This is a genomic window from Mucilaginibacter sp. P4_D1, from assembly GCF_056401935.1.
Genome location: NZ_JBFUIJ010000001.1, coordinates 57,672 through 288,357 on the forward strand (window position 1 = coordinate 57,672; position 230,686 = coordinate 288,357).

The window sequence follows — 230,686 nt, forward strand, 5'->3', positions numbered from 1 at the left end:
TTAGTAGTTTTGGTTATGCCCGCCGGGTTTGATTTGATGTTTTCAAGTATGAATAAATATTTCAGGCAGGAGTCGCCCAGTACGGTGCTGTTACCGCCAAGCGCATTTGAAGCCGCCGTGCCGAACAATGCATACTGGTTACTGGCCATTACGGCGGCGCTTGCCGCTATTGATTTATCAAGCAAGGCATTATACCGCGCTGCATCGCCCGACCTGAATTTTTGCCACGTACCTTCATAAAGTGCAACACGACTTAAAAATGCCTGTGCTGCCATCTGGGTTACACGGCCAAAGTCTGCCGAGTTGGCCGATAGTGAAACCGGCAGGGCTGGTATGGCCGCCTGCAGGTCGGCTATAATCAAATCGGCTACCTGGTCGCGGGTGGCCCTGGCACCAAACAACTCCGGCGACGTAAGGTCAAGCGGCTTGGTAATCAGGGGCACACCACCATATTGCTGTAAAAGATCAAAATAGGTATAGGCGCGGAAGAATTTGGCTTCGGCCACATATTGAGCTATTTCTGCCGGCCTTGGGTAAGATACCGCCTTATCCAGTAGGTAATTGGCAGCCCTTATCCTGCCGTAATCAACCGTCCAGTTTCCGGCATTGCCAAAACTTGCTTCGGTAACCGGTACAATGTTGGTACCCGAGCCATAAACGCCGCCACCACCAAACAGGTCCGATCGTCCGTCGGAATGTGGGTTGTCAGACAAGCCGTTAATGGTGGTAAAGTTTTTAAGATAACCGTAATACTGGTTGGCAAAAGTTTTATAATCTGTTGGTGTTTTAAAGTAGGCCGCATCTGATAGTTGGTCAAGCGGCTTTAAGTTGAGCGTTTTATTACATGACATTATAGTAAAGCCAAAGGCAACCCCTATAACCAACATGAACTTGATATATTTCGTCTTCATTTGATATCGTTTTTTAAATTAAAAAGTCACGTTTACGCCAAGAGTGAGGTAGCGGTAAAATGGGTATCTTTCGTTGCCGGCCACTGTCCTGGTAACTTCAGGGTCCCAGCCGTCATGTATATAGGTTTTTTCCCATAGGTCGCTGCCTGAAAAGTAAACCCGCAGGCCTTTTATGGCATGTGTGTGTGCCAGCAGGCTTTTAGGTATGGTGTAACCAAGCACTACGTTTTTAAGCCGTACATAAGCGCCGTTTTGCACACGCCAGGTTGATGGCTGGTAATTATAGTTGTTGATACCATTGTTTTGTGCCGAATGCAGGTTTGGATAATAAGCATCCGGATTTTCGGGCGACCAAACATTGCCCAGGTACGATGTTGTTTGACCCTGGAAAATAGATAGGAAAGGCACGCTGAAGTTTGCTGACGACCCGGTACGCAACACGGCCCGTTTGCCAACTCCCTGGAAAATGGAGTAAAAATCGAAACCGTTCCACTGTAAACCAAGGTTAAGGCCGTAACTGTATCTTGGGTTATCCGATCCCAGGTAAACAAGATCGCCTTTATCGGCGGTAGTGCCTCCTATACTCAGTTTACCATCGCCATTAACATCCACAAACTTATTATCGCCCGGGCGCAGGCCGCTCATCTGGCCGGCAGGGTTGGCAAGTGCCGATGGTATAGGAAGGCCTATATTGTTGGTGCTTCCGGTAGGTGCGTATTGTGCGTTATAGGCATCAACTTCGGCCTGGGTTTGAAGCTTGCCTCCATATTTTAAACCGAAATACGATCCAAGGGGATACCCTTCAACGGTGGCGTTATAACCCGGCCCAATAACATTTGCCCCGCCAAAATGAACCAGCTTGTTTTGGTTATCGGTAATTGTACCGCTAATGGAGTACGTTAACTTGCCGATGTTTGACCGCCAGGTAAGGCTGCCTTCATACCCCCAGGTATGTAACGTGCCGATGTTTTGTGTTGGTGCGCTGGCGCCAAGTACCCCCGGATACAGTTGGTTAAGCAGCATGTTATTGTTTTGGTTCCGGTAGATGTCAAATGAGCCCGAAAGGTGGTCGTTTAAAATGCCGAAATCTAATGCCAGGTTCTTTTTAACTACGGTTTCCCAGGTCCGGTTAAGCGAAACCAGGCTGCCGGTAGTAGTTACAGATGTTGCCAGGTTATTGCCCAATAACGCGCCGCCGGTATTTACGTTAAGCGACTGCAGGTAATCGTACAAGCCGATGCCGCTTTGGCTGCCGGTGGTTCCGTAACTTGCCCGCAGTTTAAGGGTTGAGAAGATGTTAAGGTTTTTAACAAATGATTCTTCGGATATAAGCCATGAACCCAACACCGAACCAAATATTTTCCACCGTTTATCAGCAATAAATTTTGACGAGCCATCATAACGGCCCTGCACCTCCAGGTTATATTTGCTGTTGTAAGTATAAGTTGCCCGGCCGAAATATGATCCCAGTGCATAATGGTTCTGAGTTTCGCCATTGGTTACAAAACCGGCGGTGCCGCTGGTAACGCCGGTTCCTAACGATGGGATATCATCGCTGCCCAGGTTATAGGTGCGGGTGGTAAAATAATTGTACTCGTCGCGCTCATATGAACTGCCCAGCATTACACCAACCGCATGAACCTTGTTAAATACGTTATCGTACGATACCCTGCCGGCCAGGTTATAATAAGGCTCGGTAATATTGCTGCGGTTGTAAAACGTATTGCTGCCGCCGTTGCCGCCGTTTATCGGGTTAGTTTGTATTAACAGGTTACCGGCATAGTTGTAAAACTGCACCTGCTTTTGCTGTATCCTGCTATCCTGGTACCATACATGGTAGCCGGTTACTGCTGTAAATGTAAGGTGTTGGGCAAAATTGTAGGTAAAGGTTGAATTAAGCAAAGCCCTGCTGTTCGATTCCTTATTATCGCCACCATATTTAAGCAATGCAGGGGCGCTGTAAACCGTTCCCCAGGCATAAGGCTGCCCTTTTGAAGTAAACGCGGGCAGGCCTGGCTGGCCGTAGTTGCTCAGTGCGCTGTAACCACCGTAGCTGTATAGCGTAGGTTGTTGTATATTATTTCTTTCAAGGGATATATTGGTTTCCAGGTTTACCCTGTCGCTAAATTTGTAGCTATGGTTTAAACGGAGGTTATAACGCTGGTTTCCATTAAGGCCCCATTTTAACTGGCTGCCGTCGTTAAGGTAACCTAAAGACACCCGGTAGCCGCCGCGGTCGCCCGAGCCCGAAAAACTGAGATCCTGTTGGGTTGATGTGGCGTTTCCCCACAACATTTTTTGCATGTTGGTATCAAAAAAGGTAAAGTCCTTAACATCGCCAAATGAAGGCAGCGGCGTGCCATTATATAAAACCCCATTGGCCGAACCGGCATAGCCTGGCAATTTGGTAATATCGATATAAAGAGAATCAGGCGGATGGGTGGCCAGGTCGGCCAGTTGGTACCAAAGATAGCTGGTTGGGGCTACGCCATAGTTATCGTTGGTTAAGGCTTCTTTTAAACTTTGGCCCCACTGCCGGTTATTGATCAAAATAGGCTGAAGACCAAGCCTTTTTTGGGATATGGTAGACAGGTACTGTACATCCATTTTACCCGATTTGGCTTTCTTGGTGGTGATAAGCACTACGCCAAAGGCCGCGCGTGCACCGTAAATGGATGCAGCTGCATCTTTCAGGAAAGATATATTGTCAATATCATTCGGGTTGATGGAGTTTAGCTCGGCATTGTTAACCAGCGCTACCCCATCCAGCACAATAAGCGGATCCTGTGTGTTGGTAGATGTGGCCCCGCGGATCTGGAAGTTCCAGTTTTCGCGGCCGGGCTGGGCAGATGTGCGGGTAACCACAACACCGGGAACCTGGCCCTGTAATGATTCGAGCGGGTTATTGATAGGCCCCCTGTCCTGGAAAACCTTCGAGGATACGCTGGCAACCGCTCCTGAAACGGTAGCCCGTTTTTGTTGGCCATAGCCTACCACGACCACCTCTTCCAGGCCTTTGTTTGATGGCTCCAGTTTGATGATCATCGGCTTATCAAAATCGGCGGCTACCGTAACCGATGTATAGCCAATGCTTTTGAACTGCAGCGAAGCATTTGCTGCAACGGTAATTTTAAAAGTACCGTTCAGATCGGCCGCCACCCCGTTTGATGTACCTACGGCCAGCACAGTGGCCCCTATAACCGCCTCGCCGGTGCTGGCGTCGAGAATTTTACCGGTAACGGCCTTGTTTTGGGCCGATGCTGTTACCGCGCAGGCAATTAACAGAAGTACAGCAAACAGCCGTAGTATCCGGGGTTTTGTTTGGTAAAAAACATTCATAAAGTGTTGGTTTTAATGTTCATAATTTTAATTTGTATTGGGTTTCAGTTGTTTAATTATTGGTTTATTTTTAGTGCCCCGGGCAGGTAATTAGTATGGTAAAGACATTAAAAGAGGAACGGGATACTCATTTTTGGGGGACTTTTTTTAATTGTATTGAACGGGAGGTGGAGGTGTGTGTGCGCTCTCGCGAGGTTAGCATAGCGTAACTCGTGAGCAACCTGGTGTAAGCTTCCGGCTTACGTATCCATATCCGCTTAGCGTGGGGCAGCTGAAAGCTGCAAACATGGTACCCACGAGCTGCAAGCTCGCGGGAGCGGGGCGGTTTTTAAAACATGCAAATCAAAAGCCCTCTCCTTTGGAGAGGGTTGGGTGAGGCTCTTTTTTTTACTAAGTTTGTATTATGTATTTCTTTAGAAAAAAAGATCCCAACAGGCCTACCAGTTTTAACCTGCGGGCCATGCATATTATCAATGCAATTGCCATAATTATGTTTTTAGCGGGCATCATCTACAAGCTGATACAAGTGTTCATACTTAAAAAATGATGGAAATAATAAACACCAATAACGCGCCTGCACCTATCGGGCCGTACAGCCAGGCAACTGTTGCCGGTAATTTTGTATTTGTATCCGGCCAGATACCCCTTAACCCCGCCACCGGCGAGCTTGTTACCAGCGGTATTAAAGATGAGGCCGTTTTAGTAATGGAAAACATTAAAGCCATTTTAACCGAAGCAGGCATCGGCTTTGCCAACGTGGTAAAAACCAGCATATTTTTAACAGATCTGGGTAATTTTGGCCAGGTGAACGAAGTATACGGTACCTATTTTACATCAAACTTCCCTGCCCGCGAAACGGTACAGGTATCTGCATTGCCAAAAGGCGTTAATGTAGAGATATCGGTTATTGCGGTAAAATAAGAGCCTCACCCAGGCCCTCTCCAAAGGAGAGGGAGGAGCGACTATATGTCATTGCGAGGAACGAAGCAATCGCGAACTATGCACATCCGCCCTGAAAAGCAGGAGATTGCTTCGTTCCTCGCAATGACATAATCCTTTGTGATGGAGAGATACTAAGGATAACGATTATAACACATGGTTTAACAAACACGCAAATCAAAAGTCCTCTCCTTTGGAGAGGATTTAGGTGAGGCCTATGGATCCTTTTCAAACACCACTTACATATTTAAAAGGCGCGGGCCAAACCCGGGCCGAGGTGTTGAAAAAAGAATTGGCTATTGCCACTTTTGAAGACCTGCTACGCCATTTCCCCTTCCGGTATATCGACCGGACCAAATTTTACAAGGTAAAAGATATTAACCCCGACTTGCCTTACGTGCAGGTTTTGGCCCGTGTTATCAGCAAGCAAATTGTTGGCGAAAAGCACACTAAGCGCCTGGTTGTACAAACCCGTGATGATACTGGTACGCTTGAGCTGGTTTGGTTTAAAGGCATCAACTGGATTGATAAAACCATTGTGCCGGGCACCGTATATATTGTATTTGGCAAGGCGGGCTCCTTTAACGGGCAAGCCCAAATGGCGCATCCCGAAATGGAAATTTATTCGCCTGCCAATATGCAGCGGCAGGGTAACGCCACCTTGCAGCCTGTATACAACTCTACCGAAAAGCTTAAGCAGTTTCAGTTGGATAGCAAAGGCATCCAAAAGCTAACGGCTGCCTTACTGGGCCTGCACGCCAAGGATATTAAAGAAAATTTGCCGCTGTACATTATCCAGCACTTTAAACTGCTGGGCAGGGCCGATGCATACCGCAATATCCATTTTCCGGCCGATGCCAATTTGCTGAACGAGGCTTTGCACCGGCTTAAGTTTGAGGAATTGTTTTTGCTGCAGCTTAAGCTCCTGCGCAATAAAATGCTGCATACTCAAAAGTTTAAGGGGAACGTATTCGGTACCGTGGGCCATTATTTTAATGATTTTTATCACCATAAATTACCGTTTCAGCTTACCACGCCGCAAAAGCGGGTGTTAAAAGAGATAAGGCAGGATACCCAACGCGGTGTGCAAATGAACCGCCTGCTGCAGGGCGATGTAGGCAGCGGCAAAACCGTTGTTGCCCTGATGGCCATGCTGATTGCTGTTGATAACGGCTTCCAGACCTGTATTATGGCACCCACCGAAATATTGGCCAGCCAGCATTACCAAACCATCAGCAGTTTGGTTGGCGATGGGTTTATCGAGGTGGCCTTGCTAACCGGATCAACCAAACAAAAAGACCGCAGGGTGCTACACCAGAAACTCGAAAGCGGCGAAATGAAGATACTGATTGGCACGCACGCCCTGATAGAAGATAAAGTGCAATTTAAAAACCTGGGCTTTGTGGTTATTGATGAGCAGCACCGTTTTGGGGTAGAGCAGCGGGCCAGGCTTTGGCGAAAGAACGTTGTGCCACCCCACATCCTGGTGATGACGGCAACACCCATCCCCCGCACCCTGGCCATGACGCTGTACGGCGATCTGGATGTATCGGTAATTGATGAGTTGCCCGCCGGCCGTAAGCCTATCCAAACACTGCACTTTTTTGATAACCAGCGCCTGCGGGTGTTTGGTTTTATGAAAAAGGAAATTGCCCTGGGCCGGCAAATTTATATTGTATACCCGCTGATTAAGGAAAACGAGAAGCTCGACCTTAAAAACCTGGAAGAAGGCATCGAAATTATCTCGCGCGAGTTTCCATTGCCCGACTATAGGATCAGCATTGTTCATGGCAAATTAAAACCAGCCGATAAGGAATTTGAGATGCAGCGCTTCATTAAGGGGCAAACACAAATTATGGTGGCCACCACGGTGATAGAGGTTGGTGTTAACGTGCCCAATGCCTCGGTAATGATCATTGAAAATGCCGAGCGTTTTGGCCTGTCGCAACTGCACCAGCTGCGCGGCAGGGTAGGACGCGGGGCCGAGCAATCGTATTGTATTTTAATGAGCAGCCACAAGCTGAGCCACGATGGAAAAATTCGCCTGGATACCATGGTGAAAACCAATAACGGTTTCGAGATTTCGGAGATCGACCTGCAACTGCGCGGCCCCGGCAACCTGGACGGTACCCAGCAAAGCGGCGTGCTCGACCTGAAGGTTGCCAACCTGGCTACCGACCAAGAGCTGTTGTTTAAGGCCCGCAAAACGGTAGAGCAGATCTTCGCCAAAGACCCCCAACTGGCCCTGCCTGAAAACCAGGTGCTGCACCATGCCTTCGAAACAAAAAATGCCGGTTTAAGCTGGGATAAAATTTCCTGAGGCTTTCATTATTGCCGCAAAATATTAAATTTGTTTCCGACTGACTTTACTTTAAAATAAACTTGTGAAAAGTTGAAACTTTTTGCTCAAAATTTGAAGTTTATTGCGCATTATTTACCATCCTATTAACAATTTTTGATGAAAAAAACATTTACCCTATTATGCGCCGCCATGCTGTCGGCCACCTTTGTCCACGCCCAGCAGGACTCCCTCATGATCCGCAAAATTTACGACGAAGCCCTTGTAAACGGCAAAAGTTATGAAAGCCTGCGCTACCTGTGCAAAAATATAGGCCAGCGTATCAGTGGCTCGGCCAACGCCCAAAAAGCGGTGGAGTGGAGCAAGAAACTCATGGAAAGCTACGGCTTCGATAAGGTTTATTTACAGGAAGTTATGGTGCCCCACTGGGTGCGCGGAGGCAAAGAAATAGCCTTTATTATTGATGGTAAAAACCGTATCCCGGTGCCTATTGCCGCCCTGGGCATGACAGTTGCTACCCCGAAAGAAGGAATAACTGCCAATGTTATTGAAGTACAGAGCCTTAAAGAACTGGAAGCCCTTGGCGAGGCGGCTATTAAAGGCAAAATAGTATTCTTCAACCGCCCGTTCGACCCCCGGTTTATTGAAACCGGCCGTGCTTACGGAACGGCTGGCGATCAGCGCTTTATGGGCCCAGCCGCCGCTGCCAAATATGGCGCGGTAGGCGTTATCGTCCGCTCATTGACCGAGTCGCTGGATGATTACCCCCACACCGGTGCAACGTTGGTTGATAAGGATGGCAAAAATATCCCGGCCGCGGCAATCTCCACCAAAGCGGCTAACAAGCTGAGCGCCATGCTTAAAATGCGTAAATTCCCGGCAGCCAAATTCTATTTTAAACAAAGCTGCCAGTTATTGCCCGATGTGTTGTCGTATAATGTGGTTGGCGAACTAACTGGTACAGAGCATCCTAATAAGTTCATCACCGTAGGTGGTCACCTTGATTCATGGGATTTGGCCGAAGGTGCACATGACGATGGTACCGGTGTAATGCAATCGGCCGAAGTGCTGCGTGTGCTTAAGGTGGTAGGCTATCGCCCTAAAAATTCGATTCGTGCCGTATTTTTCATGAACGAAGAAAATGGTGATAAAGGAGGTATTAAATACGCCGAACTTGCTGCCCAAAATAAGGAAGAACACATTGCCGCCATTGAAACAGACGAAGGCGGATTTACACCGCGCGGTTTCAGCTTTTCGGATGTATCTAAAGATTTTATAGCTAAAGTGAACAGCAACTGGAAAGCCCTGCTTGAGCCATATGAAGTTGATCAATTAACTATCGGCGGTGCCGGTGCAGACATTGAACCAATGAAAAAAACGGTACCTGGTGTAGTGTTAATCGGCTTCAGGCCCGATTCACAGCGGTATTTTGATATTCACCACACACCCAACGATGTTTTTGAAAACGTAAACAAACGCGAACTCGAATTAGGCGATGCCGGTATGGCAGCACTTATTTACCTGATCGATCAGCACGGGTTTTGATAGATGTGCAGATTTCAAATTTCAGATGTGCAGATGATGAATTGTTAGTGAATTAATTTTTTCCGCCGCCTGTGTCATCACAGGCGGCTTTTTTGCATTAAGGATAGGAGCGGATACCGGCCAAATGTGGCTAAGGCCTGTGCAGTATAAGCGCATAGCCTGACCCGAGGAACGAGGGTAATGCCCATATATAAATTTTGAAGATAAGGTGATGTTTCTGGTATGGTATGCGGGCAATCATGCGGTTTTTAGGTAAATAGTGTGCACATCTACTATTTGCGCATCAAAAAAATCCTGAAAATTCTGTTAAATCCTGAAAATCGTGTTGTAAATTTGCGCTTCATCTAAAACAACCCTGTGACTGAAGAAGGCGATAGTACACCCCAGAAAATAGATTCCTTTGCAGCATTGCGATATAAAGACTTCAGGTCATACATCGGCATGCGCTTTTGTTTCACCTTTGCATATTCAATGCAGGCCGTGGTTATTGGCTTTTACATGTACCAGATTACCCATAGTGCTTTTGCATTGGGTTTAATTGGCTTGTGCGAGGCTATTCCGGCTATAAGCATTGCCCTGTACGGAGGCTATATTGCCGATAAATCGGAGAAGCGCAAAATGCTCTTGCTGATATTTAGCGGCGTTATACTTACATCACTGGTGATGTTTACGGTTACGCTTAAAAGCATGAGCGGCATTATTCATGTAGGATGGATTATTCCGATAATTTATGTGATGATATTTTGTAATGGCATTGCCCGCGCATTTTACGGCCCGGCTACTTTTACTATTTACGCGCATAGCATCCCTAAGGAAGTATACCCTAATGGCAGTACCTGGAGCAGCTCGAGCTGGCAGGTAGCGTCAATCATTGGCCCGGCTGCGGGAGGATTGATTTACGGTTATTCGGATAAGTTTTTTGGTATAAGTGGCATCACCGCAACATTTGGCTGTATTATATTTTTCCTGGTTGTATCGTTGGTGTTGGTTGCGCTGTTGCGAAAGTATCCGCCTGTATTTGTACCGAAGGAAAATATCTGGAAAAGCCTTTCGGCAGGAATTGAATTTGTATTCGGGAATAAAATGATGATCGGCGCCATGAGTCTTGATCTGTTCTCGGTATTTTTTGGTGGTGCTGTGGCTTTGCTGCCGGTTTTTGCCAACGAGATTTTGAAAGTAGGGGCCGAGGGATTGGGCATTATGCGGGCAACATCGTCATTAGGCGCGGTGTTAACCATGTTGGTAATGACCCGGTTTTCGCCCATGGGTAAGCCATGGCGTAATTTGCTGATAGCTGTAACCGGTTTTGGGCTTTCAATTATATGCTTTGGTTTGTCTAAAAGCTTCTACTTATCGTTGTTTTTTATATTTACCGAAGGCGCGTTTGACAGCGTTAGCGTAATTATCCGTGGCACAATTATGCAGTTGTTAACGCCCGATCATATGCGTGGCCGGGTATCGGCGGTAAACCAGATGTTTATAGGTTCATCAAACGAAATTGGCGCTTTTGAATCGGGTACGGCGGCCCGGTTATTGGGTACCGTGCCCTCTGTGCTTTTTGGCGGTAGTATGACGATGCTTATTGTGGGGATAACCTATTTGAAAACCAAAAGGCTAGTGCCACTGTCACTAAGCCAAATTCAACCGCCCGAAGTTGCGGAGGAAGAAATTGTTAAATCATAATAAAGCCTTCCCTTTAAGGGGTGATGGTCTTTATCCTAACACGCTATCCACCCAGGCCTTTCCCCAGTGCTCCACTTCATCGGCACTCCAGAGGGATGGGTAAAAAATACGTTTCTGAAAGCGCGGAGGCAGGTATTTTTGCCAGTTGGTACCGCCGGTGGCTTTTATTTCTTCAGGTTCGCGGTTAAGGTAGCGCACGGCCGATTTGTAGTGCGATAACGGCCAGTTTACGTTTACATTTACATCCAGCTGACGTAATTCGGCTTTTAATTCAGGTGTAAGCTGGCCTTCGGCCTCAAATTTTAAAGCCAGCGTGTTAAAATTATAGCCAACATTTGCCTTACCCAGCTCAATGAATGTTTTGGCGTACTTTTTTTCGAACTGTTTAAGCGTCAGGGTTTTTTTACCGGTTGATAGTTCGGTGGCGCCAAACTTCCAGTACAGGTATTCAAATTGCTCGTCAATTGTGGCGGTACGCAGCTCTTCACGTTTATCCTTAGCTACCAGGTTAATAAAATCGGTGGCGTATATCTCTATCATCCTGTACTGGCCAGATTGAAAACCACTGGCCGGCAGTAGCGACATCCTGAACTTCAGGAACTGTTCTTTTTCCATCCCATCAACCATAATCTCAAATGATTGGGTTAGCGCACCAAAATATCTGTTAATGCGCTTTAAACGTGCCGTAAAAAAATCAACAGTTAGGGGTTGGGCGGCAGCTATCTGTTGGCACTCATGCAATGCCAGCTTAAAATATAATTCGGTTATCTGGTGATAGATGATAAAGATCTCTTCGTCGGGAAAGGGCGTTTTAGGGCTTTGCAGGCTCAATAATGTATCCAGATGGATGTAATCCCAGTAGGTTAAAAAATCGGCGTATAACAATCCGTCAAGATAGGAGTTCATATCCTGGCCCATGGCCTCGTATTTTTCCTGTAACTGCGCCAGGCGCCCTTCAATTTCTGGAGAGAATTGCATAATCAAAGGTAACAAAAATGAGATGAGGTTAAACAAGGCAATGCAAAACCGAAAATTAAAACATTTTTTGATACGGGCTGTCTTATGTCTGAATCAGAATTTACAGAATTAAGGGATTCTCAGAATGCCAATACTAAGCTCTCATCCTGTTCATTCTCAAATTCTGTAAATTCTGATTCAGACAACCTTAAACATCATGAAAATCAGTAAAATATTAATAGGCATTGATGATAGCACTTATGCGCATAATGCTGCAGCGTATGGGTTTGATATTGCACACACTTATAATGCCGCGGTGGGCCTGGTACATATTATCGAGCCGACTGTTTTTCCATCAGACCCTAACGATAGCTTAGGGGGGATGCCAATGGGAACCATTGGCATCGATCAGGCTGAGTTAATTGATATACAATCAAAGCAATCTTTATCATTAATTGAAAGTATTAAAAAAGAATATGCGGGTGAGCTTGAGGTTACCTCGTTTACCGATTTTAATATTACCGCCGATGGTATTCTTGGCTGCGCTAAACAATTTAATGCCGACCTGATTGTATTAGGTACGCATAGCCGCACGGGGCTTGATCGTTTCCTTATGGGCAGCGTAGCCGAAAACGTTGTCAGGCATTCAACTATCCCGGTATTGGTTGTGCCGTTTATCGCTTAGTGAGGTTCGGGGTTCGGGTGGTGAGGTGTGTGAAACTTTAAATCCGGAGCGCAGGTCAATACCCGAACCCCGCAACCCGATCCTCGCAACACTAATAAAGCAGTCTGAATTTTATGGTATGCTCAATCGCCTTTAACTCGTTGAGTACCTGGGTATCGTAGCCTGTATTAACGTCGGTAATTACATACCCTATTTGTGGGTTGGTAACCAAGAATTCGCCAACAATATTGATGTTGTGGCGGGCAAATACATCGTTTATTTTAGCCAGGATGCCGGGCACATTTTTGTGGATGTGGATTAAACGGTGTGCATTGTTAACCCTTGGAGGCTGTAAATCGGGAAAATTGCAGCTGGTATGCGTTTTGCCCTCGTTCATGAAAGCCAATACCCTTTTTGGCAAAAAATCGTTGTTGTGTGGGTTATGTCTCGGGTCGTCAAATATAATAATGCCATTTTCGGTGGCTGTTTCGGCAAGTTTGTTACTGCATTTGCCAAAAATACCTATCACTTTTAACCGGCCGGAATTTTGTACCTGCTCGGGCGTTGGCTGGTGGTCTTCATCGCAAAATAAAACACCGGCTTCTTCTAAATATTTATCTTCAATCTCATCCCGGTTACGGATGTTGTAACCCTCTTTTTTCATTTGGGCCTGTGCCTCTTCATCAATTGCGCCAACTACCAGGCATTTAATGCGGTTTTTGGGATATGATATGGCCCGTGGCAATTTATTCAGGTACAGGAATTCATCAAAGCTTGGGGTAACGTGGTCGGCCTTTTCGGTTACAGATTTACGTTCAATGTTTTCGGTAAAAGCATAAAACTTCTTGATCATGCCCGATTCCTTCAACTGGAAATCGGAGTAGCCATCGCCTATGCCGTAAATATCGCCGGGTAACTGCAACTCTTTAAGCAATTTAACCTTGCCACCCTCTTGCGACAGGGGGTTGGTACGGTCATATCCTATAATATTACCTTCGTCGTCAAACTCGAAAGTATTGGCGTAAATGTTTTCTTTTTTAATATGATACTCGGTAACTACAGGCGTAATAAACTCTTTAAAACCGCCGGATACGATCAAAACCTCGTCCTGGTGATTTTTAAAAAAGATGGTGTTACGCGAGAATGAGGTAGATACCTTTTTCTTAAGGTGGCTGATGAGTTGCTTTAAATGATCGCGGTTGGCACATAATAATTTAACCCGGGCTTCTAAACTTTGGGTAAAGGATAACCTGCCTTCCATCGAGGCATTGGTTAAATCTTCTATCTGTTTGTAAATACCCTCACGATCGGGATGATTTTTGAGGGATATGCGGGCCAGTTCGTCAAGGGCCTCAACCTGTGTAAAAGTGCTGTCGAAATCAATAATAAAGTACTGCTCCATCTTGGGTGCAAATGTGCGAATTTTTTTGGTTCATTAGTTCATTGGTTTATTAGTTCATTAGTCATATATTGTGGCATTATTAAATTAGATTATATGGAATTATTATCTCCATCAACAGCACTGGCACTTTGGACTACAGTCAGTGCGGCAATTTTCATTGTAATTATTGGGGTAGTTGTATGGGTGGTTTTAAAGCTGATCAAGGCTTATGGAAAAAAACATAGTATCAAAAAAATATAACCTGATCAACTTATTCTAGCCCAATCAACCACTCACCAAAATTCACTTTCCAAACCTCTTGGCATATCTGATAGCGGGCAATTCAATATACCGGTGCATTAGCCTGGAAAGAAACACCAGGAATATCAATAGCGCAACATCAAAAATAATATTTAAAGTCACATTGGTTTGTATCGCGGTAGTTTTCAAGTGCCCAAACAAATAGATGCCGATAGGCACGTGTATCAGGTAAAGTGAATAAGAAACATCGCCATAGCGGCTAAGTAAATTACTTTTTAGCGGTTTAAAGTGGTTGATAACGATAAGCCCCCCCGTAATTAAGCAAAGTACAATGTAAATATAGGATTGATGGGTTGCATAAAAGTCGACCGCGGTAAAAGCCAATAAGGCAATATTAAACCATTTATAGGTAGGCTTGTGCAGTAACTGGTATATGGCCACACCAAGGCTAAATAATGGCCATAGGTTTAAAAAGAACAAGGGTCCCGATTCAAATTGCGGTAAAACGATACTCAAAAGCGTTATCACTATCAAAGCAATTACAAAATATTTTTTTTTGAAAAAAGCGCAGGCAAACACAGCCAGGTAAAAAAAAACTTCGCATGATAATGTCCAGTACACCCAGTTAATGGTTTTTACTACAGTGATGGGTGATGTAATGAGTGTAATTGTGGCTACTATGCCCGCAATACCTTTAGGGAGCACGGCTACGGAATTTACATGGGTTATCAGCTTAAGTAATAATACGATAACCGCGGTAATAACCAGGCTAAACCAATAGGGAGGGAAGATGCGGAAGAAACGCCTTACTATAAATTCGGTTGGTTTTTTGGCATGGTGCAGCGCAATGAGTATACAGTAACCGCTTATGATAAAAAATATAGGTACCCCCAGGTGCCCGTATTTGCAAAAATCGCGGTACCAGTTATCAATAGGTTTTATAGGCTGATTGAGATGAAAAAAAACTACCCATGAAGCTGCCAGTATCCTCAGCAAATCTATCAGGTGGTTTCTTTTGTCGGGTTGCATGTGAAAAATGAATGGGCAAGGTAATGATATTGGCGTAAATAAACATACCAATTAGCTTCAATACGGCGGGTTGTCTGTTCTGATTGCGCTTTAATTCAGATCGATAAAATTGAATCTCTTTTTAAAATATTTTCTTGGTTTCTTCCCCAAAAACTTTTTAAATATCTTATCATGAACAAGCAATGGTACGGTAAACTGGGTAATGATTATCTTTTGTTTATTTATTGTGTGTAATATCATATAACTAAAACCCTGGAATCTGCCCCAGGGTTGACCTTTATAAATCTCGACTTTCACAACTTCATCACTGTTAATGTGTATATCAAGATCATCTTGACCCATGTTGAGTGTTAGTCTGTCAGCGCTTAGTGTTATTGTTTTATCCCTATCGAATTGGTAATACTGCTTCAGTACAAGCAAAGTCTTTATTTGTTGGTATAGTATTGCTACCAAACCACTAAAAAACAATAGCAAAAACAATAATAGAGGCCCTGATGGGGGAAACAACGATACTGCTTTTACGGTAAACCAAATAGCAAAACCGACCAATGCAAAAGTAAAAACCGACTCAAAAATTAAGCGCCGGGGATTAAATGTATACCGTTTTGCCGTATCCATAAAGCCATCTTCAATTAGTGCAACACGGCACAAATCTCTTTAATGCTTTCACTTATCGGCTTAAATTCAATGCCGATAGCATTCTTAATTTTCGAGTTATCAAACTCCCGGATCACCGATGCCGCCTGCGCCGATGTTTTATCGATTGCCGGGTCGCTACCGGTTAACGCGGCAATTGCTGCCGCACCGCGCCAGCCAATTTCCATTAGCCAGGGTTTGGCTAAAATGGCAGGCGGCTTAATCCCAAATCCGTTTGCTGCCTCGGTAGTTATAGATTGATAGGTGCGATTTTCGGCGCTGATAATGTAGCGCTCGGCGGTGATATCACTGTTCATCAAGCCAACCATACATTTGGCCACATCCTCCACATCAACAAAGCCAATAGTGCCAGCTGTATAAAATTTAAGGCCCTTACGAATGGTTTCAAATAAGGCACCGCTGCCAACTTTACCCGCGCTTGCACCGATGATAAGTGATGGATTCACAATTACAGCATCCAGCCCTTCGGCAATACCGCGCCATACTTCCATCTCGCTCTCCAGCTTTGAAATGGCGTAACCGTCGTTTTCTGTTGATTGTTCCAGGTGATGGTTTTCGGTCGTAAGGTCGTCGGGTTTGGCCAGGCCTATGGCGGCTATCGAGCTTACGTGAACCATCCTGATGCCCTTTTCGGCACATAAATTAACCAGGTTGGCCGTGCCGGTCACGTTAGTATTGATCATCGGCTTTTTATCGGTCGATTTTAACGATACCCACGCCGCGCAATGATAAACCTGGGTTACGCCAGCTAAGGCATTTTCCAAAGCAAAAATATCCAGCATGTCGGCCTCAACCCATTCAATTTGCGATTGAAAAGGACCAAGTAAAGCCGGTATGCTTGAAGCAGCCCGTTTGGTGCAACGAATGTTTGAGCCTGTTGTAACCAGCAGTTTTGCCAGTTCGGCCCCGAGAAAACCTGTTGCGCCAGTAATTAGAATCATATATACGGATTTCAGATGTGCAAATATGTTCATAAATGTGCAGATTTCAGATGTGCAGATATGCAGATGCAGGATTTTGATTTTTGATTGCCTGTTTGGTTTGTTATTCGTCAATTCTACTCATTCATTAATTCTGAAAATTCAGTTCAGACAAAAAATGTTCACCTGAAATCTGCCCATCAATCATTTGCACATCTGCCCATCAATCTGCACATTTGCACATCTGCACATTTGCACATCGAACATTATGTCCTTAGCTGATTTTTTTAAACCCATCGATCTGAAGAAGATCACTCCTAAAAAGGGCTACTATACCAGTCAGCTTGGCGATAAAATTGTGCATTATTCTGTCGATTTTCCTGACCTGGAAGAGAGAACCGACCTGGCCATCATTGGCGTTATGGACGATCGGAATGCTACCGATAACCAAGGCTGTGCCCTTGGCCCCGACTATATCCGCGAGAAACTTTACCAGCTTAATGAGGGTGGTTACAACTTAAAAATTGCCGACCTGGGCAATATCGCAGCAGGCGCGTCGGTTACCGATACCTACTTTGCCCTTAAAACCGTGGTTTCTGAGCTGGTAAAAAAAGATATTATCCCCATTATTTTAGGTGGCGGTCAGGATTTAACCTACGCCCAATACCTGGGCTACGAAGACCTGGAACAGAAGGTTGACCTGGTGGTAGTAGATGCCCGTTTTGACCTTGACGAGGATGAAACCCCGGCAGGATTGGAAACAACTTCGCAATCATACCTCAACAAGATATTTTTACACGAGCCTAATTACCTGTTTAATTTCAGTAACCTGGGATACCAAACTTATTTTGCCAGCCAGGAAAGTTTGCGGGTGATGGATAAGCTTTACTTTGATGTACACCGCCTTGGCGAGTTGAGCGGCAACATTGCCGTAACCGAGCCTGCCATTCGCAATGCCAGCATGGTGAGTTTTGATGTGGGAGCTATCAGGTCGGCCGATGCTGCGGGCAACGCGAATGCTACCCCCAATGGTTTTAACGGGCAGGAGGCCTGCCAGCTATGCCGGTACGCCGGTTTTAATGATAAGCTAAGTTCGATAGGCTTTTACGAGTTTAACCCGGCCTACGATAATAATGGCCAAACGGCTATGTTGCTGGCGCAGATGATCTGGTATTTTATTGATGGTTTTTACGGTCGCAAGCGCGATTTTCCGCTCAACCCAAAATCGCAATACCTTATATACAAAACCAGCCTGAAGCATGAAGACCAAGAGGTTGTGTTTGTAAAAAGCAAAAAATCAGACCGCTGGTGGATGCAGGTACCCTACCCAACAGGGGGCTCAAAAAACGAACGCTTTCACCTGGTGCCCTGTAGTTATGCCGACTATAAAACGGCCACATCCGGCGAATTGCCCGACCTTTGGTGGCGCACCTATCAAAAATTAAACTGATAATAGCAATTATACCAGCATTTTAACGTTATCAATCCTTATAGTTTTTAACTCTGATGAAGAAAATATTTTTTTTAATTATAATCTTATTACCGGCAATTACATTTGCCCAAACTACTGATACCTTTACTATAGATGGTAAATTGGGTAGCGTAGGTGCACCGGCAAAAATTTATTTATCGTATCAATTGGGCGCCAACAGCGTTATTGATTCGGCCGATATTGTAAATGGTGTTTTTAGTTTCAAAGGTTCGATGCTTAACCCGGTTAATGCCACGCTGGTGGTTGATTACAAAGGCCTGGGGATAGAAAAATTCACACAGCAATATAGCGATGGCCGGTCATTATCAAAAAATGCCGACAACCTTAACTTTTTTATTGATAAAGGAACACTGACTATTACCAGTAAAGATTCTGTTTCAAAAGCGCAAATCACCGGCTCGCAGCTTAACCTTGATAATATTAAACTACAGGCCCAGCTAAAAAGCATCAACATGCGCGGCGAGCATTTGATGGCCGAAGTTAGGGCTGCTACACCCGAACAACAAAAGTCGCCTGCATTCCAAAGCGCCATACAAAGCAAATATAAAGCATTGCAAACGCTGCAAAGCTATACTTTAAAAAGCTTTATAACCGATAACCCCAACAGCTACCTGAGCCTGCTGGCATTGAGCTCGGTTGGTGGCCCGGCGCCCGATCCGGGTGAAATTGAGCCTTTGTACAACTCGCTTTCGGCCGATGTAAGGAATACTGAAGCCGGTAAAGTGATGAAAGCGCAACTTGATGCCCTAAGAGTTACGGCAATAGGTGCCATTGCGCCCGATTTTGTGCAAAATGATGTAAACGGTACGCCGGTTAAGCTCTCGTCATTCAGGGGCAAATATGTTTTGCTTGATTTTTGGGCTTCATGGTGCGGCCCTTGCCGCCAGGAAAACCCCAATGTAGTACGTAATTATAACAAGTATAAAACTAAAAACTTCACCATTGTGGGTGTGTCCTTAGATAAGGCCGAAAACAAATCGGCGTGGCTTGCGGCAATCAAAAGCGACGGACTTGACTGGACGCAGGTATCTGACCTTAAGTATTGGAATAATGCTGCTGCGGCCCTTTATTCTGTAACGTCCATCCCACAAAATTACCTGATTGGACCGGATGGAAAGATCATTGCCAAAAACCTTCGCGGCGAAGACCTTGATGCCAAACTGACCGAGCTATTTGGGAAGATATAGGTTTGTGAGTGGTTGATTGGGTTAGATTAGTTTGATTGTGTCGACCTGGCAAAACTGATATTGATAAATTGCCGATTCGGTTATGTGATGAGTTGATTCATCCATCAATTCGGTACCACTTGTATAAATTGAAAACAATGTAACTTTTTACTGACTATATGTAATATATAGTTTTTACGTATTATATTGCAAGTTGAACTTTATCGCTTATGAAAAAGATAATATTATTAGCATTAGCTACATGGCCTGCTATTGTTTTTGCACAGGATAACAAATATGACATACAAGGTAAAATAGGTGATTTTAATGCGCCTGCCAAAGTGTACCTGGAATACAGGTTCCCTAAGGGCAAGCCTATTTATGATTCATGTACCGTGGTTAATGGTAAATTCCATTTTGCAGGCTCGGTTGGCGCCGCGCCGCTTAACGCTTATTTGTTGTTTAACTCAAAAGGTACGGGCACGGGTAAGTCCGATGGCTACCGGGCTATTTATCTTGAACCTGGCTTAATTAGTGTAAACGCCGTAGATAAAATAGAAAACGCCACAGTTGACGGCCCTAAAACCAACCAGGAAAACGAAAAATACCAGTTGTTACAAAAGCCTGTAAACGATGCCTACACTGCTTTGGAAGAAAAGCAAAAAGCAGCTACGGCTGAGCAAAAAGCATCGCCGGAATATATTAAAAAAGAGAAAGCCGAGGAAAAAGCAATAGACGATTTGAGCGCGGCCACTGATAAAAAATTCATCAGCGAAAACCCAAACTCAATCATTAGCCTGAACGCCCTTGAAACTTTGGCCTACAGTGCCGATTATGTTGATCTTAAACCTTTATACGATGCCTTAACGCCTGCTGTAAAAAGCACCGACGCAGGTAAAGCACTGGGCGAAAGAATGCCTAAACTTAAGGCTGTAGCCCTGGGCGCTGTTGCACCGGAATTTGCCGAGGCCGACACCAGCGGAAAAGTTATCAACCTGTCTTCATTTCGCGGGCAATATGTTTTGATTGATTTTTGGGCATCGTGGTGTGGCCCCTGCCGCAGGGAAAATCCTAATGTGGTAAAAGCCTATAACCATTACAAAGGTCAAAAATTCACTATTTTGGGTGTATCGCTTGATAAGCCAAATGCTAAAGACAAATGGTTGGCTGCTATCCACAAAGATGGCCTAACCTGGAACCACGTTTCTGATCTTAAATTTTGGGACAGCAAAGCTGCAGGTTTATACGCCGTTCGCGGTATTCCGCAAAACTTTCTGTTAGATCCCAACGGAAAAATAATTGCCAAAAACCTGCGCGGCGACGATCTGGAAGATAAACTTGCCGAGATTTTTGGGAAAATATAGTTTGGTGAGTGGTTGATTAAGTTAGATTAGGTTGATTAAGTTAGCCAGGTAAAAACCCAATCAACCACTCACTTAATCAACCTAATCAACTGCCTTCTACAAAAGGTCAAATCCGATATCTTTCCTGAAGTACATGCCATCGTAATAAATGCGGCTGGCATCGGCTGTGGCTTGCTGCAGGGCGTTAAACATATAGTCCTGCAGGGTAGTTATTGCCAAAACTCGGCCACCTGTGGTAATCACGTTTTCGCCATCAAAACTGGTACCTGCGTGGAATACGATACTGTCGCGCACGTTTTCGGTGCCGGTTATTACTTTGTTTTTAAGGTATTCGCCGGGATAGCCGCCCGCTACCATAACTACGGTAGCAGCAGTTTTTGGCGAAATAATTAACTCTTTTTCATTAAGGTTGCCTTCGGCTACGCCTTGCAGCAGGTCAACAAAATCGCTATCGATACGGCGCATTACGCTTTCGGTTTCAGGGTCGCCCATGCGGCAGTTATATTCTATCACCCAGGGCTCGCCATCTTTATTCATCAGGCCTATAAAAATGAAGCCTTTGTATGGGATTCCATCTTTTTTCAAACCCTCTACGGTTGGGATGATAACTAAATCTTCAACCTTTTTAATATAAGCGGCATCTGCAAACGGTACTGGCGAAATGGAACCCATACCACCTGTATTTAAGCCGGTATCACCCTCGCCAATGCGTTTATAGTCCTTAGCTTCGGGAAGTATTTTATAGTTGTTGCCATCGGTCATCACAAAAACAGATAGCTCGATGCCTTGTAAAAATTGCTCAATAACCACGCTCGAGCTGGCATCGCCAAATTTAGCTTCGGCAAGCATTTGGGTAAGTTCCAGTTGGGCTTCTTCAAGCGAAGTACATATAAGCACCCCTTTGCCTGCGGCCAGGCCATCGGCCTTAAGCACAACCGGAAGGCCGGCAGTTGCCAGGTAGGTAAGGCCCTCCTGCAAGGTATCTTTAGTAAAAGTTTTGTAGGCTGCCGTAGGTATGTTATGCCTTTGCATAAATTGCTTGCTGAAATCCTTACTGCCCTCTAACTGGGCGGCTTCCTGCTGCGGACCTACTATGGGTACATTTTTTAATTGCTCATCGGCCAAAAAGAAATCGTGAACACCTTTTACCAGCGGCTCTTCGGGGCCTACCAGTACCAAGTTGATGCCTTGTTCCAATACCAGCGCCTTAATACCCTCAAAATCGGTAACCTTAATGTTAACGTTGGTGCCGTACTGGTGGGTGCCGGCATTGCCGGGGGCTATAAAAAGCTTTTCACATTTAGGGCTTTGCGCAATTTTCCAGGCGAAGGCGCTTTCCCTTCCGCCCGAACCGAGGATCAGGATATTCATGGGGGCAAAGATAGTTTTTTTGGATGAGTAGCATTGGTACCAGTGTTGGCTTTTTTGCTTAGGTACAAGGGCTGCCAAATAAAAATTATTTCTGCGCATTTGACGGGAATAAAATATTCAGCTATTTTTACTCCCAATAGCAGTCGCGCTACCTCGTATTAATAACCTGCCAACCTTTATCATGAGTAAAATTTTGCGCATACTGCTTCTTCTAACTGTTGTTTTTTTGGCAGGGTGCAGCAAAGATGTGCCGGAAAAAAATACAAAGTCGGCCATTACGCTCGATAACCAAAGTTTAAAAGCACCGTTGGTAAATACCAGCATACCCATTGTTAGTATTTCGGTATCATCAACCTATCCTTCCTGGAGTGCATCAAATGCTATTGACAGTAATGCTGCCACCAGCTGGAGTTCGGTGCGGCATGTGAGCCCCGACGGCGTAGAGTTTATTCAGTTTTATTTTAGCGGCGCAACTGATGTAAATTATGTGAAGCTAACCCCAAGGTATGGCACTAATAATGCAGGCTTATGCTTCCCCTTAAATTTTACAATTTATTATTATACAGGCACATCATGGGTAGCCGTAAAGTCGTTCACTAATTTTGCCAATCCTCAAAAAAACGACAGCTATAATTTGCCGGTGATAATACCGCTGCCGGTTACCGTGCATGCCAGCGGCATAAAAATAGAGGTTACCAGGCTACGTGCTGATGGCCCCAACTATTATTTACAATTTGCTGAAGTTGCCGCAGGATACGATGATGGTTTCAATCATTTTAAGTGGGCCAGCAACGATAACGCCGTTAGGCAAAACCGGGTTAATAACGCCGGCTCGGACACGTTTAACCCAAACCGCATTTTTAACTGGACCCAGGACGAACGCGACCCCATTATCCGGGCTACACCCCTTACTGTTAACCCCAATATATATGCGCCAAACATAGTTTATAATGGCGGCAACTGGAATATTTATTATGGAGGCTGGGATAATACATCAGCAAAAAACGACCGGATATTTGCTACCGTAACCCAAGATGATTTTTTAACTTTTGGCAATCACACGTTAATGATTGGCAATGGCGACAGGCGCCATATAAATAACGAAACCGTACTTAAAAAGCCTGATGGCAGTTGGCTGATGTATTATACATCATTACCTCAAAACTCGGTTACCAATAAGCCCAGCTTTGCAACCTCACCCGATGGCATTGCCTGGACGCCAAATGCAGGCTCGGGAAATTCCTTGTTAACCATGACCAATTATGCAGGCTGGAGCGCTGCCGACGTAAATGGGTCAAATGTGGGCTACCTGGAAAATGGTACCTATCATTTGTACTTTAACGATTTTGCAACCAAGCGCAGGGCAGTTCACCATGCGGTAAGTGCCGATGGCGTTAATTTCAACTACACCGGCGACGCGCTGGCCGAAGACCTTGTTGCACAGGATGTGAAAGCTTTTACCTATAACAATACCACTTACTATTTAATGGGCATGCACCATAACGGGCAGGAATTAAGGTACTGTGTAAGCAACAACCTTGCCCGTTTCCCGGCCAGCAGCTTTTTGCTGGGCAATCATAATGCAGCCGATTTATATATTGTTTCGATGGGTTTTGTAACCAGTGCTAACAGGCTATATGGCATTATATATGGCGCCGGGCCTATCAGTGATTTGAGCCACAATTCATTACACGCCAGGTGGCTTACCAAAAAAATAATTTTTATAAGCGACAGAACAAGCACGCGCTGGGGCGATATTGAAAGAGCACACGGGCCAAACCAGGTTGTACTTTACATGAATACCGATATGGAAACCGGCCACTTTTATGTGTACGATACCGACGGCACCACCTTGCTTTATACCAGCCCGCAGGTTACCATGCGTTCGGGCGATGTATGGACGTATAATCAGTAGTTGATTGGTGGTATGTTGCTTTTTCCTTTTTTATGTTTATTTTGAGGACGACTTTTTTCACAGATTGCACATGATGATCATTGCAGCTTTTATTTTTGCCAAAATAGGCTCGAAGCGGGTTATTGGTGGATTCACCAGTTTTTGCTTTGTTTATTTTTGGCGCCGGCAGGCTGGTATCTTGTTTTATCATCAAGGCGATTAGATGACCAGGTCTTAGACGCCGCGTTGATAATTGAATTTAGCCCGGCGAAAAAAGGAGGTGTAATTTGTAGCAGAAAATAGCTTCTATCCGTCCAGGTTCTCTTGGAGAGGAACCTGAACGAATGAAATGTTGTTATTTATACCGAAGCAAATAAATTTTATCCAACGCCATAAATGAGAAAAAGAGGCCTGCCAGTATAACTAAAGAACGCAGCCAATTCATCCCGCTCCATTCCGATACTGTTCTTTTAAGCAAATCAACATCGCTCAGTTGAGCAGTCTTAAACATAATGTCGTTGCGGGGATAGAAGTAGGCAAAAGTAAATACATCGGCTAAAATGTATAAAACAAGCGCAGCCCCCAAACATAGCCGGATAGAAGGAGACGTTTTCCAAAAAAGTACAAGTACCGCCAGGCCCAGCACCTGGTTCACCGGCGAAAATATCCTGAAAAAATTTCCGGGATTTACCGTCTTAAAATAGGCTCTTGTAACAGCAATGGAATGGGGAATATCACTTCCCCATGATTTCACATCAACCAGGGAAGTATACAGGTTTACAAACAGCAGGCCGCAGGCAATACTGATAGAGGCAAATAAAATTATTGTTTTCATGTTTTTTTTCTGCAAAGATGGCTACCAAACGGGCCGCAGAATTGTATTTAACGGACATCTGTATAAATATGCCCCTTTATCTTGCTCATGTTCCGTTTGTATTCGCCGGGCGTTATTGCGGCATAAGCTTTAAAAGTTTTGATAAAATGTGATTGGTCGGCAAAATGACTTTGAAAAGCAATTTCCGTCAACGACAATTCGCCCTGGTGAATTAAATCCACTGCACGCAGGTACTTTTTATAAAGCAAAATTTCTTCGGTATTCATTCCTGTTGCATCAACGAGTTTCCTTGATAAATGCCGGGGCGAATAACATAGGGAGTTTGCCAGCGCTGTTACAGACGCATCATGTTGATTGGGTGCGTAAATAAAATTGTTCATTAATTGCTCCCTGGGTTGCCAGGCAATCAAATTTGGCCTGAGCCAGGCCAAAAAAACAGATACCCGCGCGTCGAAATCATTTTGTTCGGCAAGCTGGTGCCAAAGAGAGTTGAATGTTGAATCAAGGAGGGTTAAGTCGACTGTAATATTTAAAAATTCGCAGGCAGGTACCTTAAAAATATCTTTTATGGCCAAAGGTTGAAACTGGACACCAAAAAAAACCTGTTGTTTTGGAAGATGAAGCTGTATTGGCGTTGTGTTGAATCCACTAATAAAGCAATTTGATAAATAATGTAATTTACCGCCAAGCCGGGCCGGGATAAATGAGCTATCGCTAAAGTTGAAAATAACTTCTACTACGCCTTTGGGTATAATGTATTCCTGATGAAACTGATGGAAGGTATCAACCTGCCAAATTGCATGGATGGCATGCTTAAAACACGGCTCCTGGGGTATATAATAGCTGTAGTTCAATTTTAAGGAATTGATTATAAGGCCCGTTAAAAATTACCGCTAACGTGGGTAGTCCGGCGAAAGTATGGAATTTCAATTCCTTCGGTTTTGCCGGTTGATATAAAGAAACGGATTTTTATTTTTTGGTACAAGTATCTTAGAGTAAATTGCTTATGTCGACTTGGCCTGATTTAGGCTTAAGGCATAACTGGTATCATGCTTGTATCACTAACTATATATCCACATCAGCATCCGCTTTTTTTGCTTTCTGATCAACGCGTCGACAATTTTTAGGGTATTGTTTGATATGGCAGGGCAGCCCCACCCTTCGGGCGTACCGTTGGGATATACATTGGTTTCGGAAACCTGGTCCCAGGAGTGGAATACGATTTGCCTGATCAGGGCATTATTGTTACTGCTCTCCAGTCCGGTTAAAAAGTATTTTACATGGATACCCCATGCGCTATAGGCCCGGCCATCAATTTGGTATTTACCCAGGGCGGTACAATGGCTACCGTCACTATTGCTAAAAACGGGTTTATCCTTTGTCCACACGCCCGACCACGGGGCACTGGCACAGCCGTGGCTTACCAGGCCTGTAATCATGGTATCGTTTTTGCGGAAATCCCAAACCATAAAGCGCTTAACACCCGAGTGCAGGCTCATATCTATTAAAATACAATAGCGGGTATTGTAGCCTTTTTGTTTGCAAAAAGCAAGGCTTTGTTTGGCCTTTAGCCTGGTGCGGCTAATATCAATATGCGGGGTTGCAGCATTAGCAGCTGTGGTTAATAGCAGTAACTGCAATAGTGCAAGGAATTTAAGACAAGGTTTCACCGGTGATTAATAAATATTGTGATGATGTGAAACGTTTGAAAGATGCGATTAGTATTGCGTGGTGCTGGTAATATTTTACCCCTTAGAGAAGAGTCTGAGGGGAGGATGCTTATTGTATCGAAATAGTTTATTGTCTGGTATGCGGCCCCAGGTACTTTTTTTAAAAAAGCATCTGGTTAACCAAGACGATAAGCAGTTTTATTAATGGACCAGATCCAAAAAATAGGGGCACACGCTGTAGCCCATCAAACAGCAGTTATCAGCGCTGCTCCGGCGTCGTCGATATGCACAAGGCAATCGGCAACAGAAATATGGTGTTTAAATTTGTTGATGGGCTCAATCCAATCGCGGGAGGTAAAAACAGGGGCCAGGATGTTTACAGATTCTACCAGTATCTCTTCGCCATCCAGCACCAGCCGCCAGCATTTGTTTTGACCATCGCTTTCGGTATTAAAACGGATTTGGGCAAGGTTAACTTGTATGTTCATTATTAATTTGGGGTATTTCAGATGCTAATGGCCTAAAAACGTCCGGATTTTAGGATTATTATAGAGTGGATTGCTTGTTGCGTAATTGTTACAAAATGAAAGGGTAGCCGAGAGCGTCAAAAAATATGTTTTTTTCGGGCTTTAAACGCAGGCTGTTTTAATTGTTTGCATTTTACAACCCGGGGGTATATCAATTATCAAAGATTTATCAATAAGTTTGTTTAAAGGTTAATTTTGGGGCAGAAAGCGAAAATTATTAATTGAAACAAATGAAACCTTTATTTTAGCTGATGCGTACAAACCAAAAATGAATAAATTATGGATATTGTTATAGTACTCGGGATCATACTATTGAGTTTGGGTATTTTATTAATAGCGGCTATTCTGTTTTTTAGCGGCGTAAAATATATTCAACGACGGTATTATCCTACCTGGAAGTTTCCGGATTACATTAGTGTGGGATATGCCGAATACTTGTACAGAAAGTATATAAAACGAAGTAAATCTTAACTTTCGGAATTTACCCTCTTTCGCTATGTCGGAGTTGGAAATTAATAGATATGATATAGTGATAAACTATCCGCCCCCCGCCGGTATATAATACCAAAGTGAGGGGCGATTTTTTTATTAATTATTGTTACTACTACTGCCTTCCTTCAAATCATCATTGTTAATTGTCTTTTTGGGTTTCTTAGGCTTTTCGGCCGACAGGCCACCAAACTTATAAGTAAATGTTAGTTCGAAACTTCGGTTGTGCATAATGTTTACAGCGTTCTGATTGATATTGCCCGAATTAACAACTGTTGGTATCCTGAAACCATTAGTCAGGAAGTTATCTGCACCAATGCCGATGCTGCCTTTTTTATTGGCAAATTTCCGGTTAAAGCTTAAGTTGTACACCCCGAAACTGCCCTGGTAACCCTGTAGCTGTATTTGGCGCGAGCGGCGAAAGGCAAATGCCTGTACCGAGTACTTGTCTGACAGGTCATAGCTGCCAAATATGCGGTAGTTGGCCACCCAGCCATGATTTGATGCGCGGAAAAGCGGGTCGGGGTCCTGGTTGTCCAAATCTAAATAGTACATATCAAGGCCGCCGTTTAGGCTTAGTTTGCTGGTGAGCGTAAGGTTGGCCGATAAGCTCATGCCATAGGCATTTTGCTTGCCAAGATTTTGATAGCTTGTTTTTATGGTATCGCCGCTGCTTGACCGGATGGTTTGGATAGCATCATTAGTATTGCGCATAAAAGCCGAAATATTGAAATGGTTGCTCTTGATATTGGTGCTGTAAGCCAGTTCAAAATTATTGGTAAACTCGGGCTGTAGGCCGGGGTTACCACTGGTTATATTTAAGGCATTGGATGCCTGTATATTGGGGTTTAAAAACTCGATAGATGGGCGCTGGATGCGGCGGTTGTAACCCAGTTTAATCATATCGCCGTTATCAAACTTTTTGCTGATGTTAAGGCTGGGTACCAGAATGCCATAATCGGGGATGCTGACTGCCTGCCCGCTCTGAAAATCGGCGCTGATAGACGTGTACTCGTACCGGGTACCCGCTTTAATGGTGTAATTTTTAAAGGGGTTAAAAGTAAATGATACATAGCCTGATGCCACATTTTGCTTGTAGTTGAACGCATTTGACAGGCTGGCCGATGATAACGGCTGATAGTTAAGCGAACCATCGGCAGCCGATAGGTAGGTGTAGCTACTGGTTACTGTTCTTACAATATCTTTAGCGCCAAATTCAAGCAGCTGGTTTTTGGCAAGCGGCGTTTGGTAATCGGCCTCAAGCGTAAGTTCTTTATTAACGCTGTTGTTATTGTTTTTTAATCCACCCGTTGATGCGCCATCGGTTTGATCAAGAAAAATGCTTTCAAAGTTGTTGTGGCGGTTATTCTGGCTGTACTCCGTCAGAAAACTGAACTCACGGTCGGGCCTTTTGCCGGTGAGCGTGTAAGTTAGGGTAGCATCAACCGAGTTGGAGTTGTTGGTGATATTGTTTTTTTGCAGCGACGAACCGGTAAGCACATCATTCAGGTAGCTGTTGGTTAAAAAGTTGTCCTGAACGGTAGGGTGGTTGTTGGCGCCAAACACTACCCCCAGGCTAAGCGAGTTATGCGCGCTGATATCATAATCTAATCCGGCATTATACCGGGCAAACAAATATTTGTTGTGTGTATTGGCCGATTGTGTGGTTTGTAAGGCATCGCCGTTAGTAAGGCTGGTTACTGTTTGGCTATTGTTAAACTCGCCGGGGATATTGTAGCCTGTACGCCCAAAGCCACCTAATGAAAAGGTAAGCTTGCCGGTTTTGTAGCCGCCGTTAAGGCCCAGATCGGCGCCGCGTGTTCCCGCTGCTGCATTCAGGTTAAGTGTAAGGCCCTGCAATGTATTTTGTTTCAGGATGATGTTGATGATTCCGCCAGATCCTTCGGCATCGTATTTGGCCGATGGAGAAGTGATCACTTCCACGCTTTTAATCAAATCGGCTGGGATTTGTTTTAAAGCGTCGGACACGCTGGCCGATGCCATGGCCGAGGGTTTGCCGTTAATGAGCACTTTAATGTTTGAGCTGCCGCGCACGCTCACATTACCGTCAAGGTCAACAGATACCATGGGCACTCGTTTCATTACGTCTGTGGCATCGCCGCCGCGGGCTGTCAGGTCGTTTTCGGCGTTATATACAGTGCGGTCTATTTTTTCTTCAATCAATGCTTTTTTACCGGTAACCTGTACTTCTTTCAGCAATTTACTATCGGGGCTAAGTAAAATGCGGCCCAGTTTAAGCATGCCGCCCTCAACTTTAATATTGGCGATGGTTTTATTGGCATAGCCCATAAAGTTTATCCTTAGGCGGTAAGTGCCTGCCGGCAATTTATCAATGGTGAATTTGCCATCGGTGGCTGTTACGGTGCCGTTTACAACCTTGTTACTTGCCTGGTCAAAAACAGATACGGTAGCATAATCTACCGGTTTTTGGCTCACCGAATCGATAACAGTACCGGTAATTCCGGTGCCCGCATCGGTAATTATATTAGCGGCCTTTACCATAGTGAATGGTAAAAGGAACAATAGCAGGAATTGTAATTTTAGTTTCATACCCCAAATAAAAACCAATGGGGCCGTTTGCTAAAACGCAATAGACAGGCGTAAAGAAATAATCGACCGGAAGACAAATCAACATGACGGAGGGCTGCTTAGGTATAGCTGGTAGCGCTTCATCGGCACAAACAGGCCCTTGGTCGATAGATATACGGGGTTAATGGTTGGTAGGGGGGAAACCATGCCTCTGCCATTACCAACTATGTTATTTCGCCCCCCTGCTGTTGCTGGTAAAGCTTTTATCATCGGCCGATGGGCCGTAAACAGATGGCACGGCAATATCATTTAGCCTCATGTAAACGGTAAGCTGCCCGCGATGATGTACCATATGGTTAATGCTTGATCCTATTTGCTCGTCTTTGGTTGATGCAAACAGTATTTGCCCGTTTGCTTTTAAATAAAAAGGTTCGGCCAAAGCACCTTCGGTAATACCAAGCAGGGCTTCTTTGGCATCGGCTACATTGGTTTTAAAATGATTTACCATATCCTGCGTGGTTTTGGCCTCTATGTGCTTAAAGGTGGCAAAATCAATTTCGGCATGCCTAATGATGTGGGCTATCCATAACGGAATTTCGGCAACAAGCAAGGTAAGGTAGCCCATCTCCATTGATTTTGGGTGCGGTTTATAACCAAACACTTCCGGCGGTATACGTTCCAGGCATTTCAGGGTCGATGGCACCTCGGCCTCCAGTTCTTTCACAAACTCCTGTGCTAACAATTTGTCGTTCATGGTATTTTTTTGTTTTAAAGGTTAACAAAGCTGTTTAAAAAAGGTTGTCAGTAAGTTAATGTTTGGGAGTGCAACTATCTTTGGCTATGAAAAAAATCCTTTACATATTTTTGTGCCATGAGTTACATTACGGGTTCTGCGAAACTGGAAGAAAACATTACTATTAATGATTACCTCCAATACCCCATTTGGATAAATACTTTTAATGAGGACGGCATCCACGACCAGGAATGTTATCAGCGCCCGGTTACCAGCACCACCAATATTACTGCCAATATGGTTGATCCTTTTATCCTTTTAAAAATAAAAGATACCGCTTACTATGCTGCTGCTCAATACTATTTCCCTACCCCAATATTAACCAGAATAGCAGTATGGGTTGCGAATGGCTGGGCTGTTGTTGAGGATATCTCTGAATTGCAGGTTCCTATCCTGTTAGTTGCTGTACCAATGATTGATGGGGTAGCAGACGTTACATTCGAGGTTAATGTTGAATTGGATTATGGTGTTCGGGTTTGATTAGTTAGTGTAAGGTTTTTAGGTGCCGCTAAATTTATTTTTTAAATCTAAAAGGGCTTTTGTTGGCTTAAAAGGGTAACTGTTTTCAGAAAACCGCCCCTGGTCAATCGTTCGCCGAATTGATTTTAGCGATTGATATTCTGCAGTGGTCCACAAACTTTTAAACCAAATACTTTTTATAGCAAATAAAGCCACGCATTCCTCAACCCAACTTCCATTCAACCATGGATTGGCGTCATCGATACGTGTGATTAAAGTGTTAACCCGCACTTTAATCAATTGCTGCATTTGATCGTTTAATCCACCAATTTCATCTGATGCCAATATTTCAAGCCCCAGTTGCTTAAACGCAACTGCCCACGGAATTGATTTTTTTCTCGAGTAGCGTGTGATTTGCCCCGACCAACCATCACTGCTGGAGCTTATTTTTAAATGATTTACCAAATATATTTTTAGTTGTTCGGTAAAATCGCATTCTCCATTTAGCCCAAATTCATACCCGTGAATAAAACTTACAATATTGTTTTCGTCGGCAGTTGTTATATACATCCCGGTTCTGAGTATAAAGTTCAACAAGTTAAGTTTATCGCGATTTGTAAGCATTGCAATAGTTAATGCAGGTTATCAAGGTTAACACAGTAACGTAAATTCTCAAGGAGGTCTTTTCTCGAGTCTCATTTATTCTTTTGGGTATCGACATAAGGTTTCTGTGCAAAAAGTTACTGCTTGAAAAAAACTTGTGATAGGCATTAATTGGAATAGGTTTTTCATTTAAACGAATAGGGCATGATTTCCTAAAGATATCTAAAACAATCAATAAAACCGAGTTCTCCTCGCCAACCACCCTTCCCGTTAGCGATAGGCGCGGATACCGGCCCCGCGCCTAATGCCCGTGCAGTATGAGCAGATAGCGCGGGCCGCAGGCAACGGCATGGAAAAAATCAAGTTGCTCTTAAAATCCGCCCCTCCCTGTTGCCACAATTCTTGTGTTTTAAAAGCTTTTAATGTTTGAATAAATATATTTATTACATTGATTGCATGCTTTAAAAACACTTTAATATTAAAAGCTGTAAATACATATATTGGCGCCTATAAATATTTATTGTAACCAATAATGTATTTAAACGTTTAATTTAATAAATAATTTAACGCGAAGCTAATGCGGCATGGTGCTTTACGGATAGCCCTTATTTATATCATTATCAGTTTGCTCTGGATCACTTTTAGTGATCGTTTGCTGTTTTATCTGGAGCATAATTTTACCGGTGAGCAGTTTTTACTCATTAGCAGTGCCAAGGGGTATTTTTTTGTTATTGGCAGCGGGTTCTTTTTGTATTACCTGATAAAAAAGAACGACGCAAAGCTGAAGCAAAGCGAAACTCAGTACCGCAATATGTACCAGAGCAACCCGGTGCCTATGTGGATATATGACGATACATTGAACATTGTTTCGGTTAATGATGCCGCTGTTAGCACTTATGGTTATAGCCACGACGAGTTTTTAACAAAAAGTATTCTGGATATCCGCCCGGCCGAGGATGCAGAAAAGTTAATTGAGGCTGCCGAACGTTTGTCAGCCAGCCTGAATTTGAATGGTAACTGGCGGCATATTAAAAAAGATGGAAGCATTATTCATGTCAGCGTTACATCGCATAAAATAATTTTTAATAATAGCCCAAATGTGATGGTAATGGTTCGGGATATGACCGAACAGCTATTATTTGAGCAACGGTTAGAGAAAATAAACCAGGATATTTTCAATAAAAAACAAAACTTAAGAGAAACGCAACTGATATCAAAGGTAGGCGGCTGGGAATATTTTCCGGATACCCGTAAGTTGCTATGGTCTGATGAGTTGTACACGCTTACGGGTATTAACCCGGATGATGGGCGGGAACCCTTTGATATTTACCTGGAACATATTTTCCCGGAGGACAGGCCAATGATGATTGCCGGCCTTAATGATTTAATGACCAATGGTAAAACCCTTGATGTTACCCACCGCACTAAAGTGCTCGACGGCGAAACCCGGTACATGCGGCAATTGGCCCGTTTAGAAACCGTGCCGGGCATGCCTCTGAAAGTAATTGGTTCGATGCAGGACATTACCGAGCTTAAGCAACTGGAGGTTGAAAAAAACAGGCATTTAAGCAACCTTGAAAATACCCTGAACAGTATTAGTGATGCTTTTTTTGCATTGGACTATAACATGTGCATTACCCGTATTAACCAGGCTTTTGAAGATATTGTTGGCGGGAGATTTGCTAAAATTGTTGGCGAAAGTATTTTTACGCTTTTCCCTAAAGAGCGAAACCGCATGTATCCTTATTATCAAAAGGCACTGGAAGAGCGGGTAATTGTGAGGATGGAAGATTATTCGCTGGTACTAAATAAATGGATAAGGCTGGCGGCTTACCCAACCGACGATGGCGTTGCGGTTTATTTTTCGGATATAACCGAAAATAAACTAAAGGATATTAAGCTAAAGGAAGCGGTAGAACGGTACGAACTGCTGGCACAGGCGACTAAAGATGTGATTTATGATTTAAATATACCCACAGATACAATTGTTTATAACGCTAGTTTAACCCAGTTGATTGATGTTGCTTATGACCAGATAGTTTATAACCTGGCATGGTGGCGCCAGCTCATCCATCCTGATGATGTTGTGGAAGTAGTAGCCAGCCAGCAAAAAATTAAAATCGAAGGTAAAACAAACTGGGCCTGCGAGTACCGCATAAATTGCGGTAATGGCGTGTATAAGTATATTATGGACCAGGGTTACTTTATTTATAACGAACAAAAGGAGCCAGTAAGGCTGATAGGGGTTATTAAAGACATCAACGATTTAAAACAATCTATCCAGGAAAATAAGCGGCAGAACGAATTTTTAAAAGAAATAGCATGGCTAAGCTCGCATGAGATAAGGCGGCCGGTTGCCACTATGCTGGGCCTCATGTACCTGGCAGATATGGCCGACAGCGCCGAAGATAAGGAGGAGATATTTGCATTGCTTAAAATTACCCTCAACGAGATGGATAGCATTGTTCATCAAATCCACAGCAAGATTGATGACGCCGTGGATTTATCATGATTGGGGCCCAACAACAGTGCAATAAAAAATCCCCCTGGCAATTAAGCCATTGGGGGATTCAATCAATGTAACCTATAACAAAATTCTTGTACTACCAGAACTTGGCATAAAGCATGGTAAGCAATAACAGCGTTACTATAATTAATGCCAGGGTTTGTTTATCAACCTTAAACATTGCACGCGGAATATCAAAAGCTTTAGGGTTTATTTTAGGTCCGGCCAGGCTGATGGCCACCATTACAATAATGGTAAACATAAACGATAATCCCATACAGATCAGGAATGGAATTTCCCAGCCACCTTTGCCATTAGGGAAGGCCGTGTACAGGAAGGTTTCGTGACCAAATAAAGCCGGTGCATAGTTATTAAACAGTACCGACATAGCAAAGCCTGTAAGTATCCCCGCAATAGCTGCCGCGCCTGTAGTACGTTTCCAAAAGAAACCTAAAATGAATATGGCGAAGATTCCCGGGCTGATAAAGCCGGTGTATTTTTGGATAAAGGTAAAGCCCCCTTCGCCGCCAATACCTAAAAGATCTTTCCAGGTAAGGATGATGGAGAATACAAGCGCCGCCAAAATTGTTAGCTTGCCCACCCAAACCATCTTTTTCTCGTCGGCATCCTTCACCATATGCTTTTTGTAAATATCCAGCGTAAAAATGGTAGATATACTGTTGGCTTTACCAGCCAATGAAGCCACAATAGCCGCGGTAAGCGCTGCTACCGAAAGCCCTTTAAGCCCGGTAGGCAAAAAGCCCAGGATAGCCGAGTAAGCATTATCCGAATTGAAATGCCCGCCCGATGCCATCTCATGTTGCAAGCCGCCATTTTTGTATAATACATAAGCTGCAATACCTGGTATTACTACTATTATAGGCATGGCCAGTTTCATCAACCCGGCAAACAGGATGCCCGTACGCGCGGTTTTTAAATCGGCACCTAAAGCACGTTGGGTAATGTATTGGTTACAACCCCAATAGTTAAGGTTCACAATCCATTGGCCTGCAAAATACATGGCTATGCCCGGCAGCGCCAGGTATTTGGTAATTTCGGCTTGTGGGGCGTCTATTTTTGGTTTAGCCATCATCATTTTAAAGTGTTCGGGCGAGTCCTTAAACATCATTTTTAAACCGGCTATAGCATCTTTGCCTAAACCAAAATGCTCGCTCACCAGCGTTAAAGCTATGTAAGTAGTAGCCAGGCCGCCTATTACAAGCACCAATACCTGTATTACATCGGTAAAGCCAATTACCTTCATACCGCCAAGGGTAATGAATAAGGCAAACACGGCCAATGCAATGATGATGTTGTGCATCGAACTGATGTCGCCGCCTATCAGGTTATTAATGGCCAGCGCGCCCAGGTATAATATACTGGTAAGGTTAACAAACACGTATAAAAACAGCCAGAAAATGGCCATAATAAAGCTCACCGTTTCGTTGTACCGGGTATGCAAAAACTGCGGCATAGTGAAAATCTTGTTTTTCAAATACACCGGGATAAACCATACCGCCACTATAATGAGCGCGATAGCCGCCACCCACTCGTAAGCCGCCACAGCTAAACCCACTGCGAAACCTTGTCCGCTGGTGCCAATAAACTGCTCGGCGGATATGTTAGACGCAATAAGCGATGCCCCAATGGCCCACCAGGTAAGCGATCCCTCGGCCAAAAAGAAATCATGACTAGCTGATATACTGGCCTTTTTTTTGCGGCTGTACACCCAGTAACCATAACTGGATACCACAATAAAATAGATCACGAATATGACGTAATCAATGGTTGAAAATTTGTTCATAAATTGGGTTTAAATTAGTTTTATTGTATTCGTTCTCTCTTTTGCTGTTATTTAAAAACACACAACCGGAATCCCATCGTGGGTTGTGTGTTTAATTGCATTTAATTTATTAAAACACTTGTCATTAAAACACTTGTCATTGCTAAAATACTTGTCATTGCGAGCGTAGCGCGGCAACCCCGTCGCATGCACAGCAGATGCGCACAGTTCGCTATTGCCGCGCTACGCTCGCAATAGCATAGTTTTATGTATTTATTTCGTCGTTATCCACCAATCCTCAAAAGTCTTAACTCTTGATTCTAACCTCTTGACTCTTTGCCCGGCATTGCCTTTGGCCCGGGCTATCCGCTCATACTACACAGGCCTTAATCGCGGGCCGGTATCCGCTGCTATCCCTAACGCATTTGTCTGAATCAGAATTTAAGAATTAACAGAATTCCTCTTTTTATGCAAATCCTTAAATAATCCGTCATTGCGAGGTACGAAGCAATCCCCGACATGTTAAGTCCCACATAGTTCGGGATTGCTTCGTACCTCGCAATGACGGGTTGATATCATGCAAATCAAAAGTCTCCCCCTTCAGGGGGAGATTTAGAGGGGGCTTCTTCTTCTTATTTATAAGCTACCTCGTTCCACAATATCTCATTCCTGAACTGTGGTATAGTTGTATCCTTACCAATCCTTAAAAACTCGATGCCCGCCATATCAGCAAAATCCTGCATATGCTCGGCTGTCAAATTCTGGCTGTAAGCGGTATGGTGTGCGCCTCCGCCGTAAATCCAGGCTGCACAGCCGGTTTTCATGTCGGGCAGTGGTTTCCAAAGTACGCGGGCAACAGGCAGGTTTGGCAGGTCTTCAACCGGTTCAACGGCTTCAACCTCGTTAACCAGCAGGCGGAAACGGTTGCCCATATCCACAATTGATGCATTAAGCGCTGCACCGCCGGTCACGTTAAATACCAAACGCGCAGGATCGGCCTTGCCGCCAATTCCCAATGGGTGAACTTCTAAGGCTGCCTGACCGTTTGCTAATGACGCGTCAACCTCCAGCATATGCGATCCTAATACCAAGGCGTTGTTAGGGTCAAAATGGTAGGTATAATCTTCCATGAAAGCGTTGCCGCCTGGCAGGCCGGCACCCATCACTTTAAATGCGCGTACCAGGGCAGCGGTTTTCCAGTCGCCTTCGCCGGCAAAGCCAAAGCCATCGGCCATCAGGCGCTGGGCGGCAATACCTGGCAACTGGATCATGCCATGCAGGTCTTCAAACGTATCCGAGAAGCCTTTAAAGCCACCGTCAACCAAAAATTTGCGTAAGCCTAACTCAATTTTAGCAGCATCATATACCGACTGATGCTTAGCGCCGCCTTTCTTAAGGTCGTCGGCCATGGTGTAGGTGGCCTCATATTCCTCTATCAGTTCGCTAACCGATTCTTCGCTTACCGCGTTAATCACGGCTACAAGGTCGCCAACACCGTAGGTATTTACCGAGAAACCGAATTTCAGTTCAGCCTCTACTTTGTCGCCATCGGTAACGGCCACAAAACGCATGTTATCGCCAAAGCGTACAAATTTGGCACCTTGCCAGTCGTACCAGCCGGCGGCTGCGCGGGTCCAGGTTTCAATCTGGGCCAAAGCCTCAGGATCCTGCCAGTGGCCAACAACCACCCTACGGTTCATGCGCATACGCGATACCATGAAGCCAAACTCGCGGTCGCCATGGGCGCTTTGGTTCAGGTTCATGAAATCCATATCTATCGAACTCCATGGAATATCGCGGTTATATTGGGTATGCAGGTGCAGCATCGGTTTTTTAAGGATGCTTAACCCGCGGATCCACATTTTAGCCGGGCTAAATGTGTGCATCCAGGTAATGATACCGATACAGTTTTCGGCCACATTAGCAGCCTGCAGGGTTTCATAAATTTCTTCGGTCGATTTTACCACAGGTTTGTAAACCACACGAACGGGGATGTTGCCGGTAGCGTCAATGCCAGCGGCTATTTCCTGCGAATGTTCGGCAACTTTTTTCAGCGTTTCTTCCCCATATAAGTTTTGGCTTCCTGTAATAAACCAAACTTCAAATTTTTTAAGATCGATCATTTTATAATTAGTGATTTATTGAATTAATGAATTATTGAGTTAGTGAATTATTAAAATTAGTGATTGAAGTAACTATTGAATTGGAAATTAAAATCGTGATACATGCTTGTTAATGGTTTTTATATTCAATAATTCAGTCAATCAATAATTCAATAATTATTATTTTGCCGGCGATAGTTTTAATAACGTTGCGCCGTGCAGGTTAATGTTTTGCTGGTAAGTTTTATTAAACTGGCCAACATCTTGTTTTTTCCACAGGTCGCGCACTTTTACTTTGCCTTTAAGGCCCAGCGCAGCAAAATCAACAGCAACGTCTTTATTTACATCGCCAATGTTAAACAGGGCTACATAAATATCTTTGCTGCCGGGTATCTGCGAGTACCAAACCATGCCACCATCTTTTTTGTACAGTTGTTTGGGGTTGGCCCCTTTTTGGTTGGCCGCCAAAACCTCATCGTTGGTAAATAGCTTTAGCTCAAATTCACGGTTCTCGGGCATGTTACCGCCAATCATCAATGGCGAGCGGAAAATGCTCCAGAACGTCATGTGGGTAATTTCTTCATCTTCGGTAAAGCGGCTGTAGCGCTCCTGCCCAACTGGGCCGCGTTTACTTAGCTTGCCAATTTGTATCATATCGCAATCGGGCCAATGACCGGGGCCACTTACGCCTTCCCAGCTTTTGGCATAATCAAACATGTGCAATATCTCTTTCCAGTTATCCCAAAAATCATCGGCCATACGCCACATATTGGCATATTTAACAGCATGACCTGCTTGTGCTACAGGAGTTTCGCCCGGCGAAAGGCTTAATACGATAGGCCTGCCACAATTTTGGATGGCTTTTTGGTAACCTTCCACCTCGGCATTGCTATATGGACGCGATAAATCATCTACCTTAATAAAATCTACACCCCATGAGGCATAAAGTTCCAGTAGCGAATTCAGGTATTCCTGCGCACCGGGCTTTTTCATATCCAGGCCATACATGTGGTTCATCCAGGGGCATTTGCTGTTGGTATCGGCCACCATATCAGCAGTTATGCCGTTGGTGCCCTTAACGGGTGATTTTGACCAGTATGCTTGCCTTGGGATACCACGCATTACGTGGATACCGAATTTTAATCCTTTGGCGTGTACATAATCGCTTAAGGGCTTAAAGCCATTGCCGCCGAACGCCGAAGGGAATTTGGTAGGTTGTGGAGTTAAACGACCCCATTTGTCCATAGTAAGCCAGGGCACGTAGGAGCCATCCTGCAGGCGCAATTGAAAAGGATTACCGATGTTGCTGCCCGGAGGGTTATCGTACGACCATAAAAAATCGACCACAATGTATTCCCAGCCATGTTGCTTCAGGTTTTGGGCCATATAATCGGTATTGGCCTTTACTTCATCCTCATGCACGGCCGAGCCGAAGCAGTTATAGCTGTTCCAGCCCATAGGCGGCGTAGCAGCAACCGTTTGTGCCGATGATGTTTTTGCTCCCAGTAGACCAGCCGCAAGGATAATGAGGTAGCGTAGTGATTTCATAATTATTGGCCGTAGTATGAGTTTGGTCCGTGTTTGCGTTCAAAATGTTTTTTGATGAGCGAATCCGTCAAACGCGGGGCCTGGTTATTAATTTGTTCGGTTAAGTAGGCCATTTGGGCAACTGCCTCTAAAACGGCGCTGTTGTAAACCGCCTTGTGCGCTGTTTTGCCCCAGGTAAATGGGGCATGGTTGCCTACTAAAACCATTTCAACTTCGTTATAATCTAATCCACCGGCTGTAAAATGATCCATGATCTGGAAACCTGTTTGGTATTCATAGTCGCCTTCAATCATTTCATCGCTCATGGGCGGCGCGCAAGGGATATCGGCTGTCAGGTGGTCGGCATGTGTGGTGCCGAAGATAGGAATGTCGCGCTGCGATTGCGCCCAGGCAGTACCATAAGTAGAGTGCGTATGCACAATACCCCCAATGTTTGGCCAGTGTTTATACAGTACCGCATGTGTTTTGGTATCTGACGATGGGCGCAGATCGCCTTCTACAGTAACCCCATCAAAATCAACGATCACCATTTTCTCGGGCGACAGATCTTCGTACGGCACACCACTTGGTTTTATAGCAAAAACGCCCAGCCCCCTATCCACAGCGCTTACGTTGCCAAAGGTAAAAAGCACCAGGCCCAATTTAGGTAGCTGCATATTGGCTTCATAAGCAGCTTGTTTTATGTGTTGATACTTACTCATGCCAAAACAGAATTATCTTTAACGCCCTGGCTTGCTTTTGCCGCTATTTGCTGCGCGATAAAACTGCCTAAGGTTTTATATTTATTATAACGGGCCAGGTATAAGGCTTCTTTTTCTTTATTTGGATAATACTCCACGTCAAACCCACGGCCCATACCCTGCATGGCATCTTCAACCGTTGGGTAAATGCCTGCAACTACAGCTGCAAACATGGCCGCGCCCAAAGCACAGGTGTGTTTAAACTGGTGAATGCGGATGGGCATCCCTAAAACATCGGCCATCATCTGCATTACAAACGGCGATTTTTTGGCCACGCCGCCAATCCCTATGATACCTTTAACCGGGATGCCTTCGCTGATGAAACGCTCTACAATGCTTTTAGCACCAAAACAAGTAGCCTCGGCCAATGAGCGGAATACGCGCGGAGCATCGCTGCCTAAGCCTAAACCGGTTATAGCACCTTTTAATTCCTGGTTGGCATCCGGTGTGCGGCGGCCGTTAAACCAATCGATAGACAGTTCATTATCAAAATCCAAAGGCAATAAATCGGCCTGGCGGCTTAGTTCTGGAATAATCAGCTCGGCCATTTCGGCTTTTAAAGCCTCGGCGGTTGTTGTATCTATAATGGCTGATTGCGATAACAGGTTGTTTAAAGGCCATAAAAGCACGTTTTTAAACCATGCATAAGTATCGCCAAAGGCCGACTGGCCGGCTTCTAAACCTGTCATGCCCGGTATAACCGAGCCATTTACCTGCCCGCAAATACCGGCTACCAGTTTGCCTTCCACCTCAACAGATGGTGCAACCAAAATATCGCAGGTTGATGTACCCATTACTTTACTTAAGTGGTATGGCTCAATCTGGCCGCCTACCGCGCCCATGTGTGCATCAAAGGCACCTGTACCTACAATAACATCGGTTGATAAGCCTAATCTTTCGGCCCATTCTGCACTCAGGGTTCCTGCAGCTTCATCGGCGGTGTAGGTATCTTTAAATAACTTATCGGTAATACCCGTCAATAACGGATCAAGCGACGAGAAAAATTCATCGGGTGGTAAGCCGCCAAATTCTTCGGCCCATAAGGCTTTGTGACCGGCAGAGCAACGACCGCGTTTGATTTCTTTAACATCGGTGCCTCCGGTTAACAGGAACGGAATCCAGTCGCAATGCTCTACCCACGAGTGCAGGGCTTGGTGTACCTGGGCATCAACCCTTACAATATGCAGCAATTTGGCCCAAAACCACTCGGATGAGTAGATGCCGCCAACATATTTTAAATAATTGGTATCAAATTTTGTGGCATGCTCGTTTATCTGGGCGGCTTCCAATACCGAGGTATGATCTTTCCATAAAATGAACATGGCATTGGGATTTTGCTCAAAACCGGGGGTTAAAGCTAATGGCGTACCTGTTTTATCAACCGCTATAGGGGTTGATCCCGTAGTATCTACCGATAAACCTTTTACCGCTTTGGCTACTTCGGTGCCGCCTGCCTTTGCAATACAATCTTTTATAGTAGTTTCTAATCCTTCTATATAATCAAGAGGGTGTTGCCTGAACTGATTTTCGGCCGGTTTGCAAAATAAACCCTGCTGCCAGCGCGGGTAATTGAATACGGATGAGGCTATTTCTTCGCCGTTGTGTGCGTTGATTAACACGGAGCGAACTGAGTCGGACCCATAGTCCACTCCAATCACAAATTGGTCTTCTCTCATATTGGTTAAATAATTCGTGTTGAAGTAACACTTATTTTTTTACAATAAAAAATTTTTATTCAAAAACATTTTAATTGTTACTAAAACAGAGGCTTTAAACCTTAGTTTGATAGGGTATCCGGGTTGGGGATAAAATTCATAAATGCCTGAAATTTAGCATAATAGTTTTGCATGTTCAATTGGTAATAGTATGCGCCGCGTTTTGAGCCGACTTTGTCTTTATCATTTAGTTTAATGAGTAAACCTGTGGCCAAAACGCGTTTGCTAAAATTCCGTTTGTCAATCTGGGTGTTAAAAACACTCTCGTAAAGGGTTTGCAATTGCGGAATTGTAAACCTGGCCGGTAAAAGTTCAAACAAAATAGGGTGCATGGCGGCTTTGTACCTGATGCGTTTTTTTGCAGTCTCTACCATTTCCTGCTGGTCGAAAATGAGTTTGGGTACACGTTTTAGCGGGAACCAATCGGCATGGTAATCTTTACTTAGCTGTATTTCGTATTTGTTGATATCTATTAATGCAAAGTAAGTAATTGATACGGTGCGTTCAATAGGATCGCGTTTTGTGTTACCAAATGTGTGTAATTGCTCTAAATAAACACCTTCAAGGCCGGTAAGCTGTTTTAAAATGCGGTTGGCGGCCTGGTCAAGGCTCTCGGCAACCTGTACAAAACCGCCCATCAAACTCCAGTTCCCTTTCTCGGGTTCAAAGCCCCTTTTAATCAGCAAAATTTTTAAAGTATCGCCATCAAATCCAAATATAATGCAGTCAACTGCCAGTAAAAGTCGCGTTTGTTTCGAATATTTTTGCATGTGGTGGGGTAAAAAAAGCGCCAAATGTAATTTTTTGACCGCTCAAAAAGTAAAATATAATGCCATTTTACTGGCAAAACAGCTTTAAAATTGATTTGGCGGGCTTTATTGGTGTTTGGCTTACACCAATAAAAGTAAAAATATTTTAATTGTTTTTTTCACAATTAAATAAATTTTATTCTACCTTAGATTTTAATTAGGGCGGCCAATTGCCCCGATCAAAAAACCAAACACCAAATTATAACCAGTTAAACCGTTAAAAAAACTTCAAAAAAAGTTAAAAAAGCGGCAAAAAACTTCAGGAATTATGCAAAAAGTATACAAAAAACAGTACTTATTTTATAGCATGGCGTTATCGCTATTAGTTGGTTGCAGCGGCCCTGCCGAAAAGAAGCCTGCCACCGATTCCACATCAACAGTAGCCGCCGCGGCACCCGATGCCAAAAACTTTGAGGCTACCATAAATGGCAAGGCGGTAAAACTTTACACATTAAAAAACAGTAAAGGCGCCAGCGTAGCCATTACCAATTATGGCGGCCGCGTTGTAAGCCTACTGGTACCCGATAACAAAGGAGCTTTAACGGATGTGGTTTTAGGATATGATAGCGTAAAAACTTACCAAAAGCCAAAAGAACCATTTTTTGGCGCTATTATAGGCCGCTACGGTAACCGCATTGGCAAAGGAAAATTTAACCTGGACGGCAAAGCATACCAGCTGGATATAAACGATGGTGTAAATACCCTGCATGGTGGCTTTAAAGGTTTTTACGCGCAGGTATTTGAAGCCACGCAACCCAATGACAGTACCCTTAACCTTACCTATGTATCTAACGACGGCGAAGGTGGCTACCCCGGTACGCTTACCAGCAAAGTAACTTATACCCTAACTGCTGATAACGCGCTGAAAATAGAGTATACCGCAACTACTGATAAAACTACCATAGTAAACCTTACCAACCATGCCTATTTTAACCTGAACGGCGCGGGCGACTCTACTATATTAGATAACGTAGTAAAAATTGATGCCGACAACATAACCCCGGTTGATACCACACTGATCCCGACAGGGAAATTACAGCTGGTAAAAGGCACACCTTTTGATTTTACCACCGCAAAAGCCATTGGTGCCAACATTAACGATAAAGACGACCAACTGAAAAACGGTAAAGGGTACGACCATAACTTCGCGTTGAATAAGCATGACATCAGTAAATCGATAGCTACGGTAAGCAGCCCTAAAACAGGTATTGTGATGGACATATATACCGATGAGCCGGGCCTGCAGTTTTATAGCGGTAACTTTTTAACCGGTGCAACCAAAGATGGTAAAGGCGGTAAAGCATACCTACACCGTTCGGCATTTTGTATGGAGACGCAGCATTTTCCTGATGCGCCAAACCAGCCTGCGTTTGCATCAACCGTGTTAAAGCCGGGGCAAACTTATCATACCACAACCATCTACAAATTCAGCAATAAATAGGATTGTTTAAGCTAATTGGTGTTACCGTTTGATGATTATTATCCCGAATTGAGATGTTGGATACCGAAATAAAATATCTGCTAAATGATATTGCTTTAAATAACAACAGGGCATCCTTTAAAAGGGTGTACCTGTTTTATTACAGCAAATTATTTTGGTTTGCTAAATCGTTTGTAAAAACCGATGAGGCCGCCGAGGAGATCATAGACGATGTGTTTTTAAACCTTTGGATGCAGCGCGCAAGATTAGCCGACATTGGTAACTTTAATAACTATTGCTACATGTCGGTTAAAAATAAATCGTTAACACATGTTTCAAAAGCCAAGCTGAACCAGGTAAATATTGATGATGTTGAGGTTGAGATTGTCGATTCGGCAGCTACAGGCGAAGACAAAATGATATGCAGTGATACTGCAGCGCTTATCAATAATTCGCTCAGTAAATTATCCGACCAATGCAAACTGGTTTTTAAACTCGTGAAAGAAGATGGGCTGAAATACCGCGAAGTTGCCGAACTGTTAAGTCTATCTATCAAAACGGTAGAATACCACATGGGTAATGCACTGCGGCAGATTTCGGTCGGGATAGTTAATTCGCAAAAAGACCAGGTGGCTGCTCACGGAAAAGTGCTTTCTGAAAAATAACAGGTGATCGCCTTGTTTACACCGCTGGGTTGAGCTCGGACACCGCGTAAATGGGATATACTCTGATATTTTCATAAGCCGCGTAATTTTCCAGCGAAAAACGAACTCCAAATGGCGTTTTTTTTTCGCTCAAAAAAAGAAACAAGCTTTGCATGGATCCCTTTTTACCCGATTTTACTTCGATGGGTATGACATTTTCATTTTGCTGAACAACATAATCTACCTCGGCATTGCTACTTTTTGTTTCCCGGTGCCAGAAATACAGATTTTCCTGCCGGTAGCATGAAGATGATTTTAGTAGCTCTAATCCCACATATTGTTCGGCAATAGCCCCTTTGTTGATGGCGTCAAAATCATCTTCAAACAATATCTCTGAAATAGGCAAACCCAGTAAACGTTGAAAGATGCCTGTATCTAACAATAGCATCTTACGTTTTTTAGGGTCTGCTCCGGCCCCCAAAGGCAGCCCGTTTGCTGATGTATGGGTTACGGGGATAACTAATCCGGCCATGATGAGCAGGTCTGTTGCTTCTTTAATTTGCTTGTGATTGGCCTCTATAGCAGCTTTGTTATATATGAATTTGCCTCCAGACTGCTGTATTACAGAGTTGAACACTTCTGAAATGCGTAAAGAAGGAACCCTTTTTTTGTATTTCGCAAAATCAGCCTTTAAGGCGATTATAAGATCATCCAATACTTGTCCGCAGGAATTAAGATTACCATTGTTTACGTAAGCTGCCACCACCTCGGGCATGCCACCCAATACCAAAAAACGTTTAATATGAGCCAGTAATTTTTGATGTATAGGCGCAGCCAATGGTTTTTTAATAGAGGCGTTTTTTTTTGCAGTTAAAAGTTGATGTTCACCAATGCCTTCAAGGTATTCGTTAAATGATAGTGGATATACAAAAAGTGATCTTATCCTGCCTACTCCGAAAGAGGGAGTCTCAGCCAGGGCAAATTCTAGTAACGACCCTGCTGCAATTACATGTAATCGTGGATATTTTTCGTAAAAAAAACGCAAAGAAGATATGGCGGGTATGCAAGCCTGTATTTCATCAAAAAACAACAGCGTTTTACCGGGCATAATAGGAACGTTATATAATATCGACAGGTTTTCGCAAAGCTCTTCAGGGTTTAAATCTCCTTCAAAAAGTTGATGGACCCGTCGCTGCTCTTCAAAGTTAATTTCTAAAAAATAATCGAATTGTTTTGATAGTTCCTTGACAGCAGTGGATTTGCCCACCTGCCGTGCTCCTCGCAACAACAAAGGTTTACCCTCTTTTTCTTTACCCCATGAGGTTAGTTCTTTATCTATATTTCTGAATAAGTACATTTATACAAGGCAATTTTGTGACTTAATTTACATTTATGCAAGGCAATATTAGTTAATAAATTACATTTATACAAGGCAATGTGATTGTTTTGGCTTTTAATTTCTTTAGTTTTTCAGCCCCTTACTTCACATACCGCAGCTTCAAATACCCGCCTAAAACAGATACCGGTGCAAAAATAAACATAGCAAATAACTGTGTCCAGTGGCTTCCGGCAGATGTCAGCATTGATATGGCGGCCAGCAAAAAGATCACTAAAGCTAAAATGAAATTCAGTGTAAGTTTTGTTTGCCTGGCTATCAGTTGCAATATAAAACCGGCTAAAACCGAGAAAAATGCGCCATAAACTATGGTCAATATTTTAAAAGTGATTGATGCATCCTGATGAGGAGGCTGGGCCATTAACTTAAACAGCAGAACCGAGCTGACTGCAAACACAACATAGCCTGCAATAACCGATATTATTTTCCTGGTCATTTGGTGATTTTTTAATCAAATATCTGGTATATAAACACAAACAGGCTATTGAAAATTGCTTTGTTAACACGTGAAGCTTCCTCATCAGCCCGCCACCATCGCGTAAGCCCTTACCGGGAAGGTACCTACGCCCTTAAACTTAGGTGGAACAGCGTTAAATTTATAACCATCCGGGGGGAGTTTGTCCAGGTTACATAAATGCTCCACTATCAAAATGCCGGCACCCAATAATGTGGTATGTACCGGCCGGCTTTTGCCAGTAGTATCATCAATGTTATGGCTATCTATCCCCACCAGCTTTACTTCCTGTTCCTTTAAGTATTGGGCAGCTTCGGCTGTAAGATAGGGGTGGTTTTCAAAATAGGCGTCGGTATTCCAATGTTTGCTCCAGCCGGTAAATACAATTACTGCCTTACCCCGAACGCTCTTGTCACGAAAAAAATCAGCGCCAATTGCTGTTACATCGCTGGCATTTATAGTGATGGCATCAAGGTTGGCAAATTGTTCAAGAGAAACTTCGGCCAGGTCGGCTCCATGTTCAAACCGGTGGAAAGGGCAATCAATGTAAGTGCCCGTATTGGTTACCATTTCAATTTTCCCTATTTGGAATTCGGTACCGGCTTCATAAAGCCCTCTTGATTTTTCGCGGCTTAAATAATCACAAATGATTGGCGCCGGTAAACCTTTATAGGTTATCAATCCGTCGAAAATAACGTGGCTCAGATCTATCAGTTTGGGGTTATTATCGGACGGCTTCATTGGCTGCGGGGGTGGTAGTTATTGGGTGAATTTTATTTGAATGGTGCTTTAATATAATTATCTGTTTACTCCAGCTGCCTTTTAAGGGCTTCTTTGCTTGGTAATACCGCTTTATACTCCTTGGCAAATATTTGATTGTTATCCTCTGGAAGGGTGAATTCTATAACCGTTCTGTTTTCCTCTTTGCAAAGAATTATACCTATTGTTGGGTTTTCATCCTTCGTTTTTATTTTTCTATCATAAAAGTTTACATACATCTGCATCTGCCCGATATCCTGGTGGGTTAACTTTCCAATCTTTAAGTCGAAAAGTACAAAGCATTTTAAAAGTCTGTTATAAAAAACAAGATCAACAAAAAAGCTATCTCCTTCAAATGTGAACCTGCGCTGCCTTCCTTCAAATAGAAACCCTTTACCAAGTTCCAGCATAAAATGCTCTAACTTATCTATAATGGCGGTTTCAAAGTCATTTTCAGAGTACTTAATTTCTTCTTTTAATCCAAGAAACTCTAACACGTAATGGCTTTTAAGTGCATCGGCAGGCTTTTCTACTATTTGTCCTTTTGTTGCAAGCTGTTTAACTCCGTCTTTATCCTTGCTTAAAGCTAACCTTTCAAATAATGCCGAATTGTATTGCCGCTGCAATTCTCTTACCGACCAATTATTTGCCGCAGCTTCTATTTCATAAAAGTTGCGTTCATCTTCGTTTTTAATTTTAAGTAATTGGATATAGTGAGTCCAGCTTAAATGAAAAGGGATAGTAAATTCCCCAGTCGGCGATTGGGAAATTAATGACTGATCGAATTTCCGCATCAACGATGCGGAAATTCGATTTTGATATACAATGTAAAATTTGCGAAACCGCTCAAGATTATCGGAAGAGTACCCCTTGCCAAACTCTCTGTTCAATTCTCTGCTTAAGCGGGCAATAGTTTCATTAGCGTATTCAGCCCGTTGGTTCCCTTGTTGCTCATCTTCAACAATCATCTTGCCTATCCGAAAATAAGCAAGGATAATAGCAGCATTAACATTCCTCACAATGTAATGTTGCGTCTCGGCGATAACGGTTTTGATATTCTCTAAAAGCAGGAAGGGATTGTTTTGTGATTTCATTTCTGCATGCTGCTATGTCAAAACTACTAAGAATGATTATACATCTGATATAGATGAGGCAAAAAGTGTTGCCATACTCTTTTAAATATGACCAAGTCAATAGGTACTACACCGTCGCGCCAATGAGGTAAGCAATGTAAAATTGTCTCATATAATTGACGTTACTGAAACTAAATCCTTTTCCGTGCAGCCCAGACAAATCTTTTGCGAGCTTGATTAACAACTCCGAACCATATTTCGCACGTTCAGCGCCGCCTTGCTCAAACTCGACAATATGCCGGCCTTTAATATTCAACATGATGTGCCCATCTTAATAAGTGAAAAGGCTTCCCGCCCATTGGTTACTCAGGTATAAAAGGCCTCATATAAATCAGATTATTTCTGCTAAACCCTTTGCTGCGATAGACGAGAAATTAATTAAAAAAATAACATTCCCACCAGGGTGTTTCCATTAATTGCAGTCTTTACAAATAGAGACGTAAATAATGATCAACAATATCTGGATACTTATTGGTAAAAAGTTAAGTGGGGAGGCTACCGCCGAGGAGTTGGCCGAACTGGAGGAACTTTTGCGGCAAGGCGGTACCGATTTATATCCGGTTGATTTACTGGAAAATTTATGGCGCGAAGAAAATAAAATAAAAGCCGACGACAAACTGGAAGCTAAATGGGCTGCCTTTGAAGATAAACTTGATACAGCCGATAAAGCAGAGGCCGACGAGTTGGCCCAATCAGAAAACTCTGGACAGGTTACAGCAAAATCAGGTATTGTGAAATACCTTAAAATTATATCTCTGGCTATAGCAGCCTGTTTCGCGTTGGTATTTGTGATATTTAGCAAAAAAGGTGCTGCCAACAATAACAAAACCAACGAGATAACAGCGCCTGCAAACGGCATAAGCAAAATTCAACTGCCGGATGGTACCCGGGTTTGGTTAAACTCGGGCAGTAAGTTGGTTTATGGCGCAGGGTATGGCATGGAGCAGCGAGATGTTAAGCTTGTAGGGGAGGCCTTGTTTGATGTTGTAAAAGATACCGAACACCCATTTATAGTTACCACGTCAACCATCAGCATTAAGGTGCTGGGTACCAAATTTAACGTGCGGGCCTATAGCAATGATAAAACATCCGAGGCATCATTGATACGGGGCCGCATTGAACTTACCGTTTTAAAAACCCCTGAAAAGAAAATTATTTTACAGGCAGCTGATAAGCTTACCATTAACAACGAGCCTGCGCTTACCCCCGCAAAATTGCCGGCCCAATTAGCCACTAAAATAACCGAAGAAATACCATTGATGGCCTTAAGTCGCATCCACCTGGCCAAAAAAGACAGCCTGCCATCAGAAGCTCTTTGGGTAGAAAATAAATTTGCTTTTGATGCCGAAGACTTTGAAAGCCTGGCCAAAAAGTTGGAACGCCGCTATGGTGTAACTATTTCCTTCAGGAACGACGAACTAAAGAAATTAAGATTTACAGGTAGATTTCAAAACGAAACTATTGGTAAAGCTTTAATAGCCCTGCAAACCACAACCTATTTCCATTATAAAACCGATAACAATCAAATTTTAGTTTATTAATCATTTAACCAAAAATTAACAGCCTATGCTTGAATAAGTATCTAAACTAAAACCAAAAAACGGGAGAATGTTGACGCATCCCCCCGTGTATGTGGTAAAAGTTAACTACCAGCCCTTTTGAAAACCAAATAGTTAAACAACCTTAATGCTAAATTATGAAAAAAAATGTACACCGCATTAACCAAGTGCGGTTAAACCAATTTTTGAAAATATTTCTTATGTGTAAATTTATCCTTGCCCTGGTGATTGCTTCGTCATTACAGGCTTTCGCAAAAGGATACGGCCAGACGATTATAAACGTTAATTTTCAGAATGTTACCTTAAAAAAGGCGTTCAAGGAGATTGAAAAAAAATCTGACTACCGTTTTTTGTACAATGATGACATACTGGCTAAAAATGATTTGCCTGCCAGCCTTAATGTTACCAATGCGTCGTTAGACGAAACAATGGCTGCACTGCTTACCAAAACCAACCTGGTTTATAAGCTGAGCGATAATAACCTGGTGATATTATCGGAAAAAGGCGCCACGGTTTCGGTACTTACCATAACGGGTAAGGTTACCGACGAAACCGACCAGCCCATGCCGGGCGTTACCATAAAGGTAAAAGGCACTAACGTGGCCACCCAAACCGATGTACAGGGCCGGTACGTATTAAACATACCTGATGCCAGCGCCAGCAATGTAGTATTGGTATTTTCGTTTGTGGGTTATGCCAGCCAGGAATCGCCTTTAAATGGCAATTCTTCGCTCAATATGCAGCTTAAGGCGGCGTCAAATTCATTAAACGAGGTTATAGTTGTAGGTTACGGTACACAAAAAAAGGAGAACCTTACGGGCTCTGTTACTGTGGTAAACCTTAAAGAGGCCAACAAACGTACCACTCCCGATATTGCCAGGGCGTTACAAGGCCAGGTGGCAGGCGTGCAGGTAAACGGATCGGGCGTGCCGGGCGAAGGCGTATCTATCCGCATCCGTGGTGTAAGCTCATTAATAAATAACAATCCGTTGTATATCATAGATGGCGTGCCAACCATGGAACCATTTGATTTTCCTACTACTGATATAGAAAGTTTGCAGGTTATTAAAGATGCATCTGCGGGTGCCATTTATGGTTTCCGGGGTGCTAATGGTGTGGTTATCATCACCACCAAAAAAGGTAAAAACGGGCCAATGAAAATTAACTATAACGGGTATGCCGGTTTCCAAAAAAATCCTAAAACATTATCTGTTACCGATAGGGTAGGTTACCAGAAAATTGCTGATGCTGCCGAAACTAATGCAGGTTTATCATTGGCCCCAGGTAATGACCCATCATCAAGCAAATTTATCAGCAACGTAAATACCGACTGGCAAAAATCGGGGTTTAAAACCGGTTATACCCAAAGCCATGACCTGGGCCTGTCGGGCGGTACCGAAACCGTTAATTATAATGTTGCTTTTGATTATTTTAACCAAACAGGTACTACAGTTTCGGGGCCTTCATACAGCCGTTATAATCTGAGTGGTAATGTGCAGGGTAAAAAAGGGATCGTATCTTTCGGTACCAAGTTTGCCTATACCGAGGGCGATTATAATAACCTGGCGTATCCGCATTTACATGGTACGGGTAACCAAATAGTTGATTTGGTTACGGCTATACCAACCATGCCTATTCTTGATCCTAACCGCGTTGGCGGTTATGGCGGTGTCGATCAAAACACACAGCGCGCTATTTCACTTAACATTATTGGCGTAAATAATTTGCTGAACAGCACCGGCCAACGCAACCGCATGCTGGCATCGGCCTGGATGGAAGTTGAAATTATTAAAAACCTTAAATACCGTTTAAGCGGCAGCTACGATCGTAACGATTTCAAGAATACTTATTTCGATCCTATTTATGATCTGGGCTGGTTTTACCCAAACACATCTGCCTATTACAGTGATGCACGCGGTAACTACTATACAGCGCTTATCGAAAATACATTAAGCTACAAATTCAGTGTCGGGAAGCATAATGTAGAGGTGCTTGCCGGTACCGCTTACCAAAAAGACAAAAACGATAATCTTACAGGTATTGCCTATAACTTGCCGCAACCTTACCTGTTTTCGTTTGATAACGTGAGCAACACTGCCGATAAAACAGTGTTTGGTAACAGTGCCGAGCGTAAATTTTATTCGCCAATATTTGGGCGCATAAACTATAACTATGATGACAGGTACCTGTTAACGGCCAATTACAGGCGCGATGGATCATCGCAGCTGCCATCATATAATCGCTATGGTGATTTTGCTGGTGTATCTGTGGGCTGGAACCTGGCGAAAGAAAAATTCCTGCATTTACCTGATGCTATTAGCCAATTAAAATTAAAAGCAGGTTACGGTACATTGGGTAACGTAAACGCACTTGCTTTTTATCCATACCAGGCTGTTGTTAATGCAAACGCCAGTTACGTGTTTGGTAATACCCTGGCATCGGGAGCAACCCAAACCCAGGTATTTGACCAAACCAATAAATGGGAGCAAAAACGTACCACTAATATTGGCGTAGATGTTAGTTTGTTTCATGATCAGCTTGCTTTTTCATCAGAGTATTACGTAAATAAAATTATAGGTATCCTTTTACCGGTTCCAATTCCGGTTTCGGTTGGTGCAATAAATACACCGTTGGTTAACGCGGCATCGTTTACCAACAAGGGTATCGAGTTTACAGTTACTTATCGCAGCAGGGATACCGGGCCGTTTAATTATACTATAAGTGCAAACGCATCAACGGTTAAAAACAAAGTGTTATCGTTGGGTAATGGTGGTAATCCTATTTACGGCGCTTACAGTAAAACAGCTGTAGGGGGCGAAGTAGGTGAGCTTTATGCATTTAAAACCGAGGGCATTTTTAAAGATGCAGCCGATGTAACAGCGCATGCTACCCAAACAGGTGCAGCGCCCGGCGATGTTAAGTTTGTGGATACCAATAAAGACGGTGTTATTAACGATGCCGACCGTGTTTACTTAGGTTCGGCGATACCTAAACTATATTATGGCTTTAATTTGAGTGCCAACTACAAAAACATCGATGCCTCCATATTTATACAGGGCAATTACGGCAGTAAAATCGCCAATGGCGTTTACCAGGCGTTAATGACAGGCCAGTACACCAATGCCAGTACCGATGAACTGAATTTCTGGACACCTTCAAACACCAATACCAATGTGCCACGGCCAATAATTGGCGATCCGAATGCTAATAACCGCAACTCAGACAGGTTTATACAGAGCGGTTCATACGCACGTTTGCAAACAGCGCAACTGGGGTATACATTACCGGCAACGTTATTGAACCGTACTCATGTTTTCAGGAGCTTCAGGATATACCTGTCGGGTCAAAACCTGTACACCATAACCAAATACAAAGGTTACGATCCTGATTTTATTAACGATGGTACTATTAACCGCGGTTTTGATTACGGATCGTTCCCTAATCCGCGTACGTTATTAGTTGGTTTACAGGTAGGCTTATAATTATTGGTTCACATTAAACATTAGTATAATGAAAAATATATTCAAAAAAACGGTAGTTACTGGTTTAGTACTGTCGGGTTTTATTATGAGTTGTAAAAAAGGGGATTTAACTACTGTTAACCCCAATGCTCAAACATCACAAACCTTTTGGCAAAACGCCTCTGATGCGGTTAAAGGCGTTAACGCGGCATACGGCAGCCTAATTATAGACGGATCGTATATGCGGTTTTCGCCAATTGTTGAGAATACCAGGGGCGATGATGCCACCAGCTACAGTCCCTGGGACCAGATTTACAACATGGGTAAGTTTAACATGCAAAGTACCGGCGATGGCGTACTGTTTTCATGGACCGCCTACTACCAGGGTATTTTACGCGCCAACGAGGTTTTAAAATATGTGCCTGATATTAATATGGATGCCGAGCTGAAAAAAAGGGTATTAGGCCAGGCTTATTTTCTGCGTGGCTTATATTACTTTCACCTGGCCGATTTTTATAAAAATGTACCGATGCCATTGGCGCCGGCTGCGTCAAGTACCGATTACTTTCAGAAACAACAAACACAGGATGTAGTTTGGGCACAGGTTATCAGCGACTTTAAAGCCGCCGAAGGCATGCTGCCAACTACATACGTAGGTTTATCTGTTGATGGCCAGGTTGGCCGTGCCACAAAAGGTGCCGCCGCTGCATACCTGGGTAAAACATACCTTTTCACCAAGAAATATACCGAAGCTGCCGCTGAATTTAAATCGGTGATAGATATGGGGATTTACAGTTTGGTACCCAATTATTACGATAACTTTTTTGCCAATAACGAGAATAATTCGGAGTCGATATTCGAGGTTCAGTTTTCAAGAGATGCCGGGGGAACAGACCTGGGCTGGGGAGGCGATCCGTCGTCAGGGTGGGGCCGTACATCTGCCAGGGCCATTACTTTTGGCGCTGCAAGCTTTGGCTTTACCGATGTACAGCCAACACCTGCTTTGTATAACGAATACCTGCAGGAAAAAACCATAGCAGGTGGAACAGACCCACGGCTGGATGTAACCATGTACTACAACAAACCGGGCGAAAAATTATATAACCAGAATTTTGCTGATAGATACGCAGGCAGTTCATCGCTGAATGCCTTGTTTTGCCATAAATACGAGAACGGCGATAGCGGCCAGGCTGATGAGTACGACTGGAGATCGGGCATTAACGAAAGATTAATGCGTTATGCCGATGTGTTGCTTATGTACGCCGAGTGCCTGAATGAACTGGGCCAAACCAGCGATGCTTATCCGTTTATTCAGCAGGTTCGCTCACGTGTTGGGTTACCAAACCTGGCTACTGTAAAACCAAACATGAGCCAGGCCGATATGCGCGATCAGATTGGTCACGAACGTTTCCTTGAGTTCTCGTTGGAAGGTCACCGTTTTGATGATATCCGCCGCTGGGGATGGTTACAAAACCCAACCAAACTGGCCTGGTTAAAATCGCGCGATCCGGAATTTAATACCTATACAACAGGGAAAGAGTATTTGCCAATACCGCTTACCGAGGTACAAACCAACGTTGGTTTGCAGCAGAATCCGGGGTATTAGCCCCACCCAACCCTCCCCTTCAGGGGAGGGCTTTTGAAATGTTTTTTATAAAAATGTCATTTCGATAGAGCAGCGGGGAGAAGAGCGGGAGCGCGAAAGAGAAATCTTAAACAAGCGACGAGCGTGTATGCAAAGTTTGCAAAACATAGTGTATAAGATTTCTCTCTATCGTTCGAAATGACATGATTTTATTTAAGGAGATAAGAAGAAAGCTATGAATATGAAAAGAGGTAGAAACTTATGGTTAATAACAAGCTTAGCAACAGTACTATTTTCCTGCTCAAAAAAGGAAACGCCTACACCAACACCAACGGATACCACCAAAACAACACCGGTAACCCCGGCAGCTTTTGATATCAATTCCATAACGGATACCTATGCAGATATCTCGGCTTTTACCTATTACCCAAAATGGACGGTATACAATGTACACGATCCATCCATCAAAAAATTTGGCGATTACTATTATTGCTACAGTACCGATGTTGGCTTTGGGATAGATGTCCGTTCAGGTCTTCAAATTCGCCGGTCTAAGGATTTGGTTCAGTGGGAATTTGTAGGCTGGGTGTTTTCAACATTACCGGGGCAGGGCTCGGCATATATCACAGGTAAAGGAGGTACCCCGTTCAACTCGTTATGGGCACCCTATGTAATGAAGGTGGGATCAGAATACCGGCTGTATTATTCCCTGTCATCGGCCGTAGCGCGGTTAAGTGTTATCGGTATGGCAACTGCCACATCGCCCGAGGGGCCGTGGACAGAAAAGGGGGTAGTGGTAACATCGGCCAATGATGCATCCATCCAAACCAACGCTATCGATCCAACGGTGGTAACTACGACTGCGGGGGAACAGTATATGTATTACGGTTCGGCATGGGATGGTATTTATATTTTAAAGCTGGATGCTTCAACCGGCCTGGCAGCATCGCCCGGCGATAAAGGTAAACGCATTGCCAACCGTGGTTTTACGGGCGGCAAATACAATGGCAACATTGAAGGTGCCGAGGTGATTTACAATCCCGACTTGAAAAAATATTTCCTGTTTATCAGTTACGATTGGCTGCAAACCAAATACAATGTTAGGGTAGGCAGGGGCGATAGCCCAACCGGTCCGTTTTATGATTATAACGGGCAGGATATCAATACCAACGTTGATCATGGGCCAATGGTTTTAGCACCATACCAGTTTAACGGCCATGGTGGCTGGCAGGGAACCGGGCATTGCGCTGTATTTGACGACGGCAGCGGACAATATTTTATGGCTCACCAGGGCAGGCCGGGCGTTAACTCCTATTTCATGGATCTTCATGTTCGCAAAATATCATGGACACCTGATGGCTGGCCGGTAGTATCGCCGGAGCGTTATGCCAATGTTGCCCAAACAGCTATTGCTGCCGCGGATGTTGCAGGTACTTATGAAAAGATAACTTTAGGTTACCACGTTGTTCCGGGTTACGGCACCGAGCAAACCAATCCCGATTTCCAGGTAGCTACTACCTTTAAACTGGATGCCGCCGGTACCATAGATGGCAACGCCACCGATAGCTGGACTTATGCATCGCCATACATCACCCTAAAATACGCTACGGGCGCCACTTACAAATTAAAAGTTGAACGCGAACGCGACTGGGAAAACAAAGTTGCATCAACCTTAATATTTACCGGGCTGGATAATGTAGGTACGGCTGTTTGGGGGAAGAAGAAATAGGTTTTTTTGATAAAGGATTTTGCACAAAAGATAAAGGACAAAATACAAAAGCGAGGCAATGTGCGAATCTCCTCTTGAGAGGGGCGGAGGGGGGTGTTTAGCCAGCGTTTATTGGGAACGCAGGACAACACACCCCGCCATCGCTCAACCCGCAGCGCGCCCCTCTCGAGAGGGGATAAAAAAGAAAAAACCTTCAAAATAATGATTGTGAAAATTACACTTATTAATAATTTTTTGTAGTTTTAGCGTACCAATACAAACCAACAATGATCAGGAAAGCTTTTTTTACTTTTTGCGGTGCAGGCATGCTTTTGTCGGCACAGGCGCAAACGCCCCGGGTTTATACCATACAGGCCGATAAAATTAAAACGCCCATACAAAAAACCATGTACGGTATCTTTTTTGAAGATATTAACCAGGCTGCTGATGGCGGTGTGTATGCCGAATTAATAAAAAACCGGTCGTTTGAGTTTAACATGCCGATGATGGCCTGGGACGATCACAAAAAAGACGGCGGCGAAGGCCGGGTAGAAGTAATTAACCGCGCTACAGAAAGGCCGGAAAATCCGCACTTTATTAAAGCTTATATAACCTCAGAAACCGGGTCGTTCGGTCTGGAAAATGAAGGTTTCCGCGGAGGAACCGGCATTAAGGAGGGCGAAACGTACAGCTTTTCGGTAATGGCAAGGCAAAATGGCGACAGTAACGTAAAACTGAATATAGAGTTGCATGGTGATAACGATGCTATTATAGGCAAAGCCGATTTGAGTGCTCCCGATAAGGAGTGGAACCGCTACAGCGTGAAATTTACTGCATCGGCCACTGCTAAAAAAGCAAAGGTTTATGTTTGGCTAACGGGCAAAGGCGTAATTGACCTGGATATGATCTCGCTGTTTCCTGAACATACCTGGAAAAACAGGCCCGGAGGCTTACGCGCCGACCTGGTACAAAAGCTGGCCGATATTAAACCTGGCTTCCTGCGTTTCCCGGGCGGATGTATTGTAGAAGGCCGCGAGCTGAATACCCGCTACCAGTGGAAAAAAAGTATTGGCGATATTGATAAACGTACCAACATTATTAACCGCTGGAATACCGAATTCGCACATCGCCCGGCGCCCGATTATTATCAAACTTTTGGCTTGGGCTTTATGGAATATTTTATGACAGCCGAAGATATTGGCGCATCGCCGCTGCCAATCCTGAATTGCGGTATGGCCTGCGAGTTTAACACTTCCGAAATGGTTCCGCTGGATCAGCTTGATCCTTATTTGCAGGATGCACTTGACCTGATTGAATTTGCCAATGGCGATGCAAATACCAAATGGGGCAAACTGCGTACTGATCTTGGTCACCCGGCACCTTTTAACCTGAAACTGATTGGTGTGGGTAACGAACAGTGGGGGCCACAGTACATTGACAGGTGGAAAATATTTACTAAAGCCATTAAAGAAAAATATCCCGATGTAAAAATTGTATCGGCCTTAGGTCCGTTCCCTAAAGGGCCGGAGTTTGATCTGCTGAACAAAACTTTCCGCAGCCTGGGCGCCGACATATTGGACGAACATTATTACGCTTCGCCAAAATGGTTTAGGGACAATGCCCGCCGTTATGATAACTACGACCGCAAAGGGCCAAAGATATTTGCCGGCGAATATGCCGCGCAGAGTGTACAAACAGGTAGCCCCCTAAACAAAAATACATGGGAATGCGCCCTTGCCGAAGCAGCCTTTATGACTGGCCTCGAGCGTAATGCCGATGTTGTTAGCATGGCTTCATACGCACCACTTTTTGCTCATGTAGACGGCTGGCAGTGGACACCAGATTTGATCTGGTTTGATAACCTGAAAAGCTACGGTACGCCAAACTATTATGTACAGCAGTTATTCTCGCTTAACAAAGGTACCGATGTAGTACCCCTGATGTTGGGTAACGAGTCGGTTGCAGGGCAGGATGGCTGTTATGCCACCGCCAGTTTGGATAAGAACACCAATGAACTGATCATCAAATTTGTGAACACTGCCGCCACTGCCCAAAATGTGAGCTTTAAAATAGACGGCGGAAACTACCAGAAAAAGGCTAACGTGATAACGCTGCACAGCGAAAAAGGCAGCGACGAAAACTCGTTGGATAACCCAACAGCGATAAGCCCGGTACAAAGTACCATGGCGGTAAGCGGTAAATCGGTAAATGTTAATGTGGAGCCTAATACGTTTAAAATAATCAGGTTGAAGAATAAGTAGAATCGGTTATGATTATGTCACGAATATCCTCAGGAGAAGCCTGAAAACGGAATCTGTAAGGTATAGAAGGAATAACCAAGTCCTAAACTCCCGTCATTGAGGTACGAAGCAATCCTGAACTCTGTGGGACTGAGCATGTAAGGGATTGCTTCGTACCTCGCAATGACGAAGATTTGATATTGATAGCCAATTACTTACAAGTATGTCATTATAAGATGCCTCGCAATGACGTGGATAAAACGCCGGTCAAACAATTGATTTTGAAAAAACTAACCATCGCCATTCTTTTGATAACCTCCTGCATCGTTGCCCATGCGCAGGAGTTAAAAACCGGTATATCGGTGCACGATCCGGTGATCATGAAGCAGGATAGTGCGTATTATATTTTTTGCACAGGCATGGGTATATCCATGTGGTCGTCGGCAGATAAGTTGCATTGGAAGCGCGAACAGCCTGTGTTCGCAAGCGCGCCGCAATGGGCGGTTGATGCTATCCCTGGCTTTAAGGGGCATATCTGGGCGCCGGATATCTCGTATTACAATGGTCTTTACTACTTGTTTTATTCGGTATCGGCGTTTGGCAAAAACACATCGGCTATCGGCGTGGCTACCAATACCACTTTACATCCCAATGATCCGGCTTATAAATGGGTTGATCATGGTAAAGTGATCCAATCTGTCCCCGGTAAAACCAATTGGAATGCTATCGACCCTAATTTAATTACAGATAAAGATGGCACGCCTTACCTGGTATTCGGCTCGTTTTGGGATGGATTGAAATTGGTTAAGCTTAATAACGACAGGTTAAGCGTTGACGAAAATATAGACAATATCCCAACCATTGCAACGCGTAGAAAAGCGGTTAGCGAAAACCTGCCCGCTGTGGATGGTAACCCGGTTGATGCCGGTGGTAACGCCATTGAAGGCCCGTTTATTTACAGGCACGATAAATACTTTTACCTTTTTGCATCAATAGACTACTGCTGCAAAGGACCTAAAAGTACTTATAAAATGATCATTGGCCGCTCAAAAACGTTAAAGGGGCCTTACCTGGATAAAACCGGCCTGGCCATGAACAAAGGTGGCGGCAGCATTTTATTGGAAGGCGATAGTAACTGGTATGGCGTAGGGCATAATGGCGTTGCCCACTTTGACGGCGACGATTACATCATTTATCATGGTTACGACGCAGCAGACAGGGGCATATCCAAACTGCAATTAAAAAAAATGAACTGGGTTAATGGATGGCCGGTGATAGGGGAATAGTAAAAAACGCTAAATAAAAGTCGCGTCATTGCGAGGTACGAGCAATCCCGAACTATCTGGTGCTTAGCATGTAGAGGCCTGCTTCGTGCCTGGCAATGACGGTTCATGTAATACATTATGAAGACATCAAAATACCTGCTCGCATTATCATTAACGCTATGCAGCCTCGCTTCGGCGCAAGCGCAAACCGTAAAATCAGATTCCGTTATCCATACAAATGGTAATCCCATTATCCGCCATGAATACACGGCCGATCCGGCTGCGATGGTATACAAAGGCAAAGTATACCTGTATACCGGGCACGACGAGGCCCCAGCCAACCATAACGGGTACGTAATGCATAACTGGACATGTTTTTCATCTTCGGATATGGTTACCTGGACGGAGCACCCCTCGCCGATGAATGTAAAAGATTTTACCTGGGCGCGGGATGATGCCTGGGCATCGCAGGTAATTGAGCGCAATGGCAAATTTTACTGGTATGTAGCTGTTGAGCACGCCACCATACACGGCAAAGCTATTGGCGTAGGTGTAAGCGACAGCCCAACAGGCCCCTTTAAAGACGCCCGCGGAACGGCCTTGGTTACCAACGATATGACCAAAGCCGTTAAACACTCCTGGGACGATATCGACCCATCGGTTATTATTGATAAAGACGGGCAGGCTTACTTGTTTTGGGGCAACGGCATTTGCTACTACGCCAAACTAAAACCCAACATGACCGAACTGGATGGTGAAATTAAAACCATTACCCTGCCGCATTATACCGAAGCGCCATGGATACATGAACGTAATGGCTGGTATTATCTTTCATACGCCTATGAGTTCCCCGAGAAAATTGCCTACGCCATGAGCCGCAATATCAATGGCCCCTGGGTTTATAAAGGCATCATCAACGAAATTGCCGGCAACTCCAACACCAATCACCAGGCTATCATCAACTTTAAAGGCAAAGATTATTTTATATACCACAATGGCGCCCTGGTGCCCGATGCAGGCAGCTTCCATCGCTCGGTATGTATCGATTATTTGTACTACAATAAAGATGGTACTATAAAAAGAGTGGTGATGACAAGCGAGGGGGTGAATAAGGTTAAGTAGGAGTTCGTTAAAAAAGATCGGAATGTGTGCCGGTGCGCACCAGTTCAAGAAGCATTATTTGTTCATCTTCATCCCAAATAAGCAGCAGATCTGGTTTTACAGGGCATTCCAGTATTCCTTATAATTACCACTAAGCTTATGCGCTTTGTGGTTATAACTACTGAAAAGATAGTGAGATTGTCAAATCGACCCCTTGTAATTTATTAGTACATTTAAGCCACTTTGATCGGCGCTTTAATGTTTATCGTAATTTATTAATTATGTGGGGATCTATACTTTTTACTATTGTAATATTTTTCTATTTCTTTGATAAGATTACAAATAAAAAAATCAAAGTTCAATATAAAGAATTGATTAATTTTCTAATGAATTTTGAAGACGGGGTGAGTTTGATTTCCGAATCTAAAAAATCTGTGCTTTTAAGAAGGCAGGTACCGCAGGGATGGACAAGGTTTTTTATTGAGCGACAAAAAGATCGGCTTGTAATTGAATGGGAAAATAAAGATATTTTTTTAGGAAGATTGTGTAGTAAATGGCAATTTAAATTCACTACAAGTAATAGAGAAATTATCAATGTTATTTCAGCTGATATTTTAAAAATGAACGAACAATTGAAAAATCAAAATAGTTCAAACTGAGATACTATTCTACTACTTGTAATAATTGTAAATCATTAACCGAGTGTTTTTTAAGTAATTTAAGGTCTTTTAAAAAATTGGATGAGGTAACAATTTCAAACATCTATTTATCAAATACTACCGAACAGTTCATCGACACTATTGAATTTTTTTCCTTTGCCGGCTTTAAGTTCCGCCATAGCGGCAAGAGTATCCGCATTTGGAGTGCCAGATTGTTTTTTTACTTTAACAGTCACTCCAAGTTCCTTTAAAAATTGCTTAACAAGACGGGTTTTATTATCAGGTACATTTATTTCAAGTATTTGCATAATAAACTTTTTGCGTCTAATACAAATTTACTTAATTGTAATCAGCTTGAATAGAAACATGTCATATTTTTATAACCCTGATGAGTTTTGCTATTACTTTAGCTTTAGTCGTTATGCTTAAATATGTGTGTTAGTTATTTTTACCTGTATTTTCCTTAAATTTGATAATATTTAATGGCTTAAGTCATGGAAAAAGCGAAGCAATCATTTGATCAGGCCGAAATAGAACTTTTAAAAGAGGGTTTAAAGCGAAGCTATAAAGAGCGTTTTGAAATGGCTACCCGTTTATATAAAATACAGCAAGCTGCCAGCAAAGCTTCAATAACTCATAAACCATTTATCAGTAAATAATTGTGGATGTATTTGATGAGGAAATTGTTAATTTCTGGAAAGCCCTGCAAGATTACCATGTGCAATATATTTTGATAGGTGGCTACGCTATAAATTTCCATGGTTATCAGCGTTTCACAGGTGACCTGGATATTTGGCTTAACGACAATTTAGAAAACAGGCGAGCCTTACGTAAAGCTTTCATAGCCTGTAATATGGGCGACTATCCGACAATAGAAACTATGCAATTTGCACCTGGCTGGACTGAATTTCACCTAAACAACAGTCTCCGGCTTGATATAATCACCGAAATGAAGGGCTTGGAGCAATACAGTTTTGAGGAATGTTTGCAAATGGCTTCTGTAGCCGATATTGAAAATGTAAAAATACCATTCCTGCATATCAATCAACTGATAATCAACAAAAAGCAGGTAAACAGGCCGAAAGATCAAAGTGATGTTTTGGCGCTTGAACAGATACGTAAATTAAGGGATTATATTTAAAGGTTGTTTATTGCCGAAGTAAGGATCAAATCACATTGTATAAATGGGCTAAAGATACTGACACTATGCAGCCTCCTCTTTTAACCCGTATGTTTTAGCCCTTAGTAAAGGCAATAGTTCGTCGTTTTTTTGCTGTGCATGGAAGTCACTGGGCGATATGGGTTTGCCTATGCGTACCCGAAGCACCATTCCTTTTTTGTTAAAAAGTTCGGCGGGTAACATGGCTGTTTGGAGCGAGGGATGGATGTAACGCAGCAGACTGAACCCTAAACCATTATCGCCATGAAAATAAATGGGCAACACAGGTGCGCCGGCTTTGGCGATCAGCTTTCCAACAACGGGGTGCCATTCCCTATCGGTAACACGCTGCGTTTTAAAGTCAAATGCCGAAACTTCGCCTGCCGGGAAAATGGCGACGGGGGTGCCATTGCGTAGTTGTCCCAATGTGTTTTTTAATCCGCTGATGCTGGAGCTGTCTTTGATTTTTTCGAACGGATTAACCGCTATAATATAATCGGCCAGGTTAGGCACCCGTTTAAGCAGAAAGTTACCCATAAACAAAGTATCGGGCCTGCGCGATACCAATAAATTAAGCAACGCCAGTGATTCAACAGCACCATAAGGGTGATTGGCCACGGCGATGAATGCACCCGATGCGGGGATGTTGGCCAGGTCTTCGTCATCAACCTGGATGGTGATGCCTAAAAACTGAAGCGCAAAACTGGTAAATTCAACACCCGTTAAAATACCTGCCTGTTGCATCATATTATTAAAAGCGTCTATTTTCATCAGCCTCATTAAAAGCGATGCTAAGGCAGGAAGCTTAGCGGTGCCGGTTGCTTTTATCACGTCGCTTTTGCTGATTAAACTCATTTGGTAAATATATGCCGGCAATGTAAAGGAATGCCCCGGTTGTTGTTATGCTTTATGCATGTGGATTCGGGTAACGTTTTGAGAGAAAACAGTTGCTTTTGCGGCTTACCGGTATTGCCCAAAAAACAATGTTGGATTACAGCAAAACGCTTTCGAGTTTTTTGAGTGCAATGGCCAGTTGTGCAAACACCGTTTTGTCGGATAGATTAAGGATAGTTGCCACTTCTTTGCAAGATAAACCATCCTGCTTAACCATTTTAAAAATAAGCTTACAGCGCGGTGGCAAGCTATCAACAGCGGTTAAAAGGAAAGCCTGCAACTCTTTACTGATAAGCAGCTGGGCCGGATCAACCGAGAGGTGGAAATAGTAAGCTTCGGCTATGTTTAACTCTTTGAGTTGTTTGGATGTGGTTCCCCTTAAATAATTTAAACAGGCATTTTTTACCGTAACATACAGGTATACCTGGATATTGAGCACCTTGCCCATATCTTTACGGTTTAACCAAACTTTAAGAAACACATCATTAATTATTTCTTCGGCCGCTTCCTTATCTCCTAAAAACGAATAGGCAAACTGAAATAACTTTGCAAACTGCTGTCTGTAAAGCTCATTAAATGCAGATTCATCTTGATTAATCTGGATACGTCTGATCAAATCCTGTATACTCAAACCGGTTAATTTTCTCAGTATGTGAAGTTATGAAATAGCCTGTTTAGCAGTATAAAAGTAAGGTTTTCACAACTGCAATTTTAACAATTTAAGCCGGATACGGGAAAAATCGTTTTCAGTTAATTTTGCCCGCGTAAAAAATTATAGCCGTGCAGGGATAATTACTACAACCACCAGGTACAATTGTGCTTATCAGTAAATGCACAGTTTGTAGGAAAGTAAATCAAAAATCGTGACATTAAATAAAGCATCCGCCACCTAATAATCACGACATTTATCCTATGGAATCAAAAATATTCTCCTACAAGGCAGATGGCATTGTGCTTGAGCCCGTAAACGATCAACTAAAGCTGAGCCCGGTGTTTGATCGTAAAGAACTGGTTGAAAAGATAAAAGATGTTTTAAAAGCAGATGGTTTTAAGGTTGATGAACGCAGCCTGCAGTTTAAAATTGAGGATGGACAGCTTTTTGTACAAGGTCTTGCAGGCAAGGAGCCGGAAGCCCGGTCTATCGGGTTTATGAGCGGGAAGGTTTAAAGCCGGATGTGGTAATTTGGTTATCCCTACAAAATCAGGGGCTCGCAATTTTTCATAAGTTTAGCGCTGTTCTGGTTTTATTTTACCCTTAATGCGTTTAAACAGCCGCTCGCTCTGCCCTTCCTCAATTTCGGTTTCGGTATTAAAAAAGGTGGTCATGGTATTGATAAAAAATGCATCGTCAGGATGAGCTTTTACCAGCTTTTCAAGTGCTAAAAGCTCATCAGCGCTTGCTTCGCCGATGAGCTTTTTGATGATAAGGTTTAGGAGTTGTTTTTGGTGCACTGGGTAAATAGTTGGCCGTTTATTAAAAATCTTTTGAATTATCGCCCATTAAACGGTCTATCAGTTTATTATATGGATCGATGCCTGCGTTTACGGGTTTGCCTTTTACAATCATCGTTATGATGTGCTTGCCGGCGGTAAGCTTGTGCCGTTTAAGGTATAGCGGGTTAGTTACCAACCGGCCTTCTTTGTTGGTGGTATTGGCCCCAAACACCCCGATATCTATATAGTCGTTCATGTTTTTGGCGGCTACATCATTGCCTTTTTTGTCAATCCAAACCTTACCTGCATTTACCGTAAGGGTAACCTTGTATTCATTTTTGTTGCCGGTAGGGGCCGATTTTAAATCGATCAGTTTATTATCGTAAAGCGTTATTTTTTGCCAGGTATCGGTTAAATAATATTGTAACGAATCGGGCACGTGCTTTTGCAGGTAGCGGTACAAATCATTACTGCCGGCATAAGGCGGCTTGCTTTTAAAAGCATAGGCGTTTTTAAATTCGCGCAGTGCGTTGTTCAGGTTGTCTTCGCCCATCAAATCTTTTAGGGTGTACAATACCAGGCCGGCTTTGCCGCCCCATAAAAACCATTCATTAGCCTTTATCAGTGGATGTTCTTTTTCTTCCATCCGGTGCCTGATAAAGGTGTAAAAGCTCACCTGATCATACAATATCCATTTCATATTGTCTTTGCCATACTTTCGCTCAGCCAACAGCAGGGCGCTATAGCTTGCAAGGCCTTCGGGTATTACCAACGAGCCCACTGTGGCATTTGGCGCAACCTGGTAGCGCCACCATTGCTGTGCCAGCTGGCGGCCGGTGTTAAAATATACAAAATCAAACTGGTTGGGGTTTTCAAAATTGGCATTCCAGGAATTGCGTTCGGCATAAGTATCAAGCGTGCTTAATGAGGCATCGTGCGGACCAAAATCACTTGTTTCGGCCAGGCGGATATCATTGAAAGGGTAGGGGCCAAATGCTTTTGAAAAATATTGCAGTCCATCTTTATAAGCCGCCATTATGCGGTTGATATTGGTATTATGCGCCGGGTGGTAATAAATATCAACATTAACCTTATGGTCAAGCTGTACGCTGTCATGCCGGTTTGCATACCTTGCCGATAGGATGGCCAGCGGGCCATAAAAATTACTACCGGTGTAGTGGTAATAGTTGCGGCCATTTTGCTGCCAGTGTTTTTGCAGGTAACCGGGGGCAACAGCGCTTTGATTGGCCGATGTGCTTACCGTAATATCAAGGTTTAGCAAGCCGGATGATTTGCCCGATTTGAGTGTGCTGATACCTACCGGGTCGTTTTGCGCTATTTCGTCCTCGTGCTTCTCGGGCAGCCCGTTTTTTTTGCGCACATAGTTGCTGTTTTCCTCGTCGTCATCATCATACCCCATGCCGGGCAGGCCGCCGTTAAAAAACGTGCCATTATGCAGCAGATTTTTGGCGTACAAGCCGTTTTCGAAGCCTTCGTGTGCTATGTATGAATTAACCTCGAACACGGCCGAATCGCCAGGGGCCAAAGGCTTTTCAAACTGGTATAACCTGAAGTCGGCTGTATCCTGTTTGGGCCTGAACCAATTGAACATACCCCGTTTGTACAGCAGCGGATAGGTAAAGGGCACCGGCTTGCCGGCTATTTTTATACTATAACCGGTAAGCTCATCGCCATCTAACAATAGTTTTTCAATTGGTTTATCGGTGGGGTTAAAAACGGTTACAAAGGCTTTTACAATTTCCTGCTGCTTATCAGGATAAATATCTGCAAACAGCTTTATCCCGGTAACCTTTGGCAATGGCAGGCCGGCGTATTTTTTTAAAGTTTTTTCGTAAATAATGGCCCTGTCTTCATTTTCGCCCTGGGTTAAAAAGTTGTTCAGGTAGCTAATGTTATAGTAATTATAAGCGCCTACAGCCAAAAAAGCGATGCCCACAACCGCGGTGAATAGCTTTGTTTTGGTATCAAACCTTTGGCCCAACAATTGCAGCCGCTCTTTAAATGAGCTGGTAACGCCCCGGTAGTAAAACAAAGCGGCTATAATAATAAGCAGCCCGCCACATAACAGCCAGTACAGGTTAAACCAGTAAACCGGCGCCTGCATGTGGCCGATGCCATCCATATCTGATATGCCGTACCACGGGGTATACGAGTAAATGAGCAGGTTGTAGTTGAATATCCCGGTAGTATTTAAAAAGAAAACCAGCACCCAAATAGCAACCCCAACACCATGCGCCACAAACTTATTATTGATAACAACGTGTACCACATAAGCAAAAATGACCATCTCCAGGAAGCGCGGCATAATTACCGTAAACACATACATTAAAAAAAACGACAGGTTGTATTGATGAAAGCCCTTTACGGTTTGTACAACCAATCCTGTTACCAACGGCACCAGCGATAGGCCGAAACCCAGCACCAGCAAAGCGAGGAGTTTTGAGCCATTAAGCACCCAGTTTGGCGGCGGCAACGAGTCGTTTATGAATGCATAACGTGTAATTTTATCGCGGTGCAGGGTTTCGCCGGTGTAAAATATGATGATGAAGAAGATGAAAAAGGGGAAGACGTCATTGAATATGGCCATTAAAATTACAGTGCGCGGGAAATAGGCAACCCCATAATCATTCATCCCCAACCAGAATACAAAACCCAGGAAGCCCATTCCGGCCAGCAAAATTATCCAGAAATAATTGTCGCGGATGATGTTGGTAAGTTCTACCCGTGCAAGGTTAAACAAGGTTTTGCGGTTGTAGGAGCCGGTAAAACTAATATCGGCCTTTAATACCAATGCCCGTTTTGTTTTTGAAACCACATCGTCAATGGCCGCTTTATCGCGCTTGCCGCTAAAAAATCTTTCGAAGCTGAACCGCACGTAGGTAAATACTAAAATAACCAGGCCAACGCCTGTCCATATCAGCCTGTTGGCCAAAAAAGCCCCGGTAACCGGGAACAGCATCGTGTTTTTATCAGCTGATGTGGTAATGCTTGATACAAAGCGCACCGCACTTAGCCCGAAAGGATCGGCATTGATAATTACTGTGGCGTTACTGGTATGTTGAAGGAAAAAGACGGAAATAAAATAACCTAAAAACAGCAGTATACCACCAGCATAAATCACCTTTACATTCCGTGTAAGCGCTACCAGGCCAAAAAATAACGACGAGGTAAAAAACAGGTTGGGCAATGCCATCACCAAAAACGGGTGCAGGTAATAGATCAGCTTATTAGGCCCATATTCTTTTGCATCTTTCCAGCCCATGGCCGGGCCAAGCTTTGTGCCTATGTAAGCCCCGATAATAATGGAAGTGGCTATAAAAAGCATAAACACAAAGCTGCCCAGGTACCTGCCCCAAAAATAGCCGGCTTTGGTAATAGGGTAGGTGAGGTAATAATCTTTAGTGTTGTTTTCAATATCCCGATAAAGCGGTTCGCCCATGATTGATGAGCTTACCAGCATCATAAACATGGTAATACCCGCGCACCATAATGCCAAAACAAAAGGCGCGTTGATGTGCTCCTTATCGCCCAGCGGTAACGATCCGGTGGCAAATGTCATGATGGTAAATGCAAGGGCGGCGGCAAAATAAAGATAAACCGCGGGCCTTCTGAGGCGGTTTTGCACCTCGAAAATGAATATTTTCCGAAACATAATATTTTGTTTTTAAGCGGGTTAAATGGTGTTTACATCTACGCGGGTGGCAATATTGCTAAAGTATACATCCTCCAGGTTAGGGGTTGCGGCAATAAAGCCGTTGCCCGGTTCGGTATCCTGTATAATGCGGATGTGCAGCTGCCCCGTTTTTAACTGGGTAGAGATAACCGAAAAATCATCTTTGTAAAAATTAAGATCTGTTTTGTTGATGGCTTTGCTGTAGATTTTGCCTTCCAGTTCGTTTACGGCGGTATCGGGCTGGCCGGCATACAGTACTTCGCCCTGGCAAATAATAGCAAAGTTGGCGCACAGGGTGCTCACGTCCTCTACAATATGGGTGCTTAAAATCACAATGGTATTCTCGCCCAGCTGGCTCAGCAGGTTGTAAAAGCGGTTGCGCTCGGCAGGGTCAAGGCCGGCGGTTGGTTCATCAACAATAATGAGTTTGGGGTTGCCTATCAAGGCCTGGGCAATACCAAAACGCTGTTTCATCCCGCCCGAAAAGGTGCCCAGGTGTTTTTTGCGGTCTTTAGATAAGTTCACATTTTCGAGCAGGCTGCCCACCAGTTCTTTACGCTCGGCGGCATTGCCTATGCCCTTAAGCTGTGCAATATGGTCAAGCATGCGCTCGGCCGATATTTTGGGGTATACCCCAAACTCCTGCGGCAGGTAGCCAAGCAGCTGCCTTACCTGGGTTTTGTTTTTAAGCACATCCAGGTCATCTAAAAAAATGCTGCCTTTATCGGCTTCCTGCAAGGTTGCAATGGTGCGCATCAGCGATGATTTGCCGGCGCCATTTGGACCCAATAAACCAAACATACCGTTATTTAATGTGAGGGATACATCCTTTAATGCATGTACCCCGTTGGCGTAAGTTTTTGAAAGGGAATTGATTTGTAATTTCATAAGTTACTATTGTTTAAGGTGGATATAGGGTAACAGGCTGTTTTTGGCAGCTCCGTTTATGATGAGCCGGGTGCTATCGCCGGGGCGATAATCCAGCTGATTTATTTTAGCTTCGTTAAGGTTTAGGGTGCTTTTGTTGAGTACTTGTAGTTTGGCTACATTAAAGTGGTTGCTTTTTAAGATAGTAATGTGCGAGCCGCTGAAAGGGCTTAACCCAACGGTAGCGTTTAACAAGCCGATGTTATTATTGGCCAATACAACCTGGCTGCCATAATCCTGGCTTATGATTAAACTATCCTGTTTAAAGCCATTAATCATTAGTTTGCCATAATTCCAGTTGTCGTTTGTTGTAGTATCAATAACGCGTTGCCTATTGATAATCATGAAGGCATTGGCGGTTACACTTGTAAGGCTGGGACAAGATATGATAATGCGGTAATTTTCATCATTGTAAAACCGGTTGGTGTTGTATTGGATGTTCATTTGCAGCAGCCTGCCCTTTTGGGTAAACTGTACGTAATCAAGAATGTTTGGATCGGCCTTCACACCAAAGGCACCCTGTACCACCTCAACACTGGCTTTATGCGCGGCATTTATTTCCAGTGCATCAAAATCCTTGTATGGCAGCTGGGTAAAGTGCGAATAAAAGTTTTTGTACCGGCCGGTTAAAAATTCTTTTTTCAGCAGCAGGTCGTACCCACCGATGCATAGCACCAGGAACACTAAAGCGGCTATAAATATTTTTGTACTCGTTTTCATTTGTTTTCGTCTGCTTTAGGCTGGGTTAAGCCGGCCGTGTATTCCTTGTACATGTTCTCCAGGTCTTTGATATCGATATCCAGCAGGTATATATTCCTGAAAAAATCTGGCAGTTGCTGCTGAATAAAACGCTGCTTGCGATAGGCCTTCACCTTTTGCGGCCCATCTGGTGCCACAAACAAGCCCAGCCCGCGTTTATTGATCACCACTTCCTGCGATTGCAAAAACTCGTACGACCGGATAACCGTGTTGGGGTTCACCTCCAGTTCAACGGCCAGATCGCGCGTGGAGGGGATCTTTTCTTCGGGCAGCCATTTGCCTAATAATATATTTTCGCTCACATAAGCTGCTATCTGCAGGTATATGGCATCCTTATCTTTAAATTCCATAATGCATTACACCTGTTTTTCCTTGAGGCGAAAGTAAGCAGCCGTCCATAAAATAAATGCCATAATGATATATACCAACTGGCCTGTCCATACAAAGGCCTCTGCATTTACGCCAAAGTATTTCCCATTCTCCATAAAGCCTACCGAGGTAAAAGGAACTACCTGGATAATATCCCTGTGTATCATATGCGCCATAGCTATATTGTTGAAGATGATGAGTATAGCTATCACGATAAAAAACAGCAGCGCAGTTTTTACAAAATGGAGTTTTTTGAAGTAGATAGCCCCCAAAAAGGCGATAGAATGAAACAACGAGTACAAAATAAGGATGATGAACACCACATTGCCGCCAAAACCAAGCACGCGGTAAAAAAGGCTGAATATTTCAAGCGGCGGGCCCGGAAAATGTTTAGCGTGTAATAAAAACAGCATCACCATGTAAAAACAGCCTATTGATACCACCAAAAATACCACGAACGAGTATAGCCAGGCCACCAGGTATTTTTCAAAATGGGTACTTGGTAAGGTTAAGGCACCCAGCGCTTTTTTGTCGTCGCCCAGGTCGGCAAATATGGTGCTGGTAAATATGGTGCCGGTGAACAGTATAACCCAGGCCAATAGTAAAAGCTGCAGCGGCAGCTCCATACGCACATCCATCAAAAACACCAGGAAGCTCCCCCCCAGCAACAGCACACAGGTAAGTACTGTTATTGACATCAGGTAGCTTTTATAATGCTCGGTTGTATGTTTGTAAAACAGCCGGCCAAAACGTTTCAGGTTAAATATCTCGTTCATTTGCTGTTGCTTTTAAGGTTTGTAAAACAGGGTGGTTGCCAGTAATAATGGCATTAAACAGCAGTTCAAGATCTACTTTGCTATACTCGCCGGTAGTGTTTTGCATAATGACGTTTTTGCCGCGCTGGCCTTTTTCTTCGTATAGCACAGGCAAGCCCTCGGTGTCGGCATAGCTGCCAAAGGTTATTTTTTCGGCTACTTCATCCATCGATTGGTTAACCACTATATCGCCTTTATGTAAAATGAGCAGGGTATCAATCAGGCTATCCAGGTCGCGTACCTGGTGGGTAGATATCACAATACACCTGTCTTCGGTTAATACCGAAGCTATCAGCTTACGAAACTGTACTTTTGAGGGAATATCTAATCCGTTGGTGGGCTCATCCATGATCATCAAACCTGTATTGGTGGCAAGCCCGAAAGCAATCATGGCCTTTTTTTGCTGGCCGTAGCTTTGCTTATCCATCACGGCATCCATATCAACATCCAAGGCGGCCAGGTACCGGTAAAAATCGGCCTTGCTGAATTTTGGATAAAAAACCGCGGTGCTTTTAACATACTGGGCGGGTGTAATATCGGGCACAAAAAGTTCTTCGGCCAAAAAGTAAACATCTTCCAAAACAGAAACCGGCCTGCCGAAAACATTTTTGTTGTTATAATAGCAGCTGCCCTTCGCCGGGTAGATAAGGCCTATCATATTTTTGAGCAGGGTTGATTTGCCGGCCCCGTTTTTGCCAAGCAGGCCGTAGATATGACCTTTACTCAGGGAAAGGTTTAGTCCGCTAAAAAGCGGCTTGGTTTTTTGGTACCCGAAATGCAGTTCTTTAATCTCTATCATAATAGGTGCTATAGTTAGATAGTGCACTACAAATGTACATAACTAAATTTGAGATATACAAGCCTCATAAAAAATAATTTTTAATAATATTTCCGGTGGTATATTTCAAAATATAGCAGGCAATCAGTGCAATAAGTTGACGGAAGGCTGTTTAAGAAGGAGGGAGAAAAATAGTAACGAATTTTAAAGAGCCGGTTCATTGCGGGCGTTGTTGCCACACGTGCGTGGAGAGATCAACAGAAGAGGCGAAGGAATGGGCAACCCCCTCCCAGGGCTACGATGCATGTGCACATTAAGCCTGGGTAAGCCATCGAATCATTCTTTACCCCAAGTAATTCACATATTGCTCCTCAAAGGTACCATCGCTATACAGGTCGAGAAGGCCGTAGCCCGGGGCGGTCTGGCGCAGGTTACCTTCCCACCAGGCACCGCTTACCGCGCCGTTGCAAATGTAGGTAACATTGTTGTAAACCACCTTGTCGCGTAGGTGGATGTGGCCGGCCAGGCATAGCTTTACGTTTGGGTATTGGGCAAACAGGTTAATGATGCGGGTGCTATCGGTATGCATATCGCCGCCCAGTATTTCCCACTTGTTAATAATGTTATCGGCTATCAGCACGGTGGCGCTTAGGATAGGTATATGCGACATAACGAGTATGGGCATAGCCGCATCTGTAGTTTTTAGTTCGTTTTCAAGCCAGACAAACTGCTCGTCGCCCAGTTTGCCAATGTACCAGGTACCATCAACATCCAGGTGAACGCTATCAAGTAAAATAAACTTCCAGCCGCCCTGTATAAAGCTGTTATAAGGTTTGACCAACTGCAGCTGATCCATGCTGTATTGTTTGCCGTAAACGGCTTCGCCTTTATTGTTCTCGTTCCACCAAATATCGTGGTTGCCAAGACAAAAATGGGTGGGTATGCTGGTTTCGGCTTTCAGGATGCCTTTCATCAGCTGCCATTGGGTGTTAATAGTGCCCAGGTTTTCCTTGTTCATGTCAAAAACAATATCGCCGCCGTTCAGTACAAGGTCGGGTTTTTGCTGCTGTACATGGTGCAGGCATTTCACAAATTTGGCAGGCGCACCAAACTTGTCTTTCAGGTGAATATCGGTAATATGAGCTACCCTTAACGCACGCCTTTTAGGGTCGATACCCTGGCTTAACCCAATTGACGGCACCAACAACAGGCCGCCAATATTTTTTAATGCTGCTCTTCTTTGCATTGTTAAACGTAAAATATAATCTGATGCTACTGTTAGTCTTTAGCCGAAGTCTTAAGTTCTAAGTCAAAAAGCAAATTCGACTTAGAACTTAAGGCTTAGTACTTTCAACTTAATATTAAACCAACGGATCGCCCCGCTCATCTTGCTCTTCCTTGTCGGGCTTCATCTCCGATTGGATCATATCCTTTTCAAACTTCTTCTCATCTTTGATGTTGCGGCGCACCAGCCAAGCCACCAGCGCGACTGCTATAAGCACTGCTAAACTTACTTCAAGATAATTTATATTGTTCATAAATCAGGTTTTACAAGCGCATGTAGCCAGTGGTGCAGGCTTAATTTCACCAATGTCCGCTGCAAACAGCGTAAATGCCCGATCCCCAAAAGTAACTTTTGATTTCCGGCACCTATTTCTTAACGAGATGTAGGGAAAGGGCTCGAACCTTTCATATGCCGCCGTCCGGCGCCCTACGCAGCGGTATACCTTTGTTCACCTGGTAACCACTGCAAAGTTAAACCACCCAAACCGGAATTTTACCGCTTGGGTATTATTTAACAGAAAGGTAATATAGTGTGGAAAATTGCCCGGAACCGCGGATTAACCACCTTTAAAATCCCGTCGATTCTCTTTTTATGATGGTTGATTTTAGTACCAGTGTTTCGTTTGGTTCAAAATACTTCTTATTCAATATTTTAAATAGAATGCCTGCGGCTTCTTTGCCCATCTCAAAAGCAGGCTGTGTAATGGTACTAAGTGACGGGTTTAAAAGCGGTGCGGTTTTGAGGTTCGAAAAACTGATTATCTTAATGTCGCGGGGGATATTCAAATTAAGGTCTTTGCATACATAGTAAAAAGGCAGGGCCAGGTTCTCGATAGATGTTATAATGCCATCGGGTTTTTCATCAATCAGCAGTTTTTTTATCAGCGCGTAATTCTCATCTTCGTTGTTAGCGTCGTTTATAACTAATGCATCATTTTTGATAATGCTGTTATCGTTTAATGCAGCACAATATCCGGCAAACCGTTTTCTTCCTGTCGATAGGTTATTTAAGGCCATCAGGTAGGCGATTTTCTTGCATCCACGCTCAATTAAATGGCAGGTAGCATTATAAGTGCTTTCGTAATCATCAGTAGTTACTTTTACGGCATCTATATCTTCATTTACCCTGTCGAAAAAAACAACAGGTAACTGGTTAATAATATCCTTAAAATCCTGATCGTTGTTGGTTTCACTGGCAACCGAAATCAGGATCCCGTCAACCCGGCCACTTAGCAAACGGCGCATAAAGGCCATTTCCAAATCGCTGTTTTCGTGCGTTTGATAAATCAAAACATGGTAATCATGCCGGCGTGCTATTTCTTCGATGCCATTAATGGCTTGCGAAAAAAAGTTATTGGTTACTTCGGGAATAATTACAGCAATGGTTTTTGTTTTATGGCTTCTTAAATTACTGGCAGCCGGGTTGGGTTCATAGTTTAGTTGTTTAGCCAGTTCCAAAACCTTCTTTTTGGTTTCGGGGCTTATTTCATGACTGTCCCGTAGCGCCCTTGATACTGTGGCGGTTGATAAATTAAGTGCTAAAGCGAGTTCTTTTAAATTAATGTTACCCATTGCGGATACCTGTTTATAACGGTATAATTTTACTAATATAATGGGGTTTATGCAAACGTTTACGTAAATAAATGGATGCCAATGCCGCAAACTAAACTAAAAGTTTAACAACTTAGGTGCCTGATACAAAAACAAAATCCTGGCTGTACGGCATATGCCTGGATAATAAACCTGCTTAATTTTTCTTTATCGATAGTTTATCATGAAAATATTTTCTTTTTTGGCTTTGCTTGCGATGCCCTTTGCCGGTTATGCGCAGCAAAAAACCTTTAACATAACCGATTACGGCGCGAAGGCCGATGGTATTACCAATAATACTGTAAGCATTCAGAAAGCTATTGACAATGCGAACGCGCAAGGCGGTGGCATAGTGCATGTTCCGGCCGGGAAGTTTTTAACGGGTGTTATCAACCTAAAATCAAACGTTACCCTAAACCTGGCTGCTAATGCCGTACTGCTTGGGAGTGCAAAACGGATTGATTATGGCGAAGGCCATGCATCGCCCCTAATATTTGCTAAAGATCAGCAACACATTGGCATCACCGGGAAAGGAACAATTGACGGCAACGGCGACGAATTGCTGAAAGATCTTTTCGCGATGCTGAAAGCCGGGAAATTGCGGGATTCGTTATGGCAAAAAACGAATCCCTGGGGGCAAATTCAACCCGAAGAGCCAAATCGCCCCAAACTAATTGGCTTTTTTAATTGCATTGGCATCCGGGTAAAAGGTATAACTATTCAAAATGGACTGGTGTGGATACAGGATTACAATAAGTGCAGAGATATGATTATTGACAGCATTAAGGTAGTAAGTAACACTTACTGGAACAATGATGGTATTGACCTGGTGGATTGTAAAAATGTAAAGCTTACAAACAGCTTTTTTAATGCCGATGATGATGGCATCTGCCTGAAATCGAGCGACCGGAATAGCTGCTGCGAAAATATATACATAGCCAACTGTACCACACGTTCAAGCGCCAGTGGTATTAAGTTTGGTACTGCTTCATGGGGGGGCTTTAAAAAAATAACCATAAAGGATATTAAAATTTACGATACCTACCGCTCGGCAATTGCCCTGGAATGCGTTGACGGCGGTGTGATGGAAGATATTGACATCAGTAACATTAACGCCATTAACACGGGCAATGCTATTTTTATACGCCTTGGCCATCGCAATAAAGATACTGCAGTGAGCAGGATTAACGGTATTAGGATAAGCAACGTAACCGTTTATGTGCCCAAAGGTAAGCCCGATAAAGGATACCCAATGGAAGGGCCGGAGGTTAAGGGCTCACACAACCCCTTCCCGTCATCAATTGCCGGTTTACCGGGGCATCCTGTTCAAAACGTAACCCTGCAAAATATCAAAATAGTATATCATGGCGATGCCAGTAAAGCTGTAGCCCTCGTAAGTTTAGATTCATTGAACAAGATACCCGAAAACCCGCATGATTATCCTGAATTTTCGATGTTTGGCGAATTGCCCGCCTGGGGTTTTTATGCCCGCCACGCGGTAGGGGTTAGCTTTAAAAATGTAACACTTAGCTGCGCCGGGCATGATTTTAGGGCTGCCTGTGTGTTTGAAGATATTGACAGGTTAACCCTTAACTCACTTAAAATACCGCAGGTTAAATCGTTACCTGTAATAGCGCTTTTTGGCGTTACTAAATCGTTAATGCAAAATATTATGGTGCCCGGAAGTGCTAAAAATAAGGTACTTACAAAATAGGTAAAGGTTGATGTACGTAATCGTTTACGTAAATAAATACCTCCAATTATGTAAAACCGATGTTTTTTTTAGTGAATTTTAAAACATTATAAAGCTAAACTGTGCCTTTAAGCACAGCTCATTTTAAGACTTATTTATTGGATTGCCGGTTTATAAATAGCCTGCCGGAGTTTTTACTCCAGGGTTTCCGGGGGTAGCGATAAGTATATTTTAGAGTTAAACAGATGATGGCTTTACCAACGTTTAATAATTAATTGTTTGAATGGTTTACGATATGGAAAAGTTAACTGAAAAAGAAATTTCGCCGCTGCCAAGTTTGGATGTTTGGGAGGATGATGTATTAAGCAGGTACCCCGAGCCCGGCACGGCTAAAGCCAAAGATGAGTTCAGGGTTTATAATGATGCCGAAGATAACCCGGTAAGGGAGTTTTACAGGCTTAACCATACTTACCAAACCTATGGTAACGTTTTAGCAAAAAAGGCTAACTTTTTACAGTTTGATAAAATGGAAATGCCGTGGTGGTCGGCAATGGAGTATTTGAATACGCTGGTTGATGAATCAGATCCTGATATTTCGCTCGATCAGTTACAGCATTTATTACAAACATCTGAAGCCATCCGTGCTGATGGGCATCCTGATTGGTTTGTGTTAACCGGCTTTATCCACGATTTGGGCAAGGTGCTTTGCCTTTTTGGCGAACCCCAATGGAACGTTGTCGGCGATTCATTCCCGGTAGGATGCAAGTTTTCGGATAAGATAGTTTACCCTGAGTTTTTTGCCGCCAATCCCGATAGCACTGATGAACGCTATAATACCAAATACGGTGTTTACACCCACCAGTGCGGATTGGATAACGTGCACATGTCATGGGGGCACGATGAATACCTGTACCACATCACCAAAGATTATTTGCCCGAGGAAGCGTTGTATATGATCCGTTACCATTCGTTTTACTCGCAACACCGCGAAAAGGCTTACGATCATTTGCTGAATGCACATGACCAGGAGATGTTTAAATGGGTTGATAAATTTAACCCGTACGACTTGTATTCAAAAAGTCCAAAACCGCCCGTAGTATCGGAGTTAAAGCCTTACTACGAGGATTTGATTGCCAAATATTTGCCGGCTACTGTTAAATTATAATTTTAATGTACCCCTATAACAGCGATTTTTTTTGATTTATTTGATTTTAGCCTGTCACGCTTAATCTGTAAAAATAACACCTTTTGCAGGTTAAGCTTAAAACAGGCCATCTTTAAAAGAACGATTATCATCTTTTAAAGCGATGGCAAAAATCAAGTAAATCATCGGCAAAAACGCTGTAAGGCACATTTATCGATAAATAAATATTTGTACTTTTCACAATTATTCCTGTTTGTTAATTTAAATGATTAAATAGTTACCGGTTGTTATGAATATGGATGCAGATAAAGATTTAGTGTTTCGCTTACACGATGATGACATCGGGGCATTTGATCTGCTTTATCAAAAGTACCACCAGGCCATTTACCGTAATATTTACAAACTCACCAAGGATGATGATATCTCCTGCGATATTTTACAGGATATTTTCATCGCATTATGGGAAAAACGTGCCGAAATTAAGGCCGACCAATCGGTAAGCGGCTGGCTTTTTGTATTGAGCTTTAACAAATCAATATCACATTTACGCAAGAAGCTACGCGAGGCTGCGGTTGTTAATGCCATGCCTTTTGCCGAAATAGAGCAGGATGATAGCAACCTTCACTTAATTGACGACCAGTATTACTTATTGCACCAGGCCATTAACCAGCTATCGCCCCAGCGTAAAAAAGTATTTACCCTTTGCAAGTTAGAAGGGAAAACTTACGAGGAAGCAGCCGAAACGCTAAACATATCTAAACATACCGTTAAAGAGTATCTTGGGCACGCGGTTGCGGCCGTCAAAAACCATATTCACGAACACCAGGCCGAATGGAAAACCGCCGGCGTGTTGCTGGCCTGTTATTGGGTTGGTATCGAGCAATAATTTCGATCTATGCTTATTGTGTGGGGTTAAATTAAGAAAGCTTACTTCACACAAATCAACGCGAATTCCAGATGTCCAATGCGGTGCAAAACAACATAGAAACTGCTTTAATTTGTGGGTAAACACTACAAATTTACACGCTTCTTTTTGTATATCAAAACAGCTATTTATTCATGCACAAACAGGTTAAAATAAGTTAATTAATTTACACTTTTTAACAACAAATGCGCTATTTATTGATACAAAAAGTACATTTTTTGATACAAAAATAAAAAGAAGATTTTTCGCTTAAAAGTTCAAAAAAAACAGCCTCAAAAAACGGGCATCTTAAGCTTTAAAATACCCGTTTGTAATTTTTGATTTTTATTTGAAAATAATTACAAAACCATCCCCCCGTTTTAAACCTCCCGGCGTATTTATATAAAAATTGCTCGTGGAAACCATAGTTCAACGTTTAGAAAGGCTTTATAAAACTGATACCCTGACTCAGGACGACAAGCGCTGGCTTGCCGAATACCTGAAGGGAGATATCTCGGAGTTATACCTTATAGCGCTTGATGGTTTTAGTAAAGATGTACTGGAAAAAAAACTCATCCTTACCGATCAGGCATCCAACGAAATACTCAAAAATATTCATCAACGTATAATTAAGCCTCCTGAACAGGAGTTTCCCACGAGAGGGCTGTGGGTAAAAATGGCAATTGCGGCATCTTTTGCCACTGTTTTTTGTACAGCCTACGTATTCAGAAAACAACTGGATAATTGGATAGATCCTGTTAAATACCAGGAAACAGTAGCGCTAAACGGCGAAATAAAACTAATAAGCTTGTCTGATGGCACCACCATATGCCTTAACTCGGGCAGCCGGCTAAACTATCCTGATAAGTTCAAACAAAATACAAGGGAAGTTACCCTTACCGGCGAAGCTTTTTTTAAAGTAGCGCATAACAGCGCTAAGCCGTTTGTCATCCATTCGGGTAAAATTACAACCACAGTTTTAGGTACCAGCTTTAATGTTAAAGCCTATAACGAAGATAAAGCCATTAAAGTAACCGTGGTAACCGGTAAGGTGGGGATATTAAACACAAAAGTAAAACAGCCCGCCGTTTTGCTTACACCCAATATGCAGCTGGTATATTCCAAAACTGACGAAACACTGGTTGCAAAAAAAATTGACGATGCCCTATCGGTCATTAGCTGGCAGGAGGGCAAGTTGCAATATCATAATACACCATTGTCTGATGTGCTGGCCGATGTTCAGCGCAAATATAATGTGGTGATTAAGGCCGATAAAAATCTGCTCAACTGCACGTTGTATGCCGATTTTAACAACATGCCACTGCAAAAAGTATTAAAGCTGATAGAAGCCCTTATAAACGCCCACTTTAAAAAGGAGGGCAGCGCCTATACCTTAAAAGGCAAGGGCTGTAATTAATATACCAATTATATAAAAACAAATAATGTTTGACCTAATTAAGACGCTATGAATTAAAAAACAGGGAAAGAGAAAAATGATCCTCCAAAATGGCCGGGCCAGTTTTGGAGGAATAAAATGCCAAAGATTTATTAATGGAGCATGCAGGAGGCCTCAAGAACCATAGCACGTTCCAGCTTGACCTATAACACTTTAATATAGCAAAAATATGAAAAAAACCATACCCGAAAGATTCTTTCGAGCCATAACACTCGTTATGAAAATTAATGCGATTATTTTATTAGTTGTCTGCTCGCTATCGTCCATTGCTATGGCCGATAACTCATACGGACAAAGCGTGCTGGAAAAGCCAGTGACCCTTAAGTTGAAAAAAATGCCACTTTCTGATGCGCTTGAACGCATTTCGGCAAACACAGGTGTACGGATAATGTATACCGGGAATAATATTGAAAGTGATGTTAAAGTGACCCTGACGGCGCGAAACGAGAAACTGCAAGCCGTTTTAAAAAAGGTTTTGCTTGACAATCAGTTTACCTACACCGAGGTTGAAGGCAGCTTATTGGTTAAGCCTGCGCCAAAGCCACCGGTTGAGAAAAAAGTGGAGCTTCCTCCCCCTACCATCATTACCGGTACCGTTGTAGACGATAAAGGTTTACCCCTGATAGGTGTTTCTGTTAAAATTGCAGGCCTTGCAACAGGAGCTGTTACCGATTTAGAGGGTAAGTTTAGGGTACAGGTAGCCAATGAAAACGCGGTATTGGTATTCTCCTATATCGGTTTTGATACGCAACGAATAACCGTTGGCACACAAACCGTTATAAAGGTTACGTTGGTGCCTTCGGCCAATTCATTATCTACAGTAGTTGTTGTAGGGTACGGTACCACAACCAAAAAGGAGCTAACCAGCGCCATTGCTACGGTTAAAGCCGAGCAATTTAACGCAGGTGTGGTATCAAGCCCTGCCGATTTGCTGGAAGGTAAAGTAGCAGGTTTAAATATTACCAATGATGGTAACCCCAATGGAAAAGCTTCTGTTACACTCCGTGGGCCATCATCAATAAGAACAGGCGACGCCTCGGTACCATTTTACGTGATAGACGGTGTACCCGGAGCCGATTTTAACTTGCTTGCTCCATCGGATATTGCCTCTATTGATGTGCTAAAGGATGCCTCTGCTGCTGCAATTTACGGAACAAGGGCTACCAATGGTGTAATTATAGTAACTACCAAAAAAGCCAAAGCGGGCCAGATGAGGATGACTTACAATGGTTACGGCGCATTTGAAAAAGTATCTAACCAGTTTGATGTAGCCAGTGCCGATCAGCTTAGGGCCTATGTAAAAGCTAACGGACAAAGTTTTACCCCGGCAAATGATAATGGTGGAAATACCGACTGGCAAAAAGCGGTTGAACGCAACACCGGTTTTTCGCAAAACCATAACCTGTCTTTTGGCGGCGGTACCGATAAAACTACTTATAACGGAAGCTTAAATTATCTTGACAACCAGGGTATTGTAAAAAGCAGCGGTTTAAAGCGTGTTATAGGCAGGCTTAATATTACGCAAAAAGCGCTGAATGATAAATTGAAACTGGATTTTTCGCTAAGCAACGCGGTTACCAACTCAAACCTGTTGGTTAATGATATTCCGTTGTCGACTGCTAATGGCCAAAGCCCCGGATTGTTTAAATCAATAGTTCAGTATTTGCCTACCCGTACCATTTATAATGCTGATGGTACATTTTATAACGACCCAACTTTAAAACTGGGTTATAACCCGGTTGGGCTTATCACCAATGATACCTACAAACAAAAAGTGAGCTTGTTGTTGGGTAATGTGCGCGGTGAGTTGATATTACCTGCCGGCCTGCTTTACAATTTTAATTTAGCTTACCAGGAAACAAATACCGATAACAATACCTATTACAATTCGGCATCGGAGCTTGCTCCCGGCCTTAACGGTAAAGCTATCCGGTCGACTTATACAGATACCAAAAAGCTGTTTGAAAACTATTTAACTTACTCACATAACTGGAATGAAAAGCACACCTTCAAAGCGTTGTTTGGTTATTCAATAGATCAAACCACAAAGGGTGACGGTTTCCAGTCAACTAATCAAAACTTCATTTCTGATGCTACCGGCTACAGTAACCTGGCCTTAGGTACGCCTGCCGCCGGTTACCGGGTTGATTACGGCAGTGTTAACCAGGAAACTTTACGCCTGATATCATTTTACTCCCGCTTAAATTACAGTTACCTGGGTAAATACCTTTTGCAGGCATCATTACGCCGTGACGGATCAAACGCTTTTGGTACCAACAACCGCTGGGGATATTTCCCTGCTGCATCGGCCGCATGGCGTGTAATTGACGAGGGTTTCATGAAATCGCAATCGCTGTTTGATGATTTAAAACTGAGGGTTGGATATGGTAAAACAGGTAATTCATTAGGCTTCTCGCCCTATACACCAATAACGCTTTACGGTACCACAGGTAGTTTTTATTACAACGGTGCATACATAGGTGCTATAGGTGTTATACAAAACCCAAATCCCGATTTGAAGTGGGAAAGTACAGCCACGCTTAACGGTGGTATCGATTTCTCTATACTAAAAGGAAGGTTGGGTGGCTCGGTTGATATCTACAATAAAAAAACAACCGACATGATCACTACCGTTCCGGTATCACTGATCAATAACTTCGTATCCACCAAGGTAGAAAACGTAGGCAGCATGTCTAACAAAGGTGTCGAGATTGCCCTTAACGGTACACCTGTCAAATCAAAAGATTTTACCTGGAGCAGCTACGGCAACATTTCATTCAATAAAAATAAGATTACCTCACTGGCGCCAAATCTTTCTAAAATATATGTGGGTGATCCTGAAGGACCCGGACAAAGCGGTATCAAGGTATCTATTATTGAAGCCGGCTATCCGCTTGGCGAGTTTTATACGCTGAAATACCTTGGCCGTACCAACGGCGTATCCACATTTTTAGGTGCCAACGGTCAGTCAACCACCACACCTACAAGTGCCGATCAAACTTATGCGGGTAATGCACAGCCAACCTATACATTTGGTTTGGGTAACGATTTTACGTATAAAAACTTCAGCCTTAATTTCTTTTTCAGAGGTCAGGGGGGTAACAAAATCATGAATGCATCTTTGGCCAGCTTTAACCAGCCAACCCAGGCTTCGGCACATGGTGTACCTACCTTAACATTAAGCGAGCCTGGTACCGATGTTAACGCCAACTTGTATTCAACACGTTATCTTGAAAGCGGCGCGTTTATCAGGTTAAGTAATGCAACACTTGCTTACAAATTTAATGTTGCAGGTAATTATGTACATGGCATCCGTTTGTATGTTACTGGTACCAACTTATTTATTATCACCAAATACAAAGGGGTTGATCCCGAGTTGAATTTGAACATCGATAACCAGGCAAGCGGCCAGTTTATTGGTGTTGATAGTAATAATTTCTATCCAAAAACAAGGAGCTTCCTTGCAGGTATACAAGTTGATTTATAATAACCATTAACCTAACTGACATGAATAATTTAAAAAGATATATAAAACCTGGCCTTATTGCCATGGTTGTGGGCGCTATTTACCTTTCGGGTTGTACAAAATTAGATATTACGCCTAAATCAGCACTTACCCCATCTATTTTCCCAACTACCCCGGCGCAGTATGTAGCAGCCACCGGGCCTATTTATACCTCGTTTCGCGGGGCGCCGGGCAGGCAGTACTGGTTATTGCAAAATTTAAGTACCGATGAAAACGTGCTGGTAGCGCGTGGCGGTAACTGGCTTGATGGGGGTACCTATTCAACCGTGAACCTGCATACGGTAACACCTGATAACGGCATGACAGAAACCTGCTGGCAGTGGGGTTACGGAACCATAAGTTTATGTAACCAGGTCTTGTCATTGTTTGACGCTACCCCGGCAAGTGATGCTAAAAAGCAAACCGTTGCCGAAATTAAAACCATGCGGGCCTTGTCATACTTTTACTTGATGGATCTGTTTGGCAATGTGCCTATCAGCAAAAAGTTTGGCGATACCACCAACCTTGGCACCCAGCCAAGGGCAACTGTGTTTGCTTTTATCGAAAGCGAATTGCTGGCGCAAATTCCTGATTTGAGTGCTACATCGGGCGTAACTACTTATGGCAGGCCAACCAAAGGTTTAGCTTATGCCATACTTGCAAAAATGTACCTTAATGCGCAATACTATATTGGCACGGCAAGGTACCAGGATGCGGTTACCATGTGCGATAACATTATAAAAGGCGGCCAGTATTCTTTAGATGCCGATTACCTGGGGATGTTTAAACCTAACAACGGTCCGCAAATTAAAGATTTTATTTTTGCCGTTCCTTATGATGGTGTTCAGGCGCAGGGGCAGTATTATTCCCGCTGGACGCTTAACCCTAATTTGAAAAGTAAATATAAAATGCCTTATACACCAGATGGGCCTGTATATACTTACAAAGAGTATTATGCCTTATTTAACGACGCCAATGACATCCGCAAAAAACAATACCTGGTAGGCAAGCAATATAACAATGATGGCACGCCTATAAATATTACAACCACCAACATTGGGCTTGATGCAAGTTATAGTGGCCCTAATCCTAATGCTACAGTTGTACACCAGTTGGAGTTTACACCTGATATTGTTTGGAAAAATAACGCAACTTTTGATATTGGGAATGATGAGCTTGCCAACGAAGAAGGATACAGGAACAACAAATTTTATCCGGACAGCTTAAATACAGATCGTAACCAGGGTAATGATGTGCCGATGTTCAGGTATGCCGATGTGTTGCTGGAGAAAGCCGAAGCCATTTTAAGAGGTGCAACTGCAACCAACGGCGATTCGCCTTTATCCTTGGTTAACCAGGTAAGGGCACGTGCAAAAGCTACCGCATTGGCAGCTGTTACCCTACAGGATATTTTAGATGAACGCGGCCGCGAACTGGCGATGGAAATGTGGCGCCGTAATGACGTTATCCGTTTTGGTCAGTTTGAGAAGCCATGGGGCATCAAAACAGATGCAAATCCCGCAAAACGCATTTTCCCAATACCAAGACCCGAAATGCAGTTGAATCCAAAACTGGTACAAAATCCAGGTTATTAACCAATATTGTTTAACAAATACAGGCCGCACACCGGCCTGTATTTGTTTTTTACCGTCTTTTGTTTTTAATTTAATTGCTTAATATGTTGTTAAACAAATTGCCTGCAAAGCTTTTTTTTGCCCTGCTCGTTATTTTAATTTTTATCCGTGGAGGCGCAAATGCTCAGGTTAACAAGAATGCATCATACGCATTAATTGGCCGCGTTATACCCAAAGCAGCAGCACATTTTAAGGTAGAAGAAATTCCGGCGATAAATGGCAAAGATGCGTTTGAAATAGAAAGCGTTAACAACAAAATTGTATTAAGGGGTAATAATGGTGTCGCAGTAGCATCCGCATTATACTATTACCTAACCGAATACTGCCACTGCCAGGTAACCTGGAATGGCACCAATTTAAACCTGCCTGCAAAATTACCCGCGGTAACCACTAAAATTCATAAAAACACACCCTACCAATACCGGTACTACTTAAACTATTGCACGTACAACTATAGTATGAGCTGGTGGGACTGGAAACGATGGGAAAAAGAAATTGACTGGATGGCCCTGCACGGCGTTGATATGCCGCTTGCATTAACCGGCCAGGAGTATACCTGGTATGAAGTTTATAAGGATATGGGTTTTACAGATAATGATTTGAAATCGTTTTTTTGCGGCCCCGCTTATTTTTCATGGTTTTGGATGGGCAACCTGGATGGCTGGGGCGGCCCGCTGCCCGTTAGCTGGATGACAAGCCACCGCGATTTGCAGCAAAAAATATTAAAGCGCGAAAGAGCGCTTGGCATGAAGCCCGTTTTACAATCATTTACCGGCCATGTACCCGCCGCGTTTACAACACGCTTCCCTAATTCAAAACTGAAAAAGACTAACTGGAACAATGGTTTTGGCGACACCTATATATTGGATACCCACGACCCGATGTTTGACTTAATTGGGCGTAAGTTTTTAGAAACCCAAACCCGTTTATACGGCACCGATCATTTATACTCGGCCGATACCTTTAATGAAAATGAACCGCCAACTGATGATCCTGCGTATTTGTCGGCATTAAGCGCCAGGGTTTACCAGGCCATGAGCAATGCCGACCCGAAAGCCGTATGGGTAATGCAGGGCTGGCTTTTTTACAGCGACCGCAAATTCTGGAAAACTCCGCAGATTAAAGCTTTACTACAGGCTGTTCCGAACGATCATATGATTATGCTTGATTTGGCAACCGAAATTGAACCCGTTTGGAAACGCACAGAAGCGTATTACGGCAAACCCTGGATATGGAACATGCTGCACAATTTTGGCGGCAATATCGGTATGTTTGGCCGGATTGAAGGCGTAGCGACTGGCCCTGCGCTGGCCCTTAAAGATACTGCATCGGGCAAGCTGGCAGGTATTGGCCTTACCATGGAAGGCATTGAACAAAACCCGGTGTTGTATGAACTAATGACAAGTAATACCTGGCAAAGCGAGCCTATTAACCTGGATAACTGGCTTCGGTCGTACATTTTAAACCGCTATGGTAGCGTGAACCAGCATACAATCAAAGCATGGCAGGTATTAAAAGAAACAGTTTATAACGGTAAAGATATCCGTGATGCTTCGGAGTCAATTATAACCGGCAGGCCAACATTTGATTCGGCCGCGGTGTGGACAAGGACTAAATTAAATTATCAGCGTAAAGATTTATTGCCCGCCTGGGACGAACTGATGAAGGCCATCCCCGCATGCAGCAAGAGTGATGGCTTTCAATATGACCTGGTTGATTTATCGAGACAGGTATTGGCAAACTATGCCAGGCCATTGCAGCAAAAATGGGTAAAGGCTTACGATGATAAAAACGTAGCAGACTTTGATAAATACAGCGTTCAGTATCTTCAATTGATTGGCGATATGGATGCGCTTTTGGCAACACGTAAAGATTTTTTATTGGGCCCATGGCTTGCCGATGCCCGTAAATGTGGAACAACGCCAACCGAAAAGGCAATTTATGAACGAAATGCCCGAAACCTGGTTACGCTTTGGGGCGATGAAAAAAGCCCGCTTCATGAATACTCCTGCCGTCAGTGGAGCGGTTTGCTCAACAATTTTTATAAAGTACGGTGGCAAAAGTTTTTTGCAGAGGCCCAGGCCGCGTTGAAAGCCGCCAAGCCAATGGACGCCGCCGCATTTGATAAAAATATAAGCGCCTGGGAGTGGAACTGGGTAAACACACAAAAGCTATACCCGGTAACCACCAAAGGCAATAGCATATTGCTGGCTCAACAACTGTATAAAAAATATCGCACTAAAATAGGGGCAGACTTAAATAACATTAATATTTAAGGCATATGGCCAATGCACCAATTATAACTGATCCTTTTATAAATACCGGCAACAGTAAAAATTCGCCTGTAAAGTTACCACGCCTACTATCGTTAGATGCGCTGCGTGGCTTTGATATGTTTTGGATAATGAGTGGCGAAGGGGTGGTACATGCCCTGGCCAAAGCAACCAACTGGCCGGTTTTATTGTGGATGTCGGGCCAGTTGCACCATACCGATTGGAATGGGATTACATTTTATGACATGATCTTTCCGCTGTTTTTGTTTATAGCCGGTGTGTCTATGCCCTACTCTATGCATAATAAAATGGTAAAGGCGGGGGTAAATGATGCGCAGCTTTTACCCAAAGCCGATAAGCGGAGCATCTATTTATCCATGATTCGCCGTACCCTTATCCTGCTTTTTTTGGGGATGGTTGTTAACGGTCTTTTCAAGTGGAACGGCTACGAGCAAACTCGCTTTGCAAGCGTGTTAGGGCGCATCGGCCTGGCCTGGTTTTTTGCAGGCCTCATTTATTTGAATTTTAATACCCGGCAGCAACTTATCTGGTTTGCTGTATTGCTAATAGGTTACTGGGCAGCCATGATGCTTATCCCGGTGCCGGGTTATGGCGCAGGGGTTTTAACCATGAATGGCAGCCTGGAATCATATGTAGATCGTTTATTACTTCCCGGCCGGTTACATGATAAAATACATGATCCCGAAGGTGTGTTATCAACCATCCCGGCAATTGGTACAGCCATGCTGGGCATCTTTACCGGTCAGTTTTTGAAATACCAATCGGCGAAATGGCCTATGTGGAAAAAGGGTGTGGCATTGTTTGTGGCCGGAGTAATTCTAATTGCCATTGGCTCCGTATGGAATTTAATTTTCCCTATCAATAAACGCCTTTGGACAAGTTCTTTCGTTTTGTTTGTAGGTGGATGGAGCCTGGTTTTCCTGTCTGTATTTTACCTGGTTATTGACGTGGCGGGCTATCGTAAATGGGCTTTCCCTTTTGTGCTTATCGGGGTAAATTCAATCCTTATTTACCTGGCATCCGAAGGTATGATCGATTTTCAGCATACCGCCCATTACTTTTTTGGCGGGCTGATCCAGTACGTGTCGCCGCTATGGCAAGCGGTTTGGCAGGCCATAAGCATAGTGATTGTGCAGCTTGCATTGCTTTATTTTTTATATCGAAACAAAATATTTTTGAAAATATAGCCTTGTGCGTTGCAGAGGCTTAGTGTTAAGTTAATAGTACTAAGTCTTAAATCAAAAGTTATATTTATTCTTTTTTGACTTAGGACTTTCGGCTAAAGACTATTACACGATTAACATTACATTGTATGATATCTTATAAAGGGCTACGTTTATATTTTACTTTACTGCTATTGGCTGCCCCGGCAGCTGCATTTGCGCAGGATGTTGTTAAATATGTACAGCCATTGGCCGGTACCGCTGTTGCCACAACTGCGTCGGCAGTAAAACACGGCTCGGGCTATGCCGCATCACAGGCCAATACTATCCCTGCTGTAACCACGCCATTCGCCATGACGCAGTGGACGCCGGAGACCCAGGCAACAGAAAATAAGTGCGTACCACCGTATCTTTATAAAGATAGCCTGTTTTACGGGCTGCGCGGCTCGCATTGGTTAAGTGGTTCATGTACGCAGGATTATGGCAGCTTTACCATTATGCCTATAACCGGGAAATTAAAAACCAACAATTACCATACCTCATTTAAACACGCCGACGAGTTGTTAACCCCTTATTTATACCAGGTTAATTTAGCCGAATATAGCGTACATGCCGCCGTAACCGCCACCCCACGCTGTGGCATAATGCAGTTTACCATGGATAAGGCCGATAGCCTTTATTTAATGGTTACCCCCAACAGCGACAGGCACGAAGGTTATATACAGGTGGATGCCCAACGAGGGGAAATATACGGTTACAACCCGGCTCATCGCATTTACCAGGGCTGGGGCAAAAGCGCCGGTTTTAACGGCTTTTTTGTAATCCGTTTTGAAAAACAGGCCAATCGCGCGGGGACTTTTACCGAAGGAAAGATTTTATCGGCCACAAGCCTGAAAGACATGCCAGGCTTAGGCGCCTTTGTTGGTTTTAAAATGAACAAGGGCGAAAAGCTGGTGATCCGTATAGGTACATCATTTACCAGCCTGGATGGCGCCCGTAAAAATTTACAGGCAGAAATGCCTGGATTTAATTTCGATAAGGCGGTAGTTAACTGCAAGGAAGTTTGGCAAAAAGCCTTAAGTCAAATTAGCGTTGCTACCGATAACCTGAGGGATAAAAATATTTTTTATACGGCCTATTACCATACCATGCAGCAACCCCGCCTGTTTAGCGATGTGGATGGCAAGTACCCGATGTTTGCAACAGGTTATAAAAATGCAAAGCTGGCAAAGGGTAATTATTACGATGATTTTTCGATGTGGGATATTTACCGGGCCGAAATTCCTTTGTATGAAATACTGAAACCTGCTTTTGTAAATGACCTGGTACGGTCGCTGATCATTAAAGGCAGGCAGGGGGGCTGGATGCCTATATTCCCCTGCTGGAACAATTATACATCAGAAATGATAGGCGACCATACGGCTTCGGTAATTAGCTCGGCCTATCTTAAAGGCATCCGGGATTATGATGTAAACGAAGCTTATGGCTTATTGCGGCACAATGCTTTTGATATACCGGCCAATAAAGCTGATTATGTAGAAGGTAAAGGCCGCCGGGCCCTGGACAGCTATTTAAAATATCACTACATACCGCTGGAAGATAGCGTGCCAGATGCCTTTCATAAAAAAGAGCAGGTGAGCCGTACGATGGAGTATGCTTATGACGATTATGCCCTATCGCAATTTGCGAAACAAATAAATAAAACAGCAGATTATAAATTGCTGATACAACGTGCGGGCTATTATAAAAATGTATTTGACCGGGCAACAGGCATGGTACGTGGCCGTTACGCCAATGGCACTTGGATAACTGATTACAACCCCGATAAAAAAGAAAGCTATATTACCGAGGGTACGCCCCGCCAATACACATTTTATGCTCCGCAGGATATTCCGGGCCTCGCAAAACTAATGGGCGGGCCAGCCAAACTGGAATCGGCATTAGATAGCTTGTTTTTGAAAAAAGAATACTGGCACGGCAATGAGCCGGGGCACCAGATTCCGTTTATGTACAATTATACTGCTGCGCCCTGGAAAACCCAGCAGCAGGTTCGCGAAATACTTGCAACGGAGTATAGTGATGGTCCGGGCGGCCTTGGCGGCAATGATGATGCCGGGCAAATGTCGGCCTGGTATATGTTTGCATCTATGGGTTTGTACCCCGTAAACCCGGTATCGGGCCAATTTGTATTATGTTCGCCAATTTTTGATAAGGTAATATTGAAGCTGCCCAACGGGAAAAGCACAACCATAACCTGCCACAAGAAAAGTAAAAATTCAGCATACATTTACCAGGTTAAGCGGAACGGGAAGCTAAGCCTTCGTAATTATATCCGCTACCAGGAGATCATGAACGGTGGCAGCCTGGAATTTTTTATGCAGGATACACCGGATGCTAAATGGGCAACCCAAGCCCAATATCAGCCTGGCCGGTAAAACTCAATAAGGGGGTAAGGATTATTGTGCCTATTTAAGCCGCAGCTTAAATAGGGTTTGGTTTAATGCCGCCAAGCTGAATTATGCAACAACTTTATTCTTTAATGAAAAGGGCTCTATGATGCTTTGTATGGTTGTTCGATTTCAATTAGCTTTTACATAACTGTTCCTAAGGGCCATAGGCCCGACACATATTGTAGCCACGGGTTTCAACCCGTGGATGAGTGCCTAAAGGGCATCAAAAGTGCCATCGGCACGGCCCATATTTGGGGATAAATCCAGGTATTTTCAATTTTGCTCAAACAATATATACGCATTGCTCATATGGGTCGAACCTACGGCTCTCAATCGTTTTCTTCGTTTCTTTCCCCGGGTTAAAACCCGGGGCTACAAGATTGGCCGAGGCTACGCCTCTGATTCGTGTAGAACAAGCCCGGATGTGTCCACAAAATATATCTTTAGAACTTAATCAGTAACCGCATCTGTGTTACCTATACAATCCGAAATAAAATAATTAAACGGGCAAATTTCAACCCAAAATTTGCCCCTTTTATTGGTGGGATACCCAATTTTTGAATTGCTCTGAAATATACTCCCTGTCGTACCGTCTCGAAAAAGCATCATAATTGAACAGCGAATTGCTTTATAATGGCTCCATGTCTTGCAGACAGAAGGGGACGGTTATCATATCTGCTTAAATTAATTTTGATTAACCATTTATAATCTATCGAATTGCCGGGTTGGCAACCAATGATAAAATATTGTTGAATACGTATTGTTTCGAGTGATTGTAATTGTTTTGGCTTTTAACAACCGGTTATGCCCTTTGTGGTGTGTTTAACCAACAAAGCCTGTTATAACCCATTTGTTTCTGAAGGATAAAGATGAAGTTGGAAAACAAACTATACCAGCATGGCCGCTAACCGGGCTATCCCGGTCTTTGATGGTCAACTTTATATAACCTTTGATAGTAAAAACATTAACCTATATATGAGAATAATCCTTGCCACGACCTGTTTTTTATTAGTATGCAAAATTGGTACAGCACAGGTAACCGCCACCAATCTGTTAACCGAAGATCAGAAAAATCCTATCAGCATTGATGCCCGTAGCCCACGGTTTAGCTGGCAGCTGGCTGCAAATGGCAGCAAGGCCAACAGCCAGGCCGCTTACGAGGTTCAGGTAGATGCTATTGATGCGGAAGGTGGCAAGCCCGTTAGTTTATGGTCAACCGGTAAGGTGTTATCAAGCCAAACGTTGTACGTGCCATACGGAGGCAAAACGTTGCAATCGGGACATAGTTATTCATGGAAGGTAAGGACCTGGGACATCAGCGGCAAACAATCCGCCTGGAGCGAACCTGCCCTGTGGACGATGGGGCTATTATCACCAACCGACTGGCAGGCAAAATGGATAGGCCAATCAACACCAGATGTGGTGAATGGCCCTGTTCCGTTATTAAGGGCCGGGTTTTTGTTAAACAAACAGATTAGCAAGGCAACAGCCTACATCACATCCCATGGCTTTTACGAGGCTCAGATAAACGGCAAAAAGGTGGGGGATGCCTACCTGACACCCGGGTGGACAAGCTATAACAAAAGGCTGCAATACCAGGCTTATGATGTTAAAGATCTTTTAAAATCGGGTGATAACGCTATTGGAGTGGCGCTTGGCAGTGGCTGGTACCGCAGCCCGCTGGGGCCGTACAATCCACGGCCGGATTTTTACGGGAAAAACCTTGCGCTTTTGCTGCAAATTAAAATAGTTTACACCGATGGCACCGAAAAACTAATTGTATCCGACGAAAGCTGGAAGTCATCTACCGGCGCCCTCCGCTTTGCCGAAATTTATGATGGATGTATCCTGGATACCCGGCTTGTCCGGCAGGGTTGGTCGGAGGCCGGTTTTAACGACCGCGACTGGCAGGGCGTAAAAGTACAGACCCTGGATAAAAATAACCTGGTTGCCACCATCAATGAACCGGTAAGGCAGCATGAAACATTCAAACCTGTTAAAATTATCACTACTCCCCGGGGCGAAAAAGTGATCGACTTTGGTCAAAACCTGGTAGGTTGGGTAAAAGTTACCGTTCAGGGCCATGCCGGCGATTCCATTATGATATCGCACGCCGAGGTATTAGATAAGGCCGGTAATTTTTACACCGAAAACCTGCGTGCCGCCAAAGCCCGGAATATTTACATTTTAAAAGATAACAGCAAACAAACTTTCGAGCCGCAGTTTACCTGGCAGGGTTTCAGGTATATTAAAGTAACAGGCATTAAAGGCGAATTAAACCCGGCCGATTTTACCGGCATAGCCTTATATTCAGATATGAAGGTTACGGGGAGTTTTGCATGCTCAAACCCATCGCTTAACCAATTACAACACAATATACAATGGGGGCAAAGGGGCAATTTTTTAGATGTGCCTACTGATTGCCCGCAACGCGATGAACGGCTGGGCTGGACGGGTGATGCGCAGGTTTTTTCGCGCACGGCATCGTACAACATGAATGTGCACAACTTTTTTACCAAGTGGCTTAAAGATGTGGCTGCCGACCAGTACCCCAGCGGAAGTATCCCCTATATCATCCCCGATGTTTTTACTAACGGCAACAATGAAGTTGGCGGTAGTACCGGCTGGGGCGATGTATCAACCATTGTACCGTGGACAGTGTACTCGGCTTATGGCGATAAACAGGTTCTGGAAAATCAGTACGCGAGTATGAAAGCCTGGGTTAAGTTCATTGAAAAGCAAACCAAAAACGACCTTTGGGTTACCGGCAATCATTTTGGCGATTGGCTGTTTTACAGCGTGAACAACGACAGGGACGGTACATCTGCCATCACCAATAAATATTTAATAGCCCAATGTTTCTATGCCCACTCAACACAGATATTACTTAACAGCGCCAAAATCCTGAACAAAAAGGCCGACGAGCAGTATTATACACAATTATTAAAAAGGATAAAAAATGCCTTTGTAAAGGAATACGTTACGCCGAATGGGTTGATATCATCTGATACACAAACAGCCTATGTGTTGGCGCTTGAGTTTGACATGCTGCCTGTAGCCCTAAGGCAACAAGCTGCCGAACGGCTGGTTAAAAATATAAAGCAGTATGATTACCACCTTACAACGGGCTTTTTAGGTACCCCGTACCTTTGCGATGCCCTCAGCAAGTTTGGCCATGCCGATGTGGCTTACAGGTTATTGTTACAGGATACCTATCCATCCTGGTTATACCCCATAAAGGCAGGCGCCACAACCATTTGGGAAAGATGGGATGGCATCAGGACCGATGGCAGCTTCGAGGAATCGTCTATGAACTCCTACAACCATTACGCTTATGGCGCCATTGGCGATTGGATGTATCAAAACATAGCCGGCATACAGGCTGGAGAGGCTGGTTATAAAAAAATAATTATTAAGCCGGCTATAGGCGGAGGCCTAACCTGGGCCGAGGGTAGTTACGATTGCCCGTACGGCCACATCAGCAGTAAGTGGAAAATAGAAGGCGGCAAGCTTGATATGACGGTTACCATCCCACAAAACACAACTGCGGATATTTTTGTGCCCGATGCGTTGGGTAAAACCTATCAAAAAGTTTCGGTTAAGGGCGGCGATTATCATTTTCAACGATAACCGGATTTTAGCTATCCTGTCAAAAGAAGATTTGGTGGCATTTAAGTTTGAAATTAATAGATATTTCGCGACAAGTAGCGTATCACCTAACCCTATAAATGAGTTACAGACGACAATGACAGATAGGGATGGTTTTAATATTTATGTTATGCATTATTGTGTAACCAATAAAAACCATTCCAAATTTTAAACGGATAACGGGTGTAACCAAACCTTGCTTTGCAACTTTAAATGAAAAAAACACTATGAGTTCTTCTCTTGGCCAAACGGATAAAGAGCTTACTGCACTACTCAAAAGTGGGAGTGTTTTGGCATTTACCCAGTTGTATCATAAATACAGCCCTAAGATGTACGTCAACATGTTTAAGATGGTGAAGGACAAGGAGGTTGTAGAAGAGATGATCCAGGTTTTATTTTCACGGATCTGGCATCAGCGCGAAACTATTACTTATGAGCGCGATTTTTCGGGTTATATATATAGGGCAGGCTCGCATTTGGTGTGTGATTTTTATAGAAAGCTGGAAAGCGACCGGAAAATGACGGCCCACTTTAAATCGACTATTACCGAGCATTATTCGCACATAGAAGAAAAAATATTTTTTAAAGAAAGCGAAAATCTGCTGCTACAGGCTTTGGCAGAACTTTCGCCACAACAGCGGCAGGTTTATCAGCTTTGTAAGCTTGATGGATTTAGCTATAAAGAAACTGCCACAAAACTTGGCATATCTCCCCATACCGTAAAGGAATATCTATCTAAAGCAAAAAACGTTGTAAAATCTTACATGGTCAAAAACATGGAAATTGTTACCTTTTTGATGTGTTGTTTTTACATAGTTTTGTCCAATTAATTGGTGCGCAGTTTTTTAATTCGATTGATTGAGCCCCCCATATTTATTTTAATTACGTCTTTAGTAAAATAGTATAACTGCTGATAGATGAACTACAGGGAATTATCACTTCTGTTTGAAAAACTGGTAAAAAATGAATGCACTGAAGAAGAAGCAGATTTGCTGTTAAAGTTGCTGTCAGACAGATCTTACGACGGCATGTTCCGCCAGTTGGCAGAAGAGCAATTGCAGCAAACTGAGCAGGGTGTAAACCCAAACGACGTGTCTGAAGAATCGCTGAACCTTAAATTGGAGGCGATTTTAAATTCGGGTTTGCCAACAAAAAAAATCAACAAAAAAAATGTCCGCCATTTATACAAATGGTATGCTGCTGCTACCATGCTGTTGTTTTTGGCTATTGGCGCCTATGTTTTCAAAAAAAATAAACCGGCAAATTTGGTGTCGAATAAACATCAGCAAAAAATTACGTTTGGCGGCAATAAGGCCGTTTTAACTTTAAGCAACGGTCAAAAAATTAACTTACAGGATGCGGCTAACGGTGCCATAGCTGCCCAATCGAATTTCACTATTACAAAAACAAAGGAAGGGCTGGTGGTTTACCAGGCCAATGCTTCCGGCGAAGGAGGCAGTGCCGCATCGGCAGCGCCTTTATATAACACGATTACAACACCCGATGGCGGCCAATACGAAGTTGTACTTCCCGATGGATCAAAGGTGTGGTTAAATGCTGCATCGTCCATAAAATTCCCGGCGCAGTTTGCGGCAGATAAACGTTTGGTTGAGTTAACCGGCGAAGCATATTTTGAGGTGACGAAAGTTTTTATTCCCCTAAAAAAGGCAAATAAGTTTGAAAAGATGCCCTTTGTTGTTTCGAGCGGCCGCCAACAAATAGAGGTGTTAGGTACCAGGTTCAACGTAAATGATTACAGGGAAGAGAGCAGTGTGAAAACAACCTTGCTTGAAGGATCGGTAAAAGTGAATACGCTTAGCGATGACGGCCAGCAAACATCCCCCTCATCAGCAATGCTCAGGCCGGGGCAACAGGCAAACCTGGATCGTGGTAACATAAAGGTTAGTGCGGCTGATACCGCTTCGGCAACTGCGTGGAAGAACGGCTTTTTTCAATTTGACAACGAAGATATTTATGTGGTAATGCGAAAAATTGCCAGGTGGTATAACATTGATGTGGATTACCGTGGAGACATGCGCGGTAAGGTTTTTTCAGGCGTGATATCAAAATATAGCAACGTAACCGAGGTACTGAAGATGCTGCAGTTAACCGGCAGTGTTTCGTTTGCCATAAAGGAGCGAAAGATTACCGTGTTTTAACATTTTTCACCAATCATTGGTCTACTGTTAAGTCAACAGTACTAAGTCTAATGGTTAATTTTTTCTTTTTTGACTTAGAACTTAGAACTTAAGACTTTGGGCTAAAGACTATCCGTCAATTTATCATTGACATGAAACTACAGCCTTAAATATTAACTATGGCAGCTATAGTTGCTGACCACCTTTTTTTTAGGAAATATTTTCTTTAATCCCAATCTACCTGGTCCGAATGAATCACTTCGATGATCTTATATTACTATGCTTATACTCTATTTATAAGGTTCTGGTTAATATTTAGTGTGCTACTTTATTAATAATAAATTGATCCCCCCCCTTTTATCCGCCACCTCCGTCTTTACAATAACCAATACCTAAATGAGCTGTGTGGCGTGCTGTTTTGTTAAAACAATCACGGTTGTCATGAAGCTATAAATGGGTTTTCAATAAAAGAAAACAATAACCAGCCTAAAAAACGAAAGGAGAAGTACTATGAATTAACCTTACTAAGCCTCAAGGTAAAAACAAAACCAGGGATGCTTGCGACAACCCTGGTCAACGTTGGCCTATTGAAATCATTCCCGTTATAGAAACAACTTTCATTTCATAAACCTAATTCCAAATGTATAAAACTTATACGGCATTTTGTTGCGGCATAAATTCCCGCGTAATGCTCCAATTCATCAAGATAATGAAGCTTACCATTATTTTAATAATTGCCACTCTGCTACAGGTTAGTGCTGCCAGTTACGGGCAAAAAGTAAACCTGGCAGTAAAGGAGGCATCGCTTGAAAATGTTTTAAAGCAGATAAAAGCACAAACCGGCTTTAACCTGCTTTACAATCCCAATGCGCTTAAAGAAACCAAATTGATCAGCCTCGATCTTAAAAACGCTTCTGTTGATTATGTGCTGCAAAAATGTTTCGACGGACAACCCGTTACCTATCTCATCGAGCGAAAAACCATTATTGTTAAAATGAAGCCCCCGACGATAGTGTTTGACGAAGTAAAGGACGAAAATCAAAAAGTTACGGTAACCGGAACAGTGAGGGATTCGCTTGGTACCTTGCCTGGTGTAACCATCAAGATAAAGGGCACCGGTTTAGGAACAAAAACCGATGAGAACGGAAAGTTTGTTCTGGATATACCCAATGATAATGCGGTACTGGTATTTTCTTTTGTTAGCTATATTACGCAGGAAGTGCCTGTAGATGGAAAAACCGTCATCAACGTACTGCTAAAATCAAATAAGAATTCAATAAGCGAGGTGGTTGTAGTGGCCTTTGGTACACAAAAGAAAACCGATTTGGTTGGCTCGGTTACTTCCATTAAACTGTCCGAGCTTAAAATTCCATCAAGCAACCTTACAACAGCGTTGGCAGGCCGCGCCGCAGGGCTTATTGCCTTTCAACGTGGAGGCGAACCCGGCAAGGACAATGCTGATTTCTTTATCCGTGGTGTTACAACATTTGGCTATAAAAACAACCCGTTGATATTGATTGACGGTATGGAATTAAGCACCACTGATCTGGCCCGCTTACAACCAGACGATATTGCCAGTTTCTCTATCCTGAAAGATGCCACATCTACCGCTGTATACGGTGCACGGGGGGCCAACGGTGTAATTTTGGTAACCACCAAGCAAGGTAAAGTAGGTAAAGCACAAATAGCATTCCGGTTAGAAAACTCCATTTCAACTTCGGTACGGGATATCGAAATGGCCGATCCGGTTACTTACATGAAACAATCCAATGAAGCGATATTAACACGTAACCCATTGGGCATAACCCTTTACAGCGACGAGAAGATAGCAAACACTGCGGCCGGGTTAAATCCTATTATCTATCCCGCCAACAACTGGAAGAAGCAGGTTTTTAAAGATTATACCATGAACCAGCGCGCTAACCTGAATGTAAGCGGTGGCGGCGATGTTGCAAAATACTTTGTTTCGGGATCTGTAAACAGGGACAACGGCATGTTGAAGGTTGATCACCGAAACAATTTTAACAATAATATTGATTTAACAAGTTACTCGCTTAGATCAAACATTACCATAAACCTTACTAAAACAACGGAAATGATTGTCCGTTTAAGCGGCAATTTCGACGATTATACCGGCCCTTTAGATGGGGGAGCGGAAATGTACAGAAAGGTTATGCGCTCCAATCCTGTACTATTCCCTCAATATTACCCGGTAGACGCTGATCATGCGTTTGTTAAACACATCATGTACGGCAATTATGACCAGGGCGGCTATACAAATCCCTACGCAGATTTGACCAAGGGGTATATGAACTATTCACGATCACTGATGCTGGCACAGTTAGAAGCCAAGCAGGATCTGTCTGGATTAATCGACGGGCTTTCTTTAAGTGCCATGATGAACATTAACCGTACATCATATTTTGATGTCAGGCGGTCATACAATCCTTATTTTTATTCGCTTACCGGGTATGATCCTGTTGCTAATACCTATTCAATAACAAATATTAACGAACCCACCGCAACAGAATACCTTGACTACAACCAGGGAGGGAAAGATTTGAATTCTACCTTCTACGCGCAATCCATGTTAAGTTATAACCATCAGTTTAAAAAGCACGGCTTTAGTGGTTTGCTGGTATATATGATACAAAATAACATCAGCGCAAACGCTCCTGATCTTCAGCAATCTCTTCCCTTCAGAAACGTAGGGGTATCAGGAAGGGCAACTTACAATTACGATAGCCGCTATTACCTGGAGTATAACTTTGGTTATAACGGATCTGAAAGATTTTCTCAAAAACACAGGTTTGGCTATTTTCCATCTGCCGGTGTTGCCTGGAGTATATTCAATGAAAAATTCTTCGAAAATATTAAGCCCGTTGTTAATAACCTTAGGTTGAGGGCCACTTACGGGTTTATCGGAAACGATGCTATCGGTTCGCCGTCAGATCGTTTCTTTTACCTCTCTAATGTGGATATGAATGCCAATTACCGGGGTGCTACTTTTGGAAACGGCCAGGGAGCAGGCACTTATTTAAACGGTGTAAACATATCCCGCTACGCCAATGACGACATCACCTGGGAAAAATCGACAAAAACAAACCTGGCGCTTGAAATAGGGCTTTTTAATAAGCTGAAGATAAACGCCGAGATATACTCCGAAAAGCGTAAAAACATCCTGATGTCGCGTGCGTCAATTCCGGTTACCATGGGTTTAACTGCCGATGTACGGTCAAACGTGGGCGAGGCTGCAGGAAAAGGAACTGATATTTCGATAGATTACCAGGACAATATAGGGAAGGATTTTTGGTTTTCGGCAACCGGAAACTTCACTTACGCCAGGAGCAAGTATACCGTTTACGAAGAGCCGGTTTATGACGAAAAATATCGCAGCCGTATAGGGAATCCTATTTTTCAGGAATACGGATACATTGCAGAGCGGCTTTTTGTTGACGATGCAGAAGCGCTGAATTCTCCGAAACAAAACTTTGGCCCTTACGGCGGCGGCGATATAAAGTATACCGATGTAAACCGCGATGGTCAAATTACAGATGCAGATCGTGTTCCTATCGGCAATCCACGATTACCGGAAATTGTTTATGGGTTTGGATTTTCTATGGGGTATAAAAACTTTGATTTTTCGGCTTTCTTCCAGGGGTTGGCAAATGAATCATTTTGGATTGATGCCAACAGTACATCACCGTTTAATAACCAGACACAATTATTAAAAGCCTATGCCGATAGTCACTGGTCTGAAGATTCACGTAATGTTTATGCCCTTTGGCCAAGGTTAAGCCCGGATATTAACAATAACAACAACCAAACCAGTACCTGGTTCATGCGCGACGGTTCATTTTTGCGCCTGAAACAGGTTGAACTTGGGTATAAGATCCCTCAAAGTTTACAGAAGAGTTTGCACCTCTCCAACTTCAGGATCTATGTGAACGCAACTAACCTGCTTAATTTCAGCAAGTTTAAATTATGGGATGTAGAAATGGGTGGCGATGGCCTTGGCTATCCTATTCAGCGCGTGTTTAATATTGGTTTAAATGTATCAATAAGGTAAATACCGCATTAGGGCGCAATTAATTTATACCAGTTAAATTCATAAACACACATATTATGAGAAAATATATTGTAACAGGAACTTATGCATTGCTCTTTTTAGCTGCATTAACTTCCTGCAAAAAGTTTTTAGATGTAGTTCCGGATAACGTGGCCACCATAGATAACGCCTTTACCATGCGTACCCAGGCTATGAAGTTTTTATTTACCTGTTACTCCTTTATGCCAAAAAATGGCCAGTTAGGCGATGACCCGGCGATGGTTGGTGGCGATGAGCTATGGGAAATTCCCGAAAGGGGCGCCTATTTAGATATGGCCAAAGGCTTTCAGAGTAAGGTTGGTCCGCTGGGCGATAGGTTTCAGCCAATGTACCAGGCCATCAGGGATTGCAACATTTTCCTTGAAAATATTGGGAAAGTACCCGATATGCAGGAAACAGAAAGAAGACGATGGATTTCGGAAGTGAAATTTCTTAAAGCCTACTATCACTTTATCCTGGTGCGGATGTACGGGCCTATTCCGCTCATCAAAACTAACCTGCCTATTTCGGCAGATGTGAACCAGGTAAAAGTAGTTCGCGATCCTGCAGATTCTTGTTTTAGTTACATCGCAAAGCTGCTTGACGAAGCAGCACCGGGGCTGCCCTTAACAATCATCAGCCCAACTACCGAAGCAGGGCGCATTACACAGCCCATCGCACTATCGTTAAAAGCAAAGGTATTGGTTACCGCGGCCAGCCCGTTATTTAATGGTAACACCGATCAGAGCAGTTTAAAAAACCTGGACGGAACACCGCTATTTAATACCACCTATTCAAAAGTAAAATGGGATTCGGCAGCTACTGCCTGCAAAAGGGCTATAGATGTGTGCGAATCTGCCGGTATAAAACTGTATGTTTATAACCCGGCCTTTCAACAATTTACCCTTACAGATACCATTAAAACGCAGTTAAGCATCAGAAACGCCGTTACCGAGAAATGGAACAGCGAGATCATCTGGGCTAATACCCAATCAAATACGGCTGATTTACAACGGTTGATATCAAGCTGGTGGGATCCATTATACCTTGACGGCGTTATTACAAGGGGAGAACTTTCGCCTCCTTTAAAAATTGCCGAACTGTTTTATACCGCTAATGGTGTACCCCTTGATGAGGATAAAACATGGGATTATAACGGACGTTATGGTTTAAGAACCGCAGGGGATGCCGATAAGTTGTACATACGGAAAGGCTATACCACCGCCGGACTGCATTTTAACAGGGAACCACGGTTTTACGCAGACCTTGGCTTTGATGGCGGAGTATATTATGGCCAGGGCCGCTTTGATGATAAAAAATACATGGACCTGTTTTATCTGGAGGGCAAGTTTAAACAACGGGATGGTAAAGGCAAATACGGTTATAATACGGTAACGGGATACAACCTTAAAAAACTGATAAATTTTCAAAATACAATCAACTCATCTAACGATTACTCGGTTATTGACTATCCTTATCCTATAATGCGTTTATCTGATTTGTATTTGCTTTATTCTGAAGCGTTGAATGAATCAGGAGGGCCGTCGCCTGAGGTAAATAAATACATCGACCTGGTTAGGAAACGCGCCGGTTTAGGTACCGTTGCATCATCATGGACCAACTACTCTACCAATCCGGTAAAGTTCCAGAACCAGGATGGTATGCGTGCTATTATTCACCAGGAGCGCCTTATCGAGCTGTCTTTCGAATCGCAACGCCTGTGGGACCTGCGCCGGTGGAAAGAATCATCCAAAGAGTTAAATAACTCAATTAAAGGCTGGGATCTATCGCAAACAACCCCCATATCCTATTACCGCATCACTGTGCTTTTTAACCAAACGTTTGGGGCAAAAGACTACTTCTGGCCTATTGCAGAAGGTAACATGACCGCTAACAGGAATTTAGTTCAAAACTTAGGTTGGTAAAAATATCATTTACAGGTTGATCACATAAATAAAACAGGAAAAATGAAAAAGATATATTTTATAGGAGGGTTGCTCGTAGCCCTTTTAGGGTACAGTTGTTCAAAAGAAGGAAGATTAGACTTTGTAGATTCAAATGCACCAGCTCCTGCGCAAATAAGCGCGGTAAAGGTTGATGCAACTCCCGGGGGAGGCATACTAACCTATACGCTTCCGGCCGACCCTAACCTGGCTTACGTAAAGGCCGTATATGAAATACAGCCGGGTGTTTTCAGGGAGGCAAAATCATCAAGATATACAGATACATTACGTTTGGTGGGTTTTGGTGATACATTGAAACATGCGGTAAAGGTTTATAGTGTGGGTAACAATGAAAAGGCGTCGGACCCTATTTCAGTTGATGTAACGCCCAAAACACCGCCCGTTAAATCGGTGTTTAAGACCTCGAATTTTTCGGAAACATTTGGCGGCGTAAGCGTCTCGTTTAAAAACCCCGATAAGGCAGATTTGGCTATTGTGGTATTAAGAGATACCACAGGCAATAACAATTGGGTAACCGTGCGCACGTTTTATACCGCCGCCACCGCCGGTAATTTTGCCGCCCGTGGCTTTGAATCAAAACCCCAGAAATTTGCGGTGTTTATACGCGATCGCTGGAATAATAAATCAGACACGTTGGTTAAAACACTGACCCCTAAATTCGAGATTGAAATTCCGAAAAACACCTTTAGTAAATTGGTATTGCCAACCGACCAAACTGAGCTTGCAGATCCGGGTTTTAACATCGAAAATATTTGGAACGGGCTGGCCGACAGGCGAATTTATGCTTCATCAAATGCCTCATCGTTGCCGCAATGGATCACCATTGATTTGGGTAAAAAGGTTTTGATGAGCAGGTTTAAAATGTGGATGGAACCTAATGACCATTGCTACACAGGATCGGGTTTAAAAAACTTTGAACTATGGGGATCAAATTCGCCCGATCCGGATGGCGGATGGACACAGTGGACCTTGCTGGGCAATTTTACAACATTTAAACCATCGGGCTTGCCGCTGGGCCAAAAAACCAACGAGGATATCAATTATGCTACCAACCTGGGTGCCGATTTTAATTTTGATGTGCAGCCCTCTGCAGTACGTTACCTGCGTTTAAAATCGCTGGAAACATACAGTAGTCCGGGCCAGGTGGTAATCATGGAGATGACGTTTTTTGGCCAGATAGTACAATAGGTATTTTACTTAATTAATCGTAAAAATCATATAATGAAAAAGATATTGCATATCGGACTAATAGTATTCATTACTATTTGTGTTTTTGCAGCTTGTACCAAAATGGATGCAACCTACAAACAATTTGTAGTTCCGGGTGGATTAACCTATACCGGGAAAGCTACTGCGCCAAAAGCTTATTCGGGCCTTAACAGGATCAAGATAGCATGGCTAAGGGGATCGGACCCATCGGTAATAAAAGCCAAAATTTTCTGGAATAATTTTAAGGATTCTTTGTCTGTTGATATCCCGCCTGCCGGGGATACCGTAAGCGCGATGATTACCAACCTTGACGAAAAAAGCTATACGTTTGTTATCCGTACCTATGACGGGAAAGGAAATTCGTCCATACCTGTAGAAGTAGTAGGCGGCTCTTATGGTGTTAAATACCAGGCGCAACTGTTAACCAGGCCTGTAAACTCAACCGTTTTAAGTGCCAAGGGCAAGCTTACCATTAATTGGGGTGGCGCCGATGTATCAAACGGGGCTTTTGCATCAGAAGTTAAGTACACAGACGTTGCCGGTAATGTGAAATCGCAGGTGTTTTCGGTGGACCAGAAAACTTCCGAAATAACCGATATTAAACCCAATACAAATTATAAGTTCAGGACGATATTTAAACCTGATTCTTTGAGTATCGACAATTTTTATACCGCTTATTCAGATGGAGGGTTATTTGCATTTGACAAGAAGGACTGGAAGATTATTGACTATTCAACGCAGCACTCAGCAGGAGACAATGCGGTAACCAATTTTATTGACGGTACCGACGCAACACGCTGGCATACCTGCGCCGGCTGTTCAAGCTATCCGCATTATGCAACAATAGATATGGGTATAGAAAGAACAATTACCCAATTTGGTGTTTGGCGCACCACTTTTGAAACCGGAGGTGACGACCGTGGACCTGATAAATTTCAGTTTTTTACCAGCACTGATAATAAAAACTGGGTAAACCAGGGCACGTTTAATTTTAACCGTTTAATTAATGGCGAGCAACGGTATTTGACCCCTAATAATCCAAGGGCAAGATATTTTAAATTTGTTGGCATAAGCGGCCCGCAAAGCTATATGGTAATGGGCGAAATAAGTACCTATGGGTTATAGTTAGCCACTTAAAAAAACACTATAATTTCAAATTTTTAAAAAATTGTTATTGGTTAACAAGGCATGATATGGTTATTTATTGGGAATAACCGCATGCAGGGAAGTAGCAGGAGAAATCCTGCACTTCCTTTTTTAGCGTTAAATACGTTCCAATGCATAGCGTGAAGTTTAAATCAGTCCAATACATCAACATAAATAAACTGAAACTCCCCTGTTATATTTATAAAAAAACTTATGACGATATCTATAAAAAATAGCTTGTCACTCCTCTTCCTTTTTTTCATTACCCAGGTAACCAAAGGTCAAAATGCTCATAGCATTACTCCGCCCAGGTCAGCAAAGTTTGATGCAATTGAAAAAGATTTTAAAATGATTCCGGATTCTATTCAGACCAGTGTTTACTGGTATTGGTTATCGGGTAATGTTTCAAAAACAGGAGTGGTAAAAGACCTGGAAGCCATGAAAAAGGTGGGCATTAACAGGGCATTTTTAGGAGATATTGGTTTAAACGACGTGCCTTATGGGAAGGTTAAATTTCTTTCGGATGAGTGGTGGGATATTTTACATACAGCGCTTAAAACGGCAACACGCTTAAATATTAAAATTGGACTGTTTAACGGACCGGGATGGAGCCAGGCGGGCGGGCCGTGGGTTAAACCGGGGCAAAGTATGCGCTATTTAACATCGTCGGAGGTATTGGTAAAGGGCCCCTTGCTTTATAATAAGCAGCTGCGTGAGCCACAATCAAATTTTCAGGATGTAAGGGTTTTGGCGTATCCGGTTCCGGCTGATTATGGTGCCGATATCAGCGAAGTAAAACCCCGGCTATCATCAGCGCAAGGAATCGACTCATTAAACAACCTGATGGATAATAACCTGGCTACCGGGGTTCATTTTAAACAGGGCCAGCAACTGTCGGTAGATATCAATACGCAAAAGCCGTACACCGTACGCAGCATAACCATCTCAACAACGCATCAGCCGGTTTACCTGGAAGGAGATATACAGGTAAAAACGAAGGATGAATATATTACTGTTAAGCATTTTATTATCGACAGGCGAAGCCCGGCGTTAAACTTTGGCTTTTTGCCCTGGGCCAAATCGGCAATTTCTATACCGGCAACTACGGCTACCGGTTTTAGATTATTGTTCACCAACATCTCTGGTAATTCGGGCATAACAGAATTGAAAATGTCGCCAACGGCGGTGGTTGATAGTTATATGGAAAAAACGCTGGCCAAAGCCTGGCAAACCGAAGACCTTATCTGGAATGCCTATCTCTGGAATCCGCAAGCCAATGAGCAGTCAAAATATATTATAAACCAGGCGCAGGTGATAGATGTTTCAAAATACATGGCTGCCGACGGTACGCTTAACTGGCAGGTGCCTGCCGGCAACTGGATAATTGAGCGCACCGGAATGGTACCCACCAACATGCACAACGTGCCTGCAACGCCCGAGGCCACAGGTTTTGAAACAGACAAAATGAGCAGCCAGCACATTAATGAACATTTTGACAATTATGTGGGGCAGGTATTAAAGCGCATTCCGCCAGAAGATCGTAAAACCCTTACCGTAGTAGTGGCCGATAGTTACGAAACGGGTAGCCAAAACTGGACCGATTTGCTGTTACAGGAATTTAAACAGAAGTACAATTATGATGCTACGCCATTTATGCCGGTTTTACAGGGTAAAGTGGTTGGCAGCGCTACCCTGTCCGACCGTTTTTTGTGGGACCTTAGGCGCCTGATTGCAGATGATGCCGCTTTTAAATACGTGGGCGGCCTTACCAGGAAAAGTCATGAGCATGGACTTACCACCTGGCTTGAACCATACGGTTATTTTGGATTTCCGGCTGAATTTTTACAATACGGAGGCCAGTCGGACGAAGTAGCGGGCGAATTTTGGCTTGACGGGCGTTTGGGTATGTTTGAAAACCGGGCGGCCTCTTCGGTGGCGCACATTTATGGTAAAGTTAAAGTATCTGCCGAATCATTTACTTCGGCGGGGGCTCCCTGGCGCATGTACCCCGGAAATTTGAAGGCACGCGGCGACCGCTTTTTTACTGATGGCATAAACAATACCTTGTTGCATGTTTTTATACACCAGCCCGAGGATGACCCGAAACCGGGCATCAGTGCCTGGTTTGGTACCGAATTTAACCGGGGGAATACATGGTTTTTTGATATGGATGTGTTTGTGAAATATTTAAAGCGGTGCAACTTTATGTTGCAGCAAGGCCAATATGCGGCTGATGCCGCCTACTTTATAGGCGAGGACGCCCCAAGGATAATGGGAGTTACAGATCCTGAACTACCCAGGGGATATTCATTTGATTATATTAATGGTGATGTGATAAAGGGGAGTCTTTCGGTAAAAAATGGAAAGCTTTGCCTACCGAATGGCATAAGCTACAGTATTTTGGTTATGCCTAAGCTTAGCACCATTCGCCCGGAGTTATTGGCTAAGATAAGGGAGTTGGTGCGCAACGGAGCAGTGATATTAGGGCCGAAACCAGAAAGGTCGCCAAGTTTGCAGGGCTATCCACAAGCAGATAAACAGGTAAAGTTAATGGCCGCTGAGTTGTGGGGCAATATTAATGGTACAACAAATAAGGTAAATCATTATGGCAAAGGCCTTGTAATTAGCGGCATGAATATGCAGGAGGCCTTGAACCTGATAGGGGTTGCCCCGGATTTTAAAACAGAAAAGAACGACCCGGTACTGTTTATCCACAGGAAACTAAACAATGGATCGGTTTATTTTATATCGAACCAAAAAAACGAAACGATTAACATTGCCGCGCAGTTTAGGGTAACCGGCAAAAAGCCCGAACTTTGGGATGCCGTGACCGGCACCGTACGCAATTTGCCATCATTCTATTCAACAGCAACCCATACCACCATCCCTTTAAAGCTTGCGGCCAATGAAAGTGCCTTTATTATCTTCAGGAAAGATGGGGCAGGCAGCGATACAACAAAGTCAAATTACCCGGAGCCTAAGCAAAGCATAGCTATAACAACACCATGGGCCGTAACATTTGATAACGCCATGGGCGGGCCGGCAAAACCGGTAACATTCGATACGTTAACCGATTGGTCGCTTAATGCAAATGATAGTGTCAAATACTATTCGGGGGCTGCATACTATCGCAACACCATAAATATAGATAAGATTGAAAGCGGTACAAACTACGTAATTGACCTTGGCCTTGCCCGGGATATAGCCAAAATAACAGTAAACGGTATTGAAATGGGTGGCGCATGGACACCGCCATACCGCCTGGATATTACAAAAGCATTGCGGCCGGGCAAAAATCAGCTGCAAATTAAAATTGTGAATACCTGGGTAAACCGCTTGTTGGGCGATGCCAAATTACCGGCCGATAAAAGGAAAACAGCAGCCCTGTTTGGCCCCGATGCGGGAAAGGGTTTGGAACCATCAGGATTGCTGGGACCGGTAACAGTTAATATGTATACCTATTAATTAGGCGTATATTTACCTGTAAGCAATGCAGAATTACCAAAAATATCTGAATGTCGGACCGGCCGAAAAGAACTGGGGCTTTTATTTGAATACAGTAGGCTCTGCAAAAGTGGGGCCTAATAAAAACTATCCCAACAATCGCGAACATCCGATAGATCACTCCTTTACCTGGGATAAGGGGCGCATACTTAGCGGTTATTACATTGTTTTTATTACAAAGGGCGAAGGTATACTGGAATCGGCAAAAACAAAGGCTTTTGAGGTTAAAGCTGGGATGTGCTTTTTACTATTCCCGGGGATATGGCACAGGTATAAGCCACATCCGCTATCGGGATGGGAAGAATATTGGGTAGGCTTTAACGGCGAATATCCCGACGAGTTAATGCGAAAGGGCGTATTTAAACCCGAGGCCCCTTTTATTGATGTTGGTTTGAATGAAGAGCTACTCCAGCTTTTTCATACATTGATAAAAACTGTTGAACGTGCAGAAATAGGATACAGGCAAATTGTAACTGGCATAACACTTCAAATGTTAGGCCTTTTAAGCGCACTTTCAAAATTTCATGATCAAACCGGAAGCAAAAATGAACGGCTGGTTTCAAAGGCTAAATTTTTGTTGCAGGAATCGGTTGAAAACCCGGTGAGTTTAGAGGATATTGCCAAAGAGCTGCCAATGGGGTATTCTAATTTCAGGAAAACATTTAAGCAGGTTACCGGCCTTTCTCCCAATCAGTATCACCTGGAGTTGAGGCTTGATAAGGCAAAAAATCTGCTTACGTTTACAAATTTAACGGTAAATGAAATTGCTTATCAAACCGGGTTCGAATCGATTTTTTATTTTTCGCGTATGTTTAAAAAAAAGAATGGTTTGGCGCCAAAGCAATTCAGGAGCCAGCTTGCAAACCATCAACAGATGTAATACCCCGATATTTTATATCCGGCTGTACCGTTCTCTTAGCAAATCTTTCATGTAACAGTTAATTTCAAACTGATTGGCCATTGGCTCAACACTAAACGGGGCTTTGGGCATGTACGGTTCGGGGCCAAACTCAGTGGTTATGGGTAATATATCCCGACCGATTTGGGTGTTGTTTAAAACTATCTGGTCCCACCAGGTAAGGAAGTGGTTAAGTGCGTAACCCCACTCCCTTGCCCGCGGATCGGCCACCTGCGGACCTTGTTCAAAACCAACACGGGCATGAATATGATAACTTCGTTTAATAGCTTCGTCAACAATGGGCTTAAAATTTTCAAGCATACTTTCGGTAACACACACCCAGTGCGAGAAATCGGCCGTGATACTAAAACCCGGGCGGGCCGCAAAGAACCCGCTGGTCATTTGGGGCGAGTATCCTAACCTGCCCCTGTGTGTTTCGTGAACTACTTTGATGCCTGTTTTAACGGTAAGTTCCTGGGCGGCATCAACCAGTTCAAGGTTTTGTTCAAAAGTAAAATAGTCCCGGCCCGTATGTGAGTTTATGAGCAAGGGGCAGGGCCCGGCACATTCATAAAGATTTTTAATAAATGAGGCTTTGAATTTTTTTAACGTGCTCCCCTCGGCCCGATGCTGATGGCTCACCATATACATTTCGTGCTTTTGTAAATAATCAAACAAAAGCTTTTTTTCGGTACGGTCGGTTGGTATCCAGGTGTCTATACCGTCGTACCCGGCAAGTTTTATTTTATCAAGAAACCCGCCCAGGGGCAAATGCTCATGTCCCCATTGCGGGCTCAGTATTTTGATTTCCATATTTTAACAAAAAAGGCAATTAGTTGTTGAGTGTAATTACCTTAACAGCAAATGCTTTCATCTCTGTTTCTTCGCCATTGATAGTTGCTACCGGTGCTTCGTTATCGCCAGATTCCATATCTATGGTGCTCACTTTAGCTCCCTTGAAATCTACAGGCAGTTTTACGTTGATTGCCCTGTTCCTTTTGTTTAAAAGCAATACCTTTTTTACCCCTTGCGTTACATAGGCCTGGGCTAAAATATCATCGCCATTATTGTCGTCCAAAACTGTTTTAACCATTTTACTGCCGGGCGTAAAATTGTCTTTAATCAATTTTAATACCCAATACCGCGCGTTGGGCTTATTATTTTGGTAATTTATCATACTCACATCCGGAAACTGTGTTGGGAAACCAACCAATTGCGATTCGCCAATGATATCTATACCTGCTTTTGAGAGTTCGATAAAAAAATAAGCATACACACTTGCCGATAGGTTCCAATAAGCAGGCGTTATTGGTTGGTTGCGCATTTCGTCGCTTACAAAGGTGCCCAGTTCATTAATGTCGGTTTTGGTATTGGGCGCAAGGCGTTTACGAATGTTCTCGATATAACTAACAGTATTCACAAAGCTTTCGGCCTTATCAAAAACAGAATATTCGTAAGCCTCGAATTTTTGCCGGCTATTTGCATTTGCGTAGCAATGGTATGATATTAAATCAATTGGGATACCTGGTTTATGGTTAGCCGGATTAAGGAAATATTCAAACCATCCGGGTTTTACATAGGCAAGGGCCATCCCTACAAATTTTGCTTTGGGCAATACCCCCCTGATGGCTGTAACCATAGCATCATAAATTTTGGTATAAGTTTGCGGCGACATGTTATGCTCAAGGTCGGGTTCATTCAGCACCTCCCAGTAAGGTATTTGATAATGGTAGCCAGATTTGTGGTATTTTCCTAATTCGTCGGTAAATCCGCCTTTGGTGTACCAGCTTATTAACCGTACATAATAATCTGTTAATTCTTTCATTGTTGTATCGCGCAATTGGGTACCGCCGGCATAACCCCAGCCAACCTGGTTAGGGTCGTCAGGATAAGGAACAGGCTGATTGGTTTTAAACATCCACTGTGGGATTGTACTAAAGTTGATGATCACAGGATGACCTTTTGTTGCCTCCAAAAAATCGATGGTCATGGGGTCTATTAAACTAAAATCCCATGAGGTGATTTTTTCCGGGGCCTTTAACTCGGCTACGGCAAGCTTAGGGTAAGGAAACCACGGCACATACCGTACATAATCTGCCCCAAGATTTTTTAGCGCATTAATGGCACCTTCGCGCATGGCTCCCTGGGGGCGTAACATGGGGTTGCCAACAACCTGCAGCGTTGGGGTCGATTTAGATATCATCACATTTTCATCCCATCCAATTCTAAGTGTTTGCGCTTTACAAATTAAGCCACAAAACAAAAGGGCTATACTTACAGTTGCCGTCTTCATTTTACTTTAGTTGTTTTTTATTTTTAGCGTTTGCTATAATAGGGTCAAAAAATATTCCACTCAATACAGGATTGTCACCACGTACAAGGTTGATCCGGAATTTAACCGATTTGTTATATGCGTAGGTGAGGTAAGCACCATTAACACTATTACTAACAAGCTTAACGGGCGCAATAAGTTTTGATGTTGCCGCATCAAACATTTCAACCTCAATTTTTCTCCCCTTTTTGTCCCAGTCGAGAAAATAGAGCGATATTTTATAGTCATGTGTGCCCTTTATGGCAATGGTAGATGTAAAGGTAAAGCCAATCTGGTCTGCATCCATTGCGTATAAGCAGGCGGCTGTTCTGGGCATGCTGTTGGCGCTATCGGGAGCCGGTGCCCTGTGGTCATTAGTGTTTGATTGCCAAACAACAGGATTTGGCTGTCCATTTCCTTTTACCTTGTAATATTCTACATTAGATACATAAGCGGGCAGCGATGTTTTGTCATTACCGTTCCCGTTATAGTTACACAGTACGTAACCGTCTTTTCCATGAACGCCAGCCCAGTCGCCTTTGGTTGTTGAATCAATTCCAAAGTATTTGGCAGCATAATACTCCGCAGGCTCTGCATACCTGGGGGGAGTGCCGCTATAGGCGGCAACCATTTTATAGCTCCCTGGTTCCACACCATGAAGGTAGACAAATTGCGAATCCTCACTTGCACCGCCAAAGCCCTTAACCGGGTGATAAGTGCCGTCCCAAATGAGCATACCATTGACTTTTATACTGCCGATTTTTTTTTCGGCCTTCGGAATACCGATGCGGCCGACGGTGCCGGCAGGTACCGAAAAAGAGCATTGCCCGGTAGTAACATTAAAGCTTGCACTTATATCGCCCTGTAAAGTTGGTGTTTTCCCGGCAACGTTTGTAAGCGTGCGGCCAAGGTGGGGGAGTATATCAAATGTAGCGAAACCGGGTGAGGTTGGTTTTATCCCAAGCACTTCCTCGCTAAGCCATTTGGTTACACCGGCACCCCATGGATGGCACAAACTGGTAAAACCGCATTGGTTGGCTGGCACCTGCCCGTTTTTGCCAACGGCTGCGTTCCACGATGGCCGGTAATCCTCAAAAAAAGTAGTGCCTCCGTATTTTACCTGGCCACCCCAAAGGTCGCGTATCGAGCTCAAAGCATCATCATACTTGTTTAATAATGCAAATGCCTGGATTACGAAATACTGGTTAAAGGGCGAGTAGGAAATGCGGTTTACCCTGTCGGTAAAACTGTTTTCATAAATAGCCTTCTTCTCGGCGGGGTTTAACAGGCCTGTGGTAACGGCGTCGGCACCTGCATGAAGGCCAAAGCTCCCGTACCAGGCGACATCTTTCCGGGTTGCAGCTATTTTTTCAGTAGCATAACGGTTGTATTTATCCCGCAGGTCTGTTCGTCCATATATACCCATGGCCGCCGAGAATTCTTTCCAGGCACGTATGGACAGCATTTTATAAGCATTTTGTGGCTCCGGGATATTTGGATGTTCAAATCCGGCCCCCAAACGCTCGTCCCAGCCGTAAAACTCTAAATTAGGATTGGTTCCAAAAATCTTGTACGCTTCATCCAGCTTTTCGCAGGCATTATCAATATAGGTTTTAACTGTTGCGGTGTCGCCGGTGTATTTATAATAGTCAATCAAACTCAATACCCAATATAGTGCATAACTCTTGATGCCGTTACTTTGCGTTGATGTGTATGCTATGTTTTTTTTCACAAAATCATAATTCCCAAACGCTACCATCGACGCCGCCTGAGCTGGGTGCGCATCCCCGGTCCAGGAAAACCTGTCGCCGCGGTTCATTAAAATAGCGCCTAAATAGTCTTTCAGCAGGTTAAGCTTTACCGTATATGCGCCGGTGTACCATATGCGCGTAAGCAAGGTGTCGCTGCATGAAAAGCTTCCTTTATAATTGGTGGGTTTTATCTGGCAAATGAGCCGCACGCCGGTTATATGCCAGGTTTTAGCAAATGACCGCACTCTAATCCAACCAAACCGAACGCCTTCGTATAAATCGGGGTTCAGTTCAAGCCGGTAGGTATTGCCATGTTTTTTGGGAGATAATGTTTTTGTTGGATAGCTGGAAAAATAATCAGGAGGCTGATTATATTCACTTATAGTCATTTCTACTTTGCCGGTAAGGTCAGGACTATCAAACTCCAGCCAGCCGGCATTTGTTTGCCCAAAATCAAAGCGGATATCGCCGGCACCCTTTACTTCAATAACTCTGTTTTTCTTAAACTCTCCCGTATTGAAGCTTGCCGGGTTAGATACTGTCCAGCTAACCGGTTGTAATTGATAACTTTCTAACCCATCATTTGCACCGGGATTGGCCCAGGTATAATTAATAAGCGGATCTGGAGAATACGGATTTGCTATCCCGTTTTTTTTTGCGGATACAGGTGGGTAGCCGGCAATTTGCGATTGTACCGGCTGGCAGTAACCCAGGTACAATACAAAGACCAAAAAGCTAAAAAAAACACGCTTAAAATGAGCTTTTAAATAAACGCGCAGCACAAAAGCATGTGTTAAATAATTCATAGGGCAATAATTTAAATAGGCGATTTATAACCTGGTTATCCCAACGAAATTACATCCTTATTGATAAATTATATTTGTTGCAAACAGGCTATTGTTTGCACTTTTTGACATCCGGAATGATGGGGAGACAAATTAGGCTTTTTGTTTGTTCGCTGTTCAATTGGCTTTAGTCGGATTTATAATTGAATAAGGCAAGAAACGTGCTTTGTTAATCGCTTCCATGTCAGAAAGTGCAAGGGAGGAAATAGCTCTTCTTGTTATTACCGGCATTTAACACTTGGACTTGTAGCGCTATTAACGCTTACAGGCATTTAAATGCCTGTCTCAGCTAAAGAAAACTCAATTGATTTAGGTTTGATAGAAAATGAATAGCGAGTTTTTGGCTTTTATAAATGAACGGAAAAAACTGAGGCTGTCAAAAAATGCAAACAAATTCAATTTTTGGTAAAATAAATTGGCAGGGCTATTATTTAGGTTTGTTTCAACAATCAGTTTACCTAAATAATAAATTATATGAACACATCGATAGATCAATCGCAGATTGATTTTTACCAGGAAAATGGTTTTGTAGTAATTGAAGATTTCCTGAGTACCGGGGAACTCGAATTATGGAGGGAAGCCGTAACTGAGGCAATTAATGACAGGGGTGGTCAAAAAATTCCGGGCAAAGCCGGTAAAATTGGAGAAGACGATGGGATTAACAAAGACTCGGAGTACCTAAGCAAAGTTTTTGACCAGCTGATTAATCTGTGGCAAACCAATGAAAAAGTTAAAGCGTTGATGTTTAATCCCCAAATTGGCGAGATGGCTGCAAAGCTGGCCGGTGTAGATGGAATTAGAATTTGGCATGACCAGGCCTTGTTTAAAAGGCCATGGGCCAACCCTACATCATGGCACCTGGATACGCCGTTTTGGTCGTTTTCCGATCGCCGGGCATTGTCTATCTGGGTTGCCCTTGATGATGCCACGCTGGAGAACGGATGCCTGTTTTTTATTCCGGGATCGCATCAGGTAACCAGCTTTGAAAATCCTGGTATCGGACGAAACATGGAAATGATATTTAATTTTTATCCGGGCTTAAAACAATCGGCTTCTGTTGCTGCACCAATGAAGGCGGGCAGCTGTTCATTTCATAACGGGCTTACCATTCACGGTGCAAATGCCAACATGACGCCCGGCTTGCGCAGGGCTATGACGTGTGCTTACATGCCCGATGGCGCTACCTTTAATGGCATCCAAAATATTTTAAGTGATGAGCAGTTTAACAAGCTTACCATTGGCGATACTATTGACGACGAACAACAAACCCCTTTGATCTATAGTTCCGTTGCCAAATGAAGCAGATAGAATGCAGTTAAGGTACAGCATATTTGCAAGCCATCAGCCGCTATTTTGAAACTATTGTTTTCGAGAACAAAAAGTGTTTTGATGGTTTGGCATTGTCTTCTACATAATACTCCAATCCATAGGTTCCTTTGGTTGCCCCGGTGCCAATTGTAATCAAATAACGCTTTCCTTTTTGTAGCCGGATTTCCGGGCGAATAAGGGTGTTTTTTGGAGACCAGCTGATACTGTCAGCGCCGATGTCTACCGAGTATAAGCGCTTGCCTGCCGCATTTTTTATCTCAATTAATAAGCCATCACTTGGGTGCTGATTTTTAAAACATGATATGGTCACTTGCCTTAAAATGCCGTCCTTGTTGGCAGTAAAACTCTGGCTGCGCTTAGTTGAACTGTCTATATCGCAAACCGGCGCCAGCTCATTTACCCCGGCATTTTTATGAGTTGCTTTTTTTGCCGATGAATAAATGCTAAATGTTTTGCTGCATTCCATTTTGTTGATAGCTCCATGGGCATCGAATGTTAATGGCGACCAATAATAATTGGCCAACGATTCGTTTTTAGCGCCGTTGTTCCACAGGTCGCTGCCGAAAAGAAAAATCTCGCCCGATTTTAATTTGATAGACGATACAAACGATGGCTGGCCACCGCATGAATTATCGCTGATCCTGATCCCTTCAGACCATGGCCCCATGGGCGATGGGGCGGTACGATAAGATGCACCCGTTCCGGAGCAGTAGCCGCAGTTTGGATCTGAATATACCAGGTAATAGATGCCCTTCCTTTTAAATAAAGATGGTGCTTCCGTTTCGCTCGGCGTGATGGCTTTGGTAACCTTGCCCGTGCCTGTCAGGTAATCGGCACTTAACTGCTCAACGGCAATTGCGCCTTTAGCCCGCCAATCTGTATAAGCCAGGTAAGCGGTACCGTCATCATCTACAAAGGTATCGTGGTCGCCATTGTTTAGGCCGGCAACAGCGGCCTCACTATTTACGGCCAGTTTAGGTTCGGCTTGCTCAATAAAAGGGCCGGTTGGCTTGCTGCTTGTAAATACACGGTAACCCACCCTGTTATCATAAACGTTTATCCATAATACATATTTGGCGGTGCTTTTATTGTAAATAACATGTGGCCGAAAACAACCGTAAGTATTTCCGTCACATCGTGTTTGCCAGATTTTGGTACTCGCATCAAAAAGCTCTCCCTTGTCTCGCCAGGTAACCAAATCTGTTGATGTATATACCTTAAAGCCGCAAAATGGCGCTTCTTTATGTCCCCATTCAAATCCGCAGCCATAACTGGTTCCGTACAAATAATATACTCCGTTAAAGTAGGCTATTTCGCCATCATGAGCGTCAATGGCATCACCAAGCTTGCTGAATTTTGTAACCTGGCCGCCCGCTTTTCCAAAGTTGGTTACCTCTGAAAGTTGTGTGTAACCGCACAACGGTACCAGCAGGCAGCTAATAGCCATGCAGATAAAGGTGGCGACAGGCTTTTTATAAAAATAGTTAAAGAAGTTCATGTTGAGGATTTAATTGGGATTAGTAAATAAGGGTTATCATACAGGCTTGATTATCAATATCGCTGGTTTAAGATTAAGCTTAGCCTGCCGCGCGTTTCCGGTAATCGGTAGGAGACAGGCCGGTTTTTTCTTTAAACAACTTGGCGAAGTAGAAATAAGATTCGAAATTTAATTTGAACGCGATTTCTTTTACAGACATGCCGGGTTCGTTTAGCAACTCCTTTGCCCTGTCAATCTTAAGCTGTATATAATATTGACCGGGTGATAACCCGGTATAATTTTTAAAAACTTTCCTGAACCGCGAATAGCCTATGTTTAATTGGGCGGCAGCTTCCTCCGGAGAAAAAGCTTCAGCGATATTGGCCCGAAATAATAACCGGGCCTGGTTTACCACAACTGCATTTTCTTCCGATTCGATAGCATATTGTTTGGTGATGGAATGACAGTAGCCCAGCAAATGCAGGGCAGCCCCGGATATCAACGGCTGATATCCTGGGCTCTCATTTTTGGTTTTTTCAATTATCGAATTAAAAAGGTTAAATACATTTTCATTAAACCCAATATATACACATGGCGTTTCGGGCTTAAAGAAACCTTTTTTAACAAGTTTATCCAGAATTTCGCCCTTTATCCCTATCCAGTATTCATCCCAACCTGTGTTGTCATCGGGTTTATACCGATGCCTTTCACCAGGAAAAAGAAAAATAAGCGTACCTGCTTTTACATCTTTCATCTTACAATGATCAGATTCAAAAATGCCCTGCCCTTTTGTGATATAAATTACCTGGTATTCATTTAAAATCCGGCCATTTTTCCAGTTGAAATTGTGATGCGCGGGATGCGTCTTTGACGGATAACAGCCGGCCGGTTCCACATGTGTGCAACCTGTGTTCAATACACATAACCCCCAGTTTTCATCGTCCTGGCTAACGGGCAAATACTTGTAATAATTGATCATCTCCCGATAATTAAGCAAATAAATGTAAATTGTAAAAGACTATAAAGTGGACTTGAGGCATACCGCCGGTTTATATGATGTGATAAAATTATCAAGATTTTTATTACATCATCCGTAAATGACAGAAATGGTATATTAAATATCAAAATGTACATAAGCGCCTGTTTGGTTGCCGGTGTAGGGATGTGGGAGTCAAAAACTATATAACATTTATCAAATTATATATTTCCCGGCATCCCAAATCAGATACATTTGAATGCCAGTTAATATCAACCTTGCCCGAAACATAAAAAAACGGTAATTAATAAAATTTCAGGGCATGTCATAACATAACGTGCAGAGTTGGCGACGACTGGTTACTCACAACTAATCGGACTTAAGCTAAAAATATATAGTAAAAAATAAAAAGGATGACTGATAAAAATTACAAACCTGCACTTAAAGTTGGCTTGTTCGGTATAGGCTTGCAGGCATATTGGGAACAATTTGAAGGGCTTGAAAAACGCCTTGCGGGTTACGTTGATTTGGTGGCCGGCAAACTAAAAGGCTACGGTGCCGAAATTGTAAACCTTGGCTTGGTAGATACCCCTGAAAAAGCATTTGAATCGGGCAGCCGTTTTCGGCGCGAGGAAGTGGATTTGATATTTTTATATGTTACCACTTATGCCCTATCATCTACTGTACTTCCTGTTGTAAGCAAGGTTAAAGTGCCGGTTATTGTACTGAACCTGGCCCCCGAGGCAGCCATTGATTATTCAACATTTAACCAAATGAACAACCGGACCGCCATGACAGGCGAGTGGCTTGCCTTTTGTTCGGCTTGCCCGGTGCCCGAAATTGCCAACGTATTCAGGCGGTCAAATATCCCTTTTTACCAGGTTACCGGCATGTTGAACAACGATCCCGGTGTGTGGGATGAAGTAGAAGAATGGATAGCAGCTGCTAAAGTTGCCCATATGATGTACTACAACAGGATGGGGGTAATGGGTAATTATTATAGCGGTATGCTGGATATTTACGCAAACCTCACCTTGCAATGTGCAACGTTTGGCGGCCACATTGAAGTTATCGAGGTTGACGAGTTGTCTGGTTTAAGGCCGGGAGTTACCGAACAGGAGACAAAGGAAAAAATAGAAGAGTTTTACAATAGGTTTGATGTACAGGCAGATTGCCCTGCCGATGAAATAAGCCGGGCTGCCGTAACCGCGGTAGCACTTGATAAACTGGTTGAAAAGCACAGGCTGGGGTCGGTGGCTTATTACCACAAAGGTACAGGCAACGCGCAAAATGAAGATACCATGAGTTCGGTTATCCTGGGAACATCATTGCTTACGGCAAGTGGTATTCCGGTGGCCGGCGAATATGAAATAAAAAATGCGCAGGCCATGAAGATTATGGACTGTTTTGGAGCAGGCGGGTCATTTACGGAATATTATGCCATGGATTTTACCGATGATGTGGTATTAATGGGGCACGATGGCCCTTGCCACCCGGCGATTGCCGAAGGCAGGATAAAAGTGAAGCCCTTGCAGGTTTATCATGGCAAGGTTGGCAGCGGACTATCGGTGGAGATGTCGGTAAAGCATGGCCCTGTTACCTTATTATCTGTTATTGAAACTGTTGACGGGAAGGTGCAGTTACTTATTGCCGAGGCCGAATCTGTTGCCGGCCCAATACTGGAAATTGGTAACACTAACAGCCGCTATAAATTTCCAATTGGGGCCAGGGGATTTGTTGAGGCCTGGAACTCGCATGGCCCTGCACACCATTGTGCCGTTGGCAAAGGGCATATCGCTTCAAAAATTGAAAAATTAGCAAAACTGCTCAACATAAAGGCGGTTAAAGTGTGCTGATGGGTATATTATAACAGCCAATCTCTTATCCAGTAAGTCAATAAGGTTGTGCTGTATCTGGCTGTTGGCCAGTATGATATAATTGACTCTTTTTAGGTTGCCTGTGTAATGTAAAAAATTTTTGAGGCTTTGCTGTGTAATGAGGTGAGCAAGACAGTATAGGACGGTTGTATGCGTGCAGGTATTAATTTTGTGATTGCAACACTATTTTTAAAATAGCTTCCTTCGGCTTTTTTGATTAACGTTTTGCATTGTTGAGTAAAGAAATTACAAGTCCGAATCTTTAATTACTCAACAAATGCCGTAGCAATTAACCAATTATTGATCCAGCTTAAATTGTTATTTCAATCACATAGCCTTATGTTATTTGAACTGCCGGTTTAAAGGATAAACTTTTTATTGAACCAGATACCTATTTTATGCTTAATAAAGATTGTATTCTTTGTTCGGATGATCAGTTACTGAAATTATTGCAGGAAGATAATAGGGGGGCGTTTGACCTTATTTATAAGCGATACTGGGAACCTCTTTTTATATATGTTGCAAAAGTTGTAAAAGACAATGACGAAGCCAAAGATATTGTGCAGGAAGTATTTGTTTCGCTCTGGTTTCGCAGAATGCATTTGAATGATATCAATTCTTTAAGGGCTTATTTATTTACCGCCGCCAGGTACAAGGGTTTATCGTATATAAAAGATAATATCTCCAAAAACAAATATTTAGAATCACTTAAATTGTTTTTTGACCTGGAATGTGATTCAATTGTAAAGCAAGTTGAGGCCAACGAGTTAAGCTTATTTGTTGATAGCGAAATTGCTAAACTTCCTCAAAAAATGAGAGATGTTTTTATTTTAAGCAGGAAGGAACACCTCTCGCATAAATTGATTTCAGAAAAACTAATGATTTCTGATAAAACGGTAAAAAAGCAAATCAATAATGTTTTAAAGCATTTTAGATTAAAGCTGGCGGAAAAATAGCTGGTTTAGCCCCCCCCCACTGTTACTTCTAATTAGGCCGAACGGCCTTTAGTAAATTCATTTCCTAGATTTTATTTTATTGAATTTCAGCTGCTTGTGATTTATTTCATATTTTATCTACTACCAACCACGCATATTTAAGACTTAACCTTAGAACCACAGAGATGACCAGCAAAGAAGCAAAAAAGCTATTGAAACATTACAATGACGGTACCATTACGCCCGAAGAAAAATTCAGGCTGGAGGCATGGTACGAGATGCTTGCAGAGTCGGGTGATTTTGAATGGAATGCAGACGAAAAAGAATTGATAAGCAGCGAGCTGAAAAACGCTATTGATGCCCGGATAGACAAACCCGCCAGGCACATGATCAATTTCAAATCGGTGCTGGTAGCTGCTTCTATGTTGTTGTTTTTAGGCCTGGGCTGGTTTACAATAAAGCACCTGGATGAAGTAAAAAACAAGCTAAGCCCCGAGGTTTATACCGAAACCTATGCCCCGGCCGGCCAAAAAGTAACGCTTACGCTCAGCGACAATTCGACAGTTATTTTGAGTGGCGGTAGCCGCATAAAATATCCTGAAACTTTTAACGGCAAAATCCGTGAGGTTGAATTGATGGAAGGCGAGGCCTACTTTGACATTTACCACGATAAGCATAAACCTTTTATTGTTGATGTAGCCGGTACGCAGATAAACGTGTTGGGGACTGCTTTTAATGTACGTGCCTATAAATTTTTGAAAAATGTTCAAATAACGGTAGTGCGTGGTAAGGTATCTGTACGCGGGCTTGCCAACCTGAAATACGAAAAAGCAAAGCAAGTTGTACTGTTGCCTAATGAGCAGGCCACCATTGGTAAAGTAAACGGCGACATAGCGAAAAGGCTTATCAATGCAACGGATTTTACCGGCTGGATTCAGGGCAAATACAAATTTGACGATGAAACATTGGGCAACGTTGCAGGTATGCTTGAATCCTACTTTAAAGTGAAGGTGCATTTCTCTGCAGAGAGCCTGAAAAATATTCGTTTTAGTTCGGAGTTTGACAGCAAAGACACGCTGGAGGACCTGCTTTTTTCAATTTGTGAGGCTAATAAACTGACCTACAAAATAAAAAAACAAGACATTTTATTAAGTACCAAACCAATAAATAACAAATAAACCGATTATTAAAACTTAAAACGAGAAGCAATATGGGATAAAATTACAAACCAGCGCAAAAAAAAACCGGTGCGAACTTGAATTCACACCGATTGAATTAATTGAAAAAATCAGCTCAGTAACGCCAATCACTCACTGATTTTCAATGCGAATTAGTAAACATTTAAATATTCACTTAATCACATTTCAAAGGTATGGAAAAATATACCAACTACCTCTTGCCGTTAATTTTACGCGTCATGAAATTTACATTCTATATGGTCATGGTTGTTATTTCGGGAACCCAATTACTTTGGGCGAACAATTCATCCGGACAAATATTAGAAAAAACCAGGATAGACATTGCGGCCGATAACAAAAGCCTGAAGTCTATTTTAAAGGATATTGAGGGTAAAACCGATATCCGTTTTACTTACAATGAAAGCCTGATAAAACAATATCAGCATCTAAGTATAAGTGAGGCAGGCCAGTCGGTGGCTTTAATTCTGAAAAATATTTTTGATAACACCGACCTATCCTACATCGAAAAGAAAAATAAGGTAATTATTGTAGAAAGGCGAAAGCCGGAACCTCTTTTATTGGATGGTACGGAAAACGAGGCTGCAACAATAACGGTTAAAGGAAAAGTAAGCGACGATAAGGGAGAAAGCCTGCCCGGGGTGAGCGTGCGGGTTAAGGGCACAACAGTAGGTGCTACCACCAATACGTCAGGCGATTATATGATTAAATTGGTAGATACAACCAGGGCAGTACTTGTGTTTTCATACATAGGTTTTGAAACCCGGGAGGTACCTGTAAGCGGGCGCACAGTTATTAATGTTAGCCTGGCAGCATCTTCAAGTAGTTTAAAAGAAGTAATTGTGGTAAGCTACGGAACGCAGAGTAAGCGTGAAGTCACCGGCGCCATCAGCCAGCTTAATACTTCGGAGGTTAAAGACTTACCTGTAGCCAACATCGGTCAAAAATTACAGGGCAAATTTGCAGGTGTACAAATAAATCAGAACGACGGCCAGCCTGGTGTAGAAATGTCGTTCCGTATCCGCGGTGCTGCATCTATCGGCGCTGGTAACAATCCGCTGATTGTTATTGACGGGTTTCCGACAGAAAGCGGGCTTCAAGCCTTGAGCCCTGACGAAGTGGAAAGTATCACCGTTTTAAAAGATGCTTCTGCTTCCTCATTATATGGCTCGCGGGCAGCTAATGGCGTTATACTTGTTACCACTAAACAAGCTAAGAACGGAAAGCAAAATATTGAGTTCAGTACTTATAATGGCGTACAAACGGTATCTAAAAGGGGCCGGCCGGATTTAATGAATGCGCCCGAATTTGCTGAATTTAAGAAGGAGTATTACGAAGATGCTGCGAAGTATGAAGGCTATACCGGTGGTGTACCTGCTCAATATCAAAATCCTTCGCAATACAAGCCAACCGATGGCACCAATTGGTTTGATGTTTTGTTGAGAAATGCCCGGACACAGAATTATAATTTGTCCCTTTCTACCGGCACAGCAAATTTAAAATCTCTGGTAAACCTTAACTACAACAGGCAAGACGGAGTAATGCTTAATCAATGGGCCGAAAGAGTTACCGCAAGGTCAAATAACATATATACGGCATCCAGCAGGTTAACTTTGGGGCTTAATCTTGGTGTTACTTACCGCAACCAAAATATCACCCCTAATTTGGGCCAGGGGCGTAATATTATCCAGGTTGCCTACCTTACAGATCCAACGCTTAATTATAAAAATGAAGATGGAACTTATCCCATTGGTTTTGCGCCTCCGGGTATGTTTCAAACTCCCAACTATTACAATGTTTTAAATCAAACGGTAAACCTGTATAAAAGGCTATCTCTTATCGGGAATGCGTACGCTACGGTTAAACTTACCGACGATTTGAAATATAAAATTAGCATTAATGTTAATGGGGAAAATGGTATTAATCGTGGTTTTAGCCCATCAACAATACGTGGCGGGGTTCAGCCGGCTACTTCAGCATCAGCCTATTATAACACCAATAATTTTTTATCATGGCTTGCCGAAAATACCTTAACCTATACAAAAACAATTAACAACAAGCACAATATTGAGGCTTTTGTTGGATATACTGCCCAAAAAACCAGTTATGAAAACAGTGGCATATCGGCAACAGATTTTCCGGATGATAATATTCAATGGCTGAATGTAGCTGCAACAAAAACTGCTAACCCGGGTGTGGATGCCTATGATTTTACCATTCTCTCGTACATAGGCAGGTTAAATTATAATTACGAAAATAAATACTTGCTTTCCCTCGCATTCAGAAGAGATGGCTCATCAAGGTTTGGGACGAACACCAAGTATGGTAACTTTCCTTCTGTTTCTGTAGGCTGGGTTGTTTCTGACGAAGATTTCATGAAATCATTCAAAAATATCGACCTCCTGAAACTAAGAGGCAGCTATGGAAAAGTGGGTAATAATAATATAGGGAACTACACCTACCTGTCTGGCGTTGATCAACGTAATTATGTTTTCAATAACCAGGTTACTTCCGGAAGTTCGCTCAATGGTATTGGTAATAATAACCTAACCTGGGAAACAACAGCCGGCTATGATATCGGTTTAGACCTTGGTCTTTTTAGCAACAGGGTTTTATTGACGTATGATTATTACTGGAAGAAAACAGACGGGTTATTATATCAAATTGATATTCCTTCACAATCTGGCTTTAACAGTGTTACTTCAAACATTGGCCGGTTTGATTTTTGGGGTCATGAAATTAGTATAGAAACAAAGAATTCGGTAGGCAAAATTAAATGGAATACCACCTTTAATATTTCTTTCGACCGCAATATTGTTAAACAGCTTGGCACCAGCAATGCACCTATTGGCGGCTACCAGGAATATTGGGATGATAACCGCACCGCGGTAGGCCAACCTATAGGGATGTTTTACGGGTATATAAATACCGGCGTGTACATGACCCAGCACGAGTTTGATACACAGCCGCATGATGCGGCAGCTACGGTTGGTACCGCAAGATTTGCAGATGTAAGCGGCCCCGATGGAAAGCCGGATGGCATTATTGATTACCACGACAGGACCTGGATAGGTAACCCCAACCCTAAGTTTTCATATGGGATGACCAATAGTTTTGGCTACAAGAATTTTGATGCAAGTATAGTGGTAGCTGGTACGGTTGGTAACGACATTGCCGACGATGCCTTTCAATCTACCGAAAACCTGGATGGCGTTTTTAATGTAAGAAAAGGCGTGGCTAACAGGTGGAGATCAGAAGCTAATCCGGGGGACGGAATCTACCCGAGGACAAAATCCGGTACAACGGTCGATTTCCGCAACTTTACTACAAGGCAGGTTTTCAGCGGTACGTACCTGATGGCAAAAAATATAACAGTTGGGTACACTTTCCCCATAAAGCACAACTCCGTTATCAGAAGTGCAAGAATATATTTTAGTGCGCAAAATGCATTCACGTTTACAAAATATCCAGGAATGAACCCGGAAATAAGTCTCTATGGTTTAGATGGTCTTCATCAGGGGCGCGATTTTACAGCATTCCCCATTGCAAAAACTTATTCAGTAGGAGCAAACCTTAACTTTTAAAAATAAACAACATGAAAAATAGGTTATTATATATCATTGTCATGACAATGGTTTTATCATCTTGTAAAAAAGATTTTTTAAACCAGTTGCCTCCAACATATTTGAGTTCTGCCTCGTTTTTTAAAAATAAGACCCAGTTTGATCAGGCGTTAACAGGTGCCTATACATCGCTGCGGGCAGTAGTACACGAAGGGATTTATATGGACGAAATGCGTTCTGATAACGCTTTTTTTACAAGGTATTCTGCCAACAGGGGATTAGAAAGCTTAGAAGTACTGGCGCTGTTTTTGGATGATGCCAATTCCAGCGCAACGCCCAATTCACAAGGAAACCGGTATGCAGATAATTATACGGGAATTGCCAGGGTTAACACCATTTTAACCAGGTTGGCATCATCTACCTTATCACAACCCGAAAAAGACCAGATTTCTGGCGAGGCTTTATTTCTGCGGGCCTTTTATTATTTCGACCTGGTGCAGCACTATGGCGGGGTACCTTTACAGTTGAAGGAGTTAACTTCTGTAGAAGAGGCATTTCAACCAAGAAATACGGCTGACGAAGTGTATAAACAAATCATAGCAGACCTTAAGGCCGCTATTCCTGTACTGCCCGTAGCCGCCAAATTTCCGCAGTCTGGCAGGGCATCTAAAGGTGCCGCCAAAATGTTATTGGCTTACGCATACATGTCGCAGCCAACCAAAGATTTTGCAAGTGCTGAAACAGAATTACGAGACATTACCCAGATGAACTATACCCTGCTACCTAAATATGCTGATGTATTTGATCCGGTTAATAAAAACAATTCCGAATCGATATTTGAAGTGCAGTATAAATCGGATCTGATTAGTGGCCAGCAAAGCAATTTTGCCTGGATTTTTATGCCTAAAACAACTAATTCGGAGTTTCTGACAGGCTACCATGGAGGTTCGATGGATATTTCCAGTGGTTGGAATGTGCCAACAAAGGAAATGGTGGATTCGTACGAGCCCGGTGACTTAAGGTTGCCTGCATCCGTTGCCGTTGTTGAAGGGAAAATTAGCGGGGTAGAAGATTTTACAGCTACCGGCCTAAAAAGCCCCGTTGGTTTTACCCCTACACCAGGATTAACCTACTTTTATATGATAAAAAAATATTTCCATCCTCCATATATAACAGATTTTAACACGCCCGATGATTGGCCGGTATTTAGGTATTCAGGAGCACTTTTGTTATTGGCAGAATGTTTGGTAAATGAAAATAAAAGTGCACAGGCATTACCGTATTTAAACAAGGTACGACAAAGAGCCGGGTTGCCGGATCTGGCGCAGGCAACTGCGGCCAATGTAGCCGATGAAACCCGCCATGAATTAGCGTTTGAAAATCACCGTTGGACAGATTTAATCCGTATCGGAAAAGCCATCGAGGTATCTAACGCAAAAGGGTTACGTTTAAAGGCATTATACGGATGGATATTACCAGCCGCCTTCAACGTAACACAAAACAAACTGATTTTCCCAATTCCGTTCCGCGAACTGCAGATAAACAACAAACTGACCCAAAACCCGGGGTATTGATTTTTTACTGTGCTATAGCGGCATCCCAAACAGGTAAACAAGTGTGCTTAAATGCTTTGTTTACCTGTTTGGGTTGTTATGCCTTTGTATTTAACCTGGTGTTGAATAAACTATTACTAAATTTAGTAAATGAACGGGTGTCTTCGCTGCCAGAACCCCCGTTTAATTACCGGCAAACCAACGCGCGACAGCCTTTCGAAGTTCGCTGTAATCCGGGTTGGTCGCGCAAGCCCAGGCGATAATGCCATCCGGGCGTATCAGCGCGGCGCTTACACCTAATCGCTCTTTTGTGCTGCCTGAAATGTATTTCATCTGGTAACTATATTCACTCGCTAAAGTTTTAAGTGAAATGTTGGCATCAAAATCCAACAGTATCCCCAGGCCATCGTGCATAAGCTCGCCAATTCTCATACCATTCCCCAGCTCAAAGTTGGGAACGCTGTAGCCTGTCAGGGGGTGGTGGCCGTCAAGATCATAGTGGGTAAAAACGCCCCACACGCGTCCTGCAAAATAGGTGGCGCCATCACGCGTATTCATCAAGTCGCGCATAATTGCTTGCAGCGCGCGGGCTCCCGGATTTGGTTTCATGATTGCAACTTGCGCTCGTGACCAATCCAAAACCTGTGCGCCAATTGGGTGCCGTTCAGTATAATAACTGTCCAGCAGGCCATCCGGCGCTTCCTGCCGGATGGTTACAGCAAGCTTCCAGCCCAGGTTCATGGCATCGCCCAGTCCAAGGTTAAGTCCCTGGCCACCTAATGGTGAATGAATGTGTGCGGCATCTCCGGCTAATAACACACGTCCGTTGCGGTAGGTAGTGGCTTGCCGTGCCCGGTCAGTCCAGGTGGTTGCTATATGCAGGGTATTGATGGTAACGTCGGTATCCGAAATACGGCGTAACACCTCCTGCACGTGTTCACGGGTAATTGGCTTTTCTGAGCTATGAAATGCCCCGCCGTCAAAATCCTGCATCATGAGGTAGCCTGGCTGCGATTGCAGGTACATGCCTCCTGGTGTCACGTTTCGGCCCGGGTTTAGCTTCTCAGAATCGGCAATGTCAACCCGGGTAGTGTAGCCGGTAAACTCAGGTTCGGTGCCCGCGAATTCAAAACCGCCTAGCTTGCGAACAACGCTACGGCTTCCATCACAACCTACCAGCCATTTACTCTGAAAAGATTGCTCGCCAGACTGAACGGTTACCCCCTCCGCTGTTTGATGAAAGTTAGTAACGGCAAGCCCGCGCTTGATTTCTACGCCAAGAGTCTCGGCGCGACGGGCCAGCACGGTTTCAAGCTCCGCCATTTCAGAAATCAAGCTGGTGTCGGTTGAGCCGGGCAGGCGATTCGTAAACTGAGTGGTGTCAATATCGCCTTCATGAAACGGAATGCCGGCAAAGTGCCCCACCTGGCGCCGTAACCCTTGCCCTGCATTTTGATGGGGATTTTTAAGGCGCTTGTGTACCTCAAGTTGTTGTAGCAACCCGCGCCGGTACAGCGCTTCTATAGTAGGTGCCGAGAGGCCCCGGATCCCGAAGGGTAGTTGTTTTAGTGGCGCGTGCGGGTTCTCCACTTTTTCCAACATCAGTACCGAACATTTGGCCAGGGCCAGTTCACAGGCCAGGAACAGGCCTACAGGCCCGGCGCCCGAAATGATCACATCGTAGACGGAATTATTTTGTGCAGATTTATCGCTTTTAAGTGTAACTTTCATATGGAATGATTTGATACACAAAATTCAGCAATGCTGCTGTCTCAGGCTTGTACAAACGCGACAAAATCGTTACCTACAGGCGGCTTCCCTTGCTTTGCTTTTCGAGCGAATGCTGCCGGTGTAGTGCCGCTATACCGTTTAAACTCGCGGCTTAAGTGAGATTGATCTGTATAGCCCAATTCGTGGGCTAAGCCCGCAAGGTTGATTTCCGGATAAAGCCACAACTGGTTACGTACCTGCTCAAAACGCATTAAACCGGATACATCTTTAACCGTATGGCCAGACGATTGCTTGAAGTTCCGCTCCAGCGTGCGAACGGTAGCGTGTGCTGCCGACGCAACTTGGCTTACAGGCATGGTACCCCTTGCTTTGCGCATAGCAACTCCTGCTTTAAATAGCATACTGTTGGTTTCAACATCCAACCGGGCATTCATGAAATACCGTTTTACGCAGGCCAGTGCTTCATCTATCCTGCCGGCTTCCATGCAGTTTTTTAGTGTGAGGTGAAGCTGGGCTATAGGATGCTCAAATATGCGTACGCCGCCTTTACCCGCCGGCAGCCCAAGTAAATCGAACACCGTCCAGGGAAAGCACCTGATGCCAATAATTTCCAAACGGTTTTTTGCGTAAAAAACAACAGGTTGGTTTAGCAGCCCCATCATGAACGGTGATGGTAATGACCGCAAGCCGCCATCCCGGGCAATGCTGCAACCGTTCCCGAAATGAAAAATAATTTCGGCATAGCCATCAGGTTGTACTTCAAAATCAGATAGCTGTTCCCCGAAATCTCTGCTGTTGTACCAAAAACATTTTATGGAATCTTGTAGCTCTTCAGGAGGCGCAAATTCTTGGTGCTGCATATTTTCAAAAATATGTAATATAAATCTGGCTGAAGGTTTGGGGAAATAAAATGTAAACGGTGGTATACAATAAAAGTCCCTTTTTAAGGGGCTTTCCGTTTTTGTAGCGGGGAGTGAAAGATTTTCGACCCCGTTTGTGGAAGATTTGGAGCGTTTAAGCCGAATTGATAAACTAATCGAGAATTCGTAAATCTTATGTTTACGTGATATTATACAGGTGAATGTAAATGAAGAAAAACGATTATGAAGGAGGAACGACAATCAATTTTACATCCGTACCATCGTATTTTTTGCTTAAGTCATTTTATAAGCCATGCGTATTCTTCAAATTATTGAGAGGATCGTAAATGAAGCAGACCAGATATTTGCAATCCGGATGGGGATATTCCGGGAGGCTTGACCAGGCCATTCCGTGCGCTTTGGAGCACCAGGTTGTGTAGGCAATTAGGGAAATCGCAATTAGTAATCAACAAATTAATATGATCAAAGTGTTACGGAATCAACTGTTTGCTATTCCGGAACAGGGAGGTCAATGGCTCCGGAATGTCCAGTTGATACGGCCAATCATTCATTTTATCAATGGTACTTTAACCGGTATACCACTAAAAATAAAGTGCAAGGAAAAGGATTGGAAATTTTTGATAGTAAGTTGGCATACAAAAATCACGATTTTAAAGTCTTTTCTTCTAATAGAATACAATTCAGATCAGGAAAAAGAAATTTATGAGAAGCTACTGACATGTAACTACCTGACCGTTAAATATGAATTCCCAGTTAACAGGGATGGTGAATTAAAATATCCCGATTTTACAATTGTCAATCGTATAAATCGAAAGACTTACTATTGGGAGCATTTTGGAATGACTCATGCCAGTAGCTACCTGGATTCAATGACGCAAAAAATTGAATGGTATAAAATCAATGGTTTTAGAACCGTGGAGGAAGGGGGAAACTTAATTTTTACAATTTATTCGGACTTGAAAAAACTTCAAAGAGATATTGATAAATACATAGAAATAATCACACATTAAAATTGTTAGTAAATGGCAATGTAAATTAAGGTACTCTGTTTTATATTAACCATCCAAGGGCAAGTCCTGTATTGATAAAGGCGACAGAGCTAACTCAATACTTAACACAAAATCTTTTCTTTATAACCATCCAAACCTTTCGACCAGTTTTTCCTTTCTGTTTCTTGCCACGGGGATGTTGTCATCATTGTTCATGATGAGGTAATTGCCTTCACCCCGTACATATTTTTTGATTTGATCGAGGTTGACCAAATACTGCCTGTGTACCCTTACAAAATTCCGCTCTTCCAGTACTTCTTGGATATCGCCCAGCGTTTTGCTTACTATGTATTGTTGCCCGCCTGCAACATGAAAACGGGTATAGTTATTATCTGCTTCACAATACAACACATTTTTTATTTCAGTAAATATTACGCCATTCTGGTATGGCAGGGCAATTTTCCCGGGATTGTATTTTTCTCCGCTTTGCAGTTGTTGTTTCATTAACTGTAGCTGTAGCGGATCGGGCCTTTGTAGCAGCGCCTTTTCTACAGCGAGTTTCAGGTCTTTTCCATCAATGGGTTTTAATAAATAATCCAGCGCGTTAAAGCGAAAAGCTTTTACTGCAAACTGGTCGTATGCAGTTACAAAAACAAGACTAAAATTGATGTGGCCAATTTTTTCCAGTAACTGAAACCCATTCATCACCGGCATTTCAATGTCTAAAAAAACAATATCGGGTTGCAGTTCTTTTATCTTCAACAGGCCGCCTTCGCTGGAGGTACATTCTGCCATTACCTGCACATGTGGGCAATACATTTTTAATTGCAGGGCCAGCAGTTTCACACAATCCGGTTCATCATCAATAATAACGGCTTTCAGCATTTGTTGATTTTATAAAGGTATTTCTATAATTACTTTAGTACCTGCTGCATTGCCCCCTGTATCAACCAGGTCGACAATTTTTACTTCCGTTTTTGTCTGGTAAATATGGTTGATGGCATCCAGTCTTTCGGCGGTCATCTTTAATCCAAATGATTTTTGACTGGTGGCCGATTTGCTTTTGTGCTTCTTTGCCATCTCCCTGCCAATGCCATCATCACTAATTTCAATGTGCAATAAATATTCTGAAGGCTGAGCAATATCAATGGTAATATGCCCCCCTGCCTGTTTGTGCATCAGGCCGTGCCAAATGGCGTTTTCTACATAAGGCTGCAACAACAATGGAGGCATCTCAATGTATTGCTGATCGATGTGAGGTCCTACATTTATTTTGTATTGTACTTTGTCCTTAAAGCGCATGGCTTCCAGTTCTATATACAGTTTCAGTGTTTCCAGCTCTTTTTGCAGTGTTACTTTTTCTGATCGTGAATTTTCCAGCACCAGCCGGATCAACCGGGAGAACTTGGTAAGGTATTCAGAGGCTGTTTGTGAATTATTTTCCAGGGTATACAACTTGATCGAATTAAGACAATTAAAAATAAAATGAGGATTCATTTGAGCCCTCAATGCTGTCATTTCTGTTTCAGCAATTTTCATTTCAAAAGCCGTTCGCACCTGATTTATTTTTTGTTCTTGTACTACTTTATTTTGTTCTTCCAGTTCTGTTGTTCTTTTTTCCAGTTCATCCTTCAACTGTACCGTATATTGCTTTTGTAAATTATTCTTTTCAATCAAAACTAATTTACTCCTGTAGGATAAGGCAAAAGAAAAACAAAGTGCTTCAATTGTAAGCCCAAGCAAAAAATAGAATGGAATAAAGATCAGCACATAACTTACCGCATCAGTTCTGAATTTCACATTCGACAAAACCATCAGCGGCATACACCACAATAATAACATGCTCAACAAACCACCAAACATAAACCACTTTACTTTTCCCTTACTCATCACTGTGAGCGTTAGTAAAACGAGGTTCAAAACGGTTACAGGTATCATGGAAACAAAGTATCCATAGTAGTTAACGAATAGAAATTTACCCGTACGTATGGTTGTAAACTCTATCAGCATTTGAACACAGGCCACTACCAGTAAAACTTTTACCAGCATCCAGCCCTTCTTAAATTGCTCAGGTAGTTTCAGCATTGTGCCAATGAATAAACTATACAGCACCGGCACAAAAAACAAGAATATGGAAAAAATAACGTCGTTGAAAAAAGGAGAGAATACACCAAACTGGTGCCGTATGTCAATCCAGAAAAGCCCTGTAAAAGACGCCGATAAAGTATAAGCCATGTACCATACAAAAGCTTTATCCCGATATAAAAAAAACTGGTATGCTGCAAACACTGTTATAAAAAACAAGCAACCGGTTAACATGGCAAGGAATAGAAAAAGCAAGCGGCTGTTCCATATACTTTCAGACCGACTGTTTAAAAGTGTGTACCGGGTTTCCAGGCTTATCCATGCAGGTACAAACTTACCCTGCCTGTCTTCCGTGCGAACCCAATATGTTTGTGTTTCACCCGGAGAAATGGATATAGCAAAACCAGTCCTGTTTACGCCCGATACGCCGGCCTCATAAATACCCGACTTTGCAAGCAAGCCATATGCATTGTACGATTGTATAAAATAATGCCCACCGGGATTTACCCAAAGATGAATGCTATTTTTGAGAGAGCTATTACGGATTGAAAAGCGGAGCCATTCAATTACTAACGGGCGCATAGACGGTTTGTCAAGCCGAAGGCTGTCCGCATAAAAAACAAAATGCTTTTTTTTAACTTCCTCAAAGCTTACCGGCTCATCGTTCCTGTCATGGTAAAAAAAGCAATTATTAAAAATGGGCATTCCTTTCCCCCATTGTGGTTGGCCATTTAACACAATAGTATCCTGTGCTGATACTTTGCCCAACAACAGCACTATCAATGCAACTATAAAAAGGAAACGATACATAACAGGATGTATTAAAATTAAAACAACTATTTGCATTCTCCTAATTCAAATGGTGACAGGTCGCTTTTTTGAGGGAATGGCAAAAAGTTTCGCAATGAAACTCTTTAGCCTGCAAATACTGCTGCTCACTCAAAAAGATAGCTCTTCACCAATAACTGTTTTAAAATGCAAAACAGCATATGCAATTTTATACCATCAAATAGCAATACTGCTTAAACAGAGCAGCCTGCAGTGCCCATTTGATGCCGCCATAATAATTAAACCCGCAAAAAACACAATGATCACATCAAAACGCGCCCAGGACAAACCGGAAAAAAATAGTGGAATAACCAACCGGCTCATTTACTTTTTTATATTTCTGCTGCTCGTTAGTGTTGCCGGCTTTTATAAAACATACCTGGTTAAGTTTCCGGATTTTAATGGCTTTACCTGGGCGCACCATTTTCATGGATTGATCATGGTGATATGGATCTTATTGTTAATTGCCCAACCCGTTTTTATCCGAACCAAAAAATTGGAGTGGCACAGAATAGTTGGCAAAGCGTCTTATTTTATATTTCCATTATTGTTGCTCTCCTTTTTCCTGGTTACCCGGGCAGCTTATTTAAGAAATATTAAAACAACAGGCGAAACGGAAGCTTTAGCAACCATGGGTTTTAGCGGCATTCCCGATATGTTTTACATCAGTATTTTGTATGGCCTGGGCATTTATTACAAAAAGAAAACCACCTATCATCTCCGTTTTTTTGCCTGTATCGGTTTAATGATCCTTGGACCCGGACTGGGGCGTTTTCTGATCGCAACCTGTGGTCTTCCATTTGCAGTCGTTGGGGTGATGGGTGGCGTTATCACTCTTTTTACACTGGGTTGGCTAATTTCGGACATTTTAAAGAAAAGATCTGCATTCCCCATGGCCGTTTTTTTAGGAATTATCGTCATCAGGATTGTTGTCGAGTCTAACAACCATTCGGCCTGGTGGCAGGGTTTTGCCAAAGGGATTGCTACGCATTTATTTTAAAGGGAATTTCAACCAAAGCATTAACAATGATCAGCAAAATTTTAAGAACGCGTGTTTCCATCTTCCTGGTGATATTCCCCGATCAAAGGTAATTTGGTCTATATGGCGATTCGTGGCTCCATATAATCATCCCAAAACTTTGCCATACTTTCAGCAGTCTTAAATAGGACAAACAGCTTTAAAAGTATTAGTTTTCGGCAAGTCCCCACCAAATTCATCGAGCTCATATTTTTTGGCCTCTTCAATAGTCGGTATTAGTTTTTCCCTTCTATCTTTTACCTGTAGGGTAATTATCTTATCCAATTCATCAACGGGCGCATTAATAAGATTATCTACAATTAGTGAAAATCCGGTTACGATAAAGTAGATGCTTTTTACCACCTCCTGTATTAACACTATTAGTGTTCTTATATCAATAATAGAAATACCGTTTGCTTCCCCATCCAATCCATCACGGTCTTGATGCGCAATCAGCTTATTTCTTTGGTTACGTAATTTACTGATCATCTCCATGTTTTCATCTAATTTATTCCCCCATTTATTCAAATCAGCTTCAGTTGCCATTCCTGGAAATCCACCTGCCTTAATGTTTAAGAACAGATTCCTAAGGCTATACTCCTTCTTTTTGCTAAAAAGCTTATACAATTCCAGTATCAGCAATCTCCATGACATTGCCTTTTGAAAATGCCAGTAGACGTTTTTATTCTTAATAAATTTTTTATCCGGATCTGTTTCTACTTTTCGCAAGTAAGCTACAGTTGCTATGTTTTCCTGGGCAATGGATAATCCTGATGGAAAAATATCGAATTATTAAATGACGAGGAGGAAACAAGTCAATTGATTGAAATACAGGCTGCTACAAAGTACTAGTTAATTGCTTTTAAAGAACTTCTTTCTTTAGGTACTGGAGCAGAATCGAACTAATTATTATGTTGAATTTCAGGGTAATAGGAAATTATAGAAAAACAGAAGCCTTGAAATGTGCATTTCAAGGCTTTCTGTTATTAGTAGCGGGGAGCAGGATCGAACTGCCGACCTTAGGGTTATGAATCCTACGCTCTAACCATCTGAGCTACCCCGCCGTTTTTAATTTAATCCTCTTTTTATATGGTTGGTAAAAAGAGTAGCTATGTTTATAAAACAATGTGCTTCCTTAAAAAGGTTTGCAAATATAGCAGAAATTCGTTTTCTTTAGAAAAAATGTTAACATTTACTGCATAACCTGTTTTCAAGTATAAACCCCGATGTCCGAAAAAAAGAAATTTACTATTGAGTATGAGATAAAATCATCTCCAAGAATACTGTTCACTTTCCTAAATGAGCCTAACGGGTTAGCACAATGGTTTGCCGATGATGTAAATGTTCGTGACCAGGTTTTTACTTTTACCTGGGACGATGAGCCGCAAAAAGCAAAACTTATTTTAGTTAAAGAAAATAAGCTGGTTAGGTTCAAATGGCTTGAGGATGAGCCGCAATGCTATTTTGAAATGGAGATTTTGCAAGACGAACTTACCAACGATGTTGCCCTGAGCATCACCGATTTTGCAACGGAAGACCAGATTCCCGAACGAAAACTGATATGGGATAACCAGATTGATTACCTCATAAGCGTACTGGGCGCGTAAGGCCAATTTAATTTTAGCTAATTTTGTATTACCAAACGCTAATTTTGCGTTAATGAAAATTAACCTGCACCGTTGCGCGTTTTTTATCCTGTAAATACAAATTGCCCCTGATGAAAAAGATTCACCTTTTACTGCTTAAGTCATTTATAAGGCCTTTTGTAAGCACGCTTTTCATCGTAATGTTTGTGTTGCTGATGCTGTTTTTGTTTAAATACATCGACGACCTTATAGGCAAAGGCTTTGCCTGGTATATTATCCTGGAGTTGATGATGTACAACTCGGCAACCAATGTGGCCATGGCGCTGCCGTTATCGGTATTACTATCAACCATCATGACTTATGGTGCTCTTGGCGAAAATTATGAACTGGTAGCCATTAAAGCTGCCGGCATTTCGCTACGCAGGGCAATGTATCCCATGATCATTGTTGTATCCATATTAAGTATCGCGGCCTTTTTCTTTTCGGATTATATGCTGCCGATAGCTAACCTGAAATACTATTCCCTTTTATATGATGCCCGAAAGCAGAAATCGGCCGATTTACTGCCCGAAATGATATTCAGTTCCAGCTTTCCAGGCTACACCATCCGTGTAACAAAAAAAGATCCCGACGGGCAAAGGCTTTATGGTATTATTATTTATAAAAAAAACGACGAAACCAATAACACCGAAGTAACCATGGCCCGCGAGGGTACTATGTTCCGTACCATGGGCGATAAGTACCTGGTGCTAAAACTCAAGGAAGGTGTAAACTATGTGGAATCAAAAAGCGACGGCGCTAATTATGATCTGCGGCAACGCTTTACCCGTTTCCGGTTTAAAGAGATGGAGCAAAAATTTTCGCTGGATGGCTTTAAAATTAGCCGTACCGATGAAAATGAGTTTAAATCCGCATCGCAAATGATGAATTTGCGGCAACTTAAATTTTTTGTTGATTCGAGTCAAAAGGCTACGGATGCTGCTGTTGTATTAAATTATAAACTTATTACGCCGTACATCAAGTATTTTAATTTGCCGGCTAAGTCAAAAGTAAAATATATTGCTGCCGATAAAGATGTGTTGAAAAGCATGAAAATTGCAGATCAGCAGATGGCTTTATCAAGCGCTGCATCTGAGGTGCGGTCGGTAAAGGATTTTTTGAAAAATCGCGCCGATAAGTATAATAACGATGCGTCTACCATCCGCCGGTACGACTCGGAAGTGCAAAAGAAATATACTTTATCAGCCGCCTGTATAGCATTGTTTTTAATAGGTGCGCCGCTTGGCGCCATTATTCGTAAAGGGGGGCTGGGGCTGCCTGTGGTAATTTCGGTGATATTTTTCCTCATCTATTACATTATATCAACCATAGGCGAAAAATCTGTAAAGGCAGGTAACGTTAATACTGTATTTGGTATGTGGGTGGCCATTATTGTGCTAACGCCCATCGGGCTTTTCCTTTCCTATAAAGCCGCTACCGATTCAGTGATATTTGACATGGAGGCCTACAAAAGATATTTTAATAAAATCTTTAAACGTAAGGAAGCCTGATACGGCAAACGCCTTCAAAATCATTTTACATAGCACCGACCAGAATCATTTTAATATAGTTTAAATTTGTTTAAACTTTAATACATCATGGCAGCCTTTTAGGTTTGCCATACGTAATACCCACATAATGTTAAATACAATACAAGAAGCTATAGACGATATACGGTCAGGTAAAATGATCATTGTGGTTGATGATGAGGACAGGGAAAATGAAGGTGATTTTTTAACTGCAGCCCGCAACGCCACCCCCGAAGCAATAAATTTTATGGTACGCTATGGCCGCGGCCTGGTTTGCGCGCCTATTACTGTAGATAGAGCCCGCGAACTTGAACTGGAGCCGATGGTGAGCCATAATACCACCTCGCACGAAACTAATTTTACGGTTTCTGTTGATTTACTGGGACACGGCTGCACAACCGGCATATCGGCCACCGACCGTTCAAAAACAACCTTGGCATTAATTGATCCGGCCACTAAGCCCGAAGATTTAGGGAGGCCAGGTCACATATTCCCGCTTATTGCCAAAGATGGAGGCGTTTTGCGCCGCTCGGGCCATACCGAAGCGGCTATTGATTTGGCTGTTTTGGCCGGTTTTGAACCAGCTGGAGTTATATGCGAGATCATGAAAGAAGACGGCGACATGGCCCGCCTGCCCGACCTGCTGGTTATGGCAAAAGAGTTTAACCTGAAAATTGTATCTATCAAAGACCTGATAGCTTACCGCTTAAACGCCGAGACACTGGTTAAAAAAGAAGTATCGGTGAAAATGCCTACCGAGTGGGGCGATTTTGAAATGATAGCTTACACTCAACTGGATACCGGCGAAAATCATTTGGCTTTGGTAAAAGGCACCTGGGAGCCCGGTGAGCCAATTTTAACCCGGGTGCATAGTTCATGCGTTACCGGCGATATTTTTGGATCGTGCCGTTGCGATTGCGGCCCACAGCTGCACAAAGCAATGGAAATGATAAGCAAGGAAGGAAAGGGCGTAGTTGTTTACATGAACCAGGAGGGCCGCGGAATAGGCCTTATCAACAAGTTAAAAGCATACCACTTGCAGGAAAACGGTTATGATACCGTTGAAGCAAACGTTAAACTGGGCTTTAAAATGGATCAGCGTGATTACGGCGTTGGAGCGCAGATATTGCGCAGCCTTGGAATTTCGAAAATGAGGCTGATGACCAACAATCCCAAAAAACGCGCAGGCTTGATTGGCTACGGCCTTGAAGTTGTTGAAAACGTACCTATCGAAATAGCGTCAAACCCTCATAACGAATTATACCTGCGTACCAAACGCGACAAAATGGATCATGCGATTATGCGCGACCATTAAGCTGTTAGATGTGCAGATTACAGATGTGCAGATATGCAGATTTTAAATGTGCAGATGCAGGGAAATCAGATTATAAAAAAGCAGGTTGATTAATGTCAGCCTGCTTTTTTTGTATTAGATATGGCAATCTTCAATCGCTCCAGGTGCATTCATCTGCACATTTGAAATCTGAAATTTGCACATCAATAACTAATCATCGTCGTCCGGTTTGGTAACAATAGGATTGGGGTTTGTTACCGGTAACGGTGTTACCGGGGCCTGGGCACGCTTGCCGCTTCTGAAAAGGTTACGGATAAACTCGCGGAAGGTGTCAAAATCCCGCTGATAAACCAAGCCCAATCCGTTCACATACTGCGGAAGCAACTGGTTATTTAAATTGTTTAGCGTGGTGCTGTTTAAAATTCGGTACGAGTACCTGGCAGTTAAGTTGCCATCTTTCCTGATGCGGTACAAGGCCTCAAAATCTTTGTTAATGGAGTTAAAGCTTTGATTGAAAAGGGTAGTGTTATTGTTGTTAAATAAATCGTTTGAGGCTGTGTTGGTAAACAAACTTCCGTTAAACGAAAGCCTGTCGTTAAAAAAGCGCAACGAGGCGCTGGCCTCATTAAAGGATCGGATGTTTAAATCAAAGTTTTTAATGTTTGATTGTGCTATCAGGTTGTTTAGTTTATTAAAAGCAAATTCGGTAACGGCATCGCCTGCGGTGCTTATAACCTGGTTGGTTAAACTGTTGTTGCTGCCCGACGAAAACTGCCTGCGCACAATGATGCTTAATGCCTGCTGGCTGCGGTTGTTATTGTCTGATAAATAAGTAGCCACGTCATCCTTTACCGAAGGATCGGTTGGGAAGTTAAAGTCGAAGTCGATAACCGGTAGTAACAACGATTTGGTCAGGATCAACTCGGCCTGTACCAATACCTGCTTATTGCCCTGCGGCGATTGCAGGCCCGCGGCGGTATACAACGGCGAACGATCTGTACGTACCTCATATAGCGCTTTCAGGTTTATTTCGGCGTTTGCCGGGTTGCCTGTCCACCTGATGGTACCGCCCTGGCTTACCGTAAAGTTTTTACTGATAAAGTTTTTAGCCGTAAATTCAAATTTGCCCGTGGTTATTAAAAAGTCGCCATACATTTCAAAATCGCCCAGGCTGTTAATATTCAGCTTTAGGTTATTGGCTACCCCGCTGCCTTCCAGCAAGCCATAATCTGTTGCTATCCTTACCACGGTCTTTTCGTCGGCGGTTAAATCAAAATTAAGGGTTACGCCATTAAATGCGCGCTCTTTGGCTACAACTTTGGCGGTATCGCTATGGCTTACAAATTTTATAAAATCATAATCGCTTGCTGTTGATGAGGTGTTAAGCGGGATATTGAAAATTGTGCCTGCCTCGGTGCGCGCAGTTATATCAATTTTCATGTTATCAACCGGGCCTTTGAAACTAAAATTCCCGGTACCGTAAGCGGTGCCGTAATACACGTGGTTGTCTTTAAACGTAGTATTCAGCGCCAGCAGGTTTTTTGCAACCAGGTCAACCTCAATATCCGGGTTAGATGGATTGTTTAAATCTATCGTTCCATTAGCCGTGCCCGTGCCGCCTTTTTTATCTTTTAGCACCATGTTATCTACTTTGATAACGCTATTGGTTACGTTTACTTTGGTATTAACGGTATAAGCTGTTTTTAAATAATTAACGGTTACGCCTGTGTTTACCAGGGTAACATCTCCATTCAGTTGCGGTTTTGATAATGGCCCCGTCAGCTTCAGGTTGGTGGATATGTTGCCTTTAATATCTGATACAAGATCTTTGATAAAGGGTTCAAAAATGATAGCCTCTGTTTGGTTCATTTTTACGTCAAAGTCAAGGTTGTTTTCTGCATCTTTTCCAAAGGCGTATATACCCGATAGGTTCATGGTTTCAAGGCTGCGGTTAACAATGTTTAATTTCATATCGGCCTGCTTGCGGTCGTTATCCAGTGTTGATACCAATTTTACATTACCAATAAGCGTTTTGTTCATGGTAAGCGAATCGATAGATAGTTTTGCGTCAACACCGGGATCTGCAGTAATGGCGGTCATGTTTACATCGCCATTAAGGTAGCCTTTTAAAAATATGCCCGATGTTTTGGTAAGCTGGTTAAGCGTGCGCATATTAAATTGTTCAAACGAGAGCTTTAATACATCAGTAGGATTATCAGATATAAAGCCGTTTATCCTAACCTTTTGTGTTCCATTTGATAACTCAAAGCCTGTTACCTGGGTTTTGCCATTAAGCAGGCGGATGCGTACCTGGTCTTGTATTTTCCATTTTTCGTGCTCCAGGATCACATCCGAGGGTAATAGTTTCAATTTGGCGGTAGTGTCTTTACCAAATTCAACCAGGCCGTAAAGATCCAGCTGGTTTACCGCATTTTTATCGGATAGCTTAACGTTAAAGTTTAAACTATCATTTTTAAGAAAGTTGGTTATGTTAATATCCTTTATAAAAAGGCTGTCGGTTAAGTCAACCTTTTTTAGCGAAACGTTAAGTCCCAGCAAATTGTCGGATGTGCTTTCATCAATAATAAAATCATGAAAAACTATTTTGCCGTATTTAAACGTTTTGATATAGCCCGATAGCGTAGCCGTTTTGTTATTGGAATCGAAATGGCCGGTAAAATTCCCCTGATCTGGTATTTTTAATTCGGGTAAAAATATCGATGTAAGCGGATCGAGTTTTTTGATGGTCAGGTTAAAATCAAACTCTTCTGGCTTGGGTGGTACAATAGTAGTTTGTAACGAGGGGATATACTTTTTAACAATGGTTTTAAAATACGATGGCAGGGTAGCAAGGTCAAAACTGCCTTTAATATTGGCATCGGCAAAGTCAGATTTAAGGGCTATCTCCCTGGCATTGCCGCTGCCATTGGCCGATAGGTAAAGCGAGTCGGCCTGGTAATTATTGCGTGGGTCAACAATCTTTATCGGCGATAGCAAAATATTACCCTGTAAGTTTTTGAGATCATCGCCGCTGAACGTAGTTTTTAGCTGTGTACTAAGGGTGATGGTATCTTTTATCAGTTTTAAGGCGTTTAGTTTGGCATCCTTAATAGTGGCTGCCAAATCATAAGCGGGCAGCTGGCCATTTAAGTTTGCCTTACCTTTCAGGTCGAGCTTTATGTTTTTATCATTGATAGTAATATGCCCGTTAGCAAGTTTTTTTATAAACGAGCCATTGATGGTAAGGTTATTATAAGTGTAATTATTAAAATCGATGTATTTGATTTTGGCATCGCCTTTTTCGCTCAGGGTTTTCAGGTCGTCGCCGCTGCCTTTTATGTTTGATGTAAACGTGGTGCGGCCTAGGCTGCTTTCATCAAGCAGGGTGCCCAGGTCAAAATTAAAGGCATCCAGTTTACCGCTGTAACTGGGGCTACCCTTTTTATCAATCTTTAAATTAATATCCGAATCAAAACGGCCAAGCTTGGTTTTAAAAATACCATAGGCCACAAAATCGTTTTGCAAGCCGCTAAACCTGCCCGTGAAATTGATGTTGCCAAACTTGTTGATAATATCGGGAACTTTTAGGTTGGGCTGGCCCGAGAAATGACTGATGAGATAATCGATATCTTTTTTGTTGGATGCTATCTGGTCAAACCGCAATTCCAGGAAGGTGTTATTCCAATCGGGCAAGCCTCTTAAATTAAAGTCGCCTTTTATAAAGGTAGCCTGGCCACCGGTTATGGTAACCCCCTTTGATTTTAAATTACTAACCGGCCCGTGGGCCCGGCCATCTAAACCAAGATCAAAGCTTACTTTTTCGAGCCCGCTGGTAAAGTAGGCGATGTCTGCCGATGATACCCGCGACGATTTAAAATCGCCATCCATATAAACTTTCGTGTTAAACTCGTTAAAATCGCTAAACGATTTGAATTTCATCCTGAAATAATCTTTCAGATCAGAATGCCCGGTTTTTAAATGGAGGTTTTGTGCCAGTATCTGGTTAGTATCTATAGTGATATTTGATGTTAAATTTTTAACGTAAAACCCGCTTTTTTCTACAAGGGTTAGCTTTTGCACGTTGCCCTTAAAAAGGTGGTTTTTGATATCCATATTTAAAACCACCGTGCTAAAATGTTTTACATCAATATCGTCAAAATTAACCTGGGCCATTGCGGTATCAATCAGCTGGTTTTTATACCGGAAGTGGAAGTTGTTAATGGTAATCTTATCAAAATTCAGCGTCCATGGCTTGCTGGTGGTTTTTGCAGTATCGCCCGAGTTAAAATAATTGATAATAAAATCGAGGTTGGTGGTACTGTCCTTTTGCTTTTTCAGGTAAAACGAGCCGTTATCAAGCTCGATGGCCGAAAAAGTGATAAGCCGTTGTTTGATGCTGTTAAAAATAGAGAACCCATTGATATCTACCGCCAGCTTAGGGGTATTCAGCAGCGTATCCTTCTTTTTATCCAGTACATATAAGCCTTCAATAACTACAGTGCTAAAAGGTCTTATGTAAAGGCTTTTTATGCTTACGGTAGTACGCAACTCGTCCGACAAATATTTGGTCGCTTTTTTAGCGGCCCATGTTTGTACGGGTTTATATTGAAAAGCCAATAAAAGTATGCTCAGTGTCAATAATATCAACAACACCAGCCCGAATACTATTTTGAGTGCTTTTTTAATAACTTTGTGATTAATTAAAAATTCAAAAGTAAAAATTCAAAAAAGCCTTAATGGTTTTCACTTTCTGAATTTAATTTATAATCCGCCAAAAATTAAGTCATTTTGATTTTTAATTTTTGACTTTTGACTTAATAAAGTGCCTGTAATATTAGGAATTGAATCTTCTTGCGATGACACGTCTGCCTCTGTTTGCGTTGATGGGGTTATCCTGAGCAATGTTATTGCTAACCAAAGCATTCACGAGGCATATGGTGGCGTTGTCCCCGAGCTTGCCTCAAGGGTACATCAGCAAAATATTGTTCCTGCCGTTCAACAAGCACTATTGAACGCAAAAGTAAACAAAAATGATATTGATGCGGTAGCTTTTACCCGCGGGCCGGGCCTTTTAGGCTCATTATTAGTTGGCGTATCGTTCGCCAAGGCATTTGCGCTTGCTCAAAACGCGCCATTGGTCGAAATTAATCACATGCAGGCTCATATCCTGGCCCATTTTATTGGCGATCATAAGCCCGTGTTTCCGTTTTTATGCCTTACCGTATCGGGTGGGCACACGCAAATAGTTTTGGTGAAAGATTATTTTGAGATGGAAATTATTGGCCAAACACTGGATGATGCAGCGGGCGAGGCAATGGATAAAACCAGTAAGATATTGGGCTTACCTTATCCGGGTGGCCCGCTTATAGATAAATATGCGCGGCAGGGTAACCCGGATGCTTACAAGTTCCCCGAGCCGCAGATCGCAGGCTTTGATTTTAGTTTTAGCGGATTAAAAACGTCGATATTGTATTTTATTCGCGATAACGTGGCTAAGAACCCCGATTTTATCAGCGAAAATATGGACGATATTTGCGCCTCGGTTGAAAAACGGATAGCAACTATATTGCTAAATAAATTTGAAAAGGCCGCAAAACAGTATGGCATTAAACAATTGGCTTTGGCCGGCGGTGTATCGGCCAATACAGGTTTAAGATTGGGCCTGCAAGCGCTTTGCGAAAAAAATGGCTGGGAAAGCTTTATTCCGGCTATGCAGTATTGTACAGATAACGCCGCCATGATTGCAATTGCCGGTTACTATAAATATTTAAAAGGTGAATTTGTAGGGCAGGAAATTGCACCTATGGCAAGGATGATTTTTTAGGCCCCCTAACCCCCTGAAGGGGGAACAAGAGGGCATTAACTTTATTAATAATTTAAAACTCCCCCTTTAGGGGGGGCGGGGGGCTTCTTATGAACATTCCATCATTAATATTCTGGGCAGTTTTTGTGCTGCCGCTGGTTGCATTTTTAGTATGGCTAATGCGCCAGGATAAAAAAAAAGGCGTTACCGGGCTTATTGTATTGGCAATTACCGTTATCGGCGGTATTATTTACATGTACGTTAAAACGGGTGGTAAATAATTAGGTGAGTGGTTGAATGAGTTAACGATTTAGCATCTTGCTTGTGGTTTTTATGAAACTGGAAAATAATTGGCGCTACAAGTCACTACAAAACCTGGAAAATATAGCCGTTGAAGATCCGGCAACGGCGCCAACACAACTTGTACGACGCAGCCTGGAGCTATTAAAAGTCCAGCTAAATGAATTTACTACCGAGGATCTGCGTTTAATGATAGGTCAGGGGTTTAGCTTGCCGTATCTTGTGCCACTGGCCATCGAAAAACTTACAGAAGATCTTTTCGCCGGGGGGCGATTACTACCCTGGCGACTTATTAGCGGTTGTGCTAAAAATCAAAGTTCCTTTTTGGCAGGATAATCAACAATTATATCGTGCCGTGGCTGCTTTGATAGCCAGTAGGCACAAAGAAATTCAGGAAGCCAGAATTCGCCTGGGATCTTTCGCCACCTAAACTCTTTTGCTTGTTTTAAACCGGCGCGGTCAATCCTTTATGAAAAGTTTGAGCATAGCCCGCAATGGTTGCGGCCTGGTCAAGGCCGTTAATTATTTTGCGGGCGTTTACCCAGTCGGTTAAGTCGGCTGTAAAATATTTGCCAAGGCCCTTGCCCGTAAATAGCCCGCCAACCATCCCTTTAACCATGATGTTTGCAGCTATGGTTGGATCTAAGGCCAGTTCTGGATTTCCGAGCAGGTCAACGTGTAATAAATGGCCCATACTCTCATAATTCTCATACCAGGTTAGCTGTACGTAGCCCCTGCCATAATATAATTTATCGGGCGTGGTATAAGGTACCCGGTGACCAGAGCCAGCCCCCATTTTTAATTTTTTGCCATAGTCATGGCCGGCGCCCTTGCCAAATTCGGCTATCGGCTGCATTTTTTTGGCGCATTCATGAAACACTGTAGCCAGCATATACGCTGTTTTGCGGTTATCGGTTATGCCAGCTGCTGCAATAACGGTTAAAATTGTTTCGATGCCATCAATCTGGCTTTGAGAGAAATGTCCGCCAAACAATGGGCGGATGGTGTCGTAAAATGCTTTGCTTCCTGGCATAGTATTGTAAGTTTAGGTATGTTAATGATTGAGCCGACGTTACCCGGGTAGAAAAATTTACGCGATATCTTTGGGTAAGATGTTGGATGTTAATCAAATATAACGATTTAGGAACGAAGTAGCAAATCTTTTTATGGATTTTAAAATAGTGCTACCGGGAATATCCGGAGATAAAAAAACGGCTATGCTGTTATAAAGCGTAGCCGTTTTTTTTGAAATTTAAATTATCTATCGGGTAGCCCTGAATATCTTATTGGAACCGGTGTTGGTATACGCGCTGATGTAATAATAAGATGGAGTGATTACGATGCCTCCTAAAGTATATCCCGTTGGTATAGTGTATTTTGTAAATGTATCACCATTATTTAAGGATAGATTAAGGTAAGCAGTTCCGTAGGCTACAATATCTCCGGCTGTTTTTATTACGCTGCATGCTTCGCTGCCTATGTCTTCCCATGTTGCGCCCTGGTTTACAGAGCGGTATACGCGGGTGCTGCCAAGGCTTTGTCCCGAGCCTTTATAGCTAAAGGAACAAAATACGTTGTATGACGATGTTGTTAAAAAATCGCGCTCGCCCAGGTTATAATTGTAAATACCTGTTACGCCGCTGGTTTCTCGCCAGGTGCGGCCCTGGTCCATCGACTGGTAAAAAATTTTTTCTTCTTTCGAAGTAAAGTTCTTGCTGGTATCAACGGCAAACATGTACTTTTCATTCGCAAAACTGCTGATGTAATTGAGCGTTCCCGGACCGGAAATATCGGCACTTGACCAGGTTGAGCCGCCATCCGGCGACTTATAAACCTTTTTACCTGCCAACAAAGTAATTTTATCCTGGTTAACAGTAATTCCCGTAAAACTCCTGTTGGGCGATGTAGCATCCGGAACTATTTTTACCCAGTTAGTACCATTTGTAGATTTTGCAATGCCCAGGCTTGTGGTAACGTAGTAGTTGTTGTTATCGGCTTTGATAATGTTGATAGATGGTTTTTGCCCCTGGGCAAACGGTAAATTATTATAAACGTCGGTATATGATTTGCCGTCTGCACTAAAATACAGGTAACCCTGTTGCGGGCCCCCGGTAATAAGCACACTGCCTCCTGTACTTACCATCTGATTACTTTGCTGCAAATTGACTGATGTGAAAACCTCTGTCCAGGCCAGCGAAGTTTTTGGCGGGTTTACAGTAAAAATTAATGCTTCATTGGCACTGTTCCCATCAACACTTAAAATTATCTTTCCGGTAGTAGCGCTGGCCGGGACTTTAACAGTAAGCTTAGTTGCGGTAGCCGTTAGTACCGATGCACGGACTCCATTAAAGAAAACAATATTTGTGGCCGGAGTGGTACTAAAGTTGGTACCAGTAAAAGTGATAACATCGCCCGGGTTGCCTTGCGCAGGCGATATACTTTGCAAAACGGGTTTGTTAGTATAAGTAAACACCGGCCCTGTAATGGTTGTGCGGGCATGATTAACATTTACAGTTATTGCACCTGTTGACCCGCCGGCTGGTACCCGTACTGTTAATTTTGTACTGGTAGCGGTTAACATTATGCCGATAGCTGTTTTAAAAAACACTGTGTTTTCTGCCAACACTGTACTGAAGTTTGTACCGGTAATAGTTACGGTATCGTTTGTTTTTCCACTCGCCGGGCTAATTCCGGTTATCGTTGCCGGTAATAAATACGTGAATACAGGGCCGGTTACAGCAGTGCCGTTCTTTATGCTGACTATAATGCTTCCCGTGCTTGCCGTGGCGGGCGCGATAACAACCAGTTGGGTAGTTGTTGCCGAGCTGACAAATGCCTTAGTGCCATTAAAGCTAACCTCGTTATCGGTTTTTACTGCACTAAAATTTGTACCGGTAATTCTTACGGTATCTAAAGCAAACCCTTTTTGCGGACTAATACTTTCTATAGTCGGTTTATCACTTACAGGTGTGGGGTCAACTATATCAGTTTTTGGTTTAATATTGGCCTGGAAATTAGTAAGATCGAATGAGCCTGATGAATTAAACGAACGGGCTTTGGCGTCGGTAAATTTAATATCCCACTTAACCGTTGCTGTACCATTACTTTTTATAACAACAGTTATAATGCCCGATACCGCATAATAAGTATTGCCATCTTTAATGTACTGCACATAGGTTTGTACAGGAGTGGGGGTTACTACCGCATTAACCTTTATATGGGGATTACCCGGATTTAAAGATGTTCCGGCTTTTTTGCTTAACTCAATGGTGCCATCTTTGAAATCGTTTATAAAAAATACAATCTTATTTCCTGTTGTATTTAACCGGCCTGTAGCTTTCAGTGCTTTTACGTCATCTCCATCCGTACTATAATAAGTTGAGGTAATAGCCGCGGCATCCAGGTTATAATCGGTGCTGTCTATTTTTGCTGTAAGCGAAGGTTTGGTAATTGGCGAAGGATCAGATGAATCGTTTTTGCCTTTCGAGCATGAATAACCTACAATTAGCAATAATACTAATGCAGTTGATTCAGATAGATTTTTTAACGACATGTTCATTATGATGATAAGGAATAGAGTTATTGTTGCATTTTTTAATTTAAACGTAAAATAACCGGATAAGGTTAACCATAATTTCGTTAATAGTAATAACGGTGTAATGCAACCGGCGTGTGGACGATCAAAAACAGGTCAACAGTCCCTACGTTAAAGCGCGCAATTTTTTGTAACCGTGGTTTAGGATTGGGTTATGCAGGCACAAATAAAACTTAATAGTAAATAAGAAAGACCCCAATTACGAAGCCTTTCTTATTTTAATAGGTAACGGTTACTTCCCAAACCGTTCTTTTAAATAATGCCCGGTGTGTGACTTTTTTTCTTTGATGAGGCTTTCGGGTACGCCTTCAAATACTACTTTACCGCCACGGTCGCCGCCTTCGGGGCCAATGTCAATCACCCAATCGGCGCATTTAATAACATCCATGTTATGTTCAATAACAATAATGGTATTGCCGTGTTCAAGCAAGGCATCAAATGATTTCAGCAGCTTTTTAATATCGGCAAAATGCAGCCCGGTAGTTGGCTCATCAAAAATAAATAGCGTTTTGTGCGTATTGTTACCTTTAACCAGGAACGATGCCAGCTTAATACGCTGCGCTTCGCCGCCCGATAGTGTATTTGATGATTGGCCCAGTTGTACATAACCTAAACCAACATCAACCAAGGGTTTTATTTTTGAGATGATCTTTGGCTCCTTGGCAAAAAACTGCAAAGCTTCGTCAATGGTCATGTGCAATACTTCGGCTACATTCTTTTCGTTGTAGGTAATATCCAGTATGTGCTGTTTAAAGCGGTTGCCGCCGCAGGTTTCGCAGGTAAGGAAAATATCGGCCATAAACTGCATCTCAATCTTCACTTCACCCTCGCCCTGGCAAACATCGCAGCGGCCACCCTCTACGTTAAACGAGAATGCGGATGGTTTTAAGCCGGCCGCTTTGGCTGCCGGTTGTGCGGCGTACAGGTTGCGGATCTCGTCCCAGGCTTTTACGTAGGTAACCGGGTTTGAGCGTGATGAACGGCCAATAGGGTTTTGGTCAACCATTTCTACCTGTTCTATCTTAGCGTAATCGCCCTCGATGCTATCGTATGATCCGGTTTGCTCGCCCGAGTAATTGCCCAGCGTTTTTTGCAGGGCAGGTGCCAGTATGCGTTTTACCAAACTGGTTTTACCAGATCCGGACACGCCGGTAACCACGGCAAGTACACCTAAAGGGAACTTAGCATTTACGTGCTGCAGGTTGTTTTCGCGGCCGCCTTTTATCTCGATAAAATCGTGCCATTTACGGCGGGTGGCTGGTATAGCTATCTCGTCTTTACCGCTCAGGTAGCGGCCGGTTAAGCTGTTATCATCTTTTATAATCTCGTCATAAGTTCCGGTAAAAATCAATTCACCGCCATGAGTACCGGCTTCGGGGCCAATATCAATAATATGGTCGGCCGCCTTCATAATCTCTTCCTCGTGTTCAACCACCAAAACAGTGTTGCCCACATCGCGCAGGGATTTTAATACGCCAATTAGGCGCTGGGTATCCCGCGGGTGGAGGCCTATGCTTGGCTCATCCAATACATATATCGAGCCTACTAAGCTGCTGCCCAATGAGGTAGCGAGGTTAATTCGCTGCGATTCGCCGCCCGATAGCGTGTTTGATAAACGATTTAGCGTTAAATAGCTTAAGCCTACATCGTTCAGGAAAACCAAACGATTGGTTATTTCCATTAACAAACGTTTACCAATTTTGGCGTCGGTTTCGTTCAGTTCCAGGCCCTGGAAAAACTCCTGCGCTTTATCCAGCGGCATTAAAACCACATCGGTAATGGAACGTTCGTTGATTTTTACATATGATGCATCCTGGCGCAAACGGCTGCCCTTACACTCGGGGCAAGTGGTTTTGCCCCTGTATCGCGATAGCAAAACACGGTACTGGATTTTGTAGGTTTGCTCTTCCATCTCCTTGAAAAATTCATCAAGGCCGCGGAAAAATTTATTACCTGTCCACAATAACTTTTGTTCCTTAGCGGTAAGCTGGTTATACTGGCGATGGATAGGGAAATCAAACTTCAGGGCATGCCTCACCAGGTTGTCATTCCACTCGCGCATCTTTTCGCCGCGCCACGGGGCAATGGCCCCTTCATATATCGATTTACTTTTATCAGGAATAACCAAATCTTCATCAATACCAATTACCTTACCATAGCCCTCGCATTTTTTGCAGGCGCCGTAAGGGTTATTAAAGCTGAAAAAGTTGGGGGTAGGCTCTTCAAATTTAATACCGTCCAGCTCAAAACGGTCGCAAAAAAAGCGTTCGGTTTCCTGCTCCGCGCCAGCCTCCTGGTAACGCACGTAGCAATCGCCTTTACCTTCAAAAAACGCTGTCTGAACAGAATCGCCTAAGCGGCTTACTGTTTCATCTTCTTCGTTTTTGCTGATACGGTCGATAACGATGCGTACAGCTGAGTAGGATGTAAGGGATGACTGATGCGTAGTAAGGTTTATGGTTTCGATATCGCTTTCAGCCTTTTGCTTTTTGCCTTTCGCCTTTAAGCTTTCGCCTTTCACCTCTTCCACCAGCCATGACCCATCATCAACAATACTGGCGTCCTCTAACAATGCCTCTATTTTTGATAGCTTTCCCTGGTATTCTACGCGTACAAAACCTTTTTGCATCAGTACGGCCAACTCTTCTTTTAGGCTGCGGTTATTGTGCGGATATAAAGGAGCCAATATGGTTATCTGGCTTTCGTTGGGCAGGCTGAGTACAAAGTTTACCACATCGGTAACCGAATCTTTTTTCACCGGCAGGCCGGATATAGGCGAAATGGTTTTACCAATGCGCGAGAAAAGCAGCTTCAGGTAATCATAAATTTCTGTTGAGGTGCCCACAGTTGAGCGCGGGTTTGATGTGATTACTTTTTGCTCAATGGCTATTGCCGGGGCTATACCTTTTATATAATCAACATCGGGCTTGTTCATGCGGCCCAGGAACTGGCGGGCGTATGATGAAAGGCTTTCTACATAGCGGCGCTGGCCCTCGGCATATAAGGTATCAAAAGCAAGCGACGATTTGCCCGAGCCCGACATGCCTGTTACAACAACCAGCTTGTTTTTGGGGATGGCCACATCCATATTTTTAAGGTTGTGTACACGCGCCCCTTTTATAATAATATGTTTTGATGGATCTTTTTCTGCTTCTTTGCTCATATATTGTTGGTAGTCCATGGTTCATAGACCATAGCAAAAACCATACAATCACTATGGCCTATGGACTATCGACTATGGTCTTTTTTCTAAAATGCAAAAATCCTAAAATATTTAGCATAATCCAAATCGCTTTCACTTTGTTTAGATGATTATTGCAATTAAATACCCGAGTTTACAGTTTGTTGACTTTTAATTGTTTAGAGAGGATTTTTTGGGTTGGTGGTGAGCGGAATTACTTTAGCGTAAACACGTGAAGGAGTTGGGGTTTTTAAGAGTTGGATTTAACGGTTACCTGTATATTGGCGTAATAATGCTTTTAAAAGCTGGTATCATTTTGTAATTTTAAAATATAATCTAATATAATGACTACGCTGACTGTAAGTATTGAGGATAAAAAAACCGAGAAAGCCATCAAATCTGTATTGGGCGCTTTTGGCCTGGATTATAATGTTGCAAAAGACAACAATAAGCGCCCGTTATCTAAGTCGGAACAGGTGATGTATACCCGGCTAAAACGATCTGTAAAGGAAATAAATCTTTATAAGGAAGGGAAAATTGAACTTCAGGATGCAAGAGAATTTTTAAATGAGCTATAGAGTTATCACTACTATTAGTCTATGTTAACACCGGCAACATTTAATATTTAACATTTTTTAACATCTTGCCGGGCAATAAGTTGATGCCTTTTAATAAATTTACAGTACAAAATATTTGTAACGGATTTAATACAATTTAACAGTACCTTATTTTTTTATCAATTCAATTTTAAAAATTTATTTTGGTACCCATTAAACCTTTGGTAGTGTAATTTAGTCTAATATTATTGTTGCCAAATAATAAATTGTTTTGTTGCTAATTAACCCGATGAATATTTAAAAAATGACTGGTTGAAAAAATTTTATTTGTTTTTTATCCGGGAATTTGTTTTATTTGAAGTAACAATTTTTTTACCCTAACAAAAACGCTATAGGAAATACTTTACTTTTCAAGAGTTTAACTAAAAATTAAGTTTAAAGTAGTACTTTCTATGGATTTTCAATTGAAGAGTGATCAGGATCTAATCCATCTATACATTGCCGGTGATGAAGCGGGGCTTGTAGAATTGATCAGGCGTTACCAATCAAAAATATACACCTCTGTTTACCTGCTGGTAAAAGATGAATACCTTGCCGAGGATATTTTTCAGGATACTTTTATAAAAGTAATAAATACCCTTAAAGCCGGAAAGTACAACGAAGAAGGCAAGTTTTTGCCCTGGGTTACCCGTATTGCACATAATTTGGTTATCGACCATTTTCGCCGCGAAAAGCGTGCGCCTATGGTGAGCAATGGCGACGACTTTGATATCTTTGAGGTGCTGGGTAACTACGATGAAAGCACTGAAGATAAGATGGTTAGGGAGCAAACTTATAAAGACCTTAAAGGCTTAATACAGCTTTTGCCATCTGAGCAAAAAGAGGTGCTGATTATGCGTCACTTTGGCGATATGAGCTTTAAAGAGATTGCCGATATTACCGACGTAAGCATCAACACCGCTCTTGGCCGTATGCGCTATGCGCTCAATAACCTGCGCAAAATGATGCAGGGCAGGGAGTTAAGCCTTAAAAATTAGTCGTTAAGCATTAATTAATAAGTTATTTTAATATTGAATCCGGTTGTTGATTAATTATCAATTAACCGAATTTTTTGCGCAAGTAACTTTATTAATCACATTTCCAGTTAATTAAATAATCAGGAAAAATTAATTAATAAAAAATATTTCATTTAATTTTCATCTAACAAAATATTATCTTTAAGCCACCGTTATAAATCGTATAAAAATTACAGTAATAAAGCTTATGGATGAAACCTTTACAAGAACGTTGAATGCTAATGCTAACCAAGCTGAAATGAACGATAATGTACATTTAAACCTGGACGCAGACGAGTTGATTTTTTACAATTCAATTCGCGCCGATTTGGACCTTTTGGCTAAGAAGCCCAAAGTGCAAACCATACACCAGATACTTGACTATTCGAAGAGCCTGCGTTAAGCATTGCACCCCCTCACTGGTTCATAGATCATAAATTGTTGATTACGGTACCCGATGTGAATCGATCCTGCCAAAAATCCGATAAATGATTTATGAACCTTTCTATTTTTATTAGTTCATTGGTTCATTGTCGCTGCGCTTGTTCATTAGTTCATTGGTGAATAGTTCAATAAATTTATATTTAGTGGTTTGCCAATTGCAATTTATTGAGCATAATTGCAGTATATTGGTTACAATATTTAATAAGCGCCGACACTAATAAATCGTGCAGCTACCAATGAACTAATGAACCATGTTAAAAGCCGACCGCTACAAACACTTTGTTGAATACTTTTCTAAAAATCAGCCTAACCCTGTTACCGAGTTACATTATGAAAACCCGTTCCAGTTATTGGTGGCGGTTATTCTGTCGGCGCAATGCACCGATAAACGCATTAACCAGGTAACGCCGGCGCTGTTTGAACGTTTCCCTACGCCTGAAGCATTGGCCGCATCAACACCCGAGGAGGTTTTTATTTATATCCGCAGTGTAAGCTATCCTAATAATAAGGCAAAGCACCTGGTGGGCATGGCCAAAATATTGGTAGATGTGTTTAACAGCGAGGTGCCATCGGGCATAGACAACCTGCAGAAGATGCCGGGCGTTGGCCGTAAAACCGCTAATGTTATTGCATCTGTAGTATTTGAAGAGCCGGCAATGGCGGTAGATACGCATGTTTTTAGAGTAGCCAACCGCATAGGTTTAACCAATAACGCAACTACGCCGCTGGCTGTTGAAAAGCAATTGATACAACACATTCCTAAAGAGCATATTGCCGTTGCCCATCACTGGCTAATATTGCATGGCAGGTACATTTGCGTAGCCCGCAGCCCCAAATGCGATATTTGCCCGCTCACCTGGTTTTGCAGGTATTATGAGCGAAACAATACAGAAACCGCTTTATTAAAAGCCGAGGCCGCAAAGATTAAAAAAGCCAAAGAAGCTAAGAAAAAGACCGCACTTAATAAGATCAGTAAGGAATTAAAGAAAAGGAGTGTGGAGAAAAGTTGAATAAGTTAGATTGAGTTGATTCAGTGAGTAGGTTTTGTTTCGATATATTTGATGTGGCTTAACGAGTTAAAACTTAATCAACCTAATCCAACTCAATCAACCACTCATCAATAAAAAATAATTACTAAAAAAATTAGTAATTCTAAATAATACATTTATATTTGCTAAAGATAATTTGAAGATGGCTAACACAGATAAAAATAACTCAGACAAATTAAAGGCATTACAGCTTACGCTGGATAAGCTTGAAAAATCATACGGAAAAGGCACCATCATGAAGTTGGGCGATTCTGTTATTGAGCCTACAGAGGTAATATCAACCGGCTCTTTGGGGCTCGACATCGCCCTGGGCGTTGGCGGCTTGCCTAAAGGCAGGGTTATTGAAATATATGGGCCGGAATCATCCGGTAAAACAACTTTGGCTATCCACGCCATTGCCGAGTCGCAAAAGAAAGGTGGCATAGCTGCATTTATTGATGCAGAGCATGCCTTTGATCGTTTCTACGCCAAAAAACTGGGTGTGGATGTAGAGAACCTGCTAATCTCGCAGCCGGATAACGGCGAGCAGGCATTGGAAATTGCCGATAACCTGATCCGTTCAGGCGCCATTGATATCCTGGTTATTGACTCTGTTGCCGCGTTGGTGCCAAAGGCCGAGATTGAAGGCGAAATGGGCGACTCAAAAATGGGCTTGCATGCACGTTTAATGTCGCAAGCCCTGCGTAAATTAACCGGTACCATCAGCAAAACAGGATGCTGCTGTATTTTCATCAACCAGCTGCGCGATAAAATAGGCGTAATGTTTGGTAACCCCGAAACTACTACCGGTGGTAACGCCTTGAAGTTTTATGCTTCGGTTCGTTTGGATGTACGCCGTATATCACAAATTAAGGATACCGATGAAGTTTCCGGTAACCGCGTAAAGGTGAAGATTGTTAAAAATAAAGTTGCGCCTCCGTTCCGTATTGCCGAGTTTGATATTATGTTTGGTGAAGGTATTTCTAAAGCCGGCGAAATTATCGACCTGGGTGTTGAATACAACATCATTAAAAAAGCAGGCTCGTGGTTTAGCTATGGCGATACCCGCTTAGGCCAGGGTCGCGATGCGGTTAAACAATTAATATTGGATAACCCCGAGCTGATGGAAGAACTGGAAACAAAAATTAAAGAAACAGTTACCGGCGAACATTTAGCTGAAGTTTAATTTTTGATTTCGGATTACGGAATTTCGATTTCGGATTTGACAGATATAAAAAGGCCTTCCATTTTGGAGGGCTTTTTTTTGGATTTTATTTAAACTGACAAGGGTGCCTTAACAAGCAGATTAAAACCACTCACCTAATCCAACTACTCACTATTTAAAAACTTCATCTTTAAGTAATAAATCACTAACTCCCCAAGTCGCTAATTCAATAATTATTACATTAGCTTTTGATGAATAAACTGGTCTTATTGCTGTTTTTGGGATTGATGATCCAGCTTTCTGCTTGCTCTTCAAAATCTGCAAATTCGCATAAAACAGTTTTCAATATCAACCTGGAGGAAGGCCTCACCTCGCTCGATCCTGCTTTTTGCCGTAACCACTATACCATTTGGATGGATAACCAGGTTTTTAACGGGCTGGTGCAGGTTAACGACAGTTTAAAAGTTACGCCGTGCATTGCAAAAAGCTGGGATGTGTCTGCTGATGGATTGCTGTATACATTTCACCTGCGCAATGATGTTTATTTTCACGATGATCCGCATTTTAAAAACGGAGTAGGCCGAAGGGCTCTGGCATCTGATTTTGTTTACAGTTTCGGCAGATTGATAGATCCTAAAGTTGCCTCATCGGGCTCCTGGATTTTTAGCGATAAAGTAAAGGGCTGCGATGCCTTTACAGCGCCTAATGATAGTACGTTCCAGATCAGGCTGAAGCAGCCTTTCGCGCCTTTTTTAAGCATGCTTACCGCGCAATATTGCTCGGTTGTACCTAAGGAGGTTGTTGAGTTTTATGGCAAAGATTTCAGGAGCCACCCTATAGGCACCGGCCCATTCAGGTTTAAGTATTGGAAAGAGGGGGAGGTACTTGTACTGCTTAAAAACGATAAGTATTGGGAAATGGATAAAAATGGCAGGCATCTGCCGTACCTGGATGCCGTAAGGGCTACATTTATTGCCGATAAACAAACATCATTTTTAGAGTTTGTAAAAAAGAAGCTCGATTTTTTGAATGATATCGACGGTAGCTATCGCGATGATATCCTTACCAAATCGGGCGCGGTAACACAAAAGTATAAAGGTAAATTCATTTTAAATACGGCACCCTACCTAAATACCATGTACCTCGGTATTTTGGTCGACAGTAATTTGGCCATCGTCAAAAAATCGCCGCTGAAAATATTGAAAGTGAGGCAGGCGATAAACTACGCTATTGACCGCCAAAAGATGATTAAATACCTGCGCAATAGCATGGGAACCCCCGGTTATGCAGGCTTTATCCCCCAGGGTATGCCGGGTTTTGATGGTAAATGTGTTAAGGGGTACTCTTACGATCCTGATAAAGCGCGGCGACTATTAGCCGAAGCTGGTTTTCCCGACGGTAAGGGGTTGCCCGAAATATCATTGGCTACTACCGTAGGCTATCGCAGCCTGATTGAATATGTGCAAGGTCAGCTGGATAGGATAGGCATTAAAACCAGCGTAGAAATTACCCAGGGCGCCAGCCTGCGGGAGCTGGTGTCAAAAAATGGCATCAACTTTTTTTACGGCCAATGGATAGCAGATTATCCGGATGGTGAAAATTATCTGTCGGTTTTTTATTCAAAAAATAAAATTCCTTTTGGCCCCAACTATACCGGCTTTAACAATAAAAAATTTGATGCATTGTTTGAGCAAACCTACCAGGTAAAAAATGATTCGGCCCGCTATGCCATTTACCAGCAAATGGATAACCTGGTAATGGAGCAATCGCCTGTGGTGGTTTTGTACTATGATAAATTGGTAAACCTTTACCAGAATAATATATCTGGCTTTAGTTTAAACGGGCAAAACTTGTTGGTGTTGAAGAGGGTGGTGAAAGCCCCCTAACCCCCTGAAGGGGGAACACCTGTTTTACTTATCTGTATACTTCAACGCATCGGCAGTTACGATAGCTGCTTGCGAGTCTTTTGAATTATCAGTCCCCAAAATAACTACGGCATCGGCACCTACAGTTTTTGCGTAATCAGAGAGCTTGCGTTTTACTTCCTCCTGGTCAAGAAAGTTTTGACAGGTTAAATGACCTATAACCTTGTATACGTGCTTAACGTCGTGGGCAGAATAATAGATCTCTATTGATGTTGTTGGTGGAAGCCTGTCACCAAAATAGGTAACGGGGATAATTGCACAAGATGAAATTAGCAGCAAAATAACTGCAATAAGTAAAACATGATTTTTCATAGCCGGATTGTTTAGATGTACGACTAATGTAGCTCCTGCCGGTTTATTCCATATTAAGTAAAAGTGATATTACAATAAAGATTAAAACAAAAAAGCCTCCCCAAAGGGAGGCTCATATAATTAGCTTTCAGCTTTAACCTTTCGGCTTTTAGTCTTATTAAGATGTCATTTGTTTACGAATGATGTTTAACGCGCCACCTGCTTTAAACCACTCAATTTGCTGAGCGTTGTAAGTATGGTTAACCGGGAACGATTCAACCGAGCCATCTTTGTGGTTTAACACAACGGTTAACTGTTTGCCAGGGGCAAATTCTGTTAAGCCGGTGATGTCGATAGTGTCATCTTCCTGAATCTTGTCGTAATCGTTATTATCAGCAAAGGTGATACCCAGCATACCTTGTTTTTTAAGGTTGGTTTCGTGGATACGGGCAAATGATTTTACCAATATAGCACGTACACCAAGGTGACGTGGCTCCATAGCAGCGTGCTCACGTGATGAACCTTCGCCATAGTTTTCGTCGCCTACTACTATGGATCCAATACCGTTTGCTTTGTAATCACGTTGAGTAGCTGGTACTGGTCCGTACTCGCCAGTCAGTTCGTTTTTAACGCTATCGGCGGTGTTGTTAAAATAATTGATAGCGCCAATCAACATATTGTTTGATATGTTATCCAGGTGGCCACGGAATTTTAACCATGGGCCAGCCATCGAGATATGGTCGGTAGTACATTTGCCTTTGGCTTTAATCAGCAATTTAAGGCCTTTAAGGTCTGTACCTTCCCATGCGGCAAACGGCTCCAATAACTGTAAACGAGCTGATTTTGGATCAACCAAAACCTGTACCTGGCTGCCATCTTCGGCAGGGGCCTGGTAGCCGGCATCTTCAACAGCGTAACCCTTAACCGGCATTTCTATACCCAGCGGCTCATCAAGTTTAACTTGCTCGCCATTAATGTTGGTTAAAGTATCGGTAAGTGGGTTAAAAGTTAAATCGCCTGCAATAGCCAAAGCTGTTACAATTTCTGGCGATGCTACAAACGCGTGGGTGTTAGGGTTGCCATCCTGGCGTTTAGCAAAGTTGCGGTTAAACGATGTGATGATGGAGTTTTTGCGTGTTGGATCGTCGGTATGACGGGCCCATTGACCAATACATGGTCCACAAGCGTTTGCCAATACCACACCGCCCATTTGTGCAAAGGTATCAAGGTAACCGTCACGGTCAACCGTATAACGCACAAGCTCCGATCCCGGGGTGATAGTAAATTCGGCTTTGGTAGTAAGGTGTTTATCGATAGCCTGTTTTGCAATAGATGCAGAACGGGTAATATCTTCGTAAGATGAATTGGTACATGAGCCAATTAAGCCAACTTCTAATTTTGCAGGCCAGTTGTTTTCTTTAACAGCCGTAGCAAATTTAGATATAGGCCATGCCAAATCCGGGGTGAAGGGGCCGTTAATATGTGGCTCCAACTCCGAAAGGTTAATTTCGATAACCTGGTCAAAGTATTGCTCAGGATTAGCGTATACCTCGTCATCGCCGGTTAAGTGTTCGGCAATGGCGTTAGCTAACTCAGCAATGTCGCCACGTTTTGTACCTGTTAAATAGGTAGCGATTTTTTCATCGTAACCAAAAACCGAGGTGGTTGCACCAATTTCGGCACCCATGTTGCAGATGGTACCTTTACCTGTTGCAGAAAGTGAACGTGCACCTTCGCCAAAATATTCAACAATAGCACCGGTACCACCTTTTACAGTAAGGATACCTGCTACTTTTAATATAACGTCTTTAGCTGATGACCAGCCAGATAATTTACCGGTTAATTTAACACCAATCAGTTTAGGGAATTTAAGCTCCCATGGTAAACCTGCCATAACATCGCAGGCATCGGCACCGCCAACACCAATAGCTATCATACCTAAACCACCCGCGTTTGGCGTGTGCGAATCGGTACCAATCATCATACCACCGGGGAACGCGTAGTTTTCTAACACTACCTGGTGAATGATACCGGCTCCGGCCTTCCAGAAACCAATACCATATTTGTCAGATACTGAAGCCAGGAAATCATAAACCTCGCGGTTAATGTCAACGGCGGTATGTAAATCGGCAACGGCGCCAACTTTTGCTTGTATAAGGTGATCGCAATGTACGGTAGATGGAACAGCAACCTGCGGACGGCCGGCCTGCATAAACTGCAATAAAGCCATTTGCGCTGTTGCATCCTGCATAGCCACGCGGTCTGGTGCAAAATCAACGTAATCCACACCGCGGCCAAACGCTGTTTTGGCGTCGCCTTCTGAAAGGTGGGCGTATAAAATTTTCTCGGTTAAAGTAAGATGTTTACCAGTCGCTTTGCGGGCAGCATCCACGCGGGTGCTGTAGCGGTCGTAAACTTTTTTGATCATATCTAAATCAAAAGCCATTTGTATTTGATTTTTAGGTGAAAAGTAAAAGAAATTGACACTAAAATTGATTGTCAGAAACTTAGTGCGGCGAATTTACAAAATATAACATCTAATTAATAATCAAGGTTTCGTCAATTCTTATTTGGATAGGTTCTAAATAGGTTGGCGGTTGATTGGGTTGGATTGGGTTGGATTGGGTTGGATTGAGTTGATTGGGTTGGAATAAGTTGATTGAGTTGGTTCGGGTTGGTTGATTGGGTTGGATTGCTTAGGTTAAATGAAAATGAATCTACAACCTAATCAACTTAATCAACCACTCAACTTAACTCGTCATTCTTTTTCTTTTTGATGAAAAAGATGTAGCCGTTTAATAATTTAAGACATTGATCGTAGTCATTTTGAAACGATTTAAATACCGCGTCATCAATGTAGTTTTCATCTCTTGCAATAATCATGTGATCAAGCGTTTCTGAAAGTGAGCCACGGGCGATGATGCAAAAACGGATATTATCCTGAAAATGGAAACGTCCATGGCCTTCGGCAATGTTATTACCTATTGATCTCGAACATCGAATTATTTGATCGGTTAATCTGAATTTTTCCTCATTTGGAAAACTTTTGACAAGGTTAGAAATCAGCATCCGTATTTTTCGGGCCTGCTTCCAAGTTTCCAGTTCAGTAAATGATGCCATTTAATTAATGTTTTGTTTTTGTACAACCACTTCTTTATAGTTAATTTTCAACCTATTCAACCTATTCAACCTATTCAACCTATTCAACCTATTCAACCTATTCAACCTATTCAACCTATTCAACCTATTCAACCTATTCAACCTAGTCAACTCAATCCAACCCAATCAACTCAAAACTATACCCTTCCTTACTCCAAATTTCCATCGCCCTTGGTAAAACATATTCCAACCTATCAAAGGCCTTCAAACTATCATGAAATACAACTATTGAACCCGCTTCGGTATACTTCATAACGTTCTTTAGGCAATCCTCCGGCTTTAGTTTGATGTCAAAATCGCCACTCAGCACATCCCACATGACGATTTTGATGTCGGGCTTAACAGATTTTAAATCTTTTACCTGTTGTTTTTTGATGCGGCCGTAAGGTGGCCGAAATAAATTAGTGTGGAGTATTTTATCTGCCGAGAGAAAATTATCAAGGTAAGTTTTGTTATCAGTTTTCCATCCTTTAAGGTGGTTGTAGGTATGGTTGCCAATAGCATGCCCATCGTTGATAACCTGCTTAAAAATATCAGGATGTTTGCCTACATTGTCGCCAATACAAAAGAACGTTGCTTTGGCATTGTACTGTTTTAAAATATTTAAAACAAATGGTGTAACAATAGGTATGGGTCCATCGTCAAAAGTGAGATAAATACAACGGTTAGTTTGGTTTACATTCCAAATAAGCTCGGGGTAAAGCTTTTTTAGCAGCCAGGGAGTTTTAACCAGGTACATATTCAAAACAAAAGTTAATGTTAAATTTTCCGGTAGATAGAAAACAACACCGCAAGGTAGTAATCAGTTGCTTACCATTGTATAGAAAAACCTTATGAAACTAAAATTTATACCATCTTTTAAAGCTACTGTAATTTGCGCCATCCTGTTTTCGTCGTTAAGCTTCCGGGCTAATGCGCAGGAGGTAATATCGTTGCAAAAGGCTGTTGATCTGGCCCTGGAGCGTAACCTTACCATCAAACAATCGCAGTTTACCGAGGCTTTGGATGATGAGACTTTAAAACAGTCGAAATATAATCAGCTCCCAAATCTTACGGCAGGTCCGCAGGCATCATTTAACTTCGGCCGTAACATCGACCCCTCTACCAACCAGTTCATCAATCAGCGCATTTTTGCATTGAATGGTACCATACAAACGCAGGTAACCTTGTTTCAGGGTGGCCAGTTGCGCAATACTATCATTCAGAACCGTTTATTGCTTGATGCTGATAAAACCGCTACTGCAAAAGTACGGAACGACCTTATTTTAAATGTGGTTACAACTTATTTACAGGTATTAACCAACCAGGATTTGGTAAAAGCCGCTCAGCAGCAAATAGATGTATCTAAAATTACTTTAGACAGGGCACAAAAGAACTTTGATGTTGGCAACCAAACACTGGCAGATTTATCGCAGGCCAAAGCAACCGTGTCTACAGCCGATTTGAATTATACCAATGCTCAAAATGCCTATGAAATTTCGTTGCTTACTTTAAAGCAATACATGGAAATGACTCCGCAAACGGATATCGTAGTTGAGAAACCGGATATCAGCAAACTGACAGACATTCAAACATTATATAACGCGGAAGAAGTTTTAAAAACCGCCGAATTGGTTAACCCGGATTTATTGCTTGCCGAGCAACGGGAGAAAGCCACCCAGCAGGGAATAAAAATAGCCCAGGGTAATTATTATCCAAGCGTGGTGTTGTTTGGCCAGTTAGGCTCAAATTATTCAGACGCGCGTACTTTATTGGGAGGGATAACACCTACCGGCAGGATAGATACAATCGGTTTTGTTAATGGCAACCGTAACCAACCGGCTACACTACCACAATATGCCGCTGTATATAATAAGTATCCGTTTTTTAAACAGCTGAGCGATAACTTTAACCAATCGGTAGGGGTTAGCTTACAGATACCCATTTTTAACCGTTTTAGCTCACGTACGTCGGTACGCAAAGCAAAAATACAATATGAAAACGCTAAGGTAACCACACAGCTTGCCCGTAATAACCTGAGCAAGATTATTTACCAGGCGGTATTGGATGTAAAAGCTGCCGAAAAATCATACCTGTCATATACGCAAACATACCAGGCCAATAAAGAAGCCTTTAATATTATACAACAGCGTTATAATGTTGGTTTGGTAAATTCGCTTGACTATAATACATCATTAACCAACCTCAATAAATCGCAGTTTGACATGATCAACGCGCAATATATGGTTGTGTTTAGGGCGAAAGTGATTGATTACTACCTGGGCAAACAAATATCATTGTAAATAAAAAAACTAAAACCGTAAATATCCAAACTCATAATCATGGGAAAAACTACTAAATATATTCTGATAGGACTTGGCTCGCTGATTGTTCTGCTGATCATTGCCAAAGCAACCGGCCTTATTGGTAAGCCGCCTTTAACGCAGGTTGCTACCGAAAAAGCTGATACACGCGTTATTAACGAAACCGTATCTGCCAGCGGTAAAATAAAACCGCATATCGAAGTTAAAATAAGCCCCGAAGTATCTGGTGAGGTTGTTGAATTACCTATCAAAGAAGGTGATGTGGTGAAAAAAGGGCAATTACTTTGTAAAATCCGTCCTGATATATTAAAGTCGGGTTATGATAGGGCTATTGCATCATACAATACTCAGAAAGCCAGTGTAGGTAACTCTGGCCAGATGTTGAAACAGGCAGAGGCCACCTTTAACAACCAGGCAGGTATTTTTAAACGCAGCGAAGAGCTTTATAAAAACAAAGTGCTTACCGTATCTGAATATGAAAATGCTAAAGCTGCATTCGAAGGCGCTAAAGCTTCGTATGAAGCCGCCAAACAAAATGTTATCGGCTCGCAATATGGTTTGGCACAGTCATCGGCTTCGGTAAAAGAAGCGCAGGATAACCTGGCTAAAACAACCATTTACTCGCCGGTTGATGGCGTAGTATCAAAACTGTCTATTGAGTTGGGCGAGCGTGTTTTAGGTACCCAGCAATTTGCAGGTACCGAGATCATGACGATATCTGACCTAAGCAAAATGGATGTTAACGTTGATGTGAACGAAAACGATATTAATCGCATTTCGTTAGGCGATTCATCAAATATCGAGATTGACGCGTTTTTGGGTAAGAAATTTACCGGTGTTGTATCTGAAATAGGAAGCTCGGCCAATGTGGTTGGTACCACTGCCGACCAGGTGACTAACTTTACCGTTAAAGTACGCATCAATGCAGATTCATACATGTCGTTATTGAAAAAAACGGCAGATAACCCTTCACCTTTCCGCCCCGGATTAACAGCTACAGTTGATATCAATACCAACCAGGTAAAATCATTATCGGTACCTATTCAATCGGTAACCACCCGCGAGGAGAAAAAAGACCAGAACGGGCCGCCTAAAAAAGACGACGACAAGAGTAAGCCATCAATTACACAACCATCAAAAGAATATGTTTTTGTGTTAACTGCGGGTAACAAACTAAAACAAGTACAGGTTACTACAGGTATCCAGAATGATTCTTATATCCAGATATTGAGCGGGCTTAAAGGTGGCGAGGAAGTAGTATCAGCCCCTTATGCTGCCATCACTAAAACGCTGGCCGATGGGATGATTATTGAAAAAGTTGATAAAGCGAAGTTGTTTAATGCTGATAACAGCAAGAGCAACTAAGCAGAAGATATTTGATATTAACAAAGCCGCAGGACCATTAGGTTGCGGCTTTGTTGTTTTTATGGGACTTCGGATTTTTAATTATGTGGCGTTGACCCATAACCGGTTTGAAAACTATTCCGGCTATCATTCTGCATGAGAACTCTTTAAAGGAATTATCGTGCCATTACTACGAAAATACAAACACTACAACCCCTGCAAACTCAATACAGCCTGATCTAAAAAGTTAGGGATCAGCGTCTGTTGGGTGTGGCTAATTTTGTCAGGGTCGGCAAGGTGGCTTAGCATTTCCTTGTATTTTACGTCGCCATGCTCATTAATTACTTCATCTTTTTTGTCTTCCTTTAAAAGCAGGTTTTTCATGCCATTGGCATCCGCTTCGGGATGAAACTGGGTAGCAAGGGAGTACTCGTCAAAACGAATGGCCATCATGGCCCGTTGCAAATCAATATGCGGGCGCTCTTTTTCGATAGCCACCAGCTGCATATTCAATTCTTTAAACCGGTTTTCGTTCGGATTGATCACCTGCCAGCTTCTGGAGTCAACTGCGTAAAATGGTTCGGCAAGGCCTTCAAACAAGGGTTCGGTTAAACCAGCCCCGGTTTTATTTACCGGCAACACACCAAATGATGGCGAACGGCGGGTATTGATATCCCCCAGCTCGTATTTACGACACATCAATTGGAAAGAGTGACAAACATAAAAAGCATGCTTTTTATCGGTAGTGTTGGATAAGTTATGATCTTCGAGCCTGTCTGTCAGCCTGAAATATTTCTTTTCCCATTCTGTGCCTTCATGTAAAGGGCTGCCGGGCCCCCCGCTTGATATGTAAATATCAAAATCAAGCCCCGGCACCTCGCATCCCCTGCGAACGTCAAAGATTTTATAGGTGATATTTAAATCGTGTTGTGCTTTATATCTTTTTAAAATATCCTGGAAACCGCGCATCCCCTCATTCGCTATCCCATCATACAAATCAAGTATGGCTACCTTTATTTCCGGTTTCGTTGTCATTCTGTCGTTATAGTCCCTTTAGTGTTTGCGAGGTGATGTAATCAACCACATCCGCAAAGTTATTATTTTGCTGGTAAATGGCCAGCTGCCTGTCGGCCCCGGTACCGGTTTCCAGTATTTTGTGTACATATTGCAGGTCATCGCGCGAACCTAAATCGTCAACTACATCGTCCACAAAATCTAAAAGCTCCAAAACTAACGACCGGGTGTTTACCTCCATCTCCTTACCAAAATCAATCATTTTGCCATCGATGCCGTAACGGGCGGCCCGCCATTTATTTTCATTAATAAGTGCCCGCGAGTAGGTTATAAACTTCATATTTTGCTGACGCAGCTTATATAATTTGGCACACAACGCCTGGAAAAGTGCTGCGAATGCAATAGTTTCATCAACAAGCATAGGGCAATCGCAAATACGGAATTCGATGGTTTCGAAGAATGGGTGAACCCGGATATCCCACCAGATTTTTTTAGCGTTATCGATGCAGTTGGTTTTTACCAATAGCTTGATATAATTGTCATACTCTTCGATACTGCTGAAATAATCGGGAATACCGGTACGCGGAAATTTATCAAATACCTTGGTACGAAACGATTTGAACCCGGTATTACGCCCTTCCCAAAAAGGCGAATTGGTTGATAAGGCATACACGTGCGGTAAAAAATACCGCACCTGGTTGGCAATGTGGATAGCCATATCCCGCGATTGGATGCCCACATGCACGTGTAAACCAAAAATAAGGTTGGAGCGGGCAGCCTCCTGCATCTCATCTACAATCTCGAAATAACGTGGATGATCTGTGATGAGCTGATGTTGCCAGTGCGAAAACGGGTGCGTTCCCGCTGCACCAATGCGCAAGCCAATATCGCCGGCAAGCATGGCCACGGTTGTGCGCAGTTTGCTTACCTCTTTGCGGGCTTCGGTGGTATTATGGCAAATATGCGTGCCTACCTCCACAACCGCCTGGTGCATTTCGGCCTTGACCTGGTCTTCGTGGATTTTTTGCGCGCTGTCCACAATTCTCTGCTCATGCGATTTTAGCTCCCTGGTTACGGGGTCAATCACCATAAATTCTTCTTCAACACCTAAGGTAAACTTGTTCATAATTGGTTAGGTTAAATACATTCAGTTTCTATGCTGAATGTTTCCGTGTATTCGCTTCTATACTAATAAACAAATTGTCATTTCGAACGAACAAGGGCTGGCCGCGAGCATTAGCGTGAGGAGAAATCTTACACGCTATGCAATTCACGGAGCACCGTTGTATAGCGTATAAGATTTCTCCTCGTACCTCGTCGAAATGACAAACGTTATTTTTTGGCTTTCTTGGGCTCTTCTACTTTCTTCGCCTTCACCACCCTCTCCTTCTTCACTTTCCCCTCAGCCTCAATAGCATGTTCAACTACACCCACGGATACATCCACTTTAGCCGGTTTTACTTTCGCACCTACCAGTGGTGTTTTGGCGGCCGATGTTTTTACAAACTCGCCCCAGGTAAGGTTGTCTAAACCGTCCTTTTGTTTTTTTGCGCGTTCAATGGCGTAATCAGCGGCGGTTTCAACCACCCATTCAAAGTTGTCCTGGCCTACGCTGGTCACTTCGGCATCAGGGGCCGGGTTACAAAAATCAATAGCGTAAGGGATGCCGTCGCGAATGGCAAATTCCACGGTATTAAAATCATAACCTAAAAACTGGTTAAGTTTTATTACATAATCCTTAACGGTATCCAACAGTTTTTTTGCTGCCGGGGCTTTGCCGTGCTCGTAACGCAAGTGATGCGGGTTGCGCGGCTCGTATTGCATAATGCGTACGTGCTTGCCGCCAATGCAGTAACAGCGAAAGTAATCGTCAAAAACAACCTCTTCCTGCAACATCATTACATACTGCTTGGTTTTGTTGTACTTATCAAAAAAATCCTCTTTATCGTCCAGCTTATAAACCTCTTTCCAGCCGCCGCCATCAAAGGGTTTCATGTAGGCCGGGAAACCAACATAGTTAAAAATACCATTCCAATCCAACGGGTAGGCCAGGTTGCGGAACGATTTGTCGGTAGTGTCATCTGGTAAATCTTTTGAAGGCAATATCACTGTTTTTGGCACCGGCACACCAATTTTTACAGCCAGCGCGTTATTAAAAAACTTTTCATCGGCGCTCCACCAAAATGGGTTGTTAATAACGGCAGTGCCGCAAATGGCCGCGTTTTTTAATGCAGCCCGATAAAAAGGAACATCCTGCGAAATGCGGTCGATAATTACAGCATAGTCCAATGGTTCGGCCTGCATTACTTTATCAATGCGGACAAACTCCGCCGATATATTTTTTTCAGCTTTCTGGTTTATCCTATCCACAAAAGCCTGTGGGAACGAATTTTCCTGTCCGAATAAGATGCCTATTTTTTTCATAGTGTTTTGTTTTCGGTTGCCGGTTGCGAGTTGCCGGGTTCCGGATGTTTTTATGTAGATTTTAAGTTTTAGATAGTATTGTTTTTCTGTCTTGATTCCTGACTCTTAATTCTTGATTCTACTTTATTGTTGACAAATAATGCGGAAACATCTCCTTCCAAATTGGCCAGTCGTGGCTGGCATTCGGGCGGATATCTAACCAATGGTTAATACCTTTTTTGTTTAATATGTTTGATAGCTGTATATTATAATCTTTACAAATGTCGTGCTCAGATGTGCCCAGGATGATGTTGATGTTCCATAGGTCGCCCGCGTTGCTGCCTGGCAAATAATCTACCGGGTTGTTGTAAAAAATATCATCGTTATAAAAGCCGTCGGTAAACATTTTAATGTCAAAGGCGCCGCCCATGGTAAAAAGGTGTGCCACTTTCTCGGGGTGTTTAAATGCAAAGTTTGCTGCATGGTAACCGCCAAAACTGCATCCGGCAACTGCTACTTTACCAATGCCGGTTTCGTGCATGGCCCAGGGCGCCAGCTCATGTAAAAGCATTTTATCGTACCAACTGTAATTACGGGCACGGTCGGCCGGGTGGATGCCTTTATCATACCATGTTCTGTCGTCCAATGTATCGGGGCAGTAAATCTTTACCAGGCCCTGGTCTACAAACCATTTTACGCTATCAATCAGGCCAAAATCCTTGTTTTGGTGATAGCGGCCCTTGGTAGTAGGGAATAGTATAACAGGAAATCCGCGATCGCCAAATACCAGCATTTCTACATGCAGGTTTAGGTTTGGCGAGTACCAGCGATGATATTTTTCTATCAAAATGGGCAGTTTAAGTTTTAATTGATGTAAGTTAAGTGGTTTAACTGAAAAAGGCAACTAACTGATAAATTAATACGTTAGCGTAATAATTTGAAAACATAGCGTACTTTTGTGCCCTTTAAAATTAACATAAGATGAATTGGGGCTGGGTCGAAACTGAAATGACGATAATAGAAAAAACGATAACGATAAATTCTGCCCTGCTCAAAAGAGAGGTATTATGTACACTATTAATACCCGATGAACAGGAAATTGCAGAGCCGTTAAACCTGTTATTGCTGAACGATGGACAGGAGCTGGAAAACCTGGCACTTAACCAAACACTTGAGCAACTATATAACACCAACCGCATAAAACCATTGTTGGTGGCAGCCATACATGCCGGTGAAGACCGCCTGCAGGAATATGGCGTAGCCAGCCGGCCCGATTTTAAAAAGCGGGGCGCTAAAGCTGATATTTATACTCAATTTATTATAACTGAATTACTGCCGCAGATAAAAACCGAAACAGGTATTTACGAATTTGAAAGTGCAGCCTTTGCCGGTTTTTCTTTAGGCGGATTATCGGCATTTGATATCTGCTGGAATAACGCCGATACCTTTGATAAGGTAGGGGTATTTTCAGGTTCGTTTTGGTGGAGAAGTAAGGACTTGGCTAAAGGGTACACAGATAGCGACCGGATTGCGCATGCTTTAATCAGAGAAACCGAAGGTAAACCCTGTTTAAAGTTCTGGTTGCAAACAGGCACCAAAGATGAAACCAGCGACAGGAACAAAAATGGCATTATTGATGCTATTGACGATACTATAGACCTGGTTAAGGAACTGGAGGCAAAAGGCTACTCGCGTCCTGCGGATATTCAGTATGTTGAAGTTGTTGGAGGTACCCATAACACCGAAACCTGGGGTAGGGTAATGGGTAAGTTTTTGTGCTGGGCGTTTGGTAGGTGAATTTGCAGTAATTAACTGCTTAATATAATGGATGCAAAGTAATCGGCTGTTAGATTTGTAGTCGTGTTGTTTTTTATGATGGTTGATAGGCTGTACATTTTGTTGCCAATCAAAATCATAAATATGGTGTATTTGTTATTTAAATTATCTGTTCCCGATGTGGTATAACTGGTGAAGCCTTTCCATGTGCCTATCTTAAAGTCTTCCAGATTTACGTTCGGCAAACTTTTACTCATTCCTTCCTTAAGTTGTGCGGCAAATTGAGGCGTGGCTTTAAACGGAGCCAGGGCTGTAGAGTCAATATGGGCCACTTCTTCAAAATCAACAATGGTGAATACAAATACATTGCTGCTATCTTTAAGTGTGGCGCCGTAAGTGCCTTTAATTAGTTCTTTAGGTTCAGTAGGAAATTTTACAGAGATACGGTTATCAGCTTTGTGGGTTATCCAGTTGGTTTGCGCTTTTAGCATATTTCCAATAAGCATTATTGGAAATAGCAGGAATATAATTTTTTTCATTCGTGTTCCAAATGTCAGTAAAAAATAATTAAATACCCAATAACTTGACTGCGTTTTAAAATCTCATATATTAAACGTACCTTTGCGCCAAATTTATAGGGGCATATTTCATGCAAAAAATAAGAAACATTGCGATCATCGCACACGTTGACCACGGTAAAACTACATTGGTTGACAAAATTTTACACAGTTGCGCCATCTTTCGTGATGGTCAGGAAACTGGTGAATTAATATTGGACAACAATGACCTGGAACGTGAGCGAGGTATCACCATCGTATCAAAAAACGTTTCGGTAAGGTATAAAGACGTTAAGATAAACATTATCGATACTCCTGGTCACGCCGATTTTGGTGGCGAGGTTGAGCGTGTATTGAAAATGGCGGATGGTGTATTACTACTTTGCGATGCTTTTGAAGGCGCTATGCCTCAAACCCGCTTTGTAACCCAAAAGGCTTTGGCTTTAGGCTTAAAACCAATTGTGGTTGTAAACAAAGTAGATAAAGAAAACTGCCGTCCTGAAGAAGTTTACGAACAGATCTTCGAATTATTCTTCAACCTTGAAGCAACTGAAGATCAACTGGATTTCCCGGTTATCTACGGTTCGTCAAAACAAGGCTGGATGAGCACCGATTGGAAAACACCTACCGAGGATATTTTTCCGTTAATGGATGCCATATTGGCTAACATTCCTCCCGCGCCTATTGCCGACGGTACCTTACAAATGCAGATCACCTCTTTGGATTATTCTTCATTTGTAGGCCGTATCGCTATCGGTCGTGTGGCACGTGGTACCATCAAAGAAAACCAGCCGGTATCTTTGGTAAAACGCGATGGCACCATCCAAAAATCAAGAATTAAAGAACTGTATACTTTTGAAGGTTTAGGTAAAGTACGTGCAACAGAAGTTAGCTCGGGCGATATCTGCGCTGTAGTTGGTATCGAAGGTTTTGATATTGGCGATACCATTGCCGATTTTGAAAAACCAGAGCAACTGGCAGTTATCAAAATTGATGAGCCAACCATGAACATGTTGTTCACCATCAATACTTCACCTTTCTTTGGTAAAGAGGGTAAATTTGTTACATCGCGCCACTTACGCGACCGTTTGTACAAAGAGATGGAAAAAAACCTGGCGCTTAAGGTTGTTGAAACCGAATCGCCTGACTCATACCTGGTGTATGGTCGTGGTATTCTCCATTTATCAGTACTTATCGAGACCATGCGTCGCGAAGGTTACGAATTGCAGGTAGGTCAGCCACAGGTTATCGTTAAAGAAATTGACGGTGTTAAATGCGAGCCGGTTGAAACCCTTATTGTTGATGTACCGGGCGATGTTGCCGGTAAAGTAATTGAATTGGTAACGCAACGCAAAGGCGACCTGTTGGTGATGGAACCTAAAGGCGATTTACAACACCTTGAATTTGATATCCCGGCACGTGGTATCATTGGCTTACGTAACAACGTATTAACTGCTACGGGTGGCGAGGCTATTATGGCACACCGCTTTAAAGCATACGAGCCATGGAAGGGTACTATTCCTGGCCGTTTAAATGGTGTATTGGTATCTATGGATACAGGTAAAACCACTGCTTTCGCAATTGATAAATTACAGGATCGTGGCAGGTTCCACGTTGATCCGGGAGTTGATATTTACGAAGGACAGGTATTAGGCGAGCACATTCGCGATAACGATTTGGTTATTAACTTAACCAAAGGCAAGCAGTTAACCAACATGCGTGCATCAGGTAGCGATACCAACGTGAGGATTGCACCAGCCATTAAATTCTCGTTAGAAGAATCAATGGAGTACATTCAGGCCGATGAGTACATCGAAGTAACGCCGCAAAGCATCCGTTTACGTAAAATCTATCTGAACGAAAACGAGCGTAAAATTAACGCCAAGAAATTTACAAGCCAATAATCAGGTAAGTAAATTACAATATAGAGCCCTTCGGTAATTCCGGAGGGCTTTTTTATTGCGATAGTAATATATTTTGCCGATAGCCGATTATTATTTATTTTTAGACAATAAAAATTAACTAAATAAATTACTACTTACCCAAACCTTATTATGAAAAGACTTTACTTTTTATTAATACCATTATTTGCTGTGCTTTACAGCAGTTGTACAAAAATTCAAGACGACGGGCCGGCACCAGATCCGCTTCAGGGCTTATTGTTAACCGATACCCTTACTATGTATACCGGCAATGTTGTAAAACTGAATGTTACGGTTACCCCTACATCGTATGATACTACCAAACTGGTATGGAAATCATCAGATACCTCTGTAATTTCTGTTACTAATCGGGGTGTTATCACAGCAAAAAACGAAGGGACGTCGCAGATCTCGTTGAGTAATGTGGCGGAAACCAAAAGCGTAAGCTGTTTGGTAACTGTTAAGGATAGTTTAAAGGTGGGGTTAATTGCTTATTATCCGTTTAATAATAGTGCTAATGATTTCTCGGGGCATAATTATAATGGAACAGCGCACGATATTACCAGTGTTGCTGACAGATTTGGAAAACCAAACTCAGCTTATAACTTTAACGGTATCAGCAGTTATATAACAGTTGCTGATAAACAGGCTTTAAGGCTTAACAGTACGAATTTTACAATTAATTATTGGATTAACTTGGATAATTACAGTTCTTCATATGGTACTACGGTATTCAGCAAACGCGCGGTAGGTAATCAGCAAGGATGGATAACCGGTGTTGGCGGTGTTTTAAATGCAGGTTCAATAGTAGGCAAATCAGGTACTATAACTTATAATGTATCGGGCGGTGGTGATCCGTTTGCTTATGGTCAGTTGGTATGTGGTATAAGTGCGTGGCACATGCTTACAGTAGTATATAATTATGATTCAAGCCAGGTTGCTTTATATGTGGATGGTGTTTTTGACAGGATATCTGAAAATATCCCTACACCAAATGCTGACATTAACACTAATCTGTATATAGGGGCTGATAGCCAGGGATTAGGCAATCCAAGTAGTCAGGCTTATCTTATGAAAGGTGGTTTAGACGATATGAGGATTTACAAAAGGGTTTTAAATGCTCATGAGATCCATAAGCTATTCGTGGCAACTAAATAATTGCCAAACCGCGATATAAAAACAGGTCTGTGTTAGGATAAACACAGGCCTGTTTTATTTTATAAAGCTTACGGGGCAGTAATACAGGCCGGTCTTAATGTTTACATTAACGTATTAAAATAAAAAAATTAAATTTGCGGTTATGAATAGCAATAGCCGGCTTAATCCCACCTTGTTTTCTACCAGATATGTTCATTTAACAAAGTTGCGTGATGCCACTTTAAAGATAATGCAGGAATTAACTGCCGGTAGCAATAAACTGCAACTTATTGATTTTGGCTGTGGCGACATGCCGTACCGCTCAGTTATAGAGCCAATGGTAGGTAAATACATTGGTGTGGACCTCGATCTAAACCCTTTGGCAGATTATCATATTGATTATGATAGCAAAACAACTTTGCCCGATAATTATTGCGATATCATTTTATCTAACCAGGTATTGGAGCATGTTGATTCTCCCCACAGTTATCTTTCTGAGGCTTTGCGCCTTTTAAAACCCGGTGGGAAAATTATCCTTACTACCCACGGGTATTGGTATTATCACCCCACACCGTATGATTACTGGAGGTGGACAAGTGCCGGATTAAGGAAGACAATCGAAGCCGAAGGTTTTGAGGTGGAGTCTTTCCATGGTATAATGGGCCTTGCTGCAAGCGGTATTCAGCTTTTTCAGGATGCCATCCTTTTAAAGTTACCTAAGTTTTTGGTGCCGCCTTTTGCGTTTGTGATGCAAAGCTTTATTCGGCTGTTTGATAAAATACACTCGCAGGCGCAACGCGACCGTGATGCCTCCCTATATGTAGTTGTAGCTCAAAAAAGCAAGGGTGCCGTGTAATGGATGCATTTAATCTTTGTATTATAAAGCCGAACAAAGACGCTTTTTCTGAAACATTCGTACAGGAACACATTGACAGATTGCCTGGTAATAAAAAAGTGTTGTACGGAGGTGCTTTTCCTGTTTATGACCACGAAGGAAAGTTTCTTATCCGGTCCAAACTTGGATTGTTAAGTTATTTAATACAAAAAAGGTTATTTAAAAAAAAGAGTATCCGGGTGCGTACGATAGCCTTGGTTAACTACCTGAAAAAGGAAAAAATCGATGCCGTATTTGCGGAATATGGAATGGTAGGGGCTATGGTGACCGAAGCTTGTAAACTTGCGAATGTACCATTAACTACGCATTTTCATGGTGCCGATGTTTACCACAGGGAAACGGTAAAAAGCTACCGCAAGCTTTATAATAAATTGTTTGAATACGGAAGTGCGTTTATATCCGTATCTGCAGATATGGTGATTGATTTAATCAATCTGGGGGCACCCGCAGGTAAAATAACCAATGCTTCCTGTGGAGTTGATACCATTAAGTTTCCTCAACTAAATATTGCCGGAACAAAAAGGAATTTTTTGGCTGTTGGGCGCTTTGTAGAAAAGAAATCGCCTCAATCGGTAGTGAGGGCTTTTAAATTGGTGGCTGACAAATTTCCCGACGCGAAACTTTGGATGGTTGGCCAGGGCCCCTTGTTTGAGGAAACCCAATCATTAGTAAAAGAATTGGGGCTTGAGGAGCAAATATCACTAACCGGGGTGTTGAAAACCGACCAGATCAAAGCGTTAATACAGCAGTCACGATGTTTTGTTCAACACTCGGTAACAGCTGCTAACGGCGATAAAGAAGGTACTCCGGTAACTATTTTAGAAGCGGGTTCTTCTGGTTTGGCTATTGTAAGTACACAGCATACCGGCATAAAGGAAGCGGTTATTAACGGGGAAACAGGCTTTCTGATTGCTGAACATGATATAGAAGGGATGGCTACCTGCATGATGAGAATTGCAGAAGATATTGAACTTGCAGCCTCGCTTGGGGCAAAGGAGGCAACCCATATCCGCAATAATTATGATATTAGGGACAGAATAAAAACACTTACCGGAATAATAAAGCAATCAATAAAAAAAGACTAACATGTTAAAAAAACTGATGCACAAGGTTATCAATAATTTAGGCTACGACCTGGTAAAGCCGGATAAACGCCTTGTTGTTAACGGCCTGCCTGCCGATTTTGAAAAAGCAACACTTGATACATACTACAAGGTAAAAACGTACACCATGACCACGCCGGAGCGGATTGCTTCGTTATGCAATGCTGTAAACTACCTTGTTAAAAATAATATACAAGGCGATTTTGTGGAATGCGGCGTATGGCGGGGCGGCAGTACCATGGCGGCAATAGATACCTTAATGAAAGCGGGAGATACCACGAGGAATATCTATTTGTATGATACTTTTGAAGGTATGTCTGAACCCACCGAGGCGGACAAAATAACTACTGGTACAGGAGCAGACGAATTATTAAAAACAAGCGATAAAGACGATCCAACATCTGTTTGGTGCTACTCGGCATTAGAGGAAGTACAAAAGAATGTAGGCACGCTCAATTATCCAGCGGCAAAGGTGCATTATGTAAAAGGCAAGGTTGAAGATAGCATCCCGCAAACTATGCCCGGGAAAATAGCCTTGCTAAGGCTCGACACCGATTGGTATGAATCCACCGCTCATGAGTTGGAGCATTTATACCCCTTACTGGTGCCCGGTGGCGTTATCATTATCGACGATTATGGCCATTGGGAAGGCGCGCGCAAAGCAGTTGATGAGTATATTGAAGCCCAAAAATTACCGTTGCTGTTAAACAGGATAGATTATACCGGCCGTATTGGTATTAAATATTAATTGCTGGCATGGGTATAGTAAAAAAGCAGGTTTATAAAAATACCATCCTCTCGTATGCGGGCATGGGGGTAGCTTATATAAACACTGTTTTGCTTTTTCCGTTTTTTACCAATGCCGGGCAATACGGTTTTTATAATCTGATTATCAGCGTATCGGTTTTATATTCATTGGTGGCCAGTATGGGGGCCCCAAGTATTATAGCCAAATACTTTCCTTTTTATCGTACCGAAGATAATAAACATAACGGTTTTATGCACTGGGTGGCAGGTTTAACTCTTGCCGGATTAGTGTTAGCCACTGTATTGTACGTTGCGCTTAGGCCGGTAATATTGGGCGCTTATACCGGTAATTCGGTATTTTTTGCCAAATATTACTATTACCTTATTCCGCTTTCGTTATTTATAGTGGTGTTCAACTACCTGGAAATGACCGGCCGGGTAGTTTATCAAACTATTTATTCCAATTTTTTGCAAAATGTTTTGCTGCGGTTGCTTACTACGGTTTATTTATTGATGATAGCCATCAAATGGATAAACTTTGAAGATTTTATATTCTTGTACATCGGTAGCAATGGTTTAATTTCTTTATTACTGCTTTTAAGCATCATGAGCACCGGTAAATTTGCTTACGGGGTAAATGATGGCAGTTTTAAAATCATAAAAAAGAAAGAGATTGTAAATTTTGGCCTGTTTACTTTAGTTGCAAGTGCGGTGTATGTGCTACTGCAAAAAGTAGATACTTTGATGCTAAGTTCAATGGCGGGGGATAGTGTGCAGGGTATTTACAGTTGGTATTTTAATATCGCGTTATTGATAAGTGTGCCGGCCACTGCTTTGAGCAGAACAACCTATGCCATCGTTGCCGATGCATGGAAATCAAAAAACATGGAGAATATTGCCGATGTGTATGCTAAAACCTCTATCATTCAAATGGTATTTGGATGCCTGTTGTTTATCGGTATAATTATTAACCGCGAAAACTTGTATGCTGTTGCCCGTAATAAGGAGTTTACCGATCCTAAATATTTTACGCTTTTTCTGGTGATAGGCCTCGGATTTTTGGTTGATATAACCGGCGGGTTAAATACCTATATCATTACTACTTCGCATAAGTATAAACTCATTACCATATTGGTTTTGTTGGCCAGTATTTTTTGTATTGTTTTAAACTATATCCTGATCCCTAAAATTGGAGGAATGGGGGCGGCTATAGCTTATTTAATCACTATGACAGGTTTAAACTTCTGCACCTGGTTTTACATTAAATACCGCTTTAAAATGCAGCCATTTAATTACAGGCACCTGCTGGTGTTGGTAGTATCGGCGGTGAGCTTTTTGGCTGGTAAATATTTTTGGCGCATGCCTAATTTATACCTGGATATAGTGCTACGTAGCGGAGTAACAACGTTGGTTTATATCCTGATGACCTATCTGTTTAAGATCTCGGAAGATGTGAACGAGAAAATAAATTCCACCTGGCGCAAGCTTAAAGCCATTATTAAATAATAATTCGCTTAAAACAGAAGAGATAATTAAAGCTATAATTTTACCTTCGTAAATAATGCAGGAATCAATTATTGGCGGTGACTATAAAACCGCTTACGATCAATTTTACGAAAAGCACGATGAAGCCTGGCGAATGCTGGGAGCAAAATACAAAGCGCAGCATATTATAGATGTATGCCGGGGGCTTACTTTTGCCAGGGTATTGGAAGTGGGGGCCGGCGACGGCAGTATCTTAAAAATTTTGTCCCAAAATAACTTTGCACTTGAGTATCATGCTGTCGAGATCTCTGAAAGCGGGGTAGGCTATATACAATCGCGCCATATACCCAATCTAAAATCGGTTCAGGTATTTGATGGTTATAAATTGCCTTTTGCCGATGATAGCTTTGATCTGATCATTCTGTCGCATGTGCTGGAGCATGTGGAGCATGAGCGCATTTTATTGCGCGAGATAAAGCGTGTTGCAAAACGTTGTGTTATTGAGGTTCCGCGCGATTATAAAACAGGTGTTGATACGCGGATTAAACATTTTTTGGCTTACGGCCATATCAACGTTTATACGCCAACCTCGCTCCGGTACTTGTTAAGTACCGAAGGTTTTGAGCTGGAGAATGACCTTACATCGATGATTGAACCTGAGGTTACCAGGTTTAATACCTACGTTAATCAAAAGAAACCGAAGAGCTTACTGAAAAATTTGAAAATAGCAGCCGAATATTCAGTTAAGCAAACCTTAAGTAAATTGATGGGAAAAAAGGTGCGCGAACAATTTGCCAACGCTTATACCGTTTTGTGTAAAAAAGCCGACCATCAACCCGAATTATTCTGACTTTTACCTGATCAATGCAAAAACTTGCCCCTATAGCTCTGTTTGTATACAACCGGCCCGATCATATGCGCCGTACCATCATCCATTTGCAAAAAAATGTATTGGCAGATGAATCCCGTTTATATATTTTTTGTGATGGTCCCAAAACCGAAACCGACCGGGCCAAATGCGATGAGGTAAGGCAGGTTGCTAAAGAAACGTCCGGCTTTAAATCGGTAAAAGTTATCCTGCGCGATAATAACCTGGGTTTGGCAGAGTCTATCATCAGCGGTGTTACCCAGCTGGTGTATGAATATGGTAAAGTAATTGTTTTTGAAGATGATCTGTTATCATCGCCGTATACCCTGCAATACTTTAACGAGGCATTAACCCGTTACGCAAACGATGATAAAGTGATGCATATTGGGGCCTATATGTATAACCTGAAAGAGAAAGACCTGCCCGATGCCTTCTTCTATCGCGCAGCCAGCAGTTGGGGCTGGGCAACCTGGGCACGTGCCTGGGATAGCTTTGAACCCGATATTGATAAACTGATAGCCCAGTTTGATGCAGTTAGGGTACTTAAGTTTTCCATCGAAGGTAAAATGAATTTCTGGAAACAGATTAAGGAGTTTAAGGCCGGTAAAAACAATTCATGGGCTATTCGCTGGTATGCTTCTATATTTTTAAAAGGCGGCCTTACCCTAAATCCGGCCAAATCGCTTATCAACAACATAGGGCACGATGGCACGGGTTTTCATAGCAATAAAGAGAATATGTACGATGTGCATATTTCGCAGCAACCGGTAAAAAAATTCCCTGATGTAGTAGAGGAAAATGAAAAAGCATACAAGGCAATTAAGCACTTCCTGGCACATCGTAAAGGTACTTTACTGCAGCGTGCCGTAAGGTTTGTTAAACAAAGAGTAGGCTGACAGGGCAAACGCATCTAAATGGCCAACGGCGATAAGTTGTTATTAGCTAACGTAATAAGCTTATGGCGTCGGGAAGATATAAGCATCAAACGATACCCTTTATTTATTGCTTATCCTGGTTAGATGATCGCGGTACCCAAGGACTTGTATTGGTCAACAACAGGCACAATATTTGGATGCGCCTAAATTGCGCTATCGATTTAGTGTTAACCATGATAAAATATAAAGTATTTATTACCAAGTACTTGTAGGTATTTTATCTAAAATGTGTTAAGTTATGTTAACCCAATTGGACGGGTTTGCCCCGGGGTGGGTTGATTGCATAATTCATATTGTGGTGTGAATAACCTTATTTTTGGAATATGTTAAAAGTAGTGCATCTGAATACCTATGATGGCAACGGCGGCGCAGGTCGCGGCTGCATGCGTCTTAACCGGGCATTAATAAGCCAGGGTGTAGCATCAAAAATGCTGGTGCATTATAAATTTGGCAGCAACCCACAAATAGGTACGTTCAATTCCAACAAAATCCAAAAATCATACACTGCCTTTACTATTATATTGGAGCGGATTTTGGCCAAACGTTTTTTAAAACCGCTGATGAAAACACCGTTTTCATTTGCCTGGTTTGGCCGTTCTGTCATCCATCACCCGGATGTTAAGAATGCCGATATTATTCACCTGCACTGGATCAATCATGGTTTTCTTGACCCGAAGCATATTGCCGGGATTACCAAACTTAATAAGCCAGTTGTATGGACCTTTCACGATAGCAATGCCTTTACAGGTGGTTGCCACGTACGTTATGCCTGCGATCATTTTATGCGCGAATGTGGTAACTGCCCATTGCTGGTCAAGCCTTCGGATACCGATATTTCGCACCAGATATGGGAGCAAAAAAAGGAGGCTTATGAGGTGTTGGATTTTGCCATAGCTGCCCCAAGCTTGTGGATGCAGCAATCAATAGCCGCAAGCAGCCTGATGCAAGGTAAAGCGGTTCATCATATACCCAACACCCTCGAAACAGATATTTTTAAGCCCGTTGACAAACATGAGGCAAAAGAAAAGGCGGGATTACCAACCGACAAATTCATTTTTTTAAGCGGGTTTATGCCGTCGCGTAAAGATTTACATAAAGGCACCCAATATCTGCTGGACAGCATGGAATTGCTGAAGCAGCGTTTGGGCGTAGATGCCGGAAAAATAGAACTGGTTGTTTTTGGCAATCGTGGAACGGAAGGCCTGCCCGATTTTCCATTTAAAACCAGCTTTTTAGGCACGATAAATAACGACGAACAGCTGGCATTGTATTATGCCGCTGCCGATGCATTCCTGATTCCTTCCCTTGAAGATAACCTGCCTTATACCGTTATGGAAAGCCTGGCTTGCGGAACGCCCGTAATAGCCTTTACAACGGGCGGCATACCCGATATGGTTAAGCATGAATATAACGGCTACCTGGCCACCTATCGTTCGGCAGGGAGCTTTACAGATGGTATGGAGTGGGTTATTAAACATCCGCAACCACAGTTGCTGCAAAAGCAGGCCCGGGATACGGTAATGGAAACGTTTTCTGAAGAGGTGATTGCCAAAAAGCACATCGAACTTTATCAAAGCTTGTTAAAGGATACAGGAGGTGATGATGTTTAATCCTAAGCTTAGCGTTATCACGATAGTATACAATAACGTACGCGATATCGAACGTACCATCTTGTCTGTTTTAAATCAAACCTACAACAATATCGAATACATTATTGCAGATGGCCTTTCTACTGATGGAACTTTACAGGTAATTTCGAAATACCAGGATAGTGTAAGCAAATTTATAAGCGAGAAGGATAATGGCATTTATGATGCCATGAATAAAGGATTAGCTTTGGCATCTGGTGACTATGTTATCTTCATGAATTCCGGAGATGAGTTTTTTGATGCAGATACCGTGGCCGATGTTTTTGCCGCTACCGATGATGCCGATATTTATTACGGCGAAACCGAAATGATAGCAGACAGTGGCGAAAGTTTAGGCCAGCGCCGTCATAAGGCCCCCGAACAGTTTACCTGGCGCGGGTTCAAATACGGTATGAGTATCAGTCACCAGGCTATTTACGTAAGGCGGGCATTAGCCGAACCCTTTGATAGGCAGTATCAATTAAGTGCAGATATTGAATGGATTATCCGGGCTGCAAAAAAAGCGAAAAAGATAGTCAATGTAAACAGGTATGTTGCCAAATACCTGGTAGGAGGGATGTCCAAAAAAAAGCATCGCCAGAGTTTACAGGAACGTTTTGATATTATGAGGCGATATTATGGTTTGATTCCAACAGTATTAAATCATTTTGTGATAGCTTTTAATCTTGGCTGGTACTGGCTGAAGAATAAGCGGACAAATGATTAACATAAACAAAAGAGCGATGAACTTTCGCCCATCGCTCTTTGTCAGATAATTTTAATCCACCAATATCAGGCTTTTTTTGCAACCGGCTTAGCTGCCGGCTTTTTCTTAGTTTCAGTATAAGCTGCACCACCTAAAGCCAATACCAGCAGAATAGATCCCGCTAAAGAGATGTTTTCACCTGCATAATAAGATGTGGGATGGAAATCGAACTTGATGGTGTGATTACCAATAGGGATCACCGCAGCTCTTAACAAATAATCGGCACGGAAGTAAGGTGATTCTTTACCATCAATAGTCATGCTCCAACCTTTATCGTAATAAATTTCTGAAAACACGGCCACCTGTGCTACCGGGCTGCTGCTTTCATAAGTCAGGTGCTCCGGCTCATATTTGGTTAATTTTATAGTGGTGGTTGGAGCTTGATCGGCACCCACCGATTTTCCATCAATCATGCCTTTATATTGCTTATCGACAATGGCTTCGTCTTTTGGCGAGAAGCTGCTGATGGCCTGCATCTCCTGGTCGGCGTTTTCGGCAAATTTTACGCTTTTTACAAACCATACGTTGCCGCAGGCTGTTTGGTTAGCTTGCATACCGGCATTGCCCGATTTAGGATCAACAGTAATGATGTACTTAGTATTCAGCATATCCAGTACATCGTGGTTAACGCTTTTGGTAAATTGGTTTTGAATCAATTCATCAAACCTTCTCAACCTTGCTGAATGGAAACCGCCTACAGTTTTATAAAAATAAGATGAGTGTGAGTCATGAAAAGGATCGCCCGATGTCATATCAAATACGCGGAAATTAGGATCGGTATCCTTGAGAATAAACTGATCAACCTCGCGCGGCGTGTACTGTTGCTCCAGGTCAGATTTGGCTACAAAGTTTGCATCCTTCAGGTAGCGTTTATCAACTCCCCACATGTCAATTATAACAATTACAGCCAGCACTAAGGCAGCAATATTTGCTTTTATTTTTTGTTTGATAATTAACCACAACAGGCCTGCCGTTAACACAACGAAAATTAGCGAGCGGATAGCGTCGGCACGTTCAAGGCTTTCCCTGTCATCTATTATTGCGTTGGCAACAGAATTTGCAGTGCCGGTATCGCCTTTAAATATTTGGGTAAGATTGGCCACAAATGCCGCATGCTCATCAGCCCTGAAACTCAACAATATTTGCGGAACCCCTATCATAATTAATAATAGGCCGCCTGTAATATAAAACGCAATTTTGGCACGTTTGAAAATAAATGCCTTATCGGTATTGGTAATAACCTCGTTAACAGCAAGCAGTGCCAATATAGGGAAGCAAAATGCCGCGATGACCAGCGTTGATTCAACCGCCCTGAACTTGTTGTACATGGGTACGTAATTGAAAAAGAAATCGGACAGGAAAGGTAAGTTTTTACCGAATGATAACAGCATGCTTAACAACACTGCTCCTAAAACCCACCATTTAATACGGTTTTTAACAATAAGCAGGCCTAAAATGAAAAGGAAGCATATGGCTGCGCCAAAATACCAGGGGCCAAATGTACTTGGCTTATTGCCGTAATACAATGATTGCGAAACAAACCCCTGCGCCTGGCCTGCATCAACACCCTTATCGGTTAATATTTTTACCGCCTTAGAGTCATCGTCGGCAACGGTGCTGCTGCCACCTCCGTAAGCGTTCGGAATTAAAAACGTAAGGCACTCACCAACGCTTTGACTCCAGGTGTAAGCATAATCCTTATCTAACCCGTGGTTAGGACCTTCAGTGCCTTTGGCAGTTAAGTTTGCTTTGCCTCTGATAGTGTATTGGCTGTATTCATAAGTTGTCCATAAGGTACCTGCATTTACCGCGATAGCCAGCACTATGCCTGCCGCCAAAAAGCCCATCGATTTTAAAAATGGCTTGGTTTGCTTGTCTTTTATAGCATGGTAAAGCTCGATACCCAATAATATAGCTATAGATAACAGCAGGTAATAAGTCATTTGTACGTGATTACTGCGGATTTCCATTGCCAGGAAAAACGCTGTAAGCGAAGCACCTAAAAGGTACCGGCCACGTAACGTTAAAATAATGCCCGCAAGCAAAGGCGCAAAAAATGCAATAGCATAAGCCTGGTTACTATGGCCCGCGGTGATATAAATAAAATTGTATGACGAAAACGCAAAAGCTATTGCCCCCGCAGCTGCCAGCCAGGGCGAAAGTCGCAATACGCTGAATAACAGGTATGCACCTAATAAATAAAGCAGTATGGTATCAACCGGGTTAGGGAATACAATCTTTAAAATATCAATAACATGTGAGGTAATGTTTGAGGGGAACGAAGCCCAGATTTGGTAAGCAGGCATGCCCCCAAACATTTGATTAGTCCATAATGGTGCTTTACCTGTAGCGGCCTTAACATCATTGATCTCTTTTTGCATGGACTGCGCCTGAGATACATCACTTTGAAATAATACTTTACCCTGTGTTAGTGGAGTAATGAAGTAAGCAAAGGAAATTGCTATAAAAATTGCTACAATAATGAGATGGACACTATTGCGCTTGAACCAGTTATTCATTTAAGTTTTTTGAAATGGATATTAATTCCTCAAAAATAGAAAATTGAACGGGAATAGGAATTATTAGTTGTAAAGGAATTACTTAACAGGCTTACTAGCGGCTGCGCATTACAAAAAAGAAAATAACCATGATAATCAAGCTTAAAATATAAGCTATTACCTGTGCTTTGTTGTAATCTTCCCGGTACTTACGGATGTTGAAAAAGTTATAAACCGCTAATGCGGCAACTACCACCCAAAAAAACGTATGGATCTTGGTAGCAGATACAAACAACTGTGTAGCCACGGCAAACACAATAAAATTGGCAATAATCAATGTTATCGATTCAGGTGTGTTGTTGTGGTTGGGGCGTCGTTTGTATACTTCGTCGGGCAGCATAAAAGGCTTATTTTACTTCTTCATAATCAACAAATTCACCTTCGGTATCGGGTAATTTGCCTTTTTTTCCTTCGGGAATGTAGTCAACTTTTATGGCGCCTTCGGGTTTTCTTTGCTGATAGTTTTGCTGCTGCTGAGCCTGTTGCTGCGCTTTATTGATGACGCTTTGGAACAAAGCAGGTATCAGGTACCGCATTAAACTGCGGATAATGTATAAAACACAAATTGATATGATCAGGAAACGAATAAGTAACATCTGATTAATTTTAAGCTTACAAATATAAGTATATAACGGAGAAATTGTTTTTAGATGTATGGATAGATGTGCAAATGTGCAGATTTCAGATGTGCAGATGGTTTTTAGGAATGCGGACGGACAAATCTTGCAATCATTTTACAAACATTACATTATCGTGGGTGTTTAAGTTCCTCATCTGCATATCTGCACATTCAAAATCTGCACATCTAATTAAAACTTCTCCTCCATCATCTTCTCCAACGCAAACATTTCATCGCGCAGTTTGGCTGCCAATAAAAAGTCCATATTTTTGGCGGCGGCAAGCATTTCTTTTTTGGTATTGTCGATTGATTTTTTCAAATCGGGCTTGGTCATATACTGAACAATAGGGTCGGCTGCTAACGTTGCCATATCAGCTTCTACATAAGCCTTTTGTACCCCGCCTTTAAAGTCGACAACGGATGTTTGCTCCATAATCTCTTCGCGGGATTTACCTACCGTGGTTGGTGTAATGCCATGCGCGGTATTGTATGCAATTTGGATTTCTCGCCTGCGATTTGTCTCATCCATTGTTATCTGCATCGAGTCGGTGATTTTATCGGCATACATGATAACCCGGCCACGATCATTACGTGCGGCACGACCAATAGTCTGGATTAATGAACGTTCCGACCGTAAAAAACCTTCCTTATCAGCATCCAGGATGGCTACCAACGATACCTCCGGTAAATCCAATCCCTCGCGTAATAAGTTAATCCCTATCAGTACATCAAACTCGCCAAGGCGCAATCCTCTCAAAATTTCTACCCTTTGCAGTGTTTTTACTTCGGAGTGGATGTAACGGCATTTAATGCCCAGTCTGTCCATATATTTAGCCAATTCTTCGGCCATGCGTTTGGTGAGGGTAGTTACCAGGATGCGGTCGCCCATTTTTATAGTGCGGTCAACCTCGTCTAACAAATCGTCTACCTGGTTTATTACCGGTCGTATTTCAATGATTGGATCGAGCAACCCAGTGGGGCGTATAACCTGTTGTACTACTACACCTTCCGATTTTTCCAATTCAAAATCACCGGGCGTTGCGCTTACATAAACCGTTTGCGGCGCCAGTTTTTCAAACTCATGGAAGTTAAGGGGGCGGTTATCCAACGCAGCCGGCAGCCTAAAGCCATAATCGACCAACGACATCTTGCGCGACCTATCGCCACCATACATCGCCCTGATCTGGGGTACAGTTACGTGGCTTTCATCTATAACCATCAGGTAATCATCCGGGAAATAATCCAATAAACAGAAGGGCCTCGCTCCCGGTAAACGGCCGTCAAAAAAGCGCGAATAATTCTCGATACCAGAGCAGTAGCCCAATTCGCGAATCATCTCCAGGTCGTAATTAACCCTTTCTTCCAGGCGTTTGGCTTCCAGGAAACGGCCATCGTTTATGAATTGCTTTTTGCGGGTTTCCAGTTCTTCCTGTATAGCCCAGATGGATTGCACAAAGCGTTCACGCGGGGCTACATACAGGTTGGCGGGATAAACCACCATATGTGTCATTTTTTCGATGGTTTTGCCGGTGCTTACATCAAAGGTCGTCAGTTCCTCAATATCATCGCCAAAAAAGGAAATACGGTAAGCGTGGTCCATATAGGCCGGAAAAATATCAACTGTATCGCCCTTAACTCTGAAGGTACCGCGCTTAAAATCGGCGGTGGTGCGGGCGTATAATATCTCGACCAACCGGTGTAAAAAAGCATTCCTGCTGATGCGGGTGCCCACCGCGAATTTGAATACCGATTGTGCAAAATCCTCCGGATTACCCATACCGTAAATACACGATATCGAGGACACCACGATCACGTCCCTGCGGCCCGACATCAGGGCCGAGGTTGTGCGCAGGCGCAGCTTTTCAATCTCCTCGTTTATCTGTAAGTCCTTCTCAATGTAGGTGTTAGTGGTGGGTATAAAAGCTTCGGGCTGGTAATAATCGTAATAGGATACAAAGTAATTAACCGCGTTCTCGGGAAAAAACTGCTTAAACTCGCCATAAAGCTGGGCCGCAAGGGTCTTATTGTGGCTGAGTATCAGTGTGGGCTTTTGCGTTTGCTGGATAACATTGGCCACCGTAAACGTTTTGCCCGACCCTGTAACACCCAAAAGTGTCTGGAACGGATCGCCGTTGTTTACGCCCTCAACCAGTTGCCTGATGGCTTCAGGCTGATCGCCGGTGGGGAAGTATTGGGAAGTTAAATTAAAATCCATGTGTAATGTAAAAATACAAATAATCCCGCAATAGGGTTTATAGATCAAAATAAGCAGGCAATAATGACAACAGTATGTCAACAGCGATTGATACCGATCTTTTATATTTATTTACAACAGGTACTCCCGGTTTATGTTCGACCTGGACGGTGTTAAAACGATCAACCCATTTGCTTCCCCTCATTCTTTAACCGTTGCGCCCGGGCGAAAAAGCTTTGCAGGCCTATTTGCTCTTCTACTTCGTCAATGGCTTTCATAATGTTGTTTTGCGTATCGGTAAGTTCGGCGGCGGCGGCTTTGATGATGGTCCAAATGGGGTGCATTCGCTCCACCAGTTCCTGGCCTTTGGCGGTGAGCAGCACGAGGCGTTTGCGCTCATCGGCCTTGTCTTTTTTCGAACGGATAAGTTTTTCTTTTTCCAACTCCTTCAGCAGGCTGATGGTGGAGGGGTGGGTGTACCCAATTTCGTTAGCCAGCTCAACAACGCTTAGCACGGATTTAAAATGCAGGGTATAAATAACCGGAAACCACTTGGGCTCAAAATCAATATTATTGGCTTTGTAAATGAGCACTCCATCCTTGCGCAGGGTGTCGGCAAGGCGCTGCAGCCGGGTACTAATGGCTAAAATGCCCGATTCATCAATTACATTCATCCGCTTGTGGTTAATTGTTCAAATGTAACTCATAAAAAATATTATCGGCACCCATCAGCGGGAATGATGGCGGCAAGTCCTGTTTAGCCAATTGGGCAAAGCCGTTTTTTTCGTAAAAGCGGTGTGCCGCTTTCAACAAATCTACTGTACCCAGGTATATGGCGGTAATATCCTGCTGGCGGCAATAAGCAATTAATTCATCCAGCAAACGCTGCGCAATGCCCAGTTCTTTGCCCCGGTACTCTTTACGTACAAACATTTTGCGCAATGCCCCGGCCTTACCGTCGATGGCTATTAAGGCTATGGTGCCAACCAATTCGCCATTAATTTTGGCACCCCAAAAGTTGCCGCCGGTTTGGTGGTAATTGGTTTCAATATCCAGCAAATCGGGTTGCCCCTCCAGCGTTACGGGCACATTAAATTCTATTTGCTGTATGGGTAATATGATATCGATGATCTGCTCACAGTAAGCATTGTTTAAGGGGGTAATTTCAAGTGAAGTATTCATAATAATTAATTTATGTACAAATCTACGTAGTTAACTACATATATTGCAAGTGAAAACAAAATTGAAATACATTTTATGACATAACACAAATAAATGATACCTAAACCTGGCTTATTTTACAAAGCAGCGGGAACGTCCGTGGGGAAGAATAAAGAGATTAGAGACAGGAAATAAGATAGTTATGGGGAAGTATCAGATTTTGATATCAAAACAACAGAAATTTGAAAATTGGAAAGTGTCAGACTTGGGGCCTTGTTGAGAGTCTCAGGAAATGAAGTTAAAAATATTGTTGTACATTATTATGCCCGGGTAAAATGTAACTCAAGTGTTTTACTACCGCAACCTCATTGCCCTTTAATCAAATAGCGTGTATTCGGCCGTATTTTAACGATATATCGCAGCGCTGTTATAAATTAATATTTATTAACTATTTGATTTTTAGTTATTTGTGTAACTGGCATTTGTTTGGTAAATGATGATGTAAAAAACAAACTCATTTACACTTAACACTACTACCATGAACGCATTATTTGTACTCACCCACATTACCATGGCCGTATGCCTGTTTGCCATTTTATATGAAGCCGTGTTACAGAGCGGTAACCCGCAGGCCGAAATAAAAAAATGGTTTACACTGTTTACCTCCTTAAAATTAAAACCTATCCGGCTAACCCGGCTCCAGCTTTACCGTGCGGCCATTGGGCTTATAACGATAATTATGAGGTAATGCTGCAAATAGTACCTTGTTCCAGGAGTCCCGGCGGTCTTTTGCAGGTACCATTGTTGTGGCTAGCTTGATTGTTAATGTAAAAGCAGACTTTCCTTGCTACTTAAAGAAGTAACCGAGGTGCAGCAAAGCGGCAAATTTAGTGCCGGCGGTAAAAGCAATTCCGTCAACAGAGGCCTTGTTTTTTAGCCGGGTAATGGTTTCAAACTGGGTTTCTTTCCACCGCACGTTAAACAGGTTATTGACGGTTAGGCCAATTTCGTATTTGGGCCGGGTATAATTTAATACCAGGTCATTTATAAAATAGCCTTTGGCGGTAAGGCTATAATCGGCATTTGCGGGGCGGTCGCCAAGGTAGCGGTAGCGCAAGCTGCCATTGAGTCTGTTTTTAAGCGTGTAGGTTATACCTCCTGTGCTGCTCCAAACCGGCGCCAGCGGAATATAATTTTCACCGGCCGGGTCACCGAGCGAGCGGCCTTGGGCGTAATTTACATCTGCATCAAAATACAGGGAATTAAGCGGCTGGTAACGGCCGGACAGATCGAACCCAATACGGCGGGTTCGGCCGCTAAACTCTACCGAGCCGCCATCGCCCGCATATACATATTCCTTCTGCAGGTAACTATACCACAAGGCAGCGTTAAACAACAGGTTTTTGAGTGGTTTAAATACAGTACCGGCATCTGCACCGTAAGAAGCGGGCAACGTTTGGAAACCACCTTGAGCTACTACCACACGGGTATCATTGGAGTGGAAGCCCCTGCCTGTTAATAAATAGAATTGGGTTTTATCATTAGCACGGTAGTAAAAGTTGAGTTTAGGGCTAATGGTGTTGTTATTGGCGGTATACATGCCAATGCCATTAAGTGTAGTGTCGGTAGCCAGTTTATTGTTATACCGGTAATAAAACTGGTCAAACCTTAACCCGGCATTCACCAAAAATTTTGAGCTGAACTGTACTGTTTCGCCCAGGTAGGCCCCGGCGCTCAGTTCGGTAATGTCGCCCAGTTTAATTGGGTTGATGACCGTGAAGTTATTAGCGGTATGGGATAATTCCGAACCTTTGGTCATATCCAGCCGGGTATTAATACCCACCTCCGTTGTTAATTTGGTATTGCCGATGTAGCCTTCGTGCTGGTAACTGCCGTTGTAGCCGTACAAATTGCGGGCTTCCCGTTGCCGTATCTCATCGCCGTTAACGGTATCTGCCAGGTAAAATGTAAAGTTGGTGTGCAAATCAAATTTATAACGCGAATAATAAAGCTGGTTTTTGACGATATCGTGGTTTGGAAGCGTGGTTAAAAGCTGGGCGTTTACGTTTGTGCGTGACGTTACCCCGCCTTCGTTGGGGTCAAGTGAGCCGTAAAAGCCGATGGCTCCATCATTTACAGCGCTTTCCGGGATTTGGCCCGATGCTTTCCATTTGCTGTATAAAGTGGATACGCTGATACTGAGCCAGTTGTTGGCGTTCAATCTCCCGTGGTATTTGGTAAAAAAGTTAAAGCGTTTAAAATGCTGCGGATTATCAAAATAACTGTTGCTGTACCGGTATTCTGAAGCTGCATACCACGATTGGTTATTGGTTTTGGCTTTTTGGCCAAGCAGGTTAACCATACCAAACACCCGGTAGGTGTTAAACTGTCCGCCTTCTACCTTAAACTGGTTGGCTGCAATGGTGTTGGCTGTGTTAAAGTTTACAAAGCCGGTCACGGCCAGGTCGCCTTTTTCCACATTATACATCCCTTTTTGATAGTTTGTACTTTCTATCGTTTCGGGGATAATAAAATGGCTGTCGGCGTAACCCTGGCCATGTGCCTGCGAAACCATATTTACCGGCATATAATCAACGCTCAAATTGATATCGGTACCATGGTCATTATCAAAACCACGCAAAAAAATCTGCTCGGCCTTACCTCCGCCCTGGTGCTGGCCAATGAACAGGCCCGGCACTATACGCAGCACTTCCTGCGAATTGGATACCCCGCGGAGCTTAATATCGGTTTCGCTGATCGCCTTATAAGGGTTCGGGTTATCAGCGGTTATTACTACATCGGTTAACAGCGTAAGCCTGGGGCTCAGGTCAATCAGCGGGCTCAGCTTAAGCTCGGCTAATAACACAGTTTTTTTTTGGTAGCCAACGGCAGTAATAGTAAGTGATTGCGCCGCGGGCCCTACGTTTCGGTAAGCAAAGCGCCCTGTTTCGTCGGTAATGTCCGTTTTGTTTATGGGATTTAAAATCACAGTGACACCATTAACCGGCATCCGGGTAACACTGTCGACAATAATGCCTGAAATGTTTTTTTGCTGCGCGTATAACCTGCTGCTCAACAGCAAAATGCTTATCGCCAATATTTTAAATTTCATATTACAAATCGTGTACAGATAGGGCAAAGGCTACCGTTTTACCTTTTTTATCAAATTAAAACCTTGAAGCAGCACAGGGGCAATTGTATTCCCCTGCTTTCCAGGTATGTGCTTTAACACCCAAATAACTGGTGTTTTTTAAACCTGATGTAAACGTAGCGGCAAACATTAGTTAAAAATAGAGGGTATGGATGAATGCCCATTTTTTGGTGGTGAAAGGTTTACCGTCGTTCAAAGTGCAGTATTTTTTAAGATCCTATGAGTACTTTAATCAGTATTTACCCGCTGCGTAAATTGCGCATTTGCCATTTCATCTATACATTTAAGCCAGTCACCGATGTTTTCACTTCTCTGCGGAAGCTATTGTGTTACTTTATCCTATGTCACGAATTAAAGTTATTTCCATCATTCTGCATGTTGCCGGCTGGATCGCGCTCATGGGTATCCCGCTTATTTTTCTGCATAGGGGCGGCAGTTTTGACGGTGACATCTCCTTGGTACAAAGCCCCGACTATTGGTTATTCGGACTTACTTTTATGGTCGTTTTTTACAGCAATGCTTACTTTTTTGTTCCGCGGCTGTTGCTCCGTAAAAAACATGTATTGTTTGGTGCCGCTGTTTTTTTTCTATTTTTTGGCGTTTATTGTATCCGGCCGTTTGACCGCTTACTGCACATCAGGGAAAGAGACGACGATAGCAGGTCCCCCTCCAACCGGCGGCCGCCTTTAGACGCACCTGGTAGCGAACATTTTCAACCGGGAAGGCCGCCTGGGCAAAGCCCCAATTTGTCAACCTTTCGCGATAGGCCTTTAAGCCGGTCGCCGTTTGGGCAGCCGCTTGATATTACCAGTTTTTTCATCTTTTTTACGGTAATTGCCTTTAGCACTGCCATTAAAACTATCCGGGAATGGTTGCTTACCGAGCAAAGGGCAGCCTGTGCCGAAGCGGATAAAGCCACCGCCGAACTCTCTTTTTTAAAGGCACAAATCAATCCGCACTTTTTGTTCAATACCATGAACAATATCTATACGCTGGTTTTAACCAGGGACGATCATGCCGCCGACAGCGTTATGCGGCTTTCAAAAATAATGCGCTACGTTACTGAAGACATTACCGGGAATTTTGCCCCCCTGCAGCGCGAGGTTGATTGTATTGCCAGCTATATTGAACTGCAGCGTTTGCGCACCGGCAACCTTACTGTTGTTAATTTTGAGGTAGCGGGCGATATCGACGGAAAACAAATAGCGCCCCTGTTGCTCATGACCTTTATTGAAAATGTTTTCAAATACGGTGTAAGCAAACACGAAAGCGCAACCATTCAAATTAAATTGGTTGCCGGCGAAAATACCCTGCACTTTTATTGTAAAAACCGCATATTCGGTTTAAACAACGGCGATAACCACAGCACCGGGATAGGTATCAAAAATACCTGCAAACGTTTAGATCATTTATATCCCGGCAAGTATGTATTAGATATCAGTAACGATAACCAGGAGTACATTGTTCAGCTAACCTTACCAACTTAATCCATGATGCTTAAATGTATAGCCATTGATGATGAACCTTTAGCTTTACGGCTTATTAGCGAATATGTATCGCGGTTTCCTGCGCTGCAACTCGTCCGCACATTCGAAGATGCGATTTCGGCGGCCGAATTCTTGAAAACCACAACCATCGACCTCCTTTTCCTGGATATCAGCATGCCCGATATCTCGGGTATCGACCTCATGAGGTCACTAACTGTAAAGCCAATGGTTATTTTCACAACCTCGTACCGGAAATATGCTTACGACGGCTTCCAACTGGAGGCGGTTGATTTTGTTGAAAAACCGTTAGAACTTGAACGCTTTACCCGTGCCGTTGAAAAAGCACTGGCCTATTACCAATATAAAAACCGGGCAAGTGACAAGCTAAATAGTCCCGATGAATGCCTTTACGTGAACTCCGAATACCGGGTGGTAAAAATAGACTTGAACACCATCGAATACATCGAAAGCATGGAAAACTACATCCGCATCCATTTAACAAACGACAAACCCGTGCTTACGCAAATGCCATTAAAGGAGGTGCTAAAAAAACTACCGCCCGATAAATTTCAGCGTATTCACCGCAGCTATATCGTGCCGCTAAGTAAAATAAAATCCATCCAAAACCGTAAAGCCCGGCTAACGGCTATCGAACTACCCGTGAGCGATGCTTACTATGAAATTATCCGGGGTTTGGTTAATTAGGTGTTTCAGCCGGCTTATCGCCATCTTAACCCAGTACTTTATTGTAATTAACAGTGTTGGCAAAAACTTCTTTTACCTCTAAACTATCTAAAAAGGCATTTGTTTCAGTCTCACTATCAGCCCATCCATCTCCTCGGTAACCCGCATCTGGCAGGCCAGGCGGCTGTGTTCATCGGCGTTGGGCAGGGTATCCAGCATGTCCAGCTCGTTATCTGTGGCATGAAAATATTGTTCGGGGCCTTCTATTACTTCTACGTGGCAGGTGGCGCACAGGGCCATGCCGCCGCAGGTGGCCAGTATATCGTATTCGGATGCTTTTAAAACCTCCATCAGGCTAAGGTTAATACCTTCGGGGATTTCTACAGGCTGGCGGTCGCCGTTGCGGTCTTCAATAATTAAGTTGATCATGGCTAAAAGGCGGTTACGCCGTAAACGGTGGTGTATTTAAAACTTAGTTTTTGCTCGGGGTAAACATATTTAAAGGCGCTTTGGGCCATCAGCGCGGCTTCGTGGAAACCGCAAAGGATCAGCTTCAATTTACCGGGATAGGTATTAATATCGCCAATGGCATAAATACGTTCTACATTGGTGCTGTAATCCCTGGTGTTCACCTCAATGGCCGAGAAGCTAATGTTTAAGCCCCAGTTAGCAATTGGTCCAAGTTTGGGGCTAAGGCCAAACAGCGGGATCAGGTGATCGGCGGCAATGTGGCTTACCTCGTTGTTTCTATCCAGCAAAGTTATTTCCTGCAAATGGCCTTCGCCTGTGAGAGCTACCACATTTGATTTTAAGATGAGGTCTATCTTACCCTCTTTGGCCAGTTCAAAAACTTTTTCGGCAGAATCCGGCACACCCCGGAAAGTATCGCCACGGTGAACAAGGGTAACACGTTCGGCAACGTTGGCTAAAAATATGGCCCAGTCCAGGGCAGAATCGCCACCACCGGCCAAAACCACTTTTCGATTACGGAACAATTCGGGATTTTTAACCATGTAGGCTACACCCTTGCCTTCAAAATCAAGCAGTCGGTCAATTTCCGGTTTACGGGGTTCAAAGCAGCCCAGGCCGCCGGCAATAACCACCACCTGGCAATGCACGGTAGTGTTATCGTTGGTTTGGATGGTGTATGAGCCGTCGTTGTTCTTATGCAGGGTTTCTACCCGTTCGCCCAGGCTAAAGGTGGGGTGGAAGGGGGTTATCTGCTCCATCAACCTGTCTACCAGTTCTTGGGCGGTAACTTCGGGGTAGCCGGGGATATCGTAAATAGGCTTGTGCGGGTAAATTTCGGAAAGCTGGCCGCCAACCTGCGGCAGCACATCAATCAGGTGGCAGCGCATTTTTAAAAGCCCTGCTTCAAAAACTGCAAATAAACCAACCGGCCCCGCGCCAATAATGCAAATATCAGTATCAATTTGTTCCATAACCCGCTCTTTAATTCAGCACTCAAATGTGGCTGTAAAGCTGATAGCAAACAAATGATATAAAGTAATATACGATTACTTTAAGTTATAATTAGCCAGGCAAAAACGTTTAAAAAGTTCAATGAGTTTGCTGTTTTTGCCATGCAGCTGGATAAACTGAAACGTGCGGAAAATCTCGAGCCCTTTAATATCGATAATGCTTAGCTCGTTATATTTTAACTCGCTTACTACCGATTGGATAGATAGGAAAGTAGCTGTATCTGAGTATAAAAGGTATTGTTTTATGGCGATGCTGCTCTCCAGCTGAATTTCGATGTTTAGCTCTTTGGGGCTGATCTGTACGCCTGCCAAAGCTTCGTAAATAACATCTAGGGTACCCGATCCGGCCTCGCGTAAAACAAGGGGGATATCTAATAATTGCTTCGGGCTGATCTCTGCCTTTTTTGATAACTTATTGTTGGCCCGGGTTACTAATACAATCTCGTCCTTGGCAAATGGCGAATACGCCAGCTGGGGCGAGTGAGATGAGCCTTCGATGATGGCAATGTCCAGCTTCTCGTCCATAATCATTTGGGATACCTGGTCGGTATTGGCCTGGATGAAGTTGAAGGTGATTTCGGGGTATGTTCTCTTAAACATAGCCAGTATTTTGGGCAAAATGGTTTGGGCTACCGTAGTACTGGCCCCAATGTGCAGGGTACCCGCCTCGATGTTATTAAGCTGCGCCAGTTCGGTTTCAAGTGCGCTGTAGGTTTGGAATATCTTATCGGCATATTGCGCCAGTACCTTGCCGGCGGTGGTAAGGGAAATGTTGTTGCCATTGCGTTTAAACAGCTGCACATTAAGCTGTTGTTCCAGTTCTTTAATGTGCTTGGTAACAGCGGGCTGGGTAATAAACAGCTCGCTGGCCGCTTTGGTAAAGCTAAGCCGCTGTGCAACTGTGTAAAATACCTTTAATCTGAAATCGAAGATCATTGGTTAAAGGTAGGGGTTTTTAAATAAAAGAGCCTCACCCTGCCCTCTCCAAAGGAGAGGGTTCTTGATTGGCATAATGTTTAGGTAAAATCGATAATTTCCATCATGCTAATAAAAGTCCTCTCCTTTGGAGAGGATTTAGGTGAGGCTCCCCCTTTGTCTTAACTCTTGATTCTTAACTCTTGGCTCTTCTCCCTATATTTGTACCATGACAGGAAAATCGCCTAAAGAATCATATACCATTATGAATGAACTGGTATTACCCAATGATACCAATACATTAAACAACCTGATGGGGGGACGCCTGCTGCACTGGATGGATATTGCCGCCGCTATATCGGCGCAAAAGCATTGCAACCGTATTGTGGTTACTGCCTCGGTAGATAATGTATCTTTCCAGGCCCCCGTAAAGCTGGGCGATGTAATCAGCATAGAAGCCAGGGTAACCCGTGCTTTTACCACATCGGTTGAGGTGAGAATGGATGTATGGGCACAAAATATACCATCGGGCACCAAGGTAAAAAGCAACGAGGCTTACTACACCTTTGTAGCTTTAGATAACGACGGGCGAAAAACCCAGGTGCCGGCATCATTGCCCGAAACGGATGAGGAGATAGCGTTGTTTGAAGGAGCTCTTCGCCGCCGCCAACTGCGGTTGATACTGGGCGGCAAAATGCTTGCCAATGATGCAACCGAACTGAAAGCCCTGTTTTTTGGCGAACAGCTGCCGCTTAATTTGAAAGACTAAAGGCCGTAACAATTGCCGGGCGCATTGGTCTAAATCATAACAGTTTAACACTAAACAGCCATGAGATACTTTCTTTGTTTTTTATTCCCGCCCCTGGCCATACTCACAACCGGCCGCATCGGTGCGTTTATACTCAATATATTTTTAACACTTTGCTTCTGGATCCCCGGCGTTATCCACTCGATACTGGTAACCAGCGATTATTATGATGCCCGCAGGCACAGGCGATTGGTGAGGGCTGTGAGAAGGAGTGGGTGGTAGTTTTTGAATTTGAAAATTTGAGAATTTGAAGATTTGAAAATAGCTATGTTTGTGTGCTGATTTATTTCGTTGATGTTCGTAGAGAAAAGACCTGTCGGATGTTAATCGGTGAAATCAACATAAATCATATAATCAAAAAGTGCAACAAGGTAAGCTATTAATTATTGACGATGAGGAACGCCTGCGTAACCTGATGGCCCGCATTCTGCAACTGGAAGGGCATGAGGTAATTACGGCAGGTACGGCTAAAGAAGGTCTGCGTAAATTACAGCAGGAGAATATCCAGGTTGTTTTGAGTGATGTTAAGCTGCCCGATACTGATGGTATTACCCTTACCGATACCATCAAAAAAGCATATCCAACTACCGAGGTAATTGTACTTACCGCTTATGGCACTATCAACGATGGCGTAAAGGCCATTAAGGCAGGTGCTTTTGATTACATTACCAAAGGCGACGATAACGAAAAGATAATCCCGCTGGTAAGTAAAGCCATGGATAAGGCCCTTTTGCAGCAAAAGGTACTGGAGCTGCAAAGTAAACTGAACGATAAATTCGGGTTCGACAGGCTGATTGGCAAATCTACCGCCATTAGCGATGTAATTAAGCTGGCCCAAAAAGTAGCCTTAACCGATACCACTGTTTTACTATTAGGCGAAACCGGCACCGGGAAAGAAATTTTTGCCGAGGCCATTCACCAGGCCAGTAACCGCAATACCAAATCGTTTGTGGCTGTAAACTGCAGCGCCTTTACCAAAGAATTGCTGGAGAGCGAACTGTTTGGCCATAAAGCCGGCTCGTTTACCGGGGCTGTTAAAGATAAAAAAGGACTGTTTGAGGAAGCCTCGGGTGGCACTATATTTTTAGATGAAATTGGCGAACTTGACCACGACCTGCAAGCCAAGCTGCTCCGCGTGCTGGAATCACAGCAGTTTTTAAAAATTGGCGATACCAAACCTACCCAGGTTAATGTACGCATACTTGCGGCCACCAACCGCAACTTGCAGGCCGAAATTAACGAAGGTCATTTCCGGTCGGATTTGTTTTACCGTTTATCGGTTTTCCAGATCACCTTGCCCCCGCTACGCGAGCGTAAAAAAGATATCAAGTTGCTGGGCGAATATTTTATGCAATACTTTGCCCTAAAAGTTAAAAAGCAGGTAAACCAGCTTAGCGACGAGTTTGTAAGCAAACTGGAAGCCTATAACTGGCCCGGCAACATCCGTGAGTTTAAAAACGTAATTGAACGCGCCGTAATACTCACCGATAACAATATTCTGGACGAAAGCCTGCTGCCTTACGAAATCCAACAACAACAAATAAAGTCCGGGGCGCCTATTTCCGCCTTTGATCTTTCATCGGTAGAGAAACTTCATATCCAACGGGTGCTTAACCATACGCACGGTAACCGTGCCGAAGCGGCCCATTTGCTGAATATTGGGGTGGCTACGTTGTACAGGAAGTTGAAGGAGTATGGGTTAGAATGAGTAATTCGCCCAGCCGCTGCCGCGAGTTTGAACTCGTGGTAAAACATGGTTTCAGCTTTCAGCTGAATTGGTAAGCAATCATGGTTAACAAAGGTTAACATAATTTCGATTTATTTTTACTTAAATTATTTATAATCAATGTGTTATGTAAAAATCATGGTTAACATGTGTTAACCATGATTTTTGCGTTTTTCGCATTGCTCCGATATAAAACTTAAGGTTGCTGCTGCAATGCCGCTTTGCCCCACGCAGGTGCAAAACTTACAACCGCACAACCCCGCATTATTTTGCCCGTTTTCGCCCGAAGCTGTTCTGCTGACGGGAAAGGGAAGATACCTGGTAAAGAAACGATCACAAGTCCTCCTGGCTCTGTCCTTTACACAAGATTTGCGCTAAGGGGGGAGTACTTTGTATAGGAAGTTGAAGGAGTATGGGTTGGAATGATTTGATTTCGGAATTGGAAATTTCGATTTCGTATTTATTTTTGCTTTTAAAACATCTCATCATCTTATTCGAAATCGGTGTTATTAATGAGCAATGGCAACAAAAGAGGAACTTCAATGGCAATTGGCTGCTTTAAAGGAAGCAGTTAATAAGTCGAGTGATATTAAAGAAGAAGTAAAGAATTTATTTAAAAAATTCACTATAGCCAATTTCGAAGGTGGGCCTGTGATTTTAGAAAAAGATAACGCCTTTTCACTTTACACATTAAGGTATCAATTTAAAGAAAAAAAGGGCGTTTATAATGAAAGTTGGGCCAAACTTTTAAAAAGACTAGCTACTGCCGATACTTACGCTCATATAACGATCAGAGCATTAACAATTGATGACAAAGCATATATCTTTTTTTCAGACAATGATTATAAGGAGTGTTTTGGAGTTATTTATTGAATAGTTGGAATTATCGTAAATCACCTACTGGCCGCTATGGCAAGCTTTAACCTGTTGTAAACTATTGTATTAACTGAAGTAAGGCTTGGTAATAATTATCAAAAGCCTGTTCATGGCTGTTTAAAAACAAATACGGCTCAATAAGCTCAAGCTCCATTAAAACAAAAGTTCCATTTGATATTATTCCATCAACCCTGGCGTATAAGGTGCCTTTGCCATACTTTTCAACGTATTTGCCGGCTGTTTGAAGATGCGCAGTATCTGGTTTTATTTTTTGAACGGAGCCGCCATATTCACTTTGAACTCTAAAGTCGCCTGTTTTAGGAACTTTTAAAGTACAATGACTAAAATTGCCGTTAAAGAACATAAAAGACAATTCACCTTGTAAAATTTCTTCCATAAAAGGTTGAAACAGGAAACTTTCATGAGCTAAAAGGCTGTTAATTGCATTCTGTACCAGTGAAACATTATCCAATGTAAGTAACATGGTATTTTTAGCGCTTGCACTTACGCATGGTTTAATAATCAATTTTTTGCTTAAGGATTTATCGAGTAATTCCGCCAGATCTGGCACGAGTCCTTTCTCGAGGAATGCAGATTGAATTACAGGTAGACCATCGTCGGCAATTTGCTGTAAATAATGCTTATCGCTATTCCATAGTACTGTTTTAAGCGGATTTAATATTTTGACTCCAGCCGCATCTAAATCACTTAGCCACAATATAAATGAATCAAAATTATCATGGTAATCCCAGGGCGATTTCAATATAACAACATCAAATTGTTTCCAATCAATTTGTAAATCGTTCCATACTACGCTCTTAATAATCAAACCTTTGGTTTCAAGGAATTTTGATAGTTGAAAATCTTCTTCTAAATGCGATTGAGTTGATTTTTTGTTTTGGTAACTGACTAAGGCTATGTTCATTTTCACTATGAAATAATGAGCGTAAATTTATGGTTTATCTTAATGATCTACCGATAAAGCGCTAACAAACGGAATTATAAATTCCCAGCTGCCTCGAGTTTCAAACTCATAGTAAAATATGGTTCAGCCGAATAGTCAAGGCATAGAGCGTCCGGTATACCCTACTGCTTATTAAAAACCATAGGCGAGGGAACACAATCGGCGTTAAACGGGCAGGTAAAGTAAAGTGAAAGTTTATTTTTCTGGCCGTTGAGCGACACGCCGTAAGCAGCGGTTTTGGAGCCGTCAACGGGTATAAGTTCGGTTACGGGGCCATAATTGTTTTTTGAGTTTGAATAATTTACCTGGTCAAACATAATTAACGAATCATTTTTGACAGTGTATTTCCCTGTAACTCTGAAGCGGTATCCTATTATTTTTTTGGTAACCGAATCTGTGGCTATAATATCGTATTGAAATTGGTTGCCATTTTTAAATTCGTATTGTTGAATTCCCTGGAATTGCAGGATAGCCCATTTTCCTGTAATATTAACGGTGCCGCTTGCATCCTTTTTACAGGCAGAAAAAGTAAATGCTAAAACAGCCGTTAAAAGGCTTAAAATTTTGATAAGGGTAAGTTTTGTTTTCATATTAACTATTACGCTTAAATAGGTGGCGGTGATACAATTGGGATTAATTTTTTAAGAAAATTTTAATCATGCAGCTGTAACGGAAATTCTTGCATAAAAAGCGGCGGGACCGTGCGAATCCCCTCTTGAGAAGGACGGAGGGGGGATGTACGCGCAATGAAACGCGGAAAAACATACCCCTGCCAACGCGCCACCAACTGTGCCCAAAAAAACAGTAATGAAGTGCGATGGATATAGTCAAACAAGTGCTCCAAACCACCCGTCATTGCTTCGTACTCACAATGACGGGTATTATCCTGGTTGCCACCGACTTTAAATATGCGATTATAAGGTTTATTGATATAAACCTCAGGCAAGTTAACCAACAGGCATCTGTAGAAGTGCGAAAACTCCGTCTTTGTAATGCGCCGGAAGCCCGGGCTCAAAATCGACGGTTGTATTGCCAAGCAAAGTGAACCCGTTTTTGATATAATAGTTAATTAGCCGGCCGTTACCGGCACCTGTATCTAACCGCACGTAGGTTAGGGAATGGTTCTTTGCAAAAGCTAAAGGCCCAGTTGATAATATGTTTAAGCAGGTTGTGGCCGCGAAAAGCCTGACTTGTGGCTATGCGGTGGATATAAATTGCAGCGGTGTTGTTTAAGTCTTTCCAAATAAGCGGATCGCTGAAGGTAACGCAAAAGGTGGCAACGATTGTATCGTCCGCCAGTATTGTGTAATGCCTGTCTTCAGCAATCTCCTGCGCGATAAGTGCCGGCTCAAAGCCCAGCCAGTGGTTATTTCCTACTTTTTTCTGGTAGGCGATGGCATCATCGTAGAGCGCAAAAATACCGGGTACATCAGTTTGCCGGGTGTTTTGTATCAAAATCTCCATTTATTGTTTTATTAGTCCGGTTCAATGATTGAACAATTGCGCTTTAATTAAGGATTGTAGTCTGTGGTAAAATCTTCTTTATCACAACTTCCTGCATTAGCCGGGGTTCGGTTACCGGGATCAAATGGCCGGATTTTTCAAACCAGAAAAGATCTTTTTTAGGGGCTATCAACTGCTTGTAGTACTTTTCCGAAATAGCGTAATTGGTTTGATGGTCGTTTCGGCCGACAAAAAAGTAAACCGGGCAATTGACTTTAGGCAGGGAAGCTGTTAAGTTAATAAAATTGGCCTCCTTAAAAAGCGCTATCATCTCGCCGTTTTCTGTAAAATACTTTTTAAATTCCGTAGTGTCGCCAATGTCCTCGCCGTTCAGGAGCGAAAGCCATTTTCTGTCATAATAGTTCTGCTCACCGTTTTTAAATGGGATCTTCACTTTTTCCAGCTCAGTAATCGCCTTTTTATTTTTTTGTGCTTTTGCCTTTTGCTTCAGTTCGTTTAAAGCGATCCGTTCGCTTTCCCATTGATTAACGGCAGGGCTAACGGTCATATAGGCATACAGCTGCCCGGGATGTTTATCGGCCATGTAAAACCCTAACACCGTTCCCCAAGACCAACCCATTAAAAAAAGCTTTTGCTGATGAAACTGCTTCAGCAAAGCCAAAACCAATTCCTGGGTATCGTTTTCAAACAGGGCAACGGTTAATTTAACGGGCGAGGGGTTAAGTTTTAATGTTTGTCCGCAGTTGCGTTGGTCCCAGGCCACTACGGTAAAATATTTTTTTAACTCGCCCAGGTAAGCTTTATTTTCATCATATATACCCTCCGAGCCGGGGCCGCCGGTGATAAACAGGAACAGTGGTTTCGAGCGGTCGGCGCCTTCAATTTTAACGACCTGTTTAATTCCGCCAACGGGTAAAAATTCCAATGTGTCTATCGGGGTTTGGGCTTGGGCATGGCTTCCCATCAACACGGCAACAAAAAAGAAACTAAGCTTAAGTAATAATTTCATCATGTAAAGTAACGATTTATTTGAAGACGTTTGGACAATGTGTTGTGTGACAAGATGAGGGGATATTGCGCCTGCCGCCAACCGCCGCTGCCGGGGAGAAACAGTAATGACGTGCAGTGAATATAGTCAAACCAATGCCCTAAACCACCGTCATTGAGGTACGAAGCAATCCCGAACTATTTGGGACTTAGCATGTAGGGGATTGCTTCGTACCTTATAATGACATAATCGTAAGCTATTGATTATCAAATGTTTTTTATTCCCCTCTCGAGAGGGGGCGCGGTGGAAAGCGCGTTGGCAGGGGTGTGTTTTTCCACGTTTCATTGCGCGTGCATAACACACCCCTCCGCCCCTCTCGAGAGGGGAATCGCACATTTCCACCGCTTTTTTAAAGGGCTCCGCAAAATTTATCGGGTCCACAACAGCTACATTTGCACCATGTCATCACTGTTTTTTCCAGCCTGGCTGGTGCTCACTCGCAATGACGGTAGTTTGATATTAATAGTCAGTAAGTCCGCCGCCGCCGCGAGTTTTAAACTCGTGGTAAAACGTGGTTTCAGCTTTCAGCTGAACTTGTAAGCTGAAAGCCGACCATTTTTGCCCACGAGGTACGCCATCGCTAACCTCGCGGTAGCAAGAAAGTTCGGTTACAGGGACATAACTTTTTTTGAATTTGCGTAAGCCGTCTTATTAACTATGGTTATTTAATAATCAATATATCACTATCTTTATTGATGATAAACCAATAGCATTGACACAGTTCATCAATAAAATCACAGGTAAGTTTATATTATTAAGTCTTGCCACTGGTATAATTTTATCATCCTGCCAGAAACAGTCGGAGCAACCGGCCATCGTAGCGCCGCCCACCACAGTGCTGGGTGCGCCTACTATTACGGGTATTAGTCCGGCTACCGGTGATGGCGGCACTATTGTTACCGTTACGGGTACAAATTTCGATACGGTGATTGCTGGCGATACGGTAATGGTTAACAGTGTACCGGGTGTGGTAAAATCGGCCACGGCAACTTCGCTTACCTTTGCTGTCCCTCAAAACGCCATGTCGGGACCGGTAAGGGTTGCAAGCAGCAAGGGCTTTGCCATCGGGCCCGATTTTCACTTTCCGCATACTATTTATGCAACCGGGTACCAGCGTACAAAGGCAAACAGTAATTCGCTCATCATGATCTGGAAGAATAGCAACGGGCACTATGTCGACGGGTACCAGGCTTTTGGTGAGGGCCTAGGCATTGCCGTAATGGATACCGATATATATGTTGCCGGTTGGAACTATAACAGCGGTGCTATCGAAACCGCGCGTTACTGGAAAAACAATGCTGAAACGGTATTGTATGAAGGATCGAACTGGAGCACGGGTAATGCCATCGCTGTTAATGGAAGCGATGTATATGTTGCAGGCTTCCGGGCGGTTGATGTATATAATTCGCAGTATGTGGCCTGCTACTGGAAGAATGGTGCTTGCACCTACCTGTCGCAGCCCGGCCCGTGGGGCGCTGCCAACAGCATAGCCACATCCGGCGGCAATGTGTATATGGTTGGTTGCTATACCGGATTACAGCCATCTGATTATGTGGCATTTAACTGGCCGTGTTATTGGAAAAACGGGAAAATGGAAACCATAACACCAATGCATCCGGATGGATACTCCACCGCAAATTCCATTTTCATTTCCGGGAATGATATCTATGTCGCCTGGAGTGAACTATATGGCGTTTCGACTGCCTATATCTGGAAAAACGGCGTCAGCGCCGCGCTTACCGATGGCGCTCATGATGCCGATGTGAAATCGGTATTTGTTGTCGGGAACGATGTTTACGCTGCAGGTTACGAGAGCAACGGATCGCGCAAGATAGCCAAATACTGGAAAAACGGCGTACCGGTATCCCTCACCAACGGCAGTACCGATGCCGAGGCAAATTCAATTTCTGTAGTCGGTAATGACGTATATGTGGGCGGCTATGTGAGCGTAAGTGGCTATGCGCTGATCGATAATTCGGACAGCGGATGCATAGCTACGATTTGGAAAAACGGAACGCCGTATTACCTCAACAACCCCATATATCCGGCTAAGGTATATGCCATCACTGTGAAATAATTACTTAAGATCGTAGGTTGCAATGGACGCAATCATTTCCTAGAAAGGAAAAATCCATTTGTAACTTTTTTTATGATTAATTATAGCTGAAATAAGTCTCTGGAAAAAAACGACTTGTAAATTTTTTCACTAAATGCGGCTATTTTACATTTTATTTAAAAAGCTATTTAAGGTTTAATTGGTTGATTTTTAATGGCTTGTAAAAAGAATCTATTTGCATAAAATTCAGAAATATATTAGTTGGGTGGTCAAAACCAATTGGCATTTTAGTCTAGAAAGTGCCATTTGTAAGTCTATTGATAACCTTTAATAAGTTGCGATAACTTTTTTTTTGTTACAAGTGGTTTTGTTTTTTGTTACAAGTGGTTTTCACGATCTTACCTCAAATATATTCAACGCCGGGTGTTTTCTATGTAGTATGCAAGCCAAGATATTATCATAGACTTATAATTTCAATTAACCCACCCCGCGTTAGCTATTGCAGCGGATACCGGCCCAGCACTTAAGGTCCGTGCAGTATAAGCGGAAAGCGTGAGCCGCAGGCAACACCAGGAAAAGAATCAAGAATCAAGACAGCTTCATTCAGGTAAGTCCCCAGCTATCCTTTAATCCTAAAAATCAAGGTTCAGACAAAAAAAATTAACATAACAACGGCCCGTTCCTGACTTCGCAAAAAGCCATGAACGGACCGTTTTAAATAATTGACTGGGACTTAATCAACCCAGTCCAACTCAATCAACTCAATCAACCAACTACCCCAACAATTCTTCCAGTTGGTTAAGGCCGATAGTAAAGCCGCCCTGGAAGCCCATAGCTACCAATTGCTCCAGGTCTGCTTCGGATTGGAAGGTGAGGGTTACATTAACAATTGTTTTTTCGCCTTCCTGTTTCATGGCTACGTGCCAGGTGGATGCCGAGAAGCCCGGGGCCGGTACGCCATTTTCGTCGCTGAAAAAGGAGGTGGCTTCAAAGGTATTGGTACCCACGCTGATGAAATTTGTATTACTCCAATGTACCTCACCGGCAGGGCCTACCATGGAGTATAGCCATTGGCCGCCCGGTTTAAAATCCATTGTTTTGGTTACGGCGTTCCACGGCCTTGGTCCCCACCATTTGTCCAGCAGGTCGGCCTGGGTCCAGGCGCTCCATACTTTTGCTATGGGTGCTTTAAATTCACGCACAACGTGCAATTGTTTTTTTGCTAAATCTTTTTCAAAAGAGATCATGATGTTTGTTTTTAAAGGGTATCTAATAAATTATCTAATTGGTTAAAACGGTCTGTCCACATGTTGCGGAAGGCTTCAATCCATTGGTCCACTTCTTTCATCTTGTTAAGTTCTAAATGGTAGTAAATTTCGCGACCCTGTTGTTCCTGTTTTAACGCGCCGCACTCGGTTAATATTTGTATGTGTTTTGATACCGCCTGCCTGCTGCTGTCAAAGTGTTCGGCAATGGCATTGGGTGTCATGGCGCCTGTTACCAGCAAGGTTAAAATAGCCCGGCGGGTGGGGTCGGCAATGGCTTGATAAATATCGCGTCTCATATAATTTGCAACTGATTGATTGCAAATATAAATGCAATTGATTGATTGCGCAATTTTTTTTGAAAATATTTTTGGGGTGGAGGGAGTGGTGGGGTTTGCAGTTGGGTTATACCAGGCGGGTGGGGGAATAGTTGGGTACAATATCCATTGCGAGTATCCATCAGCCTATGCTGAAAAAAAAGTAATGACATGGCTGCGACCGGGATTCTTGTAGAGACGCATCACATGCGTCTGCCGCCAGACCGGTTTCGGATTTGCATGTGGGAGACGCATGTGATGCGTCTCTACAAAAAGCAACCATTAAAAATCAATATGTTACAAACATGTCATTATAGGGTACGAAGCAATCTCGTTGCTATGTAAATCCGCCTGGGGTGGCTACGAGGTTGCCGCGCTGCGCTCGCAATGACATAACTTTTTATTTCCGCTCCCACATTGATAATCAACTATCAAAATGATAGGCTATTTTCATCAATTAAACTCGTTTTTTATAACTTCTTAATGCTAATTGACTGTAATTCAATTGTTTGATTTCTTGTGCCAATAATTGGCACCTGCTTGGTAAACCCTCCTGCAAAAAACTAATAATATGGATATTTTACAGATTGTTATTTATGTGGCCACCTTCATAGCCATATTCTGGATCTTCTTCAAATCAGTTAATTACTTCGAAAACATTTAATCATCATGATCGCATTATTCATTGTAGCAGTGGCTGTGTTTGTATACATGGTGTATGTGCTGCTTAAACCCGAAAATTTTTAAACTATTAAACCCATGAACACTGAAATTTCAGGTGTAATTTTTACCTACCTGCTCACGCTGGCAATAGCCATCCCCCTGGGCCGTTACATTGCCCGCATTTTTAAGGGCGAGAAAACCTGGCTCGACTTTTTAGCCCCGCTTGAACGTTTCATTTTTCGTTTCAGTGGCATTGATGCCAAAAAGGAGATGAATTGGAAACAGCATTTATTTGCCCTGCTTACTATCAATAGTGTGTGGCTTATTTATGCATTTGTTTGTTTAATGGCACAAGGCCACCTGCCGCTTAACCCGGATGCAAATCCCGGCCAGTCGCCCGATACGGCTTTTAACACGGCCATCAGCTTTTTGGTAAACTGTAACTTACAGCACTACTCGGGCGAAAGCGGCGCCACTTACTTTACACAGCATTTTGTGTTTATGTTCCTGCACTTTGTATCGGCCGCTACCGGTATTGCAGCGCTGATTGTGCTTTACAAGGGATTGAAAGATAAGGTGACCGATAAACTGGGTAATTTTTGGGATTACTTTGTAAAATCAATTACCCGTATATTATTGCCTATATCATTTGTAATAGCTATCATCTTCGCTTTTAACGGCATGACTACCAGCTATGCAGGTAAAGATACATTCATCAGCATGCAGGGCGATACCGTTCATGTATCCCGCGGGCCGGTTGCTGCTATGGTAGCTATTAAACACCTGGGTACAAACGGTGGTGGCTGGTTTGGTGCAAACTCGGCACACCCTATCGAAAATCCTAACTATTTAACCAACACAGTTGAGTTGGTTGCACAGCTTATTATTCCTATTGGGTTGGTGTTTGCACTGGGCTTTTACCTTAATAAAAAGAAATTTGCTTACGTAATTTTTGGGGTGATGACGCTGGGGATGCTCATGCTGATGATACCAACCATTAATGCCGAACTAAATGGTAACCCCGCTATAGCCCACATGGGTGTTAGCCAGCCTACCGGCGCTATGGAAGGCAAAGAAGTAAGGTTTGGGCCTGCCAACTCCGCTTACTGGAGTATAATGACCACCATTACATCAACAGGTTCGGTAAACTCGATGCATGATAGTGGCATGCCTTTATCAGGTTGTATGCAATTGCTGGGTATGATGGTTAACTGCTTTTATGGCGGCGTGGGTGTTGGTTTCCTTAACTTTTACATCTTTATCATCATTGCGGTATTTATATCGGGCCTGATGGTTGGGCGGACACCAGAGTTCCTGGGCCGCAAAATTGAAGCCCGGGAAATGAAGATAGCTTCGCTGATTGCTTTATTACACCCATTTATCATATTGGTAGGCTTAGCCGTATCATCATACGTGGTGGTGCATATGCCTGGAGCCGATTGGGCAGTAAAACCATCAACATGGTTAAATAACCCGGGCAACCATGGTTTTTCTGAAATGCTGTATGAGTATTCTTCAGCAGCCGCCAACAACGGTTCGGGCTTTGAGGGTTTGGGCGATGGTAACATCTTCTGGAACGTTAGTACCGGTATAGTAATGATTTTAGGTAGGTTTTTACCAATTATTGGTCCGCTGGCCATTGCAGGTTTACTGGCCAATAAAAAATTCATTCCTGAATCTGCCGGAACACTTAAAAGCGATACCTCAACTTTTGGGTTGATGATCTTCGCGGTGATTGTAATTATCGCTGCTCTGTCATTCTTCCCTGCACTGGCTTTAGGTCCAATTGCTGAACATTTTTCACTTAGATAAGCCCCACCTAAATCCTCCCCTGGAGGGGAGGACTTAAAAATTAAGTAATAAAGCAACAATCAAAAGTCATGCAAATCAAAAGTCTCCCCCTTCAGGGGGAGATTTAGAGGGGGCTTTTAAATTTTATAATCATGAAAACCTCAAATACATTATTCCAGGGCGATCAGATGAAGGAGGCTTTTAAACAGTCGTTCATCAAACTAAACCCACGCATACTGTTCCGTAACCCGGTTATGTTTACCGTTGAAATAGGAACGGCAGTAATGCTTATAGTAACCATATTTTCCTTTGCAAATAAAGGCCAGGGCAGCTTTGCCTATAACTTCACCGTGTTTTTGGTGCTGTTGTTAACGGTATTGTTTGCCAACTTTGCCGAGGCTATTGCCGAAGCACGTGGTAAAGCCCAGGCCGAAAGCTTGCGCAAAACCCGCGAGGAAACTCCTGCCCGCTTACTGGTTAACGGTAAAGAAACTATGGTAATGTCGAGCCAGTTAAAAAAAGGCGATGTGTTTATCTGCGAAACCGGCGATAACATCCCTACCGATGGCGAGATCATTGAAGGTATTGCTACCATTGATGAATCGGCCATTACCGGCGAATCTGCCCCGGTTATCCGCGAATCTGGCGGTGATAAATCATCAGTAACAGGCGGTACCAAAGTATTATCTGATAAGATAAAGGTTATGGTAACCACCCAGCCCGGCGAAAGCTTTTTGGATAAGATGATTGCGTTGGTTGAAGGTGCATCGCGCCAGAAAACACCAAACGAGATAGCTTTAACTATCCTGCTTGCAGGCTTTACGCTCATATTTGTTATCGTGTGCGTTACCCTGAAACCATTTGGCGATTATTCAAATACCCCAATAACAATAGCTGCATTCATCTCACTATTTGTTTGTCTTATCCCAACCACTATCGGTGGCCTGTTATCGGCCATCGGTATTGCCGGGATGGATAGGGCATTACGCGCAAACGTGATAACCAAAAGCGGTAAAGCGGTTGAAACTGCAGGTGATTTGGATACCTTGTTATTAGATAAAACAGGTACCATCACTATTGGTAACCGTAAGGCAACCAATTTTTATCCTGCCACAGGTGTTAGCAACGTCAGCTTTGTAGCCGCATGCGTATTAAGCTCACTGGCCGACGAAACCCCCGAAGGTAAATCGATAGTGGAACTTGCCAACGAGGATAAAACCTTACCTAAAGTGGTTGCCCCTGCCAATTCGGTATTTATCAAATTTACCGCCGAAACCCGCTCAAGCGGTTTGGATACGCCCGATGGTTTACGCATCCGTAAAGGTGCTTTTGATTCCATCCGTAACATTGCCTTAAAGGCCGGTCACCCCTTCCCTACCGAGGTTGAGGATAACGTTAAAAAGATCTCGTCAAATGGTGGTACACCGCTGGTAGTATCACAAAACGAGGAGATAATGGGTGTAATTGAATTACAGGATATTATTAAACCCGGCATTGCCGAACGTTTTGACCGCTTACGTAAAATGGGCGTTAAAACAGTAATGGTTACCGGTGATAACCCTTTAACAGCCAAATTTATTGCTGAGAAAGCAGGTGTGGATGATTTTATTGCCGAGGCTAAACCCGAGGATAAAATGAACTACATTAAAAAAGAACAACAAGGCGGCAAGCTGGTAGCCATGATGGGCGACGGTACAAACGATGCCCCAGCCTTGGCCCAGGCCGATGTTGGTGTAGCCATGAACAGCGGTACCCAGGCTGCCAAAGAAGCCGGTAATATGGTTGATTTGGATAACGACCCAACCAAGCTGATTGAGATTGTGGAAATTGGTAAACAATTGCTGATGACCCGCGGTACGCTTACCACCTTCTCAATAGCGAATGACGTAGCCAAGTATTTTGCTATTGTTCCGGCCTTATTTATGGTATCTATACCATCATTAAGGGCGCTGAATATCATGGCATTGCACAGCCCCGAATCGGCCATATTATCGGCAGTAATATTTAACGCCATCATTATCCCGCTGCTGATACCATTGGCCTTACGTGGTGTGGAGTATAAACCGATAGGTGCCAGCGCGTTGTTACGCCGTAACCTGTTGATTTATGGCCTTGGTGGTATACTGATACCATTTATAGGTATTAAATTAATTGACCTTGCCGTAGGCGTATTTATATAATTCAGATGTGAGATTTTAGATATGAGATTTGAGACGAGCTTCAAATCCGTATCCAGAGAAATCTCACCTCTTATATCTCAAATCTCATATCTAAAAAGAAAAGAAAATGAAAACATATTTGTTGCCATCAATCAAGTTAACTATCATCCTGATAGTAATTACAGCCGGTATCTATCCATTAGCTATAGCCGGTGTGGGCAAATTAACTCCCGGTCATGGCGATGGGGAAACTGTAACATATAAAGGCCGTGTGGTTGGTTATGCCAACGAGGGTCAAAAATTCACTAAAGACGAATACTTCTGGAGCCGTCCATCTGCAGTTGATTATAATGCTGCCGGTTCGGGAGGTTCAAACAAAGGCCCCTCGAACCCCGATTATTTGAAACAGGTAGAAGGCCGCATCCAGGATTTTTTAAAGCACAATCCTGGTGTAACCCGCGCCCAGATCCCTGCCGAACTGGTTACCGCATCAGGTAGCGGGATAGATCCTGATCTTTCGCCTGCAGGCGCAAAGGTACAGGTAGCCCGTGTTGCCAAAGTACGTGGCTTATCTGCCGATGTTGTAACCAAACTGGTTGACGAGCATACCGAAAAGCCATTATTTGGCGTATTTGGCCCATCAAAAGTAAATGTGCTGAAGTTGAATGTGGCTTTAGATGAACTAAAGAAATAAAAAGCCCCCTCTAAATCTCCCCCTGAAGGGGGAAGTTTTTGAATTAAGTAGTTAAAAAAAGCGGGGCCAGGTGCGATTCCCCTCTTGAGAGTGGGGAGGGGGGTGTTTAACCCGCGAAATGGCATAACACACCCCTGCTGCCGCACAATCCCAACGCGTCCCCTCTCGAGAGGGGAACTGAAAAAGTAAATGATTTTTATACATACATGAAAAAGACCTTCATATTAATACCTGCATTTTTACTATTAAGCGCTTTGATAACCAAAGCCCAGGACACTGTTAAAACAACATCCGATGCGCCATTGGTAATTTTTGGCTCGGTTGATACTTATTATAAATACGATTTTGCCAATAAAGGCAGCCAGATCCCAACCAGTTTTGCTACCGATCAAAATTCGGTTTCGATTGGGATGATAGACCTGGGGATTAAAAAGAAAGTTGGTAAAGCTGCCTTTTTAGGCGAAATGTCTTTTGGCCCGAGAGGGCAGGTACAATCTATACCCAACGGTACCAGCGGCGATTCATATCATATTCAAAATTTGTATGTATCTTATGATGTAACAACTAAACTGACGCTTACCGGCGGCTATATGGCAACATTTATAGGGTATGAAGTGATAAGCCCTATTGGTAATTTTAATTATTCCACATCATACCTGTTCACTAACGGTCCGTTCCAAAATGCCGGTGTAAAAGCTACTTATGCTTTTACCGATAAAATAAGCCTGATGGTTGGGGCATTTAACGATAACTGGAATGCCTACCAGGCTACCAAAAGGGTTAACAATTTTGGCGCGCAGCTGATGGTTATCCCGGTAAAGGGGTGGACTGCTTATCTAAATGTTATTACTGGAGGTTTGCAGGGAACAGAATTTGATTTGACCACGGCCTACCAAATAACAGATGCATTTAAATTAGGCTTAAACGCCGCTGACTATAAAGCTAACAGCGGTGTAACAGGTGGTTTTACCGGGGTGGCATTATATCCGCAATACGCAGTTTCTAAAGATGTAACCTTAGGCCTTAGGGGCGAGTACTTTAAAACAAAAACCGGTACCTATAGCTCGACAGCTGCTCCGGCACCTGGCGAAAACGTAACGGCTGTAACTTTTACTGCAAATATTAAGGCTGGTCCGCTGGCATTGATACCCGAGTTTAGGGTTGATAACGGATCGGCAAACGCGTTTAAAAATCACTCGGGCGACCCCACTAAAACGGCCTCGCAATTTGTGCTGGCAGCGGTGTACGCTTTTTAAGCCCCCTCTAAATCTCCCCCTGAATGGGGAGACTTTGGATTGCAGTTTTTTCTCAAGTCCTCCCCTTTAGAGGAGGATTTAGGTGGGGCTCAAGATATGTATGGATGGTTGTATAGTTAATTTTGGTTTAATTATATGTTAGTTTGAGAAACATTCATACCTTAAAAGGGGGGCCGCGAGGGCTCTCCCTTTTATGCCCCCTCTAAATCTCCCCCTTCAGGGGGAGACTTTTGATTTGAGTGGGTTTCAAACCTTGGTTGTAAACCAAAAATGGAATTTGTGCGGGTTTAAACATAATGGTAATAAGTATTAGATAAATTAATTTTTAAAGTCTCCCCCTTCAGGGGGAGATTTAGAGGGGGCTTGGGACTTATGAGCGACGAAAAAGAAAAATCGGTTGAGCATTTCCTGGAACTGATAAAAAAATCAAGGCGCGGGAAATTCAAGGTTTACATAGGCATGAGCGCAGGCGTGGGTAAAACCTTCCGCATGCTGCAGGAAGCCCAGGCTTTGATGCGTAACGGCATCGACGTTAAAATTGGCTACATTGAAACCCATAACCGCAAAGAAACCGTTGCTCAGTTGGAGGGTTTGCCGGTAATACCCCGCCGCAAACTGTTTTACAAGGGTAAAGAACTGGAGGAGATGGATTTGAAAGCCATCATTAGCCTGCGCCCCGAGGTGGTTTTGGTTGATGAACTGGCCCATACTAATATTGAAGGCAGCAGCAACGAAAAACGCTGGCAGGATGTGCTGGAGATATTAAACGCCGGTATCAATGTGATCAGCGCGGTAAACATCCAGCATATGGAAAGCCTGAACGAAGAGGTGGAGCGCATAACCGGGGCCAAAATAAACGAGCGTATACCCGATAAGGTTTTGCAACTGGCAGACGAGGTAGTAAACATCGACCTTACAGCCGATGAACTGATAGACCGCTTAAAGGAAGGCAAAATATACGATGAGAAAAAAGTGCCTATGGCGCTCAATAACTTTTTCCAGGCCGATAGAATTTTACAGCTGCGCGAACTGGCCCTGCGCGAAGTAGCCCACCAGGTAGAGCGGAAGATAGATATTGAGATACCCAAGACCATTAAACTACGGCCCGAGCTTTTTTTGGCCTGCATTAGTACCAATGACGAATCGGCCAAAATAATTATTCGTAAAACGGCAAGGTTGTCATCATATTACCGCTCTAAATTTTTTGTTTTGTATGTGCAAACATCAAGAGAAAGCAGCGATAAAATAAACCTTGCATCGCAGCGCCACCTCATTAATAATATGAAACTGGCAACACAACTGGGCGGCGAAGTGATTAAAGTGAAAAGCGACCGCATAGCTCAAACCATTTGGGAAACGGCCGAAAAATACGACATTACAACTATTTGCCTGGGTAAGCCACGCTTTAAATTTTACCAGGTTATTATGAAAACGGCGGTGTTTACCCAATTGTTAAATAAAATGTCAAAAACTGATATAGACCTTGTAATACTATCATAACCATGACTATTAAAAATAAACTCCGTACAGGCATCGGTTTCTTGTTTGTACTGGCGCTCACCTGCTGCGGGTTATCTGTTTACTTCCTTAATCGCCTGTCGGCCGATGCCGGGGCAATACTTAAGGATAATTATAAAACCCTGCAGTTTACCCAAAACATGCAGGACGCTATCGACGCAAATGATAAGACGCTTTCGCTAAAACAAATAGCGGTTATCGACAATAACCTTAAACTACAGCAGCATAATGTTACAGAAAAAGGCGAGCAGGAATTAACAGATTCATTAACACTTGTTTACACGCAAATAAAGCAGCATAATAACAATATAGTTGAGCAACTGCCTTTAAGGAGCCATGCCCGCCGGCTTATTTATAGTATTATGCATTTAAACATGGATGCTATTTCCCGCAAAAATGCCATAGCTGCCGATACGGCAAGCAGGGCAAATGTGCTGGTGGCCGTGAGCGCCTTTTTATTGTTCACCATCGCATTCACTTTCGCTGTAAATTTTCCGGGTTATATAGCCGATCCTTTAAAGGAATTAACAGCAAGGATAAAAGAAGTATCAAACCGTAATTACCACCAGCAGATAGACTTTCACTCCGATGACGAGTTTGGCGAATTGGGGCAGGCTTTTAATAATATGACCCGGAAACTGGATGAGTACGAGAACAGTAACCTGGCCAGCATCCTGTTTGAAAAAAAACGGATAGAGACTATTATTAATACCATGCACGATGCTATTATTGGTTTAGACGAAAAGCAGTTTATCATATTTGCCAACGAAGTAGCATGTAACCTGATAGGTATGACCACCGAACAGCTTACCGGTCGGTACGCGCCAGACATAGCGCTTGAAAACGACCTGCTGCGCAACCTGTTAATTAATGAACAGCCGCGCCTAAAGATTTTTGCCGATAACCGCGAAAGTTTTTACAGCCGGGATTCATTATCTGTGAGCAGCAAAAGTAAAGTGATAGGTAAGGTAATTATCCTTAAAAATATTACCGAGTACCAGCAGCTGGATGAAGCCAAAACCAATTTTATTGCTACCATATCGCATGAATTGAAAACGCCCATATCATCCATAAAAATGAGCCTGAAATTGCTGGAGGATGATCGCATAGGCAATGTAAACACCGAGCAAAGGCAGCTGCTGGAAAATATTGATGATGATGCCCGTCGCCTGCTGCAAATAACCGGCGAATTGCTGGATATGGCACAGGTAGAAACCGGTAAACTACAGCTTAACTTTGGCAGCACACATCCCCGTAACATTGTTGATTATGCGGTAAAGGCCATTAAGTTTACTGCCGATCAAAAGCATGTAAATATCAAAGTAAAATGCGACGATACCCTGCCCGAGGTACATGCCGACCTGGATAAAACTACCTGGGTACTTATCAACCTGTTATCAAACGCCATAAAATACAGCCACGAAAAATCAGTTGTGGAGCTAACCGTTAAAAAACATAAGAATGACGAGATTGAATTTTCGGTAAAAGATCATGGTAAAGGGATAGAAGAGCAATACTTGTCGCGGTTATTTGAGCGCTACTTTAAAGTACCCAACGCCACCGCCGACCAAACCGGCACCGGCCTTGGCCTTGCCATTGCCAAAGATTTTATTGAAGCCCAAAGCGGCCATATTGTGGTTGATAGCGAGATAGGGGCAGGCAGCAGGTTTGCCTTTACGCTGAAGAGGGCGGTGTAGCCCCCTCTAAATCTCCCCCTGAAGGGGGGGATTTTTAATTTCTAAAGCCCATTGCTCTCTAATTTAAACTTACGAAGTTTTTAAAACTTCGTAAGTTTTTTGCTTGGTGTTGTCGTCTCGTCAAATCAAAATTCGAAAAATCTGGAGAATCTGTTTAATCCAGGTTCAGACAAAATTACCCTCAATTCACCTCCACAATTTTAATCCCCCACGGCTCTAACTGCATAGCAGAGTTACTGTTCACGCTGTTTCCCGAAAATAACTCTTTCCCATTCCCATAAGGATATATAAAGTTTACTTCCTTATCCGAGTAATTAAAATAATAATGTACCGTTTTACCGGCCTGGTTTACGCCATACTTGGTAATTACCGGGAAAGCCAATTGCTGATCGGTACCCCAAAGACCGGCTTTTTTAACAGCGTCGGCCAATACTTTATCGGTAACTGCGCTTGTTGTAACGCAGCCAATGTAAGTTGCCAGGCCTTTGCCGTATGTGTTTTCGGTAATAGCCGCGTATTTGCCCCAAACCGGGTGGTCATAATAGGCCAGTACCTTTGCAGTGGTAGAGGTGATGAGTTCCATCCACGTATTAAGCTTTTTATCTTCCGGTTTCAGGTTAAAATCATCACCTTTTAAACCCACGTTTTCGGGCACCGTAAATTGGCTATAGTAAATTCCTAATGCTTCGTTTATTATGCCGGGTTGGTGGGTTGTGCGCACTTTAACATTTTCGTCGCTGAAGCCGCTTTTAAAGGTGTAGATGATGTGCCCGCCATTTTTTACGTAGCGGTTAAGTCGTTGTAACAAACTATCGGGTGCTGCATATAAAACCGGTACTACCAGTAGCTTATAGTTTTCTATGTTCAGGCTGGTGGGGTCAACAAAATCGCAGCCTACGTTCATGTGGTATAGGCCATCGTACAGCTGGCGTAGTACCTCGTTGTAGCCGGTGCGTACTCCCCATCCAAACCCAAAAGCTTTAAAGCCGGTAAGCGCCTCGTTGCTGAATAGTATAGCCACATCGTTTTTCTTTTTCAGATTGATGAGTTTCGGGCTCAACCGGTCAAAATCCTTACCGATGGTTTTAGCTTCGTTGTAAACCGGGTTGGGTTCAAAATCGTGGCTTAATAACCCTTTCCAATAGGTTTCGGCTGAGTTATGGATAGAGTGCCATGGCCAGTAGCCTACCATATTGGCGCCCGAAGCCAGGTGGCTAAAAGCCTGCAATCGCAGCTGTCCGGGGTAAGGCGTCCATTGGGCAAATCCCTGCGCTTCGGTTTCTATGGTCAAATAGTTTTTACCACCTTTCATCGATCGGGTAACATCGCCGCCAAAAGAAATCTCGGCGCCGGTAAGCTTATCCTGGCTGGGGTGATAGATGTCTATCCCCGCAATATCCATAGCTTTGGCAGCCGCAAAATGGTCAACCTCGGGCTGGATACCGAAAGAAGAGCCTCGCCAGTCCAGGTCGAAGTTTTGGGTGATAAATTGGTCGGGACGTTTGTACTCCCGCACAATGGCTGCCTGCCAGCCCAGGTATTGCGTAACCACCTGGCGCTGAAATTTGGCAAACTCAGATGAAAGGCTGCCATTGATGGTGTTATTCATCGATGGGAAATCTTCCCATGCATTAATGCGGTTGCTCCAGTAATCCAGGCCAAAAATGTGGTTAATATCATCCAGCGTTTTGTATTTAGCTTGCATGTATTTTACAAACAGCGCCTGCACATTTGGGCCCGATGTTCCGTATGATTTGGTTTCGTTATCAACCTGGTAACCAATAACCGCGGGATTATCTTTCACATGCTCCATTATCTTGCGGATCACCCGCTCGGCATACATCCTGAAATCGGTATTGGTAATATCCATATTTTGCCTTGGTCCGTATTGGTTTTGGCCTTGTGGTGTAATAGCTAAAATTTCGGGATGTTTTTTGGCCATCCAAGTTGGGATGGCATAAGTGGGGGTGCCGACAATCACTTTGATGCCACCTTTTTGCATGGCGGCAAGCACCCTGTCTATATGGGTAAAATCAAAAACACCATCCTGCGGTTCAACAGTGCTCCAGGTACTTTCGGCAATTCGTACTACGTTTATGCCGGCCTCCTTCATCATCTGCACGTCTTTGTCAAGGCGCTCGTAAGGCATATATTCATCGTAATAAGCTACGCCGTAAAGCAGCTTATTCATTTTGGGGTATTGCGCAAATGAAGCGGCGCAAAAAAATAATTGCACAATGAAAAGCAGCAGGAATCTCTTTTTCATAAAACTGGATTTTGGTACAAATTGGTTTACGCCATGAATCTACAAATTAATTGTGTTTTTAACACACAATAATAAAAAGTTTACGCTTTTAAGCATTGGTTGCCGGGTTTAGGCAAGCTTTTAGCCAAACCGGGCGCTTTTGTGCAGTAAATGTAGTAGTAAGCCATCTTTTAATTGTTGTTTAAAAACAGATATTAGCATCCTGTTATTACCTATATAAACCAGTGCATATATGATGAAGATAGCTGCCCGTATTTTACTGATACTATTGCTTTGCTTTTTCCTGCGGGATGCAGGCGCGCAAACCAAAAGGTTAACTTATTGCAACCCCCTTAACCTTGATTATGGTTACACACCCTTTGATAGTTTTGCAAGCTGGGGCAAACACCGCGCCACTGCCGACCCAACCATGGCCTTGTTTAAAGGTAAATATTACCTGTTCAGCACAAACCAGTTTGGTTACTGGTGGAGTGATGATATGCTGAACTGGAATTTTGTATACCGCAAATTTGTACGTCCCTACAACCAGGTTGCCGGCGATGAACTTTGCGCGCCTGCAACATTAGTTTTAGGCGATACCTTGCTGGTAATAGGATCAACCTATAATAAGGATTTTACGCTGTGGATGAGTACTAACCCTACCAAAGATGATTGGAAAGCTGCTAAAGACTATTTTAAAGTAGGCGCCTGGGACCCTGGTATGTTTGCCGATGATGATGGCCGGGTTTACATTTACCATGGATCGAGCAACACCCTGCCGCTTTACGGGCAGGAGATTGACAGGAAAACTTTTGAACCTATAGGCCCCAAAAAAGAAATGGTTAAGCTGGATCCCGAGAAACATGGCTGGGAACGATTTGGCGAGCATAATGATAACGTGTTTTTGCTGCCCTTTATTGAAGGCTCCTGGATGAACAAGCACAACGGTAAATACTACCTACAGTTTGGAGCCCCCGGTACCGAACAAAGCGGCTATGGGGATGGCGTTTTTGTGGGCGATAAGCCGCTTGGTCCGTTCACCTATCAAAAGCACAATCCGTTCTCGTACAAGCCCGGCGGCTTTGCAAAAGGAGCAGGGCATGGGGCAACCTGGGCCGATAAGTTTGGCAATTACTGGCATATCAGCACCATGGGTATTTCGGTGAAAAATAACTTTGAACGCCGTATTGGCTTTTGGCCTGCCGGTTTTGATAAAGACGGAACGCTGTATTGCAACACCGCCTATGGCGATTATCCCCAATATTTGGCCACCGGTGCCGAAGACCACCTGCGAAGCAACTTTACCGGCTGGATGATACTTAACTATAATAAGCCGGTAGAAGTATCATCAACCCTGGGCGCTTATTACGCCAATAACGCGGTTGACGAGGATATTAAAACCTATTGGAGCGCCAAAACTGCCAGCAAAGGCGAATGGTTTAAAACCGACCTGGGCGAAACAAGCACCATCAACGCGGTGCAAATTAACTATGCCGACCAGGATGCCACGTTTATGGGTAAATCAATGGGTGTTTATCACCAGTATATAGTTTATTCATCCGTAGATGGAAAAATATGGAAACCTTTGATTGACAAAAGCCAAAACAAAAAAGATGTACCGCATGATTATATCGAACTAAAAACACCCGCAAAGGCGCGTTACCTGAAAATGGTAAACCTGCACATGCCAACAGGAAAGTTTGCGCTATCGGGCTTCCGGGTGTTTGGTAAAGGAGCAGGCGCAAAACCCGATACCGTTCAAAACCTGATTGTGTTGCGTGGCGATAGCGAGCGCCGTAACTCGTGGCTTAAATGGAAACCTAATGATAACGCCACCGGCTACACTATTTATTTTGGCATAGCGCCCGATAAACTGTACAATAACATGATAGTGTACGGCAAAAACGAATTTTATTTTAGCGGGATGGATAGGGATTTACCTTACTATTTCCAAATAGAGGCCTTTAATGAAAACGGGATTTCGGCACGAACAAAGGTGGTAAAGGTGGAATAGGAAGCCGGGAACGTTTCGTTTTAGTGAAATGTTTTTTTATCTTTATATTATGAAATCGAAGATCGGTAAGATAGTAAAGCCCAGCGCTTCTTTACGTCAGGAAATTTTAAAGTCGATGATTGCTTCTTTTAAAATTGAAGGAATTCATATCTCTGAAGAAGATGCTGCCGCCTCATTAAAGAGGGTAGAGACTAAGCAGGGAAAATAGATGTGATAAATTCTTCCATCTTGTCATATCTCTTTTCGGCTGATTGTTGAACTGCTGCTACGTAAAATTCAAACTCTTTTTCGCTAATTTTTTCGAATTGTAAGGCATTGTAGCCTTGTTTTCTTGCCATCAAATTAGCCAATATTCGAGCTGTTCGCCCATTTCCTTCTCTGAAAGGATGTATGAATAACAACTCACCATGCACAATGGCAATATCTTTAATCAATTCGGTTTGGTTATTATAAGTATTGCGTAACTTAACGAGAATATCGCGCTCGAACATTAACATACTCTCATGAAGAAAGCGAGCTGCCGGAAAAGGAAAACCTCCCTTAGATAGATTTACATCGCGATATTTGCCGACAAATGTATATAAATGTCCTAAGGCTATTTTATGGATGTTGTTAATATACTTAATATTAAATTTTGTCCTTTTAGTTAGCGACTCTGTAAGTATCAATTCGGCCTCAAAAAAGCCGTTAAATTCCGACAAGAAAACTTTTTCGACTGACTTTAAACCAAGGATATTAGGCAGGATTTCGGTTTGATTATCGGGCGTATCGTATTTCATAACTACTGCTGCAATTTAAGAAATTAGAAGGTCAATGGCCCAGTTATTGTGGATTTTTCATAAACTGCACCATCTATGCTAAAAACAATACCTGTATTTATAATAACGCTGTTTACATATAGCGGAATTGTGGCACAAACGCCCGATAGCACCTTGAAAAAATCGCCGGTTAAAACTTTAACAGATGTGCAGTATTCGGCATTGTTAAAAGGGGATGATATTTATGGTATGCCGCCGGTGGCGTTGCTGAACCATTACCCAATGCCCGATGTGGCTATACAGTTTAAAAAGGAGGCAGCCCTTAGCCCCATACAAATTACTAAGATTGAAGCTATAGCTAAAGAGCTGAAGCGTAAACGAATTGAAATGGGTGGGTTTATTGTTACCAATGAAAAGAAGCTGGATGATTTGCTAAGCAAAGGAACCGACGAAGGCAGCATCATTTTTTATGGAAACCGTTCGGGCTTGTACTACGGCGAACTGCGGGATGCCATTTTAGTTGCCTGTTACAATACCTGGAAACTGCTATCGCCGGCCCAGATAAAAAAGCTGGAAACTTTGCAAAATCATAATTGATAAATTTGCCGATGGTTTTGTTTAATTTAGCGGCCCCAAATAAAGTGTATGAAAATAACTTTTGATTTTGAAAAACCCCTTGCCGAACTGATGCAGCAGATTGAAAAGGTGAAGCAGGTTGAAGATAAAAACAAGCTGGATATGTCGGCAACAGTTGCAGAACTGGAAGCCAAACTGGAAAGTGCAAAAAAAGAAATATACGGCAACCTAAACGGCTGGCAAAAGGTACAAATTTCCCGCCACCCCGAAAGGCCTTATACCTTGCAATATATTGAGCTGATGTGCGATGATTTTATTGAATTGCACGGCGACCGTACAGTTGGCGATGATAAAGCCATCATTGGTGGTTTTGGAACATTAAATGGCCAAACAGTGATGTTTATAGGCCAGCAAAAAGGCCGTAACACCAAAGAGCGCCAGTACCGCAACTTTGGTATGGCTAACCCCGAAGGCTACCGCAAGGCCCTGAGGCTGATGAAAATGGCCGAGAAGTTCAATAAACCGGTTGTAACCTTAATTGACACACCCGGAGCTTTCCCCGGCCTGGAAGCCGAAGAACGCGGACAAGGTGAAGCCATAGCCCGTAACCTGTTAGAAATGTCGATACTTAAAGTACCTATCATCTGCGTTATCATAGGCGAAGGTGCATCAGGTGGCGCATTAGGTATAGGTATTGGCGATAAAGTAATGATGCTGGATAATTCCTGGTATTCGGTTATTTCGCCGGAAAATTGCTCAACCATCCTTTGGAAAACCTGGGAAAATAAAGAACGTGCTGCCGAAGTTTTGAAGCTGACTTCTACAGAAATGTTAAAAAACAAACTGATAGACGGCGTTATTAAAGAACCCCTTGGCGGTGCTCACCAGGATCCCGTAGCTATGGCTGCCACGCTTAAAAAACAATTACTAAAAGATCTTAAAATCCTCAAAGAAAAAGACGTTACCGAACTGGTTAACGAACGCATCGAAAAATTCTGTTCGATGGGAGTAGTGAACGAGGGATAGTTTTCGGACTTGAATAACATATACCAAAAAAAGCGGCAATTGCCGCTTTTTTTGGTATAATCCCTTTTTTGTTACAAGAGCGTCTATTTTTAACGTATTCGGTCTTTAAGGTAAGGGAGGCCTGTCAGTCTGAGCCTGTCGAAGACTCGCGCGGAGAGGCCTTTGCCCGCTATGGTTCGACGGGCTCACCATGACAGCCCATTTAAATTCTTAATTCTATTTCCCCGTACCCATGCCTAATTTTTTCTCGTAATCCTTAAACTGCGCGTCAAATTTGGCTTGTAGCTGTGGCTGTTTGTAGGTTTTGGTAAATTCTACCAACCCATTTAGCATCGACATCGAGTATTGGATATCGCGGCTCTCCAACGTGGTATCGCCGCTTTGCAGCAGTGTTAAATTATAGGCCAGCAGGTTGGTTACGTAGGCATCAACCAGGTTGGCCAGTTTGTTGGCCATCTGGGTTTCGCCAAGGCGATAAGCGGTTTCAATCAGGTAATATTTACGGATAGCTATCTCGGTATTCGGGATGGTTTCCGGCATTACCTCGTCGTATTTCTTTAGCGCGTTTTTAGCCAGGTCGGGTTTCCCTTCTTTTAACAGGTTATCGGCCAGGCTGGAGTATAACCTCGAAATAAGTGGGTAAAACATGGTGTTTGATTCATGATCAAGATAGCTGGCTGTTTTCATGTTGCCCCATTTGTATTGGGTCATCATGTTATGGTACATTACCGGGGTGTTAATCAAATCGGCGGGGTTTGCAGCGGTATCCACTTTTAACGGCATCAGGCGGTTTGCAAAACCTTCGCTATACAAGTATTTGCCAAGGCCTATCAGGTTTTCATCGGGTACGGTGGTAGCAAAGTAAATTGGCCTTTTCCAGTTATTGTGGGCCAAAATATCCATCATGGCCAAAATATCCTTGGTTACGTACTTGCCGTTAAATGTCCAATCCATTTCTGGCGCTATCTGGTCCTTTTGGGCGGCAGGCACTGTTCCGTTTTTTACTACATCATCTGCATTAACTGTTATTTTGAATTTTTTGGTTGGCAGGTAGTTGCCTACATCGCCATTACCATATTCAACCATGGTTGCTTTATCATCCGAAGTAATAAAGTCAAAAACGTCCTTTAACTCGGTTGAGCCCGGCAGGTTTTTATCGCTTAAATAAACCACGTCGCGTACGCCCGCTTTAAATTTATCGTCGGGCATCGTAATTGGCAAAGGCTCCGATTCATTCATCTTATGTTTCATGCCCCGGATATACCAATCGGTACCCAGCAAGCTTAAATTGACGATGCGTACATCGGGCCTTACATTTTCAACTTCCTGTATATACCAAAGCGGGTAGGTGTCATTATCGGCATAAGTAAACAAAATAGCATTTGGCGCGCAGGAATTCAGGTAGTTGTAGGCCATATCATGCGGTGTAAGCTTGGTCGACCGGTTATGGTCGTCCCACTCCTGGCTGGCCATTAAAACGGGAGCAGCTAATAAACAAACCAAGGTTGCAACAATTCCGCTGGTTTTAGCATCAATTACTTTTCTTAAAAGTTCGGCTATGCCCATAACACCAAGCCCAATCCAAATGGCAAAGGCATAAAACGATCCGGCGTAGGCGTAATCACGTTCGCGGGGCTGTAAGGGGTCCTGGTTTAGGTAAAGTACAATGGCTAAACCGGTAAAAAAGAATAGAACCAACACCACACCTGCGTTTTTCTGATCGTTTTTAAAATGGAAGAACAAGCCTACTAGTCCAATTATTAATGGTAAAAAGAATAACCGGTTATAGCTTTTGCTTTGGGTAACCTCGGCAGGCAATGGCTTGTTAAAATTCCAGCCGCTTATCCAGTTGCCATCGGCGCCGCTGTTGCTGGTTTGGCCGTCAAGATCATTGGTACGGCCAACAAAATTCCACAGGAAATAGCGGGTATACATCTGGTTAACCTGCCAGGTGCCAAAAAAGCCCAGGTTGGTAGCAAATGTAGGTTTTTCGCCATCGGCCAGTTTGCTCCATGCACGGTAAAACTGCGCATGGCCGCCCTTATCGCTAAACATACGCGGGAAAATGGTATTACGATCATAAACGGTCGTCAGCTTTTTGCCTGCAACCTCGTACTGGGTTTTGCCGCGGCGGTAAATTTTGGCGCCTTCGGTTTGCTCGGTAGGGGTAGAATCAAAAAACTGGCCGTATAATAAAGGTGTATCGCCGTACTGATCGCGGTTTAAGTAGCTGTTGAGTGCAAAAGCATCCTGCGGATCGCTGTTATTCAGGTTCGGGTCGGCCTTGGCACGCACTACTATCATCACAAATGAGCTGTAGCCAAACAGGATAAATAAAAGGCACACAAAAAAGCTATTGAGGGCAAATCGTTTTTCACGAATTTTAATCCCGTACTCCAGCAAGGCCAAAATACCTATGCCAATAACTGCGCCAATAATGCCGGTACTGATACCCAGCGCCAATATAAAGCACACCGCCGAAGCTATAATGGCGGGCTGCGATTGTTTAATAGTATAATAAATGCCAAAAGCAATGGTGCCCACCAGCAAAACAAAAAATGCGATAGCGCCGCTGCCGAAGCCCATACCCAGGGTGTTTACAAAAAACAGATCGGAGAAGGCCGCGCCTTTAACCGTAAACTGGATAACGCCCCATAAAACAAAAGCTACTGATACCACTCCGGCAAAAAATGCCAGTAGCGTACCCTGGACGGTTATGGCTTTTGCCTTGCGGAAATAGATTACTAAAGCTATTGCCGGTATTACCAGCAGGTTTAACAGGTGAATGCCTATTGATAAGCCCATGATATAGGCAATAAAAACAATCCAGCGGTTGGCGTTGGGTTCATCGGCATGGGCATCCCATTTTAATATGGCCCAAAAAACTATGGCTGTACATAAAGAAGATTGCGCGTAAACTTCAGATTCAACTGCCGAAAACCAAAACGTATCTGACCATGCATAGGCCAAAGCACCAACCAAACCCGAACCTATAATAATGATCAGGCTGGCGATATTAATATCTTCGGCTTTTTTTACCAGTATTTTTTTAGCAAGCGCGGTAACCGTCCAAAATAAAAACAGGATAGTTGCGCCGCTGGCCAATGCCGAGGCCATATTAGCCCAGTAGGCAACCTTGGTGTTATCGCCCATAGATAGCAGCGTAAATACTTTACCTATCATGGTAAATAACGGAGCGCCGGGCTGGTGAGCTACCTGCATGCGGAAGATACAGGCTATAAATTCGCCGCAATCCCAAAAGCTGGCCGATGGTTCGAGCGTTAAAATGTAGGTAACGGTAGCGATAACAAAGGCTATCCAGCCAAAAATATTGTTGATCTTAGTGTAATTCATGTCAGGTACTTTCGTGTAGCAAAAGGCTTAATTGAGCCGAAATTAGCAAAAAACTATTATGATGCCGAAACCAAACGCCTTGCGCTAACTCTTTTTAATCATTTTTAGCTGTAAAACAGGCTTGTAAATACTTTTTTCAAATTCTGTTTTGAGAGTTAAAAAATCGTCTTATATTTGCATTCCTTTTCGGAGAATAAAACATCCAGGGAGATTGCCTGATAGTATAATGGTAGTACGACGGTTTTTGGTACCGTTTGTCTAGGTTCGAATCCTGGTCGGGCAACAAGAAATTTCGGATTTCGAATTTTTGATTTCGGATTTATTCCGTTTTAGAAAATCGAGGTCCGAATTGTATTTTAGGGGGTTGTTAACGGCCTGGTTCATTTTATTTTGGCTTGATAAGCAATTGAAAATTAACCAAATCCGAAATCGAACATCCGAAATTCAAAATTCAAAAAAATGCCATTACAATTTAATCCGGTTAAATTATTTGCAGGTTCGGGCTCAAAAGCACTGGCGCAAAAAATTGCTGAAGCCTATGGCCGCGAATTGGGCGATGTAGTACTTTCACGTTTTAGTGATGGCGAATTTCAACCACATTTTAATGAAACTGTAAGGGGATGCGATGTATTCCTGATACAAAGTACCCACCAGCCTAATGATAACCTGATAGAATTGCTGATGATGATTGATGCCGCCCGCCGTGCATCGTCGCATTATGTAAACGCGGTTATCCCGTATTTTGGTTTGGCACGTCAGGACAGGAAAGACAAACCCCGTGTAGCTATAAGCGCTAAACTGGTAGCCAATTTACTGGTTGCAGCCGGTATTAACCGCATCATGACCATGGATTTGCACGCAGCGCAGATACAGGGATTTTTTGATGTTCCGGTTGATCACCTGGATGCTTCTATCATTTTTGTGCCTTACATCAAAAGCCTTGGCCTTGGTAATTTAACCATTGCATCGCCGGATATGGGCGGCTCATACAGGGCACGCAGTTTTGCTAAGTTTTTTAATGCCGAGGTTGTAATTTGCGACAAACGCCGTAAACGCGCCAACGAAATTGAATCAATGACCTTGATTGGCGACGTAACCGACCAGGATATTGTATTGATTGATGATATTTGCGATACCGCCGGTACACTGGCCAAAGCCGCAGGCTTAATTATGGAACGTGGTGCACGCAGCGTACGCGCGGTTTGTACGCACCCCGTATTATCTGGTAAAGCTTACGAAACTATCGAAAACTCGGTATTAACCGAACTGATAGTTACTGATACTATACCGCTGAAGCACCAAAGCCCTAAAATTAAAGTATTATCAACTGCTGAATTGTTTGCAAAAGCGATAAGTAATGTAAACGAGCACGGCTCGATAAGCCAGCTGTTTAAGGTAGATTAAGTAGTATGTCCATAGCCAATGGTTGATAGTCCATGGCGGTGAACGTATATTGAATGAATAAAGCAAATCCATGGTCTATTGACCAAGGACTTAATAAATAAATAATAAAATAAAAAACAATGAAATCAATTGCTATTAGCGGTTCTCCAAGAGAGAACGTAGGGAAAAGAGACGCTAAAGAACTGCGTTACCAAGGCTTAGTGCCTGCAGTACTTTACGGTGGGCCAACCCAAACCCACTTTTCAGTGTCCGCAGCTGATTTGAGAGCCGTAGTTTACACTCCGGTTGTTCATTTCATCGATCTTGAAGTTGCTGGTGTTAAATCACAGGCTATTATTAAAGATTTGCAGTTTCACCCTTTAACTGAACAAATTATCCACGTAGACTTTTTGTTGCTTGACGAGAAAAAGCCTATCTCTATCGAAATCCCTGTTAAATTAACCGGAACTTCGCCAGGTGTTAAAGTGGGTGGTAAATTAGTTCAAAAACTAAGGAAACTGCGCATCAAAGCATTACCTAAAGATCATTTAGATGCTATTGAAGTAAGTATTGCAGCTTTGGAAGTTGGTAAATCAGTAAAAGTGGCCGAAATTAAATTGCCAAACTTAACTATTACCAATGCACAGGAAGATACTATCGTGTCTGTAACTACT

Annotated in this window: 180 protein-coding genes and 2 tRNA genes (2 of these 182 only partly in view); 99 read left to right on the forward strand and 83 right to left on the reverse strand. The window is 43.0% G+C overall.

From position 1 onward, the window contains the following. Positions 1-911, reverse strand: partial view of a RagB/SusD family nutrient uptake outer membrane protein gene (locus tag AC1DV1_RS00255; RefSeq protein ID WP_477353646.1) — the beginning only. Its footprint begins 922 nt before the window's first position; the window shows 911 of its 1,833 coding nt (coding positions 1-911); its start codon is at positions 909-911; the stop codon falls past the left edge of the window. A gap of 18 nt (positions 912-929) precedes the next feature. Further along, entirely contained in the window at positions 930-4,250 is a 3,321-nt protein-coding gene (locus tag AC1DV1_RS00260) for a SusC/RagA family TonB-linked outer membrane protein (RefSeq protein ID WP_477353648.1), read from the reverse strand. 403 nt (positions 4,251-4,653) lie between these two features. Between AC1DV1_RS00260 and AC1DV1_RS00265 the strand changes: the two genes are divergently transcribed. The 5 genes from AC1DV1_RS00265 to AC1DV1_RS00285 all read left to right on the forward strand — a co-directional run bounded on the left by AC1DV1_RS00265 (position 4,654) and on the right by AC1DV1_RS00285 (position 10,716). Beyond that, positions 4,654-4,797: a DUF6728 family protein gene (locus AC1DV1_RS00265; protein WP_477353650.1), complete on the forward strand. Its 144-nt coding sequence runs from the start codon at positions 4,654-4,656 to the stop codon at positions 4,795-4,797. Further along, positions 4,794-5,171: a RidA family protein gene (locus AC1DV1_RS00270; protein WP_439695777.1), complete on the forward strand. Its 378-nt coding sequence runs from the start codon at positions 4,794-4,796 to the stop codon at positions 5,169-5,171. The genes AC1DV1_RS00265 and AC1DV1_RS00270 overlap by 4 nt, the downstream gene beginning before the upstream one ends. Before the next feature lie 235 nt (positions 5,172-5,406). Further along, on the forward strand, positions 5,407-7,509 hold the full coding sequence (recG, locus tag AC1DV1_RS00275; protein ID WP_477353652.1) for an ATP-dependent DNA helicase RecG: 2,103 nt from the start codon (positions 5,407-5,409) through the stop codon (positions 7,507-7,509). Between the two features lie 138 nt (positions 7,510-7,647). Next, positions 7,648-9,033, forward strand: a complete 1,386-nt coding sequence (locus AC1DV1_RS00280) for a M20/M25/M40 family metallo-hydrolase (RefSeq protein ID WP_477353654.1) — start codon at positions 7,648-7,650, stop codon at positions 9,031-9,033. A gap of 357 nt (positions 9,034-9,390) precedes the next feature. Beyond that, on the forward strand, positions 9,391-10,716 hold the full coding sequence (locus AC1DV1_RS00285) for an MFS transporter (protein ID WP_477353656.1): 1,326 nt from the start codon (positions 9,391-9,393) through the stop codon (positions 10,714-10,716). Between the two features lie 30 nt (positions 10,717-10,746). On the opposite strand, the gene AC1DV1_RS00290 is transcribed toward AC1DV1_RS00285, so the two are convergent. Next, positions 10,747-11,694: a tryptophan 2,3-dioxygenase family protein gene (locus tag AC1DV1_RS00290; RefSeq protein WP_477353658.1), complete on the reverse strand. Its 948-nt coding sequence runs from the start codon at positions 11,692-11,694 to the stop codon at positions 10,747-10,749. Between the two features lie 196 nt (positions 11,695-11,890). Here AC1DV1_RS00290 and AC1DV1_RS00295 point away from each other — a divergent pair, with 196 nt between their 5' ends. Next, complete coding sequence (locus AC1DV1_RS00295) at positions 11,891-12,358, forward strand: universal stress protein (protein WP_477353660.1); 468 nt, start codon at positions 11,891-11,893, stop codon at positions 12,356-12,358. A 91-nt stretch (positions 12,359-12,449) separates the two neighbouring features. On the opposite strand, the gene AC1DV1_RS00300 is transcribed toward AC1DV1_RS00295, so the two are convergent. Further along, positions 12,450-13,739 (reverse strand): HAD-IB family phosphatase, encoded by a 1,290-nt coding sequence (locus tag AC1DV1_RS00300; RefSeq protein ID WP_477353662.1) that lies wholly within the window; start codon positions 13,737-13,739, stop codon positions 12,450-12,452. 93 nt (positions 13,740-13,832) lie between these two features. Between AC1DV1_RS00300 and AC1DV1_RS00305 the strand changes: the two genes are divergently transcribed. Continuing rightward, positions 13,833-13,979: a hypothetical protein gene (locus AC1DV1_RS00305; RefSeq protein WP_477353664.1), complete on the forward strand. Its 147-nt coding sequence runs from the start codon at positions 13,833-13,835 to the stop codon at positions 13,977-13,979. A 42-nt stretch (positions 13,980-14,021) separates the two neighbouring features. On the opposite strand, the gene AC1DV1_RS00310 is transcribed toward AC1DV1_RS00305, so the two are convergent. The 3 genes from AC1DV1_RS00310 to AC1DV1_RS00320 form a co-directional block, all read right to left on the reverse strand. Beyond that, a complete protein-coding gene (locus tag AC1DV1_RS00310; RefSeq protein WP_477353666.1) occupies positions 14,022-15,008 on the reverse strand; it encodes an acyltransferase family protein in 987 nt (328 codons plus the stop codon). 90 nt (positions 15,009-15,098) lie between these two features. Further along, positions 15,099-15,626 (reverse strand): PH domain-containing protein, encoded by a 528-nt coding sequence (locus AC1DV1_RS00315; RefSeq protein WP_477353668.1) that lies wholly within the window; start codon positions 15,624-15,626, stop codon positions 15,099-15,101. 14 nt (positions 15,627-15,640) lie between these two features. Then, positions 15,641-16,606 carry an NAD-dependent epimerase/dehydratase family protein gene (locus tag AC1DV1_RS00320; RefSeq protein ID WP_477353670.1) on the reverse strand — a complete coding sequence of 322 codons (966 nt, stop codon included), beginning with the start codon at positions 16,604-16,606 and terminating at the stop codon, positions 15,641-15,643. A gap of 247 nt (positions 16,607-16,853) precedes the next feature. Between AC1DV1_RS00320 and AC1DV1_RS00325 the strand changes: the two genes are divergently transcribed. From AC1DV1_RS00325 to AC1DV1_RS00335, 3 genes are all read left to right on the forward strand, one after another. After that, a complete protein-coding gene (locus AC1DV1_RS00325; protein WP_477353672.1) occupies positions 16,854-18,035 on the forward strand; it encodes a formimidoylglutamase in 1,182 nt (393 codons plus the stop codon). Between the two features lie 56 nt (positions 18,036-18,091). After that, positions 18,092-19,264 (forward strand): redoxin domain-containing protein, encoded by a 1,173-nt coding sequence (locus AC1DV1_RS00330; protein WP_477353674.1) that lies wholly within the window; start codon positions 18,092-18,094, stop codon positions 19,262-19,264. 209 nt (positions 19,265-19,473) lie between these two features. Beyond that, a complete protein-coding gene (locus AC1DV1_RS00335; protein WP_477353676.1) occupies positions 19,474-20,607 on the forward strand; it encodes a redoxin domain-containing protein in 1,134 nt (377 codons plus the stop codon). Positions 20,608-20,703: 96 nt separating this feature from the next. Here AC1DV1_RS00335 and purD read toward each other — a convergent pair whose 3' ends face one another. Further along, positions 20,704-21,978, reverse strand: a complete 1,275-nt coding sequence (gene purD / locus AC1DV1_RS00340) for a phosphoribosylamine--glycine ligase (protein WP_477353678.1) — start codon at positions 21,976-21,978, stop codon at positions 20,704-20,706. A 181-nt stretch (positions 21,979-22,159) separates the two neighbouring features. Here purD and AC1DV1_RS00345 point away from each other — a divergent pair, with 181 nt between their 5' ends. Beyond that, the gene (locus tag AC1DV1_RS00345) at positions 22,160-23,893 is read left to right on the forward strand and encodes a discoidin domain-containing protein (protein ID WP_477353680.1); all 1,734 of its coding nucleotides are present in this window, start codon (positions 22,160-22,162) and stop codon (positions 23,891-23,893) included. Positions 23,894-24,227: 334 nt separating this feature from the next. Here AC1DV1_RS00345 and AC1DV1_RS00350 read toward each other — a convergent pair whose 3' ends face one another. The 6 genes from AC1DV1_RS00350 to AC1DV1_RS00375 all read right to left on the reverse strand — a co-directional run bounded on the left by AC1DV1_RS00350 (position 24,228) and on the right by AC1DV1_RS00375 (position 30,697). Further along, positions 24,228-24,707, reverse strand: a complete 480-nt coding sequence (locus AC1DV1_RS00350) for an anthrone oxygenase family protein (RefSeq protein ID WP_477353682.1) — start codon at positions 24,705-24,707, stop codon at positions 24,228-24,230. A 47-nt stretch (positions 24,708-24,754) separates the two neighbouring features. After that, positions 24,755-25,561, reverse strand: coding sequence for a helix-turn-helix domain-containing protein (locus AC1DV1_RS00355; protein WP_477353684.1), 807 nt, complete (start codon positions 25,559-25,561; stop codon positions 24,755-24,757). Between the two features lie 207 nt (positions 25,562-25,768). Beyond that, complete coding sequence (locus tag AC1DV1_RS00360) at positions 25,769-26,377, reverse strand: murein L,D-transpeptidase catalytic domain-containing protein (RefSeq protein WP_477353686.1); 609 nt, start codon at positions 26,375-26,377, stop codon at positions 25,769-25,771. A 245-nt stretch (positions 26,378-26,622) separates the two neighbouring features. Then, on the reverse strand, positions 26,623-26,865 hold the full coding sequence (locus tag AC1DV1_RS00365; protein ID WP_477353688.1) for a hypothetical protein: 243 nt from the start codon (positions 26,863-26,865) through the stop codon (positions 26,623-26,625). 627 nt (positions 26,866-27,492) lie between these two features. Then, positions 27,493-29,964, reverse strand: a complete 2,472-nt coding sequence (locus AC1DV1_RS00370) for a TonB-dependent receptor (RefSeq protein WP_477353690.1) — start codon at positions 29,962-29,964, stop codon at positions 27,493-27,495. Between the two features lie 208 nt (positions 29,965-30,172). Next, entirely contained in the window at positions 30,173-30,697 is a 525-nt protein-coding gene (locus AC1DV1_RS00375) for a DinB family protein (protein WP_477353692.1), read from the reverse strand. A gap of 117 nt (positions 30,698-30,814) precedes the next feature. Here AC1DV1_RS00375 and AC1DV1_RS00380 point away from each other — a divergent pair, with 117 nt between their 5' ends. Beyond that, positions 30,815-31,216: a hypothetical protein gene (locus AC1DV1_RS00380; RefSeq protein WP_477353694.1), complete on the forward strand. Its 402-nt coding sequence runs from the start codon at positions 30,815-30,817 to the stop codon at positions 31,214-31,216. 18 nt (positions 31,217-31,234) lie between these two features. On the opposite strand, the gene AC1DV1_RS00385 is transcribed toward AC1DV1_RS00380, so the two are convergent. After that, entirely contained in the window at positions 31,235-31,660 is a 426-nt protein-coding gene (locus AC1DV1_RS00385) for a hypothetical protein (RefSeq protein ID WP_477353696.1), read from the reverse strand. 715 nt (positions 31,661-32,375) lie between these two features. Between AC1DV1_RS00385 and AC1DV1_RS00390 the strand changes: the two genes are divergently transcribed. Beyond that, on the forward strand, positions 32,376-34,310 hold the full coding sequence (locus AC1DV1_RS00390; RefSeq protein ID WP_477353698.1) for a PAS domain S-box protein: 1,935 nt from the start codon (positions 32,376-32,378) through the stop codon (positions 34,308-34,310). Positions 34,311-34,401: 91 nt separating this feature from the next. On the opposite strand, the gene AC1DV1_RS00395 is transcribed toward AC1DV1_RS00390, so the two are convergent. The 6 genes from AC1DV1_RS00395 to AC1DV1_RS00420 all read right to left on the reverse strand — a co-directional run bounded on the left by AC1DV1_RS00395 (position 34,402) and on the right by AC1DV1_RS00420 (position 42,962). Continuing rightward, entirely contained in the window at positions 34,402-36,108 is a 1,707-nt protein-coding gene (locus tag AC1DV1_RS00395) for a sodium:solute symporter family transporter (protein ID WP_477353700.1), read from the reverse strand. Positions 36,109-36,719: 611 nt separating this feature from the next. Then, entirely contained in the window at positions 36,720-38,210 is a 1,491-nt protein-coding gene (gene araA, locus AC1DV1_RS00400; RefSeq protein WP_477353703.1) for an L-arabinose isomerase, read from the reverse strand. Between the two features lie 159 nt (positions 38,211-38,369). After that, complete coding sequence (locus tag AC1DV1_RS00405) at positions 38,370-39,737, reverse strand: glycoside hydrolase family 27 protein (protein ID WP_477353705.1); 1,368 nt, start codon at positions 39,735-39,737, stop codon at positions 38,370-38,372. 2 nt (positions 39,738-39,739) lie between these two features. Next, a complete protein-coding gene (locus AC1DV1_RS00410; RefSeq protein ID WP_477353707.1) occupies positions 39,740-40,438 on the reverse strand; it encodes an L-ribulose-5-phosphate 4-epimerase in 699 nt (232 codons plus the stop codon). After that, a complete protein-coding gene (locus AC1DV1_RS00415; protein WP_477353708.1) occupies positions 40,435-42,153 on the reverse strand; it encodes a ribulokinase in 1,719 nt (572 codons plus the stop codon). Before AC1DV1_RS00415 ends, AC1DV1_RS00410 begins: the two co-directional genes overlap by 4 nt. A gap of 101 nt (positions 42,154-42,254) precedes the next feature. After that, complete coding sequence (locus tag AC1DV1_RS00420) at positions 42,255-42,962, reverse strand: NUDIX hydrolase (RefSeq protein ID WP_477353710.1); 708 nt, start codon at positions 42,960-42,962, stop codon at positions 42,255-42,257. A 307-nt stretch (positions 42,963-43,269) separates the two neighbouring features. On the opposite strand from AC1DV1_RS00420, the gene AC1DV1_RS00425 reads away from it, so the two are divergent. After that, complete coding sequence (locus AC1DV1_RS00425; RefSeq protein ID WP_477353712.1) at positions 43,270-44,442, forward strand: aldose epimerase family protein; 1,173 nt, start codon at positions 43,270-43,272, stop codon at positions 44,440-44,442. Between the two features lie 53 nt (positions 44,443-44,495). Beyond that, positions 44,496-45,086 carry an RNA polymerase sigma-70 factor gene (locus AC1DV1_RS00430; protein ID WP_477353714.1) on the forward strand — a complete coding sequence of 197 codons (591 nt, stop codon included), beginning with the start codon at positions 44,496-44,498 and terminating at the stop codon, positions 45,084-45,086. A 16-nt stretch (positions 45,087-45,102) separates the two neighbouring features. Here AC1DV1_RS00430 and AC1DV1_RS00435 read toward each other — a convergent pair whose 3' ends face one another. The 5 genes from AC1DV1_RS00435 to AC1DV1_RS00455 form a co-directional block, all read right to left on the reverse strand. Then, complete coding sequence (locus AC1DV1_RS00435) at positions 45,103-46,422, reverse strand: ATP-binding protein (protein WP_477353716.1); 1,320 nt, start codon at positions 46,420-46,422, stop codon at positions 45,103-45,105. A gap of 121 nt (positions 46,423-46,543) precedes the next feature. Then, positions 46,544-46,897: a hypothetical protein gene (locus AC1DV1_RS00440; RefSeq protein WP_477353718.1), complete on the reverse strand. Its 354-nt coding sequence runs from the start codon at positions 46,895-46,897 to the stop codon at positions 46,544-46,546. Positions 46,898-46,981: 84 nt separating this feature from the next. Next, entirely contained in the window at positions 46,982-47,656 is a 675-nt protein-coding gene (locus AC1DV1_RS00445) for a cyclase family protein (protein WP_477353720.1), read from the reverse strand. A 65-nt stretch (positions 47,657-47,721) separates the two neighbouring features. Further along, complete coding sequence (locus tag AC1DV1_RS00450; protein ID WP_477353722.1) at positions 47,722-48,768, reverse strand: PDDEXK nuclease domain-containing protein; 1,047 nt, start codon at positions 48,766-48,768, stop codon at positions 47,722-47,724. 106 nt (positions 48,769-48,874) lie between these two features. Next, a complete protein-coding gene (locus tag AC1DV1_RS00455) occupies positions 48,875-49,066 on the reverse strand; it encodes a DUF1016 N-terminal domain-containing protein (RefSeq protein WP_477353724.1) in 192 nt (63 codons plus the stop codon). Positions 49,067-49,253: 187 nt separating this feature from the next. Between AC1DV1_RS00455 and AC1DV1_RS00460 the strand changes: the two genes are divergently transcribed. The 7 genes from AC1DV1_RS00460 (at position 49,254) to AC1DV1_RS00490 (ending at position 61,747) form a co-directional block, all read left to right on the forward strand. Next, positions 49,254-50,348, forward strand: a complete 1,095-nt coding sequence (locus tag AC1DV1_RS00460; RefSeq protein ID WP_477353726.1) for a FecR family protein — start codon at positions 49,254-49,256, stop codon at positions 50,346-50,348. Between the two features lie 218 nt (positions 50,349-50,566). After that, complete coding sequence (locus AC1DV1_RS00465; RefSeq protein ID WP_477353728.1) at positions 50,567-53,848, forward strand: TonB-dependent receptor; 3,282 nt, start codon at positions 50,567-50,569, stop codon at positions 53,846-53,848. A 28-nt stretch (positions 53,849-53,876) separates the two neighbouring features. Beyond that, positions 53,877-55,433: a RagB/SusD family nutrient uptake outer membrane protein gene (locus AC1DV1_RS00470; protein ID WP_477353730.1), complete on the forward strand. Its 1,557-nt coding sequence runs from the start codon at positions 53,877-53,879 to the stop codon at positions 55,431-55,433. Positions 55,434-55,653: 220 nt separating this feature from the next. Beyond that, complete coding sequence (locus tag AC1DV1_RS00475; RefSeq protein WP_477353732.1) at positions 55,654-57,141, forward strand: family 43 glycosylhydrolase; 1,488 nt, start codon at positions 55,654-55,656, stop codon at positions 57,139-57,141. 266 nt (positions 57,142-57,407) lie between these two features. After that, on the forward strand, positions 57,408-59,381 hold the full coding sequence (locus AC1DV1_RS00480; RefSeq protein WP_477353734.1) for an alpha-L-arabinofuranosidase C-terminal domain-containing protein: 1,974 nt from the start codon (positions 57,408-57,410) through the stop codon (positions 59,379-59,381). 260 nt (positions 59,382-59,641) lie between these two features. Continuing rightward, positions 59,642-60,646: a family 43 glycosylhydrolase gene (locus AC1DV1_RS00485; RefSeq protein WP_477353736.1), complete on the forward strand. Its 1,005-nt coding sequence runs from the start codon at positions 59,642-59,644 to the stop codon at positions 60,644-60,646. Positions 60,647-60,763: 117 nt separating this feature from the next. After that, a complete protein-coding gene (locus tag AC1DV1_RS00490) occupies positions 60,764-61,747 on the forward strand; it encodes a glycoside hydrolase family 43 protein (RefSeq protein WP_477353738.1) in 984 nt (327 codons plus the stop codon). 7 nt (positions 61,748-61,754) lie between these two features. On the opposite strand, the gene AC1DV1_RS00495 is transcribed toward AC1DV1_RS00490, so the two are convergent. Next, a complete protein-coding gene (locus tag AC1DV1_RS00495) occupies positions 61,755-61,862 on the reverse strand; it encodes a type II toxin-antitoxin system YafQ family toxin (protein WP_477354372.1) in 108 nt (35 codons plus the stop codon). Positions 61,863-62,007: 145 nt separating this feature from the next. Here AC1DV1_RS00495 and AC1DV1_RS00500 point away from each other — a divergent pair, with 145 nt between their 5' ends. Then, positions 62,008-62,385 (forward strand): hypothetical protein, encoded by a 378-nt coding sequence (locus AC1DV1_RS00500; RefSeq protein WP_477353740.1) that lies wholly within the window; start codon positions 62,008-62,010, stop codon positions 62,383-62,385. 110 nt (positions 62,386-62,495) lie between these two features. Here the strand turns inward: AC1DV1_RS00500 and AC1DV1_RS00505 are convergent, their stop codons facing one another. Continuing rightward, positions 62,496-62,693: a hypothetical protein gene (locus AC1DV1_RS00505; RefSeq protein WP_477353742.1), complete on the reverse strand. Its 198-nt coding sequence runs from the start codon at positions 62,691-62,693 to the stop codon at positions 62,496-62,498. Positions 62,694-62,879: 186 nt separating this feature from the next. Between AC1DV1_RS00505 and AC1DV1_RS00510 the strand changes: the two genes are divergently transcribed. Both AC1DV1_RS00510 and AC1DV1_RS00515 read left to right on the forward strand, forming a co-directional pair. Continuing rightward, complete coding sequence (locus tag AC1DV1_RS00510; protein ID WP_477353744.1) at positions 62,880-63,044, forward strand: hypothetical protein; 165 nt, start codon at positions 62,880-62,882, stop codon at positions 63,042-63,044. A 2-nt stretch (positions 63,045-63,046) separates the two neighbouring features. Then, positions 63,047-63,526, forward strand: coding sequence for a nucleotidyltransferase (locus AC1DV1_RS00515; RefSeq protein WP_477353746.1), 480 nt, complete (start codon positions 63,047-63,049; stop codon positions 63,524-63,526). Positions 63,527-63,589: 63 nt separating this feature from the next. Here AC1DV1_RS00515 and AC1DV1_RS00520 read toward each other — a convergent pair whose 3' ends face one another. Together AC1DV1_RS00520 and AC1DV1_RS00525 are read right to left on the reverse strand one after the other, a co-directional pair. Continuing rightward, positions 63,590-64,399 (reverse strand): lysophospholipid acyltransferase family protein, encoded by an 810-nt coding sequence (locus AC1DV1_RS00520; RefSeq protein ID WP_477353748.1) that lies wholly within the window; start codon positions 64,397-64,399, stop codon positions 63,590-63,592. A gap of 136 nt (positions 64,400-64,535) precedes the next feature. Further along, the gene (locus AC1DV1_RS00525) at positions 64,536-65,054 is read right to left on the reverse strand and encodes an RNA polymerase sigma-70 factor (RefSeq protein WP_477353750.1); all 519 of its coding nucleotides are present in this window, start codon (positions 65,052-65,054) and stop codon (positions 64,536-64,538) included. Positions 65,055-65,350: 296 nt separating this feature from the next. Between AC1DV1_RS00525 and AC1DV1_RS00530 the strand changes: the two genes are divergently transcribed. After that, positions 65,351-65,605: a hypothetical protein gene (locus AC1DV1_RS00530; protein ID WP_477353751.1), complete on the forward strand. Its 255-nt coding sequence runs from the start codon at positions 65,351-65,353 to the stop codon at positions 65,603-65,605. Positions 65,606-65,665: 60 nt separating this feature from the next. Here the strand turns inward: AC1DV1_RS00530 and AC1DV1_RS00535 are convergent, their stop codons facing one another. The 10 genes from AC1DV1_RS00535 to AC1DV1_RS00580 form a co-directional block, all read right to left on the reverse strand. Continuing rightward, the gene (locus AC1DV1_RS00535; RefSeq protein ID WP_477353753.1) at positions 65,666-65,890 is read right to left on the reverse strand and encodes a hypothetical protein; all 225 of its coding nucleotides are present in this window, start codon (positions 65,888-65,890) and stop codon (positions 65,666-65,668) included. Between the two features lie 22 nt (positions 65,891-65,912). After that, positions 65,913-69,545 (reverse strand): ABC transporter permease/M1 family aminopeptidase, encoded by a 3,633-nt coding sequence (locus AC1DV1_RS00540; RefSeq protein ID WP_477353755.1) that lies wholly within the window; start codon positions 69,543-69,545, stop codon positions 65,913-65,915. A gap of 21 nt (positions 69,546-69,566) precedes the next feature. Then, the gene (locus tag AC1DV1_RS00545; protein WP_477353757.1) at positions 69,567-70,454 is read right to left on the reverse strand and encodes an ABC transporter ATP-binding protein; all 888 of its coding nucleotides are present in this window, start codon (positions 70,452-70,454) and stop codon (positions 69,567-69,569) included. Between the two features lie 6 nt (positions 70,455-70,460). After that, positions 70,461-71,213, reverse strand: a complete 753-nt coding sequence (locus tag AC1DV1_RS00550) for a head GIN domain-containing protein (RefSeq protein ID WP_477353759.1) — start codon at positions 71,211-71,213, stop codon at positions 70,461-70,463. Beyond that, on the reverse strand, positions 71,210-71,602 hold the full coding sequence (locus tag AC1DV1_RS00555) for a GntR family transcriptional regulator (RefSeq protein WP_477353761.1): 393 nt from the start codon (positions 71,600-71,602) through the stop codon (positions 71,210-71,212). Before AC1DV1_RS00555 ends, AC1DV1_RS00550 begins: the two co-directional genes overlap by 4 nt. A gap of 6 nt (positions 71,603-71,608) precedes the next feature. Further along, a complete protein-coding gene (locus tag AC1DV1_RS00560) occupies positions 71,609-72,397 on the reverse strand; it encodes a hypothetical protein (RefSeq protein ID WP_477353763.1) in 789 nt (262 codons plus the stop codon). Beyond that, positions 72,381-73,235 carry an ABC transporter ATP-binding protein gene (locus AC1DV1_RS00565; RefSeq protein WP_477353765.1) on the reverse strand — a complete coding sequence of 285 codons (855 nt, stop codon included), beginning with the start codon at positions 73,233-73,235 and terminating at the stop codon, positions 72,381-72,383. Before AC1DV1_RS00565 ends, AC1DV1_RS00560 begins: the two co-directional genes overlap by 17 nt. Positions 73,236-73,557: 322 nt before the next feature. After that, positions 73,558-74,460 carry a metallophosphoesterase family protein gene (locus tag AC1DV1_RS00570; protein ID WP_477353767.1) on the reverse strand — a complete coding sequence of 301 codons (903 nt, stop codon included), beginning with the start codon at positions 74,458-74,460 and terminating at the stop codon, positions 73,558-73,560. A 115-nt stretch (positions 74,461-74,575) separates the two neighbouring features. After that, on the reverse strand, positions 74,576-74,752 hold the full coding sequence (locus tag AC1DV1_RS00575) for a hypothetical protein (RefSeq protein WP_477353769.1): 177 nt from the start codon (positions 74,750-74,752) through the stop codon (positions 74,576-74,578). Positions 74,753-75,065: 313 nt separating this feature from the next. Then, on the reverse strand, positions 75,066-76,070 hold the full coding sequence (locus AC1DV1_RS00580) for a LacI family DNA-binding transcriptional regulator (RefSeq protein WP_477353770.1): 1,005 nt from the start codon (positions 76,068-76,070) through the stop codon (positions 75,066-75,068). 202 nt (positions 76,071-76,272) lie between these two features. Here AC1DV1_RS00580 and AC1DV1_RS00585 point away from each other — a divergent pair, with 202 nt between their 5' ends. The 18 genes from AC1DV1_RS00585 (at position 76,273) to AC1DV1_RS00670 (ending at position 110,907) form a co-directional block, all read left to right on the forward strand. Beyond that, entirely contained in the window at positions 76,273-77,802 is a 1,530-nt protein-coding gene (locus AC1DV1_RS00585) for a glycoside hydrolase family 28 protein (RefSeq protein ID WP_477353772.1), read from the forward strand. 274 nt (positions 77,803-78,076) lie between these two features. Then, positions 78,077-78,946, forward strand: a complete 870-nt coding sequence (locus AC1DV1_RS00590; RefSeq protein WP_477353774.1) for an inositol oxygenase family protein — start codon at positions 78,077-78,079, stop codon at positions 78,944-78,946. Between the two features lie 268 nt (positions 78,947-79,214). Further along, positions 79,215-79,811, forward strand: coding sequence for an RNA polymerase sigma factor (locus AC1DV1_RS00595; protein ID WP_477353777.1), 597 nt, complete (start codon positions 79,215-79,217; stop codon positions 79,809-79,811). Positions 79,812-80,244: 433 nt separating this feature from the next. After that, on the forward strand, positions 80,245-81,246 hold the full coding sequence (locus AC1DV1_RS00600) for a FecR family protein (protein WP_477353779.1): 1,002 nt from the start codon (positions 80,245-80,247) through the stop codon (positions 81,244-81,246). A 256-nt stretch (positions 81,247-81,502) separates the two neighbouring features. Beyond that, entirely contained in the window at positions 81,503-84,772 is a 3,270-nt protein-coding gene (locus AC1DV1_RS00605; RefSeq protein ID WP_477353781.1) for a SusC/RagA family TonB-linked outer membrane protein, read from the forward strand. A gap of 20 nt (positions 84,773-84,792) precedes the next feature. Beyond that, a complete protein-coding gene (locus tag AC1DV1_RS00610; protein ID WP_477353783.1) occupies positions 84,793-86,385 on the forward strand; it encodes a RagB/SusD family nutrient uptake outer membrane protein in 1,593 nt (530 codons plus the stop codon). An 83-nt stretch (positions 86,386-86,468) separates the two neighbouring features. Continuing rightward, complete coding sequence (locus AC1DV1_RS00615; RefSeq protein ID WP_477353785.1) at positions 86,469-88,700, forward strand: alpha-N-acetylglucosaminidase; 2,232 nt, start codon at positions 86,469-86,471, stop codon at positions 88,698-88,700. A 5-nt stretch (positions 88,701-88,705) separates the two neighbouring features. Continuing rightward, the gene (locus tag AC1DV1_RS00620) at positions 88,706-89,905 is read left to right on the forward strand and encodes an acyltransferase family protein (protein ID WP_477353787.1); all 1,200 of its coding nucleotides are present in this window, start codon (positions 88,706-88,708) and stop codon (positions 89,903-89,905) included. Positions 89,906-90,030: 125 nt separating this feature from the next. After that, positions 90,031-92,316 carry a GH92 family glycosyl hydrolase gene (locus AC1DV1_RS00625; RefSeq protein WP_477353789.1) on the forward strand — a complete coding sequence of 762 codons (2,286 nt, stop codon included), beginning with the start codon at positions 90,031-90,033 and terminating at the stop codon, positions 92,314-92,316. A gap of 990 nt (positions 92,317-93,306) precedes the next feature. Further along, positions 93,307-95,961: a family 78 glycoside hydrolase catalytic domain gene (locus tag AC1DV1_RS00630; protein ID WP_477353791.1), complete on the forward strand. Its 2,655-nt coding sequence runs from the start codon at positions 93,307-93,309 to the stop codon at positions 95,959-95,961. Positions 95,962-96,206: 245 nt separating this feature from the next. After that, positions 96,207-96,809, forward strand: coding sequence for an RNA polymerase sigma factor (locus AC1DV1_RS00635; protein WP_477353793.1), 603 nt, complete (start codon positions 96,207-96,209; stop codon positions 96,807-96,809). An 87-nt stretch (positions 96,810-96,896) separates the two neighbouring features. Continuing rightward, a complete protein-coding gene (locus tag AC1DV1_RS00640; protein ID WP_477353795.1) occupies positions 96,897-98,138 on the forward strand; it encodes a FecR family protein in 1,242 nt (413 codons plus the stop codon). A gap of 688 nt (positions 98,139-98,826) precedes the next feature. Beyond that, positions 98,827-102,186: a TonB-dependent receptor gene (locus tag AC1DV1_RS00645; protein WP_477353797.1), complete on the forward strand. Its 3,360-nt coding sequence runs from the start codon at positions 98,827-98,829 to the stop codon at positions 102,184-102,186. Positions 102,187-102,242: 56 nt separating this feature from the next. Further along, a complete protein-coding gene (locus tag AC1DV1_RS00650) occupies positions 102,243-104,129 on the forward strand; it encodes a RagB/SusD family nutrient uptake outer membrane protein (RefSeq protein ID WP_477353799.1) in 1,887 nt (628 codons plus the stop codon). 42 nt (positions 104,130-104,171) lie between these two features. Continuing rightward, a complete protein-coding gene (locus AC1DV1_RS00655) occupies positions 104,172-105,356 on the forward strand; it encodes a DUF5000 domain-containing lipoprotein (RefSeq protein ID WP_477353801.1) in 1,185 nt (394 codons plus the stop codon). A gap of 33 nt (positions 105,357-105,389) precedes the next feature. Then, on the forward strand, positions 105,390-106,502 hold the full coding sequence (locus AC1DV1_RS00660) for a DUF4998 domain-containing protein (RefSeq protein ID WP_477353803.1): 1,113 nt from the start codon (positions 105,390-105,392) through the stop codon (positions 106,500-106,502). 234 nt (positions 106,503-106,736) lie between these two features. Beyond that, positions 106,737-109,988, forward strand: a complete 3,252-nt coding sequence (locus AC1DV1_RS00665) for a glycosyl hydrolase (RefSeq protein WP_477353805.1) — start codon at positions 106,737-106,739, stop codon at positions 109,986-109,988. A 25-nt stretch (positions 109,989-110,013) separates the two neighbouring features. Then, positions 110,014-110,907, forward strand: a complete 894-nt coding sequence (locus AC1DV1_RS00670) for an AraC family transcriptional regulator (RefSeq protein WP_477353807.1) — start codon at positions 110,014-110,016, stop codon at positions 110,905-110,907. Positions 110,908-110,919: 12 nt separating this feature from the next. Here the strand turns inward: AC1DV1_RS00670 and AC1DV1_RS00675 are convergent, their stop codons facing one another. The 3 genes from AC1DV1_RS00675 to AC1DV1_RS00685 are packed head-to-tail and all read right to left on the reverse strand — an operon-like array spanning position 110,920 to position 115,793. After that, positions 110,920-111,738: a sugar phosphate isomerase/epimerase gene (locus AC1DV1_RS00675; protein ID WP_477353809.1), complete on the reverse strand. Its 819-nt coding sequence runs from the start codon at positions 111,736-111,738 to the stop codon at positions 110,920-110,922. A 19-nt stretch (positions 111,739-111,757) separates the two neighbouring features. Further along, positions 111,758-113,218, reverse strand: a complete 1,461-nt coding sequence (locus AC1DV1_RS00680; protein WP_477353811.1) for a GH39 family glycosyl hydrolase — start codon at positions 113,216-113,218, stop codon at positions 111,758-111,760. Between the two features lies 1 nt (position 113,219). After that, a complete protein-coding gene (locus AC1DV1_RS00685; RefSeq protein ID WP_477353813.1) occupies positions 113,220-115,793 on the reverse strand; it encodes an alpha-L-rhamnosidase C-terminal domain-containing protein in 2,574 nt (857 codons plus the stop codon). A 513-nt stretch (positions 115,794-116,306) separates the two neighbouring features. Here AC1DV1_RS00685 and AC1DV1_RS00690 point away from each other — a divergent pair. After that, positions 116,307-117,131: a phytanoyl-CoA dioxygenase family protein gene (locus AC1DV1_RS00690; RefSeq protein WP_477353815.1), complete on the forward strand. Its 825-nt coding sequence runs from the start codon at positions 116,307-116,309 to the stop codon at positions 117,129-117,131. 49 nt (positions 117,132-117,180) lie between these two features. Here AC1DV1_RS00690 and AC1DV1_RS00695 read toward each other — a convergent pair whose 3' ends face one another. Together AC1DV1_RS00695 and AC1DV1_RS00700 are read right to left on the reverse strand one after the other, a co-directional pair. Next, complete coding sequence (locus AC1DV1_RS00695; protein WP_477353817.1) at positions 117,181-118,659, reverse strand: family 43 glycosylhydrolase; 1,479 nt, start codon at positions 118,657-118,659, stop codon at positions 117,181-117,183. 79 nt (positions 118,660-118,738) lie between these two features. Beyond that, positions 118,739-119,617: an AraC family transcriptional regulator gene (locus AC1DV1_RS00700; protein ID WP_477353819.1), complete on the reverse strand. Its 879-nt coding sequence runs from the start codon at positions 119,615-119,617 to the stop codon at positions 118,739-118,741. Positions 119,618-120,027: 410 nt separating this feature from the next. On the opposite strand from AC1DV1_RS00700, the gene AC1DV1_RS00705 reads away from it, so the two are divergent. The 5 genes from AC1DV1_RS00705 to AC1DV1_RS00725 all read left to right on the forward strand — a co-directional run bounded on the left by AC1DV1_RS00705 (position 120,028) and on the right by AC1DV1_RS00725 (position 128,759). After that, positions 120,028-121,470, forward strand: a complete 1,443-nt coding sequence (locus AC1DV1_RS00705; RefSeq protein ID WP_477353821.1) for an arabinose isomerase — start codon at positions 120,028-120,030, stop codon at positions 121,468-121,470. A gap of 419 nt (positions 121,471-121,889) precedes the next feature. After that, entirely contained in the window at positions 121,890-122,447 is a 558-nt protein-coding gene (locus AC1DV1_RS00710) for an RNA polymerase sigma-70 factor (RefSeq protein ID WP_477353823.1), read from the forward strand. A gap of 164 nt (positions 122,448-122,611) precedes the next feature. Next, the gene (locus AC1DV1_RS00715) at positions 122,612-123,604 is read left to right on the forward strand and encodes a FecR family protein (protein WP_477353825.1); all 993 of its coding nucleotides are present in this window, start codon (positions 122,612-122,614) and stop codon (positions 123,602-123,604) included. A gap of 239 nt (positions 123,605-123,843) precedes the next feature. Beyond that, complete coding sequence (locus AC1DV1_RS00720) at positions 123,844-127,206, forward strand: SusC/RagA family TonB-linked outer membrane protein (RefSeq protein WP_477353827.1); 3,363 nt, start codon at positions 123,844-123,846, stop codon at positions 127,204-127,206. An 11-nt stretch (positions 127,207-127,217) separates the two neighbouring features. Continuing rightward, positions 127,218-128,759 carry a RagB/SusD family nutrient uptake outer membrane protein gene (locus AC1DV1_RS00725; protein ID WP_477353829.1) on the forward strand — a complete coding sequence of 514 codons (1,542 nt, stop codon included), beginning with the start codon at positions 127,218-127,220 and terminating at the stop codon, positions 128,757-128,759. Between the two features lie 162 nt (positions 128,760-128,921). On the opposite strand, the gene AC1DV1_RS00730 is transcribed toward AC1DV1_RS00725, so the two are convergent. Both AC1DV1_RS00730 and AC1DV1_RS00735 read right to left on the reverse strand, forming a co-directional pair. Next, complete coding sequence (locus AC1DV1_RS00730) at positions 128,922-130,469, reverse strand: FAD-dependent monooxygenase (RefSeq protein ID WP_477353831.1); 1,548 nt, start codon at positions 130,467-130,469, stop codon at positions 128,922-128,924. Positions 130,470-130,510: 41 nt separating this feature from the next. Next, positions 130,511-131,329 carry a helix-turn-helix domain-containing protein gene (locus tag AC1DV1_RS00735; RefSeq protein WP_477353833.1) on the reverse strand — a complete coding sequence of 273 codons (819 nt, stop codon included), beginning with the start codon at positions 131,327-131,329 and terminating at the stop codon, positions 130,511-130,513. Positions 131,330-131,808: 479 nt separating this feature from the next. Here AC1DV1_RS00735 and AC1DV1_RS00740 point away from each other — a divergent pair, with 479 nt between their 5' ends. Continuing rightward, complete coding sequence (locus tag AC1DV1_RS00740) at positions 131,809-132,360, forward strand: hypothetical protein (protein WP_477353835.1); 552 nt, start codon at positions 131,809-131,811, stop codon at positions 132,358-132,360. 120 nt (positions 132,361-132,480) lie between these two features. On the opposite strand, the gene AC1DV1_RS00745 is transcribed toward AC1DV1_RS00740, so the two are convergent. Both AC1DV1_RS00745 and AC1DV1_RS00750 read right to left on the reverse strand, forming a co-directional pair. Further along, the gene (locus AC1DV1_RS00745) at positions 132,481-133,224 is read right to left on the reverse strand and encodes a LytR/AlgR family response regulator transcription factor (protein WP_477353837.1); all 744 of its coding nucleotides are present in this window, start codon (positions 133,222-133,224) and stop codon (positions 132,481-132,483) included. A 9-nt stretch (positions 133,225-133,233) separates the two neighbouring features. Further along, positions 133,234-135,234 carry a sensor histidine kinase gene (locus tag AC1DV1_RS00750; protein ID WP_477353839.1) on the reverse strand — a complete coding sequence of 667 codons (2,001 nt, stop codon included), beginning with the start codon at positions 135,232-135,234 and terminating at the stop codon, positions 133,234-133,236. A 277-nt stretch (positions 135,235-135,511) separates the two neighbouring features. On the opposite strand from AC1DV1_RS00750, the gene AC1DV1_RS00755 reads away from it, so the two are divergent. Further along, complete coding sequence (locus AC1DV1_RS00755) at positions 135,512-136,252, forward strand: hypothetical protein (protein WP_477353841.1); 741 nt, start codon at positions 135,512-135,514, stop codon at positions 136,250-136,252. A 159-nt stretch (positions 136,253-136,411) separates the two neighbouring features. Here the strand turns inward: AC1DV1_RS00755 and AC1DV1_RS00760 are convergent, their stop codons facing one another. Together AC1DV1_RS00760 and AC1DV1_RS00765 are read right to left on the reverse strand one after the other, a co-directional pair. Continuing rightward, the gene (locus AC1DV1_RS00760) at positions 136,412-136,999 is read right to left on the reverse strand and encodes an AbiU2 domain-containing protein (RefSeq protein WP_477353843.1); all 588 of its coding nucleotides are present in this window, start codon (positions 136,997-136,999) and stop codon (positions 136,412-136,414) included. A gap of 261 nt (positions 137,000-137,260) precedes the next feature. Next, positions 137,261-137,334 (reverse strand) — tRNA-Met (locus tag AC1DV1_RS00765). Between the two features lie 162 nt (positions 137,335-137,496). Here AC1DV1_RS00765 and AC1DV1_RS00770 point away from each other — a divergent pair. The 3 genes from AC1DV1_RS00770 (at position 137,497) to AC1DV1_RS00780 (ending at position 140,739) form a co-directional block, all read left to right on the forward strand. Then, complete coding sequence (locus tag AC1DV1_RS00770) at positions 137,497-137,877, forward strand: START-like domain-containing protein (protein ID WP_090642033.1); 381 nt, start codon at positions 137,497-137,499, stop codon at positions 137,875-137,877. 110 nt (positions 137,878-137,987) lie between these two features. Then, the gene (locus AC1DV1_RS00775) at positions 137,988-139,406 is read left to right on the forward strand and encodes an LptF/LptG family permease (RefSeq protein ID WP_477353845.1); all 1,419 of its coding nucleotides are present in this window, start codon (positions 137,988-137,990) and stop codon (positions 139,404-139,406) included. 127 nt (positions 139,407-139,533) lie between these two features. Beyond that, positions 139,534-140,739 carry a bifunctional 3,4-dihydroxy-2-butanone-4-phosphate synthase/GTP cyclohydrolase II gene (locus AC1DV1_RS00780; protein WP_477353847.1) on the forward strand — a complete coding sequence of 402 codons (1,206 nt, stop codon included), beginning with the start codon at positions 139,534-139,536 and terminating at the stop codon, positions 140,737-140,739. A 189-nt stretch (positions 140,740-140,928) separates the two neighbouring features. Here AC1DV1_RS00780 and AC1DV1_RS00785 read toward each other — a convergent pair whose 3' ends face one another. Continuing rightward, on the reverse strand, positions 140,929-145,335 hold the full coding sequence (locus AC1DV1_RS00785; protein WP_477353849.1) for a translocation/assembly module TamB domain-containing protein: 4,407 nt from the start codon (positions 145,333-145,335) through the stop codon (positions 140,929-140,931). 205 nt (positions 145,336-145,540) lie between these two features. On the opposite strand from AC1DV1_RS00785, the gene tsaD reads away from it, so the two are divergent. From tsaD to AC1DV1_RS00800, 3 genes are all read left to right on the forward strand, one after another. Continuing rightward, complete coding sequence (gene tsaD, locus AC1DV1_RS00790; protein WP_477353851.1) at positions 145,541-146,542, forward strand: tRNA (adenosine(37)-N6)-threonylcarbamoyltransferase complex transferase subunit TsaD; 1,002 nt, start codon at positions 145,541-145,543, stop codon at positions 146,540-146,542. 89 nt (positions 146,543-146,631) lie between these two features. After that, a complete protein-coding gene (locus AC1DV1_RS00795) occupies positions 146,632-146,802 on the forward strand; it encodes a hypothetical protein (RefSeq protein WP_177183727.1) in 171 nt (56 codons plus the stop codon). A gap of 52 nt (positions 146,803-146,854) precedes the next feature. Next, on the forward strand, positions 146,855-147,157 hold the full coding sequence (locus AC1DV1_RS00800) for a contact-dependent growth inhibition system immunity protein (protein ID WP_477353853.1): 303 nt from the start codon (positions 146,855-146,857) through the stop codon (positions 147,155-147,157). 109 nt (positions 147,158-147,266) lie between these two features. Here AC1DV1_RS00800 and AC1DV1_RS00805 read toward each other — a convergent pair whose 3' ends face one another. The 3 genes from AC1DV1_RS00805 to uvrA form a co-directional block, all read right to left on the reverse strand. Further along, complete coding sequence (locus AC1DV1_RS00805) at positions 147,267-147,854, reverse strand: glycoside hydrolase family 19 protein (RefSeq protein ID WP_477353855.1); 588 nt, start codon at positions 147,852-147,854, stop codon at positions 147,267-147,269. Positions 147,855-148,082: 228 nt separating this feature from the next. Next, a complete protein-coding gene (locus AC1DV1_RS00810; RefSeq protein WP_477353857.1) occupies positions 148,083-150,374 on the reverse strand; it encodes an IPT/TIG domain-containing protein in 2,292 nt (763 codons plus the stop codon). Positions 150,375-150,648: 274 nt separating this feature from the next. After that, a complete protein-coding gene (uvrA, locus tag AC1DV1_RS00815; protein WP_477353859.1) occupies positions 150,649-153,579 on the reverse strand; it encodes an excinuclease ABC subunit UvrA in 2,931 nt (976 codons plus the stop codon). Positions 153,580-153,941: 362 nt separating this feature from the next. Here uvrA and AC1DV1_RS00820 point away from each other — a divergent pair, with 362 nt between their 5' ends. From AC1DV1_RS00820 to AC1DV1_RS00845, 6 genes are all read left to right on the forward strand, one after another. After that, positions 153,942-154,175 (forward strand): hypothetical protein, encoded by a 234-nt coding sequence (locus AC1DV1_RS00820; protein ID WP_477353861.1) that lies wholly within the window; start codon positions 153,942-153,944, stop codon positions 154,173-154,175. 431 nt (positions 154,176-154,606) lie between these two features. Then, complete coding sequence (locus tag AC1DV1_RS00825; protein ID WP_147055814.1) at positions 154,607-155,191, forward strand: RNA polymerase sigma factor; 585 nt, start codon at positions 154,607-154,609, stop codon at positions 155,189-155,191. A gap of 277 nt (positions 155,192-155,468) precedes the next feature. Continuing rightward, complete coding sequence (locus AC1DV1_RS00830) at positions 155,469-155,612, forward strand: hypothetical protein (protein ID WP_158642931.1); 144 nt, start codon at positions 155,469-155,471, stop codon at positions 155,610-155,612. 292 nt (positions 155,613-155,904) lie between these two features. Next, positions 155,905-156,663, forward strand: coding sequence for an endonuclease III (gene nth / locus AC1DV1_RS00835; protein ID WP_477353863.1), 759 nt, complete (start codon positions 155,905-155,907; stop codon positions 156,661-156,663). A gap of 181 nt (positions 156,664-156,844) precedes the next feature. Further along, entirely contained in the window at positions 156,845-157,867 is a 1,023-nt protein-coding gene (recA, locus tag AC1DV1_RS00840; protein WP_477353865.1) for a recombinase RecA, read from the forward strand. Positions 157,868-158,097: 230 nt separating this feature from the next. Then, positions 158,098-159,732, forward strand: coding sequence for an ABC transporter substrate-binding protein (locus tag AC1DV1_RS00845; protein ID WP_477353867.1), 1,635 nt, complete (start codon positions 158,098-158,100; stop codon positions 159,730-159,732). 24 nt (positions 159,733-159,756) lie between these two features. Here AC1DV1_RS00845 and AC1DV1_RS00850 read toward each other — a convergent pair whose 3' ends face one another. The 4 genes from AC1DV1_RS00850 to AC1DV1_RS00865 all read right to left on the reverse strand — a co-directional run bounded on the left by AC1DV1_RS00850 (position 159,757) and on the right by AC1DV1_RS00865 (position 163,960). Continuing rightward, on the reverse strand, positions 159,757-160,083 hold the full coding sequence (locus tag AC1DV1_RS00850) for a hypothetical protein (RefSeq protein WP_477353870.1): 327 nt from the start codon (positions 160,081-160,083) through the stop codon (positions 159,757-159,759). 157 nt (positions 160,084-160,240) lie between these two features. After that, positions 160,241-162,508 carry an aconitate hydratase gene (locus AC1DV1_RS00855; RefSeq protein WP_477353872.1) on the reverse strand — a complete coding sequence of 756 codons (2,268 nt, stop codon included), beginning with the start codon at positions 162,506-162,508 and terminating at the stop codon, positions 160,241-160,243. A gap of 299 nt (positions 162,509-162,807) precedes the next feature. Beyond that, positions 162,808-163,182 carry a four helix bundle protein gene (locus AC1DV1_RS00860; RefSeq protein WP_477353874.1) on the reverse strand — a complete coding sequence of 125 codons (375 nt, stop codon included), beginning with the start codon at positions 163,180-163,182 and terminating at the stop codon, positions 162,808-162,810. Between the two features lie 151 nt (positions 163,183-163,333). Further along, positions 163,334-163,960, reverse strand: coding sequence for a polysaccharide deacetylase family protein (locus tag AC1DV1_RS00865; RefSeq protein WP_477353876.1), 627 nt, complete (start codon positions 163,958-163,960; stop codon positions 163,334-163,336). Between the two features lie 94 nt (positions 163,961-164,054). Here AC1DV1_RS00865 and AC1DV1_RS00870 point away from each other — a divergent pair, with 94 nt between their 5' ends. Beyond that, a complete protein-coding gene (locus tag AC1DV1_RS00870; RefSeq protein WP_477353878.1) occupies positions 164,055-165,503 on the forward strand; it encodes a TolC family protein in 1,449 nt (482 codons plus the stop codon). A 39-nt stretch (positions 165,504-165,542) separates the two neighbouring features. Then, positions 165,543-166,889, forward strand: a complete 1,347-nt coding sequence (locus tag AC1DV1_RS00875; protein WP_477353880.1) for an efflux RND transporter periplasmic adaptor subunit — start codon at positions 165,543-165,545, stop codon at positions 166,887-166,889. A 186-nt stretch (positions 166,890-167,075) separates the two neighbouring features. Here the strand turns inward: AC1DV1_RS00875 and AC1DV1_RS00880 are convergent, their stop codons facing one another. From AC1DV1_RS00880 to AC1DV1_RS00895, 4 genes are all read right to left on the reverse strand, one after another. Beyond that, a complete protein-coding gene (locus AC1DV1_RS00880) occupies positions 167,076-167,903 on the reverse strand; it encodes a type 1 glutamine amidotransferase (RefSeq protein WP_477353882.1) in 828 nt (275 codons plus the stop codon). A gap of 7 nt (positions 167,904-167,910) precedes the next feature. Continuing rightward, positions 167,911-169,008 (reverse strand): carboxylate-amine ligase, encoded by a 1,098-nt coding sequence (locus AC1DV1_RS00885; RefSeq protein WP_477353884.1) that lies wholly within the window; start codon positions 169,006-169,008, stop codon positions 167,911-167,913. Positions 169,009-169,214: 206 nt separating this feature from the next. Then, the gene (locus AC1DV1_RS00890; RefSeq protein WP_477353886.1) at positions 169,215-170,306 is read right to left on the reverse strand and encodes an ATP-grasp domain-containing protein; all 1,092 of its coding nucleotides are present in this window, start codon (positions 170,304-170,306) and stop codon (positions 169,215-169,217) included. Positions 170,307-170,424: 118 nt separating this feature from the next. After that, positions 170,425-171,132 (reverse strand): alpha/beta fold hydrolase, encoded by a 708-nt coding sequence (locus AC1DV1_RS00895; protein WP_477353888.1) that lies wholly within the window; start codon positions 171,130-171,132, stop codon positions 170,425-170,427. Between the two features lie 161 nt (positions 171,133-171,293). Between AC1DV1_RS00895 and AC1DV1_RS00900 the strand changes: the two genes are divergently transcribed. Then, positions 171,294-172,082, forward strand: a complete 789-nt coding sequence (locus AC1DV1_RS00900) for an alpha/beta hydrolase (protein WP_477353891.1) — start codon at positions 171,294-171,296, stop codon at positions 172,080-172,082. 11 nt (positions 172,083-172,093) lie between these two features. On the opposite strand, the gene AC1DV1_RS00905 is transcribed toward AC1DV1_RS00900, so the two are convergent. Then, a complete protein-coding gene (locus AC1DV1_RS00905) occupies positions 172,094-172,600 on the reverse strand; it encodes a hypothetical protein (protein ID WP_477353893.1) in 507 nt (168 codons plus the stop codon). Positions 172,601-172,710: 110 nt separating this feature from the next. Between AC1DV1_RS00905 and typA the strand changes: the two genes are divergently transcribed. From typA to AC1DV1_RS00955, 10 genes are all read left to right on the forward strand, one after another. Then, positions 172,711-174,522: a translational GTPase TypA gene (typA, locus tag AC1DV1_RS00910; RefSeq protein ID WP_477353895.1), complete on the forward strand. Its 1,812-nt coding sequence runs from the start codon at positions 172,711-172,713 to the stop codon at positions 174,520-174,522. A gap of 150 nt (positions 174,523-174,672) precedes the next feature. Beyond that, entirely contained in the window at positions 174,673-175,698 is a 1,026-nt protein-coding gene (locus tag AC1DV1_RS00915) for a LamG-like jellyroll fold domain-containing protein (RefSeq protein ID WP_477353897.1), read from the forward strand. A gap of 229 nt (positions 175,699-175,927) precedes the next feature. Then, positions 175,928-176,533: a class I SAM-dependent methyltransferase gene (locus AC1DV1_RS00920; RefSeq protein WP_477353899.1), complete on the forward strand. Its 606-nt coding sequence runs from the start codon at positions 175,928-175,930 to the stop codon at positions 176,531-176,533. Next, positions 176,533-177,657 (forward strand): glycosyltransferase, encoded by a 1,125-nt coding sequence (locus AC1DV1_RS00925; protein ID WP_477353901.1) that lies wholly within the window; start codon positions 176,533-176,535, stop codon positions 177,655-177,657. Before AC1DV1_RS00920 ends, AC1DV1_RS00925 begins: the two co-directional genes overlap by 1 nt. Position 177,658: 1 nt before the next feature. Further along, a complete protein-coding gene (locus AC1DV1_RS00930; RefSeq protein WP_477353903.1) occupies positions 177,659-178,423 on the forward strand; it encodes a TylF/MycF/NovP-related O-methyltransferase in 765 nt (254 codons plus the stop codon). Positions 178,424-178,431: 8 nt separating this feature from the next. Further along, on the forward strand, positions 178,432-179,928 hold the full coding sequence (locus AC1DV1_RS00935; protein WP_477353905.1) for a lipopolysaccharide biosynthesis protein: 1,497 nt from the start codon (positions 178,432-178,434) through the stop codon (positions 179,926-179,928). A 55-nt stretch (positions 179,929-179,983) separates the two neighbouring features. Further along, on the forward strand, positions 179,984-180,757 hold the full coding sequence (locus tag AC1DV1_RS00940) for a class I SAM-dependent methyltransferase (RefSeq protein ID WP_477353907.1): 774 nt from the start codon (positions 179,984-179,986) through the stop codon (positions 180,755-180,757). A gap of 14 nt (positions 180,758-180,771) precedes the next feature. Continuing rightward, on the forward strand, positions 180,772-181,671 hold the full coding sequence (locus AC1DV1_RS00945; protein ID WP_477353909.1) for a glycosyltransferase: 900 nt from the start codon (positions 180,772-180,774) through the stop codon (positions 181,669-181,671). 362 nt (positions 181,672-182,033) lie between these two features. Next, positions 182,034-183,320 (forward strand): glycosyltransferase, encoded by a 1,287-nt coding sequence (locus AC1DV1_RS00950; RefSeq protein ID WP_477353911.1) that lies wholly within the window; start codon positions 182,034-182,036, stop codon positions 183,318-183,320. After that, positions 183,313-184,065 (forward strand): glycosyltransferase family 2 protein, encoded by a 753-nt coding sequence (locus tag AC1DV1_RS00955; RefSeq protein ID WP_477354376.1) that lies wholly within the window; start codon positions 183,313-183,315, stop codon positions 184,063-184,065. Before AC1DV1_RS00950 ends, AC1DV1_RS00955 begins: the two co-directional genes overlap by 8 nt. Before the next feature lie 65 nt (positions 184,066-184,130). Here the strand turns inward: AC1DV1_RS00955 and AC1DV1_RS00960 are convergent, their stop codons facing one another. From AC1DV1_RS00960 to AC1DV1_RS00985, 6 genes are all read right to left on the reverse strand, one after another. Then, a complete protein-coding gene (locus AC1DV1_RS00960) occupies positions 184,131-186,623 on the reverse strand; it encodes a YfhO family protein (RefSeq protein WP_477353913.1) in 2,493 nt (830 codons plus the stop codon). A 94-nt stretch (positions 186,624-186,717) separates the two neighbouring features. Further along, positions 186,718-187,002, reverse strand: coding sequence for a hypothetical protein (locus AC1DV1_RS00965; protein WP_477353915.1), 285 nt, complete (start codon positions 187,000-187,002; stop codon positions 186,718-186,720). Between the two features lie 7 nt (positions 187,003-187,009). Beyond that, positions 187,010-187,258 (reverse strand): DUF4834 family protein, encoded by a 249-nt coding sequence (locus AC1DV1_RS00970; RefSeq protein ID WP_477353918.1) that lies wholly within the window; start codon positions 187,256-187,258, stop codon positions 187,010-187,012. Between the two features lie 213 nt (positions 187,259-187,471). Then, positions 187,472-189,496, reverse strand: a complete 2,025-nt coding sequence (gene uvrB, locus AC1DV1_RS00975) for an excinuclease ABC subunit UvrB (RefSeq protein WP_477353920.1) — start codon at positions 189,494-189,496, stop codon at positions 187,472-187,474. 161 nt (positions 189,497-189,657) lie between these two features. Beyond that, positions 189,658-190,149 (reverse strand): MarR family transcriptional regulator, encoded by a 492-nt coding sequence (locus AC1DV1_RS00980; protein WP_477353922.1) that lies wholly within the window; start codon positions 190,147-190,149, stop codon positions 189,658-189,660. Positions 190,150-190,159: 10 nt separating this feature from the next. Continuing rightward, positions 190,160-190,657, reverse strand: a complete 498-nt coding sequence (locus tag AC1DV1_RS00985; protein WP_477353924.1) for a GNAT family N-acetyltransferase — start codon at positions 190,655-190,657, stop codon at positions 190,160-190,162. A 517-nt stretch (positions 190,658-191,174) separates the two neighbouring features. Here AC1DV1_RS00985 and AC1DV1_RS00990 point away from each other — a divergent pair. Next, a complete protein-coding gene (locus AC1DV1_RS00990; RefSeq protein ID WP_477353926.1) occupies positions 191,175-191,384 on the forward strand; it encodes a hypothetical protein in 210 nt (69 codons plus the stop codon). A gap of 99 nt (positions 191,385-191,483) precedes the next feature. Here the strand turns inward: AC1DV1_RS00990 and AC1DV1_RS00995 are convergent, their stop codons facing one another. Beyond that, on the reverse strand, positions 191,484-193,748 hold the full coding sequence (locus AC1DV1_RS00995) for a TonB-dependent receptor (protein ID WP_477353928.1): 2,265 nt from the start codon (positions 193,746-193,748) through the stop codon (positions 191,484-191,486). A 380-nt stretch (positions 193,749-194,128) separates the two neighbouring features. Here AC1DV1_RS00995 and AC1DV1_RS01000 point away from each other — a divergent pair, with 380 nt between their 5' ends. Then, a complete protein-coding gene (locus AC1DV1_RS01000; protein WP_477353930.1) occupies positions 194,129-195,274 on the forward strand; it encodes a sensor histidine kinase in 1,146 nt (381 codons plus the stop codon). 3 nt (positions 195,275-195,277) lie between these two features. After that, positions 195,278-195,979, forward strand: coding sequence for a LytR/AlgR family response regulator transcription factor (locus AC1DV1_RS01005; protein WP_477353932.1), 702 nt, complete (start codon positions 195,278-195,280; stop codon positions 195,977-195,979). Positions 195,980-196,066: 87 nt separating this feature from the next. Here the strand turns inward: AC1DV1_RS01005 and AC1DV1_RS01010 are convergent, their stop codons facing one another. The 3 genes from AC1DV1_RS01010 to AC1DV1_RS01020 form a co-directional block, all read right to left on the reverse strand. After that, the gene (locus tag AC1DV1_RS01010; protein ID WP_477353934.1) at positions 196,067-196,387 is read right to left on the reverse strand and encodes a 2Fe-2S iron-sulfur cluster-binding protein; all 321 of its coding nucleotides are present in this window, start codon (positions 196,385-196,387) and stop codon (positions 196,067-196,069) included. A gap of 2 nt (positions 196,388-196,389) precedes the next feature. Then, positions 196,390-197,400, reverse strand: a complete 1,011-nt coding sequence (locus AC1DV1_RS01015) for an NAD(P)/FAD-dependent oxidoreductase (protein ID WP_477353936.1) — start codon at positions 197,398-197,400, stop codon at positions 196,390-196,392. Positions 197,401-197,475: 75 nt separating this feature from the next. Next, on the reverse strand, positions 197,476-198,375 hold the full coding sequence (locus AC1DV1_RS01020) for a LysR substrate-binding domain-containing protein (RefSeq protein ID WP_477353938.1): 900 nt from the start codon (positions 198,373-198,375) through the stop codon (positions 197,476-197,478). A 208-nt stretch (positions 198,376-198,583) separates the two neighbouring features. On the opposite strand from AC1DV1_RS01020, the gene AC1DV1_RS01025 reads away from it, so the two are divergent. The 4 genes from AC1DV1_RS01025 to AC1DV1_RS01040 all read left to right on the forward strand — a co-directional run bounded on the left by AC1DV1_RS01025 (position 198,584) and on the right by AC1DV1_RS01040 (position 201,761). Next, positions 198,584-199,123 carry an acyl-CoA thioesterase gene (locus AC1DV1_RS01025; protein ID WP_477353940.1) on the forward strand — a complete coding sequence of 180 codons (540 nt, stop codon included), beginning with the start codon at positions 198,584-198,586 and terminating at the stop codon, positions 199,121-199,123. 60 nt (positions 199,124-199,183) lie between these two features. Next, positions 199,184-199,384, forward strand: a complete 201-nt coding sequence (locus AC1DV1_RS01030) for a YqaE/Pmp3 family membrane protein (protein WP_477353942.1) — start codon at positions 199,184-199,186, stop codon at positions 199,382-199,384. 139 nt (positions 199,385-199,523) lie between these two features. Beyond that, positions 199,524-200,870, forward strand: coding sequence for a sigma-54-dependent transcriptional regulator (locus AC1DV1_RS01035; protein WP_477353944.1), 1,347 nt, complete (start codon positions 199,524-199,526; stop codon positions 200,868-200,870). A 537-nt stretch (positions 200,871-201,407) separates the two neighbouring features. Continuing rightward, a complete protein-coding gene (locus AC1DV1_RS01040) occupies positions 201,408-201,761 on the forward strand; it encodes a hypothetical protein (RefSeq protein WP_477353946.1) in 354 nt (117 codons plus the stop codon). Positions 201,762-201,822: 61 nt separating this feature from the next. On the opposite strand, the gene AC1DV1_RS01045 is transcribed toward AC1DV1_RS01040, so the two are convergent. The 4 genes from AC1DV1_RS01045 to AC1DV1_RS01060 all read right to left on the reverse strand — a co-directional run bounded on the left by AC1DV1_RS01045 (position 201,823) and on the right by AC1DV1_RS01060 (position 205,204). Next, positions 201,823-202,689: an ATP-grasp domain-containing protein gene (locus tag AC1DV1_RS01045; protein WP_477353948.1), complete on the reverse strand. Its 867-nt coding sequence runs from the start codon at positions 202,687-202,689 to the stop codon at positions 201,823-201,825. A 161-nt stretch (positions 202,690-202,850) separates the two neighbouring features. Continuing rightward, positions 202,851-203,318, reverse strand: a complete 468-nt coding sequence (locus AC1DV1_RS01050; protein WP_477353950.1) for a hypothetical protein — start codon at positions 203,316-203,318, stop codon at positions 202,851-202,853. A gap of 490 nt (positions 203,319-203,808) precedes the next feature. Then, positions 203,809-204,192, reverse strand: coding sequence for a GNAT family N-acetyltransferase (locus AC1DV1_RS01055; protein ID WP_477353952.1), 384 nt, complete (start codon positions 204,190-204,192; stop codon positions 203,809-203,811). A gap of 43 nt (positions 204,193-204,235) precedes the next feature. Further along, positions 204,236-205,204 (reverse strand): alpha/beta fold hydrolase, encoded by a 969-nt coding sequence (locus AC1DV1_RS01060; RefSeq protein ID WP_477353954.1) that lies wholly within the window; start codon positions 205,202-205,204, stop codon positions 204,236-204,238. A 748-nt stretch (positions 205,205-205,952) separates the two neighbouring features. Between AC1DV1_RS01060 and AC1DV1_RS01065 the strand changes: the two genes are divergently transcribed. Next, positions 205,953-207,317 (forward strand): IPT/TIG domain-containing protein, encoded by a 1,365-nt coding sequence (locus AC1DV1_RS01065; RefSeq protein ID WP_477353957.1) that lies wholly within the window; start codon positions 205,953-205,955, stop codon positions 207,315-207,317. Positions 207,318-208,069: 752 nt separating this feature from the next. Here the strand turns inward: AC1DV1_RS01065 and AC1DV1_RS01070 are convergent. After that, a complete protein-coding gene (locus AC1DV1_RS01070; protein ID WP_477353959.1) occupies positions 208,070-208,543 on the reverse strand; it encodes an SRPBCC family protein in 474 nt (157 codons plus the stop codon). Positions 208,544-208,554: 11 nt separating this feature from the next. Then, positions 208,555-208,860 (reverse strand): ArsR/SmtB family transcription factor, encoded by a 306-nt coding sequence (locus AC1DV1_RS01075; RefSeq protein WP_147053289.1) that lies wholly within the window; start codon positions 208,858-208,860, stop codon positions 208,555-208,557. Between the two features lie 687 nt (positions 208,861-209,547). Here AC1DV1_RS01075 and AC1DV1_RS01080 point away from each other — a divergent pair. The 7 genes from AC1DV1_RS01080 (at position 209,548) to AC1DV1_RS01110 (ending at position 218,656) form a co-directional block, all read left to right on the forward strand. Further along, entirely contained in the window at positions 209,548-209,625 is a 78-nt protein-coding gene (locus AC1DV1_RS01080; RefSeq protein ID WP_477354379.1) for a potassium-transporting ATPase subunit F, read from the forward strand. A 12-nt stretch (positions 209,626-209,637) separates the two neighbouring features. Continuing rightward, a complete protein-coding gene (gene kdpA / locus AC1DV1_RS01085; protein WP_477353961.1) occupies positions 209,638-211,353 on the forward strand; it encodes a potassium-transporting ATPase subunit KdpA in 1,716 nt (571 codons plus the stop codon). Between the two features lie 131 nt (positions 211,354-211,484). Next, entirely contained in the window at positions 211,485-213,512 is a 2,028-nt protein-coding gene (kdpB, locus tag AC1DV1_RS01090; RefSeq protein ID WP_477353963.1) for a potassium-transporting ATPase subunit KdpB, read from the forward strand. Positions 213,513-213,618: 106 nt separating this feature from the next. Next, positions 213,619-214,185 carry a K(+)-transporting ATPase subunit C gene (locus AC1DV1_RS01095; protein ID WP_477353965.1) on the forward strand — a complete coding sequence of 189 codons (567 nt, stop codon included), beginning with the start codon at positions 213,619-213,621 and terminating at the stop codon, positions 214,183-214,185. A 206-nt stretch (positions 214,186-214,391) separates the two neighbouring features. Continuing rightward, positions 214,392-215,441 (forward strand): outer membrane beta-barrel protein, encoded by a 1,050-nt coding sequence (locus AC1DV1_RS01100; RefSeq protein WP_477353967.1) that lies wholly within the window; start codon positions 214,392-214,394, stop codon positions 215,439-215,441. Positions 215,442-215,813: 372 nt separating this feature from the next. Continuing rightward, positions 215,814-216,941, forward strand: coding sequence for a sensor protein KdpD (locus AC1DV1_RS01105; RefSeq protein ID WP_477353969.1), 1,128 nt, complete (start codon positions 215,814-215,816; stop codon positions 216,939-216,941). 2 nt (positions 216,942-216,943) lie between these two features. Continuing rightward, positions 216,944-218,656, forward strand: coding sequence for an ATP-binding protein (locus AC1DV1_RS01110; RefSeq protein WP_477353971.1), 1,713 nt, complete (start codon positions 216,944-216,946; stop codon positions 218,654-218,656). Positions 218,657-218,837: 181 nt separating this feature from the next. On the opposite strand, the gene AC1DV1_RS01115 is transcribed toward AC1DV1_RS01110, so the two are convergent. Further along, positions 218,838-220,922, reverse strand: coding sequence for a beta-galactosidase (locus tag AC1DV1_RS01115; RefSeq protein ID WP_477353973.1), 2,085 nt, complete (start codon positions 220,920-220,922; stop codon positions 218,838-218,840). Positions 220,923-221,154: 232 nt separating this feature from the next. Between AC1DV1_RS01115 and AC1DV1_RS01120 the strand changes: the two genes are divergently transcribed. Together AC1DV1_RS01120 and AC1DV1_RS01125 are read left to right on the forward strand one after the other, a co-directional pair. After that, positions 221,155-222,915, forward strand: coding sequence for a family 43 glycosylhydrolase (locus AC1DV1_RS01120; RefSeq protein WP_477353975.1), 1,761 nt, complete (start codon positions 221,155-221,157; stop codon positions 222,913-222,915). Between the two features lie 49 nt (positions 222,916-222,964). Beyond that, on the forward strand, positions 222,965-223,123 hold the full coding sequence (locus AC1DV1_RS01125; protein ID WP_477353977.1) for a hypothetical protein: 159 nt from the start codon (positions 222,965-222,967) through the stop codon (positions 223,121-223,123). Here the strand turns inward: AC1DV1_RS01125 and AC1DV1_RS01130 are convergent. Then, a complete protein-coding gene (locus AC1DV1_RS01130; protein ID WP_477353979.1) occupies positions 223,107-223,694 on the reverse strand; it encodes a Fic/DOC family protein in 588 nt (195 codons plus the stop codon). The two genes, AC1DV1_RS01125 and AC1DV1_RS01130, sit on opposite strands and share 17 nt — an antisense overlap. A gap of 75 nt (positions 223,695-223,769) precedes the next feature. On the opposite strand from AC1DV1_RS01130, the gene AC1DV1_RS01135 reads away from it, so the two are divergent. Together AC1DV1_RS01135 and AC1DV1_RS01140 are read left to right on the forward strand one after the other, a co-directional pair. Continuing rightward, entirely contained in the window at positions 223,770-224,270 is a 501-nt protein-coding gene (locus AC1DV1_RS01135) for a hypothetical protein (RefSeq protein ID WP_477353981.1), read from the forward strand. A gap of 48 nt (positions 224,271-224,318) precedes the next feature. Beyond that, positions 224,319-225,275: an acetyl-CoA carboxylase carboxyltransferase subunit alpha gene (locus tag AC1DV1_RS01140; protein ID WP_477353983.1), complete on the forward strand. Its 957-nt coding sequence runs from the start codon at positions 224,319-224,321 to the stop codon at positions 225,273-225,275. Between the two features lie 216 nt (positions 225,276-225,491). On the opposite strand, the gene AC1DV1_RS01145 is transcribed toward AC1DV1_RS01140, so the two are convergent. Then, positions 225,492-228,629 carry a glycosyltransferase family 117 protein gene (locus tag AC1DV1_RS01145; RefSeq protein ID WP_477353985.1) on the reverse strand — a complete coding sequence of 1,046 codons (3,138 nt, stop codon included), beginning with the start codon at positions 228,627-228,629 and terminating at the stop codon, positions 225,492-225,494. Positions 228,630-228,841: 212 nt separating this feature from the next. On the opposite strand from AC1DV1_RS01145, the gene AC1DV1_RS01150 reads away from it, so the two are divergent. The 3 genes from AC1DV1_RS01150 to AC1DV1_RS01160 all read left to right on the forward strand — a co-directional run. Then, positions 228,842-228,912 (forward strand) — tRNA-Gln (locus AC1DV1_RS01150). Between the two features lie 176 nt (positions 228,913-229,088). Next, positions 229,089-230,033 (forward strand): ribose-phosphate pyrophosphokinase, encoded by a 945-nt coding sequence (locus AC1DV1_RS01155; protein ID WP_477353987.1) that lies wholly within the window; start codon positions 229,089-229,091, stop codon positions 230,031-230,033. 119 nt (positions 230,034-230,152) lie between these two features. Continuing rightward, a protein-coding gene (locus AC1DV1_RS01160; protein ID WP_477353989.1) for a 50S ribosomal protein L25/general stress protein Ctc crosses the window boundary here: on the forward strand, positions 230,153-230,686 show its 5' portion. The gene runs 51 nt beyond the window's last position; the window shows 534 of its 585 coding nt (coding positions 1-534); it begins with the start codon at positions 230,153-230,155; its stop codon lies beyond the right edge, outside the window.

Bases quoted from the DNA above. Each gene is read 5' to 3' on its own strand.
- AC1DV1_RS00260 (WP_477353648.1), bottom strand. From the start codon at position 4,250: ATGAATGTTTTTTACCAAACAAAACCCCGGATACTACGGCTGTTTGCT.
- AC1DV1_RS00265 (WP_477353650.1), top strand. From the start codon at position 4,654: ATGTATTTCTTTAGAAAAAAAGATCCCAACAGGCCTACCAGTTTTAAC.
- AC1DV1_RS00270 (WP_439695777.1), top strand. From the start codon at position 4,794: ATGATGGAAATAATAAACACCAATAACGCGCCTGCACCTATCGGGCCG.
- recG (WP_477353652.1), top strand. From the start codon at position 5,407: ATGGATCCTTTTCAAACACCACTTACATATTTAAAAGGCGCGGGCCAA.
- AC1DV1_RS00280 (WP_477353654.1), top strand. From the start codon at position 7,648: ATGAAAAAAACATTTACCCTATTATGCGCCGCCATGCTGTCGGCCACC.
- AC1DV1_RS00290 (WP_477353658.1), bottom strand. From the start codon at position 11,694: ATGCAATTCTCTCCAGAAATTGAAGGGCGCCTGGCGCAGTTACAGGAA.
- AC1DV1_RS00295 (WP_477353660.1), top strand. From the start codon at position 11,891: ATGAAAATCAGTAAAATATTAATAGGCATTGATGATAGCACTTATGCG.
- AC1DV1_RS00300 (WP_477353662.1), bottom strand. From the start codon at position 13,739: ATGGAGCAGTACTTTATTATTGATTTCGACAGCACTTTTACACAGGTT.
- AC1DV1_RS00305 (WP_477353664.1), top strand. From the start codon at position 13,833: ATGGAATTATTATCTCCATCAACAGCACTGGCACTTTGGACTACAGTC.
- AC1DV1_RS00310 (WP_477353666.1), bottom strand. From the start codon at position 15,008: ATGCAACCCGACAAAAGAAACCACCTGATAGATTTGCTGAGGATACTG.
- AC1DV1_RS00315 (WP_477353668.1), bottom strand. From the start codon at position 15,626: ATGGATACGGCAAAACGGTATACATTTAATCCCCGGCGCTTAATTTTT.
- AC1DV1_RS00320 (WP_477353670.1), bottom strand. From the start codon at position 16,606: ATGATTCTAATTACTGGCGCAACAGGTTTTCTCGGGGCCGAACTGGCA.
- AC1DV1_RS00325 (WP_477353672.1), top strand. From the start codon at position 16,854: ATGTCCTTAGCTGATTTTTTTAAACCCATCGATCTGAAGAAGATCACT.
- AC1DV1_RS00330 (WP_477353674.1), top strand. From the start codon at position 18,092: ATGAAGAAAATATTTTTTTTAATTATAATCTTATTACCGGCAATTACA.
- AC1DV1_RS00335 (WP_477353676.1), top strand. From the start codon at position 19,474: ATGAAAAAGATAATATTATTAGCATTAGCTACATGGCCTGCTATTGTT.
- purD (WP_477353678.1), bottom strand. From the start codon at position 21,978: ATGAATATCCTGATCCTCGGTTCGGGCGGAAGGGAAAGCGCCTTCGCC.
- AC1DV1_RS00345 (WP_477353680.1), top strand. From the start codon at position 22,160: ATGAGTAAAATTTTGCGCATACTGCTTCTTCTAACTGTTGTTTTTTTG.
- AC1DV1_RS00350 (WP_477353682.1), bottom strand. From the start codon at position 24,707: ATGAAAACAATAATTTTATTTGCCTCTATCAGTATTGCCTGCGGCCTG.
- AC1DV1_RS00365 (WP_477353688.1), bottom strand. From the start codon at position 26,865: ATGAACATACAAGTTAACCTTGCCCAAATCCGTTTTAATACCGAAAGC.
- AC1DV1_RS00370 (WP_477353690.1), bottom strand. From the start codon at position 29,964: ATGAAACTAAAATTACAATTCCTGCTATTGTTCCTTTTACCATTCACT.
- AC1DV1_RS00375 (WP_477353692.1), bottom strand. From the start codon at position 30,697: ATGAACGACAAATTGTTAGCACAGGAGTTTGTGAAAGAACTGGAGGCC.
- AC1DV1_RS00380 (WP_477353694.1), top strand. From the start codon at position 30,815: ATGAGTTACATTACGGGTTCTGCGAAACTGGAAGAAAACATTACTATT.
- AC1DV1_RS00390 (WP_477353698.1), top strand. From the start codon at position 32,376: ATGCGGCATGGTGCTTTACGGATAGCCCTTATTTATATCATTATCAGT.
- AC1DV1_RS00395 (WP_477353700.1), bottom strand. From the start codon at position 36,108: ATGAACAAATTTTCAACCATTGATTACGTCATATTCGTGATCTATTTT.
- araA (WP_477353703.1), bottom strand. From the start codon at position 38,210: ATGATCGATCTTAAAAAATTTGAAGTTTGGTTTATTACAGGAAGCCAA.
- AC1DV1_RS00405 (WP_477353705.1), bottom strand. From the start codon at position 39,737: ATGAAATCACTACGCTACCTCATTATCCTTGCGGCTGGTCTACTGGGA.
- AC1DV1_RS00410 (WP_477353707.1), bottom strand. From the start codon at position 40,438: ATGAGTAAGTATCAACACATAAAACAAGCTGCTTATGAAGCCAATATG.
- AC1DV1_RS00415 (WP_477353708.1), bottom strand. From the start codon at position 42,153: ATGAGAGAAGACCAATTTGTGATTGGAGTGGACTATGGGTCCGACTCA.
- AC1DV1_RS00420 (WP_477353710.1), bottom strand. From the start codon at position 42,962: ATGCAAAAATATTCGAAACAAACGCGACTTTTACTGGCAGTTGACTGC.
- AC1DV1_RS00425 (WP_477353712.1), top strand. From the start codon at position 43,270: ATGCAAAAAGTATACAAAAAACAGTACTTATTTTATAGCATGGCGTTA.
- AC1DV1_RS00430 (WP_477353714.1), top strand. From the start codon at position 44,496: ATGTTGGATACCGAAATAAAATATCTGCTAAATGATATTGCTTTAAAT.
- AC1DV1_RS00435 (WP_477353716.1), bottom strand. From the start codon at position 46,422: ATGTACTTATTCAGAAATATAGATAAAGAACTAACCTCATGGGGTAAA.
- AC1DV1_RS00440 (WP_477353718.1), bottom strand. From the start codon at position 46,897: ATGACCAGGAAAATAATATCGGTTATTGCAGGCTATGTTGTGTTTGCA.
- AC1DV1_RS00445 (WP_477353720.1), bottom strand. From the start codon at position 47,656: ATGAAGCCGTCCGATAATAACCCCAAACTGATAGATCTGAGCCACGTT.
- AC1DV1_RS00450 (WP_477353722.1), bottom strand. From the start codon at position 48,768: ATGAAATCACAAAACAATCCCTTCCTGCTTTTAGAGAATATCAAAACC.
- AC1DV1_RS00455 (WP_477353724.1), bottom strand. From the start codon at position 49,066: ATGTTGAATATTAAAGGCCGGCATATTGTCGAGTTTGAGCAAGGCGGC.
- AC1DV1_RS00460 (WP_477353726.1), top strand. From the start codon at position 49,254: ATGATCAACAATATCTGGATACTTATTGGTAAAAAGTTAAGTGGGGAG.
- AC1DV1_RS00465 (WP_477353728.1), top strand. From the start codon at position 50,567: ATGTGTAAATTTATCCTTGCCCTGGTGATTGCTTCGTCATTACAGGCT.
- AC1DV1_RS00470 (WP_477353730.1), top strand. From the start codon at position 53,877: ATGAAAAATATATTCAAAAAAACGGTAGTTACTGGTTTAGTACTGTCG.
- AC1DV1_RS00475 (WP_477353732.1), top strand. From the start codon at position 55,654: ATGAAAAGAGGTAGAAACTTATGGTTAATAACAAGCTTAGCAACAGTA.
- AC1DV1_RS00480 (WP_477353734.1), top strand. From the start codon at position 57,408: ATGATCAGGAAAGCTTTTTTTACTTTTTGCGGTGCAGGCATGCTTTTG.
- AC1DV1_RS00490 (WP_477353738.1), top strand. From the start codon at position 60,764: ATGAAGACATCAAAATACCTGCTCGCATTATCATTAACGCTATGCAGC.
- AC1DV1_RS00500 (WP_477353740.1), top strand. From the start codon at position 62,008: ATGTGGGGATCTATACTTTTTACTATTGTAATATTTTTCTATTTCTTT.
- AC1DV1_RS00505 (WP_477353742.1), bottom strand. From the start codon at position 62,693: ATGCAAATACTTGAAATAAATGTACCTGATAATAAAACCCGTCTTGTT.
- AC1DV1_RS00510 (WP_477353744.1), top strand. From the start codon at position 62,880: ATGGAAAAAGCGAAGCAATCATTTGATCAGGCCGAAATAGAACTTTTA.
- AC1DV1_RS00520 (WP_477353748.1), bottom strand. From the start codon at position 64,399: ATGAGTTTAATCAGCAAAAGCGACGTGATAAAAGCAACCGGCACCGCT.
- AC1DV1_RS00530 (WP_477353751.1), top strand. From the start codon at position 65,351: ATGGAATCAAAAATATTCTCCTACAAGGCAGATGGCATTGTGCTTGAG.
- AC1DV1_RS00540 (WP_477353755.1), bottom strand. From the start codon at position 69,545: ATGTTTCGGAAAATATTCATTTTCGAGGTGCAAAACCGCCTCAGAAGG.
- AC1DV1_RS00545 (WP_477353757.1), bottom strand. From the start codon at position 70,454: ATGAAATTACAAATCAATTCCCTTTCAAAAACTTACGCCAACGGGGTA.
- AC1DV1_RS00550 (WP_477353759.1), bottom strand. From the start codon at position 71,213: ATGAAAACGAGTACAAAAATATTTATAGCCGCTTTAGTGTTCCTGGTG.
- AC1DV1_RS00555 (WP_477353761.1), bottom strand. From the start codon at position 71,602: ATGGAATTTAAAGATAAGGATGCCATATACCTGCAGATAGCAGCTTAT.
- AC1DV1_RS00560 (WP_477353763.1), bottom strand. From the start codon at position 72,397: ATGAACGAGATATTTAACCTGAAACGTTTTGGCCGGCTGTTTTACAAA.
- AC1DV1_RS00565 (WP_477353765.1), bottom strand. From the start codon at position 73,235: ATGATAGAGATTAAAGAACTGCATTTCGGGTACCAAAAAACCAAGCCG.
- AC1DV1_RS00570 (WP_477353767.1), bottom strand. From the start codon at position 74,460: ATGCAAAGAAGAGCAGCATTAAAAAATATTGGCGGCCTGTTGTTGGTG.
- AC1DV1_RS00575 (WP_477353769.1), bottom strand. From the start codon at position 74,752: ATGAACAATATAAATTATCTTGAAGTAAGTTTAGCAGTGCTTATAGCA.
- AC1DV1_RS00580 (WP_477353770.1), bottom strand. From the start codon at position 76,070: ATGGGTAACATTAATTTAAAAGAACTCGCTTTAGCACTTAATTTATCA.
- AC1DV1_RS00585 (WP_477353772.1), top strand. From the start codon at position 76,273: ATGAAAATATTTTCTTTTTTGGCTTTGCTTGCGATGCCCTTTGCCGGT.
- AC1DV1_RS00590 (WP_477353774.1), top strand. From the start codon at position 78,077: ATGGAAAAGTTAACTGAAAAAGAAATTTCGCCGCTGCCAAGTTTGGAT.
- AC1DV1_RS00595 (WP_477353777.1), top strand. From the start codon at position 79,215: ATGAATATGGATGCAGATAAAGATTTAGTGTTTCGCTTACACGATGAT.
- AC1DV1_RS00605 (WP_477353781.1), top strand. From the start codon at position 81,503: ATGAAAATTAATGCGATTATTTTATTAGTTGTCTGCTCGCTATCGTCC.
- AC1DV1_RS00610 (WP_477353783.1), top strand. From the start codon at position 84,793: ATGAATAATTTAAAAAGATATATAAAACCTGGCCTTATTGCCATGGTT.
- AC1DV1_RS00615 (WP_477353785.1), top strand. From the start codon at position 86,469: ATGTTGTTAAACAAATTGCCTGCAAAGCTTTTTTTTGCCCTGCTCGTT.
- AC1DV1_RS00620 (WP_477353787.1), top strand. From the start codon at position 88,706: ATGGCCAATGCACCAATTATAACTGATCCTTTTATAAATACCGGCAAC.
- AC1DV1_RS00625 (WP_477353789.1), top strand. From the start codon at position 90,031: ATGATATCTTATAAAGGGCTACGTTTATATTTTACTTTACTGCTATTG.
- AC1DV1_RS00630 (WP_477353791.1), top strand. From the start codon at position 93,307: ATGAGAATAATCCTTGCCACGACCTGTTTTTTATTAGTATGCAAAATT.
- AC1DV1_RS00635 (WP_477353793.1), top strand. From the start codon at position 96,207: ATGAGTTCTTCTCTTGGCCAAACGGATAAAGAGCTTACTGCACTACTC.
- AC1DV1_RS00640 (WP_477353795.1), top strand. From the start codon at position 96,897: ATGAACTACAGGGAATTATCACTTCTGTTTGAAAAACTGGTAAAAAAT.
- AC1DV1_RS00645 (WP_477353797.1), top strand. From the start codon at position 98,827: ATGAAGCTTACCATTATTTTAATAATTGCCACTCTGCTACAGGTTAGT.
- AC1DV1_RS00650 (WP_477353799.1), top strand. From the start codon at position 102,243: ATGAGAAAATATATTGTAACAGGAACTTATGCATTGCTCTTTTTAGCT.
- AC1DV1_RS00655 (WP_477353801.1), top strand. From the start codon at position 104,172: ATGAAAAAGATATATTTTATAGGAGGGTTGCTCGTAGCCCTTTTAGGG.
- AC1DV1_RS00660 (WP_477353803.1), top strand. From the start codon at position 105,390: ATGAAAAAGATATTGCATATCGGACTAATAGTATTCATTACTATTTGT.
- AC1DV1_RS00665 (WP_477353805.1), top strand. From the start codon at position 106,737: ATGACGATATCTATAAAAAATAGCTTGTCACTCCTCTTCCTTTTTTTC.
- AC1DV1_RS00670 (WP_477353807.1), top strand. From the start codon at position 110,014: ATGCAGAATTACCAAAAATATCTGAATGTCGGACCGGCCGAAAAGAAC.
- AC1DV1_RS00675 (WP_477353809.1), bottom strand. From the start codon at position 111,738: ATGGAAATCAAAATACTGAGCCCGCAATGGGGACATGAGCATTTGCCC.
- AC1DV1_RS00680 (WP_477353811.1), bottom strand. From the start codon at position 113,218: ATGAAGACGGCAACTGTAAGTATAGCCCTTTTGTTTTGTGGCTTAATT.
- AC1DV1_RS00685 (WP_477353813.1), bottom strand. From the start codon at position 115,793: ATGAATTATTTAACACATGCTTTTGTGCTGCGCGTTTATTTAAAAGCT.
- AC1DV1_RS00690 (WP_477353815.1), top strand. From the start codon at position 116,307: ATGAACACATCGATAGATCAATCGCAGATTGATTTTTACCAGGAAAAT.
- AC1DV1_RS00695 (WP_477353817.1), bottom strand. From the start codon at position 118,659: ATGAACTTCTTTAACTATTTTTATAAAAAGCCTGTCGCCACCTTTATC.
- AC1DV1_RS00700 (WP_477353819.1), bottom strand. From the start codon at position 119,617: ATGATCAATTATTACAAGTATTTGCCCGTTAGCCAGGACGATGAAAAC.
- AC1DV1_RS00705 (WP_477353821.1), top strand. From the start codon at position 120,028: ATGACTGATAAAAATTACAAACCTGCACTTAAAGTTGGCTTGTTCGGT.
- AC1DV1_RS00710 (WP_477353823.1), top strand. From the start codon at position 121,890: ATGCTTAATAAAGATTGTATTCTTTGTTCGGATGATCAGTTACTGAAA.
- AC1DV1_RS00715 (WP_477353825.1), top strand. From the start codon at position 122,612: ATGACCAGCAAAGAAGCAAAAAAGCTATTGAAACATTACAATGACGGT.
- AC1DV1_RS00720 (WP_477353827.1), top strand. From the start codon at position 123,844: ATGAAATTTACATTCTATATGGTCATGGTTGTTATTTCGGGAACCCAA.
- AC1DV1_RS00725 (WP_477353829.1), top strand. From the start codon at position 127,218: ATGAAAAATAGGTTATTATATATCATTGTCATGACAATGGTTTTATCA.
- AC1DV1_RS00730 (WP_477353831.1), bottom strand. From the start codon at position 130,469: ATGAAAGTTACACTTAAAAGCGATAAATCTGCACAAAATAATTCCGTC.
- AC1DV1_RS00735 (WP_477353833.1), bottom strand. From the start codon at position 131,329: ATGCAGCACCAAGAATTTGCGCCTCCTGAAGAGCTACAAGATTCCATA.
- AC1DV1_RS00740 (WP_477353835.1), top strand. From the start codon at position 131,809: ATGATCAAAGTGTTACGGAATCAACTGTTTGCTATTCCGGAACAGGGA.
- AC1DV1_RS00745 (WP_477353837.1), bottom strand. From the start codon at position 133,224: ATGCTGAAAGCCGTTATTATTGATGATGAACCGGATTGTGTGAAACTG.
- AC1DV1_RS00750 (WP_477353839.1), bottom strand. From the start codon at position 135,234: ATGTATCGTTTCCTTTTTATAGTTGCATTGATAGTGCTGTTGTTGGGC.
- AC1DV1_RS00755 (WP_477353841.1), top strand. From the start codon at position 135,512: ATGATCACATCAAAACGCGCCCAGGACAAACCGGAAAAAAATAGTGGA.
- AC1DV1_RS00770 (WP_090642033.1), top strand. From the start codon at position 137,497: ATGTCCGAAAAAAAGAAATTTACTATTGAGTATGAGATAAAATCATCT.
- AC1DV1_RS00775 (WP_477353845.1), top strand. From the start codon at position 137,988: ATGAAAAAGATTCACCTTTTACTGCTTAAGTCATTTATAAGGCCTTTT.
- AC1DV1_RS00780 (WP_477353847.1), top strand. From the start codon at position 139,534: ATGTTAAATACAATACAAGAAGCTATAGACGATATACGGTCAGGTAAA.
- AC1DV1_RS00795 (WP_177183727.1), top strand. From the start codon at position 146,632: ATGAACATTCCATCATTAATATTCTGGGCAGTTTTTGTGCTGCCGCTG.
- AC1DV1_RS00800 (WP_477353853.1), top strand. From the start codon at position 146,855: ATGAAACTGGAAAATAATTGGCGCTACAAGTCACTACAAAACCTGGAA.
- AC1DV1_RS00805 (WP_477353855.1), bottom strand. From the start codon at position 147,854: ATGCCAGGAAGCAAAGCATTTTACGACACCATCCGCCCATTGTTTGGC.
- AC1DV1_RS00810 (WP_477353857.1), bottom strand. From the start codon at position 150,374: ATGTCGTTAAAAAATCTATCTGAATCAACTGCATTAGTATTATTGCTA.
- uvrA (WP_477353859.1), bottom strand. From the start codon at position 153,579: ATGAGCAAAGAAGCAGAAAAAGATCCATCAAAACATATTATTATAAAA.
- AC1DV1_RS00820 (WP_477353861.1), top strand. From the start codon at position 153,942: ATGACTACGCTGACTGTAAGTATTGAGGATAAAAAAACCGAGAAAGCC.
- AC1DV1_RS00825 (WP_147055814.1), top strand. From the start codon at position 154,607: ATGGATTTTCAATTGAAGAGTGATCAGGATCTAATCCATCTATACATT.
- AC1DV1_RS00830 (WP_158642931.1), top strand. From the start codon at position 155,469: ATGAACGATAATGTACATTTAAACCTGGACGCAGACGAGTTGATTTTT.
- nth (WP_477353863.1), top strand. From the start codon at position 155,905: ATGTTAAAAGCCGACCGCTACAAACACTTTGTTGAATACTTTTCTAAA.
- recA (WP_477353865.1), top strand. From the start codon at position 156,845: ATGGCTAACACAGATAAAAATAACTCAGACAAATTAAAGGCATTACAG.
- AC1DV1_RS00845 (WP_477353867.1), top strand. From the start codon at position 158,098: ATGAATAAACTGGTCTTATTGCTGTTTTTGGGATTGATGATCCAGCTT.
- AC1DV1_RS00850 (WP_477353870.1), bottom strand. From the start codon at position 160,083: ATGAAAAATCATGTTTTACTTATTGCAGTTATTTTGCTGCTAATTTCA.
- AC1DV1_RS00855 (WP_477353872.1), bottom strand. From the start codon at position 162,508: ATGGCTTTTGATTTAGATATGATCAAAAAAGTTTACGACCGCTACAGC.
- AC1DV1_RS00860 (WP_477353874.1), bottom strand. From the start codon at position 163,182: ATGGCATCATTTACTGAACTGGAAACTTGGAAGCAGGCCCGAAAAATA.
- AC1DV1_RS00865 (WP_477353876.1), bottom strand. From the start codon at position 163,960: ATGTACCTGGTTAAAACTCCCTGGCTGCTAAAAAAGCTTTACCCCGAG.
- AC1DV1_RS00870 (WP_477353878.1), top strand. From the start codon at position 164,055: ATGAAACTAAAATTTATACCATCTTTTAAAGCTACTGTAATTTGCGCC.
- AC1DV1_RS00875 (WP_477353880.1), top strand. From the start codon at position 165,543: ATGGGAAAAACTACTAAATATATTCTGATAGGACTTGGCTCGCTGATT.
- AC1DV1_RS00880 (WP_477353882.1), bottom strand. From the start codon at position 167,903: ATGACAACGAAACCGGAAATAAAGGTAGCCATACTTGATTTGTATGAT.
- AC1DV1_RS00885 (WP_477353884.1), bottom strand. From the start codon at position 169,008: ATGAACAAGTTTACCTTAGGTGTTGAAGAAGAATTTATGGTGATTGAC.
- AC1DV1_RS00890 (WP_477353886.1), bottom strand. From the start codon at position 170,306: ATGAAAAAAATAGGCATCTTATTCGGACAGGAAAATTCGTTCCCACAG.
- AC1DV1_RS00900 (WP_477353891.1), top strand. From the start codon at position 171,294: ATGACGATAATAGAAAAAACGATAACGATAAATTCTGCCCTGCTCAAA.
- AC1DV1_RS00905 (WP_477353893.1), bottom strand. From the start codon at position 172,600: ATGAAAAAAATTATATTCCTGCTATTTCCAATAATGCTTATTGGAAAT.
- typA (WP_477353895.1), top strand. From the start codon at position 172,711: ATGCAAAAAATAAGAAACATTGCGATCATCGCACACGTTGACCACGGT.
- AC1DV1_RS00915 (WP_477353897.1), top strand. From the start codon at position 174,673: ATGAAAAGACTTTACTTTTTATTAATACCATTATTTGCTGTGCTTTAC.
- AC1DV1_RS00920 (WP_477353899.1), top strand. From the start codon at position 175,928: ATGCAGGAATTAACTGCCGGTAGCAATAAACTGCAACTTATTGATTTT.
- AC1DV1_RS00925 (WP_477353901.1), top strand. From the start codon at position 176,533: ATGGATGCATTTAATCTTTGTATTATAAAGCCGAACAAAGACGCTTTT.
- AC1DV1_RS00930 (WP_477353903.1), top strand. From the start codon at position 177,659: ATGTTAAAAAAACTGATGCACAAGGTTATCAATAATTTAGGCTACGAC.
- AC1DV1_RS00935 (WP_477353905.1), top strand. From the start codon at position 178,432: ATGGGTATAGTAAAAAAGCAGGTTTATAAAAATACCATCCTCTCGTAT.
- AC1DV1_RS00940 (WP_477353907.1), top strand. From the start codon at position 179,984: ATGCAGGAATCAATTATTGGCGGTGACTATAAAACCGCTTACGATCAA.
- AC1DV1_RS00945 (WP_477353909.1), top strand. From the start codon at position 180,772: ATGCAAAAACTTGCCCCTATAGCTCTGTTTGTATACAACCGGCCCGAT.
- AC1DV1_RS00950 (WP_477353911.1), top strand. From the start codon at position 182,034: ATGTTAAAAGTAGTGCATCTGAATACCTATGATGGCAACGGCGGCGCA.
- AC1DV1_RS00955 (WP_477354376.1), top strand. From the start codon at position 183,313: ATGTTTAATCCTAAGCTTAGCGTTATCACGATAGTATACAATAACGTA.
- AC1DV1_RS00960 (WP_477353913.1), bottom strand. From the start codon at position 186,623: ATGAATAACTGGTTCAAGCGCAATAGTGTCCATCTCATTATTGTAGCA.
- AC1DV1_RS00965 (WP_477353915.1), bottom strand. From the start codon at position 187,002: ATGCTGCCCGACGAAGTATACAAACGACGCCCCAACCACAACAACACA.
- AC1DV1_RS00970 (WP_477353918.1), bottom strand. From the start codon at position 187,258: ATGTTACTTATTCGTTTCCTGATCATATCAATTTGTGTTTTATACATT.
- uvrB (WP_477353920.1), bottom strand. From the start codon at position 189,496: ATGGATTTTAATTTAACTTCCCAATACTTCCCCACCGGCGATCAGCCT.
- AC1DV1_RS00980 (WP_477353922.1), bottom strand. From the start codon at position 190,149: ATGAATGTAATTGATGAATCGGGCATTTTAGCCATTAGTACCCGGCTG.
- AC1DV1_RS00985 (WP_477353924.1), bottom strand. From the start codon at position 190,657: ATGAATACTTCACTTGAAATTACCCCCTTAAACAATGCTTACTGTGAG.
- AC1DV1_RS00990 (WP_477353926.1), top strand. From the start codon at position 191,175: ATGAACGCATTATTTGTACTCACCCACATTACCATGGCCGTATGCCTG.
- AC1DV1_RS00995 (WP_477353928.1), bottom strand. From the start codon at position 193,748: ATGAAATTTAAAATATTGGCGATAAGCATTTTGCTGTTGAGCAGCAGG.
- AC1DV1_RS01000 (WP_477353930.1), top strand. From the start codon at position 194,129: ATGTCACGAATTAAAGTTATTTCCATCATTCTGCATGTTGCCGGCTGG.
- AC1DV1_RS01005 (WP_477353932.1), top strand. From the start codon at position 195,278: ATGATGCTTAAATGTATAGCCATTGATGATGAACCTTTAGCTTTACGG.
- AC1DV1_RS01010 (WP_477353934.1), bottom strand. From the start codon at position 196,387: ATGATCAACTTAATTATTGAAGACCGCAACGGCGACCGCCAGCCTGTA.
- AC1DV1_RS01015 (WP_477353936.1), bottom strand. From the start codon at position 197,400: ATGGAACAAATTGATACTGATATTTGCATTATTGGCGCGGGGCCGGTT.
- AC1DV1_RS01020 (WP_477353938.1), bottom strand. From the start codon at position 198,375: ATGATCTTCGATTTCAGATTAAAGGTATTTTACACAGTTGCACAGCGG.
- AC1DV1_RS01025 (WP_477353940.1), top strand. From the start codon at position 198,584: ATGACAGGAAAATCGCCTAAAGAATCATATACCATTATGAATGAACTG.
- AC1DV1_RS01030 (WP_477353942.1), top strand. From the start codon at position 199,184: ATGAGATACTTTCTTTGTTTTTTATTCCCGCCCCTGGCCATACTCACA.
- AC1DV1_RS01040 (WP_477353946.1), top strand. From the start codon at position 201,408: ATGGCAACAAAAGAGGAACTTCAATGGCAATTGGCTGCTTTAAAGGAA.
- AC1DV1_RS01045 (WP_477353948.1), bottom strand. From the start codon at position 202,689: ATGAACATAGCCTTAGTCAGTTACCAAAACAAAAAATCAACTCAATCG.
- AC1DV1_RS01050 (WP_477353950.1), bottom strand. From the start codon at position 203,318: ATGAAAACAAAACTTACCCTTATCAAAATTTTAAGCCTTTTAACGGCT.
- AC1DV1_RS01055 (WP_477353952.1), bottom strand. From the start codon at position 204,192: ATGGAGATTTTGATACAAAACACCCGGCAAACTGATGTACCCGGTATT.
- AC1DV1_RS01060 (WP_477353954.1), bottom strand. From the start codon at position 205,204: ATGATGAAATTATTACTTAAGCTTAGTTTCTTTTTTGTTGCCGTGTTG.
- AC1DV1_RS01070 (WP_477353959.1), bottom strand. From the start codon at position 208,543: ATGATCTCTTTTGAAAAAGATTTAGCAAAAAAACAATTGCACGTTGTG.
- AC1DV1_RS01075 (WP_147053289.1), bottom strand. From the start codon at position 208,860: ATGAGACGCGATATTTATCAAGCCATTGCCGACCCCACCCGCCGGGCT.
- AC1DV1_RS01080 (WP_477354379.1), top strand. From the start codon at position 209,548: ATGATCGCATTATTCATTGTAGCAGTGGCTGTGTTTGTATACATGGTG.
- kdpA (WP_477353961.1), top strand. From the start codon at position 209,638: ATGAACACTGAAATTTCAGGTGTAATTTTTACCTACCTGCTCACGCTG.
- kdpB (WP_477353963.1), top strand. From the start codon at position 211,485: ATGAAAACCTCAAATACATTATTCCAGGGCGATCAGATGAAGGAGGCT.
- AC1DV1_RS01095 (WP_477353965.1), top strand. From the start codon at position 213,619: ATGAAAACATATTTGTTGCCATCAATCAAGTTAACTATCATCCTGATA.
- AC1DV1_RS01100 (WP_477353967.1), top strand. From the start codon at position 214,392: ATGAAAAAGACCTTCATATTAATACCTGCATTTTTACTATTAAGCGCT.
- AC1DV1_RS01105 (WP_477353969.1), top strand. From the start codon at position 215,814: ATGAGCGACGAAAAAGAAAAATCGGTTGAGCATTTCCTGGAACTGATA.
- AC1DV1_RS01110 (WP_477353971.1), top strand. From the start codon at position 216,944: ATGACTATTAAAAATAAACTCCGTACAGGCATCGGTTTCTTGTTTGTA.
- AC1DV1_RS01115 (WP_477353973.1), bottom strand. From the start codon at position 220,922: ATGAAAAAGAGATTCCTGCTGCTTTTCATTGTGCAATTATTTTTTTGC.
- AC1DV1_RS01120 (WP_477353975.1), top strand. From the start codon at position 221,155: ATGATGAAGATAGCTGCCCGTATTTTACTGATACTATTGCTTTGCTTT.
- AC1DV1_RS01125 (WP_477353977.1), top strand. From the start codon at position 222,965: ATGAAATCGAAGATCGGTAAGATAGTAAAGCCCAGCGCTTCTTTACGT.
- AC1DV1_RS01130 (WP_477353979.1), bottom strand. From the start codon at position 223,694: ATGAAATACGATACGCCCGATAATCAAACCGAAATCCTGCCTAATATC.
- AC1DV1_RS01135 (WP_477353981.1), top strand. From the start codon at position 223,770: ATGCTAAAAACAATACCTGTATTTATAATAACGCTGTTTACATATAGC.
- AC1DV1_RS01140 (WP_477353983.1), top strand. From the start codon at position 224,319: ATGAAAATAACTTTTGATTTTGAAAAACCCCTTGCCGAACTGATGCAG.
- AC1DV1_RS01145 (WP_477353985.1), bottom strand. From the start codon at position 228,629: ATGAATTACACTAAGATCAACAATATTTTTGGCTGGATAGCCTTTGTT.
- AC1DV1_RS01155 (WP_477353987.1), top strand. From the start codon at position 229,089: ATGCCATTACAATTTAATCCGGTTAAATTATTTGCAGGTTCGGGCTCA.